General features: G+C 45.3%; 200 protein-coding genes, 3 tRNA genes, 6 pseudogenes and 1 riboswitch. Of the genes and pseudogenes, 92 read left to right on the top strand and 117 right to left on the bottom strand.

Going from position 1 to position 195,060, the window contains the following annotated elements; translation table 11 throughout:
• The first annotated feature begins 778 nt into the window (after positions 1-778).
• Positions 779-1,378: a hypothetical protein gene (locus tag DK423_RS03570; RefSeq protein ID WP_005559105.1), complete on the top strand. Its 600-nt coding sequence runs from the start codon at positions 779-781 to the stop codon at positions 1,376-1,378.
• A gap of 594 nt (positions 1,379-1,972) precedes the next feature.
• Here the strand turns inward: DK423_RS03570 and proA are convergent.
• Both proA and DK423_RS03560 read right to left on the bottom strand, forming a co-directional pair.
• Entirely contained in the window at positions 1,973-3,235 is a 1,263-nt protein-coding gene (gene proA, locus DK423_RS03565; RefSeq protein WP_005559103.1) for a glutamate-5-semialdehyde dehydrogenase, read from the bottom strand.
• A 20-nt stretch (positions 3,236-3,255) separates the two neighbouring features.
• The gene (locus DK423_RS03560) at positions 3,256-3,915 is read right to left on the bottom strand and encodes a trimeric intracellular cation channel family protein (protein ID WP_005559101.1); all 660 of its coding nucleotides are present in this window, start codon (positions 3,913-3,915) and stop codon (positions 3,256-3,258) included.
• A 210-nt stretch (positions 3,916-4,125) separates the two neighbouring features.
• On the opposite strand from DK423_RS03560, the gene DK423_RS03555 reads away from it, so the two are divergent.
• Complete coding sequence (locus tag DK423_RS03555; RefSeq protein WP_005559099.1) at positions 4,126-4,932, top strand: hypothetical protein; 807 nt, start codon at positions 4,126-4,128, stop codon at positions 4,930-4,932.
• 456 nt (positions 4,933-5,388) lie between these two features.
• On the opposite strand, the gene fbp is transcribed toward DK423_RS03555, so the two are convergent.
• Positions 5,389-6,396: a class 1 fructose-bisphosphatase gene (fbp, locus tag DK423_RS03545; RefSeq protein ID WP_005559097.1), complete on the bottom strand. Its 1,008-nt coding sequence runs from the start codon at positions 6,394-6,396 to the stop codon at positions 5,389-5,391.
• Between the two features lie 156 nt (positions 6,397-6,552).
• On the opposite strand from fbp, the gene mpl reads away from it, so the two are divergent.
• Positions 6,553-7,926: a UDP-N-acetylmuramate:L-alanyl-gamma-D-glutamyl-meso-diaminopimelate ligase gene (gene mpl / locus DK423_RS03540; RefSeq protein ID WP_005559095.1), complete on the top strand. Its 1,374-nt coding sequence runs from the start codon at positions 6,553-6,555 to the stop codon at positions 7,924-7,926.
• A gap of 56 nt (positions 7,927-7,982) precedes the next feature.
• On the opposite strand, the gene DK423_RS03535 is transcribed toward mpl, so the two are convergent.
• A tRNA-Met gene (locus tag DK423_RS03535) sits at positions 7,983-8,059 on the bottom strand.
• 240 nt (positions 8,060-8,299) lie between these two features.
• On the opposite strand from DK423_RS03535, the gene mltA reads away from it, so the two are divergent.
• The 4 genes from mltA (at position 8,300) to DK423_RS03515 (ending at position 12,247) form a co-directional block, all read left to right on the top strand.
• Positions 8,300-9,418: a murein transglycosylase A gene (gene mltA / locus DK423_RS03530; RefSeq protein ID WP_005559091.1), complete on the top strand. Its 1,119-nt coding sequence runs from the start codon at positions 8,300-8,302 to the stop codon at positions 9,416-9,418.
• Positions 9,418-10,188 carry a tRNA cyclic N6-threonylcarbamoyladenosine(37) synthase TcdA gene (gene tcdA / locus DK423_RS03525; RefSeq protein WP_005559089.1) on the top strand — a complete coding sequence of 257 codons (771 nt, stop codon included), beginning with the start codon at positions 9,418-9,420 and terminating at the stop codon, positions 10,186-10,188. Before mltA ends, tcdA begins: the two co-directional genes overlap by 1 nt.
• 99 nt (positions 10,189-10,287) lie before the next feature.
• On the top strand, positions 10,288-11,307 hold the full coding sequence (gene znuA / locus DK423_RS03520; protein ID WP_005559086.1) for a zinc ABC transporter substrate-binding protein ZnuA: 1,020 nt from the start codon (positions 10,288-10,290) through the stop codon (positions 11,305-11,307).
• 127 nt (positions 11,308-11,434) lie between these two features.
• Positions 11,435-12,247: a 5'-nucleotidase, lipoprotein e(P4) family gene (locus DK423_RS03515; protein WP_005559084.1), complete on the top strand. Its 813-nt coding sequence runs from the start codon at positions 11,435-11,437 to the stop codon at positions 12,245-12,247.
• Between the two features lie 76 nt (positions 12,248-12,323).
• On the opposite strand, the gene DK423_RS03510 is transcribed toward DK423_RS03515, so the two are convergent.
• Positions 12,324-12,815 (bottom strand): YajQ family cyclic di-GMP-binding protein, encoded by a 492-nt coding sequence (locus DK423_RS03510; protein WP_005559083.1) that lies wholly within the window; start codon positions 12,813-12,815, stop codon positions 12,324-12,326.
• Between the two features lie 10 nt (positions 12,816-12,825).
• Positions 12,826-13,770 carry a phosphoserine phosphatase gene (gene serB, locus DK423_RS03505; protein WP_032996854.1) on the bottom strand — a complete coding sequence of 315 codons (945 nt, stop codon included), beginning with the start codon at positions 13,768-13,770 and terminating at the stop codon, positions 12,826-12,828.
• Positions 13,771-13,845: 75 nt separating this feature from the next.
• Here serB and DK423_RS03500 point away from each other — a divergent pair, with 75 nt between their 5' ends.
• A complete protein-coding gene (locus DK423_RS03500; RefSeq protein ID WP_005559079.1) occupies positions 13,846-14,523 on the top strand; it encodes a YtjB family periplasmic protein in 678 nt (225 codons plus the stop codon).
• A 109-nt stretch (positions 14,524-14,632) separates the two neighbouring features.
• Here DK423_RS03500 and rpsT read toward each other — a convergent pair whose 3' ends face one another.
• Entirely contained in the window at positions 14,633-14,896 is a 264-nt protein-coding gene (rpsT, locus tag DK423_RS03495; RefSeq protein WP_005548279.1) for a 30S ribosomal protein S20, read from the bottom strand.
• 268 nt (positions 14,897-15,164) lie between these two features.
• Here rpsT and murJ point away from each other — a divergent pair, with 268 nt between their 5' ends.
• From murJ to ispH, 6 genes are all read left to right on the top strand, one after another.
• Positions 15,165-16,742: a murein biosynthesis integral membrane protein MurJ gene (gene murJ / locus DK423_RS03490; protein WP_032996852.1), complete on the top strand. Its 1,578-nt coding sequence runs from the start codon at positions 15,165-15,167 to the stop codon at positions 16,740-16,742.
• Positions 16,743-16,819: 77 nt separating this feature from the next.
• Entirely contained in the window at positions 16,820-17,746 is a 927-nt protein-coding gene (gene ribF, locus DK423_RS03485) for a bifunctional riboflavin kinase/FAD synthetase (protein WP_005559075.1), read from the top strand.
• A gap of 131 nt (positions 17,747-17,877) precedes the next feature.
• Positions 17,878-18,126, top strand: a complete 249-nt coding sequence (locus DK423_RS03480; protein ID WP_005557345.1) for a DUF2442 domain-containing protein — start codon at positions 17,878-17,880, stop codon at positions 18,124-18,126.
• A 37-nt stretch (positions 18,127-18,163) separates the two neighbouring features.
• A complete protein-coding gene (gene ileS, locus DK423_RS03475; RefSeq protein WP_005557343.1) occupies positions 18,164-20,986 on the top strand; it encodes an isoleucine--tRNA ligase in 2,823 nt (940 codons plus the stop codon).
• An 81-nt stretch (positions 20,987-21,067) separates the two neighbouring features.
• Positions 21,068-21,562 (top strand): signal peptidase II, encoded by a 495-nt coding sequence (gene lspA / locus DK423_RS03470; protein WP_005557341.1) that lies wholly within the window; start codon positions 21,068-21,070, stop codon positions 21,560-21,562.
• Entirely contained in the window at positions 21,562-22,506 is a 945-nt protein-coding gene (gene ispH, locus DK423_RS03465; RefSeq protein ID WP_005557339.1) for a 4-hydroxy-3-methylbut-2-enyl diphosphate reductase, read from the top strand. The genes lspA and ispH overlap by 1 nt, the downstream gene beginning before the upstream one ends.
• A 434-nt stretch (positions 22,507-22,940) precedes the next feature.
• Here ispH and tig read toward each other — a convergent pair whose 3' ends face one another.
• The 4 genes from tig to proC all read right to left on the bottom strand — a co-directional run bounded on the left by tig (position 22,941) and on the right by proC (position 27,274).
• Positions 22,941-24,239, bottom strand: coding sequence for a trigger factor (gene tig / locus DK423_RS03460; protein ID WP_005558828.1), 1,299 nt, complete (start codon positions 24,237-24,239; stop codon positions 22,941-22,943).
• 163 nt (positions 24,240-24,402) lie between these two features.
• A complete protein-coding gene (gene xerD, locus DK423_RS03455) occupies positions 24,403-25,296 on the bottom strand; it encodes a site-specific tyrosine recombinase XerD (RefSeq protein ID WP_005558826.1) in 894 nt (297 codons plus the stop codon).
• Positions 25,293-26,459: a 3-phenylpropionate MFS transporter gene (locus tag DK423_RS03450; RefSeq protein WP_109043872.1), complete on the bottom strand. Its 1,167-nt coding sequence runs from the start codon at positions 26,457-26,459 to the stop codon at positions 25,293-25,295. Before DK423_RS03450 ends, xerD begins: the two co-directional genes overlap by 4 nt.
• Complete coding sequence (gene proC, locus DK423_RS03445) at positions 26,459-27,274, bottom strand: pyrroline-5-carboxylate reductase (RefSeq protein WP_005558822.1); 816 nt, start codon at positions 27,272-27,274, stop codon at positions 26,459-26,461. Before proC ends, DK423_RS03450 begins: the two co-directional genes overlap by 1 nt.
• A gap of 62 nt (positions 27,275-27,336) precedes the next feature.
• Between proC and rdgC the strand changes: the two genes are divergently transcribed.
• Positions 27,337-28,242 (top strand): recombination-associated protein RdgC, encoded by a 906-nt coding sequence (rdgC, locus tag DK423_RS03440; RefSeq protein WP_061886760.1) that lies wholly within the window; start codon positions 27,337-27,339, stop codon positions 28,240-28,242.
• Positions 28,243-28,333: 91 nt separating this feature from the next.
• Here the strand turns inward: rdgC and DK423_RS03435 are convergent, their stop codons facing one another.
• The 3 genes from DK423_RS03435 to epmB form a co-directional block, all read right to left on the bottom strand.
• Positions 28,334-28,708, bottom strand: coding sequence for an MliC family protein (locus DK423_RS03435; protein ID WP_032996822.1), 375 nt, complete (start codon positions 28,706-28,708; stop codon positions 28,334-28,336).
• Between the two features lie 61 nt (positions 28,709-28,769).
• A complete protein-coding gene (oapA, locus tag DK423_RS03430) occupies positions 28,770-30,089 on the bottom strand; it encodes an opacity-associated protein OapA (RefSeq protein ID WP_005558815.1) in 1,320 nt (439 codons plus the stop codon).
• A gap of 170 nt (positions 30,090-30,259) precedes the next feature.
• Positions 30,260-31,279 carry an EF-P beta-lysylation protein EpmB gene (gene epmB / locus DK423_RS03425; RefSeq protein WP_061886326.1) on the bottom strand — a complete coding sequence of 340 codons (1,020 nt, stop codon included), beginning with the start codon at positions 31,277-31,279 and terminating at the stop codon, positions 30,260-30,262.
• 32 nt (positions 31,280-31,311) lie between these two features.
• On the opposite strand from epmB, the gene efp reads away from it, so the two are divergent.
• From efp to DK423_RS03410, 3 genes are all read left to right on the top strand, one after another.
• Positions 31,312-31,878, top strand: a complete 567-nt coding sequence (gene efp / locus DK423_RS03420) for an elongation factor P (protein ID WP_005544066.1) — start codon at positions 31,312-31,314, stop codon at positions 31,876-31,878.
• A gap of 328 nt (positions 31,879-32,206) precedes the next feature.
• The gene (locus DK423_RS03415; RefSeq protein WP_005558812.1) at positions 32,207-33,583 is read left to right on the top strand and encodes a tyrosine phenol-lyase; all 1,377 of its coding nucleotides are present in this window, start codon (positions 32,207-32,209) and stop codon (positions 33,581-33,583) included.
• A gap of 161 nt (positions 33,584-33,744) precedes the next feature.
• The gene (locus tag DK423_RS03410; RefSeq protein WP_109043871.1) at positions 33,745-34,959 is read left to right on the top strand and encodes an aromatic amino acid transporter; all 1,215 of its coding nucleotides are present in this window, start codon (positions 33,745-33,747) and stop codon (positions 34,957-34,959) included.
• 64 nt (positions 34,960-35,023) lie between these two features.
• Here DK423_RS03410 and DK423_RS03405 read toward each other — a convergent pair whose 3' ends face one another.
• From DK423_RS03405 to lpxH, 3 genes are all read right to left on the bottom strand, one after another.
• Positions 35,024-35,701 carry a helix-turn-helix transcriptional regulator gene (locus DK423_RS03405; RefSeq protein ID WP_005558807.1) on the bottom strand — a complete coding sequence of 226 codons (678 nt, stop codon included), beginning with the start codon at positions 35,699-35,701 and terminating at the stop codon, positions 35,024-35,026.
• 62 nt (positions 35,702-35,763) lie between these two features.
• The gene (locus DK423_RS03400) at positions 35,764-36,270 is read right to left on the bottom strand and encodes a DUF2301 domain-containing membrane protein (protein ID WP_005558805.1); all 507 of its coding nucleotides are present in this window, start codon (positions 36,268-36,270) and stop codon (positions 35,764-35,766) included.
• On the bottom strand, positions 36,263-36,994 hold the full coding sequence (gene lpxH, locus DK423_RS03395) for a UDP-2,3-diacylglucosamine diphosphatase (RefSeq protein ID WP_005558803.1): 732 nt from the start codon (positions 36,992-36,994) through the stop codon (positions 36,263-36,265). Before lpxH ends, DK423_RS03400 begins: the two co-directional genes overlap by 8 nt.
• 110 nt (positions 36,995-37,104) lie before the next feature.
• Here lpxH and DK423_RS03390 point away from each other — a divergent pair, with 110 nt between their 5' ends.
• The gene (locus tag DK423_RS03390) at positions 37,105-37,848 is read left to right on the top strand and encodes a 1-acylglycerol-3-phosphate O-acyltransferase (protein ID WP_109043870.1); all 744 of its coding nucleotides are present in this window, start codon (positions 37,105-37,107) and stop codon (positions 37,846-37,848) included.
• 7 nt (positions 37,849-37,855) lie between these two features.
• Positions 37,856-39,268: a multicopper oxidase domain-containing protein gene (locus DK423_RS03385; RefSeq protein ID WP_005558799.1), complete on the top strand. Its 1,413-nt coding sequence runs from the start codon at positions 37,856-37,858 to the stop codon at positions 39,266-39,268.
• 72 nt (positions 39,269-39,340) lie between these two features.
• Here the strand turns inward: DK423_RS03385 and DK423_RS03380 are convergent, their stop codons facing one another.
• From DK423_RS03380 to focA, 5 genes are all read right to left on the bottom strand, one after another.
• Positions 39,341-40,204 (bottom strand): DMT family transporter, encoded by an 864-nt coding sequence (locus tag DK423_RS03380; RefSeq protein WP_005558797.1) that lies wholly within the window; start codon positions 40,202-40,204, stop codon positions 39,341-39,343.
• Positions 40,205-40,345: 141 nt separating this feature from the next.
• Entirely contained in the window at positions 40,346-41,086 is a 741-nt protein-coding gene (pflA, locus tag DK423_RS03375) for a pyruvate formate lyase 1-activating protein (RefSeq protein WP_005558796.1), read from the bottom strand.
• 61 nt (positions 41,087-41,147) lie between these two features.
• Positions 41,148-41,435 (bottom strand): putative quinol monooxygenase, encoded by a 288-nt coding sequence (locus DK423_RS03370; protein WP_005558794.1) that lies wholly within the window; start codon positions 41,433-41,435, stop codon positions 41,148-41,150.
• Positions 41,436-41,528: 93 nt separating this feature from the next.
• Positions 41,529-43,841 (bottom strand): formate C-acetyltransferase, encoded by a 2,313-nt coding sequence (pflB, locus tag DK423_RS03365; RefSeq protein WP_061885842.1) that lies wholly within the window; start codon positions 43,839-43,841, stop codon positions 41,529-41,531.
• A gap of 101 nt (positions 43,842-43,942) precedes the next feature.
• The gene (gene focA / locus DK423_RS03360; RefSeq protein ID WP_109043869.1) at positions 43,943-44,794 is read right to left on the bottom strand and encodes a formate transporter FocA; all 852 of its coding nucleotides are present in this window, start codon (positions 44,792-44,794) and stop codon (positions 43,943-43,945) included.
• 313 nt (positions 44,795-45,107) lie between these two features.
• Between focA and hinT the strand changes: the two genes are divergently transcribed.
• From hinT to rlmC, 4 genes are read left to right on the top strand one after another with little or no spacing between them, the layout of a single operon-like run.
• Positions 45,108-45,458, top strand: coding sequence for a purine nucleoside phosphoramidase (gene hinT, locus DK423_RS03355; protein ID WP_005558788.1), 351 nt, complete (start codon positions 45,108-45,110; stop codon positions 45,456-45,458).
• Positions 45,459-45,812, top strand: coding sequence for a YcfL family protein (locus tag DK423_RS03350; RefSeq protein ID WP_005558786.1), 354 nt, complete (start codon positions 45,459-45,461; stop codon positions 45,810-45,812).
• 1 nt (position 45,813) lies between these two features.
• Positions 45,814-46,941, top strand: coding sequence for a beta-N-acetylhexosaminidase (gene nagZ, locus DK423_RS03345; protein ID WP_005558785.1), 1,128 nt, complete (start codon positions 45,814-45,816; stop codon positions 46,939-46,941).
• A gap of 1 nt (position 46,942) precedes the next feature.
• Positions 46,943-48,118: a 23S rRNA (uracil(747)-C(5))-methyltransferase RlmC gene (gene rlmC, locus DK423_RS03340; RefSeq protein ID WP_005558783.1), complete on the top strand. Its 1,176-nt coding sequence runs from the start codon at positions 46,943-46,945 to the stop codon at positions 48,116-48,118.
• Between the two features lie 103 nt (positions 48,119-48,221).
• Here the strand turns inward: rlmC and pfkA are convergent, their stop codons facing one another.
• The 5 genes from pfkA to ung all read right to left on the bottom strand — a co-directional run bounded on the left by pfkA (position 48,222) and on the right by ung (position 52,206).
• Positions 48,222-49,187 (bottom strand): 6-phosphofructokinase, encoded by a 966-nt coding sequence (gene pfkA / locus DK423_RS03335; RefSeq protein ID WP_005558781.1) that lies wholly within the window; start codon positions 49,185-49,187, stop codon positions 48,222-48,224.
• Positions 49,188-49,248: 61 nt separating this feature from the next.
• Positions 49,249-50,169 (bottom strand): cation diffusion facilitator family transporter, encoded by a 921-nt coding sequence (locus DK423_RS03330; protein WP_005558780.1) that lies wholly within the window; start codon positions 50,167-50,169, stop codon positions 49,249-49,251.
• Positions 50,169-50,735: a hypothetical protein gene (locus DK423_RS03325; protein WP_005558778.1), complete on the bottom strand. Its 567-nt coding sequence runs from the start codon at positions 50,733-50,735 to the stop codon at positions 50,169-50,171. The genes DK423_RS03330 and DK423_RS03325 overlap by 1 nt, the downstream gene beginning before the upstream one ends.
• 1 nt (position 50,736) lies before the next feature.
• Entirely contained in the window at positions 50,737-51,516 is a 780-nt protein-coding gene (yaaA, locus tag DK423_RS03320) for a peroxide stress protein YaaA (RefSeq protein ID WP_005558776.1), read from the bottom strand.
• A 21-nt stretch (positions 51,517-51,537) separates the two neighbouring features.
• Positions 51,538-52,206 carry a uracil-DNA glycosylase gene (ung, locus tag DK423_RS03315; RefSeq protein WP_005558775.1) on the bottom strand — a complete coding sequence of 223 codons (669 nt, stop codon included), beginning with the start codon at positions 52,204-52,206 and terminating at the stop codon, positions 51,538-51,540.
• 286 nt (positions 52,207-52,492) lie between these two features.
• On the opposite strand from ung, the gene grcA reads away from it, so the two are divergent.
• The 5 genes from grcA (at position 52,493) to era (ending at position 57,466) form a co-directional block, all read left to right on the top strand.
• Entirely contained in the window at positions 52,493-52,876 is a 384-nt protein-coding gene (grcA, locus tag DK423_RS03310; RefSeq protein ID WP_061886723.1) for an autonomous glycyl radical cofactor GrcA, read from the top strand.
• A gap of 168 nt (positions 52,877-53,044) precedes the next feature.
• On the top strand, positions 53,045-54,841 hold the full coding sequence (gene lepA, locus DK423_RS03305) for a translation elongation factor 4 (RefSeq protein ID WP_032996819.1): 1,797 nt from the start codon (positions 53,045-53,047) through the stop codon (positions 54,839-54,841).
• A 10-nt stretch (positions 54,842-54,851) separates the two neighbouring features.
• Positions 54,852-55,874 carry a signal peptidase I gene (gene lepB / locus DK423_RS03300; protein ID WP_005558770.1) on the top strand — a complete coding sequence of 341 codons (1,023 nt, stop codon included), beginning with the start codon at positions 54,852-54,854 and terminating at the stop codon, positions 55,872-55,874.
• 6 nt (positions 55,875-55,880) lie between these two features.
• Complete coding sequence (gene rnc, locus DK423_RS03295) at positions 55,881-56,561, top strand: ribonuclease III (protein ID WP_005558768.1); 681 nt, start codon at positions 55,881-55,883, stop codon at positions 56,559-56,561.
• The gene (era, locus tag DK423_RS03290; protein WP_005558766.1) at positions 56,558-57,466 is read left to right on the top strand and encodes a GTPase Era; all 909 of its coding nucleotides are present in this window, start codon (positions 56,558-56,560) and stop codon (positions 57,464-57,466) included. The genes rnc and era overlap by 4 nt, the downstream gene beginning before the upstream one ends.
• A gap of 113 nt (positions 57,467-57,579) precedes the next feature.
• Here era and mnmE read toward each other — a convergent pair whose 3' ends face one another.
• The 5 genes from mnmE to rpmH all read right to left on the bottom strand — a co-directional run bounded on the left by mnmE (position 57,580) and on the right by rpmH (position 61,502).
• Positions 57,580-58,935 carry a tRNA uridine-5-carboxymethylaminomethyl(34) synthesis GTPase MnmE gene (gene mnmE / locus DK423_RS03285; protein WP_005558764.1) on the bottom strand — a complete coding sequence of 452 codons (1,356 nt, stop codon included), beginning with the start codon at positions 58,933-58,935 and terminating at the stop codon, positions 57,580-57,582.
• A gap of 202 nt (positions 58,936-59,137) precedes the next feature.
• Positions 59,138-60,769 carry a membrane protein insertase YidC gene (gene yidC / locus DK423_RS03280; RefSeq protein WP_061886009.1) on the bottom strand — a complete coding sequence of 544 codons (1,632 nt, stop codon included), beginning with the start codon at positions 60,767-60,769 and terminating at the stop codon, positions 59,138-59,140.
• Entirely contained in the window at positions 60,769-61,032 is a 264-nt protein-coding gene (gene yidD, locus DK423_RS03275; RefSeq protein ID WP_005558759.1) for a membrane protein insertion efficiency factor YidD, read from the bottom strand. Before yidD ends, yidC begins: the two co-directional genes overlap by 1 nt.
• Entirely contained in the window at positions 60,987-61,355 is a 369-nt protein-coding gene (rnpA, locus tag DK423_RS03270; RefSeq protein WP_032996818.1) for a ribonuclease P protein component, read from the bottom strand. The genes yidD and rnpA overlap by 46 nt, the downstream gene beginning before the upstream one ends.
• 12 nt (positions 61,356-61,367) lie before the next feature.
• On the bottom strand, positions 61,368-61,502 hold the full coding sequence (gene rpmH / locus DK423_RS03265; protein WP_005539760.1) for a 50S ribosomal protein L34: 135 nt from the start codon (positions 61,500-61,502) through the stop codon (positions 61,368-61,370).
• Between the two features lie 416 nt (positions 61,503-61,918).
• Here rpmH and dnaA point away from each other — a divergent pair, with 416 nt between their 5' ends.
• The 3 genes from dnaA to recF are packed head-to-tail and all read left to right on the top strand — an operon-like array spanning position 61,919 to position 65,471.
• Entirely contained in the window at positions 61,919-63,280 is a 1,362-nt protein-coding gene (gene dnaA, locus DK423_RS03260; protein ID WP_109043868.1) for a chromosomal replication initiator protein DnaA, read from the top strand.
• Between the two features lie 10 nt (positions 63,281-63,290).
• Entirely contained in the window at positions 63,291-64,391 is a 1,101-nt protein-coding gene (dnaN, locus tag DK423_RS03255) for a DNA polymerase III subunit beta (protein ID WP_005558752.1), read from the top strand.
• A 3-nt stretch (positions 64,392-64,394) separates the two neighbouring features.
• Positions 64,395-65,471 carry a DNA replication/repair protein RecF gene (recF, locus tag DK423_RS03250; RefSeq protein WP_005558750.1) on the top strand — a complete coding sequence of 359 codons (1,077 nt, stop codon included), beginning with the start codon at positions 64,395-64,397 and terminating at the stop codon, positions 65,469-65,471.
• A 10-nt stretch (positions 65,472-65,481) separates the two neighbouring features.
• Here recF and DK423_RS03245 read toward each other — a convergent pair whose 3' ends face one another.
• Positions 65,482-66,237, bottom strand: coding sequence for a class I SAM-dependent methyltransferase (locus tag DK423_RS03245; RefSeq protein WP_109043867.1), 756 nt, complete (start codon positions 66,235-66,237; stop codon positions 65,482-65,484).
• Positions 66,238-66,424: 187 nt separating this feature from the next.
• Here DK423_RS03245 and sodC point away from each other — a divergent pair, with 187 nt between their 5' ends.
• Positions 66,425-67,000, top strand: a complete 576-nt coding sequence (gene sodC, locus DK423_RS03240; protein WP_005547254.1) for a superoxide dismutase family protein — start codon at positions 66,425-66,427, stop codon at positions 66,998-67,000.
• A gap of 158 nt (positions 67,001-67,158) precedes the next feature.
• Here the strand turns inward: sodC and DK423_RS03235 are convergent, their stop codons facing one another.
• From DK423_RS03235 to rsuA, 21 genes are all read right to left on the bottom strand, one after another.
• Complete coding sequence (locus DK423_RS03235; protein WP_005558746.1) at positions 67,159-68,358, bottom strand: BaiN/RdsA family NAD(P)/FAD-dependent oxidoreductase; 1,200 nt, start codon at positions 68,356-68,358, stop codon at positions 67,159-67,161.
• Positions 68,355-69,440: a heme lyase NrfEFG subunit NrfF gene (nrfF, locus tag DK423_RS03230; RefSeq protein WP_005558744.1), complete on the bottom strand. Its 1,086-nt coding sequence runs from the start codon at positions 69,438-69,440 to the stop codon at positions 68,355-68,357. Before nrfF ends, DK423_RS03235 begins: the two co-directional genes overlap by 4 nt.
• Positions 69,437-69,967: a DsbE family thiol:disulfide interchange protein gene (locus DK423_RS03225; RefSeq protein ID WP_005558742.1), complete on the bottom strand. Its 531-nt coding sequence runs from the start codon at positions 69,965-69,967 to the stop codon at positions 69,437-69,439. The genes nrfF and DK423_RS03225 overlap by 4 nt, the downstream gene beginning before the upstream one ends.
• Entirely contained in the window at positions 69,960-71,870 is a 1,911-nt protein-coding gene (nrfE, locus tag DK423_RS03220; RefSeq protein ID WP_005558739.1) for a heme lyase NrfEFG subunit NrfE, read from the bottom strand. Before nrfE ends, DK423_RS03225 begins: the two co-directional genes overlap by 8 nt.
• 589 nt (positions 71,871-72,459) lie before the next feature.
• Positions 72,460-73,425, bottom strand: coding sequence for a cytochrome c nitrite reductase subunit NrfD (gene nrfD, locus DK423_RS03210; RefSeq protein WP_005558731.1), 966 nt, complete (start codon positions 73,423-73,425; stop codon positions 72,460-72,462).
• Positions 73,422-74,099: a cytochrome c nitrite reductase Fe-S protein gene (nrfC, locus tag DK423_RS03205; RefSeq protein ID WP_005558729.1), complete on the bottom strand. Its 678-nt coding sequence runs from the start codon at positions 74,097-74,099 to the stop codon at positions 73,422-73,424. Before nrfC ends, nrfD begins: the two co-directional genes overlap by 4 nt.
• Positions 74,096-74,749, bottom strand: coding sequence for a cytochrome c nitrite reductase pentaheme subunit (gene nrfB, locus DK423_RS03200; RefSeq protein WP_005558728.1), 654 nt, complete (start codon positions 74,747-74,749; stop codon positions 74,096-74,098). Before nrfB ends, nrfC begins: the two co-directional genes overlap by 4 nt.
• 73 nt (positions 74,750-74,822) lie before the next feature.
• Positions 74,823-76,346, bottom strand: coding sequence for an ammonia-forming nitrite reductase cytochrome c552 subunit (gene nrfA / locus DK423_RS03195; RefSeq protein WP_176607400.1), 1,524 nt, complete (start codon positions 76,344-76,346; stop codon positions 74,823-74,825).
• 573 nt (positions 76,347-76,919) lie between these two features.
• Positions 76,920-77,210, bottom strand: a complete 291-nt coding sequence (locus DK423_RS03190) for a hypothetical protein (protein WP_005577359.1) — start codon at positions 77,208-77,210, stop codon at positions 76,920-76,922.
• A 17-nt stretch (positions 77,211-77,227) separates the two neighbouring features.
• A complete protein-coding gene (locus DK423_RS03185; protein WP_032996816.1) occupies positions 77,228-77,854 on the bottom strand; it encodes a hypothetical protein in 627 nt (208 codons plus the stop codon).
• 132 nt (positions 77,855-77,986) lie between these two features.
• Positions 77,987-78,910 carry a c-type cytochrome biogenesis protein CcmI gene (gene ccmI / locus DK423_RS03180; protein ID WP_005558724.1) on the bottom strand — a complete coding sequence of 308 codons (924 nt, stop codon included), beginning with the start codon at positions 78,908-78,910 and terminating at the stop codon, positions 77,987-77,989.
• A complete protein-coding gene (locus DK423_RS03175) occupies positions 78,910-79,458 on the bottom strand; it encodes a cytochrome c-type biogenesis protein (RefSeq protein WP_032996815.1) in 549 nt (182 codons plus the stop codon). Before DK423_RS03175 ends, ccmI begins: the two co-directional genes overlap by 1 nt.
• A complete protein-coding gene (locus DK423_RS03170; protein ID WP_005558722.1) occupies positions 79,458-80,003 on the bottom strand; it encodes a DsbE family thiol:disulfide interchange protein in 546 nt (181 codons plus the stop codon). Before DK423_RS03170 ends, DK423_RS03175 begins: the two co-directional genes overlap by 1 nt.
• 28 nt (positions 80,004-80,031) lie before the next feature.
• Entirely contained in the window at positions 80,032-81,990 is a 1,959-nt protein-coding gene (locus tag DK423_RS03165; RefSeq protein WP_005558721.1) for a heme lyase CcmF/NrfE family subunit, read from the bottom strand.
• Positions 81,990-82,508 (bottom strand): cytochrome c maturation protein CcmE, encoded by a 519-nt coding sequence (gene ccmE, locus DK423_RS03160; RefSeq protein WP_005558720.1) that lies wholly within the window; start codon positions 82,506-82,508, stop codon positions 81,990-81,992. Before ccmE ends, DK423_RS03165 begins: the two co-directional genes overlap by 1 nt.
• Positions 82,505-82,711: a heme exporter protein CcmD gene (ccmD, locus tag DK423_RS03155; protein WP_005558719.1), complete on the bottom strand. Its 207-nt coding sequence runs from the start codon at positions 82,709-82,711 to the stop codon at positions 82,505-82,507. Before ccmD ends, ccmE begins: the two co-directional genes overlap by 4 nt.
• A gap of 17 nt (positions 82,712-82,728) precedes the next feature.
• Complete coding sequence (locus tag DK423_RS03150; RefSeq protein ID WP_005558717.1) at positions 82,729-83,466, bottom strand: heme ABC transporter permease; 738 nt, start codon at positions 83,464-83,466, stop codon at positions 82,729-82,731.
• Between the two features lie 10 nt (positions 83,467-83,476).
• Positions 83,477-84,142, bottom strand: coding sequence for a heme exporter protein CcmB (ccmB, locus tag DK423_RS03145; protein ID WP_005558715.1), 666 nt, complete (start codon positions 84,140-84,142; stop codon positions 83,477-83,479).
• Positions 84,143-84,146: 4 nt separating this feature from the next.
• On the bottom strand, positions 84,147-84,782 hold the full coding sequence (ccmA, locus tag DK423_RS03140; RefSeq protein WP_005558713.1) for a cytochrome c biogenesis heme-transporting ATPase CcmA: 636 nt from the start codon (positions 84,780-84,782) through the stop codon (positions 84,147-84,149).
• 171 nt (positions 84,783-84,953) lie between these two features.
• Complete coding sequence (locus DK423_RS03135) at positions 84,954-86,147, bottom strand: Bcr/CflA family multidrug efflux MFS transporter (protein WP_061886144.1); 1,194 nt, start codon at positions 86,145-86,147, stop codon at positions 84,954-84,956.
• Positions 86,148-86,151: 4 nt separating this feature from the next.
• On the bottom strand, positions 86,152-86,853 hold the full coding sequence (gene rsuA / locus DK423_RS03130) for a 16S rRNA pseudouridine(516) synthase RsuA (RefSeq protein WP_032996833.1): 702 nt from the start codon (positions 86,851-86,853) through the stop codon (positions 86,152-86,154).
• A gap of 217 nt (positions 86,854-87,070) precedes the next feature.
• Between rsuA and DK423_RS03125 the strand changes: the two genes are divergently transcribed.
• From DK423_RS03125 to DK423_RS03115, 3 genes are all read left to right on the top strand, one after another.
• Positions 87,071-89,335 (top strand): NADP-dependent malic enzyme, encoded by a 2,265-nt coding sequence (locus DK423_RS03125; protein ID WP_061886724.1) that lies wholly within the window; start codon positions 87,071-87,073, stop codon positions 89,333-89,335.
• Between the two features lie 143 nt (positions 89,336-89,478).
• A complete protein-coding gene (locus DK423_RS03120) occupies positions 89,479-90,123 on the top strand; it encodes a Fe-Mn family superoxide dismutase (RefSeq protein ID WP_005558703.1) in 645 nt (214 codons plus the stop codon).
• Between the two features lie 406 nt (positions 90,124-90,529).
• Positions 90,530-91,321, top strand: a complete 792-nt coding sequence (locus DK423_RS03115) for a factor H-binding protein (RefSeq protein WP_005558701.1) — start codon at positions 90,530-90,532, stop codon at positions 91,319-91,321.
• Between the two features lie 202 nt (positions 91,322-91,523).
• Here DK423_RS03115 and ypfJ read toward each other — a convergent pair whose 3' ends face one another.
• Positions 91,524-92,351: a KPN_02809 family neutral zinc metallopeptidase gene (ypfJ, locus tag DK423_RS03110; RefSeq protein ID WP_005558700.1), complete on the bottom strand. Its 828-nt coding sequence runs from the start codon at positions 92,349-92,351 to the stop codon at positions 91,524-91,526.
• Between the two features lie 139 nt (positions 92,352-92,490).
• Between ypfJ and lysM the strand changes: the two genes are divergently transcribed.
• A complete protein-coding gene (gene lysM, locus DK423_RS03105; RefSeq protein ID WP_005558699.1) occupies positions 92,491-92,934 on the top strand; it encodes a peptidoglycan-binding protein LysM in 444 nt (147 codons plus the stop codon).
• Positions 92,935-93,023: 89 nt separating this feature from the next.
• On the opposite strand, the gene plsY is transcribed toward lysM, so the two are convergent.
• Positions 93,024-93,620 carry a glycerol-3-phosphate 1-O-acyltransferase PlsY gene (gene plsY / locus DK423_RS03100; protein WP_061886043.1) on the bottom strand — a complete coding sequence of 199 codons (597 nt, stop codon included), beginning with the start codon at positions 93,618-93,620 and terminating at the stop codon, positions 93,024-93,026.
• 96 nt (positions 93,621-93,716) lie between these two features.
• On the opposite strand from plsY, the gene folB reads away from it, so the two are divergent.
• Genes folB through DK423_RS11100 form a run of 3 tightly spaced genes read left to right on the top strand, consistent with a single transcriptional unit; the run spans position 93,717 to position 95,679 of the window.
• The gene (folB, locus tag DK423_RS03095) at positions 93,717-94,070 is read left to right on the top strand and encodes a dihydroneopterin aldolase (protein ID WP_005558697.1); all 354 of its coding nucleotides are present in this window, start codon (positions 93,717-93,719) and stop codon (positions 94,068-94,070) included.
• A 20-nt stretch (positions 94,071-94,090) separates the two neighbouring features.
• A complete protein-coding gene (mltF, locus tag DK423_RS03090) occupies positions 94,091-95,521 on the top strand; it encodes a membrane-bound lytic murein transglycosylase MltF (RefSeq protein ID WP_005558696.1) in 1,431 nt (476 codons plus the stop codon).
• Positions 95,522-95,532: 11 nt separating this feature from the next.
• Positions 95,533-95,679 (top strand): hypothetical protein, encoded by a 147-nt coding sequence (locus DK423_RS11100; protein WP_005558695.1) that lies wholly within the window; start codon positions 95,533-95,535, stop codon positions 95,677-95,679.
• A gap of 45 nt (positions 95,680-95,724) precedes the next feature.
• On the opposite strand, the gene dsbB is transcribed toward DK423_RS11100, so the two are convergent.
• Both dsbB and nhaB read right to left on the bottom strand, forming a co-directional pair.
• Complete coding sequence (gene dsbB, locus DK423_RS03085) at positions 95,725-96,264, bottom strand: disulfide bond formation protein DsbB (RefSeq protein ID WP_005558693.1); 540 nt, start codon at positions 96,262-96,264, stop codon at positions 95,725-95,727.
• Between the two features lie 23 nt (positions 96,265-96,287).
• Complete coding sequence (gene nhaB, locus DK423_RS03080; protein WP_005558691.1) at positions 96,288-97,832, bottom strand: sodium/proton antiporter NhaB; 1,545 nt, start codon at positions 97,830-97,832, stop codon at positions 96,288-96,290.
• Positions 97,833-98,027: 195 nt separating this feature from the next.
• Between nhaB and fadR the strand changes: the two genes are divergently transcribed.
• The gene (gene fadR / locus DK423_RS03075; protein WP_005558689.1) at positions 98,028-98,759 is read left to right on the top strand and encodes a fatty acid metabolism transcriptional regulator FadR; all 732 of its coding nucleotides are present in this window, start codon (positions 98,028-98,030) and stop codon (positions 98,757-98,759) included.
• A gap of 125 nt (positions 98,760-98,884) precedes the next feature.
• Here fadR and DK423_RS03070 read toward each other — a convergent pair whose 3' ends face one another.
• Positions 98,885-100,099 carry a pyridoxal phosphate-dependent aminotransferase gene (locus DK423_RS03070; protein WP_005558686.1) on the bottom strand — a complete coding sequence of 405 codons (1,215 nt, stop codon included), beginning with the start codon at positions 100,097-100,099 and terminating at the stop codon, positions 98,885-98,887.
• Positions 100,100-100,215: 116 nt separating this feature from the next.
• Between DK423_RS03070 and DK423_RS03065 the strand changes: the two genes are divergently transcribed.
• From DK423_RS03065 to DK423_RS03030, 8 genes are all read left to right on the top strand, one after another.
• Positions 100,216-101,520, top strand: a complete 1,305-nt coding sequence (locus tag DK423_RS03065; RefSeq protein ID WP_005558684.1) for an isochorismate synthase — start codon at positions 100,216-100,218, stop codon at positions 101,518-101,520.
• Positions 101,511-103,217 (top strand): 2-succinyl-5-enolpyruvyl-6-hydroxy-3-cyclohexene-1-carboxylic-acid synthase, encoded by a 1,707-nt coding sequence (gene menD, locus DK423_RS03060; protein WP_005558682.1) that lies wholly within the window; start codon positions 101,511-101,513, stop codon positions 103,215-103,217. Before DK423_RS03065 ends, menD begins: the two co-directional genes overlap by 10 nt.
• A gap of 52 nt (positions 103,218-103,269) precedes the next feature.
• Positions 103,270-104,019, top strand: coding sequence for a 2-succinyl-6-hydroxy-2,4-cyclohexadiene-1-carboxylate synthase (gene menH / locus DK423_RS03055; protein WP_005558680.1), 750 nt, complete (start codon positions 103,270-103,272; stop codon positions 104,017-104,019).
• A gap of 95 nt (positions 104,020-104,114) precedes the next feature.
• On the top strand, positions 104,115-104,384 hold the full coding sequence (rpsO, locus tag DK423_RS03050) for a 30S ribosomal protein S15 (RefSeq protein ID WP_005540508.1): 270 nt from the start codon (positions 104,115-104,117) through the stop codon (positions 104,382-104,384).
• 207 nt (positions 104,385-104,591) lie between these two features.
• Positions 104,592-105,746: a methionine adenosyltransferase gene (metK, locus tag DK423_RS03045; protein ID WP_005558677.1), complete on the top strand. Its 1,155-nt coding sequence runs from the start codon at positions 104,592-104,594 to the stop codon at positions 105,744-105,746.
• 70 nt (positions 105,747-105,816) lie between these two features.
• A complete protein-coding gene (locus DK423_RS03040) occupies positions 105,817-106,317 on the top strand; it encodes a SprT family zinc-dependent metalloprotease (RefSeq protein ID WP_005558675.1) in 501 nt (166 codons plus the stop codon).
• Between the two features lie 156 nt (positions 106,318-106,473).
• Complete coding sequence (locus DK423_RS03035) at positions 106,474-107,715, top strand: HAAAP family serine/threonine permease (RefSeq protein ID WP_005558673.1); 1,242 nt, start codon at positions 106,474-106,476, stop codon at positions 107,713-107,715.
• A gap of 92 nt (positions 107,716-107,807) precedes the next feature.
• Positions 107,808-109,172, top strand: coding sequence for an L-serine ammonia-lyase (locus DK423_RS03030; RefSeq protein WP_005558671.1), 1,365 nt, complete (start codon positions 107,808-107,810; stop codon positions 109,170-109,172).
• A gap of 100 nt (positions 109,173-109,272) precedes the next feature.
• Here the strand turns inward: DK423_RS03030 and ansB are convergent, their stop codons facing one another.
• Positions 109,273-110,322: an L-asparaginase 2 gene (ansB, locus tag DK423_RS03025; protein WP_005558669.1), complete on the bottom strand. Its 1,050-nt coding sequence runs from the start codon at positions 110,320-110,322 to the stop codon at positions 109,273-109,275.
• A 272-nt stretch (positions 110,323-110,594) separates the two neighbouring features.
• Here ansB and DK423_RS03020 point away from each other — a divergent pair, with 272 nt between their 5' ends.
• From DK423_RS03020 to DK423_RS02990, 7 genes are all read left to right on the top strand, one after another.
• Positions 110,595-111,755 carry a bifunctional tRNA (adenosine(37)-C2)-methyltransferase TrmG/ribosomal RNA large subunit methyltransferase RlmN gene (locus DK423_RS03020; RefSeq protein WP_109043866.1) on the top strand — a complete coding sequence of 387 codons (1,161 nt, stop codon included), beginning with the start codon at positions 110,595-110,597 and terminating at the stop codon, positions 111,753-111,755.
• A gap of 22 nt (positions 111,756-111,777) precedes the next feature.
• Entirely contained in the window at positions 111,778-112,329 is a 552-nt protein-coding gene (gene pilW, locus DK423_RS03015; protein ID WP_005558662.1) for a type IV pilus biogenesis/stability protein PilW, read from the top strand.
• A gap of 142 nt (positions 112,330-112,471) precedes the next feature.
• The gene (locus tag DK423_RS03010; protein WP_005558660.1) at positions 112,472-113,521 is read left to right on the top strand and encodes a RodZ domain-containing protein; all 1,050 of its coding nucleotides are present in this window, start codon (positions 112,472-112,474) and stop codon (positions 113,519-113,521) included.
• Between the two features lie 11 nt (positions 113,522-113,532).
• The gene (ispG, locus tag DK423_RS03005; RefSeq protein ID WP_005558658.1) at positions 113,533-114,636 is read left to right on the top strand and encodes a flavodoxin-dependent (E)-4-hydroxy-3-methylbut-2-enyl-diphosphate synthase; all 1,104 of its coding nucleotides are present in this window, start codon (positions 113,533-113,535) and stop codon (positions 114,634-114,636) included.
• Positions 114,637-114,657: 21 nt separating this feature from the next.
• Complete coding sequence (gene hisS, locus DK423_RS03000) at positions 114,658-115,935, top strand: histidine--tRNA ligase (protein WP_061886725.1); 1,278 nt, start codon at positions 114,658-114,660, stop codon at positions 115,933-115,935.
• Between the two features lie 10 nt (positions 115,936-115,945).
• On the top strand, positions 115,946-116,560 hold the full coding sequence (locus tag DK423_RS02995; protein ID WP_005558656.1) for a YfgM family protein: 615 nt from the start codon (positions 115,946-115,948) through the stop codon (positions 116,558-116,560).
• Positions 116,561-116,613: 53 nt separating this feature from the next.
• Entirely contained in the window at positions 116,614-117,066 is a 453-nt protein-coding gene (locus DK423_RS02990; RefSeq protein WP_005558655.1) for a methyltransferase family protein, read from the top strand.
• Positions 117,067-117,071: 5 nt separating this feature from the next.
• Here the strand turns inward: DK423_RS02990 and hda are convergent, their stop codons facing one another.
• The 5 genes from hda to gshAB all read right to left on the bottom strand — a co-directional run bounded on the left by hda (position 117,072) and on the right by gshAB (position 124,290).
• Positions 117,072-117,776 carry a DnaA inactivator Hda gene (hda, locus tag DK423_RS02985; protein ID WP_005558654.1) on the bottom strand — a complete coding sequence of 235 codons (705 nt, stop codon included), beginning with the start codon at positions 117,774-117,776 and terminating at the stop codon, positions 117,072-117,074.
• Between the two features lie 119 nt (positions 117,777-117,895).
• The gene (locus DK423_RS02980) at positions 117,896-119,149 is read right to left on the bottom strand and encodes a nucleobase:cation symporter-2 family protein (RefSeq protein WP_005558652.1); all 1,254 of its coding nucleotides are present in this window, start codon (positions 119,147-119,149) and stop codon (positions 117,896-117,898) included.
• A gap of 123 nt (positions 119,150-119,272) precedes the next feature.
• Positions 119,273-119,899 (bottom strand): uracil phosphoribosyltransferase, encoded by a 627-nt coding sequence (gene upp, locus DK423_RS02975; protein WP_005558651.1) that lies wholly within the window; start codon positions 119,897-119,899, stop codon positions 119,273-119,275.
• A gap of 136 nt (positions 119,900-120,035) precedes the next feature.
• Positions 120,036-121,883, bottom strand: coding sequence for a peptidylprolyl isomerase (gene ppiD, locus DK423_RS02970; protein ID WP_005558650.1), 1,848 nt, complete (start codon positions 121,881-121,883; stop codon positions 120,036-120,038).
• Positions 121,884-122,016: 133 nt separating this feature from the next.
• Entirely contained in the window at positions 122,017-124,290 is a 2,274-nt protein-coding gene (gene gshAB, locus DK423_RS02965; RefSeq protein ID WP_005558648.1) for a bifunctional glutamate--cysteine ligase GshA/glutathione synthetase GshB, read from the bottom strand.
• A gap of 232 nt (positions 124,291-124,522) precedes the next feature.
• On the opposite strand from gshAB, the gene DK423_RS02960 reads away from it, so the two are divergent.
• The 3 genes from DK423_RS02960 (at position 124,523) to clpX (ending at position 128,203) form a co-directional block, all read left to right on the top strand.
• The gene (locus tag DK423_RS02960; RefSeq protein WP_032996832.1) at positions 124,523-126,124 is read left to right on the top strand and encodes a phosphoethanolamine transferase; all 1,602 of its coding nucleotides are present in this window, start codon (positions 124,523-124,525) and stop codon (positions 126,122-126,124) included.
• A gap of 243 nt (positions 126,125-126,367) precedes the next feature.
• Positions 126,368-126,949, top strand: coding sequence for an ATP-dependent Clp endopeptidase proteolytic subunit ClpP (gene clpP / locus DK423_RS02955; RefSeq protein ID WP_032996814.1), 582 nt, complete (start codon positions 126,368-126,370; stop codon positions 126,947-126,949).
• A 9-nt stretch (positions 126,950-126,958) separates the two neighbouring features.
• Entirely contained in the window at positions 126,959-128,203 is a 1,245-nt protein-coding gene (gene clpX, locus DK423_RS02950) for an ATP-dependent protease ATP-binding subunit ClpX (RefSeq protein ID WP_005558640.1), read from the top strand.
• A gap of 59 nt (positions 128,204-128,262) precedes the next feature.
• Here the strand turns inward: clpX and DK423_RS02945 are convergent, their stop codons facing one another.
• The 5 genes from DK423_RS02945 to DK423_RS02925 form a co-directional block, all read right to left on the bottom strand.
• Positions 128,263-128,586: a helix-turn-helix domain-containing protein gene (locus DK423_RS02945; RefSeq protein ID WP_005558638.1), complete on the bottom strand. Its 324-nt coding sequence runs from the start codon at positions 128,584-128,586 to the stop codon at positions 128,263-128,265.
• Positions 128,579-128,929 carry a type II toxin-antitoxin system RelE/ParE family toxin gene (locus tag DK423_RS02940; protein ID WP_005558636.1) on the bottom strand — a complete coding sequence of 117 codons (351 nt, stop codon included), beginning with the start codon at positions 128,927-128,929 and terminating at the stop codon, positions 128,579-128,581. Before DK423_RS02940 ends, DK423_RS02945 begins: the two co-directional genes overlap by 8 nt.
• A gap of 116 nt (positions 128,930-129,045) precedes the next feature.
• Positions 129,046-129,891 (bottom strand): DUF817 domain-containing protein, encoded by an 846-nt coding sequence (locus DK423_RS02935; protein ID WP_005558634.1) that lies wholly within the window; start codon positions 129,889-129,891, stop codon positions 129,046-129,048.
• Between the two features lie 72 nt (positions 129,892-129,963).
• Positions 129,964-132,123, bottom strand: a complete 2,160-nt coding sequence (locus DK423_RS02930; RefSeq protein ID WP_061886727.1) for a heavy metal translocating P-type ATPase — start codon at positions 132,121-132,123, stop codon at positions 129,964-129,966.
• 88 nt (positions 132,124-132,211) lie between these two features.
• Entirely contained in the window at positions 132,212-132,424 is a 213-nt protein-coding gene (locus DK423_RS02925; RefSeq protein ID WP_005558631.1) for a heavy-metal-associated domain-containing protein, read from the bottom strand.
• A gap of 94 nt (positions 132,425-132,518) precedes the next feature.
• Here DK423_RS02925 and DK423_RS02920 point away from each other — a divergent pair, with 94 nt between their 5' ends.
• The 3 genes and pseudogenes from DK423_RS02920 to DK423_RS11635 all read left to right on the top strand — a co-directional run.
• A complete protein-coding gene (locus DK423_RS02920) occupies positions 132,519-132,905 on the top strand; it encodes a MerR family DNA-binding protein (protein ID WP_005558628.1) in 387 nt (128 codons plus the stop codon).
• Between the two features lie 177 nt (positions 132,906-133,082).
• Positions 133,083-134,227: pseudogene (locus tag DK423_RS11640) on the top strand (N-6 DNA methylase); the annotation flags it as partial.
• Positions 134,222-136,273 (top strand): annotated as a pseudogene (locus tag DK423_RS11635) (type I restriction endonuclease subunit R); the annotation flags it as partial. The pseudogenes DK423_RS11640 and DK423_RS11635, both read left to right, overlap by 6 nt.
• On the opposite strand, the gene DK423_RS11270 reads toward DK423_RS11635, so the two are convergent.
• The 3 genes from DK423_RS11270 to tsaA all read right to left on the bottom strand — a co-directional run bounded on the left by DK423_RS11270 (position 136,247) and on the right by tsaA (position 137,431).
• Positions 136,247-136,411, bottom strand: coding sequence for a type II toxin-antitoxin system RelE family toxin (locus DK423_RS11270; RefSeq protein WP_081111348.1), 165 nt, complete (start codon positions 136,409-136,411; stop codon positions 136,247-136,249). The pseudogene DK423_RS11635 and the gene DK423_RS11270 sit on opposite strands and share 27 nt — an antisense overlap.
• Positions 136,401-136,643 carry a type II toxin-antitoxin system RelB/DinJ family antitoxin gene (locus DK423_RS02905; protein WP_061886852.1) on the bottom strand — a complete coding sequence of 81 codons (243 nt, stop codon included), beginning with the start codon at positions 136,641-136,643 and terminating at the stop codon, positions 136,401-136,403. Before DK423_RS02905 ends, DK423_RS11270 begins: the two co-directional genes overlap by 11 nt.
• Positions 136,644-136,714: 71 nt before the next feature.
• Positions 136,715-137,431 (bottom strand): tRNA (N6-threonylcarbamoyladenosine(37)-N6)-methyltransferase TrmO, encoded by a 717-nt coding sequence (gene tsaA, locus DK423_RS02900; RefSeq protein ID WP_005558618.1) that lies wholly within the window; start codon positions 137,429-137,431, stop codon positions 136,715-136,717.
• Positions 137,432-137,600: 169 nt separating this feature from the next.
• Between tsaA and DK423_RS02895 the strand changes: the two genes are divergently transcribed.
• Positions 137,601-138,506 carry a 1,4-dihydroxy-2-naphthoate polyprenyltransferase gene (locus DK423_RS02895; RefSeq protein WP_061886070.1) on the top strand — a complete coding sequence of 302 codons (906 nt, stop codon included), beginning with the start codon at positions 137,601-137,603 and terminating at the stop codon, positions 138,504-138,506.
• Positions 138,507-138,556: 50 nt separating this feature from the next.
• Positions 138,557-139,057 (top strand): ribonuclease E activity regulator RraA, encoded by a 501-nt coding sequence (rraA, locus tag DK423_RS02890; protein WP_005558612.1) that lies wholly within the window; start codon positions 138,557-138,559, stop codon positions 139,055-139,057.
• A 187-nt stretch (positions 139,058-139,244) separates the two neighbouring features.
• Here rraA and yjgA read toward each other — a convergent pair whose 3' ends face one another.
• On the bottom strand, positions 139,245-139,778 hold the full coding sequence (gene yjgA / locus DK423_RS02885) for a ribosome biogenesis factor YjgA (protein WP_005558610.1): 534 nt from the start codon (positions 139,776-139,778) through the stop codon (positions 139,245-139,247).
• Between the two features lie 116 nt (positions 139,779-139,894).
• Between yjgA and pmbA the strand changes: the two genes are divergently transcribed.
• On the top strand, positions 139,895-141,256 hold the full coding sequence (gene pmbA, locus DK423_RS02880) for a metalloprotease PmbA (protein WP_005558609.1): 1,362 nt from the start codon (positions 139,895-139,897) through the stop codon (positions 141,254-141,256).
• Between the two features lie 238 nt (positions 141,257-141,494).
• Positions 141,495-142,034, top strand: a complete 540-nt coding sequence (hpt, locus tag DK423_RS02875) for a hypoxanthine phosphoribosyltransferase (protein WP_005558607.1) — start codon at positions 141,495-141,497, stop codon at positions 142,032-142,034.
• Positions 142,035-142,112: 78 nt separating this feature from the next.
• Here hpt and DK423_RS02870 read toward each other — a convergent pair whose 3' ends face one another.
• The 3 genes from DK423_RS02870 to pnp form a co-directional block, all read right to left on the bottom strand.
• Positions 142,113-143,915: a DEAD/DEAH box helicase gene (locus DK423_RS02870; protein WP_061886851.1), complete on the bottom strand. Its 1,803-nt coding sequence runs from the start codon at positions 143,913-143,915 to the stop codon at positions 142,113-142,115.
• A 111-nt stretch (positions 143,916-144,026) separates the two neighbouring features.
• Positions 144,027-144,929: a lipoprotein NlpI gene (nlpI, locus tag DK423_RS02865; protein ID WP_005558603.1), complete on the bottom strand. Its 903-nt coding sequence runs from the start codon at positions 144,927-144,929 to the stop codon at positions 144,027-144,029.
• Positions 144,930-145,007: 78 nt separating this feature from the next.
• Entirely contained in the window at positions 145,008-147,143 is a 2,136-nt protein-coding gene (pnp, locus tag DK423_RS02860) for a polyribonucleotide nucleotidyltransferase (protein WP_032996830.1), read from the bottom strand.
• A 293-nt stretch (positions 147,144-147,436) separates the two neighbouring features.
• Here pnp and nanQ point away from each other — a divergent pair, with 293 nt between their 5' ends.
• Positions 147,437-147,907 (top strand): N-acetylneuraminate anomerase, encoded by a 471-nt coding sequence (gene nanQ, locus DK423_RS02855; protein WP_005558599.1) that lies wholly within the window; start codon positions 147,437-147,439, stop codon positions 147,905-147,907.
• 474 nt (positions 147,908-148,381) lie between these two features.
• On the opposite strand, the gene ampD is transcribed toward nanQ, so the two are convergent.
• Positions 148,382-148,936 carry a 1,6-anhydro-N-acetylmuramyl-L-alanine amidase AmpD gene (ampD, locus tag DK423_RS02850; protein ID WP_005558597.1) on the bottom strand — a complete coding sequence of 185 codons (555 nt, stop codon included), beginning with the start codon at positions 148,934-148,936 and terminating at the stop codon, positions 148,382-148,384.
• A gap of 121 nt (positions 148,937-149,057) precedes the next feature.
• On the opposite strand from ampD, the gene DK423_RS02845 reads away from it, so the two are divergent.
• The 10 genes from DK423_RS02845 (at position 149,058) to DK423_RS02800 (ending at position 157,019) form a co-directional block, all read left to right on the top strand.
• Positions 149,058-149,510: a pilin gene (locus DK423_RS02845; protein ID WP_005558595.1), complete on the top strand. Its 453-nt coding sequence runs from the start codon at positions 149,058-149,060 to the stop codon at positions 149,508-149,510.
• Positions 149,511-149,536: 26 nt separating this feature from the next.
• On the top strand, positions 149,537-150,946 hold the full coding sequence (locus DK423_RS02840) for a GspE/PulE family protein (RefSeq protein ID WP_005558593.1): 1,410 nt from the start codon (positions 149,537-149,539) through the stop codon (positions 150,944-150,946).
• Entirely contained in the window at positions 150,939-152,162 is a 1,224-nt protein-coding gene (locus tag DK423_RS02835; RefSeq protein ID WP_109043864.1) for a type II secretion system F family protein, read from the top strand. Before DK423_RS02840 ends, DK423_RS02835 begins: the two co-directional genes overlap by 8 nt.
• Positions 152,159-152,848 (top strand): prepilin peptidase, encoded by a 690-nt coding sequence (locus tag DK423_RS02830; RefSeq protein ID WP_005558590.1) that lies wholly within the window; start codon positions 152,159-152,161, stop codon positions 152,846-152,848. Before DK423_RS02835 ends, DK423_RS02830 begins: the two co-directional genes overlap by 4 nt.
• Positions 152,849-152,897: 49 nt before the next feature.
• Positions 152,898-153,521 (top strand): dephospho-CoA kinase, encoded by a 624-nt coding sequence (coaE, locus tag DK423_RS02825; protein WP_005558588.1) that lies wholly within the window; start codon positions 152,898-152,900, stop codon positions 153,519-153,521.
• The gene (yacG, locus tag DK423_RS02820; protein ID WP_005558586.1) at positions 153,511-153,723 is read left to right on the top strand and encodes a DNA gyrase inhibitor YacG; all 213 of its coding nucleotides are present in this window, start codon (positions 153,511-153,513) and stop codon (positions 153,721-153,723) included. The genes coaE and yacG overlap by 11 nt, the downstream gene beginning before the upstream one ends.
• Positions 153,723-153,995 carry a GNAT family N-acetyltransferase gene (locus DK423_RS02815; protein ID WP_005558584.1) on the top strand — a complete coding sequence of 91 codons (273 nt, stop codon included), beginning with the start codon at positions 153,723-153,725 and terminating at the stop codon, positions 153,993-153,995. The genes yacG and DK423_RS02815 overlap by 1 nt, the downstream gene beginning before the upstream one ends.
• 141 nt (positions 153,996-154,136) lie before the next feature.
• Positions 154,137-154,285: riboswitch (glycine riboswitch) on the top strand.
• A 105-nt stretch (positions 154,286-154,390) separates the two neighbouring features.
• Positions 154,391-155,764 carry an alanine/glycine:cation symporter family protein gene (locus tag DK423_RS02810; RefSeq protein ID WP_005558582.1) on the top strand — a complete coding sequence of 458 codons (1,374 nt, stop codon included), beginning with the start codon at positions 154,391-154,393 and terminating at the stop codon, positions 155,762-155,764.
• Positions 155,765-155,992: 228 nt separating this feature from the next.
• On the top strand, positions 155,993-156,316 hold the full coding sequence (gene raiA / locus DK423_RS02805; protein WP_005540708.1) for a ribosome-associated translation inhibitor RaiA: 324 nt from the start codon (positions 155,993-155,995) through the stop codon (positions 156,314-156,316).
• A 148-nt stretch (positions 156,317-156,464) separates the two neighbouring features.
• Positions 156,465-157,019, top strand: a complete 555-nt coding sequence (locus DK423_RS02800; RefSeq protein ID WP_005558581.1) for a DUF5358 domain-containing protein — start codon at positions 156,465-156,467, stop codon at positions 157,017-157,019.
• Positions 157,020-157,150: 131 nt separating this feature from the next.
• Here the strand turns inward: DK423_RS02800 and fis are convergent, their stop codons facing one another.
• From fis to tpiA, 16 genes are all read right to left on the bottom strand, one after another.
• On the bottom strand, positions 157,151-157,450 hold the full coding sequence (gene fis / locus DK423_RS02795) for a DNA-binding transcriptional regulator Fis (protein WP_005540710.1): 300 nt from the start codon (positions 157,448-157,450) through the stop codon (positions 157,151-157,153).
• Between the two features lie 4 nt (positions 157,451-157,454).
• Positions 157,455-158,429, bottom strand: a complete 975-nt coding sequence (dusB, locus tag DK423_RS02790) for a tRNA dihydrouridine synthase DusB (RefSeq protein ID WP_100199371.1) — start codon at positions 158,427-158,429, stop codon at positions 157,455-157,457.
• A 310-nt stretch (positions 158,430-158,739) separates the two neighbouring features.
• Entirely contained in the window at positions 158,740-159,624 is an 885-nt protein-coding gene (prmA, locus tag DK423_RS02785; protein ID WP_005558577.1) for a 50S ribosomal protein L11 methyltransferase, read from the bottom strand.
• A gap of 12 nt (positions 159,625-159,636) precedes the next feature.
• Complete coding sequence (gene fic, locus DK423_RS02780) at positions 159,637-160,179, bottom strand: protein adenylyltransferase Fic (RefSeq protein ID WP_005558575.1); 543 nt, start codon at positions 160,177-160,179, stop codon at positions 159,637-159,639.
• Between the two features lie 18 nt (positions 160,180-160,197).
• Positions 160,198-161,634 carry a sodium/pantothenate symporter gene (panF, locus tag DK423_RS02775; RefSeq protein ID WP_005558573.1) on the bottom strand — a complete coding sequence of 479 codons (1,437 nt, stop codon included), beginning with the start codon at positions 161,632-161,634 and terminating at the stop codon, positions 160,198-160,200.
• Positions 161,631-161,903: a YhdT family protein gene (locus tag DK423_RS02770; RefSeq protein ID WP_005547570.1), complete on the bottom strand. Its 273-nt coding sequence runs from the start codon at positions 161,901-161,903 to the stop codon at positions 161,631-161,633. Before DK423_RS02770 ends, panF begins: the two co-directional genes overlap by 4 nt.
• Positions 161,904-161,926: 23 nt before the next feature.
• Positions 161,927-163,369, bottom strand: a complete 1,443-nt coding sequence (locus DK423_RS02765; protein WP_422108833.1) for a surface lipoprotein assembly modifier — start codon at positions 163,367-163,369, stop codon at positions 161,927-161,929.
• 64 nt (positions 163,370-163,433) lie between these two features.
• Positions 163,434-164,198, bottom strand: a complete 765-nt coding sequence (locus DK423_RS02760) for a transferrin-binding protein-like solute binding protein (RefSeq protein ID WP_005558569.1) — start codon at positions 164,196-164,198, stop codon at positions 163,434-163,436.
• Positions 164,199-164,493: 295 nt separating this feature from the next.
• On the bottom strand, positions 164,494-165,840 hold the full coding sequence (accC, locus tag DK423_RS02755; RefSeq protein ID WP_005558567.1) for an acetyl-CoA carboxylase biotin carboxylase subunit: 1,347 nt from the start codon (positions 165,838-165,840) through the stop codon (positions 164,494-164,496).
• Between the two features lie 42 nt (positions 165,841-165,882).
• Positions 165,883-166,350: an acetyl-CoA carboxylase biotin carboxyl carrier protein gene (accB, locus tag DK423_RS02750; RefSeq protein ID WP_005558565.1), complete on the bottom strand. Its 468-nt coding sequence runs from the start codon at positions 166,348-166,350 to the stop codon at positions 165,883-165,885.
• 123 nt (positions 166,351-166,473) lie between these two features.
• Complete coding sequence (gene aroQ / locus DK423_RS02745) at positions 166,474-166,950, bottom strand: type II 3-dehydroquinate dehydratase (RefSeq protein ID WP_005558564.1); 477 nt, start codon at positions 166,948-166,950, stop codon at positions 166,474-166,476.
• A 91-nt stretch (positions 166,951-167,041) separates the two neighbouring features.
• Positions 167,042-168,043 (bottom strand): o-succinylbenzoate synthase, encoded by a 1,002-nt coding sequence (menC, locus tag DK423_RS02740; RefSeq protein WP_005558562.1) that lies wholly within the window; start codon positions 168,041-168,043, stop codon positions 167,042-167,044.
• Complete coding sequence (locus DK423_RS02735) at positions 168,024-168,353, bottom strand: nucleotidyltransferase domain-containing protein (RefSeq protein WP_061886850.1); 330 nt, start codon at positions 168,351-168,353, stop codon at positions 168,024-168,026. The genes menC and DK423_RS02735 overlap by 20 nt, the downstream gene beginning before the upstream one ends.
• Positions 168,335-168,754 (bottom strand): nucleotidyltransferase substrate binding protein, encoded by a 420-nt coding sequence (locus DK423_RS02730; protein WP_005558558.1) that lies wholly within the window; start codon positions 168,752-168,754, stop codon positions 168,335-168,337. The genes DK423_RS02735 and DK423_RS02730 overlap by 19 nt, the downstream gene beginning before the upstream one ends.
• A gap of 39 nt (positions 168,755-168,793) precedes the next feature.
• Positions 168,794-169,651, bottom strand: coding sequence for a 1,4-dihydroxy-2-naphthoyl-CoA synthase (menB, locus tag DK423_RS02725; RefSeq protein WP_005558555.1), 858 nt, complete (start codon positions 169,649-169,651; stop codon positions 168,794-168,796).
• Positions 169,652-169,763: 112 nt separating this feature from the next.
• Positions 169,764-170,555, bottom strand: a complete 792-nt coding sequence (gene tpiA, locus DK423_RS02720) for a triose-phosphate isomerase (RefSeq protein WP_005704363.1) — start codon at positions 170,553-170,555, stop codon at positions 169,764-169,766.
• A 173-nt stretch (positions 170,556-170,728) separates the two neighbouring features.
• Here tpiA and DK423_RS02715 point away from each other — a divergent pair, with 173 nt between their 5' ends.
• Positions 170,729-171,172, top strand: coding sequence for a hypothetical protein (locus DK423_RS02715; RefSeq protein ID WP_005558551.1), 444 nt, complete (start codon positions 170,729-170,731; stop codon positions 171,170-171,172).
• A 75-nt stretch (positions 171,173-171,247) separates the two neighbouring features.
• Here DK423_RS02715 and hemN read toward each other — a convergent pair whose 3' ends face one another.
• The 8 genes from hemN to rppH all read right to left on the bottom strand — a co-directional run bounded on the left by hemN (position 171,248) and on the right by rppH (position 177,649).
• On the bottom strand, positions 171,248-172,615 hold the full coding sequence (hemN, locus tag DK423_RS02710; protein ID WP_005558550.1) for an oxygen-independent coproporphyrinogen III oxidase: 1,368 nt from the start codon (positions 172,613-172,615) through the stop codon (positions 171,248-171,250).
• A gap of 19 nt (positions 172,616-172,634) precedes the next feature.
• Positions 172,635-173,069 (bottom strand): DUF2489 domain-containing protein, encoded by a 435-nt coding sequence (locus DK423_RS02705; RefSeq protein ID WP_005558548.1) that lies wholly within the window; start codon positions 173,067-173,069, stop codon positions 172,635-172,637.
• Positions 173,070-173,081: 12 nt separating this feature from the next.
• Complete coding sequence (yihI, locus tag DK423_RS02700; protein ID WP_005558546.1) at positions 173,082-173,642, bottom strand: Der GTPase-activating protein YihI; 561 nt, start codon at positions 173,640-173,642, stop codon at positions 173,082-173,084.
• A gap of 100 nt (positions 173,643-173,742) precedes the next feature.
• The gene (tadA, locus tag DK423_RS02695) at positions 173,743-174,270 is read right to left on the bottom strand and encodes a tRNA adenosine(34) deaminase TadA (RefSeq protein ID WP_005558544.1); all 528 of its coding nucleotides are present in this window, start codon (positions 174,268-174,270) and stop codon (positions 173,743-173,745) included.
• A gap of 325 nt (positions 174,271-174,595) precedes the next feature.
• Positions 174,596-175,447, bottom strand: a complete 852-nt coding sequence (locus tag DK423_RS02685) for a thymidylate synthase (RefSeq protein ID WP_005558542.1) — start codon at positions 175,445-175,447, stop codon at positions 174,596-174,598.
• Positions 175,444-176,241 (bottom strand): prolipoprotein diacylglyceryl transferase, encoded by a 798-nt coding sequence (lgt, locus tag DK423_RS02680; RefSeq protein ID WP_005558540.1) that lies wholly within the window; start codon positions 176,239-176,241, stop codon positions 175,444-175,446. Before lgt ends, DK423_RS02685 begins: the two co-directional genes overlap by 4 nt.
• Before the next feature lie 8 nt (positions 176,242-176,249).
• Entirely contained in the window at positions 176,250-177,047 is a 798-nt protein-coding gene (locus DK423_RS02675; RefSeq protein ID WP_061885999.1) for a sulfite exporter TauE/SafE family protein, read from the bottom strand.
• A 2-nt stretch (positions 177,048-177,049) separates the two neighbouring features.
• Positions 177,050-177,649 (bottom strand): RNA pyrophosphohydrolase, encoded by a 600-nt coding sequence (rppH, locus tag DK423_RS02670; protein ID WP_005558535.1) that lies wholly within the window; start codon positions 177,647-177,649, stop codon positions 177,050-177,052.
• A 223-nt stretch (positions 177,650-177,872) separates the two neighbouring features.
• Between rppH and rbsD the strand changes: the two are divergent.
• Together rbsD and rbsK are read left to right on the top strand one after the other, a co-directional pair.
• Positions 177,873-178,292: pseudogene (gene rbsD / locus DK423_RS02665) on the top strand (D-ribose pyranase).
• A 192-nt stretch (positions 178,293-178,484) separates the two neighbouring features.
• The gene (gene rbsK, locus DK423_RS02660) at positions 178,485-179,417 is read left to right on the top strand and encodes a ribokinase (RefSeq protein ID WP_005558525.1); all 933 of its coding nucleotides are present in this window, start codon (positions 178,485-178,487) and stop codon (positions 179,415-179,417) included.
• Positions 179,418-179,518: 101 nt separating this feature from the next.
• Here the strand turns inward: rbsK and cspE are convergent, their stop codons facing one another.
• From cspE to DK423_RS02640, 4 genes and pseudogenes are all read right to left on the bottom strand, one after another.
• On the bottom strand, positions 179,519-179,728 hold the full coding sequence (gene cspE / locus DK423_RS02655; protein WP_005558523.1) for a transcription antiterminator/RNA stability regulator CspE: 210 nt from the start codon (positions 179,726-179,728) through the stop codon (positions 179,519-179,521).
• A 498-nt stretch (positions 179,729-180,226) separates the two neighbouring features.
• Positions 180,227-180,853: pseudogene (locus tag DK423_RS02650) on the bottom strand (inorganic pyrophosphatase); the annotation flags it as partial.
• Positions 180,771-181,019: a BRO-N domain-containing protein gene (locus DK423_RS02645; RefSeq protein WP_081111347.1), complete on the bottom strand. Its 249-nt coding sequence runs from the start codon at positions 181,017-181,019 to the stop codon at positions 180,771-180,773. The gene DK423_RS02645 and the pseudogene DK423_RS02650, both read right to left, overlap by 83 nt.
• 301 nt (positions 181,020-181,320) lie before the next feature.
• Entirely contained in the window at positions 181,321-182,469 is a 1,149-nt protein-coding gene (locus DK423_RS02640) for a type I restriction endonuclease (RefSeq protein ID WP_061886849.1), read from the bottom strand.
• Positions 182,470-182,722: 253 nt separating this feature from the next.
• Here DK423_RS02640 and DK423_RS02635 point away from each other — a divergent pair, with 253 nt between their 5' ends.
• Together DK423_RS02635 and DK423_RS02630 are read left to right on the top strand one after the other, a co-directional pair.
• A complete protein-coding gene (locus DK423_RS02635; protein ID WP_005578509.1) occupies positions 182,723-182,905 on the top strand; it encodes a type II toxin-antitoxin system HicA family toxin in 183 nt (60 codons plus the stop codon).
• Positions 182,906-182,956: 51 nt separating this feature from the next.
• Positions 182,957-183,376 (top strand): type II toxin-antitoxin system HicB family antitoxin, encoded by a 420-nt coding sequence (locus DK423_RS02630; RefSeq protein WP_005545975.1) that lies wholly within the window; start codon positions 182,957-182,959, stop codon positions 183,374-183,376.
• A gap of 25 nt (positions 183,377-183,401) precedes the next feature.
• Here the strand turns inward: DK423_RS02630 and DK423_RS02625 are convergent, their stop codons facing one another.
• Together DK423_RS02625 and DK423_RS02620 are read right to left on the bottom strand one after the other, a co-directional pair.
• A complete protein-coding gene (locus DK423_RS02625; RefSeq protein WP_005545972.1) occupies positions 183,402-183,761 on the bottom strand; it encodes a hypothetical protein in 360 nt (119 codons plus the stop codon).
• Complete coding sequence (locus DK423_RS02620; RefSeq protein ID WP_061886848.1) at positions 183,758-184,402, bottom strand: Gp138 family membrane-puncturing spike protein; 645 nt, start codon at positions 184,400-184,402, stop codon at positions 183,758-183,760. The genes DK423_RS02625 and DK423_RS02620 overlap by 4 nt, the downstream gene beginning before the upstream one ends.
• A 109-nt stretch (positions 184,403-184,511) precedes the next feature.
• Here DK423_RS02620 and DK423_RS02615 point away from each other — a divergent pair, with 109 nt between their 5' ends.
• Positions 184,512-184,739 carry a type II toxin-antitoxin system RelE/ParE family toxin gene (locus tag DK423_RS02615; protein WP_231102139.1) on the top strand — a complete coding sequence of 76 codons (228 nt, stop codon included), beginning with the start codon at positions 184,512-184,514 and terminating at the stop codon, positions 184,737-184,739.
• Positions 184,729-185,013: a helix-turn-helix domain-containing protein gene (locus tag DK423_RS02610; protein WP_061886846.1), complete on the top strand. Its 285-nt coding sequence runs from the start codon at positions 184,729-184,731 to the stop codon at positions 185,011-185,013. Before DK423_RS02615 ends, DK423_RS02610 begins: the two co-directional genes overlap by 11 nt.
• 74 nt (positions 185,014-185,087) lie before the next feature.
• On the opposite strand, the pseudogene DK423_RS02605 reads toward DK423_RS02610, so the two are convergent.
• The 7 genes and pseudogenes from DK423_RS02605 to DK423_RS02570 form a co-directional block, all read right to left on the bottom strand.
• Positions 185,088-185,648 (bottom strand): annotated as a pseudogene (locus DK423_RS02605) (phage protein); the annotation flags it as partial.
• A gap of 132 nt (positions 185,649-185,780) precedes the next feature.
• Positions 185,781-185,891: pseudogene (locus tag DK423_RS11265) on the bottom strand (replication protein P); the annotation flags it as partial.
• A gap of 218 nt (positions 185,892-186,109) precedes the next feature.
• A complete protein-coding gene (locus tag DK423_RS02590; protein WP_109043863.1) occupies positions 186,110-186,451 on the bottom strand; it encodes a hypothetical protein in 342 nt (113 codons plus the stop codon).
• Between the two features lies 1 nt (position 186,452).
• Complete coding sequence (locus DK423_RS02585; protein ID WP_061886845.1) at positions 186,453-186,809, bottom strand: HNH endonuclease; 357 nt, start codon at positions 186,807-186,809, stop codon at positions 186,453-186,455.
• Entirely contained in the window at positions 186,809-187,537 is a 729-nt protein-coding gene (locus DK423_RS11260; protein ID WP_081111345.1) for a phage antirepressor KilAC domain-containing protein, read from the bottom strand. Before DK423_RS11260 ends, DK423_RS02585 begins: the two co-directional genes overlap by 1 nt.
• Positions 187,538-187,586: 49 nt before the next feature.
• Positions 187,587-188,030 carry a YmfL family putative regulatory protein gene (locus DK423_RS02575; RefSeq protein WP_061886844.1) on the bottom strand — a complete coding sequence of 148 codons (444 nt, stop codon included), beginning with the start codon at positions 188,028-188,030 and terminating at the stop codon, positions 187,587-187,589.
• A 48-nt stretch (positions 188,031-188,078) separates the two neighbouring features.
• A complete protein-coding gene (locus tag DK423_RS02570) occupies positions 188,079-188,267 on the bottom strand; it encodes a transcriptional regulator (RefSeq protein ID WP_005679233.1) in 189 nt (62 codons plus the stop codon).
• 111 nt (positions 188,268-188,378) lie between these two features.
• Between DK423_RS02570 and DK423_RS02565 the strand changes: the two genes are divergently transcribed.
• The 7 genes from DK423_RS02565 to DK423_RS02535 all read left to right on the top strand — a co-directional run bounded on the left by DK423_RS02565 (position 188,379) and on the right by DK423_RS02535 (position 193,075).
• The gene (locus DK423_RS02565; RefSeq protein WP_061886843.1) at positions 188,379-189,077 is read left to right on the top strand and encodes a LexA family transcriptional regulator; all 699 of its coding nucleotides are present in this window, start codon (positions 188,379-188,381) and stop codon (positions 189,075-189,077) included.
• A 51-nt stretch (positions 189,078-189,128) separates the two neighbouring features.
• Positions 189,129-190,163: a hypothetical protein gene (locus tag DK423_RS02560; RefSeq protein WP_061886842.1), complete on the top strand. Its 1,035-nt coding sequence runs from the start codon at positions 189,129-189,131 to the stop codon at positions 190,161-190,163.
• Positions 190,160-190,627, top strand: a complete 468-nt coding sequence (locus DK423_RS02555) for a hypothetical protein (RefSeq protein ID WP_061886841.1) — start codon at positions 190,160-190,162, stop codon at positions 190,625-190,627. Before DK423_RS02560 ends, DK423_RS02555 begins: the two co-directional genes overlap by 4 nt.
• 382 nt (positions 190,628-191,009) lie before the next feature.
• A complete protein-coding gene (locus tag DK423_RS02550; RefSeq protein ID WP_081111344.1) occupies positions 191,010-191,408 on the top strand; it encodes a phage antirepressor KilAC domain-containing protein in 399 nt (132 codons plus the stop codon).
• 69 nt (positions 191,409-191,477) lie between these two features.
• Complete coding sequence (locus DK423_RS02545) at positions 191,478-191,792, top strand: hypothetical protein (protein ID WP_061886839.1); 315 nt, start codon at positions 191,478-191,480, stop codon at positions 191,790-191,792.
• A 39-nt stretch (positions 191,793-191,831) separates the two neighbouring features.
• Positions 191,832-192,155: a helix-turn-helix domain-containing protein gene (locus DK423_RS02540; RefSeq protein WP_081111343.1), complete on the top strand. Its 324-nt coding sequence runs from the start codon at positions 191,832-191,834 to the stop codon at positions 192,153-192,155.
• Positions 192,041-193,075: a tyrosine-type recombinase/integrase gene (locus tag DK423_RS02535; RefSeq protein ID WP_231102140.1), complete on the top strand. Its 1,035-nt coding sequence runs from the start codon at positions 192,041-192,043 to the stop codon at positions 193,073-193,075. The genes DK423_RS02540 and DK423_RS02535 overlap by 115 nt, the downstream gene beginning before the upstream one ends.
• A 23-nt stretch (positions 193,076-193,098) precedes the next feature.
• On the opposite strand, the gene DK423_RS02530 is transcribed toward DK423_RS02535, so the two are convergent.
• A tRNA-Ala gene (locus tag DK423_RS02530) sits at positions 193,099-193,174 on the bottom strand.
• Between the two features lie 78 nt (positions 193,175-193,252).
• Positions 193,253-194,698, bottom strand: coding sequence for a glutamate--tRNA ligase (gene gltX / locus DK423_RS02525; RefSeq protein ID WP_005558509.1), 1,446 nt, complete (start codon positions 194,696-194,698; stop codon positions 193,253-193,255).
• 285 nt (positions 194,699-194,983) lie between these two features.
• Here gltX and DK423_RS02520 point away from each other — a divergent pair.
• Positions 194,984-195,059, top strand: a tRNA-Val gene (locus tag DK423_RS02520).
• Position 195,060 lies beyond the last annotated feature (1 nt).

Raw genomic sequence — 195,060 nt, 5'->3', positions numbered from 1 at the left:
TTTTGTTTCCTATTTTAACCCCGTTTTCTAATAGGTTTCTTTCAATATACTTTCTCCATATCTTTATTTTTTGTTTCTTAATCTTGGATAATTATATAAAATGGTAGCCCCCTTTTTCGTCAAATTTATAAAGTATTCTTCTAGAATCAAAGAGTTGATTCTTAATTCCGAATTTTCCTAAAAATTCAATATTCCAAATTTTTATCGTGAACCTACTACAAGTGCCGAGGGAAAAGTATTTTACATTAGATAATTTAACAAACACTTGTGAACCTATCTAAAAATCACGATAATCAAACAATTAAGTCAATACGCTAGCTAATATACCAGAAAAAATGGCAAAACAGAAAAACTTATTTCTTTAACAGAGAAATTAGAGAAAGTTAAAACTTCTAGAGGGGACTTATAATGCTATAAAGAAGTTTAATGAAGAAATTGAAGCAATCAGAAATGAAAAGAGAAATAATGTTGCTAAAGATATTTTAGGCGACAAAGAAAACCTAGATAGTATTCTAGATCTCGACATTATCACGCAAAAGTAATATAGCTAACTTGTAAAATAAACTATGTAGCAATTATCACTTGCAAACGAAGATTATAAGCAGCTTAAAGAAAATTCTTTGATTCTATCAAATATTTCTCATAAGGCAGATAATTATACTAAGGTTAATTTTTATCTCGTCAAAAAACAAAAATAGATTGTTATTAGATTGTTCAAAAGATGAACAATCTAGATTATAGAAAAATTTTTTTGCTTTAGCAAAAAGGAGTTAAAAGAATGAATTTACCAAACAGTAAAAGCTATGCTAATAATAAAATCACTAATGTTTTTGAAGAAATAGCTGTAATTTCAGAGGATGAAAAGGAAAATCAAAAAGCCGCTTTTGAGAAAAAATATTCTAATGGATTTAAAACCGAAAACGAAGAGATTCAAGCTGTATTAGATGAAACTAGAGAATATTATAAAAAGTTTAAAGAAAATCTAGCAGATTATTTAAGAACAGAACAAGGAAATGAAATTGAACAAATAAAAAGAACTCAATATATGCTTTCTATATTGAGTGATAATGCTGAAAGGTTTTATGAGTTTTCGGAAAGATTTTTTAGTGATGGCGATTTCAGAAATGAATTAAAAGAACCTAAAATTTCAAAAAAACTTAATTTAGTTGGTACCGAAGGACGCTTTCAAAGTGAATTAGTAAAGAAGATCATTAGAGATAATAATGCGATTATTAAGTACTATAAAGACGTTGGTGAGATAGTAACAAAATCTCAAAAATTCCTAAAAGAATTTAGGGCAAAGCAGTTTAAAAAAGGGAATATTGAAGCACAAAAAAAATCACAATCCACAAAAAAATTAAACAGTCAAAAGATGTAAAACCTCAAACAAAATTAAGCTGTAACAAAGAAGATTAAAAGATTAAGTATTTCTGATAACTTTTAACAAATAGTACAAGACTTTCTTAACGCAAAATCATTAACAAAACATATTAAAGAGGTTCAAAACTAGCAGAAGATATGCTTAGTATATTGAGGATTTTTACAATCTGAAACGACTTAATTCAGTTTTAGAGAATGTAAAGCTGATGATGCTTGAAGCGAGACAAATATACTTAACATAAATTTGTTGTCTTTTTGATATTGCAGGGATTTAAATCATTAAGCAATTAGCGATTAAAGCGTTATAGCTGATTTTGTTTTTTCCACCATTTGGTGTAGCTTTACCGGATAGCTGTTAGTGGCAATAGCCGTACTCATATCCAACCAAGTGGCTTGAACTTATAATTCACGCAAGGCTTCAATAAAAATAAAGGTAGACACCATTTCATGGTGACTAATTAAATTAGTCTGTTAACGCTAAAGATGAGACATAAAAAAAACTCCGATTAATAAGTATGAATATTGCGTTTTTACTATACAAATACCCACTTATCGGAGATTTTTTACATAATTCACAAAAATTTCTAAAATTTCAAGATCGGATCGAATAATCGCCAACACAAACCCATTTATAGGTTGTTAAGGCCTCTAATCCCATCGGTCCCCGTGCGTGTAATTTTTGCGTACTTACCGCCACTTCCGCGCCTAATCCGAATTGCCCACCATCAGTGAAACGGGTGCTCGCATTCACATACACCGCCGCCGAATCCACTTGAGCAATGAATTGCTGTGCTAATTTTTGTGAAGCGGTCAAAATACTATCGGAATGCTGACTGCCATATTGACGAATATGAGCTACCGCGTGCGCCAAATCCTCTACCACCACCACATTAAGATCCAAAGACAGCCATTCCTGTTTCAACTCTTCCTCTTTTAGCGGATAAACCTCCGCACCGGCTTTTTGCAAGTGCGAAAGTGCGGTCGGATCGGCGTGTAATTTTACGTTTTTCACCTGTAAATAATCAGCCAGTCGCGGCAAAAATTCATCGACAATACTACGTTGCACTAAAAGGGTTTCCAACGTATTGCACGTACTCGGTCGCTGGGTTTTCGCGTTTAAAATCACCGGCAAGGCTTTTTCCAAATTGGCGCTTTCTTCCACGAAGATATGACAAACACCAATACCGCCGACAATCACCGGAATAGTGGAATGTTCCTTCGCCAGTTGATGCAACGCCGCGCCGCCACGCGGAATAATCATATCCACATACTGATCCAACTTTAATAATTCCATGACCAACGCACGATCAGGATCGGTAATCGCTTGTACCGCCGTTTTCGGCAACCCTGCGCGCTCCAAAGCATTTTGCACCACCTCCACCAACACTTTATTAGAGTGCTGCGTTTCTTTACCGCCACGCAAAATCACCGCATTGCCGGTTTTCAAGCATAAACTCGCCACATCAATAGTCACGTTCGGACGGGCTTCATAAATGGTACCGATAACACCCAAAGGCACGCGTACCCGTTCAATTTTCACACCACTGTCCAACAAACCGCCATCAATAATTTGTCCGACCGGATCCGCAAGGGAAATCACATGGCGCACATCGTTAGCAATGCCTTGTAAACGTTCGGGCGTTAATAATAGGCGGTCGATGATCGCGCCCAACAAACCGTTTTGTTTTGCGTCATCAATATCCTGCGCGTTGGCGGCTAAAATACGTTTCTGTTCCAATTCTAATTGCTCGGCAATGATTGCCAAGGCTTGATTTTTTTCCTGTTGAGAAAGTTGGGAAAGCGTAAAAGCGGCTTGTTTTGCCTGTTTTCCCATTTCAATTAAATTCACGGACATTTTCTCTCCTATTTGTTTTTTTACGGTAACTTATCGTCTTTATGGCGTTTTGAAATATCCTGTTCCTGATAATCAAAAATCGGCAGCCCCCATTCAAAATGAATCGCCAATAAGCGGGTAATAAATCCCATGATTAAGGTCACAATAATGACAAGATTCTGATCGATATTTAAGTGTTGCAAGCCGATATAAATCGCCGTCGCCAATAAAGCGACGCTGGCATACAATTCTTTCTGGAACACCAGTGGAATGCGATTACACAGTAAGTCCCGCAATACGCCGCCGAACGCGCCAGTAATGATCGCGGCAATAATAGCAATGGTCGTGCCATGTCCCATATCCAAGGCGATTTGGGCACCGATAATGGAAAAGACGATTAAACCGACGGCATCCAACACCAGGAAAATGGTTTGAAAATAACGCATAAAATGTCGAATAAAAGGCGCGATAACCACGGTCAACACCGCAGCAGACGCCACAATAATAAAATATTCGGGGTGTTTCACCCAACCCAGCGGATAATGCCCAAGTAACACATCACGCACCGAGCCGCCGCCAATTGCCGTCATGCTGGCGATAATAATCACGCCGAAAATATCCATTTTCTCCCGCCCGGCGGCAAGAGCGCCGGTAATGGCTTCGGCGGTAATGCCGATAATATAAAGAATGCTGAGCAGCATAAGGTTCCTTAAAAGTGCGGTTAGTTTTCACGTTATTTTAGAGAGAGAAACGGCAAAATGCTATGTTTAGATCATAACTTTATGTGCCTTGGCACAGATAAAAAACGCCCGGATTTTTAACCGTACTTTTTACGTCTGACTTTTGACCGTCTGTTGGAATTCTTGCATAATGCACGACAATTTTATTTTTGTTCATGCTTAGGAAATATGATGTCCGAACAACAGCCCAAATTTTTGACCGCACTTTCTTCTTTGGCGCCGATTTTCTTTTTACTGGTTATTGATATATTCGCCCTGTGGCTACAACCGCAATCCAGGGCGGTTTCCCATTTAGCGCTCGGTGTGCTGACAGCGCAACTGGTTTGTCTGTTGGTATTTATTAAAGGGGAAATCTGCAACGGGCAACGTTCCCGTTTAAGCCACGCCAACCTTTATTTTGCGCTTTTTTGGCTGGTTTGGTTTCTACTCAGTTTTTGGTCGAATTATCACTATATTTTAACGGATTTTGTCAGCGTTTGCGGTTTGACAATGGCACTGACCACCTGGAAACAACCGCAGGAAGCCCAATTGCACAACGGTTTATTAAAAATGGCGGGGTTAATCGGCTTGTTAGGCATGCTCTGTTACGCCATTACGCTATTTGACGAGGTAAATCTGATTCAATTTAACCCGTTGGCACAAATGCTGTTAGGCATCATTTTAGCCAATCTGATGCTGGTTATTGCACGTAACCGCTTACAACAATTTATTGCGTTATTGATTTTATATATGGTGGCATTTCTTGCGCTAAACGCCATTTTCGTCGCGACAGGTTTATTCCATTTATACCAACAAAGTGCGGTCGTTTTTGCCAATGAATTTGCGCTGTTGCTCTACTTTGCCTTGCATGTTGTTATAGCGTTAATTCTTGTGCTGCACGTTTTCAAAAAATGGGCGCTATCCTATAACACGCTGTTTATTTTATTTCTGATTGCCGCCAGTTTGCCGCTCTGGGCAAATTTTGCTTATGTGGCATAACCACATATAAATAAAGGCGCTTTGAGTTGAAGCGCCTTTTTGTTCAGCGTTGATAAGATTATCTTACCACTGATAACCCGCACCGACGGAACCACCAAAATCACCGCGTGTATTCACGTTACCGGTTAATTTCAGGACAACTGCCGTTACGGTGATATAGGATGTACGCCTATAGTAAACCGGCGATACTAAAACCGACTAAAAAAACCAGGGTTATTTTTATTTATCAGTAAATTAAATAAAATGGAGTGAGTGAAATAATATGAATGAAAAATAATTTCGGATAAAAATATTTCATAAAAAAATCCCTTTTCAAATTAAAAATCTGAAAAGGGAAATGTTATTTGATAATTATTATCTATAAAAAGATAATTTAATATTATCTATTTCTATAAAGAATATTCTAGATAATATTCAAAAAAAAACAATATTTTTTCTGACCGCACTTTAATCTTGCTATTGGTCTTTAAAATCGCGCATTAACTGTTCGGCTTTCTTAACCATTTCTTTGGAGCCAATGAAAAGCGGCACCCGTTGATGCAATGCGCTCGGTTGAATATCCAAAATACGGTTATAGCCATCACTCGCGACACCACCCGCCTGTTCTGCCAGAAATGCCATTGGATTGCCTTCGTACAACAAGCGTAATTTACCGTTCGGGTAGTTGGTAGCGCTTGGGTAAATGTAGATTCCGCCTTTTAACATATTGCGGTGGAAATCGGAAACCAAGGAACCGATATAACGGGAAGTATAAGGACGTTGGGTTTCTTTATCTTCTTCTTGGCAGTATTTCAGGTATTTTTTTACACCCATCGGGAATTTGAGGTATTGCCCTTCATTAATGGAATAAATTTTGCCGGTTTGCGGAATTTGGATATTTTCGTGGGAAAGACAAAATACGCCGAGGGACGGATCGTAGGTAAAACCGTTTACGCCGTGCCCGGTGGTATAAACCAACATAGTGGAGGAACCGTACACAATGTAACCCGCCGCCACTTGACGATTGCCCGGCTGCATGAAATCTTCGAGGGTAACCGGTGTACCGACGGGCGATATACGGCGATAAATAGAAAAAATCGTGCCGACCGCTACATTGACGTCAATATTAGAAGAACCGTCCAATGGATCGGTTAAGATGACATATTTGGCGTTACGACCGCGCTCCGTATCAAAAGCAATGAAATTTTCCTCTTCTTCAGACGCAAAGCCTGCTACTTCCTCACGGCTCATTAAGGCCTGTTTCATCGTATTATGCGCAAATAAATCCAATTTCATTTGCGCCTCACCCTGCACGTTCTGCACGCCGGAATTACCGATAATGTCATTGGTTAACCCCGCCTTATTAATGTCACGATGAACCACTTTTGCCACGAGGCGAATAGAAGATAAAATCCCGCTCAATTCCCCTTTAGCATGTGGGTATTCCGCTTGTTTTTCTACGATAAATTGACCTAATGTTTTCATCTTTTATTCCTTAACTTCATTAATGAATTTACTCAATTCCCAACTTATTTTATTATAACAGCTTCAATTTTGAATGATTAAAGAGATTCCTATTTCTGTGATTCACAACACATTTTTTATTGGGAACAGAAATAATACGGCATAAAAGGATTCAACATGACAACCAAACATCTTCATATTCTCGGCATTTGCGGCACATTTATGGGCGGCATTGCAATGATCGCCAAGCAAATGGGCTACCATGTAACAGGTTCCGACACCAATGTTTACCCTCCGATGAGCACTTTTCTTGCCGAAAATTACATTGAAATCATACCGCACTTTGAGCCGAGCCAGTTGCAACCGGCACCGGATATGGTCATCGTGGGAAATGCCATGAAACGCGGCAATCCCTGCATCGAGTATATGTTGGCAAATAACATTCCTTACATGTCCGGTCCGCAATGGCTGCACGATCATTTATTGCGGGATCGCTGGGTTTTGGCGGTTTCCGGCACACACGGCAAAACCACGACAACCGGTATGCTAACTTGGATTTTGGAACAAAACGGTTTACAACCGGGCTTTTTAATCGGCGGTATTGCAGGTAATTTCGGTATTTCCGCACGCTTAGGACAAAGCCCGTATTTTGTTATTGAAGCGGATGAATACGATACGGCGTTTTTTGATAAGCGCTCCAAATTCGTACATTACAATCCGCGTACGCTGATTATTAATAATATCGGCTTCGATCATGCGGATATTTTCGACGATCTGAACGCGATTCAGCGCCAATTCCATCACATGATCCGCACCATTCCGAACAATGGACGCATTCTCTCTTTTGCGGGCGAAGAAAGCGTACAACAAACCCTGGCGATGGGATGTTGGCCGGAATGTCAGTATATGGGTAAGGAGCAGGAATGGTATGCCGAACGCATTAAACATGATTGCACGGCGTTTGCCGTTTACCATAAAGGTGAAAAAATCGCAGAAGTGCACTGGAATATCGTAGGCGAGCACAATATGCGTAACGCTTTGATGGCAATTGCGGCGGCACATCACGCGGGCGTGAGCATTGAAAATGCCTGTGCGGCGTTAAGCACCTTTATCAATGCCAAACGCCGTTTGGAAGTGAAAGGCAATGTTCATGGCGTAACCGTTTATGACGATTTCGCCCATCACCCCACCGAAATACAGGCAACATTGACCGCACTTCGCGATAAAGTCGGGCAAAGTGCGCGTATTCTGGCGGTGTTAGAGCCACGCTCCAACACCATGAAAATGGGCGTACATAAAGATGAAATCGCACCGGCGTTAAAGCTGGCCGATACGGTATTTTTATTCCAGCCGGAAACTATTCCATGGAAAGTGGCGGATATTACCGCCCAATTAACACAACCGGCGTATGACAGTGATAATTTGGATACCTTCGTCGATCTGATTGTTGCCGAAGCCAGACCGACGGATCACATTTTAGTCATGTCAAACGGCAGTTTCGGTGGCATTCACCAAAAACTTTTAGAGGCACTACAGAAGAAAGGCGCGTAGTTTATAAAGAGAAGAAAAAAGGCATTCGTAAAAACGAATGCCTTTCTTTTAGAATCTGGTTGCGGGGGCCGGATTTGAACCGACGACCTTCGGGTTATGAGCCCGACGAGCTACCAAGCTGCTCCACCCCGCGTTATAGGGCGCTAACTATACCCGTTTGAAAATGAATTGCAAGTTTAAATGTAAAAATAATGTTTATTTGTTACAAAAATAAACGATATGCCGTTTTTTTACACAAAATACGTTTTCCCAAAAACATTCTTTTTTCTGACCGCACTTTTACGGCGTTCAACGTGAATTTCATATTCATCCGCTACAAATTGGTGTAAAATTCGCCCTTTGTTTTTTACCCATTTTGCTTTTAGGACGTTATATGCTATTCAACCGCACTTCTTTTTATAAATTTCTCACGCTCTCCGCTATCGCAGTATTAGCCGCCTGTTCCTCCGGTTCCAATAAACAGACCGGTGGACAAACCACAACGCAAAACACACTGGACATCGATCCGCAAAAATTCGGTGCAATCTATAACGGACGGACTTATCAACAATCCATTTTCATGCCGGTGAGCCAAGTTGAGAACAAAAGTGCGGTGGTAAATCAAGGAGATTTTTTGACCCAACTGTCAAATGTCAATAATTATTCCGGTAAGCTGAGCAGCAGTTTTGCACCACTTTATGACAAAGTCACGGCTTGGGTTCTCGCCGGTGCCAATACCAATGAACTAACTAATTTCGGCATCCAAAGCCAAGTGATGAAAGGCTTCGACGGCTATCAAAATGTACTTATGACAGGCTATTATTCCCCGGTGATTCACGCCCGTCGTACCCAACAAGGCAAATTTAACCAACCGATTTATGCACTTCCTTCGCAAAAACGTTTCTCCCGTGCCGAAATTTATGCCGGCGCATTGAAAGGTAAAGGTCTGGAATTGGCGTACAGCGATTCCATGATCGATAATTTCCTTTTAGGTGTGCAAGGCAGCGGTTATGTGGATTTTGGGGAAGGCAATTTGAATTATTTCGCCTATGCAGGACAAAACGGCTACCAATATGCGGCGGTCGGTCGTCTGCTGGTGGAAGACGGTGAAATTCCGAAAGAAAAAATGTCTATTCAGGCAATTCGCGATTGGGCGAATGCTAACCCATCACGAGTGCAAAGCCTGTTAGAGCGTAACCCTTCTTATGTTTTCTTTAAAAATGATCCGTACGGAAAAGTAAAAGGCGCGGCAGGCGTGCCTTTGGTGCCGATGGCGTCTGTGGCATCCGACCGTGGTGTGATTCCATTGGGTAGCGTGTTGTTGGTGGAAGTGCCGCAAATGGACAATGACGGCAACTGGACCGGACAACATCAGTTACATCTCATGGTGGCGCTGGATGTAGGCGGTGCCGTGAACGGACACCATTTCGATTTATATCGCGGTATCGGCGATCAAGCCGGGCACATTGCCGGCTTGTCGAAACATTACGGTCGCGTTTGGGTACTACGTTAATGGCGCGCATTGACAACTATGAACAACGCTTTGGCGGCATCGGTCGCCTATATGGCGCCGATGCTTTAGCGCGCTTGCGTCAAGCGCACATTTGCGTAATCGGTATCGGCGGCGTCGGTTCCTGGGCGGTGGAAGCCCTCGCCCGTTCCGGCATTGGCAAGATTACGATGATTGATATGGATGATATTTGCGTCACCAATATTAATCGCCAGATTCATACCTTGAGCGGTAATGTCGGGCAACTCAAAACCAACGTTATGCAGCAACGGGTAAAATTGATTAATCCCGAATGTGAAGTTAATGTCATTGATGACTTTATTTCTAGCGAAAATTTAGCCCGATACCTTCACAATGATTACGATTATGTCATTGATGCTATTGATCATGTGAAAACCAAAGCGGCGTTAATCGCTTATTGTAAACGGCATAAAATCAACATTATTACCGTTGGAGGTGCAGGCGGACAAACGGATCCGAGCCAAATTCAGATTGCCGATTTAAGTCGCACCATTCAAGATCCGTTGTTGGCAAAAGTGCGGTCGGTTTTACGCAAGGATTATCATTTCACGCAAAATCCGAAACGCAAATTTGCCATTGACGCGGTATTCTCGACTCAGCCGCTGATTTTCCCTCAGGTCGGTGATAGCTGCGCCACTTCCGCAACTATGAATTGTGCCAATGGTTTTGGCGCGGCGACCATGATTACCGCCACATTCGGCTTTTTTGCCGTTTCCCGTGTTATTGATAAGTTATTACAAAAAAATAATTAACTTATTTTTTAAGATAAAAAAAGATGGTAATTCCGCTTAAAAAAGAGTAACCTAGCCTGGTTTTATTCAATTTATATTTCAATAATAGAAGGAAATACAATGACCATGTTAGTGCAAAGCTTAAAGAAAACGGCAATTGCCGCCGCCATTCTTTCTTTTTCCGCTGCGACTTCCGCAACGATTGTCACCTCCATTAAACCCTTAGGCTTTATTGCGACAGCCGTTGCAAATGACGTTACCGATGTGGATGTATTAGTGCCGACAGGGGCTTCCCCTCATGATTACAATCTAAAACCCTCCGATGCACAAAAACTAAAATCTGCCGAAATGGTGGTTTGGATTGGGGAAGATGTGGATGCTTTCTTAGATAAATCCATTGATGATCTTGATTATAAAAAAGTATTGACGATCAAAGATATTGCCGCCATTGAACCGTTCTTAATGAAAGGCGCGCATCACCATCATCACCATGGCGAAGGCGACGCTCATGGAGACCATGACCATTCGCATGAGGGGCATAATCACACGCATGAAGGCCATGATCACAAGCATGAACATGAACACGATCATGAGGGACATGCACATCATCACGACGACGATTCAAGCATTAACTGGCATGTGTGGTATTCACCGGATATTAGTAAAGCGGTCGCGCAACGCATTGCCGTAAAACTTATCAAACAATATCCGGAGAAAAAAGTGTTGATTGAAAAAAACGTCGCCGAATTTAACCGCACTTTAGATGAAACAAGTGCAAAAATTAAAGTGCAATTGGAAAGTGTAAAAGATAAAGGGTTCTATGTTTTCCACGACGCCTACGGCTATTTCAACCATGCTTATGCCTTAAAACAAATCGGCTATTTCACCATCAATCCGCTTGTGGGGCCGGGCGCAAAAACCTTAGCCAAAATCAAAGAAGAAATCACCGAACACAAAGTCAGCTGTTTATTTGCCGAACCGCAGTTTACGCCTAAAGTGATTGAAAGCTTAAGCAAAGGTGCACAAGTGAATGTCGGTCGCCTCGATCCGATGGGTGATAGCGTGAAAATGGAAGGAAACCCTTACGCGGCGTTCTTGCAATTTACGGCGGATAGCTATATGCAATGTTTAGCAAAATAAATTAATCCGTTAAATAAGGCATGATTTTCAGTCATGCCTTATTTATATCTGATAAAAATACGGTGCGATTAAAAATAAGGCTTGCTATAATTTTTAGCGATCTATCACAAAGCAAAAGGAAGACACAATGAAAAAAACATTAAAAATGACCGCACTTGCTGTTATCTCGGCTTTTGTATTAGTGGGTTGTGCAAAAGATACGGCAAAAGGAGACGCCCAATTACAACAACAGGCGGTGATGGGGATTAACTGGATGCAGGAATCCGGTGAATATGATGCGCTGGCTTATCAGGCATTTAACACGGCGAAAGTCGCATTTGATCATGCTAAAGTACAGAAAGGCAAGAAAAAAGCCGTTGTTGTGGATTTAGACGAAACCATGATCGACAACAGCGCATACGCCGGCTGGCAGATCAAAAATAACAAACCTTTTGACGGTAAAGACTGGACCCGTTGGGTTGATGCGAGAGAATCCGGAGCCATTGCCGGTGCGGTAGAATTTAACAATTATGTCAATTCTCATAAAGGTAAAATGTTCTATGTGTCCAATCGCAAAGACAGCAATGAAAAAGCCGGCACCATTGATGACATGAAACGTTTAGGCTTTACCGGTGTTGATGAATCATCCCTTTATCTGAAAAAAGATAAATCCGCCAAATCTGCCCGTTTTGCGGAAATTGAAAGTCAAGGCTATGACATCGTGCTTTATGTGGGCGACAACCTAGATGATTTCGGTGATGCCACACATGGTAAATTAAATGCGGATCGTCGAGACTTTGTTGCTAAAAACAAGGCGAAATTCGGTAAAACTTATATCGTTTTACCTAATCCGAATTACGGTGGTTGGGAAGGCGGTTTAGCCAAAGACTACTTTAAAGGTGATTCCCAAAGCAAAGTTGATGCCCGCTTAAATGCGATTAAGGCATGGAGTGGAAAATAATCCAAGTAAAAACATTCATAAAATAAACCGCACCTTGATCTGTCCCCCAAAAGTGCGGTTGTTTTCAGCGGCGTTTTTAATCGCGGAAATTGTTAAATTGGAACGGTTGTCCCAGTTCGGCGGTTTTTACCAATTGAATCACCGCTTGTAAATCGTCGCGGGATTTGCCGGTGACGCGTACCTGTTCGCCTTGAATTTGGCTTTGGACTTTGATTTTGGACTCTTTGATTAACTTGGTGATTTTCTTCGCCATATCGCTTTCAATCCCCTGTTTCAGCTTGATTTCTTTGCTGTAGGTTTTGCCGCTGTGTTCGTACTCGGCGGGAATATCCAGAGAGTTGGATTCGATGTTACGCTTAATGCAGGCGTTTCGCAGAATATCGATAAGTTGCTCCACCTGGAAATCCGATTCGCTGCTGACTTTGATGGTTTCGTTTTTTTCATTAAATTCAATGGTGGCTTGCACGTTGCGGAAATCCCAGCGGTTGGTGAGCTCACGATTGGCGTTTTCCACGGCATTGCGAATTTCGTGTCCGCTGATTTCGGAAACAATGTCGAATGATGGCATGGTTTACTCCTTACTTGATTTTGTCATTAGCACTTAAAATACATAAAAGTGCGGTTAAATCGGCGAAATTGATGATAACTTGCGCTAATTGTTGCACTTTCGGTTTGGCATGATAGGCAACGCCCAAATCGGCGACCTGCATCATGGCAAGATCGTTGGCGCCGTCGCCGATGACAACGGTATTTTCGGCGGCAATGTGAAATTGTTGCGCAAGTTGTTGTAAGGTTTGCGCTTTATATTGTGCGTCCACAATGGCGCCTTGTACGTTGCCGGTGAGTTTGCCGTCGATAATTTCAAATTGGTTGGCGGCGATGAAATCCAAGCCGAGTTGTTGCTGCAACACTTCGGCAAAATAAGTAAAGCCGCCTGAGGCAATCGCCACTTTCCAACCGTGATCTTTTAACGTTTTGACCGTTTCCGTCAAGCCGGGCATGAGCGGCAAATGTTGTTTCACTTCCTGCAAAATGCCTTCCGGCGCGTCTTTTAAAGTGGCGACCCGTTGACGCAGGCTTTGACTGAAATCCAATTCACCGCGCATGGCACGTTCCGTGATGGCGGAAACCATCTCACCGGTGCCGGCAAGTTTGGCGATTTCATCGATACATTCAATTTGAATGGCGGTAGAATCCATGTCCATCACCAATAATCCCGCTTGGCTCAAGCTCGCGTGAAAGTTTAGGGGAGCAATATCCAGTTTCAATTCATGGGCGATATTCACCCATTCCGCCTGCCATTTGCCTTTGAGCAGCACCACGGTGTTATGCAACACATTCCACGCCGCAAAACACAGAAAATTTTCACCGCACTTTTGTTGAAAAGCCTGTAACTTTGTGAGGTTTACGTTGTCGGAATAGAGAATAAACGCCTGTGTGGTTTCATAGGGCTGATCGGCAATGAACGGCGCGGGCAGTGATGAAAAGTGTTCGATGATAGCGTTAAGATTTTGTGTTTGCATAAAAATCCTGTAAATTGTAGCGGTTTTTAAAAGCACTGTATTCTAGCCTACTTATTAAACTTTGGGGAAAATAACTTGCATTTCACAAAAGAAAAAATGATTAAATTTATGATGTTCTTCGGCATTATTCTGTTATGCGCGGGGATCATGATGATCATTTTGTTCGGCGTAAAACAATTTAAAATCGGTTCGCAACTAGCCAGCGTCAATCAGGTGGCAAATTTGTCCCATTTGCTGGTGCGCCAGCAAGCCAATCTATTTTCTATGCTATTGATGAATAACGCGAAAACCGAACGTTTGGTGGAAAATCTGGATAATTTCGCCAAAGAAGAATTTGTGTTGGATGCCGCCGTGTATGCGCGCAACGGCGAATTATTGGCGCAAAGCACCAATTCGTCCGATATGCGCAGTTTATTGGGGCTGGATAAAAAAGAAGAAAAGGAAACGGATTCCCAGCAAATTGTGGAACCCATTTATTCGCCGAACGGCGTGGAAGGCTTTCTACGCGTGACCTTTGATGCCAAATACGGACAAACCACGCAAAGCAAAATCAATCAGATTTTTCATCGTTTATACGGTGAAATTATTATCGTCTTCCTTGCCGGGATCCTGCTTGCCAGCAGCCTGCATTATTTCCTCAGCCATTATCGACGTAGCCGTATTCATGTCGTAGAAAAAGTGCCGGCATTGCGCAACAAAACCACACAATCGATGAGCAGGCTGTTTCATCAGCGGCGCAGAAGGGCGAAGTAGGGAAAAGTGCGGTGGTTTTTTTCGGCGTTTTTCCCTCGGAAATAAACACAATCGATAAAAACAAAAAACCGCTCAATTGAGCGGTTTCTCTTTATCTGCTAAGCAAAAATTATGCTAATTTTTTGATTTGCGCAGCTAATTTAGATTTGTGGTTGGCTGCTTTATTTGCGTGGATTAAACCTTTAGATGCCATTCTGTCCACAACTTTTTGCATTTCAACGAATGCGGCTTCAGCAGCGGCTTTCTCGCCTGCGGCAACTTGTGCATAAACTTTTTTGATGTAAGTACGCATCATAGAGCGTTGGCTTGCGTTGTGTTGACGGCGTTTTTCAGATTGAACCGCACGTTTTTTTGCTGACTTGATATTAGCCAAGGTCAAACTCCTAAAAATTTCTGTTAGTTAATAGTGACAAAAATAGGGGCGTAAATATGCCGATTTCTTATACTTTTGTCAATGGGAATTTTGTGTTGATTTCGGTGAGACACAACCGAAAGTAAGCATCGTTATATTTAACAAGCACTTTCAAACCGGCTCACGAAACGATGTGCGCGAGATTTTAACAGTTTTTTCCCTTAGAATATAGCGTAAAAACGAAATTTCTATACAATTAGGCAAATTTTATCGTTCAGAGTGATCCGTTTTGAGTAAAAGATTGTTAAAATCCGGCATCATCGTCAGCGCCATGACGTTAATTTCCCGCGTGTTGGGCTTGGTGCGGGATGTGGTGATTGCCAATTTAATCGGCGCCGGCGCTGCTGCCGACGTATTTCTATTCGCCAATCGCATTCCCAATTTTCTCCGTCGTTTGTTTGCCGAAGGGGCGTTTTCGCAAGCCTTCGTGCCTGTATTGGCGGAATATCAGAAATCCGGCGATTTATCCAAAACCCGCGAATTTATCAGCAAGGTTTCCGGCACCCTGGGCGGGTTGGTAAGTATCGTGACCTTGCTGGCGATGATCGGGTCTCCCGTTGTGGCGGCGATTTTCGGGACGGGCTGGTTTGTGGATTGGCTCAATGACGGTCCTAATGCGGAAAAATTCACCCAAGCCTCATTGCTGCTCAAAATCACTTTCCCTTATTTATGGTTCGTGACCTTTGTGGCGCTGTCCGGCGCGATTTTAAACACTCTCGGCAAGTTCGGCGTCATGTCGTTTTCGCCGGTGCTACTCAATGTGGCGATGATTGCCACCGCACTTTGGCTGGCGCCGCAACTGGAAAATCCCGATTTAGGCTTGGCAATCGGGATCTTTCTCGGCGGCTTGCTGCAATTTCTGTTTCAACTGCCGTTCTTATACAAAGCCAAATTATTGGTGAAGCCGAAATGGGCGTGGCATGACGAAGGCGTGAAGAAAATCCGCACATTGATGATTCCCGCGTTGTTCGGCGTGTCTGTCAGTCAAATCAATTTATTGCTGGATACCTTTATCGCCAGTTTCCTAATGACCGGCTCCATCAGCTGGCTTTATTATTCCGATCGTTTGCTGGAGTTCCCGCTCGGCTTGTTCGGTATCGCCATTTCCACGGTAATTTTGCCGACCCTTGCCCGCCACCATGTGAACCGCGACGATAACGCCAAAAGTGCGGTGGATTTTCGCAACACAATGGATTGGGGCGTGCGCATGATTTTATTGCTTGGCGTGCCGGCAATGATTGGTATCGCCATATTAGCGCAGCCTATGTTGCTCGTGCTGTTTATGCGCGGCAGCTTTAGTTTCAGCGATGTGCAGGCGGCGTCGTATTCTTTATGGGGCTTTAATGCGGGGCTGCTGAGCTTTATGTTAATCAAGATTCTGGCGAACGGTTATTACGCCCGCCAGGACACCAAAACGCCAGTAAAAATCGGTATTATCGCCATGGTGAGCAATATGGCGTTTAACCTGCTTGCGATACCTTTCAGTTATGTGGGCTTGGCGATCGCCTCCGCCATGTCGGCGACGCTCAACGCGTTCCTGCTTTATCGCGGCTTGGCGAAAGCCGACGTGTATCATTTCAGCCGTCAAAGTGCGGTCTTTTTTCTGAAAGTTTTTGTCGCTGCGGCGATCATGGGCGCGTTGGTTTGGTATCACAGCCCGAACCTGACGGAATGGAACGCCATGCGCTTTCTCACCCGTGTACATTGGCTGGCGTGGCTCATCGTGTTGGCGGCGATGGTTTACGGCGGAATGTTGGTGCTGTTGGGGATTCGCAAACGTGATTTGACGGGCGCGCGCCAGGCATGAAATTAGTTTTTGTGGCGCATGGATTTATGCGTATAATACCGAAATATTTTTTCACCAAAATTTATGGAACACATTGAATGCAGTTGATTCGAGGCCTGGGAAATTTACCGCAAAATTTGCACGCTTGCGCGTTAACCATCGGTAATTTTGATGGTGTGCATTTGGGACATCAAGCCATTTTGCATCATTTGCGGGCAAAAGCCGACGAATTGCATTTACCCATGGTGGTGATGCTGTTTGAACCGCAACCGCGCGAATATTTTTGCGGCAAAGACGCCCCCGCGCGCTTAATGCGCTTACGCGATAAATTGCATTACCTTGAACAGGCGGGCGTGGACATCGTTATCGTAGCGAAATTCGACCGCACTTTTGCCGCATTGCCGGCGCAGCAATTTATCGAAGATTGGCTGGTGCGCAAATTAAAGGTGAAATTTTTAAGTATCGGCGATGATTTTAAATTCGGCGCCAAACGCCAAGGGAATTTTGCGATGTTGCAACAAGCCGGTGAACGATTCGGTTTTACGGTGGAAGATAACCGCAGTTTTTGCCTGGATGAACTGCGTATCAGCAGCACCGCCATTCGCCTTGCCTTGGCGAACGACGATTTGCCGCTGGCGGAAAAATTGCTCGGGCACCCATACCGCATTTTAGGTCGCGTGATTCACGGTAACGAATTGGGTCGCACCATCGGCTTTCCGACGGCGAATATCCGCCTGCATCGTCAGGTGAACCCGGTGAAAGGCGTGTATGCGGTTAAAGTGCGGTTAAAATCCGGCGCGTTTTTTAACGGTGTGGCAAACATCGGCACCCGCCCGACCATCAACGGCGTGAATCAATTATTAGAAGCCCATTTATTTGATTTTCAAGGCGATCTTTACGGACAATGGCTGGAAGTGGAACTGTGCCGTAAAATCCGTAACGAAATGAAATTTCCGTCTTTTGACGCACTAAAAGCGCAAATCGCGCAGGATGTGGAGACGGCGAAAAAGGTTTTTGAAGCGTAGAAAAATTTTTGCCTTCCCCTGCTTGCGGGGGAAGGTGTCCGAAGGACGGAAGGGGGCAAAATCCCCCCCCCTCAGCCTTCGGCAGCTCCCCCCGTAAACGGAGGGAGCAAAAAATAGGAAGGAGGCTTGGTATGACTACTTCGGCTAAACATGTACGTTTTGATGAAAACACAATGTGGGTTGAGCTTGATGATGCGCGTATTTTAGGCATTCCTTTGGTTTGGTTTCCAAAATTGCTGCGGGCGACAAAAATGGAATTGGAAAATTATGAATTAAGTCGTCGTGGTATTCACTGGGATGCGTTGGATGAAGATATTTCAATTGGTGGATTACTTGCCGGTCGGGGTGATGTAACACATAGCCCACAACAAGTGGCTTAAAATAAATTTAAATTTTTACACAAAACTGGAATAGAAAATGACTGATTATAAAAATACCCTTAACCTTCCCGAAACGGGCTTTCCGATGCGTGGTGATTTAGCCAAGCGTGAGCCTGTGATGTTGAAAAATTGGTATGAGAAAGATCTTTACCAAAAAATCCGTCAGGCGACCAAAGGCAAGAAATCCTTTATTTTGCACGACGGCCCTCCTTATGCCAACGGCACCATTCATATTGGTCATGCGGTGAATAAAATTCTTAAAGATATTATCGTGAAATCCAAAACCGCCCTTGGGTTTGATTCCCCTTATATTCCGGGTTGGGACTGCCACGGCTTGCCGATTGAGCTGAAAGTGGAAGGCTTGGTGGGCAAACCGAACGAGAAAATTTCAGCGGCGGAATTTCGTCAAAAATGCCGTGAATATGCGGCAGAACAGGTGGAAGGTCAGAAAAAAGACTTCGTGCGCCTCGGCGTGTTGGGCGATTGGGATAATCCGTATCTGACCATGAATTTCAACACCGAAGCCAACATTATCCGCACTCTGGGCAAAGTAATTGCCAACGGGCATTTATATAAAGGCTCCAAGCCGGTGCATTGGTGTTTGGATTGCGGTTCGTCTTTGGCGGAGGCGGAAGTGGAATATGAAGACCGCGTGTCGCCGTCCATTTATGTGCGTTTCCTGGCGGAAAGTGCGGTGGAAATTGAAGGTAAATTTAACGCCGTCGGCAAAGGCAGCGGCAAGTTGTCCGCCGTGATTTGGACCACAACCCCTTGGACCATGCCGTCCAACCGTGCCATTTCCGTGAATGCGGAGCTGGAATATCAGCTTGTGCAATTAGGCGACGAGCGCGTGATTTTAGCTACCGATTTGGTGGCGGATATGGCAAAAGCGGTTGGCGTGGAGAAGGTGGAAATCTTAGGTTCCGCGAAAGGCAAAGATCTTGAGTTATTACGCTTCCATCACCCGTTCTACAATTTCACCGTGCCGATTATTTTAGGCGATCATGTGACTACCGACGGCGGTACCGGTTTGGTACATACCGCGCCGGATCACGGTTTGGACGACTTTATCGTAGGTAAACAATATGACTTACCGATGGCGGGCTTAGTGGCGAATGACGGTAAATTTATTTCAACTGCCGAATTCTTCGCCGGTAACGGCGTGTTTGAAGCTAACCCGTTAGTGATCGAAAAATTGCAAGAAACGGGTAACTTATTGAAATTGGATAAAATTAAACACAGTTATCCGCACTGTTGGCGCCATAAAACCCCGATTATTTTCCGTGCTACACCGCAATGGTTTATCGGCATGGAAGTGCAAGGTTTACGCCCGCAAGCGCTAGGCGAAATCAAACAAGTGCGTTGGACTCCGGATTGGGGTCAGGCGCGTATTGAAAAAATGGTGGAAAATCGCCCTGACTGGTGTATTTCCCGTCAGCGTACCTGGGGCGTGCCGATGACCTTATTCGTGCACAAAGAAACCGAAGAATTGCACCCGCGCACCTTGGAATTGCTTGAGGAAGTGGCAAAACGCGTAGAAAAAGCCGGAATTCAGGCGTGGTGGGATTTGGACGAAAAAGAACTGCTTGGCGCCGACGCGGAAACCTATCGCAAAGTGCCGGACACCCTTGATGTGTGGTTCGATTCCGGATCCACTTATTCTTCCGTGGTGGCAAATCGCCCAGAATTTGAAGGCAAAGCGGCGGATATGTATTTGGAAGGTTCCGACCAACATCGCGGCTGGTTTATGTCCTCCTTAATGCTTTCCACCGCTACGGACAACAAAGCGCCTTATAAACAAGTGCTTACCCATGGTTTTACTGTGGACGGTCAAGGGCGCAAAATGTCGAAATCCATCGGCAATGTAGTGACCCCACAAGAGGTGATGGATAAATTTGGCGGTGATATTTTACGTTTATGGGTGGCGTCCACCGATTACACCGGCGAAATGACGGTTTCCGATGAAATCTTAAAACGCGCGGCGGACAGCTATCGTCGTATTCGCAACACGGCGCGTTTCCTGTTGGCGAACTTAAACGGCTTTGACCCGCAACGTGATGCGGTGAAACCGGAGGAAATGATTAGCCTGGATCGTTGGGCGGTGGCTTGTGCGTTAGAGGCGCAAAACGAAATCAAAGATGCCTACGATAATTATCAATTCCACGCCGTCGTACAACGCTTAATGCGTTTCTGTTCCGTGGAAATGGGATCTTTCTACCTCGATATTATCAAAGACCGCCAATACACCACCAAAGCGGACAGTCTCGCCCGTCGCAGCTGCCAAACCGCCTTGTGGCACATCGCGGAAGCCTTGGTCCGTTGGATGGCGCCGATTTTATCCTTCACAGCGGATGAAATCTGGGGCTACTTGCCGAAAACTGCCACACCGCGCGCCGAATTCGTGTTTACCGAAGAATTTTACGAAGGCTTATTCGGCTTAGGCGAAAACGAAAAATTAGACGACGCTTATTGGCAAGCCTTGATTAGAGTGCGTTCCGAAGTAAACCGCGTGTTGGAAATCGCCCGTAACGATAAAGTGATCGGCGCCGGTTTGGAAGCGGAAGTGACTGTTTATGCCAACGACGAATATCGCGCATTATTGGAAAAACTCGGCGACGAACTCCGTTTCGTGTTGATTACTTCCAAAGCAGCAGTGAAATCGTTGGCGGACAAACCTGCCGACGTGGCGGAGGGCGAATTGGAAGGCATTGCGGTGAGCGTTGCCCGTTCCAACGGTGAAAAATGCCCGCGTTGCTGGCATTATTCCGACAAAATCGGCGTTAACCCGCAACACCCGACACTTTGTCCGCGTTGCGTGGAAAACGTGGCAGGTAACGGCGAAATTCGACATTTCGCTTAATTTGCTGTTGATGCAAAAAAGTGCGGTTAAAATCGACCGCACTTTTTATTATTTTTATAATCAAGATGATTTAACGAACTTATGACGAACAAACCAAAATCCGGTCTCTCATTTTTGTGGTTAAGTGCGGTGGCGTTTATCGCCGATATTTTTACCAAATATTTAATCGTAAGCCATTTTGAATACGGTGAAAGCATTAATCTCCTGCCGATTTTCAACCTGACCTATGTAGGCAATTTCGGTGCTGCCTTTAGTTTCCTGGCGGATCACGGCGGTTGGCAAAAATTCTTTTTCCTCGCGTTAGCAGTGGGGATTTCCGCCATGTTGGTTTATTTTCTAATGAAGAATCATCACCAACAGAAACTGCTGAATGCTGCGTATGCCTTGATTATCGGCGGCGCTTTGGGCAATGCGGCGGATCGTCTGTATCACGGCTATGTGGTGGATTTTTTAGATTTTTATTGGCGGGATTGGCATTATCCCGTGTTTAACGTGGCGGATATTGCCATTTGTGTGGGTGCCGGTTTGATTGCCTTGGACGCGTTCAAAAACGGTAATAAACAGGAACGTAAATAATGAAAATTATTTTAGCCAATCCGCGCGGATTCTGTGCCGGCGTGGATCGTGCCATCAGCATTGTGGAACTGGCGCTGGAAATTCACGGCGCACCCATTTATGTGCGGCATGAAGTGGTGCATAACCGTTTTGTAGTGAACGGCTTGCGTGAGCGCGGTGCCATTTTTGTAGAAGAATTAAGCGAAGTGCCGGACGGCGCCATTGTGATTTTCTCCGCCCATGGCGTGTCCCAAGCGGTGCGCCAGGAAGCGAAAGAACGCAATTTAAAAGTTTTCGACGCCACTTGCCCGTTGGTGACCAAAGTGCATATGCAGGTGGCGCGCGCCAGTCGTAAAGGTACCAAAGCCATTTTAATCGGGCACAAAGGGCATCCCGAAGTGGAAGGCACCATGGGGCAATACGGCAATCAAGAGGGCGGCATTTATTTAATCGAAAGTGTGGAAGACATCGCCAACTTGCCGGTGGAACAAAATGATGACCTCACATTCATGACGCAAACCACGTTGTCTTTGGACGACACGGCGGAAACCATCAGCGCCCTGAAAGAAAAATATCCCGCCATTCAAGGTCCGCATAAAAACGACATTTGTTATGCCACTACCAACCGACAAGAAGCCGTGCGCGAACTGGCGAAACAGTCGGATTTAGTGGTTGTGGTCGGCTCCAAAAATTCCTCCAACTCCAATCGCCTGGCGGAGCTTGCCTCCCGCATGGGCGTCGCCTCCAAATTAATCGACGACCCGAATGACATTCACGCAAACTGGTTCGACGGCGTACAAACCATCGGCGTCACCGCCGGCGCCTCCGCCCCGGAAGAATTGGTGCAATCGGTCATCTCCCGCCTGAAAGAATTCGGCGTCACCACCGTAGAAGAACTACAAGGTCTGGAAGAAAATATGTTCTTTGAAGTCCCGAAAGAGTTACGGGTGAAAGAGGTGAATTGATTTTTCACCGAATGTGTTGATGATCATCTGATGGCGCGCGTTTCCCAACCACAGCTGTTCAAAACATTGTAACTATTTATATAAAAAGAAAAAACTTGGCTCCCCTCGTTCACGGGGGGAGCCGGGCGAAGCCCTGAGGGGGGCAAAATCTCAATTTTTAGGCATGATCTTGTGAAAACATCAAGATAAATCCCCCCTTCCGCCCTTCGGGCACCTTCCCCCGTAAACGGAGGAAGGCAAGATACTTTATAAAATATCAATGCATTACAATTTTTCGAACACTTGTGGTTTCAACACGTGCTTTTTGTTCCTATTAGTACTGCGACGCGTACGCTATCTATTAAATGGCATAACAAACAAAGTACCCCGACTTACGCCGGGGTATTCTTTAAAAAAACACTTAAATTTCTGACCGCACTTTTTACGAAAAATGATTAAGCTTGCGGGTTCATGATCTCGTCGAAGGTTGCCGCTTTTTCGGTAACTTGCGCTTTAGCCAGTACCGCGTCAACGGCTTGTTCTTCCAATACGACGTTACGAATATTGTTCATTAATTCGTTATTTTTACTGTAGTATTCAACCACATCCGCCGGTTGTTCGTAAGCGGAAGCGATGTCTTCAATCATGGCTTTAGCACGCGCTTCGTCTGCTTTTAGTTCGTTTGACGCGATAATCTGTGCTAACAATAAGCCGACTAATACGCGACGTTTTGCTTGTTCTTCAAATAACTCACGTGGTAATTGTGCCACTTGTTGCGCATTGCCGCCGAAACGTTGTGCCGCTTGTTGGCGTAACACGTCAATTTCTTGCTCAACCGCAGCGCTTGGCACATCGATTTGGTTTTGTTCAACTAAACCGTCGATCACTTGGTTTTTCACGCGGGTAGTCAACGCATTTTTCAATTCACGTTGCATATTTTTACGGATTTCGCTGCGTAAATCCGCTACGGATTTGGTGTTCGGACCGAATTTCGCCACGAATTCATCGGTTAATTCAGGCAATACGATAACCTCGACTTTCTTCAAAGTAATGTCGAATTTCGCCGCTTTGCCTTTTAATTTTTCGGAGTGGTATTCTTCCGGGAAGGTTACATCAATCGTGAATTTATCGCCGGCTTTGTGACCAACGATACCGTCTTCAAAGCCCAGAATCATGCGGCCTTGTCCCATGAATAACACGAAATCTTCCGCTTTGCCGCCTTCAAATTCTTCGCCGTCAACAGAACCGACGAAATCGATAGTAACGCGATCTTCCGCTTTTGCCGCATCTTGCGTTTCGGACCAAGTCGCTTGTTGTTTGCGTAACACGTCAACCATTTTGTCAACGTCCGCTTCGGAAATTTCAACAACCGGTTTTTCAACTTTGATATTTTCTAAACCTTTCAATTCAACTTCAGGATACACTTCAAAAGTTGCGCTGAATTTTAATTCTTTGCCATCTTCAAATTGTTCAACGGTGAAACTTGGACGACCGGCTAAATTTACTTTATTTTCGATAACCGCTTGGAAGAAATGTTTTTGTAATAAATCGCCTAAAATATCTTGACGAACGGAAGCGCCGAAGCGTTTTTCAATAATTTGCGGAGGGACTTTACCTTTACGGAAACCGTCAACACGTGCGTTTTTGGCAACGCGTTTTAATTCTTCGCGTACTGCCTGATCAACGGTTTCAGCCGGAACGGTGATGGTTACACGACGCTCTAAACCTTGAGTCGTTTCAATATTTAATGACATTATGATGTTACCTCAAATTGATGCACTCGGCGAATGCTCACACCGAACACGTTATTAATAGAAAATAAGACGATGAATTATAACGGGACAAAGGCTTTCCGTCGAGGAAATGCACGATAAAAGCGCATAATTGATTAAAAAACACTCGATTTATTCCGGAAAATTAACCGCGCGGATGATAGCGTTCATGTAAGCGTTTTAACCGTTCTTTTGCCACATGAGTATAAATTTGCGTCGTGGATAAATCACTGTGTCCCAGCAACATTTGCACCACGCGCAAATCCGCGCCGTGATTCACCAAATGGGTGGCGAACGCATGGCGTAAAACGTGCGGCGACAACATCTCGCTATCAATTTCCGCCAACACCGCATAATGTTTAATCCGATGCCAAAAGGTCTGCCGCGTCATTTGCGTCCCCCGTCGGCTGGGGAATAACACATCGGAGCTTTGCCCGTCCAGCAACATCGGGCGGGCAAATAACATAAATTGCTTCACCCAATGGGTCGCTTCCTCGCCCATAGGCACAATGCGCTCCTTATTGCCTTTACCGATAACCCGCACCACGCCTTGATTCAGATTAATGCTGTCGGTGTTCAGGGAAACCAATTCCGTCACCCGCAATCCCGTGGCATACAACAGTTCCAGCATTGCTTTATCGCGTAACTCAATGGGTTGCTCCAGGCTTTGCACATTCAGCAAATCCGTCACTTGCTGCTCCGTTAAATATTTCGGCAAACGGCTCGGTAATTTAGGCGAACTGAGCACCGCACTGGGATCGTCGGTGCGGTATTTTTCCTGATACAAATATTGAAAAAGTTTTCGTATGGCGCTGAGCAATCTCGCCGTGCTGGTGGCTTTGTAGCCCTGCTCGACCCGTTCGCCCAAAAAAGTTTGCAAATCCACGGCATCCAAACCGAGCAACGATAAATGCCGCGCCTCCAACCAATCGCAAAGTGCGGTTAAATCCAAGCGATAAGATGCCACCGTATTGGGTGACAAGCCTTTGCCAATCCATAACTCGTTTAAGAATAAATCTAACAATGCAAGGTTATTCATAGCTGTCCTTGTTTCACCAAAAAGGCTTCCACTTTACGCGGTGTCACGACGAAAGCCGCGGCGGCAACCAATGCCATGAGAATAAACGTCATTGATGCCGAATGCGGATAAATGACACCGGAAAGTGCGGTCAGAATCGCCACCATTGCGCTGTTGGAAACGCCATTGTATAAGGCTTGCAACTTGGAAATATGGGGTTGCGGTTGCGTCGTAATGTAACGCACCATGGCATAATGGTCGGTGGCGTAAGTCAGGCTATGTAACAATTGCAAAATGGCAATCAGCCAGATTTCATCGGTGGCGGCAATCCCCAGCCAGCGAGCAATACAGGCAGCGGTCGCCAAATGAAAAATAGTGCTGACTTTCCAGTTTTGCAGTAAGCGACGGGAGAAGAAAAATAACAGAATTTCAGCGACCACCGCCAAGCCCCAAAGCAGACTGGTTTGCGAAACAGAAATGCCAAGCCCCGTCCAATATAATACGCTGTAAACATAATAAGCGGCGTGCGATCCTTGAATCAGCGACGATGCCAGCAAGACGCGCAACGTGGTTTTGTTTTTCAACAAATCCCAATAACGCACCTCAACGGCGGCATGTGCCGACTGTTCATCCTGCGGCGAAATGGTCGGGCTCACACACTGCATGAGCGTATAAGCCAGTAAAAGTGCGGTCAGAATCCAAACGATATTTTGCTCGCCGAAAAAGCCGATAACATTGCCGAATAAGGTTACGCCCACCACAAACGCCAATGAACCGATTAACCGCGCTTTGCCGTAATCCAGTTGAATCTGACGCTGCCAGGTGCTCGCCAGGGAATCCGTAATCGGCATACCGGCGGCGTTTACCATGGCAAACAAACCGATAGCGGAGAATAACAACCAGAAATTCTCGGCGACAAAACTAAGCCCCGCCATAATCAGGGCGCTTGCCAACGCCAGTAAACGTAAGGAGTTGATGAGTTGCGATGCCCGTTTAATTAAACCGGAGAAAAACAAGCCGCCCACAAAACGGAATACATAGGCGCTCGCCAACACCATGCCGATCATTTCCCCGCCGTATTGTTGGGATTTCATCCAAACGGGGAAAAACGGCATAAACACACCATACGCGCAGTAGTAGCCGAAAAAGCTCAGGGCGAGCCAGGTAAAAGGACGAACGGGCATTAGAATAAGGTTTCCATTTCTTTTGAACGCGCCACGCAAGCCTGTATTGCCTGCCGTACGATGTTGTTAAATTGATGTTGATTGAACACATTTAGCGCCGCCGCCGTGGTGCCGCCTTTGGAAGTGACATTTTGGCGCAAGGTCGCCAGTTCCAGCTGTGGATTTTCCACCACCATTTTTGCCGCACCCAACATCGCCTGTTGCACCAACTCGCGCGCCTGTTGTTCATTTAATCCCATTTCCAACAACCCTTGCTGCATGGCTTCCAACAGCTGAAAGAAATACGCCGGGCTGCTGCCTGAGGCGGCGGTGACGGCGTGCATTTGTTCTTCCGAATCAAGCCACAGGGTTTTACCCACGGCGGACAACAAATCCTGCGCAAAAGTGCGGTCGTTTTCCGACGTGTTTTTTGCGGCGAACAACCCCGCCATGCCTTCGCCCACCAATGCCGGCGTATTCGGCATCACGCGCACGACGGATTGCGCGCTCGGCAACAGTGCGGCTAATCTTGCCAGTGAAATACCGGCGGCAATGGAAATCACCAATTTAGCCTGAAAATTAACCGCACTTAAGGGCGCACAAACGTCCGCCAACATCTGCGGTTTTACCGCCAATAACACCACATCCGCTTGGGCTGCCGCCGTGACATTATCCGTTGCCGTGCGTACGCCTTTTTGGGCGAATAAATCCCGTTTTTCTTCGTTAGGATCACAGACAATAATTTTATCGGCAGAATAACCGCGTTTTAACAAACCGAACACGATGGCTTGCGCCATATTGCCGCCACCGATAAAGGTCACCAATTTATGTTGCATATTTCACCTTGAAGTACGTTACAATAGCGCACATTTTACCTGAATAAGAATAAGGATCTACTATGTTTTGGTTCAAAAACGCCATGATTTACCGCCTGACCAAATCCCTCGATTGGCTGGAACAAACCCTTTCAGCCGCCCTCGAAAACCATCAATATCACCCTTGCCATCAATCGGAACAGAGCAAGTTCGGCTGGTCGCAACCGCTGAAAGGCAGTGAATTATTGTATTTCACCGTCGGCAAGCAGATTTTACTGCTCGCGCAAAAAGAAGAAAAAATCCTGCCTTCCCATGTAGTAAAACGTGAGCTGGATGCCCGCGTAGAAAAACTGGAGCAGGCGGAAAACCGCAAATTGAAAAAAGTGGAAAAACAAACCTTAAAAGACGATGTGGTCGCCACACTGTTGCCACGGGCGTTTAGCAAATACCAACAAACGGCGATTTGGATCGACGCGGAAAACAACCTGATTTATGTGGATGCCGCCTCCGCCAAACGCGCGGAAGAGGTGCTGGCGTTATTGCGTAAATCTTTAGGGTCGTTGCCTGTAGTGCCGCTGGCTTTTGCCAACGAACCGGCATTAGTAATGCAAAACTGGATCGCACAGGAAAATACGCCGGAATGGCTGGTACCGCTGGAAGAAGCGGAACTGCGCGATGTACAAACCGACGGCGTCATTCGTTGCAAACAACAAGCCTTGGATAGCGAAGAAATTTTATCCTTGGTGCATTCTAAATTTGTCACTAAGCTGGCACTGGAATGGGAAGAACGCTTGTCCTTCGTGTTGAACGAAGATTGCAGTTTGAAACGCTTAAAATTCGCCGATCAAATTCGTGAACAGAATGACGATATTTTAAAAGAAAATTTCGCCCAACGCTTTGACGCGGATTTTGTGTTAATGACGGGGATTTTGAGCAAACTGACGGAAAATCTGTTGCACGATTTCGGCGGAGAGAAAGAACGGTTGTAAGCCGTTTGATAATTAAAAACACCTTAAACACAGACCGCACTTTTCTGGGAAAAAGTGCGGTCATTTTTTTTCGTGTTTTTAAAGATGAAAATTACTGTGCGACACATTGCTCCGCCAGAATTTCACCCACGCTGCTTTTCAGAAGGGAGAACTCTTTGCGCTCCAACCAAAGCCAATGAATGTTGGAATAATTGCGACCGCTTTCGGCGATCGTCGGAGTCAGTCGGTGTGTCACATTGTTAAATGTCACGCTGATAGAATTCAATTTTTTCTTGTTTTTGGTGGTGTGGCGAACAACCCGAACCGTTTTATTATCTTTGCAAAGATAGGCTTGCGCCGAACCCTTTTGAGTGGCTTTTTGCAGAACCTGCGTGCGTGGTTTGGCGGGGGCTTTTTGCTCTACCGATTTTACCATGCAAGCGGTTAATCCCATTAACGTCAATAAGACGAAGCTCGCTCTTAACATAATCATGTCTCTTTTAAATGGAATAAGCGTAGCTAACGACTACGCTTATTGAATTTCAGGATTACTTCTTAAATTGATAACTGCCGTCGGATTGGCGGGTAAAGCGTGCGCCGTTGGCTAAACGCAATTCGCTCACGCGACCTTGTGCATTCAGGGAAACCTGTACTTTGTCGCCTGGCTTGAAGCTGCTTAACGCATTGCCTACGCCTTTGGCTTTGGTCATGGCATTCACATCACCGACCGGTAACCGATTGTCACGAAAAACCTGCATTAAGGTCACGCCTTGCGGAATGGTTAAGGTTTTGCTACCGGCGGCCGCTTTGCTGGTGGTCGTTGTCTTACCTTCTAAAATATCCCGCACTTCTTTTTCGGTTTTTGCCGATTTAGTCGGTTGATTTTTGGCGGTCGCTTTTTCAGCCTGTTTCACTTTGTCGCTTTTTGCCGGTTCGGCTTTTTTCGCGGTTTCCTGATGCTGACGCGGTTTAACGGCTTCCGGCGCTTTTACCGGCTCGGTCGTTTTAACGGTTTCTGTCGGCACTTCCGTCGGTTTATTTTCTACCGCGGCGGTTGTCGCCTGTTCCGCAACGGAGGTTGTCACGCCTTGTTCCGTCGGTTGCGGTTCTGTACCGGCAACATGGGTATTTTGTGTTTCTGTCGTTGCCGCCGTTGCGGTTTGTTGTTGTGCGACAGTGTTATCCGTTTGCGGTGCAGGATTATCCAGCACGGTCGGTTCAACGGTTTGCGATTGGTCTAACTGTTGGAATTGAATCGGCACGCCGTTATTGCTTTGTTGTTCATAAGATTGCACCGTATCGGAACTCGGTTTCATCCATAAGATAAAAATCAGCACCAATACCACGCCGAACAGCGCGACGAAAATGCGGCGATGTTTTTGCGGAAGGATACTTAAAATTGCCCAATTTTCAGGATTTTTAAAACCGGCTTTCGGTTTTTCTTTTAATTCGCTGACTTCCGGTTGTGCCGTTTCAACGTTTTCTTCCGTTTCGATGACGGTTGGCTCCACCGGAGATTCTGATGAGGAGGTTTCCGCTACCGTATCGGCGGCGGTCTGCGGTTCATTGCTTTCTGTGTTTTCGGTTGAAAATTTTTCGGTCGGGTTTTCGCTTGTCATGCTTTTCTCTCCAGTCGCACCGGCACCACCGAATACGGGTTCTTTGCGAACGGCAAATTGACTTTCCATATTCTTTTGTTCTTTCTTCGCAAGGAAATCTTTGCCTTTTCCAAGCAACTTCTCAAACAAAGACGGTTCCGGTTTAATTGCTTTTTTCGGGGTGATCGGTTCCATTTGACTGAAGCCCAAATCCAATTCATTTTGTGCCGGATTATTTTCATTTTCCGGGGTTCTTTTCTCAGAATCCACAATATACCTCTGGTGAAATTATGCCGATATGCCGTAAAAGTGCGGTCGTTTTTTTCTGCGTTTTTCATGAGAGAAATCAGCACAAAAACCGAATCGATCACGGCATAAATTAATAAGTAAAAAAATCGCGCCTATTCTAAAACATCTTTTGCTTTTTTGATACCGGAATATCATGTTGCGAACAAGGTTTTATTCGGTTCGCCGCCGATTTCACGGGCGAGTTTCGGCACTAAATAACCGGAGGTAATGCGTTGTAATTGTTTGTAAATTCTTAACGCCTGCGCATCATCAAGATAAAAATGCGCGGCGCCTTCCACTTTATCCAGCAAATGCAAATAATAAGGCAGAATCCCCACTGAAAATAAACGGTCGCTCAATGCTTTCAGAATATGGGCATCGTCATTCACGTTTTTCAGTAAAACCGATTGGTTTAATAATACGACACCGCAATTCTTTAATTTATCCATGGCATGGGAAAAATCTTCATCAATTTCATTGGCATGATTAACGTGCGTGACCAGAATTTTTTGCAAGCGGGTTTGTGCCAGAATGTAGCAAAATTCGTCGGTGATGCGTTGCGGGATCACCACTGGCAGACGTGAATGAATACGCATACGCGTTAAGTGTGGTAGATTTTCCAGGTGTTTTATTAACCAGGCGATTTCATGATCCTTCGCCATAAGCGGATCGCCGCCGGATAAAATCACTTCTTCGATTTCAGGGTGGGTGGCAATATAGTCCAGCGCCTTCTGCCAATTTTGTTTATTGCCCTTATTTTGTTCATAAGGGAAATGACGGCGAAAACAATAGCGACAATTGACTGCACAACCGCCTTTGACCATAAATAACAAGCGATTATGGTATTTGTGCAGAATATTCGGCACGACATTTTTATCCTCTTGTTCTTCCAGCGGATCTTTGCTGAATCCCTCCGCCTGCAGAAACTCATCGGCAAAGGACATCACTTGCAAAAACAAAGGATCGCGCGCATTGCCCTTTTCCATTTTTGCCACGAAAGGCAAAGGCACCCGCATGGCAAACAGTTTGCGGGCTTCAATATCTTGTTTAAACGGTTCGGGGGGAAGTTCCAGGTGTTGTAATAAGATTTTCGGGTCCGAAATCCCGTTTGCCAGATGTTCCAACCAACTTTGTTCTTCTCTAATCGGGATGTTTTGATGTAGAATAGCCACTTTTAAAAAACAATCTTTTTCTTGAGGATAATATGGCTACATATACTACCAGTGATTTCAAACCAGGTCTAAAATTTATGCAAGACGGCGAGCCTTGCGTGATCGTTGAAAATGAATTCGTCAAACCCGGCAAAGGTCAGGCGTTCACCCGCACCCGTATTCGTAAATTAATTTCCGGCAAAGTATTGGATGTGAACTTCAAATCCGGTACCTCCGTTGAAGCCGCTGATGTTATGGATTTAAACTTAACTTATTCTTACAAAGACGATGCGTTCTGGTATTTCATGCACCCGGAAACCTTCGAGCAATATTCCGCCGATGCCAAAGCCGTGGGCGATGCCGAAAAATGGTTATTAGACCAAGCGGATTGTATCGTGACATTATGGAACGGCGCACCGATTACCGTGACCCCACCGAACTTCGTTGAGTTGGAAATCGTCGATACCGATCCGGGCTTGAAAGGCGATACCGCAGGTACCGGCGGTAAACCGGCAACCTTAAGCACCGGCGCCGTGGTGAAAGTGCCGTTATTCGTACAAATCGGTGAAGTGATTCGTGTAGATACCCGTTCCGGCGAATATGTGTCCCGCGTGAAATAATCAAATTTAAAGAATCTTATGAAATAGACCCGTTTTCGGGTCTATTTTTTTATCTGCCATTTTTCCGCCGTTCTGTTAGATGAGAATTAATATTCTTTCCAACGACACCTCTCAAAATTCAATAATTCGTCTAAAAATCACACTATTTTGTGTGAAAAATTATTATTTTGTAAAAATAAACTAAATTTTAATAATTTTTTATTATTTGTGACATTCCTCACAGTAATGCTAAAAAGTTTTTATTAGTATAGCCGCAACTCGATGATAGATGTTTGAGAAGCGAGTTACCAGCATGGACTTTAAACTCATCATAAACAGGAGACAAATTATGACATACTATCCAGCAGAGCCGTTCCGAATCAAAAGTGTTGAACCGGTTTCCATTTTACCGAAAGCAGAACGCGAAAAAGCAATGAAAGAAGCGGGATATAATACCTTCTTACTTGATTCAAAAGACGTATATATCGATCTCTTAACCGATAGCGGTACCAATGCCATGAGTGATCGTCAATGGGCGGGTATTATGCTGGGAGATGAAGCTTACGCCGGTAGTAAAAACTTCTATCATCTGCAAGAAACCGTACAAGAACTCTTCGGTTTCAAGCATATCGTTCCGACCCACCAAGGACGTGGTGCGGAAAATATCCTTTCCCGTATTGCCATCAAACCGGGACAATATGTGCCGGGCAATATGTATTTCACCACAACCCGTTATCACCAAGAAGCCAATGGCGGTATTTTCTACGACATTATTCGTGATGAAGCCCATGATGCGACATTAGACGTGCCGTTCAAAGGCGATATTGACCTGAAAAAACTGGAAAACCTGATCAATGAAAAAGGCGCGGAAAATATTGCTTATGTGTGCCTGGCGGTCACCGTGAACCTCGCTGGCGGTCAACCGGTTTCCATCGCCAACATGAAAGCCGTGCGCGAACTCACTGCTAAACACGGCATCAAAGTGTTCTACGACGCCACCCGTTGTGTTGAAAATGCCTACTTCATTAAAGAACAGGAAAAAGGCTACCAAGACCGCTCCATTAAATCCATTATTCACGAAATGTTCAGCTATGCCGACGGCTGCACCATGAGTGGTAAAAAAGACTGCTTAACCAATATCGGCGGTTTCTTATGTATGAACGATGAAGAATTGTTCATGAAAGCCAAAGAATTGGTGGTGGTGTTTGAAGGTATGCCGTCTTACGGCGGTATGGCAGGTCGTGATATGGAAGCCATGGCAATCGGTTTGAAAGAAGCCACCCAAGAAGAATACATTGAACACCGTGTGAAACAAGTGCGTTACCTCGGCGAAAAATTAAAAGCCGCCGGCGTACCGATTGTTGAACCGATTGGTGGTCATGCCGTATTCTTGGATGCCCGTCGTTTCTGCCCGCACCTGAAACAAGAGGAAGATTTCCCGGCACAAGCCTTGGCGGCGGCAATCTATATCGAATGTGGCGTGCGTACCATGGAACGGGGTATTGTATCCGCCGGTCGTGATGTAAAAACCGGTGAAAACCACCGTCCGAAACTTGAAACCGTGCGTATCACCATTCCTCGCCGTGTTTATACCTATGCCCATATGGATTTAGTAGCTGACGGTATTATCCGTCTGTTTAAACATAAAGGAGATATTAAAGGTCTTCGTTTCGTGTATGAACCGAAACAACTCCGTTTCTTCACTGCACGTTTTGAACAAAAGTAGTCATACCTGCCCTTACTTCGGAAACGGAGTAAGGGCTTCTTATATCCCGTCAGAATTTTAATGAGGAAAATGCGAAAACATTCTAGTGACATTGTAGTTTGATGTATTGTCAAATAAGGAAGTGACTAGCCTTTCTACGGAAACAGGAAAGGAGAAAACTCATGAACAAAACATTAGGCAGTACGCTGATTACATCGGGAACGATGATCGGTGCGGGTATGCTTGCCATGCCGCTCACTTCGGCAGGTATCAGTTTCACATTTACGGTGGGATTACTTTGTATTTTATGGGTATTGCTCACCTACAGCGCGCTTCTTTTTGTAGAAGTCTATCAAACCGCAGAATATGATGCCGGCATAGGAACGCTCGCGGCACAATACTTCGGCAGACCCGGACGGGTTGTGGCAACCACCGTTCTTATGATTTTCCTGTATGCGCTGCTCTCCGCTTATGTGACCGGCGGCGGTTCAATTCTTGCATCAACCTTGCCGGACTTTGCCACACCAGAGCTTAAAATGAAAGGTTCCATTCTGCTCTTTACCGTCTTTTTTGGCGTTTTTATCGTAATCGGAACAAAAATTGTTGATGGCTTAAACCGAATCTTATTTTTCACCATGCTCATTGCCTTTTTCGTGGTACTTAGCTTAATGATTCCGGAAATTCATGTTGATAATTTAATGGCTATGCCAATAGATAATGCCTTATTGATTTCTGCCAGCCCGGTATTTTTTACCGCCTTCGGTTTTCACGGCTCCATTCCTTGCCTCAATAAATATCTTGAAGGTGATGTAAAAGCCCTGAGAATTTCCATTACTATCGGCTCGGCGATTACACTTATCGGCTATATTCTTTGGCAATTTTCCACCCACGGCGTGTTAAGCCAAACCCGCTTCTTAGAGATTTTAAGTAGGGATCCGACATTAAACGGATTGGTGAACGCAGTGAAAATCATTACAGGCAGCGATATGGTTGCAGGTGTCGTCAAACTATTCTCCGCCCTGGCATTGATTACCTCATTCCTCGGTGTTGCGTTAGGATTGTTTGAATGTATTGAAGATCTGCTCAAACGCGCCTTCAATATTGATGCCAACAGACCTTGCCTTGGTATATTAACCTTTTTCCCGCCATTGCTGTTTGCCTTCTTCTATCCGGAAGGCTTCATTTTGGCGCTAGGCTACGCCGGACAAATGTTCGCCTTCTACGCGGTGGTTTTGCCGGCAGCATTGGTGTGGAAAGCCCGCCGACAACACCCGAATTTAGCCTATCGTGTGCCCGGCGGCACCGGCGTGCTACTACTCGTTTCCATTTTGGGTATCATTATCGTCAGCATTCCATTCCTGATCAAACTCGGCTACTTGCCGATGGTGGTAGGGTAATCACGTAAAGCCTGCACATAAAAAACAATTGACATTCTAACCGCACTTTAGAATGTCAATATTTTTATGCTTTTCCTCTGATTAATTTTAAATACCGATAAACACTTGGCACCGATATTTTTAAATATTTTGCCACCATGGGAATCGCGCCTTTTATATTAAAAACGCCTTTATCGAACAAAATCCGAATGGAATTTTCTTTCTGTCTTAAGGTGAGATTTTTCTCCGAATTTAATAAATTAATGTCTATATATTCCGAAAGAATTTCCTCAATAGAATGTTCCAACCTTTCTTTATTAGGAATACCGGCATCATCACTGCGGTCTAATGCCGGATCGAACCCCAAAACATTGATAAAATTGCCTAAATTTTCTAAAGAAATTAATTTCGTCATGGCATCCATCAGTTCGGAAGTATCGTGATTAATACACAAAATCCCTTCCAAACGCTTACCGTTTTTAATGAAAAACGTCGAACCGCGAATTGTCTTATCGGAATCGGCAACCGCTTTGTAATTAAAGATAAAATCCTTATCCAAATAAACCTTTTCCTGCAACATATTCGATGCAAAAGAACTCAGTGGCGAAGAGAGATTTCTGCCGCTCACATGGCTGTTGACAATAGCCTCCATTGAGGCTTTATTTTTTTCAAAAGAATGAAACACCACCTCATATTTCGGCCCTAATACATTGCCTAAAAAATGAGTTAAACCAATAAAATATTTCTTTTGTAACCTGTTCATTTATGACTCCAATAATCAATTATTATGATTTTATTCTATGCTTATTGTAAGTAACATAAATATTAAACCTGATATTTTCTTTTATCTCCAATATCGAAATGTAACGGCATACGCCATTTTTGAATGCTTAATAATAAAATTAAAATGCCTGTTACAATCGATAATAAGGTGCTAAGCCACGTCAGATGAAATAATAAGGCAAACCATAATATTGCAAAAAATATTGGTTGCAGGTTTAACGCAAAAACACGAAAACAAAAATATTCTTTATAACTTAACCCGCCCAGCACTAAAAACACCGCGCCCAAAGCAAGTTGAGGAAAACCCAAAATTTGGCACAACAATCCCAACCACATAGCGAACTGAAAAAGATAACGGAAATTTTTCATATATAAATGCACACAGGCGGCACAAGAAGCGGCGGCAATTAATAAGCCGATTTGCGCCGTTGCGGGATACCATGGCAACATCAATAACATGGGCACCGCAAGGGTGAAACCCGAACGATAGATGATAACGGTAACATAGTCCCAAACATCCATAGGGGATTTAATATGTGGATCAGCCATTTTTACTCCTTAGATTATCATTAATAAACTGCATGGAATCGGACGTAACTTCCAAAATAGAGGAAGTTTCACCCCAATCACCGAGCACGATACGGTGAAAGTGCGGTGGAATTTCGTGGTGTTTTTGACGGTGCGTATGTCCATGAATGATTTGTGTCACCTGAAATTTAGCGAACGTTTGCAACACAAAATCCGCATTCACATCCATAATCTCTGTCGGTTTAAATTGTTTATCCCGCCGGCTCTTCGCCCGAATTTTCTCTGCGATTTTTAACCGCACTTTTAACGGCAAGTGCAAAAACAGCCACTGGCGCCATTTTTGATGGACTTTCTTACGATACTGCTGATATTTCACGTCATCAATACACAGGGTGTCGCCGTGGCATAACAGTGTCGGTACACCGTATAAATCAATCAATTTATAAGTGGGTAGGAGGGTTAGACCACAAGCATCGGCAAAGGTTTCGCCTACTAAAAAATCACGATTGCCATGTTGAAAGTAACACTGTACACCTTGATGGGTTAAATTTTTAATTAACTGTTGTACGTCGAAAATTAAACCGGATTGTTCATCATCGCCAATCCAAAAATCAAATAAATCGCCTAAAATATACAATTTTTCCGCCCGTGGTGCCAGTTCCTGCATAAATTGACGAAAAAGTGCTAATAAGTGCGGTCGATTTTCTGCCAGATGTAAATCTGCAATAAAATAGGTTTTTTGCATAGGAATTTAATTCAGGAAATTTTTCCGTTAGATTAGCACATTTAGTACTTATTAATACACTTAATTGGTTAATTTCGTTATACTGGGGCAAAATTTTAAGAGGTTTTACCATGTTAAAAATCGCCAGAATTTTCATTATTCTTCTTTGCTGTATCCTCATTTGTGTCTTCGGCACGCTCTATTCTTTCATTCGTTTTCGTAACCCAAGTAACGTGGGCATTTTCGCCCGTTGGTTTGGTCAGCTATATCCGCTTTTCGGGTTGAACGTCGAACATCGCTACCCGCCGAATGCCGATAAAATCGGGCGTTGCATTTATATCGGCAACCATCAAAATAACTACGACATGGTGACTATTTCCTACATGGTGATGCCGCGCACCGTCAGCGTCGGTAAAAAAAGCCTGATTTGGGTGCCGTTTTTCGGCATTTTATATTGGGCGACGGGTAATATTTTTCTGGATCGCGACAATCGCTCCAAAGCCCACAACACCATGACCGAACTGGCACGTCGTATAAACCAGGATAACCTGTCCATCTGGATGTTCCCGGAAGGCACACGCAGTCGCGGACGCGGATTATTGCCGTTCAAAACCGGTGCATTTCATGCCGCCGTTGCTGCCGGCGTGCCTGTCGTGCCGGTGGTCTGCTCCACTACACATAACAAAATCGATTTAAATCGCCGGAACAACGGCAAGGTGATTTGCGAAATGCTGGAACCCATTGACGTTTCCGGCTATACCCGCGAAAACGTGCGCGAACTGGCGGAATATTGCCACAATGTGATGCAAAAACACATCGCCGAATTAGATCAGGAAATTGCCCAATCCGCGCAAACAACTTCATCAGCAGGCTAAAACGCAAATGAAATCGTGTTCCCGTCGTCAATTATTAAAAACAACGTTATTTTCCACCGCACTTTTTGCGGTGCCTAAGCCTTTGTTGGCGGCAACCAATCCGCCGTTGTACGTTCCGCCGCTGTTTGAAACCCGTCGCGGCAAACCGATTTTCCTGAGTATGCAAAACACCCAGACGGCCTTACTGGCGGGAAAACGTACCGAAGTCTGGGGTTTCAACGGCGCTTATCTCGGACCGACAATCAAAATCAAAAAAGGCGATTTTGCCAAATTGAATTGGAAAAATAATCTGCCGCAATTTGTCGCCATGAATATTCAGGGTTTACAGGCTTCTGGTGAATTAATGGGCGGTATCGCCAAAAATCTGCACAAAGGCGAAACCTGGGCGCCGATTGTGCCGATTACGCAAGCACCCGCTACCTGCTGGTATCACGCCTGCACCCTTGCCAATGCGGCGTATCAAACTTATCGCGGGCTTGTGGGGCTGTGGCTGATTGAAGATAAAGACAGCGCCAAACTGGGCTTGCCGCAAAAATACGGCGTGGATGACATTCCGTTAATTTTGCAGGATATGCAACTCAACGGCGAAGGCGCGCAATTATTTCAGCAAAATCAAACCTCGCTCATCGGCGATCGTTTATTTGTCAACGGGCAGGAAGCTCCTTATTTAACCACACCGCGCGGTTTGGTGCGCTTACGTTTACTGAACGCTTCCCTTTCCCGCGCCTACGACATTCGTTTTGACGACGAACGCGAATTTACCCTTATCGCTCAAGATCTCGGTTTCCTGCCGCAAGGCAAAAAAGTCAATGTTATCCATCTTGCGCCAAGTGAACGCGCCGAAATCCTGGTGGATTTAAACAACGGCGAAGCAGTCAGTTTAATTGCCGGCCATAAGCGCGGCTTTTTCGATAAAATCGGCAACTTCTTCAGTTCGGATGGCGAACTGATTGACAACACCATTTTAGAACTACGCCCAGACGGTTTAGCCGGCGCCTTTGAACAAAAAGAAAAAAACTGGCACTTTGAAACGGATGCGCCTGCAACGCTCTCCGCGCAAGTGCAGCAAGAACGTCGCTTCCATATTGACACTACCAATGCCAACATCAATCAAAACCGATTCGACCCGCGCCGTTTGGACATTTCCGCCAAATTAGACAGCGTTGAACGTTGGACGCTCACCGCCTCTTCCGCCGTGGGATTTTCCGTGCGCGGGGCAAAATTTATCGTCGAATCCATTAACGATAAACCGTTGGAAGCGGCTGAAATCGGCTGGAAAGATACGGTCTGGATCGATGGTAAAGTGACTATTTTGGTGAAATTTGAAAACACCTCTTCCAACAATTACCCCTTCACCTTCGGCGCATCCGATCTCATGCTGGCGGATAAAGGCTGCATGGGCTTGATGATCGTGCAATAAAAACGCGAAAAAAACGCACCGCACTTTATGCTTCACGATAAAGTGCGGTGCGTTTTTACGGCGTTTTTTAAATTAGTTCGCGCGCCGTACCAAGCGCGGATAGACGCTGGAAATCAATGTGGTGCTGACCACCGCCAAAATCCCCAGCCAAGAAAGCGGGCTGATGTTTTCGCCCAGTAACAACACCGCCAAGATGATGGCAAACACCGGTTCCAATGAAACCAAAATGCCGGCAAGATTAGAATCCACGCTGTTAATGCCTTTATTCCAGAGATAATACGCCAGCCAGCTGCAACCGATGCCGATATACAATAACCCCGCGATGCCTTGCCGGTTCCAGTGAATTTGCCAGCTTTGGGTGAGCCATAACGTAAAAGGAAGACAAGTGACGGTGCCGAGGACGATACTGCTGGTGGTATAAACCTGTGCGGTGAGCTGCACGATGATTTTTTGCGTCCAACGCAGGCAAGAGGCGAAAACCACGCCGGCAAGCAACACCAGGCTACAGCCAAAGATACTAATATTGCCGGTTTCTTCACCGCCGGAAATCAATAATGCCACACCTAAAAAAGCAATTAAGCCGAAAATCCAATGATGGGTTTTGGCTTTATCGCCAAAGAAAAAATGCCCGATCAGCACCACCAAAAACGGCTCCAGCCCTAACATAGTGGAAGCGCTGGACGCGGAAGTATGACTTAAGCCGATAAACTGCAATAAAAAAATCGCGGGATAATTTAAAAAACCCAACCACCACACCTGCGGGCGAATCTCCTTCAGCACGCGTTTCCAAACCCGTACAAACATCGGCAGCACAATCGCCGCCGCAATAAACAAGCGTATTTGCACCATCAGCACGGGATCGAGCATGGTGTAAGTATATTTACCGGCGACAAAAGAACTACTCCATAAACACAATGCGATGAGAATGTACTGCATGAGATTCCTTAAAAAGAAGGGAGATGAGCGACTATTGTAGTGCGCTTTGGTAACAGCGTAAACGAGGAAATGGGTTTATTTGTGCTAAAAGTGCGGTCGTTTTACAAAACATTTTTCCGATCAGGCAATGTCCGATCCGGATTAATATTTGACGATGTGACCGTAGCCTTCCAAGATGGTTTTAATGTGTTCTAAGGATTCTTTTGTCGGTGGTTTTACGTTTTCCAGTTCGTATTTCTCACCCATCGCCGCCCATTTGTGCGCACCTAAACGGTGATATGGCAACAGCTCGACTTTTTCGATATTGGTCATGCCTTCGATAAATTGCCCCAGCAAATGCACGTCGTGGTCGGAATCCGTATACCCCGGCACCACCACATAACGAATCCATACGGGCTGATTTCGTTTTTGCAGGTATTTGGCAAATTCAAGAGTGCGTTTGTTCGGTACCCCGATGAGGTTTTGGTGCACTTTGTCGTTAAGTTCTTTCAGATCCAACAGCACCAAATCGGTGACATCAATCAGTTCATCAATAACATGATCATAGTGACGTACGAATCCGTTGGTATCCAGGCAGGTATGAATGCCTTCCGCTTTGCAGGCGCGGAACCAATCGCGAACGAATTCCGCCTGTAAAATAGCCTCGCCGCCCGATGCCGTCACCCCACCGCCGCTGGCGTTCATGAAGTGGCGATAAGTGACCACTTCTTTCATCAACTCTTCCACGGTGATTTCTTTACCGCCGTGCAAATCCCAAGTATCGCGGTTATGGCAATACTTACAGCGCATTAAACAGCCTTGTAAAAACAGAATAAAACGAATCCCCGGCCCGTCAACGGTACCGCAGGATTCATAAGAATGGATTCTTGCAACGACTGACATGTATTCCCCAATAAAGTGTCATAAATAGCGAAAAAGTGCGGTTGTTTTTATCAACGTTTTTTTATTCCGCTTTTTGGAAAGCTTGCACCACCGGCGCTTGTTCGCAATATTCCACCAATACCGGAATGATGGAGGTGAAATGCGGTGTAGCAAAATGGTTTTCTAAATCGGCTTTGCTTTTCCACTGCTCTAAAAAGACATAGTGATTAGGCTGTTCGGTATTTTTTTGTAATTCATAAGAAACACAACCGGCTTCTTGGCGGGTATGTTTAATCAATTCCTGACATTTTGCTAAAAAGTCATTGATTTTATTTTCTTTTACTGAAAATTGTACAATGACGGTAATCATTTTGCTTTCTCCAGCATACTTAAATAACAAAAAAAATCAGACCGCTTACCACGGGGTAAGCGGCTGAAATATTAAAGTATTTTTATCACCAAATTACATTGTTTGGGTAAATGTACGGGTGATAACGTCTTGTTGTTGCTCTTTAGTCAACGAGTTGAAACGTACGGCATAACCGGAAACGCGGATGGTTAATTGCGGATATTTTTCCGGATTTTCCATTGCGTCTAACAACATTTCACGGTTCATAACGTTAACGTTCAAGTGCTGACCGCCTTCAACAGTGGCTTCGTGGTGGAAGTAACCGTCCATTAAGCCTGCCAAGTTACGTTTTTGCGCTTCGTAATCTTTACCTAACGCATTCGGTACGATGGAGAAGGTATAGGAAATACCGTCTTTCGCATAAGCAAATGGCAATTTAGCCACGGAAGTTAAAGATGCCACCGCACCTTTTTGATCACGTCCGTGCATTGGGTTAGCACCCGGTCCGAATGGTGCGCCTGCACGACGACCGTCCGGCGTATTACCGGTTTTCTTACCATATACCACGTTAGAAGTGATAGTAAGCACGGATTGCGTTGGAGTCGCATTGCGGTAAGTGTGGTGAGTTTGAATTTTCTTCATGAAACGTTCAACCAAGTCGCACGCAATGTCATCCACGCGCGGATCGTTGTTACCGAATTGCGGATATTCGCCTTCGATTTCGAAGTCGGTTGCTACATTAGACGCTACAACATTGCCGTCTTTATCTTTAATGTCGCCGCGAATCGGTTTAACTTTCGCGTATTTAATTGCGGATAAAGAGTCGGCAGCCACGGAAAGCCCTGCGATACCGCAAGCCATGGTGCGGAATACGTCACGATCATGGAATGCCATTAACGCCGCTTCATAAGCATATTTATCGTGCATGAAGTGGATGATGTTCAAGGCGGTCACATATTGTGTTGCCAACCAATCCATGAAGCTGTCCATGCGGGTCATTACGATGTCGAAATCAAGCACTGCGTCTTGAATCGGTGCAGTTTTCGGACCGACTTGCATACCGTTTTTCTCATCGATACCGCCGTTGATTGCGTATAACAAGGTTTTCGCCAAGTTCGCACGGGCACCAAAGAACTGCATTTGTTTACCAACTACCATTGGGGATACGCAGCAGGCGATAGCATAGTCATCGCTGTTGAAGTCCGGACGCATTAAGTCATCGTTTTCATATTGTACGGAAGAAGTATCGATAGACACTTTGGCACAGAAACGTTTGAACGCGTCAGGCAATTTTTCGGACCAAAGAATGGTTAAGTTCGGTTCCGGAGACGGTCCCATGGTGTATAGGGTGTGTAGAATACGGAAGCTGTTTTTGGTCACGAGAGTACGACCGTCTAAGCCCATACCGGCTAAAGTTTCGGTTGCCCACATTGGGTCGCCGGAGAACAATTGATCGTATTCAGGGGTACGCAAGAAACGAACCATACGAAGTTTCATCACTAAGTGGTCGATTAATTCTTGTGCATCTTGTTCGGTGATTTTACCGTTTTTCAAATCACGTTCGATATAAATATCTAAGAAAGTCGATACACGACCGAATGACATTGCCGCACCGTTTTGAGATTTTACTGCCGCCAAGTAAGCGAAGTAAGTCCATTGAACGGCTTCTTGTGCGTTTGTTGCAGGGTTAGAAATGTCGTAGCCATAAGACGCTGCCATTTCTTTTAATTTGCCTAATGCACGATGTTGTTCGGCGATTTCTTCGCGTAATTGAATGGTGGCTTGAATGTCTTCGCCACGTTCTAATTTTGGTTGTAAGGAAGCGAATTGTTTTTTCTTGTCCGCCATTAAGAAATCGACACCATAAACCGCTAAACGACGATAGTCACCGATAATACGACCACGACCGTAAGCATCCGGCAAACCGGTTAACACACCGGATTTACGGCAACGAAGAATGTCCGGCGTATAAACGTCGAAAACACCTTGGTTGTGGGTTTTACGATATTCGGTAAAGATATGTTCTACTTCAGGATCTAATTGACGACCATAAACTTCGCAAGATCCTTTAACCATTTTGATACCGCCGAACGGCATAATTGCACGTTTTAACGGTGCATCGGTTTGTAAACCGACGATTTTTTCCAACTCTTTATTGATATAACCCGGCTTGTGAGAAGTGATGGTAGATGGATTATCCGTATCAAAATCTAACGGCTCATGCGTTTTGTTTTCGATTTTAATCCCTTCCATCACTTTGTCCCACAACTCCGTTGTTGCAGATGTTGCATCGGCTAAAAAAGATTCGTCGCCTTCATATGGAGTATAGTTTTTTTGGATAAAGTCACGCACGTTGACTTCTTTTTGCCAATCTCCACCGACAAAACCTTCCCAGGCTTTTTGTTGAGCTTCTGTTAATTGAGTCATAACATTCCTCTTTTAGATTATTATTGATAACAAATTATCTACGACCGGGAAAGAAAGAAAAACATACCCTCTTCTTTTCTTTCCATCCCACCATAAACCGATTAGTGCAGTCTGTTAATTGACCATAAAGTCAATGCAATACAACAACCACCGCCAACAATATTACCCAGCGTTACCGGAATTAAATTCTTCACCACAAAATGATAAACATCCAAATCCGCAAACTGCTGAGGGTCCATATTAATCGCCTGCCAAAATTCAGGTGAACTGAAGTGCGCGGTAATCATTCCCATCGGAATCATAAACATATTCGCCACACTGTGTTCAAACCCTGAGGCAACAAACAAAGCAATCGGTAAAATCATAATGAATGCTTTGTCTGTCAACGTTTTTCCGGCGTATGTCATCCAAATGGCGACACACACCATGATATTACATAAAATACCTAAGCAGAACGCCTCAAACCACGTATGGTGAATCTTATGTTGCGCCGTACTTAAAATGGTGAGCCCCCACTGCCCATGAGCAGCCATTGTCTGACCGGAAAACCAAATAACCAAAACAATAAAAATAGCGCCGACGAAATTACCGCAATAAACCACAACCCAATTTCGCAGCATTTGAAACGTACTGATACGACCACTGGCACGGGCAATTGTCGTCATTGTAGAAGAAGTAAATAACTCGGAGCCGCACACCACTACCATAATGACCCCTAACGAGAACACGATCCCGCCGACTAATTTCGTCAGCCCCCAAGAAGCGCCTACATTTCCCGTTTGCGTAGTGGTATAAAAAACAAACGCCAATGCAATAAACGCACCGGCAGGAATAGCTGAAAAAAACGATAAAATCTGTCTTTTTGAAGCTTTGTACACACCGACATCCTCGCCGATTTGGCTCATTTCTGCCGGAGACACCATACAAGTCGTTTTGGAAGTTTCGGTATCCATTTCAACATCCCCCCTTTATAATTTCTTTGACTCGAAAATACACTAACTTACAACCGTACTACACTGCTTAAGCAGCAAAGCTTAAAAAAAATTTTATTTTTTATAATTTTTGTTAATTATATTTTCTTTCCGACGCAAAGTAAAAATATTTCTCGGTTTTCACACGGGAACTTTGTTCTTTGTCAATAATTAGATAAGCGTAACCCGAACGGGGGGATTCGCATCGGCGAAAAATCAAGGAAAAATTGCTATTTAGCCCGTTTTCTGCTAAAAAGTGCGGTCATAAAACGCAACGTTTTTTAAGGAGAAAATCATGGCAGCCGAAACCATTTTCAGCAAAATTATCCGCAAAGAAATCCCCGCCGATATCGTATATCAAGATGAGCTTGTCACCGCATTTCGCGATATTGCGCCACAAGCAAAAACGCACATTTTAATCATTCCGAATAAATTGATCCCGACCGTCAATGATGTCACCGAACAAGACGAAGTCACGCTCGGTCGCCTGTTCACCGTTTCCGCCAAACTTGCCGCCCAAGAAGGCATCGCACAAGACGGCTACCGTTTAATCGTCAACTGCAACAAACACGGCGGACAGGAAGTGTTCCACTTACATATGCACCTCGTCGGCGGCGAACCCCTTGGCAAAATGTTGGATAAATAAATGAAAAAACCGATTTCACTGTTTTTTATGACCGCACTTTTAGCGGCATGTAGCGCAAAAGCGCCGAATTTATTGAATACGCAAAGCCCGATTCTGAATATTGAAGCCCCGGCGGCGGCAAGAGTGGACGCCGGTGTAAATAGCGATAACGCCTGGGTGAAAAACAAAACCGGACGCATCGTAGATTTGGCGTACAGTCTGTATTGGTACGACAAAAACGGCGTCACCACGCTGGCGGAAGAACAGCCTACATGGCACGCGCTGACCTTACAACCGATGCAAAAACAAACGCTGACTTTCGCCCGCCCAAGCGCCGACAGCGTTAATTACCGCTTATACCTTCGCCTGAAATAAGATGTCCACATTACTCATTGACTTAGCCGGTTACGAGCTTCAACAGGAAGAAATCGAACTGCTGGAACACCCGCTGGTGGCGGGTTTAATTCTCTTCACCCGTAACTTTCACGATCGCGCGCAACTTCAGGCGCTTATCCGATCCGTACGGCAAAAAGTGAAAAAACCGTTGTTGATTACCGTGGATCAGGAAGGCGGACGGGTGCAACGTTTCTGCGAAGGATTCACCCAACTGCCCGCCATGCAGGCGTTTTCCGCACTGATTAAAGATCCCGCACAACAGCAGGAAATGGCGCTGGAAGCCGGCTGGCAAATGGCGTCAGAAATGACCGCACTTGATATTGATCTGAGCTTCGCACCGGTGTTGGATCTCGGTCACCAATGCAAAGCCATCGGCGACCGCAGTTTCGGCTGCGACGTTAAAAGTGCGGTGGATTTGGCGGCTAATTTTATTCGCGGCATGCACCAGGCAGGCATGGCGGCAACGGGTAAACACTTCCCCGGACATGGGCACGTCATCGCCGATTCCCATTTGGAAACCCCTTATGACGAACGAAGCAAAGACGAGATTTTTCGGCAGGACATTCAACCGTTCCAACAACTCATTGAACAAAACCTTCTGCAAGCCATTATGCCCGCCCATGTAATTTATCCGCAATGCGACAGCCAACCGGCGAGCGGTTCCACCTATTGGTTGCAAGATGTTTTACGCCATCAACTGCATTTTAACGGTGCCATTTTCTCCGACGATCTCGGCATGAAGGGCGCCGGGTTTATGGGCGATTTTGTGGCGCGCAGCGAACAGGCGCTGAACGCAGGCTGTGATTTATTGTTGCTTTGTAACGAACGGGACGGCGTGATTCAAGTGTTGGACAGATTAAAACTCACGGAAAAACAACCGCACAAAAAGCAACGCTTTTTGAACGTCGGCTATGCCGACGGCCCCGTAGGGGTGAACAATCAAGCTAGCCTTGATTGTGAATCCTTTATTCTACGTCAACAGCGCTTACAACGCCTATTCAAACGCAAAAGCCTCACTTGGTCGGAACTGGAATCCGCGCCACGCCAGCTGGAAAATTGCAAAAAACTGACCGCACTTCAACAGCAATGGCTGGCGACCAAAGGTTAATATGATTCCTTGCGAACATTACCGACGGGGCGATTGTCGTTCCTGCCAATGGTTGGAAATGCCTTATGCCGCACAACTGGAACGGAAAACCGCGCACCTGCAACAGCAACTGCACGGCTTGAACACGTCCCGTTTAACTTGGCTCAACCCATTTCAATCGGCGCCTACCGCCTTTCGCAACAAAGCCAAAATGGTAGTCAGCGGCGCGGTGGAACGCCCAGTTCTCGGCATTTTGCCGAATCCGCGGGCACCGCGAAGTGCGGTGGATTTGTGCGATTGCCCGCTTTATCCGCAACGCTTTCAGGCGATTTTCCCCATTCTCAAAGACTTCATCGCCCGCGCGGGGCTGGTGCCTTACAACGTAGCGAAACAAAAAGGCGAACTGAAACATATTTTGCTGACGGAAAGCCAACACAGCCATCAGCTGATGTTACGTTTTGTGCTGCGTTCGGAAAGCAAACTGCCGTTGATTCGGCGCGAATTACCGGCGTTGCGTCAAAAGCTGCCGCAACTTGCCGTCATCAGCGTCAACATTCAGCCGCAAAATGCCGCTATTTTAGAAGGGGAAAAAGAGATTTTCCTCACAGAACAACACACCTTGCCCGAATCGTTTAACGGCATTCCGCTGTTCATTCGCCCACAAGGTTTCTTCCAAACCAATCCGCAAGTTGCCGAGAGGCTATACGGCACGGCGCAGCAATGGATTCAAGAGCTGCCGATTAACACCCTGTGGGATTTATTCTGCGGTGTCGGCGGCTTCGGATTACATTGTTTACACACCCTGCAACAGCGACATCCGCAGAAAACCATCCGCCTCACCGGCATTGAAATCTCCGCTTCCGCCATTGCCGCCGCCAGCTTATCGGCGCAACAGCTCGGGCTTGCCGAACAAGTGTGTTTTCAATCTCTGGACGCCGCAAATTTCGCCTTAACCCAAGCGGAAAAACCCGATTTGGTTATCGTCAACCCACCCCGCCGCGGTATCGGCAAGACACTCGCTGAATTCCTCAATGCAATGCAACCGCACTTTATCCTCTATTCCAGCTGCAACGCCGAAACCATGGGCAAGGACTTGCAATCCCTCACCCATTACCAACCGGAAAAAATCCAACTGTTCGATATGTTCCCGCATACTGCTCATTATGAGGTGTTGGTGTTGTTAAAATTGAATAAATAAGGGCTTAATTCATATTAAAGAGGATGGAGAATCAGAAAAAAAGTGCGGTCAAAAAACAAATGAATTTTTGACCGCACTTTTTTCCTGTGAGAAGGGAGAGGGATTAATCCAAACGTTTGGACATATTCAACCAATCGGCTTTGAATTCACGGCGCATATTGTTGATCGCGTCGATGATGTCGTGGTGAACCAATTGTTCGTTTTGGATACCCACGCAGTAGCCGCCTTTGCCTTGTAATAGCAAATCAACGGCATAAACCCCCATACGCGAACCTAAAATACGGTCGAAGGCGCAAGGTGTGCCGCCACGTTGAATGTGCCCCAAAATAGTGGCGCGGGTTTCATGTTTCACGCGGGCTTCAATTTCGCGTGCCAATTCGTTGACATCACAGATTAACTCGGTAATGGCGATAATCGCGTGGCGTTTGCCTTTGATAATGCTTCTTTCGATTTGGCGAATTAATTCTTCACGATTAAATTCGATTTCTGATGCCACGATGTATTCGCAACCGCCGGCAATCCCTGCGGAGATGGTGAGGTCGCTACAATGGCGCCCCATGATTTCGACGATAGAAATACGTTGGTGGGAACTTGAGGTATCGCGTAGGCGGTCGATGGCTTCAACGGCGGTTTCAAGGGCGGTTTGGTAGCCGATGGTGTAATCGGTGCCGGCAACGTCGTTATCGATAGTGCCCGGAATCCCCACGCATGGGAAGCCGTGTTCTTCCGTTAATAATTTCGCGCCCATGTAGGAACCGTCACCACCGATAACCACTAACGCATCAATGCCGTGGGAGCGTAAAATCTCCGCGCATTTTGCCCGCACGTTAGGATCTTTAAATTCAGGGAAACGGGCGGAACCTAAGAATGTGCCGCCGCGATTAATCATATCGGACACACTATAACGGGTTAACTGCTTGATTTTATTGTTATATAAACCATGATACCCGTCGTAAATACCATACACTTCCAATCCTTCGGCTAATGCTGAACGGACCACACCGCGAATTGCGGCGTTCATGCCCGGGGCATCGCCACCACTTGTTAATACTGCAATTTTTTTAATCATAAGTCATACCCTACATAAGTTTTAATTTTTAAGAAAATCGGCTTTTATCAAAATGCGCAAATTATATCACTTTTTTATCTGCTTGCATTTCCCGTTGCACCACAATTGTGGGTTCGGGGTGAATCACAATGTCGCTGCGCGGAAATAATCTCTGTAATTGGCGTTCCAAGTGTTCGGTGATGTCATGAGCATCAATAAACGACAGTTCATCCGCCAACTCCAAATGAAACTGAATAAAACGAATGGCGCCGGAACGTCGGGTGCGTAATGCGTGAAAGCCGAGAATGCGCCGATCCACCGCGATTTCGGCGCTAAGCAATGCGTTGATTTGCTCAATTTCCTGTAGCGGCAACATTTGATCCAACAACAACTGCACCGAATAAAACAGCATTTTGGCAGCATTCAACAAAATATACAGGGCGATTAAAATCGCAAAAACTGCGTCCGCCAATAACACGCCGTAAGCGCTTAAGCCAAGGGAAATCAAAATTGCTACATTCATTAGCAGGTCGGTTTGGTAATGCAACTGATCCGCTTTAATCGCCAGGCTGTCCGTTTGTTTAATCACGCGGGTTTGGTATAACACTAAAAGTGCCGTTGCAAAAATAGAAAACAGCGTCACCACAATGCCGAGCGACGTATTAGTCAGCGTCTGCGGTGAATTAAAACGATGAATGCCTTGTAATAACAGGAAAATCGCCGAGCCCGAAATAAATGCACTTTGCACCAACGACGCCAGCGATTCCGCCTTGCCGTGACCAAAGGAATGATTGTGATCCGCCGGCATTAACGCAAAGCGCAAAATTAACATGCTCATAAAGGACGCCAGCAAATCCAACATGGAATCCGTGATGGAGGCAAGCATACTGACCGAGCCCGTTTGCCACCAGGCAATACCTTTTACCACAATTAAAATCAGCGCGGTAAGAATGGCAAAATGCGCGGCTTTTTTTACTTGCGCGGAATAAGCGATAGCGGGCATTATCTTCTACATCCCAACGCCCAATCCACCTGCATTAGCTTTTTCATTTCTTTATCTACGAAGAATTTCTTCAAGTGACTGATAATTTTTTTATTGCTCATATTGCGTAATTTATGGGTGCGCGGAATTTTCATGGAATATTGATATTGCACAAACCCGCAATGCGCCACATTCTTGCCTTTCGCCACATTCACCTGCCAATCTTTACTTTGCGCGGACGGCTCATAAATCACATAGGAATACAGGACATCATCTTTCACGTCTAATTTGAAATATTTTACCCCGGTGTTGCTATACACCTTTTTACGCCACTCTGCACGCTCTTCCAGCGTACGATGTTGCTCGCCACGATCGAGCAAAATTTCCACTGCACTTTGCCATTTCGATGCTTGTTCGCCCGGCAGCACATAAAAATAGCGGGCAACGGAATCCAAATCCTGCCGGCTCGCCAAATCATAGGTTTTCTGATTGTGTTGCAGGGTTTGTGGCACCTGTAGCTGCGGTTTTGAGACACAGGCCGCCAAAAAAAGTGCGGTCAAAAATCCAAGTGTTTTTTTTATCTTCATATTATTCCGCCAAATCCCGTTTAAAGACAAATTCCGTTTTGCTTGAAGACGCGCTGTCAAACCAATAACCGCCGAAGTCGAAATCTTTCAACTGTTCTACTTCCGTTACGCGATGTTGGATAAGATAACGACACATTAAACCACGGGCTTTTTTGGCATAGAAACTGATGATTTTGTATTTACCGTTTTTATTATCTAAAAACACCGGCTTGATGATTTGCGCCGTTAAATTCGACGGTTGCACGGATTTGTAATATTCATCGGACGCCAGGTTCACCAAAAGGTCATCCTGTTGCTCATCAATCGCCTGCTGTAACGCCTGTGTCACCAAACCATGCCAAAAGGCATATAAATCGGCGCCTTTGCCGTTGGCTAATTTGGTGCCCATTTCCAATCGATAGGGCTGAATCAAATCCAACGGCGTCAACAGCCCGTATAAACCGGACAAAATGCGCAAATGTTGTTGTACGAACAACATATCGTCATGGCTTAGGGAATCCACGTCCAAGCCGGTGTAAACATCGCCTCTGAAAGCATACACCGCCGCTTTGGCATTACGTTCGTTATGTTCTAATTGCCATTCGGCAAAACGGGCGGAATTCAACCCCGCCAGTTTGTCGCTGATGGACATGAGCGACGCAATATCCGCCGGTGTCAGACGACGGCAAATGTCGATTAATTGTTGGCTTTGCGGCAAAAAGTGCGGTTGAAATTTCGAGAGTTTTTCCGGCACGGAAGACTGAAAATCTAACGTCTTTGCCGGAGAAATAATCGCGAGCATAAAAATTCCTATTAATAAAAGCTAAATTGAAGTTAATTGCCAGTTAATCGGCGCAATATGGTGTTGTTGTAAATAAGTATTGGCTTGGGAGAAATGACGACAGCCAAAAAAACCGCGATGGGCGGATAACGGCGACGGATGCACGGATGTCAGCACGCAGTGTTTTTGTCTGTCAATAAACCGCCCTTTTTTCTGCGCCGGACTGCCCCACAATAAAAAGACCAGATTTTCCCGTTGCGAATTCAAGGTTTCAATCACTTTATCGGTGAAAATTTCCCAGCCCCAATTGGCATGAGAGTGTGCCAGACCTTGTTCCACGGTCAACACCGAATTCAGCAGTAACACGCCTTGCTGCGCCCATTCCAACAAACAACCGTGATTAGGGATTTGAAAACCGTCAATGTCTTTCGATAATTCCTGATAAATATTCACCAACGACGGCGGCGGACGCACACCATGTTTTACGGAAAAAGACAAACCGTGCGCTTGATTCGGACCATGATACGGATCCTGCCCTAAAATCACCACTTTCACTTGTTCAAACTCGGTTAATTTAAAGGCATTAAACACATCCGGCGCCGGCGGGTAAATAATCTTGCCCTGCTCGCGCTCCGCGTGCACCCGTCCCAGCACCTGCTGAAAATAAGGCTGTTGCTTTTCTTGTCCGATCACATCTTTCCAGGTTCTCATACCAAAATTCCAACACATTTCTTAATGAGCAGGAATTATAAAGAACCTCGGGCGAAATTCATAGTAAGCGGCGCAGTTTATTTGTTATAAAATTGTAATAAAAATCGCCTTATTTTGTTAAATAATACCTCAAAAATGCCAAATATTTTTGACGTGCGTCAAATATTAAAAATTAATTGAAAAAAGAGTTTGGTTCCAGGTCAAATTAATTTGAAAACTTCAAAATTTTTGATAGAATCCGCACCGTTCAATTAATATACAAACGCGCCAAATTTAGGAGGCATTTATGATTAAAGGTATTCAAATTACCCAAGCGGCTAACGACAATTTGTTAAACTCTTTCTGGTTGTTAGATAGCGAAAAAGGTGAAGCTCGTTGTTTATGTGCAAAAGGCGATTACGCTGAAGATCAAGTGGTTGCAGTAAGTGAACTTGGTAAAATCGAATATCGCGAATTGCCGGTAGATGTTACGCCAACCGTTAAAGTTGAAGGCGGTCAACATTTAAACGTTAACGTATTACGTCGTGAAACATTAGAAGATGCGGTAAAACACCCTGAAAAATATCCGCAATTAACTATCCGCGTTTCCGGTTATGCCGTACGTTTCAACTCTTTGACTCCGGAACAACAACGCGACGTTATCACCCGTACTTTCACTGAAAGCCTGTAATTTCAGGTTGAATTAAAAAGAAACCCCGAAACGATTCGGGGTTTTGTTTTTTCAAGACGCCGTAAAAAACGACCGCACTTTTCCTTTCTTTTCTAGCGCTCCCCATGCTTTTCAGGTACAATCCGCCAGTTAAATTTAATGACTTTTTATGAGAAAACTTACCTATTTATGAAGAATATTCGCAACTTTTCCATTATTGCCCATATTGACCACGGTAAATCCACCTTATCGGATCGTTTAATCCAGACCTGCGGCGGGTTGTCCGATCGCGAAATGGCGGAGCAGGTGTTGGATTCCATGGATCTTGAACGTGAGCGCGGAATCACCATTAAAGCGCAAAGCGTGACCTTAAATTACAACGCCAAAGACGGCGAAACCTATCAACTTAACTTTATCGACACCCCGGGACACGTTGACTTTTCTTATGAAGTGTCCCGTTCCCTTGCCGCTTGTGAAGGCGCGTTATTAGTCGTAGATGCAGGACAAGGTGTGGAAGCGCAAACTTTGGCGAACTGTTACACCGCCATTGAAATGAATTTGGAAGTGGTGCCGATTTTAAACAAAATCGACCTGCCTGCTGCCGAACCTGAACGCGTGGCGGAAGAAATTGAAGAAATTGTGGGCATTGACGCCATTGATGCGGTACGCTGTTCCGCCAAAACCGGCGTGGGCATTGAAGACGTATTGGAAGAAATCGTGGCGAAAATCCCCGCACCGGAAGGCGATCCGAACGCGCCGTTACAAGCCTTGATTATCGACTCCTGGTTCGACAATTATTTAGGCGTGGTGTCCTTGGTGCGGATTAAAAACGGTACATTACGCAAAGGCGATAAAATCAAAGTGATGTCCACGGGACAATCGTATAACGTGGATCGCTTGGGGATTTTTACCCCGAAACAAGTGGATACCACCGTATTAAATTGCGGCGAAGTGGGCTGGGTAGTATGTGCCATTAAAGACATCTTAGGTGCGCCGGTGGGCGATACGTTGACCCTACATAATCATCCCGCAAGTTCCGTCTTACCGGGCTTTAAAAAAGTGAAACCGCAGGTTTATGCCGGGCTGTTCCCAATCAGTTCTGACGATTACGAAGCCTTCCGCGACGCACTGGGTAAGTTAAGCCTAAACGATGCTTCTCTATTCTATGAACCGGAAAATTCCACCGCACTTGGTTTCGGTTTCCGTTGTGGTTTCCTTGGTTTGTTGCACATGGAAATCATCCAGGAGCGCCTGGAGCGGGAATATGATTTGGATTTAATCACTACCGCGCCGACCGTAGTCTATGAAGTCGAACTTACCAATGGCGAGGTAGTCTATGTAGATAGCCCGTCAAAACTGCCGCCGTTAAACAATATCGCGGAAATTCGTGAGCCGATTGCGGAATGTAATATGCTGTTGCCGCAAACCTATTTGGGCAATGTAATTACCCTGTGCGTGGAAAAACGCGGGGTGCAAACCCACATGGTGTATCACGGCAATCAAGTGGCGCTCACTTATGAAATCCCGATGGGCGAAGTGGTGCTGGATTTCTTTGATCGATTAAAATCCACTTCGCGCGGTTATGCGTCTTTGGACTACGGTTTCAAACGCTTCCAAGCGGCGGACATGGTTCGCGTGGATATTATGATCAACGGCGAACGCGTGGATGCCTTGGCGTTAATCGTACACAAAGACAATGCGCCGTATCGCGGTCGTGAATTGGTCGAAAAAATGCGTGAGCTGATTCCGCGCCAGCAATTTGATATTGCCATTCAGGCGGCTATCGGCAACCACATTATCGCCCGCTCTACGGTGAAACAATTGCGTAAAAACGTTTTGGCGAAGTGTTATGGCGGTGATGTAAGCCGTAAGAAGAAATTGTTGCAAAAACAAAAAGAAGGTAAGAAACGCATGAAACAACTGGGTAACGTGGAAGTGCCGCAAGAAGCCTTCTTAGCCATCTTGCACGTTGGAAAAGACAAATAAGGAAGTGTCAATGTCGAATTTATTTACAATTATTTTAATCGCTGTCGGATATGGTTTATGGAAGCTATTGGATCATTTCCAACTGCCTAACACCTTTTCAATTTTACTGATTATTTTCACCGCACTTTCCGGTGTGGTTTGGTGTTATCTGCGTTTTGGCGTATTGCCGAAACGTGCCAGACAAATCAGTCGGTTAGAACAACGCAGCGGAAAAACCTTAACGGACGAAGAAAAAGCGCAAATCGAACCGATTTCCGAAAGCGCTGAGTTTACGGCGTCGCTCTTTCCGGTATTGGCGTTTGTGTTAATTATTCGCTCTTTTGTGTTCGAACCGTTCCAAATTCCTTCTTCGTCAATGGAACCGACCTTGCGCATCGGCGATTTTATTTTGGTAAATAAGTTTGACTACGGCATTAAAGATCCCGTCTTCCAAAACACCATAATCAAAATGGGCAAACCGCAACGCGGTGACGTGATCGTGTTCAAAGCACCGGAATCACCAAGCGTAGACTACATTAAACGTGTTGTCGGCACGCCGGGCGATCGGGTTATTTACAATGATGTCAACCGTCACCTCACCATCGTTTACGGTAAAGACGGCAAAGAATGCCTCACCGATTGCACCACCAAAGAATTTAGTTACACCCAGCCGCAACCGAATGAAAATTTCCGTTTCATTTTAGGACGTGATTACGCAGGCAAGATTGTTTATGGTCCTTCCCCGTTGGAAACTATCGAAAGCGGTGATGTTTCCCATGCGATTCATTGGGCACCAGAGGTGAGAAATGAAGGTTTCCGCTATAAAGCCTTTGATAAACAGGACAATTACGTAACCGAATGGGTCGTGCCGGAAAATCACTATTTCGTGATGGGCGACAACCGCAACAACAGCGAAGACAGCCGTTTTTGGGGCTTTGTACCGGAACAAAATATCGTCGGCAAAGCCACCTATATTTGGCTGAGTTTGAAGAAAGAACAGGATGAATGGCCGACCGGCGTGCGTACCGAACGGTTGTTCCAAAAAATCCAATAATTCAATATGAAAGAAAATCAATTAGAACGTTTACAACGTCAAATTAACTACGGGTTCCAAAATATCGAGTTGCTTAAACAGGCTTTAACCCATCGTAGCGCCGGCCATCAACACAATGAGCGGCTGGAATTTTTAGGCGATGCCATTTTGAATTTAACCATCGGCGAAGCCTTGTTCCATCAATTCCCGAAATGTAACGAAGGGGAATTGAGTCGTATGCGCGCCACCTTGGTGCGCGAGCCGACCCTTGCCCTGCTGGCGCGGGATTTTAAGCTGGGTGATTATATTTTGCTCGGTCAAGGGGAATTTAAAAGCGGCGGTTTCCGCCGTGAATCTATTCTGGCGGATTGCGTGGAAGCCATTATCGGCGCGATTTCACTGGACAGCAATCTGACAAATGCAACACAAATTGTGCGTCAGTGGTATCAGAATTTATTGAAAGAAATTAAACCGGGCGACAATCAAAAAGATGCGAAAACCCGCTTGCAGGAATATTTACAAGGCAATCGCCTGCCTTTGCCGACGTATAATATCGTGAATATTCAAGGGGAAGCCCATAATCAATTGTTCATCGTGGAATGTTCCATTCAAAATAATGACCGCACTTTTATCGGCAAAGGTTCCAGTCGTCGTAAAGCGGAACAAGCGGCGGCAGAACAAATTTTACAAGAGTTGAATATCAAATGAGCGAACAACAAAACGAAACTTACTGCGGCTTTATTGCTATCGTCGGTCGTCCGAATGTGGGCAAATCCACCCTACTCAATAAAATCCTCGGGCAAAAAATCTCCATTACTTCACGCAAAGCACAAACCACCCGCCACCGCATTGTGGGCATTAAAACCGAAGGTGCGTATCAGGAAATTTATGTGGACACCCCGGGATTGCACATTGAAGAAAAACGCGCCATCAATCGCCTGATGAACCGCGCCGCCAGTAGCGCCATCAGCGATGTGGATTTGGTGATTTTCGTGGTGGACGGCACGCACTGGAACGACGATGATGAAATGGTGCTAAACAAACTGCGCAAAACCAAAGCACCGGTGGTGCTTGCCATTAATAAAATCGACAACATCAAAAACAAAGACGATTTGCTGCCGTTTATCACCGAAATCAGCAGCAAATTCAACTTTGCCGACATCGTGCCGATTTCCGCCGAGAAAGGCAATAACGTTAACGTGCTTGAACAAATCGTGCGCAAATCACTCCGCCCCGGCATACACCATTTCCCGGAAGATTACGTCACTGATCGTTCCCAACGTTTCATGGCATCGGAAATTATCCGCGAAAAACTCATGCGTTTTATGGGCGAGGAATTACCTTATTCCGTCACTGTGGAAATCGAACAATTTAAAGTCAACGAACGCGGCACTTACGAAATTAACGCTTTAATTTTGGTGGAACGGGACGGACAGAAAAAAATCGTCATCGGACATAAAGGCGAAAAACTGAAAAAAATCGGTACTGAAGCCCGTCTGGATATGGAACGCTTATTTGACAACAAAGTCCATTTGGAGCTTTGGGTGAAAGTAAAATCCGGCTGGGCGGATGATGAGCGCGCCCTGCGCAGTTTGGGCTATATGGAAGATTAAACAAAAAGGTGAGCACCTCGCTCACCTTTTTATATGTTATATGCCGAATGGATACATCGATACGCCAAAAGTGCGGTAGAAAAAACACCTGAAATTTCCACCGCACTTTTGTCTTATTTGCCGATACAAAACGAACTGAAAATATTCGTCAGCAAATCGTCGGAGGTAAATTGGCCGGTAATTTCACTTAACGCGCTTTGCACCATGCGTAATTCTTCTGCCAGCAATTCACCGGCCTGGAATTGGGTTAATTGAACCTGTCCCAGTTGCAAATGCTGCGCCGCCAGCTCCAACGCTTCCAAATGACGACGGCGCGCCAGGAAGCCGCCTTCCATGCCCGTTTGATAACCCATCGCCTGTTTTAAATGATCCCGCAATAAATCTAGGCCCTGCTGCGTTTTCGCCGACAAATTCACCACGGTATAGCCGTCTTCTTCATATAAACGTTCCGCTTCGCCGCTTAAATCCGCTTTATTACGGATAATGGTCAACGGAATGTTGTTCGGTAATTTTGCCAAAAATTCCGACCGCACTTTTGTCAAATCCTGCTCCGTATCGCTGCTGTCCAGCATCAACAAAATGCGATCCGCCTGCTCGATTTCATGCCATGCACGGGAGATGCCGATACGCTCCACTTCGTCGGTGGCGTCGCGTAGTCCTGCGGTATCAATAATATGCAGCGGCATACCGTCCAAATGAATGTGCTCACGTAATACGTCGCGTGTCGTTCCCGCAATGTCGGTCACAATCGCCGCTTCCCGTCCGGCAAGGGCGTTCAACAAGCTCGATTTACCCGCATTCGGACGACCGGCAATCACCACTTTCATGCCTTCCCGCAAAATCGAACCTTGTTTTGCTTCGGCGCGAACCTTATCCAGCTGCGCGATAATATCGTTCAAATGCCCTTCGATTTTACCGTCGGCGAGAAAATCAATTTCTTCATCGGGGAAATCAATCGCGGCTTCCACATACGTACGCAGATAAATCACGGAATCCACCAACTGATTTACCTTATTGGAAAATTTGCCCTGCAAGGATTTTAACGCTGAGCGCGCCGCCTGTTCCGAGCTGGCATCAATTAAATCGGCGATGGCCTCGGCTTGCGCCAAATCCAGTTTATCGTTCAGAAATGCCTGCTCGGAAAACTCGCCCGGACGAGCCAAACGAATGCCTTCAATGCGCAAAATGCGTTTTAACAGCAAATCCAGTACAACCTGCCCGCCGTGCCCTTGAAGTTCCAGCACATCTTCGCCGGTAAAAGAATTCGGTCCTTTAAAATACAGCGCAATGCCCTGATCCAAAACCGTGCCGTCCGCCTCTTTAAATGGCAAATAGTCCGCCATACGCGGTTTCGGGCATTTCCCCAACACCGCTTGCGCCACCTCAACCGCTTTAGGACCGGACACACGCAAAATGCCGATTCCGCCGCGTCCAGGGGCTGTGGCTTGTGCTACGATTGTTTCTTTCATAAGTCTATTCTCAAAACATTGGATTTTGTCATTCACAAGCTCGCTTGTTTACCCATTGCGAGGTTGTTGGCAGCGCCAACATTCAAAAAGCGTTGCATTTTGTGACCGCACTTTTTTCCTGTAAAGTGCGGTCGTTTTTCGATGCGTTTTTTAACTAAAATAAAAGGCACCAATGCGTGCCTTTAGATATGAGTTGATTCAACTATTTTTTATGACGGGTATGTAACCCTTTTTTCTCTAAACCACGGTAAATCAGTTGTTGTTGGATAATCGTGATTAAGTTGGACACCAACCAGTAAAGCACCAGACCCGCCGGGAACCAAAGGAAGAACACCATGAAGATTAACGGCATGAAGGTCATCACTTTTTGTTGCATCGGGTCGGCAACCGGTGTCGGTGACATTTTTTGTAACAAGAACATGGAAGCGCCCATTAAGATCGGCAGGATATAATACGGATCTTGTGCAGATAAGTCTTGAATCCAACCGAAGAACGGTGCATGACGTAATTCAACGGCTTCCAAAAAAGTCCAATATAAAGCGATGAAAATCGGCATTTGTAATAACAACGGTAAACAACCGCCTAATGGGTTGACTTTCTCGTCTTTATACAGCTTCATCATTTCCTGGCTCATACGTTGACGATCTTCACCGAAACGTTCGCGCATTTCCTGCAATTTCGGTTGTAACATGCGCATTTTTGCCATAGAAGTATATTGTGCTTTGGTGAGCGGATACAAAATTGCCTTCACCACTAAGGTGACACAGATAATCGCCACACCCCAGTTATGCACCAGTTTTTGAATAAAGGTCAACAACCAGAATAACGGTTTTGCAATAAACCATGCCCAACCGTAGTCAACGGTTAAATCCAAATGGTTCGCCACTTGCGCCATTTCATTTTGTAGCTTCGGACCGGTCCATAATTTGCTGGTTAAGGTTTCTGTCGTATTCGGTTGGATACTGATTATCGGGCCGCGATAACCGATTGAGCCAATGTTATTGGCTTTGTCTATTAATGTGTAAAGCTGATTTTCGGCACCCTGGTTCGGAATCCAGGCAGAAACGAAATAGTGTTGCAACACAGCCACCCAACCGGCTTTAGTATTGATGGACAAGTTGGCATTTTCCATGTCGCTGAAACTGTATTTTTTGTAATTGGTTTCGGAAGAAGAATAGGCGCCGCCGGTATAAGTCGGCATTGCCACATTACCGGAGCTTTCAACCAAAGTGTGTCTTAATTGACCATAAGGTTCCACTTCGATAGTTTTGTCGCTTTGGTTATTGATTTCGTAATTGGCGGCAATGTTATATTCACCACGTTTTAATGTGAAGACTTTACGATAGGTTACGCCGTCTTTCACATAAACAAGAGGTACGCTCAATTCACTCTGACCATCGGCCAATTTAAAATTATCACCGTCCACTTGATAGTCCGCACGACCTGATTTGGTGTCAATCCCGTCTTTACCGATTAAACCGCTTTGTGCGATATACACATGTTGCGGTGTATTTTGTAGCAACATGAACGGGGTATTTGAATCTAACTCGGCGTCATATTTCAATAACTCGGAACTGACGACATCACCGCCCAACGTATTGATTTTCAAGCGAAATACATCATTTTCCAAGGTAATGATTTTGCCTTTTGCTTGGGTGTCCGTTGCGATAACCGCATTGCCCGCATTAGAAGAAGCAGGCACATCGGATGCCGATGCGGCGGTTTGTTCGGTTGTTACAGGTTTTGGCGTGTGATAATCCAGTTGCCATTGCTGATAAACAATAAAAGACATAAAGAGTAGTGCAATGACCAGCAGGCCTCGTCTTGAATCCATTATTTATTCTCTGTTTTGTTATTATTGATCTTCGGTGGAACGGGATCGTACCCACCCGCATTTAAAGGATGACATTTTAATATACGTTTAAGCGTAAGCCAACCACCTTTTAGCATGCCGTGCGTTTTTACCGCCTCAATGCCATAACAGGAACACGTGGGCGTAAAACGGCAGCGCGGACCGATTAACGGGCTGATGACGATTTGGTAAAAACGAATTAATCCGATGAGGATTTTTGCGCCAAACGAATGTGTCGTTGCCATAATTTATCCAGCGTTTGCCATAAAGTGCGGTTGTTTAAAGCACCGATTCCCTGTTTTGCCACAATCACAAAATCATAGTTCGGCAAATCATGTTGCGCTAAACGAAAAGATTCCCGGCACAATCGTTTAATACGATTACGATCGTGGGCGCGTTTCAGGTGTTTTTTTGCCACGGTTAAGCCTAAGCGGGGATGCTCAAGGTTATTCTGGCGGGCAAGAATGGTGATTTCAGGTGAACTGGCGCGGGACGGCTGTTGGAAGACGTATTTAAAATGTTCGGGAGTTAACAAGCGTAACTCCCTGGAAAAGTTTAGCTTAATCACATTGATATGCGATTATGCAGATAAACTTTTACGACCTTTAGCACGACGACGGGCTAAAACTTGACGGCCATTTTTAGTCGCCATACGGGCACGGAAACCGTGAGTACGGCTGCGTTTTAATACAGAAGGTTGAAATGTGCGTTTCATTATAATGTACCTAAGTCAAAATAGTTTAACTGTTTCTATTTTAAACGTTTCAAAAACATTTAAATAAACAAAGATTGTCGAAAAATAAGGAGCGGAATTGTAATCATAAATTCGGCGTTCGTCAAATGAGATTCAGGAAAAACTCGGCAATCGGCTCAATTTTCCACCACTCACGGCATTTAAAGGCGAGTGAATTATACGGTTTTGGTTAAAAATGGCAAGTAACCTTTTTTGCTTTTTTTAGAGGCGGGTGGAAGATCTTTTTTTTCCTTTATTGTAAAATGATCGTCCTTCCAACCGCACTTTATAGCGAAAAAAGCCAATAAAAATCATATAAGTTCAATGAAAAACAATGAGATAAAGGTTGGCAAAGTAATCTAGGGAAAACGTAAACCAAAAACAAGGGATATATTAACGTGGAAAACCAGCCGAATTCTCTGTGGCAAAATTGCCTGCTGCAACTACAAGATAAAATTCCTGCGGACGATTTCAAAATCTGGCTTTATCCGTTGCAGGCCGATATAAATGCAAACGGTGTCCTACTTTACGCCTCAAACGCGTTTGTGCAAAAATGGGTGGTCGATAACTATCTTCCCTTAATCACCGACATTGCCCGTCAAACCAGCACCAATCCGAACCTTAACGTATCCGTCATCGAAGGCATTAAGCCTGCCACACCGAAACCCGAAAAACCAGCAAAGAAACAAAGTGCGGTCGGTTTTTCCGAAGAAAAAAGCGCCGGCAAAACATCTTATCATTCCAATTTAAATAGCAAATTGGTGTTTGAAAATTTCGTTGAGGGCAAATCCAACCAACTGGCACGCGCTGTGGCGCAAAAAGTTGCGGACAATCCCGGCGAACAAACCGCCAACCCGCTTTTCTTATACGGCGGCACCGGTTTGGGTAAAACCCACTTATTGCACGCTATCGGCAACGGCATTATTGCCAATAATCCGAACGCCCGCGTGGTGTATATTCACTCCGAACGCTTCGTCCAACAAGTCGTGGCTTACATTCGCGATAACAAAATGGAAGAATTCAAAAAATTCTACCGCTCGTTGGATGCGTTATTAGTGGATGATATTCAATTTTTCAGCGACAAAGAAAAAACCCAGGAAGAATTTTTCCATATTTTCAATACCTTATTTGAACGCGGACGCCAAATCATTCTCACTTCCGACCGTTATCCGCGTGAAATCGAAAAAATTGAAGAACGGTTAAAATCCCGTTTCGGTTGGGGATTAACCACCGCCATTGAACCGCCCGATTTGGAAACCCGCGTGGCGATTTTAATGAAAAAAGCGGAAGAAAATAATGTCGATTTACCGCACGATGTGGCGTTTTTTATCGGGCAAAAACTGCGTACCAATGTGCGTGAATTGGAAGGTGCGTTAAATCGCGTGAAAGCCATGCAAGAATTCAAAGGCGAACCGATCACCATTGATTTCGTGCGGGAAACCTTAAAAGATATGCTGGCGTTACAGGACAAACTGGTCACTGTGGATAACATTCAAAAAGTCGTTGCCGAATACTATCGCATTAAAGTTTCCGATCTGAAATCCAAAAACCGCTCCCGCTCGGTGGCGCGTCCGCGTCAGGTTGCCATGGCGTTGGCAAAAGAATTAACCAACCGCAGCTTGCCGGAAATCGGTAAATCCTTCGGCGATCGTGATCACACCACGGTTTTACACGCCTGCCGCACCATTGCAGGATTCCGCGACACCGATCCGAATATTCAAGAAGATTGGGCTAACTTAATCCGAATTCTATCCGTATAGGAGTCATATAATGCAATTTATTATTTCCAGAGAAAATTTATTAAAACCTTTACAGCAAGTGTGCGGCGTATTGAATAGCCGCCCGAATATCCCCGTGTTAAATAATGTATTGCTGCAAATTGAAAACAATCAATTAAGTATTACCGGCACGGATTTGGAAGTGGAGCTTTCCACCCAAACCCCATTACTTCATGCGGAGCAGGACGGCAAATTCACTATCCCGGCGAAAAAATTTCTGGATATTTGCCGCAGCCTGCCGGATAACGCAGAAATTACCGTCACATTTGAAGAAGATCGCACCATTGTGCATTCCGATCGCAGCAAATTCAATTTATCCACCTTGCCGGCGGAAGATTATCCGAATTTAACGGACTGGCAATCGGAAGTCGATTTCACGCTTGAACAAGCCACATTGCGCCGCTTAATTGAAGCCACCCAGTTTTCTATGGCGAACCAAGATGCCCGTTATTTCTTAAACGGGATGAAGTTTGAAACGGAAGGGAATTTATTGCGTACCGTGGCGACCGACGGTCACCGTTTGGCGGTATGCACCATTCCGCTGGAGCAGGATTTACAAACCCATTCGGTGATTTTACCGCGTAAGGGCGTGCTGGAACTTGCCCGCTTGCTGGAACCCGGCGACCAACCGGCGCGTTTACAAATCGGCACCAATAATTTACGCATTCAGTTAAACAATATCACTTTCACTTCAAAACTCATTGACGGTCGCTTTCCTGATTATCGCCGCGTGTTACCGCGCAATGCCACCCGCATTGTGGAAGCCGGCTGGGAAACCTTAAAACAGGCCTTCGTGCGCGCTGCTATTTTATCTAATGAACGTTTCCGTAGCGTGCGCTTACAACTCAGTGAAAATCAACTCAAAATCACCGCCACCAACCCGGAGCAGGAAGTGGCGGAAGAAATTATCGACGTGTCTTACAGCGGCGAAGAAATGGAAGTGGGCTTCAACGTGAGTTACATTTTAGACGTGCTCAACGCCCTCAAATGTAATCAGGTGCGTATGCGCTTAACGGACGCCTCCTCCAGCTGCTTAATTGAAGACTGTGAAGATGCCAGCGCGGAATATGTGATTATGCCGATGCGTTTATAATTTATGGCGATTTCACGTTTAACCGTCGAAAATTTTCGCAATTTACAAGCCGTGGATCTGGAATTGGATCACGGCTTTAACTTTTTAGTCGGCAGCAACGGCAGCGGCAAAACCAGTTTACTGGAAGCGATTTTTTATCTGGGACACGGACGTTCCTTTAAAAGTGCGGTCAGTAATCGAATCATTTCTTACGATCAACCGCACTTTAACCTGTTCGGGCAAATTCAGGAGCAACAACATCAATGGTCGGTGGGTCTGCAAAAACTGCGTCAGGGCAACACCCTCGTTAAAATTAACGGTGAAGACGGCAATAAAATTTCCGATTTGGCACATTTGCTGCCTATGCAAATCATTACGCCGGAAGGCTTAAACCTGCTCAACGGCGGACCAAGCTATCGCCGCGCCTTTCTGGATTGGGGCTTATTTCATCATCATGTAGCTTTCTATAATTTGTGGGCGAGTTTAAGCCGTTTGCTCAAGCAACGAAACGCCGCCTTACAACAAACCTCCGCTTATTCGCAAATGAAAATCTGGGATGTGGAATTGGTCAAACTTGCCGAACAAGTCAGCCAACTGCGTGCCGACTATGCCCGAGCCCTACAACCGGAAATTGAACAAACCTGCCGTTTATTCTTACCCGAATTAGAAGTTAGTGTAAGTTTTCATCAAGGCTGGGAAAAAGAACAGCATTACGCGGAATTACTGGAACGCAATTTTGAACGGGATCGCGCCTTAGGCTATACGGTTTCCGGCCCGCAAAAAGCGGATTTTCGTTTTAAAGCAAACGGGTTACCGGTGGAAGATGTGTTATCGCGCGGGCAGCTGAAATTACTCATGTGCGCTCTCCGCCTCGCCCAAGGGGAACACTTAATGCAGCAAAAGCAACGTCATTGTATTTTCTTAATTGACGACTTCGCTTCCGAATTGGATCAAACCAAACGACGTCTGTTGGCGGAACGTCTGCAAAACAGCGGCTCCCAAGTTTTTGTCACCGCCATCACACAAAATCAACTCAATGAAATGCAACCGGAAAAGCACCGTACTTTTAAAATAGACGCGGGGAAAATAATATTGTTATAAGACCATCGGTTTATTTCTGACTACAAACCGCAATAAAATGCAATTTATGTTCAGGATCATTAAAGGTCTTAAACATTTTCTTAAACTGCTCGCGATTTTCCGCTTTCATGGCATTTTTAACGATTTTCAACGCACCGAACACGCCTTCGTCATAAATCATGCCTTTCGGTGACAACAACGTCATCTCACCGGAAAAAGTTTCGATATTACGGAATCCGCTATCGGTAAAGACCTTTTTCCAGTCTTCTTTGGTGAGCGGTGTCACCGTGACATTAATGGCATCGCGCATATTGGTTAAAATCGTCTGGTGATCATCCCCTACCAACATCACATCATGGGTAAGCAAAAAACCACCCGGTTTTAACACACGGAAATATTCGGCAACCGCTTTCATTTTGGCTTCCACCGGTAACATGGTGAGCATTGCCTCGTTAATCACAATATCAAACGTACCATCGTCAAAAGGTAATTTCATGGCATTGGCACGCTGCACATGAATTTTATCCTGCAAGTTATTCGCTTCAATATTAGCTTTAGCTTTTTCTAACGCGTTTTCATCCAAATCCACGCCTTCAATGTGGCAACCGTATTGCTTCGCCAGCCCAATTGCCGTGGTACACATATTGCACGCCACTTCAAGCACCTTTTTATCTTGACTAAAATCACCGCTGGCAATCAGCCAATCCGTCGCTTTACGACCGCCCAGACGTAAACGGGTTTTGCCTAAGCGCGCTAAAAAATTATGACCGACTTCTTCTTTACCCATTTTGCTTTCTCCTTAATAACGTCAAACGGCTTACATTATAAATAAATATGATTTTTATTAAACATAAAAAGCCAACACATTAAAATAGTAAATGATTTAATAGTTAATATTTTATTAAAACTTATCGGTTTTATTACTAAGTTTGGTTATAATGATAAAGGTTTTCTTACATAAATAGGAGCTAAAAATGAAAATCAAAACTATTTTAGCCATAGTAATCGGCACAATCTGTTCTGCAGGCATTGCTAATGCCCATGAACATAAGCATGACAACATGATGATGCCTCTTAAAGGACCATCTATTGAAGTTAAAATACAGCAATTAGATCCGGTCAACGGCAACAAAGATGTGGGTACGGTCACTATCACCGAATCCAGCTACGGCTTGGTATTCACCCCGAATTTAAAAGGCTTGGCGGAAGGTTTGCACGGTTTCCACATTCACCAAAACCCAAGCTGTGAACCAAAAGAAAAAGACGGCAAACTTACCGCAGGTCTTGGCGCAGGTGGTCACTGGGATCCGAAAGACACCAAACAACACGGCTACCCATGGCAAGATGACGCCCATTTAGGTGATTTGCCGGCATTAACCGTATTACACGACGGCACAGCCGCTAACCCGGTTTTAGCCCCTCGCATTAAACACTTAGACGACGTACGCGGTCACTCCCTCATGATCCACGCCGGTGGCGACAACCACTCCGATCACCCTGCCCCACTTGGCGGTGGCGGTCCGCGTATGGCGTGTGGCGTAATTAAATAATCCTGTTTCTAAAAATAACAATCGGCACGTAAAATGTGCAGTTATTAGATAGCGGGGATTTTTCATTTTGACCGCTTTAAGTGCTTCGATTTCATATGTGTAACGTATGGTTTCATATGCTGGTATAGTAAAAATGCCGTCATCACGACGGCATTTTTTTATGCTTTCTCAGCAATCGCCTGCGCACAGGCATAGGCGGAACTCCACGCCCATTGGAAGTTATAACCGCCGAGCCAGCCCGCCACGTCCAGCACTTCACCGATAAAATACAAGCCGCTCACCTTATTACTTTCCATGGTTTTCGAGGAAATCTCATGAGTATCCACACCGCCCATGGTGACTTCCGCCGTGCGATAACCTTCCGTGCCGTTAGGGACGAACTGCCAGTTGTGAATTAAATTTACCAAATTTTCTAACCGCACTTTGCTGAGTTGGGCAAGCACTTCGTCCTGTAAAAGCCCTTGTTCAAGCCAAAGCTCCACCAATTTTTTCGGTAGCAAGCGGATTAATGCGGTTTTTAACCGCAATTTCGGCGATGATTGACGCAGTTCATCTAAATAATGGCGAATATCCTGATAAGGCAATAAATCAAGATGGATGCTTTCCCCCGGTTGCCAGTAATTGGAAATTTGCAGAATCGCCGGCCCCGATAAACCGCGATGGGTAAACAGCATTTGATGCGTAAAGGTTTGGTGTTGATTGGTCGCCGCCACATCTAAGGAAATGCCCGATAACGCGGCATAAAACTTATCGCATTCGCGCCGGGTAAAAGGCACCAAGCTTGCGCGGGGCGCAATGACATTGATGCCGAATTGTTGTGCAAGCTGATAACCGAAAGGCGTTGCGCCCAACCCCGGCATGGATAAACCGCCCGTCGCGACAACCAAATTTCGGCAAGGCAAGGTTTCGCCGTTGGTGGTGACGCAAAAACCGTCCTCCGTTTTTTCTACGGCAGAAATGTTTTGGCGTAGCGCAATCTCCACGCCGTACTTTTTACATTCCGCCAGCAACATATTGACAATGTCTTCCGCGCCGTTATCGCAAAACAACTGCCCCGGTTCTTTTTCATGGTAAGCAATGCCGTAGTCCGCCACCAATCCGATGAAATCCCATTGGGTAAAACGTTTCAACGCCGATTTCACAAAATGCCGATTTTGGCTGAGATAGCGTCCCGAAGACATTTCCATATTGGTGAAATTACAAAACCCGCCGCCGGACATTAAAATTTTCCGCCCGACTTTTTTCCCGTTATCTAAAATCCGGACGTTTCCGCCGCGCTTTGCCAACTGCGCCGCACAGAATAAGCCTGCCGCCCCGGCGCCGATAATGAGGGTTTGATGGTTGACGGATCGGCTCATTGCATATTCCCTTTCTGCATAAAATCTACCATTTTCATTTTCTGAATGATCGCACGACGATCCACCGCGGCATTGCCCGAATCTAAAATTTGCTGCCAATAGTCAAGTGCGGTGGAATAATCGCGCGTTTTTAAGGCTTCCGCTGCCAAAAGGGACAGACTCGACACCTCTTTGCAATCCTGCGTCAAAACCTCCTCTACCAACTGTTGCACCTGCGATGTAACCTGCTGATTTGCCTGAAGATATAACGCCATCGCCATTAACCCTGAAATGGTCGGTTTGCGCCCTTCGATTTTTTCCGCGTTGGCATAGCAAATTAAGGCGCTGTCAAAATCATTATTCTGCATATAGGCATCGCCCAGCTTAATCCAGTTTTCCCCATGATTCGGATTTTGTCGCAATTTATCCTGAAGTTTGCCGATAATGGCTTCCGTTTTATTTTCTTCCGGCGTTTCAATTTGATGATTTAACTGCGCGATTTGTGCCTGTTCCCCTTGTTGCGCACGAGTGAAGCGATCCAGGGAGAAGTAATAAGCTAGGGGGACGATAAATACTAATCCAAAAATAAAAAGCGTTAACCTTATGGATAAAATTCTTGGCTCCCCCTGTTTACGGGGGGAGCTGCCGAAGGCTGAGGGGGGGAGAACATCGCCCCCTTCCGCCCGTTGGGCATCTTCCCCCGCAAGCGAAGGAAGGAAAGTATTGGCTTTTGCAGAATTCCAAATCAAACCAAACGCCGTTAACAACAACCCCGCCGGCAATAACCAAAGCAATGCCGTGTTCCATTGAAAAGGCGGTTTGTAATTCACAAAATTTCCGAAACGCGCCGTCATGGCATCAATAATTTGCTGATTGGTTTTGCCTTCATTGACCATGTTATACACTTCAAGGCGCAGGTCGTAGGCGATGGGCGAATTGGATTCCACCAGATTTTGATTCTGACATTGCGGGCAACGCAGGGATTTCGCCAATGCCACCGCGCGCGCGCGATCTGCCGGATCGTGGAATTCAAAGGTATCCACCATTTCGGCAAAAGCACCGACGCTGATCAATAAAAAAAATAACACGAAAAATCGTTTCATGGTTGCATTAACCGATTAAGTTGCGGCACAAACGTATTTTGCCAGGTTTCACGATCCAATAACCCCGAATGCCGGTAACGAATAATGCCGTCGGCGTCCACTAAATAGGTTTCCGGCGCGCCGTCCACACCCAGCTTCAACGCCAGTTCGCCACGACTGTCATCAATCACTAAGGTATAAGGATTTCCCATGCGTTGCAACATAGCAATGCCGTTTTGCGGCTTGTCGCGATAATCCACGCCAACAATAGGAATTTCCTGTGCCAATTCCATCAACAACGGGTGTTCCTGTTGGCAATAACCGCACCAGCTGCCCCAAATATTTATCAAAAAGGGACGTTTCGGGAAATCCTTCGGGCTGAGCGTTTGGCGGTTATCCAGCAGATTCGCCTGATAAAATTCCGGCACGGGCTTATCAATTAAGGCGGAGGCAATTTTTTTCGGATCCTGATGCAAGCCCGCCAGCAATAACACGCACACGCCGAGCAATAAGATTAACGGCAGGAAAAAAATCACTTTTCTATTCATCACGCTTTCCTTTTCGCTTCATCGTCAACATGGAACACAACGCCCCGAACGCCATTAACACACCGCCAAACCATAACCAGCGAATCAGCGGTTTGTAATGCAGGCGGAAAGTAAACTCACCTTTGCCGAGAGGATCACCCATCACAATATACAAATCGCCCCCAAACCCGCCGGCAAGCCCGACTTCGCTCATAGTCATGGTACGCACATCATAATAACGACGCTCCGGCTGCAAATCCGCATAAGATTTACCGTTCGCCGTGACATGAAAATTTGCCACTTCAGCGGTAAAGTTCGGTCCGATTTCATTGGAAAAACGCGTATATCGAAAATCAAATTGCCCCAAGGTTTGGCTTTGTTGCGGCGACAAACGCACGCCGATTTCACTGCCGAAGTAACTGCTCATCACTGCGCCCATGGTCGCAATGGCAACGCCGCTGTGGGCAAAAATCATGGCGTAACGGGAAACATTTAACCGACGCCAATTTTGCCATAAGGTCGCTAATAACAACCAAATCGCCAACGTAAGCAGAAAATATGCCGTCAGGTTAAACTGTAAAGCGCTGTCGTTTTGCATTACCTGATCGATGGCGAAATAGGCAATCAATAAAGACGGCAGCAATAATGCCGTGCGTTTAAGCAAAACGCCCTTGTCCGCTTTCGCCCAATGCAAGCCGAGGGAAAGCACCATGGCGATCAAAAGTAAGGTAAGGAGCGGCAAGAAAATACTGTTGAAATAAGGCGCACCGACGGAAATGGAACCCCAATTCATGGCTTGAAACAACATCGGATAGAAAGTGCCGAGGAAGGTGCTGACGGTGGCGATACTCAGTAAAACATTCAAAAAAAGCACCGCACTTTCTTTGGAAAGCAGCGTTAATTTGGCGTGGCGTTGCTGCAAATTGGCTTTGAACGCGAATAAACCGAGGGAACCCACGGTGAGCAGGAAAAAAATCAGCAATAACGCCGAACCGCGTTGGCTATCCACGGCGAAAGCATGTACGGAAGTAAGCGCGCCAGAGCGCACGATAAACGTGCCTAATACGCTGAAAGCAAATGCCAACAAGGAAAATAAGGTCGTCCAGTAATTAAATATCCCGCGTTTTTCACTGACGATTAAACTGTGTAGCAACGCCAAGCCGAGCAACCACGGCATGAGCGACGCATTTTCCACCGGATCCCAGAACCACCAACCACCCCAGCCCAGTTCGTAATACGCCCACCAAGCGCCGAGCACAATGCCCAAGGTTAAAAATAACCATGACACCAACACCCAAACCCGCATAATTTGGGCAATCTGACGTTCCAAATGCTGATGAAGCAAGGCGGTAATACTGATGGCGAAATTCACCGCAAAGCCCACATAACCGAGATAAAGCAACGGCGGATGAAAAATCAAACCGACATCCTGCAACATCGGATTCAAATCCCGCCCTTCCAACGGCGCCGGAAAGATTCTCCCGAACGGGTTAGAGAAAAAGACGATAAACACGGCGAAACTGAAGCAAATCAACCCCAAAATCACCAAACTCTGTGCCACAAAAGTGCGGTCGTTTTTTCGGTTAAATAACGCAAACAACACCACCCAAACCGAGAGCGAAAACAACCAAAACAACATGGAACCTTCATGCCCGCCCCAGGTTGCGGCGATTTTAAAAAAGGTCGGCAGTTGGGAATTGGAATGGGCGGCGACGTATTCCAACGTGAAATCATCCGCCGCAAAGGAATAGGCAAGCACAGAAATGGAAACCAGCGTAAACAAACCAAAGCAATAACTCAGCCACCAAGCCAGTTGGGTAAGCGCCGGCTTACGCAACCAAAGCCCAAGCTGCGGTACCACCGCGAGGAGCAACGCGCTCATGGTGGCGAGAAGAAGGGAAATAAAACCAAGTTCAGTAAGCATAATGTTGGGTTCTACGTTTGTTTGCCATTTTATAATTGATTTAATTTTATTGGGTATAACAAGTTCGGTTTTCGCCGAAGGCGAGTTACTTTTCTTTGCTTCGCCAAAGAAAAGTAACCAAAAGAAAGGCGACCCTGCTTTGCCTTGTTTCCCTTGTTCCATTGAATTTGCTTCACGGAAATTTTGTAAACTCGCTTCGCTCAAACAGTACAAAATTTCCTACAAATTCAATTCCACAAGGGCGGCAAAGAAGGGAATCCAATTTCTTTCTCCGAATAAAGTGCGGTCATTTTTTCAAGCATTTTTATCATTAAAAAACTATTTTAAAAACCACCGCACTTTTAATAATGCACCACGGGGCCCCATCTGAACCGCCTGAGTGACTTGCAATTTTTAGGAAATTTTCGCTTTGTTTGAGCCACATAGTGGCGAGTTCGAAAATTTCCGTTAAAAAAATTGCAACCAAGCGAAGATCAGCGGTGAAGCTGGGATGTGTTCTTTGCTACTTTCTTGCACAAGCAAGAAAGTAGGAACAACTAAACAAAAAAGCGTGCATTATACGCCTTTATCAATAATAAAAAACTAATCCCTACGCAACCGTCAACTGTCCGCCGTACAAAATAAAATACCGCAAACACAATACGCCGATTAAATCAAACACGGATACCAGAATGATGAAATGACGATTATATTTTAGCTTGTCGCTGACCAGCAGGTTACCGGCGAGCGGGATGAGGATGCCGATGAACATGACGCCGATCCAGAAAATACTTGCCCAGAAACCGCTTAGGGCGTTGTGCATGGCGACTACTTTTTGTCCGCCGCCGAAATACAATCCGGCGAAGAAGCAGACGATGCAAAAGAGTTCGGCGAGCATAATCGGCACTTCAAATTTGTGCATAAAATGCACTTCGTCGGAATGCCCTTTTAATTTGCCTACAATCAAAATGGCTAGAAATACCGCCGCGATACCGGAAGACGTGCCCGATGCCAGGAATAATGCCGGCAACACCGGGTTGTTTAACATCGGGTAGCTGATTAATGCCGACAATAAGAAACCGGTGTAGGCCCCTAATAATACGGCGAGGAGCAACAGGAACAATTCCAACGGATTCGTGGAGCGTTCACAGGCGGAAATCCATTTAATGATAAATTTTAATTTCGGTAAAAATCTATCGAGCAAAGCGGCGATTTCGTTTTTAAAAATAATGGCAATCCAGAGGAAGACCGCCGCCATATAGACTTGGAATAACAGTACCCCCATGGACATCACGGAATTGAACTGGTAGTTAAACATCAGATACCAGAACGTCCAGGGGCGCGCCAAGTGGAAAATCAACAGCAATAAACCGATGATCACCGTGCCCGGCGCCAAAATCGCGGCGCTGCGAATGATCCAGTTTTCACTTGGTTTTTCCAACTGACGATTGCGTTTGTAAAGCACCGCAAGCAATAAGGAACCGGAAGAAATACCCAGTAAGAACAAATAGATGGCAATACTGGAATCCCATACGAGGTTCGGCGTATGAAACGGAACAGGATAATCTAATGTCATCTTCTCGGTTCTCCGTGTTGGAATGGAATGTGGTAAAGATTCGGCTGGGTCCCCAATTCCACTTTTGTGCGGTAAACAGGTTTTTCTTTTACCTTGCGTGCCACTGCGCTGGTCGGATCGTTCATATCGCCAAAGGTTAAGGCTTTGGTCGGGCAGGCTTCAACGCAAGCCGGTTGTTTGCCTTGTGCCAGATTGGTATCGCGGCAGAAGTTACATTTATCGGCGGTACGATGCACCGGATGAATGAAACGCACGCGATACGGGCAAACGGCGATACAGTATTGACAACCGACGCACAGATCTTTGTGCACGTCCACAATACCAGTGTCTTTATCGATAAATGACGCGCCGATCGGGCAAACCGCCACGCAAGGCGCGTTGCTGCAGTGTTGGCAAGATTGGCGGAAAAACTCATATTCCTGATTCGGAAATTCGCCGTACGGCTCGCTGCGCAAAATCTCCAAGCGGGAAACACCTTGCGGCACTTGGTTGGTTTCACGACAGGCATCCATACAAGTGGTGCAACCGATGCACGCGTTTTCATCGTGCACCATGGCGTAGCGTTTCGGTTTATCCGCCTTTTCCTCTTTTGCCAAAGAGGTGACTGATGTCCCCGTCATAAGGATTAACGCCCCCATGCCGGAAACAAAGTTTCGGCGTGAACAGGCTGTCATTGTTTATCCTTTTGTTCGGTTGATGGAGTTTGTTCTTGCTGCGCTTTGCGTTTTTGTTGTTCTCCGTGACAATCCACGCAAAGTTTCACGCGATTTTTCGGCTCAATGCCTTTCATCGCATCGTCTTTCGGGTGCAATGTGTGGCAGCTTGCACAAGGCAATTTCATGGCGTGCACATCGTGCGCCCAGAATTTTTCGCGAAGTTTGTCCGGTTGGTGACAAGAAAAACACACTTGATTTTGTTCTTGCGCGCTATACATCGGTTTTTTCTCGCCGAAAATATCGCCCTCAAAACGCATCACGTCTTTCGCGCCACGACGGTGATCTTCGGAAATATTACCGTGGCAGTTGACACAATTAATCGGTTTACCGTTATTCGGATTTTTCTGGCTTAAATGGGTGCCGTGGAATTTACCGAAATGCAATTCGCCGCCAGATTGATCCAAGATTTGGTTTTTATCCACTTTGTCAAACTTATGGCATTTGGCGCAATATTGATTCGGATCCCGTTGATTATCCAACCGCGGTTCATAACTCAACGGATTATCAGCCGATGGCATTTCCGCCTGCGCCACCATCGGCAGCGCCGCAAGCATGGTGAGCAGTGCGAGCGCTTTTGCCGGTTTACGGATTAAGGAAGTTAAATTCATTCTGATTACCTCAAATTTGTGTTTGAAAATGACCGCACTTTTTTCTCTCACAGCAAAAGTGCGGTGCTTTTTTCTATTGTTTTGTTGCGGAATCTTCAGCTAATTTGCCGGCGGCTTTCGCTTCTTTTTCCCATTGAGGTACAACAGTTTTTAAGAATTCTTCTTTGGCTTTGCGTTCTTTTTCGATGTCAATGCCCACCACTTTCCAGGCTTTTTCCGCCGTAGAAATGTCCGGCAGTTCAATCGGTGTTTTCACGCCATGTTTAGTTAAGATGGCGGCAAGTTTGGCGCGGGCATCTGCGGCGCGGTCAAGACCGGAGCCTAACACGCGCAACATCACATCAGGTGCATGCATATGACCGCCATGGCTGGCTGCGGCGTAGTCCCAACGCCATTGGGCGTGACGGATATCCATTAACGCCGGTTCCATTTCCTCTTTGGTCGCGCCGGTATCCCATGCGGCTTTCGCCTCAAAGTGCAAACGAACTACTTGATTTTCTAAGCGCCCCATGATGTCTTTCACTTCTTTTTTGCGGGAAGCTACGATGTCTTTCAACTTCTCTTTGCTCTGATCGTGACAGTTGGCACAGGTGCTATCAAAGGCATCAAATGGATTTTGAATTTGGTGGTCGGTATAAACTTTACCATCCGCCCCTTGCACTTTCGGCATGTGGCAATCGATACAGGTCACGCCGTTTTTACCGTGCATGCCTAAAGACCAAATTTCAAAGTCAGGGTGCTGCGCTTTTAAGATCGGCGCTTTGGATAAGATATGAGTGAAGTCGGTAAACCCGATGTCATCGTAGTATTTTTCCATGTCATCGACGGTTTGACCGTTATTCCACGGGAAAGTCACTTGTTTCAAGTCACCCGCGAAATAATATTCAACGTGGCAGTTCGCACAAATTTCCGCCCGTTTTTCGGTGCGGGCGGCGGTGCCGAAACTTAAATCAGGCTGCGTTTTGCCTTCTGCTTTCGCTCGGGCTTGCAACGCATTGTTTAAATGATCCAAGGCACGAAGAACGTGTGGGCGGGCAATACGCAGCGCCGGTTTACCTTCGGCAAACTCCTTTGAGGTGGTATCGTGGCAGTCGGCACAACCGATGGAATTCACCACTTCCGCGCCACCTTTCGCCCATTTACCACTGAAATAACCTTCTTCCCCCCATTCTGCGATTAAACGCGGCACATCCGGACCTTTACAAGTCCAACACGCCATCGGCTGCGGACCGTCGTTAGCAGTTTTCGGCGCACCGGTACGCAAAATATCGCGTAAATCTTTGATGGCATAAATGTGTCCGCGCGGCGCGTTATATTCTTTCGCAAACGCATAACCGCCCCATAATATGATTAAACGTGGATTTTCTTCATCGGCATAAATGATCTTGTCGCCTTTTTCGGTGGCTTTCCAAGACTCAAATTGTTTCGGGTATTTCGCCGCAAACTGTTCGTTTACCGCTTTAATTTTTAGATTCGGGTTTGGTGCTTCCACAGGTTGCTCAAGCGGTTTATACACCAATTCGGCCATTGCCAAATTAAACACACCTAAAGCTGCGAAAGAAGCTGCCACTACCAGGCTTTTGCTCAATGCGTTCACGATAATCACTCCAATCAGGTTAACTGTAGTTTTGTTAAGAAGATGTCTATACCGCCCGCATCATAAAAATGATAACTTTTATCATCAAAAACAATGCGATATAAGGTATAAAAGGGGGTTAAACGAGTTTAACATAACCAAATATCCGTGCTCATTCCATGGTTATTTTACATTTTCTTGTTTTTGATCAATTTTTCCAATCTAATTTTCTATTTTGGTGACATTTTGTAGCATGTAAATTTCTCCTAAAATGCGTCAACTACCTATTTATTAGTAGAAAAAGATCATTAAAGGGAAAAGTTAAATGGAGCAGAAACATATAACTATAAAGAGGTATATTTGCATTTTATGCTACAAAAAAAGAATTATTTTTATTTGAATATTTACCGAAGAAGAAATACCTTATTTACAGGCAATAAAAAACCGAACTCATCGAGATGAATTCGGCTTTATGATTTGATGTTCTATTACAAAAGTGCGGTTGATTTCTTACTCATAAATCTTGAAGATTTAATTGTATCCCCGACTCTGCCGGCAAAGCCAACGTTCAAAAAGCATTATTTTTGTCAGGGTCTACCAGTGCCAACCGCGATAATAGCCAATGCTCGGTGTTACAACCAGTCTTGGCTGACGTTCGCGATAAATCACGGTTTTCGGTTCCGAATCACTAGCGTTTAACACATTGTCTTCCGGTTTAACGTCCCTTACTTGATATTTCTTCGACACCGTATTACCGCTATACACTTTCGCTTGATAAGCTTCAACTGTCTGCCTATCTAAAGGAGCTTGGTTGACTTGTGGAGCCTTAGAAGAACAAGCAACTAAAACACCGCTGATCACTGTGACGAGTAACAATTTTTGCATAATTTACCACCTTATTTTTACTTACAAACTACGTTAGAAAGAATTTCTCTGCTCTTTTGCAAATTTTTATTAATCAAGATTTTACCATTTCGTTGTTCTTCCGATTTTACTTCTTTATCTAATTCGGGATCCTGAATATTAAACACCGGCGCATATTGCACGTTTTTCGGTTCCACGTCAGAAGATACGGTGGCACCGATGATACTGGCGTAATATTGCTGCTTGGATTTATCGACATAATAGGTTGTAGAATCGGTGAACGCGACGCCATCGGTATATTTGAAACCGTAGCAAATGCCTGCGCCGGATTCAAATACCGAGTGAGAATCTTTATTTTCTTTAATTTCAAATACTTCAAAAGCGATGCTTTTACCCAATTCACTCACATCGGCGGCATTTTTAGGATCGAATTTTTTGCCGTTATTTTGATTAATGTAAGTGGTTTTACCTTGTCCGCCGTTGTCAGAAAAAGAAAATTGTTGTTTGTGGACAGCTCCAGCATATTTTGCCGAATTAGGCTGTTGAGCGTTTTTATCGGTGGTCACGCCATCTTCGGAAATATGCATAGACCAAGATTCTGCAAAAGCCAATGATGAGAGGAAAGTAAAACTCAGACCGAGTGTTAATTTTTTGAAAAGCATCATTGGAACCTCATTAGGAAAAAATGAAATAGAGGATAAATTATAAAATTGTATAAATCTCAAGCGGTACGTTATCAGGATCACGGGAAAAAGTAAATTGTTTTCCCGTCAATGCAAAACCCGAAAAAGGCGTCATTATTTTTCCTGTTGTGGCGTAAGTTGTTGGTGTTTTTCCTGTTCCTGTGCTTCCAGTGCATCGCGCGCGGAGCGAATACTTCGCTCAATAATCGGAACGCGCCGGTCATCTTTCGGTAACAGTTTCAACATCATCGCCCAGCTGACCGCTGCCATTTTGTAATCTTCCGTTTCAAAATAACGGAATGCCAACAAACTCAAAGCTTCAACGTTGGTATGATCTTCACGAATGACTTCGCGCAATAAAATATCCCCTTTCAATTTATCCATTTCATCCTCGGAGAACATCAAAATGCGGGCGTACGCCAATTTATACAGATTATTTTTCGGCTCTAATTTATTGGCGCGGGCAAAGCTGTCTAATGCCATTCTCGGCTGTTCCAAATTCATGCCGATTTGCCCTAACAGCCACCAGTTTTTGGCGTTATCGGGATCTTTTTGCAAATCCACCCGCAGCGCCGTGGCAAATTGCTGCATTTCAGCATCGTTTAACGGATTTGTGCTTTCGCTTTTTAAGCGCTCATAGAAGTGCGGTAGTTTTTCCGCGCTTTTTTCCAGCATAATTTCCGCCTGCCAGGATCCCACAACAAAATACGCCGACACAGACAAAATGCCGAGTGCCAGAAAACCGGAAACAAACCACAGTTTGCCGTAGTTTTTTTCACTACGCGCCGCGCTTTCCGGCTGTGGTGGAATGTCTTCCAATAAGGATTTTTGCAATTCGGTTTTGAGCTGTTCGACGTTTTCCAACAAGCCTTGTTTTTCATCCCGTTCCAGCTCTTTTAAACGTTCAAAATAAAACGCCTTATTGAGATCGTCGCGACGGGTTGATTGGGTTTGCACAAAACGTGCAGACAGCAACGGGAAAAAACAAATTAACGCGGCAATCAGCGTTAACACAAAAATGCTTGTCCACAAATTCATTATTTATTTTCCCTATTTAACAGAGTATTAAGGCGTTGCTGCTGCGTTTCACTTAACGCCTGTGGCATGGCATCCGCCCCACTCGACATCGTTCTTTTACGCCCGAAAAGCCATACCAGCCCGAATAAAATCAAAGCAAAAGGCGCAACCCATAAAACAAGGGTGGCAACGGTCAACGGCGGATCATAAGTCACAAAATTACCATAGCGATCCACCATGTATTGCACCACATCCTGTTTGGATTTGCCTTCCTGTAGCAATTCAAACACTTTGGCGCGCATATCCACAGCAATCGCGGCGTTGGAATCGGCGATATTGTTATTCTGACATTGCGGACAGCGCAGTTCCTGCGTTAAGGCATGATAGTCGGCTTCCTGCTGTGGCGAACTGAAATTCAGCGCGTCAATGGCGGCAAATGCATTGATGCTGAAAAAAAGTGCGGTTAACAAAAAACAACGTTTTTTGAACGTTGGCTTTGCCAACGGCCCCGAAGGGGTGAATAAGCGAACAAGTGAGCTTATGAATATAAATAAAAGTGTTTTTTTCATTACTGCGCACCGCCTAATTTTTGGTAAATGGGCTGCAAGGTTTCCTGCCATACTTTCGCGTTCACATCACCCGCATGGCGATAATGAATCACACCGTTGCCGTCCACCAGGAAAGTTTCCGGCGCGCCATATACGCCTAAATCCAAGGCAAATGAACCTTTTTCATCTTTTAACACAGCCTGATAAGGATTGCCTAAATTTTTCAGCCATTTCGTCGCTTTGACACTGTTATCTTTATAATCCAAGCCGATAATCGGCACGCCCTGCTTCGCCAGTTTATTCAAATATTGGTGTTCCGCATAACAAGTCGGGCACCATGTCGCCCATACATTGAGTAAAAGCGGTTTGCCCTGTTTAAACAGCGTTTCATCATAGGTTTTATCCGACAATAAATCCTGCAACATCTTCGCTGGAACCGCCTTACCCACCAACGCCGATTCCAATGCTTTCGGATCACCACCCAGCGCATTGCGTTGTAATTGCACCAGAAAGGCGGTAACCAAAACGAAGAAAATAATTAAGGGTAAATATAATTTCTTTTTCATTATCAATACTCGATGATTCTATGAGGGCTTACTGTACGGTTTCTTTGTCTAAAATTTTACTAAACCGATAACGGCGGTCGGACATACATAATATCCCACCGAGCGCCATAAACAACCCGCCAAGCCATATCCAGCGGATAAACGGTTTGTAATACAAGCGCAACGCCCAGGAATTGTCGTCTAATTTTTCACCTAACGCCACGTATAAATCACGGCTGAAACCCCAATCGATCGCGGCTTCGGTCATCGGCATTTTGCTCACGGTGTATAAGCGTTTTTCCGCATAAAGCGTGGTTTCTTTTTTGCCGTCACGATGAATATCAATTTGCGCTTTGCCGCCGATGTAGTTCGGTCCGTTGGCATCGCTGATGCCTTTGAAGGTGAAATCATAACCGGCAATTTGCACCGTATCGCCAACCTGCATCCGCACATCCCGTTCTACGCTGTAATTTTGGCTGAAGGCAATGCCCCAAACGGTCATGGCGACACCTAAATGCGCCAAAATCATGCCCCAATGGGAGCGGGATAATTTGGTTATGCCGCGCCAAAAAGATTCACGATGCGTTGCCCGTTGTTGCATTTCATACAGACTCAACAGCACGATGATCACCGCCATCATGGTGCCTAGCACGGCGCTGACGGTTAATTTGTTTTGGAGCAAATACGGCAAGGCAAAACCGGCAAGAAGCATAATCATCAAGCTGACGATCACCGGCGTGCGAATAGCGGAGAATTGATCACGGCGCCATTTAACCAGCGGTCCGATACCCAATAACAAGGCGAACGGAGTCATAATAATCAGGAACATTTGATCAAAAAACGGCGCGCCGATGGAAATGGAACCCAAGCCTAATTGCTTGTGCACAAGCGGCAGCAACGTCCCCAGCAACACCACACAAAGTGCGGTCATTAATAAAATATTATTTAACAGCAGCAAACTTTCACGGGAATAGCGTTCCGCATTGTCGCGGGAACGAATTTGGCTACCTTTGTAGGCGTATAAGGTCAGTGAACCGCCGATCACCACGATTAAATATGCCAACACATATAAACCGCGGGTCGGGTCGGAGGCAAAGGCGTGTACCGAGACCAAAATACCGGAACGCACCAAGAAAGTACCGAGCAAACACAGCGAAAAGGCTAAAATCGCCAGCAACACCGTCCAGGCTTTAAAGGAGCCGCGTTTTTCCGTCACCGCTAAAGAATGTAACAATGCCGTGCCCGCCAACCAAGGCATGAAAGAGGCGTTTTCTACCGGATCCCAGAACCACCAACCGCCCCAGCCCAGTTCGTAATACGCCCACCAGGAACCAAGTACGATACCCAGGGTTAAAAAGATCCAAGCCGCCATAGTCCAAGGGCGTGACCAACGCGCCCAGGCGGTATCCAGTTTACCGGTCATTAAAGAGGCGATGGAAAAAGCAAAGGCGACGGAAAATCCCACATAGCCCATATATAACAACGGCGGGTGGAAAATTAAACCGACATCTTGCAATAATGGATTCAGCTCTTTGCCGTCCACCGGAAAATCAGGGAAAGTGCGGTTAAACGGGTTGGAGGTAAATAACACGAAAAGCAGGAAACCGATGCTGATAATGCCCATAATGCCGAGCACACGGGCGGTGGCTTCCTGCGGTAAGTGTTTGCTAAACAAGGCGACTGCCGCGCTCCACAACGACAACAACCAGATCCACAATAACAATGAACCTTCGTGGGAACCCCAAACGGCAGATAAACGATAGCAAATAGGCAAGGTGGTATTGGAATTGTTCACCACATATTGCACACTGAAATCATTCATGGCGAACAAATAAAACAAGGCGCCGAATGAGAAGGTTAATACAGCAAACAAACCATAGGTCATCGGGCGTGCTAAGGACATCAGTTGGGCACTGCCTTTTTCCGCGCCCCATAAAGGGAAAATCGCCAGTAAAACGGCGATCGCCAGACTCAGGGCTAAGGCATAATTTCCTAATTCTGCAATCATTACCGACCTTCTTTCATTTTTTCCTTACGATCGCGTTCGCTTTCGCCTTTCAGATCAGAGATGCCCATCGGTTTATGGACTTTTTGCATTTGTTTTTCCAGATCCGGCGGTACATAGTTTTCATCGTGTTTTGCCAACACTTCGGTGGCTTCCAACAAGGTCGGTTCTTTTAGCACACCCTGTGCCACAATGCCCTGCCCTTCACGGAACAAATCCGGCAAGATACCTTCATATTCCACGCTGATGGAAGGACCAATGTCATTTAAATCGAATCGCACTTTCAGGCTTTTTGGATCCCGTTGCACCGTGCCGGCAACCACCATGCCGCCGACACGAATGCGCTGCCCCACTTCCGGTTTTTGGTCGGCATTGTCATTTTTGCCGTACACCACTTCCGACGGGGTATAGAATAAATCGATATTTTGACGTAACGCGTACAACACCAGCGCCGAAGCCACTGCCACACCTAACAGAACAAATAAAACAACAGACAAACGGGATTTACGTCTTGGGTTCATAGCGTTTCTCCTTTTTGTTTCAATTGTTGTAAACGGGTTTCACGTTGTTGTTCACGTTTGATGGATTTTAACACCGCACTTTTGCCGGCAAGGCTTTGCACAATTAACACCCCAATTACCAATAAACTTAAACCATAAGAAAGCCACACATAAAAACCGTAGCCGCCCATGTTGATAAACTCACCCCAAGATTGAAAAAACATATTTCCCCCCGTAAACACTAAAGTTTTTCAGCCAACGCTTTTACCCACGGGCGTTTGGCGTCTTCTTTTAATAATTCAGTGCGGTAACGCACTAAGGTCAACCAAATAGATAAAACCATAAAACCGAAGATACACAAAATCAGCGGAATCAACATCGGTGTGGCGATAGACGGGCGTTCCAGCTTGGTGATACTCGCCCCTTGGTGCAACGTGTTCCACCATTCCACCGAGAAATGGATAATCGGCAGATTCACCACGCCTACAAGGCATAATACGCAGGCGGCTTTTGCACCCACATTGCGATCCTGAAAGGCGGAATATAAGGCAAGTACGCCTAAATATAAGAAAAACAAAATTAATTCGGCGGTTAAACGGGCATCCCACACCCACCAGGTACCCCACATGGGTTTGCCCCAAATGGCGCCGGTAACCAAGGCTAAAAAGGTAAATAACGCCCCAATCGGCGCCATGGCAATCATCGCCAACTGTGCCTGTTTAATTTGCCACACTAATGCCACCAACGCGGCAATTGCCATAGAGCCGTAAACGCCCATAGACCAAATCGCCGTCGGCACGTGCACATACATAATGCGGAAGCTATTGCCCTGTTGATAATCTGCCGGTGCGAACGCCAGCCCCCAAACGATACCGACCGCTAATAAAAGTGCGGTCAAAATCGCAAAGAAAGGGCTAAACTTACCGCATAATTGATATTGTGTTTCCGACTTTGCATAAGGATGCAACCACTTCCACATAAATTATCCTCTATTGATCCAAACTAATCCGCAACGCCGTCGCAATCGCAAAAGGCGATAAGGTAACAACGGCGGCTAAAATCGCACCGAGAATGGCTAATTGCCCGCCGTAAGGTAAATTCAATGCGGCGGCATCCAGTACCGACGCAGAAAAAATCAGCACCGGAATAAATAACGGCACCACCAATAAACTCAATAACACACCGCCTTTGCGCAACCCCACCGTAAGCGCCACGCCAATGGCGCCAAGGCAGCTCAACACCGGCGTACCTAATAACAAAGTCAACACTAACGCCCACCAAATTGCGCTTTCCAATGACAGCAATAATGCGGCGACAGGCGATAACAAAATCAACGGCAAGCCCGTGAGTAACCAATGAGCAAACACTTTCGCCAATGCCGTCAACATCAACGGTTGCGGCGTGAGCATGAGTTGTTCCAGAGAACCGTCAATAAAATCGTCGCGAAATAAGCGCTCAAAAGACAGCAATGCAGACAACAACGCCGCCACCCAAGCCACACCGGGCGCAATGCGGGAAAGCAATTTCGGATCGGGTCCGATAACCAGCGGAAACAACGTAATCACGATGAGGAAAAACCACAACGGATTTAAAATTTCCGCCTGTTTGCGCATGGCGATTTGTAATTCGCGTTTAATAATCTGCCAAAAAATCATGCCATTACTCTGCACATTTAAACTGTTCTAAATGGATTTTTTTCAACCGCGAACTTGGCACTTCCTGATGGCTGGTTAAAATCACGATGCCATCATGTTGCGCGTGTCGCTCAAAAAGTGCGGTCAATACCGCCACACCTTTTTTGTCGATGGCATTGAAAGGCTCGTCTAAAATCCACAACGGTGTTTCCGACAACCACAAACGCGCCAGAGCGATGCGTTTTTGCTGCCCGGCAGATAGCTGCGCCGCCGGAATATCTTCACGACCAAGCAAGCCCACGGTTTGCAACACCTCCCACAAGATGTCGTCGCCCTGCCGGCAGCGTCCGATTTGCTGATAAAAACGCAGATTTTCCCACGCCGTCAATTCGGGTTTAATGCCGCTTTGATGCCCCAAATACAGCAAATCATCATGAAAGGCTTCACGCTGTTTTAAAATCTCCTCGGAATTCCACCGCACTTTTCCTTCCAGCGGCGTTGCAAGCCCCGCAATAATGCGTAGCAAACTGGTTTTACCGATACCGTTATGCCCTTCAATCTGCACAAAATCGCCCGCCCGAATATGTAAATTCAGGTGGTGAAATAACACTTTGTCACCACGCTGACAGGCAAGTTGTTCAAGATTGAGTTGATGGTGCATGATAATTTGTGATTCAAACCGATTTTAGCGGGGCATTCTATCATAAGGTGAAGGAACGGCGTAGGCAGGAAAGTGCAAAATCATATAACTCTTTCGCGGTACTTTGAGATATTTTTGATTTAGAACAAATTTATCTGTCCGTTGCGGATTACAATAATGCGCTTTTTAAAATTATAAATTGCGCGCGGTTAAAAAATAGTAGCAAACTACCGCCATCACCGAACAAGCCGTCATGGTCAGCAACATTGGCGTTGCGCTGCGCATATTCATAAGGGCAACCAGCGATCCCACGCAGGCACCGGTGCCGAAACGCACGCTGCCCACCATCGAATTTGCCGAACCGGCGGCGTTCGGGAATTTTTCTAAAATAGACGCCATGGCGTTGGAAGAAATCAGTGAGTTTTGCCCCACAAAAATCGCTATGCCGATTGCCATTGCCCAAAAGCCCAAATCCAGCAACACTACTAGAACCAGCCAACTCGCTGCCAAAAACTGAACCGTCAAACCAACGCGCAACATGGTTTCCGCGCCGACTTTATGCACCAATCGCCCATTCAGGAAGGAACCAAAGATCATCACCGCGATGTTCAACATGAAGAAATAACCAAAATTTTCTGGCTTAATGCCATAAATACCGATATACACAATAGACCCCGCCGTGACGAAAGAAAATAAGTCCCCGAATGCAAAAGAGGCGGCGAACATATACCCCAGCACCGGTTTTTGCTTCCATAACGCCATGAAATTACGGGCAATAATATTCAACCGTAGGGGAATACGTTTTTCTTTATGATGAGTTTCCGGCACCACAAAAAAGACCAGCAGGATACTTAACAAGCCCATCATGGCGATCACATAAAAAATCGCGTGCCAATGGAAGAAATACACGATATAACCGCCCAGAATCGGCGCCACCAAAGGTGCCACCATAAACACCAGCATGATGGTTGACATCATTTTGGACAGCTCGTTTTTATCGAACAAATCCCGTAACAGCGCGCCCACCAACACCACCGGTGCCGCGCCAAAAAAGCCTTGAATGAAACGAAGTGCGGTGAAATTACCGATTGCATGGATTTGCGTCAGGATCAATGCCACCAATGCCGCCACGGTCACGCCCAATAAAATAATCGGTTTACGCCCGAAACTGTCACCGAACGGCCCCCAGAATAACTGTCCGAGCGCCAAGCCATAAGCAAAGGACGTTAACGTATGTTGCACCTGATCATTGCTCACCTGAAAATCCTGCGCGATATTTAAAAATGCAGGCAGATACATATCCACGCTTAACGGCGGCAGCATGGACAAAATGCCTAAGACAGCAACAAAAATAACATTCGTTTTAACGGTTTTGCTTGAAGTCAACGGCTTACTCTCCGGAAAAATACGCAATTTCCTCCGCGCTTAACGCACGAAAATCGCCTTCTGCTAAATTGTCATCCAAGGTCAGATTGCCGATTTTCCAACGATGCAACCCGACCACTTTATTGCCCAATGCAGCAAACATCCGTTTCACCTGATGATAACGCCCTTCGCTGATAGTTAAATTCACGTTGTAATCATCTAAAATTTCAAGCGCTGCCGGCTTGGTGAGATCTTTCTCGCCGCGCAGCAAAATGCCTTCGGCGCAGGCTTGCGCATAATTAGCTTCCACCGGATCTGCCAGCGTCACCAAATAGGTTTTCGGCTGATGATGTTTTGGTGAAGTAATGCGATGCGACCACTGCCCGTCATCGGTTAACAACACCAAGCCCGTGGTATCCACATCCAGCCGCCCTGCGCTGTGCACGCGGGCGGATAAGGGATAATCGAAAAACTGATAAATGGAAGGATGCTCGCCCTCCTCATGGGAACACACATACCCCTGTGGCTTGTTAAACATCAAATATTGCCCGGCTTCCATCCACGTCAGCAATTCACCGTCAAAATAAATCGCATCTTGCGGCGATACTTTGGTCGCCCCACTTTTCTCAATTTTACCGTTAATCGTAACCGCACTTTGACGCAACACCTTCGTCGCCTGTGAACGGGTCAGCCCTGTATGCTCCGCTAAAAATTTATCTAATCGCATAATGATCCTTTTATTTTCCTTGCCCGCATTATAAACCCAAATGGATTTTTCTGCCTGATGAAAAACGTTTGGAAAAACCACCGCACTTTTCCCCCATGCACAACCATCCACCAAGAAAATCGTCAGGAATGTGTGAAATATCACAGAATTCTTTTGGAATTTAATTATAATACTTGGTGTTTTTTCACCCTGTTATTCAAAAAAGAGGATTTATTTTATGGATGAACAACTTAAAAAAGCCGCTCTCGATTTTCATGAATTTCCGATTCCGGGGAAAATTGAAGTTACTCCGACAAAATCTCTTGCGACCCAACGCGATTTAGCGTTGGCATATTCACCGGGCGTGGCGGCACCTTGTTTGGCAATTCAGGCGGATCCTGCTGATTCCTATAAATATACCTCGCGCGGCAATTTGGTTGCAGTGATTTCCAACGGAACCGCGGTGCTCGGGTTGGGCAATATCGGCGCGTTAGCTGGTAAGCCGGTGATGGAAGGAAAAGGCGTGTTGTTTAAAAAATTCGCCGGGGTGAACGTGTTCGACATTGAAATCAACGAACAGGATCCGGATAAATTGGTGGATATTATCGCTTCCCTTGAGCCGACCTTCGGTGGGATTAACCTGGAAGACATTAAAGCGCCGGAATGTTTCTATATTGAACGCAAACTCCGCGAAAGAATGAATATTCCGGTCTTCCATGATGACCAACACGGCACGGCGATTATTTCTGCGGCGGCGGTGTTGAACGGTTTACGCATCGTCGGTAAAAAAATTGAAGACGTGAAATTGGTGGCTTCCGGTGCGGGCGCGGCGTCTATCGCCTGTTTGAACCTGTTGGTTTCTCTCGGTATGAGACGGGAAAATATCACGGTGTGCGATTCCAAAGGGGTCATTTATAAAAACCGTGACGACCGTATGGACGAAACCAAAAAACTTTACGCCATTGATGACAACGGCAAACGCACGTTAGCCGACGCTATTCCGAATGCGGATATTTTCTTGGGCTGCTCTGCAGCAGGTACGTTGACGCAAGATATGGTGAAAACCATGGCGGCACACCCGCTGATTTTAGCATTGGCAAACCCTGAGCCGGAAATATTACCGCCGCTCGCCAAAGCCGTGCGCCCGGACGCCATAGTGTGTACCGGACGTTCCGACTATCCGAACCAAGTCAACAACGTCCTGTGCTTCCCGTTCATTTTCCGTGGGGCGTTAGATGTGAGCGCCACCACCATTAACGAAGAAATGAAATTGGCGGCGGTGCGCGCCATTGCCGATTTGGCGTTGGCGGAACAAAGCGAAGTGGTCACTTCAGCTTACGGCGACAGCGAATTGTCTTTCGGCCCGGAATACATCATTCCGAAACCGTTCGATCCGCGTTTGATCGTGCGTATCGCGCCTGCGGTAGCAAAAGCCGCCATGGATTCCAGCGTGGCAACCCGTCCGATTGATGATTTCGATGCTTATATCGAAAAACTAACGCAATTCGTTTATAAAACCAACCTGTTCATGAAACCGGTATTCGCGCAAGCCAAACAGGACAAAAAACGCGTCTTGCTCACCGACGGCGAAGAAACCCGCGTATTACACGCCGTCCAGGAAATCGCCACATTGGGCATTGCTTACCCGATTTTACTGGGTCGTCCGAGCGTCATTGAACAACGCATTAAAAAACTGGGCTTGCACATTCAGGCAGGACGTGATTTTGATCTGATCAACATCGAAAACGACGAACGCTACAACCAATGCTGCACCACCTACTACAATATGCTTAAACGCGCCGGTATCACACCGGGTATTGCCAAACGCGAAATGTTCAATAACCCGACTGCCATCGGTTCCGTGTTGTTACATTTAGGTCATGCCGACGCCATGTTGTGCGGCTTGGTCGGACATTACGCGTCCCACTTAAAAACCATCAAAAACGTCATCGGTTTACGTTCAGACGTACGCACGCCGGCAACGGTGAACGGTTTGGTATTACCGACCGGCAACCTGTTCCTGACCGATACCTTCGTGAACAACGATCCGAGCGCGGAAGAACTTGCCGAAATTACCATGATGGCGGCAAAAGAAGTGCGTTTATTCGGTATCGAACCGCAAATCGCCTTGATCTCACATTCCAATTACGGCAGCAACAACAGCCCAAGTGCGGTCAAAATGCGCGACGTTTTAGCCTTAGTGCGGGAAAAAGCGCCGGAACTCAACATTGATGGCGAAATGCACTGTGACGTGGCATTGTCTCAACATTTACGTGACGAAGTGATGCCGGACAGCCCGTTAAAAGGCGCGGCAAATCTGCTCGTGATGCCAAACATGGAAGCGGCGCGTATCAGCCTGAACCTGTTACAAGGCACGGCAACACCGACCACCGTAGGGCCGATTCTCATGGGCTTGAACAAACCGGCGCACATTTTGACCTCCGTATCTTCCGTTCGCCGTATTATCAACATGGTGGCGATTGCTGCAGCCAAGGCCCAATAACGACTTAACAAAAAATAAAGAAGATGGCTAATCACCATCTTCTTTGTTTGTTAATAAATTGTAACGTTTAATGATTCCAATCAATCTTTGTGCTATCATTTTGGCATTTTATACTCAATCAACCCTAAGAAAAGGAAAACGTTATGGCTTATACTTTACCTGAATTAGGCTATGCCTATGATGCATTAGAACCCCACTTCGATGCACAAACCATGGAAATCCACCACAGCAAACATCACCAAGCATATGTTAACAACGCGAATGCGGCGCTAGAAAATCCCCCTGAATTACAAGCACTTTCCGAAGGCTGCCCGGGCAAATTATTGGCGCACTTAAGCGAAATCACCCCGGAAAAACGCCCGGCATTACGCAACAACGTGGGCGGTCACTTAAACCATAGCTTATTCTGGAAAAGCCTGAAAAAAGGCACAACCTTAAAAGGCCCATTGAAAGATGCCATCGAACGCGATTTCGGTTCCGTTGAAAACTTCAAAGCAGAATTTGAAAAAGCGGCAGCAACCCGTTTTGGTTCCGGCTGGGCATGGTTAGTTTTAGAAAACGGTAAACTTGCCGTAGTTTCCACCGCCAACCAAGACAATCCAATTATGGGCAAAGAATACGCCGGCTGCTCCGGTGTGCCGATTTTCGGTTTAGACGTTTGGGAACACGCTTACTACTTGAAATTCCAAAACCGCCGCCCGGATTACATCAAAGAATTCTGGAACGTACTGAACTGGGATTTCGCCAATGAACGTTTTGAAAAAATCTTAGCCGATACACCACACTAATTCGCTAAACGGATAAATTCCAAAGCCGCCTGAAAATTTGCTCCTTCAGGCAGCTTTTCTTTACTGATAAAAACCTAAAAGTGCGGTGGGTTTAAAAAACGTTTTTCAAACCCACCGCACTTTGGGGATAATGTCTGCTTTTAACGGCTATGGATAATCCCTTTCTTTTCAATTTGTTCCGATTATATTGATAAAGAATACAGGGTTGCTTACATTGTCAAGCCACGTGGAAGAACAAATTTATGAATTTTTGATTTAAGTCACAAATATCGTTATAAAATTATTATAGGATAAATCGTCAGCCGTATCAGAAACCACTGAGATGTTCGGTTTATGAATTGTTAACTTTGTTTATTTAACAGGAGATACGGCGGTTTACCCTGTTATAACGAAAGGAAGGAAACAAATGAAAACGAAATATTTATTGGCGGCGCTGACTGTCGCCTGCACATTATCCGCATGCAGCCAAGCTGCCGGGGGTTTGGCGGATGGTCTACTGAAACCGTTCGATCCGAAAGCAAAAGACTGGAAGCAGTTAACCATCTCCGAATCTGTTCCCGATAACGGCACTTTGGAACTAACCGACCGCGGCGGCAAAACTCGGATCTTGCATAAAGGTGGCGTTCTGGATACAGGCTATTTGAGAACCGATAAGGTCTCTGACTACGATTACGTCAAAAAAATCAACGTGAACGGTCAAATAATCGAATTGGAACGAGGCGATTTTCTGATATATAAACAGAATAATTCCATCGTCGCCGCTACGTTAGCGAAACAGAAAACCAACGCAGATGGTACACGCTCCTCTACCTTTGATTTCCATGTCAACGAAATTCAAGGGCGAGACATCGCCTTTAATAATCTGCCGGCTTCGGGACAGGTAAACTATCGCGGCATCGCATTTACCGGCGATGACCGTGGAGGTCGTTTATCCTACACTATCGACTTCGCCAAAAAACAAGGCAGCGGTAGCATCAGTGGTCTACGTGGCGACTATAACGTAGATTTGGCGCAAACAGACATCCGCGCAATGGGAAACGGTTCCGGGTTGAGTGGTAAAGCTGTGAAAAATGGCGTGGAAAAAGGAAATTACACGCTAAAAATCTTCGGCAGCAAGGCAGAAGAAATCGCCGGTAAAGCCGAGATCAAAACCGGTAAGGGAACTCAAGAAATCGGTCTGGCAGGTAAAAAAGAATAAACTCGGTTTTCCTCTGTTCGGTGTAAAGGTGGTCTGAAGCTTTCAATACGGGTTTCTACCACCTTTTCTATCCATTAATCGGTTCGTAGAAAAATCCATGCTACACGCCGCAAGTTAGAATTATTACCTGACTTACGGTGGGTGCCCTATTGCAGGTTTAGGAAATGATGGTAAAAACAACCGCACTTTTTTATCACATCGTTTAAAACGTATTACATTGCGCCGGATCCGCCGTATTTACACCACGTTTAAACCATTGCAAACGTTGTGCCGATGTGCCGTGGGTAAAGCTGTCCGGTACTACATAACCTTGACTGCGTTTTTGCAAACGATCGTCGCCGGCGGATTCCGCCGCATTGAACGCCTTTTCAATATCGCCGCTTTCAAACAACCCTTTTCGGATTGCCTGACCAGCCCACACGCCCGCGTAACAATCCGCCTGTAATTCCAGCTTTACGGAAAGCTGATTAGCTTCCGTACGGGAGGTTTGTCGTTGCAGACGATGAACCTGCGCTAAGGTGCCGAACAGATTTTGCACATGATGCCCCACTTCATGGGCAATCACACAGGCAAACGCCGCTTCGCCCGCCGCGCCGAGCTCATTTTTCATGTCGTTATAAAAGGATAAATCTAAATACACCCGTTGATCATTGGGGCAATAAAAAGGCCCCATTGCCGATTGACCGGTGCCGCACGCAGTCGGTGTCGCGCCGTTATACAACACCATCGTCGGTTCGATATATCGTTTATTATGTTTGGCAAAATATGCATTCCAAACATCTTCCGTATCACCCAGCACCACTTTGGAAAGCCCAGCCAGCTCTTGTTCCTGCTGCGATTGCAAAGGTGTGGTTTGTGTTGCCTCCATATCAATATCGCCGACCAAGCCCGATAAATCCACGCCATAATAAGCGCCCACTAAAATAATGATTAACCCGAGAATGCCGGTAGGTCTGCCTCCACCGAAACCACCACCTGATGAACGTCTGTCTTCCACGTTTGAGCTTTCTCTACGCCCTTGCCAACGCATAACCCTTCCTATTGATTAAGTGAAATTTGCGCCATTCTAATCCATAACCTTTTTCTCGCCTACTGTTTTATTTCTAGACTTATCTGATTGAATTGGTTATGTTGTGATTCCCGTTCATTCATCAATAAGGAGAGAAAAAATGGGTTTATTTGATTTTGTCGGCGACATAGGTAAAAAAATCTTCAGCAAAGCAGAAGAGGCTTCCGCAGCCGTTACCAAACACATTAACGAAGACAATCCCGGCGTTGCCGATGTGGAAGTAAAAGTGGAAAACGGCGTGGCGAAAATCACCGGTGTCGCCAATTCCGCCACCGCGCTGGAAAAAGCCGTGTTAATGGCGGGCAATATTGTCGGTATCAGCGAGGTCAATATTGATGAAGTGACCGTGCAAAATGGTGAAAAGGTTGCCGGCGACGATGAATTTTACGTGATTCAAAAAGGCGACACCCTTTGGAAAATCGCCGAAAAACATTACGGCAACGGCAGCAAATACACCGCCATCGTGGCAGCCAATAAAGAAGTGATTAAAGACGCGGATAAAATCTTCCCGGGGCAAAAAATTCGTTTGCCGAAAAGCTTGTAGATTTGGCTTAAAAAATGTTTTGGGAAATGACCGCACTTTAAATTTAAAATTGAAGTGCGGTTATTTTTTTCGGTGTTTTTCATATGGTGCTACTTTTTAAACTTGCGCCATATTTTATCTTCCTGTCCGCGCCAGAGACGTTGGATATTTTCGTGATGGCGATAGATCAGCAGACAGCAAACCAAAGCGACGGGAAAGGTGAATTCGGGCTTGAACCACCACACATAAAGCGGCACCAGTAATGCGGTGACGACGGCACTGAGGGAGGAATAGCCGCTGATGAGAAACACAACAAGCCAGGTGCCAAGTGTCGAAAATAAGACGCCCCAAGCGATAGGCGCGATAGCACCGAAAGCGGTGGCGACACCTTTGCCACCTTTAAATTTAAAGAAAATCGGGAAAATATGCCCTAAACACGCCCCTAACGCCACCATGCCCAATTCAAATTGCGTTAACCCCAAATAATAGCCCAACCACACCGGTAACATGCCTTTTAAGATGTCGAAAATAAGCACCGCCAAGGCAATCCAACGCCCACCGATACGCAACACGTTGGTTGCGCCGGGGTTATGGGAACCGGAGGTTCTGGGGTCCGGCAAGCCAGTGATTCGGCATAATACAATCGCACCGGAAACGGAACCGAGCAAGTAGCTCAATAGCATATAAAAAAGGGCGAAAAGGCTCATTGGACTTCCTATGACTGGAGAAAAAGAGTTCGTCTATTGTACCCAAAGTTGGTAGTATAAGCCCACAAAAATTTTAGGAATAACAATAGGAACACCATGCAAGATCTGATTTTTATCGAAGGTTTAACGGCATTTGCGCAAATCGGCATTTATAACTGGGAACAACAAATTAAACAAAAACTCATTTTTGATGTCGAAATGGCGTGGGATAGTCGTCAGGCGGCAGCTGCCGATGACGTTCAATTTGCATTAAATTATGCGGAAGTCAGCCAATTCATTATTGATTATGTGCAATCCAAACCGTTTTTGTTAATTGAGCGGGTTGCCAATGAAGTGGCGGAACAATTACAACAACAATTTAAAATTTCGTGGCTTCGCCTCAAATTAAGTAAACCGAAAGCCGTCGCGCAAGCGGAAAACGTCGGTATTATTATTGAGCGTGGTCGCTAAAAATCAGAGAAAAAAACAATTTGAAAGGTTTATTTTTACGCATTATTGCGGGCTTGTGCCTGTTGTTATGGGCAATTGATATGGTGTTTCCGTGGCAGCAAATTATGCATTCGGAAGAAAATGCTTATCATGCCATTCAAGATCGCAGCAAACTGGTGGTGGGGACGATTAATAATCCTATTTCTTATTTCATCAATGCCGAAGGCGAATCCGGCTTGGAGTACGAATTAAGCAAAGCCTTCGCCGATTATTTGGACGTGGAACTTGAAATGCAGCCGATGAATAACACGGATGATCTTTTTTCCGCGTTAAACGATCATCAAATTGATATTGCCGCCGCCAATTTATTTTATCATCCGACCAAAGCCGAGCATTTTCAGCTTGGTCCGTCCTATTATTCTGCTTCTTGGCAAATTGCTTATCGTAAAGGGAAAAATCGCCCGCGTTCGTTAGCGCAAATTAACGGCAGCCTTGTGGTTCCCGACAGCTCCGAATTGCAGCAAATTTTAAAAGAAGCGCAGCTGAAAAACCCGAAATTAAGCTGGACGGTAGACAGTAAATTAACGCAGGAAGAATTATTGTTACAGGTAGCGGAAGGGAAAATTGATTATACCATCGCCAATTCTTTAGATATTTCTGCCACCCAGCAAATTAAACCGCAAATTGCCGTGGCTTTCGATTTAACCGATGAAATGAGCGTACATTGGTATTTGCCGAACAATTCTTCAAGTGAATTACAATCGGCATTGCTGGGCTTCATGAACAGCTCAATTGATTCGGGCTTAATCGCCAACATCGAAGAGAAATATTTTAATCATTTTCGTCAGTTTGACTATGTGGACATCAAATCCTATTTGAATTCCATTGAAACGATTCTCCCGAAATTTGAACCGCTCTTTACCAAACACAAAGGCAATTTGGATTGGCGTTTATTGGCGGCAATCGCGTATCAGGAATCCCACTGGAACCCGGATGCCACATCGCCCACCGGCGTGCGTGGCATGATGATGTTGACCAAAGACACCGCAGAACGCATGAAAATCAGCGACAGAACCGACCCGGAACAAAGCATTAAAGCCGGTTCCGAATACTTACATTGGCTAATCGAACAGATTCCCGACAGCATTAACAGTGAAGATCGTATTTGGTTCGCCCTTGCCGCTTACAATATGGGATTAGGGCATTTATTGGATGTGCGCCGTTTAACCAAAAATTTAGGCGGCAATCCGGATAATTGGCTGGATGTGAAAAATAACTTGCCTTTGTTGGCAGAAAAGCGATATTACCGTAATCTGAAATACGGTTATGCCCGTGGTTATGAAGCTTTTCAGTATGTGGAAAATATTCGGCGCTATATGAACAGTATCATGAATTATTACCGCATTCAGGAAAAACAAAACGATAAAACCACGGAAACTGCCACAGGGCAGACGAAAACACAAAGTAAATAAGGGGGGTAATCATGCTTAGAAGACGTTTTCTAAAACCGGCTAAAAAGAAATTTTTTCACCAACAACAAGCCCGTGCTTTGCGCCTGAAACATTTAAAACAACGCAAAGCCAAGCTATTCGCCCGCCATGCCTTACAATTTGTCGTGCAGGATATATAAAACAAAAAATGGTGCAGTTTTTAAGCTGCACCATTTATGGTTAAGTTAATTAAATAAACGTCTTCTTCCTCTATTATCAAGACGTTTAAATTGGCCAATTAACACTAACACCAAAACAATCAAATACACGGCAAATATCACTACAATCCACTGCGCCATGGAAAGCCCTAACCACGACCAAACCACATCGCTGCAAGAACCGGTGGGTTGGAATAATGCCGGAAACCATTTATCCAGCGGCAAGGTCTGCGGAAATTCCGGCAAATAGGAACATTGATTCCAAGGTGCCTGATGCAGTTGATAATCGACGTGCTTAAGGGAAATTAATAACCCTTTCACGGTACTGAAAAACGCGATAAGTAATGCCAATAAACGGAAAACCAAAAAGCGCGGTGCAATTAATCCGACAATGCCGGCAAAAGCAATACCGAATAAGGCAACCCGTTCATAAATACACATGACGCAGGGTTGTAGTTCCATGCCGTATTGGAAGTAAAGTGCCGTGCCTTCTAACGCCAATGCTGAAATAACCAACAACAACCAACCGGTACGTTGCACGGAAAGTGTTTTGAAAAATTTTAGCATTGCGTCTTTCCTCCTAAAAAATGCTAAATCGGCATGATCAAGCCTAAGTTTGCCAGCCAAATAGTCATCGGCGGCAAAATATATTCCACGGCGAACAAACCCACTAACGACAACACAATGGTATAAGGCAACGCCATGTAAACCATTCTACCATAAGAGAGGTTGATTAGGGGCGCCAAAGAGGAAGTCAATAAAAACAAGAACGCAGCCTGTCCGTTTGGTGTCGCTACAGAAGGCAGGTTGGTACCGGTATTAATCGCTACCGCCAATAATTCAAATTGATGTGGCGGAATCACATTAGCAGTTAAGGCATTTTTTGCTTCATTGATATAAACCGTTGCAACGAACACGTTATCGGAAATAGCGGATAACAAACCATTAAAGGCATAGAATAAAGTTAATTGAACAGTTTCCTCTGAAGATAAAACGTAATGAATAATCGGCGCAAACAGTTTTTGGTCAATAATCACGGCAACTACGGTAAAGAACACCACCAATAATGCAGTAAACGGCAAAGATTCCTGGAATGCTTTACCCAATGCATGTTCGCTGGTAACACCACAAAGTGCGGTGCAAAAAATAATGACACTTAAACCGATTAAACCGACAGACGCCAAGTGAAATGCTAAACCGATAATCAACCAAATCCCGACAATTGCCTGCGCGATAAGCTTTAAACGCTCCTGCTTGGTCATTTTTTTCATACTGGCTTTATCAAATTCAGATAAAACCATCCATACTTGATTTGGTAATTTCGCGCCATAACCAAAGAGATGAAACTTTTCTATTACTACGCAGGTTAGTAGCCCGAATAAAAAGACCGGAATCGTCACTGGCACCATACGAAAAAAGAATTCAACAAAATTCCAACCCGACTGTTCCGCAATGATTAAATTCTGTGGTTCGCCCACCATGGTCATTACGCCACCGAGCGCAGTACCCACACAGGCATGCATCATCAAATTACGTAAAAATGCGCGAAACTCCTCTAAAGTTTCACGATCTTTACCTATTTTCTCATCATTAGTAATATCGGTAGGATCGTAGAATGTACCACCCGATGCCACTTTGTGATATACCCCATAAAACCCCATAGCCACGCTGATAATGACAGCCACTACGGTTAACGCATCTAAGAAAGCAGATAAAAACGCGGCACTAAAACAGAAAGATAAGGAAAGCACCAATTTGGAATGAATATTAAGAAGAAGCTTAGTAAACACGAAAAGCAACAATTGTTTCATGAAGTAAATCCCTGCCACCATAAACATCAAGAGCAAAATCACTTCAAAATTTGCCAGCACTTCTGCTTTAATGTGAGCAGGATTTGTCATTCCTATAAATACCGCTTCAATGGCAAGTAACCCACCGGGCTGTAACGGATAACATTTTAGCGCCATGGCTAAGGTGAAAATGAATTCAATGACCAATAACCAACCCGCCCAAAAAGGTGAAATCGCAAATAAGACGGGATTAATGACAAGAAATGCGACGATCGCTATTTTATACCAGCCCGGGCTGGAACCGAGAAAGTTTTTAAGAAGTGCCTGTGTATAATTACTATCCATAAAGTTGACCTTAATTTCTTAATTAATAATATATTAACCTAATACCGTTCAAGGTAGTTCAGCGCTAAACTGTGTCAAAAATAGCAGATGATGTCAACGAATTTAAAAAATAATTATCTAATTGTAATGTATAGTCGTTTCAACGATAATAAAGCCGTTTTTTTATTTGATAACTACTGATAATACCGAATTACTATGAATAACAATTCCCCCCTTCTGAAAGCACAAAGCCCGGCGGCGTTAGCAGAAGAATACATTGTAAAAAGCATTTGGAATAATCATTTCCCACCCGGTTCGGATTTGCCGGCTGAACGTGAATTGGCCGACAAAATCGGTGTTACCCGCACCACCCTGCGTGAAGTTTTGCAACGATTGGCACGTGACGGCTGGTTAAATATCCAACATGGCAAACCCACCAAAGTTAATGATATTTGGGAAACTTCAGGTTTAAACATTCTGGAAACCATGATCCAACTTGACGGTTCACGCCTGCCTTCGCTGATTGCCAATATGCGTTCCGCGCGCACCGACATTTCCATGATCTACATTCCGAAAGCCTTTAAACGCGCACCCGAGCGTTCTCTGCATATCCTTCACCCGATGGACAACTTGGAAGATACCGCGGAAACCTATACAAAATTCGACTATGACGTATTCCGCAATCTGGCTTTTGCTTCCGATAATCCCGTTTACGGACTAATTTTGAACAGCTTTAAAAGCTTATATACCAGAATCGGTTTATTCTATTTTCAAAGCGCCGAAGCACGCGAATTAGCAAGACGGTTTTACTTCAACCTAAGGGATATTTGCCAACGCCAAACCATCGAAGAAGTCGCTCCTTGCATTTTAAAATATGGCAAAGAAAGCAGCGCACAATGGACGAAAATGCAGGAATTTTTACCGAAAGATTTCGGCGAGTATACATAAAAGTGCGGTAGTTTTTTTCGGTATTTTTTCTTTATCATGCTGAAAAACACTGATAAAAACCACCGCACTTTTCAAGTTCAAAAGAAAAGAAACCCCGAATTATCGGGGTTTCTGTTTGACGGTTCTTATTGATGATAATGAGACAAGAATCCGGCGAATTTGCCCAACGCTTCTTCAATTTGATGCACATACGGCAAGGTGACGATACGGAAGTGATCCGGTGAGTGCCAGTTAAAACCGCGACCGTGTACCAACAACACTTTTTCCTGCGCCAACAAATCAAACACCATTTTTTCATCGTCATACATATTGAATTTTTTGATGTCGATTTTCGGGAACATATACAACGCACCCATCGGCTTGGTGCAGCTGATGCCAGGAATCTGATTAATTAATTCGTAGGCTTTATTCCGTTGCTCCAACAAACGCCCGCCCGGCAGGATAAATTCGTTAATGCTTTGATAGCCGCCCAAGGCGGTTTGAATGGCGTGTTGCATCGGCACATTGGCGCACAAACGCATAGACGCCAACATATCCAAGCCTTCAATATAACCTTTGGCGTGTTTTTTCGGTCCGTTCAGAATCATCCAGCCTTGACGGAAACCGGCAACACGATAGGCTTTGGATAACCCGTTCAACGTCACCGTTAATAAATCCGGCGCCAAGGCGGCGATATGATGGTGTACCGCGCCGTCGTATAGAATTTTGTCGTAAATTTCATCGGCAAAAATAATCAGATTATGTTGGCGCGCCACTTCCACAATGTCCAACAATAAGTCTTTGCTGTACACCGCGCCCGTCGGGTTATTCGGGTTAATAATCACAATGGCTTTGGTGCGCGTGGTGATTTTGCTTTTAATGTCTTCCACATCGGGGAACCAATCCGCCTGTTCATCGCATAAATAATGTACCGCTTTGCCGCCCGCCAAAGTTGCCGCCGCCGTCCATAACGGGTAATCCGGCATCGGGATCAACACTTCATCGCCGTCATTCAGTAGCGCCTGCATTGCCATGGTAATCAACTCGGACACGCCGTTGCCGATATACACATCGTTTACCGTTACGTTACGAATATCTTTCGATTGATAATATTGCACAATGGCTTTGCGCGCCGAATAAAGTCCTTTGGAATCGCAATACCCTTGCGCCGACGGCAAATTACGCAACACATCCACCAAAATCTCATCAGGCGCTTCAAAACCGAACGGCGCGGGGTTGCCGATATTCAGTTTTAAAATTTTATGCCCTTCTTCTTCGAGACGCAGTGCCTCTTTGTGCACGGGTCCGCGAATATCATAACAAACGTGCTCTAATTTATCGGATTTCGGAAAGCGTTCCATAGTTTCGACCTTAGTGATTAAGAAATGAAATATTTTGTAAAAAATTCCCGCAAAGTGCGGTAGAATTGCGACCTATTTTTAACTTATTTTCCCATTAAAGACAATGCTTTTTCAAAATGGATAGTTTGCAATCAATAAAAGCGCAATTAATTAGCCAAATTCACCAATTAGAATCAGAACAACATGCCATTTCGGTTTGCTCGGCGCAGGTCGAAGGCAACGTTAATTTGCTTGCCTGGTTAAAAGCGCAACCGCACTATCCGCAATGCTATTTCAAATTACAACAAGGCGAATCGGCTTTTGCCACCATCGGTGAAGTGCGCTCCTTTGATCAATTAGCTGCCGCCCAACATTTTATCGAACACGCCGACGTCTCTTTATTCGGCGGCATGACCTTTAACGGCGACACCTATTTTTTTCTGCCGCAACTGCTGTTGGAACAAACGCAACATCGGCTTACGGTGAAGGTCTTTATCGATCACGCCGATTTCCAAAAAAGCAAGCAGCAGGCATTGGCAGCCTTAAAAACACTGGAAAAAACCACCGCACTTTTAGACGTGCAAAGTGAGGCGACCCAAATCCACCGGCAAGCCGACCAATCCCGTTGGCAACATTGGGTTGAACAGGCGTTAGCGCAAATTAGAAATGGCTATGTGGGCAAACTGGTGCTGGCGAACGAAACCACATTTCAGCTTAACGCGCCATTAAATGCGCAGGATTTTCTCGCCAAAAGCGAAGCCCATAACCACGGTTGTTATCATTTTTTATTGGCGAAAAGCCCTTCTTCCATCTTTCTTGGTTCCACGCCGGAACGCCTATACGCACGCCATCAGTGCAAGCTCACCACCGAAGCCCTTGCCGGCACGGCGTTGATGACCGACGATCCCGCAGAAAACCGTCAACAGGCGCAATGGCTCTTGCAGGATGGGAAAAATATTCACGAAAATCAGCTGGTTGCCGAGGGCATTTGCGCTAATTTAAGTGCTTTTGCGAAACAAATTCAGCTCGGTGAAATCGGTTTGAAGCCACTGCGTCGGGTACAACATTTACGCCGTGAAATCACCGCACTTTTAACGGAAAACTGCACCGATTTGGATTGTTTGAAAGCAATCCACCCTACCGCCGCCGTTGCCGGTTTGCCGCAACAAACCGCCAAAACCCTACTGGCACAAATTGAAAACTACGATCGGAGCTGGTATGCAGGCACACTGGGCTTTTTTAATCGGGAGCGAGCCGAATTTTGCGTAACCATTCGTTCCGCCTTTATTGAAGCGGACAAAATTCGCGTTTTTGCCGGCGCCGGTATTGTTGAAGGGTCTGTTCCCTTGCTAGAATGGCAGGAAATTGAGCGTAAAGCCGCCGGTTTAATCTCATTGTTACAAATAACGGAATCTAAAAACGGAGAGAAAAAATGTCAGTAAGCGTATTTAATCGTTGTTGGTCGAAAGTGATCTTGGAAACCCTTGTGCGTCAAGGCGTGTCCCACTTTTGTATCGCGCCCGGTTCGCGTTCGACCCCGCTGACATTGGAAGCCGTTCGTTTGCAAAACGCCAACCGCGCCCTTTGCCACACGCACTTCGACGAACGCGGCTTAGGCTTTTTTGCCCTTGGTGTGGCGAAAGCCACCAAAAAACCCGTTGCCGTTATCGTCACCTCCGGCACGGCTGCCGCAAATTTATACCCGGCGATCATCGAAGCGCGCCAAAGCCATATCAACCTCATCATACTCACCGCCGATCGCCCGCCGGAATTATGGGAATGCGGCGCCAATCAGGCGATTTTACAAGAAAATATGTTCGGCAATTATCCGTTGGCGAGCCTGAACTTACCGCGCCCAAGTCAGGATTATGCGGCAGGCTGGCTCATTTCCAAAATCGAACAGGCTTGTCATCAGCAAACGGAGGAAGGCGGCGTTATACACATTAACGTGCCATTCGCCGAGCCGTTATATGACGCCAATGTGGAAGAAATTGACGTGCACCCGTGGCTGGCGCAGGTTCAGCGTTGGTTAAGCCAAAATAAAAGCTGGACGACTTATCCTGCCTTGCACCAAGAAGTGATCATTCACGAGCATTGGGATCACTGGCGTACCAAGCGCGGTATTATCGTGGCGGGCAGAATGCCGGCGGAACAAGCCATGGGTATCGCCGCCTGGGCAAATACTATGGGTTGGGTGCTGTTGACGGACATTCAATCGGGTGTGGAAGCATCATTGCCTTACGCCGATATTTGGCTTGCCAATCAAACGGTTAAACAAAAAATGTTACAGGCGGATATTGTCATTCAGCTTGGTAGCCGTTTTATCAGCAAACGCATTAATCAATTTTTATCAGAATTTAAAAACGAATATTGGATTGTGGACGAAAACCCGCAAGCCGTGGATCCGTATCATCACTCGCATACCCGTTTTGTTGCCAAAATTCACCATTGGTTACGCGCCCACCCGCCGTTAAGACAAAAACCTTGGCTGTTGGAAGCGTTGGCGCTGTCCAAATTCTGCGCCACATTCATTGAGCAACAAGTGGGCGGCAATTTGAACGAAGCCTCTTTGGCTCATCATATTGAACGCCTGCTGCCGAACAATGGCGCACTTTTCCTGGGTAACAGTTTATTTGTGCGTTTGGTGGATGCGCTGACCAAATTGCCGGAAGGCTATCCAATTTACACCAATCGCGGCGCCAGCGGTATCGACGGTTTACTTGCCACCGTTGCCGGCATCGGTATCGGCTCCAATCAGCCGGTGGTCGCGTTAGTAGGCGACACCTCCGCGTTGTATGATTTAAACTCGCTGGCATTGTTCAAAAAAATCACCCAACCAACGATTCTCTTCATCATCAACAATAACGGCGGGGCGATTTTTGATATGTTGCCGGTGGAGGCAGAGGTGAAAGACAAATTCTACCGAATGCCGCATCACACGGAATTTTCCCAAGTAGCGTCCATGTTCGATTTGAAATATGCCCGCCCTTACACCTGGGCGGATTTGAGTTCCGTGCTGAAGCAAGCCTATTCACGCCGTGAAGCCACCATCATCGAAATCAAAGTAGCGCCGAACGACGGCAGCACCGTTTATAAACGTCTGATTGAACAAATCAGTTATGCCGTCGTCGGCGAATAAACACCCCCATCAAAAGCAAATTATTTCACGATAATTTGCTTTTTTAACCATTATGAAACCGTATCTCGTCTTTTTACACGGCTTGCTCGGCACGCAAGCCGACTGGCAAAAACTCACGGAAAATCTACCGCACTTTCACTGCGTCGCCTTGGATTTGCCGTGGCACGGCAGCGCCAAAAATCACCCGGTGAAAAATTTTGACGAAACCTGCGCTTATGTGGCGCAACAAATCCGATTGACGGTGGGAAATCAGCCTTATTTTTTAATCGGTTACTCGCTCGGTGGACGGATTGCGCTGTATTATGCGCTCCACAGCAAATTAGAGAAATACAACCTGCGGGGCTTGATTATTGAAGGTGGCAACCTAGGACTAACCGACGAACAAGCGAAAAAAGTGCGGTGGAAAAATGATGTGTTTTGGGCGCAACGTTTTCGTCATGAAACGGCGGAATCCGTGTTGAACGATTGGTACCAACAGGCGGTGTTTGCCCATTTGAGCGAACATCAACGCAACGCCCTCATCGAAAAACGCCGCGCCAACTGCGGCGAGAATATCGCACAAATGCTGCTGGCAACCTCCCTTGCCAAACAGCCGGATTTACGAGCTGCCGTCAAAAACAGCCCTTATCCCATTTATTATTTCTGTGGTGAGCGGGATCATAAATTCAAACAGATGGCGCAGGAAAATCGGCTCAACCTGACGATTATTCCCGACGCCGGGCACAACGCCCATCAGGAAAATCCAACGGCATTTGCCGCACAATTAAATGCCTTGTTACGGGATAAATTCATTGCTTTTTGAGCGCGTAATGGCTAGAATCTGCATTCCTTATTGTCGTAGCTGAATTAGAGATCGGCTAACGATGTATCATTAACCACCTCATATCAGGAGTTATTATGTCTCTAAGTACCGAACAAAAAGCAAAAATCGTTGCTGAATATGGTCGCGATGGTAAAGACACCGGTTCTTCCGAAGTTCAAATCGCTTTATTAACCGCGCAAATCAACCATTTGCAAGCACACTTTGCGGAACACAAAAAAGACCACCACGGTCGCCGCGGTTTATTACGCATGGTTTCCCGTCGTCGTAAACTTTTAGATTACTTAAAACGTACAAATCTTGAACTTTACAGCAGCTTAATCGCTCGTTTAGGTTTACGTCGCTAATCTTTTAGGTTGTTATTTTAATAGAAACCCTCAACGTTTGTTGGGGGTTTTCTTTTTTTATACACGTTATTATTTACACCAAACTGACAAAATTTCCTCCTTTCCAAGTTGCATTTTTAAGCTAAACGCGTATTATAGCCGTCTAGATGGAAATACTTCCAAACACCCTAACATTTACACCGAATTAACATCATTCCGGAGAACGCAATGAGCCAATATTTATTCACATCCGAATCCGTTTCCGAAGGACATCCGGATAAAATCGCCGATCAAATTTCTGATGCGGTATTAGACGAAATCATCAAACAAGACCCGAAAGCCCGCGTTGCCTGCGAAACCTATGTCAAAACCGGCATGGCGTTAGTGGGCGGTGAAATCACCACATCCGCCTGGGTGGATATTGAAAATTTAGCCCGCGAAGTGATTTGCGACATCGGTTACACCAGCTCCGAAATGGGCTTTGACGGTCGTTCCTGTGCAGTATTAAACGCCATCGGCAAGCAATCTTCCGACATCAACCAAGGCGTAGATCGCGAAAATCCATTGGATCAAGGGGCGGGCGACCAAGGCATCATGTTCGGTTACGCCACCAATGAAACCGATGTCTTCATGCCAGCCGCCATCACCTATGCCCATCGTTTAATGGAGCGTCAGGCACAAGTGCGCAAAAGCGGGAAATTAGACTGGTTGCGCCCTGATGCGAAAAGCCAATTGACCTTTAAATACGAAGACAACAAGATCGTCGGAATTGATGCCGTGGTGCTTTCCACCCAGCATTCCGAAGCCATCAGCCAAAAGGATTTACATGAAGGCGTCATGGAAGAAATCATCAAACCGATTCTGCCAAGCCAATGGTTATCCAAAGACACCAAATATTTCATCAACCCGACTGGTCGTTTTGTGATTGGCGGACCGATGGGCGATTGCGGTTTAACCGGTCGTAAAATCATCGTGGATACTTACGGCGGCGCGGCACGTCACGGTGGCGGTGCATTTTCCGGTAAGGATCCGTCGAAAGTTGACCGTTCCGCCGCCTATGCCGCCCGTTATGTGGCAAAAAATATCGTTGCCGCCGGTCTTGCGGATCGCTGCGAAATCCAACTTTCTTACGCGATCGGCGTTGCCGAACCGACTTCCATCATGATCGAAACCTTCGGCACCGGTAAAGTGGCGGATGAACTATTGGTGAAATTGGTACGTGAATTCTTTGATCTGCGTCCGTACGGTTTAATCAAAATGCTAGATTTAATCCAACCGATTTATCGCCAAACGGCGGCTTACGGTCACTTCGGGCGTGAGCAATTCCCATGGGAGAAAATCGATCGTGCGGCAGATTTACGTGCGGCGGCAGGATTAAAATAATACATTAAATCATTAATTTGTGATAAAGTGCGGTTAAAAAATAACGCGTTTTTTAACCGCACTTTTTTATATGCAAACTGAAGAAAATTTTCGCATCCTGAAAATGCAGATTCTGCGCCGTTTACAACATGGTTTACAGCTGGCGGAAGCGCATTTCAACCAACCCTTTTCCATGCCGCAAATTAATTATGAATTAAAAGGCAGCAAAGCGGGGCTGGCATACCTGCAAGAAAACACCATCAAATTTAACCGCACTTTATTACTGGAAAACACCGAAGAATTTATTCATCAAGTGGTGCTGCACGAATTGGCGCATTTGGTGGTATATCAACACTACGGCAGAGTACAACCGCACGGCAAAGAATGGCAATTTGTAATGACCGAGATTTTTCATCTGCCGGCAGAGGTGTGTCATCAATTTGATTTAACCTCCGTGCAAGGCAAAACCTTCACTTACCGTTGCGCCTGTCAAACCTATCAATTAAATATTCGTCGTCATAATAAAATTCAACGTGATGGTGCAGTATATTTTTGCCGTAAATGCAAAACCCGGCTAAATTGGGTTGTTTAAATATTAACAGGGCAAATTAAAACGTGTTACAAAACTATCAAAATTTTCGATAAAAGTTATACTTCGATCACAAATCTTCGAAATTCCTTTTGCACTCCCTCCGTAACAGTACTACTATCTGCGCCAAAATAAATATAACTTATAAAAGGAGACAATATGTCAAATCAAAATGAAAAAAAATGGCGTAAATTCGATATTATTTGGATGCTTAATCTGTTTGGCACGGCGGTAGGAGCAGGTGTACTGTTTTTGCCGATTAATGCGGGCATGGGGGGATTTTGGCCATTAATTGTGATGGCGATTTTAGTAGGACCAATGACTTACTTGGCACATCGCGGTTTGTCCCGATTCGTGCTGTCATCTGCCAAACCGGGCAGTGATATTACCGAAGTGGTAGAGGAACATTTCGGTAAAACTGCAGGGAAATTAATCACCTTGCTGTATTTTTTTGCGATTTTTCCGATTTTGTTAATTTATGGCAATGGCATCACCAACACCGTGGACTCCTTTATCGTTCACCAGCTAGGCATGCCATCGCCGAATCGGGTACTGCTCTCTTTTGTTCTCATCGCCACATTAATTTCCATTATGCTGATGAATGAAAAAGTGATGCTGAAAATCACCGAATTCTTGGTTTATCCGCTGGTTATCATTCTTGTCGCTTTATCGGTTTACCTGATTCCGAACTGGAACACCTCTATGCTACAGGAAATGCCAACGACTCAAGGCTTTATCATGACTTTGTGGCTTACCATTCCGGTATTAGTGTTTTCTTTTAACCACTCTCCTGCCATTTCCGCCTTTTCGCAATCGCAACAACGGGAATACCAAGATCCCGTTTTGGCGGAAAAGCACGCGAGCAAAACATTGAAAGGCACGGCAACCATTTTGTTATTCTTTGTCATGTTCTTTGTGTTCAGCTGCGTATTGACTTTAACCCCGGCGGAGCTTACCGAAGCGAAAGCACAAAACATCAGTATTTTGTCTTATTTAGCCAATAAATTCGACAACCCGTATATTTCCTACCTCGGCCCGTTAGTGGCGTTTTTAGCCATTACCAGCTCCTTCTTCGGACATTATTTGGGCGCCCGTGAGGGATTGGAAGGCCTTTACTTAAAAATGACCGGTAACAAAACCATCAATCGAAAAACACTGAATTATGGCACCGCACTTTTCTTCCTCATCACCCTTTGGCTGGTGGCGATTCGCAATCCGAGCATCCTCGGTTTAATTGAATCGTTGGGTGGCCCGATTATTGCCATGATTTTGTTCATTATGCCAATGTATGCCATTCGTAATGTACCCGCCATGCGACGTTACAGAGGCAGACTCAGCAACATATTTGTGGTGGTCATGGGATCCATTGCGATTTCAGCGGTAGTCTATGGATTATTTTAAAATTTCACGTAGAATGCGCTTCCTTTAAAATTTAACCCGATGCCTCACCTCATGCGTGAGGCATTCCGATAATGAAAAATGATGAGTGAAATATGATTAGTGTTTTTGATATGTTTAAAATCGGCATCGGTCCGTCCAGCTCGCACACGGTGGGTCCGATGAAGGCGGGGAAACAGTTTATTGACGATTTAATTACGCAACATCTCTTGGAAAAAACACAAAAAATTCAAGTGGATGTTTACGGTTCACTCTCAATGACCGGCCTTGGACACGGCACCGACATCGCTATCATCATGGGGCTGGCAGGCTATTTACCGCATAATGTGGAAATTGAACGCATTCCCGCTTTTATTGCAGAAGTGAAAAAAACCGCCAAACTGCCTCTTGCCGAAGGCAAACAACTTGCACAATTTAACCCGGCAACGGACATGATTTTTCACCAAACCTTCCTGCCGCTGCACGAAAACGGCATGACCATTACCGCATTTCACCGGGATCAAGAATTATATAAACAAACCTATTATTCTATCGGCGGCGGCTTTATTGTAGACGACGCCCATTTCAACCAAACCGAAAAAAATGAAATGAACGTGCCTTATCCCTACCACATTGCGGCGGATATTTTGCGTAGCTGTCAGGAAAGCGGGTTATCCATTTCCAGTTTAATGATGCAAAATGAACTGGCACTACATAGCGAAGACGAATTAAAAACCCATTTGCATCAAGTGTGGCAGACCATGAAAGATTGTATCGAACACGGTTTACACACTGAAGGGGTTTTGCCCGGTCCGTTAAAAGTAGCTCGTCGTGCGGCAACACTTTATCGCATGCTGAAAGCGAACAGTGAGCTTTCAACGGATCCAATGAGTGTCATCGACTGGGTAAATATGTTCGCTTTGGCAGTGAACGAAGAAAATGCTGCCGGCGGACGGGTCGTCACAGCGCCCACCAACGGGGCTTGCGGTATCGTGCCTGCGGTGCTGGCGTATTATGAGAAATTTGTCGGCGCACTCACCGATGAAATCGTCGAACGTTACCTGCTCGCCTGCAGCATGATCGGCTCGTTGTATAAAATGAACGCTTCCATTTCCGGTGCCGAAGTGGGCTGTCAAGGAGAAGTGGGCGTTGCCTGCTCCATGGCGGCGGCGGGGCTCTCGGAAATTCTCGGCGGCAGCCCTGAACAGGTGTGTATTGCGGCGGAAATCGCCATGGAACACAACCTTGGCTTAACCTGCGACCCGGTGGGCGGGCAAGTGCAAGTGCCTTGCATCGAACGCAATGCCATCGCCTCCGTCAAAGCCATTAACGCCAGCCGCATGGCATTGCGCCGCACCACCAGCCCGCGCGTCAGTCTGGATAAGGTGATCGAAACCATGTACGAAACCGGTAAAGACATGAACGCCAAATACCGCGAAACTTCGCAAGGCGGCTTGGCGATTAAAGTGGTTTGCTCATAAAAGTGCGGTAATTTTTCACGGTGTTTTTTTAAATGTAACCCCATACTTACCGTATGGGGTTATTGTTTAAACGGAGGTTATACCCTCAAACGGGACATCGTTAAAAATCATCGAAATACTGCTGAATTTCCTTCACATCTTTGGTTTTGGTTAACGCCAGTTGCAACAACACGCGCGCTTTTTGCGGGTTTAATGAACCTGAGGTTACGAAGCCGTATTTGCTGTCATCCACTTCCGCATCTCGGGTGGTATAACCCGTCGGCACGCGGGAAGAACGCACCACCGCCACGCCGTCTTTCGCCGCTTTTTCCAATAAATCCAAATTCGCCTGATTCACATTGCCGTTACCCACGCCGGCACTGATGACACCCTGATAACCGGCGTTCAATAAGGCTTGCAACGGTTCCGTTGGCATATTGGAATACGCATACACGATTCCCACTTTCGGCAAAGCATCCAGTTTCGACACATCAAACGGCGTATTGGTGGTGTGTTTGCTTTCCGGCGAACGTTCGTAATCCACTTTACTGTTATGAATATAGCCTAACGGACCGAAGTTCGGCGCCACAAAGGTTTGCACTGCCGTAGTGCTCATTTTGGTTACATCGCGGGCCCCCAGCACTTTGTCGTTCATCGCCACTAGCACACCGCGACCGGCAGATTTTTTATCTGTCGCCACCACCACGGCATTATATAAATTTAACGGACCATCAGCGCTTTTTTCCGTCGCCGGACGCATGGCGCCCACTAACACCACCGGCTTTTCACATTTCACCGTTAAATCCAGAAAATAGGCGGTTTCTTCCATGGTGTCCGTGCCGTGCGTAATCACAAAGCCGTCCGTATCGGCGCATTGTTGATTAATGGTTTTGGCTAATTTCAGCCACACTTCATCGTTCATATCCTGTGAACCGATATTCACCACCTGTTCGCCTTTAATTTCCGCAAGATTTTTCATTTCCGGCACCGCTTCAATTAAGCGTTCCACCGTCAACTGCCCCGCTTTATAGGCAGAACTGACCGCTGTTTCACCATCTCCGGCAATGGTTCCACCGGTTGCCAAAATGGTAATGTTCGGCAAATTTGCCGCATAGGCGGCGGAACAGGCTAAACTTAATACGGTGAATGCGGTTAATTTTCTTAACTTCATAATGATTCCTCTTTATTAACATTTAACGCTACCCGGATTTTACTCACAAAGTGCTCAAGCAAAAGAACCAACCAGTGTTATTTCCTGATTTTTCAGCGGGATTTTTCCAATTCTTCGATCCTGATCACAAAAAAGTGCGGTCATTTTTTACAGCGTTTTATTTCCGCGCGTAAAATCACTGGCTTAATGGAACCGAAATCAGTACAATCGCACCTCATTTTTATCCTGTCGTCACTTCAAATGGAAGGACGTCGATTTCGGTTTCCGCCGTAATGTGTAATAACGAGGCTCCCATGTTAGAACAAGCTGTTGCCGAACCGGCAAAAAAAGTCAATTTAATGAATTTAACCCGCGCGCAAATGCGTGAGTTTTTCGCCGAATTAGGCGAAAAGCCATTCCGCACCGATCAGTTGGTGAAATGGATTTATCATTTCGGCGAAGACAATTTCGACAACATGACCAACCTGAACAAAGCGTTACGGGAAAAACTGAAAACCGTAGCGGAAATCAAAGCGCCGGAAGTGGCGGTTGAGCAACGTTCCGCCGACGGCACCATTAAATGGGCGATGCAGGTGGGTGATCAGCAAGTGGAAACCGTGTATATCCCCGAAGCGGATCGCGCCACCTTATGCGTTTCTTCGCAAGTGGGTTGCGCCTTGGCTTGTACCTTCTGTTCTACCGCCCAACAGGGCTTCAACCGCAATTTAACGGTGGCGGAAATTATCGGTCAGGTGTGGCGCGCCTCGAAAATTATCGGCAATTTCGGCGTCACCGGCGTGCGTCCGATTACCAATGTCGTCATGATGGGCATGGGCGAACCCTTGTTAAATGTGGCTAATGTGGTGCCGGCAATGGAAATCATGCTGGATGATTTTGCTTACGGCTTGTCCAAACGCCGCGTCACCTTATCCACCTCCGGTGTCGTGCCTGCGTTGGATAATTTAAGCAAAATGATCGATGTGGCGTTGGCGATTTCCCTGCACGCGCCGAACGATGAATTGCGCGATGAAATCGTGCCGTTAAACAAGAAATACAACATTAAAACCCTGATTGATTCGGTGAACCGTTATTTGAGCGTCTCCAACGCCAATCACGGCAAAGTGACCATTGAATATGTGATGTTGGATCACATTAACGATCATGTGGAGCACGCCCACCAGCTCGCCGCCGTACTGAAAAATACGCCGTGCAAAATTAACCTGATTCCGTGGAACCCGTTCCCCCAAGCGCCTTATGCGAAAAGCTCCAATACCCGAATCGACCGTTTCCAGAAAACCTTAATGGAATACGGTTTAACCGTGATTGTGCGCAAAACCCGCGGCGATGACATTGACGCCGCCTGCGGGCAATTAGCCGGCGATGTGATCGACCGCACCAAACGCACCGCACAGAAAAAACGTTTCGGGCAAGACATCGCCGTTCAAGTTCAATAACCCTACTGAGGAGAAAAAATAAATGGTCAAATTTCAACGGTATAATCGTGCAATACCGTTTATTTTTCTATTTTTGCTTTCCGCCTGCGTCACCCAACAAAGTGCGGTAGATTTTGACAAGCAAAAAGCCGCCAAAGCTCGCGTGGAACTGGCATTAGGTTATTTGCAACAGCAAGATTCCGCACAAGCCAAGCTGAACCTGGATAAAGCCCGTTCTTACGCCCCCGATTATTATTTGGTGTCGGCGGCATTTGCCTATTTCTATCAACAACAGGGCGATCTTGAACAAGCCCGTGCCGCCTATTTGAACGCCATAAAATTAGATGATAAACAAGGGGATGTGTTCAACAATTACGGTGCATTTCTTTGTGCGCAAGGGGAATTTGACTCTGCCTATGTGCAATTTGAACGCGCCCTCAAGACCCCGAATTATTATCATCAGGCAGATACTTATGAAAATCTGGCATTATGTGCTTTATCTGCGAAAAACCACGCCGTTTATCAGCAAAATCTCGCATTATTGATGAAAATTGCTCCGGCGCGGGCGGCGAAATTGCTCCAAGAGATAAAATAAGAGTTTTCCACAGACAACAGTGCGGTCGTTTTTACCCGTAAATTTCCTTTCAATCGCAGAATAACGCCATATAACAGTTGCAAAACAGGCGTTACAACCTTAAACTTTAGCACTCAATTTTAGTCAGAACTATCGTCCGTTTATGAATATGCAAAATACATCAGAAGCACAATCCCGTAACGAACAGCAAATCACTTTAGGCGATAAATTCCGCCTTGCCCGCGAGGCCCTCAATCTTACGCCGGAGCAAGTGTCAAAAGAGATTTCTTTACGTCCCGCCCTTGTTCATCTCATCGAAAATAACCAGTTTACCAACGAAACCATTCCCGCCACATTTATGCGCGGTTATGTGCGTAGTTATGCGAAATTTTTGCGTATTCCGGACAGCGATTGGGTCAATGCCATTCATTTCGGCAACGAACAGAAAAACGATTTGGGCAAAAACGCCCGCGCGACCCGCTCCGTTAACCAATATTCGTCACACAATAACTGGATTGGTTACCTCAGCGCTTTGGTTATTTTGATCGTGGTCGGCATGACTGGAATCTGGTGGTGGGAAAGTCACCAGCAATCTAACGCAGAACGGGATGTGTTAGTCAATTCCTACACGCCGTCCGCAGCGGTGACAACGGAAGTGAACACCGCGCCAGCCAAGCCCGCAGGTAATGAAATTCCGGTGCTGCAGCCTACCGCCAAAATCGAAAATACCTTAACGGATAATGCGCCGAAAGGCACCCGTATCGAAATTCAGACCAAGCCGCTCACAGAGCCACCGGCGGCAACTAATACGGCACCCGTCGTTCAAGCATCAAGCACAGCGGCAACCGCCAATGTGCTGCAATCGGAAATGGAAAAAATCGGGGTCAACGAGCAGTTAGCTAACGTTCAGCCTGACGCACAAGCCGCTACCGAGCCGCAAAGTGCGGTGGAAAATCCTAGCGTTTCTGCGGCAGCCACAAACGATAACTTACACATTGAAGTCATCGGTAACTGCTGGATCAGCGTAAAAGACAAAAATCGCAAAGTATTGGCGCAAAAAGAATATAAACAAGGCGACGTGTTAAGCTTCAACGAAGAAGAGCCTTATTCCTTAATTATCGGCGCACCGGGCAATGTAAGAATTACCTATAAAGGTCAAGCCTTCCCGTTAACCGTTGACGGACGCGTGGCAAAATTTAAATTACCTCAATAATGAATTAACTCATGTTAGAAAAACCAAAGATTCAACGTAGAGAATCAACGAAGATTTATGTGGGAAAGGTGCCTGTCGGCGGTGATTCGCCGATTGCCGTGCAATCAATGACGAATACGCGTACCACCGATGTGGAAGCCACTGTGGCGCAGATTAAATCCTTGGAACGGGTGGGCGCGGATATTGTGCGTGTTTCTGTGCCAACCATGGACGCAGCAGAAGCCTTCAAATTGATCAAACAACAAGTCAACGTGCCGCTGGTGGCGGATATTCACTTTGACTATCGCATTGCGTTGAAAGTAGCGGAATACGGCGTGGACTGTTTGCGTATCAACCCGGGTAATATCGGGCGGGAAGATCGTATTCGTGCCGTAGTGGATTGCGCTAAAGATAAAAATATTCCGATTCGGATCGGCGTCAATGCCGGTTCTCTGGAAAAAGATATTCAGGAAAAATATGGCGAACCTACGCCGCAAGCCTTATTGGAATCCGCATTACGTCATGTGGAAATTCTGGATCGTTTGAACTTCGATCAATTTAAAGTGAGCGTCAAAGCCTCCGATGTCTATTTGGCAGTGGAAGCCTATCGCTTGCTCGCCAAAGCCATTAAACAGCCCTTGCATTTAGGTATTACCGAAGCCGGTGGCGCTCGTGCGGGGGCGGTGAAATCGGCAATCGGTTTGGGAATGCTGCTGTCCGAAGGGATCGGTGATACGTTACGGATATCCTTAGCGGCGGATCCGGTGGAAGAAATCAAAGTCGGTTTCGACATTTTGAAATCCTTACGCATTCGTTCGCGCGGGATTAATTTCATCGCCTGCCCGACCTGTTCCCGTCAGGAATTCGACGTCATCGGCACGGTCAACGCCCTTGAACAGCGCTTGGAAGACATTATCACGCCGATGGACGTTTCCATTATCGGCTGTGTGGTAAACGGCCCGGGTGAAGCGCTGGTTTCCGATTTGGGTGTAACCGGCGGTAACAAGAAAAGCGGTTATTATCTTTCCGGCGAACGTCAAAAAGAGCGTTTTGACAATGAGGATTTAATCAATCAGCTGGAAGCCAAAATTCGCGCCCGCGTTGCGCAGCAAGACCCGAAAAATCGCATTATTTAATCTTTATTACAGGAATTTATTGTGGCAAAAACTATTCAGGCAATTCGTGGTATGAACGATTGCTTACCAACGGAAACCCCTTTGTGGCAGTGGGTTGAAAATAAAGTGCGGTCGGTTTTACAGGCGTATGGTTACGCCGAAATTCGGATGCCGATTGTAGAAAGCACGCCCTTATTCGCACGCGCCATCGGCGAAGTGACCGATGTGGTAGAAAAAGAAATGTTTACCTTTAACGACCGTGACGACGAAAGTTTAACGCTCCGCCCGGAAGGCACGGCAGGTTGCGTGCGCGCCGGAATTGAGCGCGGTTTGTTATACAATCAGGAACAGCGTTTGTGGTACATGGGACCGATGTTCCGTTACGAACGCCCGCAAAAAGGCCGTTATCGTCAATTCCATCAGGTCGGCGTGGAAATTTTCGGCATTCAAAACCCGGAAATTGACGCGGAACTCATCGCCTTAACCGCCCGTTTATGGAAAGATTTGGGTATTTTTGACCATGTGACGCTTCAACTTAATTCCATCGGTTCCTTGGAAGCTCGTAAAAATTATCGCCAGGCGTTGGTGGATTTCCTGCAAAATCATCTCGATATTTTAGATGAAGACAGCAAACGCCGTTTAACCACCAATCCGTTGCGGATTTTGGACAGCAAAGATCAGCGCGTTCAACAGGTGTTAAACGATGCACCGAAATTACACGATTATCTTGATGAAGAATCCCGCGAACATTTTGCGCAATTATGCGCCTTGCTGGATAATTTGGGCATCAAATACGAAATCAATCAAAAACTGGTACGCGGTTTGGATTACTACAATAAAACCGTGTTTGAATGGGTCACTTCCGCGTTGGGCGCGCAAGGCACGGTATGCGGTGGCGGTCGTTATGACGGCTTGGTGGAACAGCTTGGCGGGCACGCCACCTCCGGTGTCGGCTTCGCCATGGGTTTGGAGCGCTTAGTGTTGCTCGTGCAGGAAGTCAATAAGCAGATTACGCTACCAAGTGCGGTGGATATTTACATCGTTTATCAAGGTGAAGACACCACAGTGGCGGCATTTAGCCTGGCGGAAAAGCTCCGTTCGGAATTACCGCACTTACGCACGCTATTGCATTGCAGCGGCGGAAACTTCAAAAAACAATTCAAACGTGCCGATAAAAGTGGCGCGAAATTGGCTTTAGTGATCGGTGAAGACGAAGTGAAAAATCAACAAGTGGTCGTGAAAGACTTGCTACAACACAGCGAACAAGCGATGGTGGCATTAAGCGACATTACCACTCATATTCAAAATACATTTAAATAAGGAAAGAAAAATGGCTTATACCATTGAAGAAGAACAAGAACTGAGCGCCATCAAAGCCTGGTGGAATGAAAACTACAAATTTATTATCGTTTGTTTTGTCATTGCGTTTGGCGGCGTGTTCGGCTGGAATTACTGGCAGTCTCATCAAATACAAAAAATACATAATGTCTCCACCGAATATGAACAGGCATTGTTTAATTATCAAAAAGATCCAAAAGCACAAGCGGAACAATTTGATCAATTCATTAAAAATAATGAAAAAACCAGTTATGCCGTTTTAGCCTTGCTCGACAAAGCGAAAATCGCAGTGGAAAACAAAGATTTCCCATTGGCGGAAGAGGCACTGAAACAGGCAATGGCGCAATCTAACGATGACATTTTATCTTCCGTCAGTGCCTTGCGTTTAGCTTCCGTGCAGTTCCAACTGGGGCAATTGGATCCCGCGTTGGAGAGCCTTAAATTAGTCAAAGAGCAAGCATGGAACAGTGCGAAAAACCTGTTGGCAGGCGATATTCAATTAGCTAAAGGTGATAAAGAAGCAGCGAAGAGAAGCTACCAACAAGCGCAGGAAAATGCCGGCGCATTGGAGCAACAGCTCATTCAAGTGCGGTTAAATAATTTATAGTTTTTAGGCTTGGTTTCCCCAAGCCTTTCTGTTATCCCAATCCAAGGCTTACTATGTCAAGAAATAAACCGAAATTTCCCATTCCGCCGCCACTCATTTTTGTCTTTTGTGCATTACTGATGAAATTGTTGCCACCCCTTTGGCAATTTCCGACATCCTGGGGATTGGTCATCATTTTCGGCGCCTTAGGCTGCCTCATCGGCGCGGGCAGTGTGTTGCAATTTTTACTGGCAAAAACCACCGTGAATCCGCTGCAATTAGAAACCGCTTCACAATTGGTTACTACCGGAATCTATAAATTCACCCGTAATCCCATGTACCTAGGCTTAGTTTTTATCTTGTTAGGTTGGATGTGTTACTTAGGTTCGTTATCTGCTTTTTTCGGCATTGTATTATTCATTTGGTACATCACCGAGTTTCAGATTAAACGGGAAGAAGACAGCCTGCGGAACATTTTTGGAGAGCAATTTACCCAATATTGTCGCCGTACCCGCAGATGGTTGTAAACGAATTATAAAGACAGGATTTCTTTGACGAAGGGAATAGTCAGTTTGCGTTGCGCCTGCAAAGAAGCTTGATCCAATTTTTCTAAGGCTTCAAATAAGGTTTTCATATCCCGTTCCAAACGTTTAAACAGGAAATTCGCCGTTTCACCAGGCAATTCGATACCGCGCTGGTGGGCGTTCTCTTGCAATACGGCAATTTTTTGTGCGTCATCCAACGGCATTAATTGATACACCTCACCCCAAGTCAAACGGGAATGGAGATCGGGCAGGCGTACCGCTAAATTCGCCGGCGATTGATCGGCGCTCATTAACAAAAGGGTTTTTCCGGTTTCACGAATGCGATTAATTAAATCGAAAATCGCCAGTTCCCATTCCGCATTGCCTATCACTTCCTGCACATCATCCAAACACACGACGTCCTGCTGTTCAAGATTTTCCAACACCGCCGGGGAAAAATATTGCGCCTTATTCAACGGAACATAAAGTGCGGGGCGTTGTTGGGTTAAATAATGGTGGCAAATGGCTTTCAATAAATGGCTTTTACCGCTGCCGCGATTGCCCCAAATATAGAAAAATTGCTGTTGAAGATGGGAGAAATTTTTTTGCAGGGAATTGAGCAGCAGCTGATTATTTTCCGCGTGGAAATTTTCCAACGTATCATCATCAAGCTGATAAATGGGCAAAGAAAGTTGAAAATGTAGCTCGCTCAAATCAAATACCGAAAAATGCTGAAGTAAAGTGCGGTAAGAATAAACGAAATTTTTTCATTTAGAAAGCCATTGGCGGATATTTTTATCTTCGTTTTTATATCCGCCAATGGCATTTTCTCTTAATCCTGAAGAGTGTCGTTTTTCGCTTTTGGCAATACCAGATTCAAGATAATCGCCACCACGGCGCACAGGCTGATTCCTTTCAAAGAAACACCGCCCACATCAACGAACATATTGCCGATACCGAAGGTCATCACCACCGCAATAATACACAGATTACGTGCTTCGGTAACATCCACTTTGGCGCGAATTAAGGTGTTCATGCCGACCACCGCAATGGAGCCGAACACCAACATCATGATACCGCCCATCACGATGGTTGGGATGCTGGATAAAAAGGCGCCAACTTTGCCGCAGAAAGAAATGCCAATCGCCCAAACCGCCGCCCAAGTCATGATATTCGGGTTAAAGTTACGGGTCAGCATCACCGCGCCGGTCACTTCCGCATAAGTGGTATTCGGCGGTCCGCCTAATAATGACGCGGCACCTGTGGCGATACCGTCTCCTAGCAATGTGCGATGTAATCCCGGTTTTTTGATGAAGTCTTTGCCCGTTACCGAACTGATTGCCATAATCCCGCCCACGTGTTCAACCGCAGGTGCGATGGCAATCGGCAGTAAATATAAAATCGCTTCCGGTTTAAACTCCGGTACCGTGAGATTCGGTATACTGAACCAAGGTGCATCCAATACTGGTTGGAAATTAATCAATCCTATGAACAGGCATAAAATATAGCCCACGGCGATACCGAACATAATCGGGATTAATTTCATCAACCCCTTGGAGAACACCGCGACGCACAAGGTGGTAATTAAAGTCACCATGGAAACCAGCACCGCATCGTTATATTGATAGTCGCTGTTTTTACCGAGTGCCATATCCACGGCGACAGGCGCCAGGCCCATACCGATGATAATAATCACCGGACCAACCACCACCGGCGGGAAAATACGTTCCAACGCCGCCGCGCCGCGCAGTTTCACCAGTACACTTAACGCCACATAAACCAAGCCGGCGCACGCCAAGCCGCCCATGGTGACAGGAATCCCCCAAGTGGCGACGCCGTATTGAATCGGTGCAATAAAAGCAAAGGAGGACGCCAGGAAAATCGGCACCTGTTTTCCGGTGCAAAGTTGGAAGAGTAAGGTTCCGATACCGGCGGTAAGCAATGCCGTATTGGCGTCAAGACCGGTAATTAAAGGCACTAAAACCAACGCGCCAAACGCGACGAATAACATTTGTAAACCGACAAACGCTTGCTTGCCGACGCTTTGACGCGCTTGTGAGGCGTCTAATTGTGTTTCTGTTGTCATGTAAGTTTCAACTCTCTGTCTGAATTAACTTAAGTGCGGTCGTTTTTTCAAGTGTTTTTGACTCTCTTTCGACCGTGAAAGAGGCGGATAAAAATCCGCCTTTGATTCGGTATAAAATCAGGTTTATTTCGTACCGAAAATCTTGTCGCCCGCGTCACCTAAACCCGGAATGATGTAGCCGTTTCCATTTAAGTGATCGTCAATAGAAGCCGTATATAACTCAATATCCGGATGGGCTTTTTCCAATGCGGCAAGCCCTTCCGGTGCCGCCACCAGAACCAATACTTTAATATGTTGGCAACCTTTTTGTTTAAGTAAATCGATAGTAGCAATCATGGAACCGCCCGTTGCCAACATCGGATCCACCACGATTGCCAAGCGTTCATGTAAATCACTGGCAAGTTTTTGGAAGTACGGCACCGGTTCCAACGTTTCTTCATTACGATATATCCCCACTACGCTGATACGCGCACTTGGAACGTGCTCCAACACGCCGTCTATCATGCCAAGACCGGCACGCAAAATCGGCACCACGGTCACTTTTTTGCCTTTAATACGATCGATTTCCACCGGACCGCACCAACCATCAATAATCACTTTTTCCGTTTCTAAATCCGAGGTCGCTTCATAGGTCAACAAGCTGCCTACTTCCATCGCCAATTCACGAAATTTCTTAGTGTCAATATCGGCGGCCCGCATTAAACCTAGTTTATGCTTTACTAACGGATGTTTAACTTCTACTAATTTCATCGTATGTCTCCTTCTTTTTTTGCTGGATGGTTAGACGCGAAAAATTAAATCGCGGAATTGTAAATGAAAATACCTTTAATGAATAGCGTATTGCGGACAAAAATAATGCCTATGATGTCATAGGCATTATGTGCAATTATTGCTCCTGATCCACCACCGAATCGTTTATTTCAATTTTGGCTTTGGCGCGTAACGCATTCAACAGGTTATTCTGTAACGCAATCTGATCGGCACGCACCAGTTGCACGGTAAATTGTTGTTGCTCCTGTTCGCTTAATGCGCCGTCAACAACCTTATCCAAGGCAATCACCACAATATCGCCTTTCGTTTCTTTGGTTGCTTGGTAAACCGCTTTTCCTTCCGCCGGTTTAGGCATTGCAAACACGGCATTGTGCAACATCGGATCGTTATTTTCTGCGAATACTAAGCTTTGTGTCGCACCGAATTTCAGACTATCCACGGTTTGACCCACCGTTAATTCCTGCACTAACTTGTTGGCTTCGGCTAACACCACCGCTTCCGCCTTTTGACGTTTCAGACGGGCGGTAATGTCATTTTTTGCTTCGTCTAAACTTTTCACACTTTCTGCTTTATGCTCTAACACGCGAATAACAATCGAATGCTGATCGCCGATGCTCATTGGCTCGGAATTGCTACCGCCCTGAGAAATATCGGAATCAAAAATCGCCGAAACCACATTTGGGTAATTTAACGCTGCCGGAATATCTTTGCGTGAGAAATACCCCGTTTCCTGCACTTTCACGCCACCGGCTTCCGCCGCCGTGTTCAAAGAGGAAGAATCTTCAAAGGCTTTTTCCGCGACGCGTTTTTCAACGGAAAAGAACTGGTTATTCACTAAATTTTGACGAATTTGCGCAACGATTTGAGGTTTCACGCGTTCCAACGGCAACACCGCCGAATCTTTACGCTCTTCCACTAAAATAATATGGTAGCTATTATCTAATTTAACCGGCTGACTAAACTTACCCACCTCTAACGCATTTGCAGCATCCTCAAAAACTTTCGGAAATTCACCCGCACTTACCCAACTTAAATCGCCGCCTTTTTCCGCGCTAATCGGGTCAATGGAATGGTTTTTCGCTAACGTGGCGAAGTCCGCGCCGTTTTGGAGTTGCTGATATAAATCCTGTGCCTGTTGTTCGGTTTTCACTTCAATATGCGCCAGGCGCTGTTGCCCCTGGGTCGTAAATTGGGATTTATTGTCCTGATAATATTGCGCAATTTCCACATCGCTAATATTGATGTTTTTCTCCATGTTGGCACCGGACAAATCAAGATATTGCACTTTCACCGATTCCGGCAGGGTAAAGTCCGCTTTATGGGCATCATAGTAAGCCTGAATTTCTTCGGCACTGACCGTTTGTTTGGCAATTTCATCCGCTAAAGACAGGGTCGCTAAACGCACATCACGACGTTGAAAGAAAAGTTTTGCCAAGGTTTCCTGCTGCACCGGCACGGTGAACGCCGTGATGCCTAAACCGCTTTGCAATTGCTCCAAACGCAGGGCTTCGCGGACATAACCGGCATAGGTTTCGGCGCTGATACCATTACTTTGCAATAACTGCTGATATAACACATTGTCAAATTTACCGTTATTTTGGAAACTTGGTGTGGTGACGATTTCTTGCTTAATACGCTCATCGCTTACGCCCAATTTGAGGTCTTTAACATATTGGCGCAGCAATTCCTGATCAATCAGGGAAGATAGAACCTGTCTTTTTAAATTGGCGACGACAGTCGGAGAATCCGCTTCTTGCGGGCTAAGATTTTGAGAGGCGATATTATATTGATTTTGAAAAGCTTGCTGTGAAATTTCTTCGCCGTTCACTTTCGCCGCCGAACTATCAATTCTGGAGTAAAGATAGCCTGCCATAGAACTAATAACGAAGGTGACCGTAATAAAACCAAAAAGAAACTTGGAAGCCCAGTTATTTGAAGCTCCGTGCAGTTTTTCCATTACCATTGAAATGTATCCTATAAAAATGACGCAAAAATTTGCACGATTATAATCTAAAGCGCCTTTTTGCGCACTAGCAAAATAAAAAATCAAAGACGAATCTCTGAATTCGCTCTTTATTTTTTATGTTAATAGAAAATTATTTCAACTCAGGAAATAACATCTTCAACACGTTTTGTGTCACTCTGCGGGATTGCCCGGCGTAAGGGAAAATGTGCATCATCATCATCGGGTTAAAATTGGCTTCAATTACACCCCAGGATTGCAGGTTCGGCTCGGCGGGCTTGGTTAAATCGGGAATGATTAAATCCACGCCGCACACCGCCGCGCCCATGGCTTTGGTAATGCCCACCGCGAGTGCTTTGTAGCTTGTATGCATTTGATCTGTCATATCAATGGAATCGCCACCGGTGCTGATATTGGAATTGGCGCGCAACTGCACCAACTGATCTTTTGCCAGTACGCTGTCCACGGTCAAACCCTGTTCTTTCAACTGTAATCGCTCAATATCACCCAAAGCGATTTTCTTCAATGGCGTACGGCTACCGTCGCCACGCAACGGGTGATCGTTTTTCTGCGCCACCAATTCCGCCACCGTATGCACACCATCGCCGATGACATTTGCCGGCACGCGCAATAACACCGCCAGGGTTTCATCGCCCAGCACAAAGAAACGGTATTCGGTGCCGGTTAAATAATCTTCCACCATCACTTCTTTATCCTCGCGGAAAGCGATTTCAATGGCTTTGGCGAAATCCTCGCGATCATGCACACCTTGTTGGAAAATGCTGATACCTAAGCCGTAATTGGTGGATTTCGGTTTAATCACCACGGCACGACCGGCAAATAACGCGTAATTGGCAACCGCCTGTTCCACGTTCGTAAATTCCACACTTTGCGGCACGTTAAAACCGGCTTTCGCCAATACTTTTTTGGTCACGACTTTATTTTCCATGATCAGCGGCGAAATATAGCTGTCGTGGGAGGTCATGTTGCCGTTTTTCACATATTCCAAATGATCGCCGAACTGCAGGCTGAGGAATTGATCCCGCTCATCCAGAATTTCGATTTTCAGCCCTTTTTGGATGGCATCGAACATCAGGGCTTGGGTGGAAAGTTCCATGTTATCAAAGGCGGACAGGGCATAAAAACGCTCAAACGCCTGTTGTTTGTAGCGTATCGCCAGTTCCGCACCCAATTTTTGATAACCGCAGTGTTCCTCAATGGCATTGACCAAACGCGCGCCGAGGGTAAGTTTCGGGTCTGCAAATTGCGCCAACTTCTCTTTTACGATTGTTGCGATTTCCGCATCGGCGCGAATTTCCGCCAACATGACTAACAATTGCTGTAAAACACGCTCCCCTTCAGCTTGGAAAACGGTTGGTGACAACGGATTTTCCCACGCCACCTGCGCTAATTTTTCTTTGCCCAAATCCACCGCACTTTCCGTGGATTCTTCGTCCAGCCACGCCATAAGCAAAATAAAATAGTGCACGAATTTTGCATCATTTAGCGCAATGCCATAAGGTTCGAACGGGTTTAAATCGAACAGACGGAATTCCAAATATTGAATGCCGTTTTGCAACAGCTCGCGGGCGTGCTTGGCGCCACGTAAACGGACGTTGGAATAAAATTCTTTTTCCGCGATTAATTGCCCGCTGTTTACCGCGTGTTCCAAGGTATTGACGTAATCCTTCAGGCTGTCGTAAGAAATTTTGACGCTCGGATCATTCACATAGCCATATTGGCTGGAACGCAGACTACGCACATATTGCCCCGCTTTTAATGGCGAGCCGCCGCGGAAATAATTAGCGTCAACGGTAGGTGTCGCCGCCAGTAAATAAACGAGAATCCATTGATAACGCAGGAAATTGCGGGCGACCTTCAAATATAAATCATTCTGAAAATCCACCGCACTTTGATATTCATTTTGCCCGTTAAAAAGCTGTTGGATTAGAGCGGGATCCAGTTGGAAATTATAGTGAATGCCACTCACCATTTGTTTACTTTTGCCATAGGATTGCACCAAATGCTCACGATATGCCACATCTGCCGGATTTTCCAATTGCGCTACTTTAATTTGCTCTTCCGGCGGCAAGCCTGCCGGCATACTTAACGGAAAGACGTATTCATCTTGCGACATGGTGCGCAACACCACTTCATGAATGGCGGACAACCAACGTAAAGTATCTTCAATTTTTTTATTCGGCGGGGTAATTAATTCAAGCTGGCTTTCGGCGAAATCCGTCTGGATATAAGGATGGTAAGCTCGGCTACCAAAACATTTCGGGTGTGCGCTCACCACAACGGAACCATCCGCATGCACGCGTTGGCTTTCTTTTTCAATACCGAAAAAACCTTGCCGGAACAACAGTTCCAAGCGATTTTCTTTTATAACCTGCTGAATATTCATAAAATTTCCTTTAATCCGAGTTGAAAAACAAATTTACTTCTTGCTACAGTCGGAATACATTTTTCAAAAAACAACCACATTATTAAAATTAATGCCTCTAAATGCAAATAAAAAAATCGTATTTCTCATAAGGAACGGTGATAACTTCATGTATTACCATGAAAATACTTCAATTTAAGTAACAAAGAGACTAAAATTTTGCTTTAATAAAAAATCAATAATGGTAATGGCAATGTTTCAATCCAAAAAATTTCATTTTCTTTACAATGATATATCTTTCTTCCTATTATTGCTGTTATTCGCCTTTCTGTCACACATTACCCTTGGCATTTTAGATCATTATGCCAATCACATTCTGAGTATCTTCGCCTTGGGCGTGTTGCTGTTTACCTTCAAAAAGCATGACAACCGCTTATTTCTTGTTGCTTTTGTTTTCATTTTTGCCATTTCCTTCGGCTATGTGCCGTCAGGCATATTATACGGTCCGGTATCTATCGGCGTGATTGCCTCCGTTTATGAAACGAATTTCAGCGAAACCTTGGGCTTTTTTCGCGCTATGCCCATTTCAATTTATTTTTTCACCGTACTTTATGTCGTTTTATTCATCGCATTATTGGTGATTAATCGCCATATCCATAGCAATAAAAAATATCGACCGGCTTACTATTCCCTTTACTTAGCCGCCGTTGTTCTTAGTTTATACACTCCCGTCAACAAACTCATCAACCACACGGATAAAGCCCAACCCTTTACTGCCGCCGAATTTTTTAAAGCCTCGGATTTTTACCCGATGAGTTTTATTTCCAATGCGGTGAAAGTGAATAACACCTATTTAACCCAACGTGCTTTATTAAACGACGCCCTAACCAAAACCCCGGAATGGGATATTGTTTCCGTCGAACCGAAATACCAAAATTATGTGTTAATTATCGGCGAAAGTATGCGACGAGATTACACCTCGTTATACGGCTATCCGCAAAAAACCACGCCGTTTTTAGAACAGGTGAACGGCTTGATTTTTAATCTGTATGTGGCGGCGGGTCCGAACACCCAGCCTTCCTTACAACGCACCCTTTATCGTTCCACTAGCAACAATGAAGAAACGGTTTACACCGACAACATTATTTCCCTTGCCAAGTTAGCGCACTACAAAACCTACTGGCTGTCCAACCAAGGCAAAGTGGGCGAATGGGACACCATGGCATCGCGCATCGGCATTCAGGCGGACGAATCCTTTTTTACCAAAAAAGGCGGCTATGATTCGGGCAACACGCCGGACACGGCATTATTGGAACCGTTGAAACAACTTTTAAACAAAGACAAAGATCAAACCAAATTAATCGTGTTACATTTAATCGGCTCCCACCCGACATTTTGCGCCCATTTAAACGGTGAAGAACCGAAATTCCATTTGGTCAGCCGTGAAATGTCCTGTTATTTGGATACCTTAAAACAAACGGACACCCTATTAGCGGAAATTAATCAAATTCTGAAAGCGCAAAATCAAAGCTATTCGGTGATTTATTTTTCCGATCACGGCTTAGCACATTTGGGCGAAGGCAAAAATCTGTCCATGTTAAATAATAAAGAATACAAACAAAGTTATGCGGTGCCTTTTATCCGTTTTTCCAGCGACGACACCAAAAGAACCGTCATTAAAAATCCGCAAAGTGCCTTTAATTTTATTAACGGCTTTGCCCAATGGCTCGGCATCAAAGAAACCCATTTGAGTCAGGAGGATTTTTTCAATCCGAAACCGCAACCGATTAAAGTGTTTAACTGGCGGGCGCTGGTGGATTACAACTCGCTGAAGGAAGATCCGGCGAAGAAATAGCCTTTGGCAACGGAAGAAATTCTCTTGTCGCATGCCAAAAGTGCGGTCATTTTTCCGAACGAATATCGGCATTTTTGATTTTTCGCGGAATAGCAATTCAGCAAAGGCAAATTTTCAGGTAAAATAGCCGCCGTTTTTTGCGAAGTTAATTCGCCTCTGCGGCATCGTCGGTTCGCCCGACATCAAAAACACCGTTTTTTCCGACCGCACTTTTCACCCCATTATGACGAAATTGAGGAGCATATGAGTCTAATTCCTATGGTCGTTGACCAAACCTCCCGCGGTGAACGCGCCTATGACATTTATTCCCGCCTGCTGAAAGACCGCGTGATTTTTCTCAGCGGCGAAGTAGAAGACAACATGGCAAACCTGATTGTGGCGCAACTGCTTTTCTTAGAATCGGAAGATCCCGATAAAGACATTAACTTATATATCAACTCCCCAGGCGGCTCCGTCACTGCCGGTATGGCGATTTACGACACCATGCAATTTATTAAACCGGATGTTCGCACCCTGTGTATCGGTCAAGCCTGTTCCATGGGCGCATTTTTATTAGCCGGCGGCGCAACGGGCAAACGTGGCGCATTACCGCACGCCCGCGTGATGATTCACCAACCGCTCGGCGGTTTCCGTGGTCAGGCATCGGATATTCAGATTCACGCGCAAGAGATTCTGAAAATCAAAAGCACCCTAAACGAACGCCTGGCTTTCCACACCGGACAACCCATTGAAACCATCGAAAAAGACACCGACCGCGACAATTTCATGTCGGCGCAGGAAGCCAAAAATTACGGCTTAATTGACAAAGTGTTCAGAAAACGCTAAGAGACGAAAATGGCAAAAGATAAAGAATTACACTGTTCTTTCTGTGGCAAAGAACAAGACGAAGTGAATAAACTCATCGCCGGCACCTCCGGTTACATTTGTAACGAATGTATCGAACTGTGCCACGATATGTTGCTCAACGAAGAACATGGCGAAGAGGCGGAAAGTGAAACCGCAAAAGCGCAACAGGAATTACCGACACCGCACCAAATCCGCGCCCACTTGGACGATTATGTCATCGGTCAGGATTACGCCAAAAAAGTGCTGGCGGTGGCGGTGTATAACCACTATAAACGCCTGCGCACCAAACATCAGACGAACGATGTGGAACTGGGCAAAAGTAACATTTTGCTTATCGGCCCGACCGGTAGCGGCAAAACCTTATTGGCGGAAACCATGGCGCGTATGTTAAACGTGCCTTTCGCCATGGCGGATGCCACCACCTTAACGGAAGCAGGTTATGTAGGCGAAGACGTGGAAAACGTGTTGCAGAAATTGCTACAAAACTGCGATTACGACATTGAACGCGCGGAACAAGGCATTATCTACATCGACGAAATCGACAAAATCACCCGCAAATCGGAAAATCCGTCCATTACCCGCGACGTCTCCGGCGAAGGCGTACAACAAGCCTTATTAAAACTCATCGAAGGCACCATAGCTTCCATTCCGCCACAAGGCGGACGCAAACACCCGCAACAGGAAATGTTACGCATCGACACCTCAAAAATCCTGTTCATTTGCGGCGGGGCGTTTGCCGGCTTGGATAAAGTCATCGAAAAACGCACCAGCGTCGCCACCGCTATCGGTTTCGGCGCCGAAATCAAGAGCGAAAAAGACAAAGCGACACTGACCGATTTATTCAAACAGGTGGAACCTGACGATTTAATGAAATACGGCTTAATCCCGGAATTCATCGGACGTTTGCCGGTGGTAGCGCCTTTAAGCGAATTGGACGAAGAAGCCTTGGTACGCATTCTCACCGAACCGAAAAACGCCCTCTGCAAGCAATATCAGGCATTGTTCGGCTTAGAAGAAGTGGCGCTGGAATTCACCAATGAAGCCTTAACCGCGATGGCGAAAAAAGCCCTTGCCCGCAAAACCGGCGCCCGTGGCTTACGCTCCATCATTGAAGGCGTCTTGCTTGACACCATGTATGACTTGCCATCCCTGGAAGGTTTGAAAAAAGTCGTGGTCAACGAAAACGTCATCAACGACAACCAATCCCCGGAATTAATTTATTCCAACGAATAAAAAAGTGCGGTCAAAATCCATTGTGTTTTTTGACCGCACTTTTTCTTAAGTAAAACGCTTTATACCAACTGTAGCTGCACCATTCGACCTGTTTTGGCAACAAAAGACACCAAGGTATCCAACGTAAATTTCTCTAATTTTTTGTTCACCATATCGGAAACTCGCGGACGACTCACGCCCAAAATGGCAGCCGCTTCCGCTTGTTTAAGATTATTATCGGCAATCCAGTCACTCATCACATTAAGTAAAAGAAGTTTATTCTCAATTAATTGCTGACTTGCCGATTTTAATCTCTCCGCTTCCTGTTGAGAAAAACCTAAATCAGCAAACACATTGCCATCGGCTTTTGTCGTATGGCGAATTTTTGTATCAATATTATTCATCATCTAACTCCTTTAACGCAGCATAACGCGCTTTAATTACGGCAAGATCCTGTGAAGATGTTTTTTGTGTTTTCTTTTGAAAGGCATGCAAGCAATAAATCGCTTTCTTTAATTTGGCAATGTAAACCAAACGATATGCCCCTGAAATATCCCTCACCCGAATTTCCATTACACCGGAACCCAGGTTCTGCATTGCCTTAAAATCCCGAGGCGATAACCCCTGTTGAACAAGGTCAAGATCGAAACCCAATTCCCGTTTTATATTATCCGGAAACGCCTTAACATCCTCTAAACTGGAACCAATCCAATGAATCGGTTTCCGTTCTATTTGTTGCCCACTCATAATGTATAAAATTTTATACCAAAATAAACTATAATGCCAATGTTCATTCTGCGCGTCATTTAATATGTCAAAGTGCGGTCAAAATCCATGGTGTTTTTTGACCGCACTTTTTCCACCTAATCCCTCGACACCCGAATTGTCTGTTTAATGTGTTTGAGGTTCACCACGATGGTAAATGTCATCACCACCAGCAACGCCCAAGCGCTCCATTTGCTGACATGCACTAACGACCACGCGCCGATTTGATTGGGGTAACGCCAAATGCCAATAAGCGTGCCGAGATTTTCCGCCAGCCAAATGAAGAAACCGATCAGTATGAAAGACAACAGCAACTGCATTCGGCGCGGTTTGTCGTAGGGCGTGAAGTACACCATGGTACGGGCATAAAGCCTAAGCGCGAAAGCCGCCAGATACCAACGGTAATCGCCGATATAATGATGGGTGAAAAAATTCAGATAAATGAGAATGGCGGTGAGCATAGATAAAAAATACGGTGGGTGGCTTCGAATTTTCAACCCGAATAAACGCCACGCCTGAATAATATAACTGCCCACCGCGGCATACATAAACCCGGTGAATAAAGGCACGCCGAAGATTTTGGTGTACGCGAAATCGGGATACGCCCAGGATTGAATGGAAGAGGAGGTTTTAAACAATTCCAACGCAAAACCCACCACATGAAACAGGGTGATGGATTTGATTTCATCAAGTGTTTCCAGCTTGAATCGGAACATCAAATATTGCACTGCTAAGGCAAAAATCAGCAATAAATCATAGCGCGGAATGCCGGCGATACCGTTTTTCGGCATAAGGAACACGGCGATAAAAAACACACCGGCGAACAGGCAGGCTCTGGCTTCTTTTAAGCCGAAAAACCAGAATTCCACAAAAAAACGTTTGATTCCTTTCAACTGAGGATCAGGCTGATGATTCATTAGCCATAAATCGATTTTATTTAACATTTTATTCTTCTTATTAAGATACAAAATGTCGCTTATTATGCCCGAAGATCCTCAGGTTGAATATTGTCTAAGCTATTCAATTTTCACTTTTTTCAAACGTAACGCATTGCTTAACACGGAGATGGAACTTAGCGCCATCGCCGCCCCCGCAATCACCGGGCTGAGCAATCCGAACGCCGCCAGAGGAATGCCTAACACATTATAAATAAAGGCGAAAAAGAGATTTTGCTTAATGTTTTTCAGTGTCGCACGGGAAATCAGCAAAGCATCCACCAATTGATTTACCGAATGTTGCATTAAGGTTGCCGAAGCGCTGTGTTGCGCCACATCGGCGCCGTCGTGCATGGCGAAACTGACATTCGCCGCCGTCAATGCCGGTGCGTCGTTCACGCCATCGCCCGCCATAGCAACCACCTTACCATTTTCTTGTAGCGCTTTGACGGCGCCCGCTTTGTCTCTCGGCGACATATTACCCTGCGCATTTTGAATGCCCAGCTGATCGGCGATGTATTGCACCACATTGGGATTATCCCCGCTCATGATATACACCTCGATATTGTGCGCCTGCAAACGGGAAATCGCCTTTTGGCTGTCCGGTTTTAACGCATCTGCCAAGGCAAAGGCGGCAATAGGTTCGTCATTGACGGCAACCGCCACAATACTGGCGATATTCCATGCAGGATCAAGCCCCGTCGGCAAGGTTAAACCGCAATATGTCGGCTTGCCTACTTTCACCGTGCCGACATTTTCAATTTCGCCCCGAATACCCTGCCCGACATCCGCCTGAATATGCTGCACGGCAGGCAAAACGACATTTTTCGCAATCACCGCCTGCACAATCGCTTTCGCCAACGGGTGGGCGGCATTTTGTTCAATGGCTGCCACCAACGCATAAATTTCATCGTCGGAATTGACCGCACTTTTTGCGCGCCAAAACGCCACCACTTGTGGTTTGCCTTCCGTCAACGTGCCGGTTTTGTCCAACACCACGGTATTCACATGGGCGGATTCCTCCATCGCGGCGGCATCTTTAAACCAAATGCCCTGTTTCACCGCTTTGCCCATACCGACCATAATCGCCGCCGGCGTCGCCAAGCCCAAGGCGCAAGGACAGGCGATAACCAACACGGCGACACCGTGAATTAATGCCGTGACCACATCTTGTCGAATCCACCACGTGAGCACAAAAGTCACTAACGCAATACCAATCACCGTCGGCACGAATACCGCCGCCACTTTGTCGGCAAAACGGGCGATAGGCGCTTTACTGCCCTGCGCTTCCGACAAGGCGTTCATCATATCGCCCAGCAGGGTTTGGCTGCCCAGCTGTTGTGTGCGATAAACCAGACTGCCGTCCGTCACCATCGCGCCCGCCAACACTTTACTGCCGGGCTTTTTCATTTCAGGAACGGATTCGCCGGTTAAATGGCTTTCATCGCACCAGCCCGAACCGTCTTCCACCACGCCGTCCGCCGCAATGCGTTCACCTTGATTGGCGCGTAACACCTCGCCCACCCAAACCTGATTTAACGGCACGGTTTGCCATTGCCCGTCACGCTGCACGCGCACCTGTTTCGGTGTCAGTTGCAGCAATAAACCGAGACTATTCAGGCTGTGCTTTTTGGTGCGGTCTTCCAGGAATTTTCCCAGACTCACAAAGCCCAGCACCATCACGGCAGCTTCAAAATAAATATTTGCCGAGCCATGTTCATGCCCCATATGCGGCGTATAAAACAGCATAAATACCGAATAAAAATAAATGGTGAGCGTGCCAAGGCTGACCAATACATCCATATTCGCCAAACCGCCTTTAATGCTGCCCCAAGCACTGCGATAAAACGTTATCGCCAAACCGAATTGCACAATCGTGGCGAGCACCATTTGCCACATGGGCGGCAACATCCAATCATGTCGCCCGATCATCATGCCAAGCATACCGATTAAAAACGGCACATTGATCAACCACAGTAAAATCAAGCGCCAAGAGATTTTCCGCTCTTGCGGCAAATCCGCCTGCGCCGGTTTTAACTGCGCGCTGAAACCGGTTTTTTGAATAATTTGGATGAGCTGATCGACGGAAGTTTGCTTTTCATCGAAAGTCACCTGCGCTTCTTCGCTGGCAAAATTCACCCCTGCCTGCTGCACAAAATCCTTTTTATTCAATACTTTTTCAATACGGCTGGCGCAAGACTGGCACGTCATTCCGCTAATTTGAAGAGATACTTTTTGCATAACATCCTCGTTGCACGCAAAGTGCGGTCGTTTTTAGCTCTGTTTTTACAGCATATTGATAAGCGCGTCTTGCACCTACAATGAAAACTTACACCACCTGCGCATCAAATCCGGCATCTTCCACTGCTTCAACCAATGCCGCAGGCTGCACTTTATTTTCATCGAAACTGACCACCGCCTGCGCTTTTTCCAAACTCACTTCCGCTTGCGACACGCCATCCAATTCGCTCAACACGCGGGTTACGCTTTTCACACAACCGCCACAAGTCATTCCGTCGATTTTTAACGTTACGTTTTGCATAATTTGCTCCTTCAAGAATAAGTTAAACCTTGCCGAGGTTCGTCGGTAGGAATACTATAAACCTTAACGTCAGGTTAAGGTCAAACAATTTTTTATGAATATCAGCCAAGCAGCCAAACTTAGCGGTTTATCCGCCAAACAAATCCGCGATTACGGAAAACGCGGTCTATTAAAACCCAGCGCAAGAACCCTCGCCGGTTATCGGCATTATGAAGAATGCGACTTAAAACGCCTGCATTTTATCCGCCACTCACGGGACGTGGGTTTTTCCCTGCAACAAATCGCCCAGCTGTTGCAATTACAAGACAACCCGCAACGCAACAGCCGCGAAGTGAAAAAACTCACCGCCCGGCACATCGAAACCTTAAACGACCAAATTCAGGCGCTACAAAAAATGGTCGCCGAACTGCAACGCTGGCACGATAACTGCCAAGGCAACGACTGCCCGGAATGTTCGATTTTGGAGGGCTTGAGTGAGTGAAAAGTGCGGTAATTTTTCATTACAATTTCAAGTAAAAATATAATTAAAAAATCTCTTACGCTTATCTTTTAAACATACACAATTCCTATAAAATAGACACATTTTTTATTTACTCACTTTACAAAGGACAAATTTTATGCAGAAGCCAGAAGCCAGAAGCCAGAAGCCACCAAGATTATGTTGAAAATTCAGCCACACAACAAGCCTTCCTAAACGACCTCGACGAAAAACTTTGGTCTTCCGCCGACCGTCTCCGCCAGCAACTTGACGCCGCCAACTACAAACACATCGTGCTTGGCTTAATCTTCTTAAAATACATCTCCGACAGTTTCACCGCACAGCAAGACAAAATCCGTGCCGAGCTTTCCGATCCTGAAAATCCCCTTTATCTTGACCGCACTTTTTACAGTTCCAACGAAGCCTATCAAAAAGCCATTGCTGTTGAGCTGGGAAACCGCGACTACTACACCGCCGGTAACGTGTTTTGGGTTCCCGCTCAAGCCCGTTGGCAAGCCTTGCAGGAAGTCTCTATCTTAAACACAGGGGCGGAATTGCCTTGGGGTGGAAAATTTGCAGGCGTGGCGCGTTTGATTGATGATGCCTTCGAGACAATAGAAAAAGACAACGAAAAACTCAAAGGCGTATTGCAACGTATCAGCGGCTATGCGGTGAATGAGGACACCATACGCGGGCTGATTATGCTGTTTTCCGACACCAACTTCACCGCGCCAAGCTACAACGGGCAGCCCGTGCATTTAGGCGCAAAAGACATCCTCGGACACGTTTACGAATACTTCCTCGGGCGGTTTGCCCAAGCCGAAGGCAAACGCGGCGGGCAGTATTTCACGCCAAAATCCATCGTCTCCCTGATTGTGGAAATGCTCGAACCCTACAAAGGGCGCGTGTATGACCCCGCAATGGGCAGCGGCGGCTTCTTCGTGCAAACCGAACGCTTCATCACCGCCCATCAAGGCAACATCAACCAAGTCTCCATTTACGGACAAGAATTTAACCCGACAACGTGGAAGCTCGCCGCGATGAATATGGCAATTCGCGGCATTGATTACGACTTCGGCAAACACAACGCCGACAGCTTCGCCCAGCCGCAACATCTGGATAAAAAGATGGATTTCATTATGGCGAACCCACCGTTCAACATCAGCGACTGGTGGAGCGAAAGCCTTGCCGACGACCCGCGCTGGGCATACGGCACACCACCCAAAGGCAACGCCAACTTCGCGTGGCTGCAACATATGATTTACCACCTTTCGCCCAACGGCAAAATGGCACTCTTGCTCGCCAACGGCTCAATGAGTAATCAGCTGCAAACCTATAAAGATGAAATCGCCGATTTGTTTGTGTATAACCAAACGCTGGTGATTAGCGATGGCTTAAATGCGCGCTTGGGTTCGCTTTCGGCGGATTTTCAACGTTTTACACCGTGGAAAGTGGTGGACGAAAAAGCGAAAAGCAAGCGGTTGGATTTTGGCGATGAATTACAAAATCTGCTAAACGGCTTGATGACACCGCAAAAGCTGTTGGATTATGTGCGTTATTTTGTGTTGTTTGAGCGGGCTTCTAATGGGGCATTGATTAAGAAAATCGCCGCCTATCATCAGTATTACGGCGTGAATGAAGCGGTAGAATCCACCGTGTTTGCGACAAGCGAGCAAGGCGACAAACGCATTGGCGTGATGTGGCATACGCAAGGTTCGGGCAAGTCGATTTCGATGCTGTTTTATGCGGGCAAATTGCTTTCGCAACCTGAATTGCGAAACCCGACGATTTTAGTCGTAACCGACCGCAACGATTTGGACGGGCAGCTGTTCCAAACTTTCAGCAGCGGTAAAGATTTAATCAAACAAACGCCGCAGCAGGTGGAAGACCGCGAAGCCCTTCGCCAATTATTGAGCGAACGGGAATCAGGCGGTGTGTTTTTCACCACCATTCAAAAATTCGGTTTGGACGATGAGGAAGATCAATTCCCCGTGCTAAATAGCCGCTCCAACATTATTGTGATTAGCGATGAGGCGCACCGCAGCCAATATGGTTTTACGCAAAAACTGAACAAGGGAAAATTCCAAGCAGGTTATGCGCGCTATTTGCGCAATGCCTTGCCGAATGCGTCTTTTATCGGCTTTACAGGTACGCCGATTAGTTTGGAAGATAAAGACACGCAGGAAGTGTTTGGGCGGTATGTGTCGATTTACGATTTGCAAGATGCGGTGGAAGATGGCGCAACTGTGCCGATTATTTATGAAGCGCGCCAAATTCAGCTGACCGAAAAAGCCGACCACGAAGCCTTGTTTGCCGAAATTGACGAGCTTTTAGAGGGCGAAGACAACCCGAAATTGCGCTTGCGGGAAAAATTGCTCGGCTCGGAAGCGCGATTGCGCGATTTGGCGGCGGATTTTGTCGCCCATTTTACCAAGCGCAATGAGCAGCAAGACGGCAAGGCGATGATTGTGGTTTCCAGCCGTCAGATTTGTATGGATTTATACAATCAAATCATTACACTGCGCCCTGATTGGCATTCAGACGGCATCAATGAAGGCGTGATTAAAATTGTGATGACAGGCAGTGCAAGCGATGCGCCCGAAATGCAGAAACACGTTTACAGCAAGCCCGAAAAACAAACGCTGGAACGCCGTTTTAAAGACCCAAACGACACGCTTAAAGTGGTGATTGTGCGCGATATGTGGCTGACGGGCTTTGATGCACCTTGTTGCAATACGATGTATTTAGACAAACCGATGAAAGGGCATAATCTGATGCAGGCGATTGCGCGCGTCAACCGTGTGTTCGCCAATAAAAGCCGTGAAAACGGCGGGCTGATTGTGGATTATGTGGGCTTGGCGGAAGAGTTGAAAGATGCCACTTTGCAATACACCAACTCCACAGGCAAAGGCAAGCTGGCGGAGAATGTGCAAGATGTGTTCTTCAAAATGAAAGAACAGCTGGAATTTGTCCGCACTTTGTTTGCCACCAAAATTGACGGCAAGGCGTTTGATGTGAACGCAGCGATTGGGCAAAGCGAAGCGGCAGCGCTGCTAAAAGCCATTGCTTTGGCGGCAAACCATATCGCCACGCTCGATCAACTGCCCGATGACGGCAAAGCGCATAATCAGCATTGGCAAAATTCCACCGACCCAGAGCCGCGCAAAAAAGCCTTTTTGAAGTCGGTTTCCAGCCTGAAAAAAGGCTATGCTTTATGTGGTGCGCTAAAAGAAGCGGAGGCCTTCAGCCAAGAAATCGCCTTTTACGATGCCGTGCGCGCTGTGCTTGCCAAACGTGAACAAAACGGCACGGGCGGCAAAGAACGCCTGATTCAGCTGAAAGCCTTAATCAATCAAAGCATTGTTTCTGAACTCACTTAAACTATTTCCGGTAATTTCCGGATGAATAAGAACTTCTGCCAATTTCTTCTTAAATTGATGACGAACTGTTTCATCTAATTTACACCACTCTTTCAAAGCTCGAGGATCAAACTCTAATTCATAGCTCATCTAAGCTAACCTTAATTCCTTTCTGTGGATTAGCTAAGCGATAACGTACCGTGTCTAACAATTCTTGTTCTTTGTCCGTGATAATAACAGATTTTATCGGCAAACTATGATTTTCTGTAATATATTGAAAATAAAGACGAATTGCCTCGCTTGGGGAAATATTTAATTGCTCCAATACAGCATAAGCCTGCTGTTTTAATTCATTGTCTAAACGAACATTTAATGTTGCCATTAACAACCTCCTTTAATGTAATGCAGAATGTATTACACAGAATAAAGGCATTTTCAAAAAATGTAAATTAATTAAACAGACAAGCTCATCACCTCCGCCATATCCACAGTTCCTGCCTTGATCCGCCAGCGTACATTAAATTCATACAACGAAATGCCGTAAATTCGCTCGGTAGTTTTGCCTTGTTGGTAGGCGGGGCGGGGGTCTTGTTGGATGACTTCGGTGATGAAACGTTGTAAGTGCGGTCGATTTTTACTGTGTTTTTTGACCGCACTTTGCGCTTCCGGCGTAAATTCTACTTTTAGCGGCGGGCTCGGTTGGCTTTGGGCGAAGCCGGAGATAGCATCGGGTTCGCTATCGGCGTAAGCCAGGTACGGTTTGATGTCGAGAATCGGCGTGCCGTCCACCAAATCCACAGAACCAAGATGTAGCAAGACTTTGCCGTTTTTGCATTCCACTTGTCGCAATGCCACTTTGGATAAACCGATAGGATTCGGGCGGTGGGTGGCGCGCGAAGCAAATACGCCGACACGTTGGTTACCGCCTAAACGCGGCGGACGGACCGTAGGATGCCATTTGCCTTGCGGGATCTGATCGAACTGAAAAATCAGCCAAAGATGGCTGAATTGCTCCAAACCGCGCACGGATTCCGCTTGATTGAAAGGGGGCAATAATTCAATGACTCCCGTGCCATCCTGTACCAAATTCGGTTGGCGCGGCACAGAAAATTTTTCTTTGTAAGGAGTATGAATGACGGCAATGGGCTGCAATGTGAGAGAATCGGACATATTTTCCTTAAAACAGTTAAAATCTGCGAAATAACCTTGTAGAATAGCGCACTATTTTAGCTAAAAGTGCGGTGAAAAAAAGCAATGTTTTTCAACATGGGTTTTGCCGGGAAGATCAAACGGCAGCCAATAAATAACATTGCGCTGCTTCGTTGTAAATGTGGAAATTATGACAAAAAATACAATAAAAATGTGGATTGAAACGGCACGTCCGAAAACCTTGCCGTTAGCCTTAGCGACCATTTTAACGGGCTCGGCGCTGGCTTATTGGGCAGGCAGTTTCCATTGGGGCGTCACCGTGTTATGTTTGCTGACCACCTTATTTCTGCAAATTCTCTCCAACTTCGCCAATGATTACGGCGATCACCAAAAAGGTTCCGACACCGCCGAGCGTATCGGTCCGTTACGCGGAATTCAACAAGGCGCGATCTCCGCTGCACAGTTGAAAAAAGGGTTATATTTGATGATTGCCTTGAGTTTTGTTTGCGGCGCCATATTAATCGGCACGGCATACCAAAATTTGAGCGACTTAATCGCTTTTTCCGTCCTCGGCGTACTCGCCATTATCGCCGCCATCACTTACACCGTAGGCAGTAAGCCTTACGGCTATTTGGGTTTAGGCGATATTTCCGTGCTGATTTTCTTCGGTTTATTGGGCGTGGGCGGCACTTATTATTTACAGGTTCACACGTTTTCTGCGGAAATTCTGTTGCCTGCCGTCGCCAGCGGTTTATTAGCCTCCGCCGTATTGAATATCAATAATTTGCGCGACATTGAACAGGATCGCAAAGCGGGCAAAAATACCCTGGCGGTACGTTTGGGCGCGCATAACGGGCGCATTTATCATTGCATTCTGCTTGCCGTCGCCGCACTGTTTTACCTCTTATTTGCCGCCATGAATTTACGCCATCCGTTGAGTTTTGTGTTTTTGCTGACCTACCCGTTATTACTGAAACACGCCTTCTTCGTTTTCACTCACAAGGAACCGACGGCGCTGCGTCCGATGTTGGCGCAAATGTCGTTATTGGCGTTGCTAATCAACGGGCTATTTAGTTTTGGCTTGCTTCTGGGCTGATAATCGGACTATACTAGCCCGCAGTATTCATCTTAAAAATAGGGTCTTTTATGTACATTGATACTTCTGAACTTTGCGATATTTATCTCGACCAGGTCGATGTTGTCGAGCCCATTTTCTCCAGTTTCGGCGGACTCAGTTCCTTCCACGGCAAAGTCACCACCGTGAAATGTTTTGAAAATAACGGTCTGATTGCTGAAATTTTAGAAGAAAACGGCGAAGGCCGGGTGTTATTGGTGGATGGCGGCGGTGCGGTGCGCCGTGCGTTAATTGACGCAGAACTCGCCCAATTAGCGGCAGACAACCAGTGGGAAGGCATTATCGTTTACGGTGCGGTGCGTCAAATTCAGCAGTTGGAAAATATCGACATCGGTATTCATGCGTTGGCTCCGATTCCGGTTGGTGCGGACGGTTCTAATCATGGCGAAACCGATATTCCGGTGAATTTCGGCGGCGTCACTTTCTTCCCGGAAGATTTTGTTTATGCCGATTTAACCGGCATTATCCTGTCGCAAGAAGCCTTGGATTTGGAAGATTTCGAGCAGGATTAAATGTAAAATTCGGCTTCTAATTTAAGGTCTGAAAAAGTGAAATGGTGAAAGCCGGTTCCGTGCTGAATATCGCGTGTATCTTTGTTATCGCCACCGTTGGCTACTTCTTCTGGTTAAACTAAATTAACCATAAAAAAACAGCCCCTTAATTAGCGCATTATTAAGGGGCTGTTTTATTTTGGACTAATTAATCCTCCGGCACAATATCCTTTAAACACTGAAAAATTTCACGATAGGCTTTTGCCGGTTTATTTTGTTCTTTTTCCTTATTGGCGGCGCGAATCAAATTGCGTAAATGTTGCCGATCGGCATGGGGATAATCCGCTAAAAAATCCATTAATGCGCTATCGCCTTTTGCCATAAGCTCATCACGCAGTAATTCCAGTTTGTGTAACATGGCTTGCTGTTGCAAATGTTTGTTTTCCAGTTTATCCAAGGCGTCCTGAATCGGCTCAACGTCCATACTACGCAATAATTTGCCGATATATTGCAACTGGCGGCGACGCGCTTCTTTTTGCAGGTGCTGCGCCAAATTTACCGCTTCCAGCAAAGATTCTTCCAATGGAATTTTATCTAATTTGGCTTTGGTCAGCTTAACCAGTTTTTCACCCAGTTTTTTTAATTCTTCCGCGTCCCGTTTAATTTCGCTTTTACTGACCCAAATGATTTCTTCCTGTTCGTCGTCCTGCCAGTCAAAATCGTCTTTTTTACGTTTTGCCATGTTTTTTCCAACCGTTCTGCTTAAAAGTGCGGTGCATTTTAGCACAGAATCTATGGTTCGCCTTAAAAAGAAAAATAGGCTAAAATTGCCGAAATTTCACAATCGGGAAAACCACAATGCAACAAAAAACACTTAAAAAATCTACCGCACTTTTACGCCAACAGGAACAACAATTACGTGACGCCGTTAGCCTTGCCATTGAAATCGCGCAAAAAGCGGGCGCCACCGCCGAAGTGGGCGTCACCAAATCCGGCGGGTTGTCCGTCTCTACCCGCCTCCGGGAAATTGAAAACGTTGAATTTAACAATGACGGCGCGTTAGGCATTTCCGTTTATCTGGGACAACAAAAAGGCAACGCCTCCACTTCCGATTTAACGCCGGACGCCATCAAAAGCACTGTCCAAGCCGCCCTTGCCATCGCCAAATATACTTCTCCGGACGATTGCACCGGCTTGGCAGATAAAGAGCTGATAGCATTTGACGCACCGGATTTAGCATTGTATCACGCCGCTGAAATAGAGGTAGATCACGCCGTGCAACTCGCGCTGGAAACCGAAAAAGCGGCGTTGGAACATGATGTGCGTATCGTCAACAGCGAAGGCGCTTCTTTCAATGCCCATACCGGCGTGCGGGTTTATGGCAACAGCCACGGTATGTTGCAAAGTTATTTATCCAGTCGCTATTCCCTTTCCTGCTCGGTGATTGCCGAACACAACGAGCAACTGGAACGGGATTACGAATACACCGTCGCGCGGGATATTACGCAATTAGCGCAGCCAAAATGGGTCGGTGAACATGCCGCGCAAAAAGCCATTGCCCGTTTGCAACCGCAAAAACTCGCGACCCAACAAGCGCCGGTCATTTTCTTAAATGATGTGGCAACAGGTTTAATCAGCCATTTGGCGGCAGCCATCAGCGGCAGCAGTTTATATCGCAAAGCCAGTTTCTTATTGGATCATTTAGGCAAGCAGGTGTTGCCGGATTGGTTTGACATCGTGGAAAGACCACACTTACTTGGTCAGTTGGCGTCAACGCCTTTTGATAGCGAAGGCGTAAGAACGCAGGATATGGACATCATCCGCAATGGCATCTTACAGACTTATTTGCTTACCAGTTACAGCGGTCGCAAACTCGGCATGCAAAGCAACGGGCACGCGGGCGGCATTCATAACTGGTTGGTGAAAGCAAATTCATCGGGAAAACTCACCGCACTTTTACGTCAAATGGATCGCGGTTTGCTGGTTACGGAAGTGATGGGGCAAGGCGTTAATCCGGTTAGTGGCGATTATTCACGCGGGGCGGCGGGCTTCTGGGTGGAAAACGGCGCGATTCAATACCCGGTGGCAGAAATCACCATTGCCGGTCAATTACCTGAAATGTTGCGCAACATTGTTGCCGTGGGGGATGATATTGAACACCGCTCAAATATTCAAACCGGTTCTATTCTCTTGGAAAATATGAAAATTTCCGGTAATTAAAATATTTTTGCTAAATGATAATAATTCTTATTGACAACAATTAAAACTCTGCTAACATAAGCCACATCTGTTAAGTATTGCAATGAAGATGAACGGTAGTCATTGGAAGTCTGCATAGTACTCCAAACAGGTAGAGTAGAAAGTAAATTCGTTAGGGTATTTGAAAAGACTGAAGTTTAAGCTTCAGTCTTTTTTTTGTTAGAATAGCGAAATTCTCCTCTGCCAAAGGTAACCCTAAATGAAAAAACACCACGTTGATATTCTGATTTCCGAACAGGAAGCCCGCTCCCGCATCCGGGAACTCGGTAAAGAAATCACCGCCTTCTATCAATACAAAAATATCAGCCGCTTGGTTGTGGTAGGCTTATTGCGCGGCTCCTTTATGTTCATGGCGGATCTGGTGCGCGAACTGCATTTACCGGTAGAAGTTGAATTTATGACGACCTCCAGCTACGGTAGCGGCATGACCACCAATCACGATGTACGAATCAGCAAAGACTTGGACGGCGACATCAAAGGCAAAGACGTGCTGATTGTGGAAGATATTATCGACACGGGTTACACCCTGGAAAAAGTACGCGAAATTTTGAATTTGCGTGAACCGGCGTCCCTGGCGATTTGTACTTTACTCGACAAACCGTCACGCCGTGAAGTGCAGGTACCGGTGGATTGGGTGGGCTTTACCATTCCCGATGAATTCGTAGTGGGCTACGGCATTGATTATGCCCAACAGCACCGTAATCTGGGCTATATCGGCAAAGTGATTTTGGAAGAATAACGGAAAAACGGCTTATCCATGGATAAGCCGTAAATTCATTCGAAAAACCCACCGCACTTTTTGTGTGGTGGCTCTTTCTTATTTTCTGAACTCGCGTTTTTCTTTAAAAGTGCGGTGCGATTTTTCTTTAAATTTGCGTTCGCTTTTAAAGTTGTTATCTCCAGAACGTCCGCCGCGACGCTTGCCGCCGAAGTTATCGCCGCCCCGTTCGCTTTTGGCTTCACCGATGAAAGACATACGCATTTGTTTGTTCAGCACGCGGGTTTTGCCGTACTGTTGTAACAATTCTTTCGGCATGCCTTGCGGCAATTCAATGGTGGAATAATCGTCATAAAGTTTGATGTGACCGATATAACGGCTGTTAATATCCCCTTCGTTGGCAATCGCGCCCACAATATGACGCACTTCCACGCCATCGCCACGTCCGACTTCAATACGGTATAAATCCATCGGTTGCGGCGTACCGTAACCTTTGCGTTCCCCGCGACGCTCCGCCGAACGCGGATTTTCACGACGATCGCCACGCTCACCACGTTCGCGACGGGCTTTTTTATCTACGACCGGATCCGGTGGGATAATCAGTTTCTGTTTGCCTTGCAACAACATCATCATTGCCGCCGCAATGTCTTCCTGCGATTGATCCGCCGTGAACATGTCTTCCAGTAACTCACGATAAAGTTCCAGATCATGATGTTCCAATTGAGTGGTAATTTTATCTTTGAATTTTTTACGACGGCAGGCTTGCAATACTTCATGATTCGGCAATTCCACCTCTTCAATATTTTTCTTGATGAGATGTTCTACATTACGTAATAAACGATGTTCACGCGGTTCAACAAATAATAATGCCCGACCGGAACGCCCCGCACGACCGGTACGTCCGATACGGTGAACATAGGATTCGGCATCCAGTGGAATATCGTAGTTAACCACCAGGCTGATACGTTCAATATCAATGCCGCGCGCCGCCACATCGGTGGCAACGACAATATCTAAGCTACCACTACGCAAACGGTCAAGGGTTTGTTCACGTAACTGCTGGGTCATGTCGCCATTTAACGCAGCGGCACGAAAGCCGTGTTTTTCCAATAATTCGGTTACGTCCAGCGTACCGGTTTTAGTGCGAGTGAAAATAATCGCTGCATCAAAATCTTCCACTTCCAGGAAACGCAATAAGGCATCGTTTTTACGGAAACCGTGTACATACCAACAACTTTGCGCAATATCCGGCGCGCTTTGTTGGGTCGCTTTGATTTTGATTTCTTGCGGATCTTTCATGAAACGTTTGGTAATACGACGAATCGGCTCCGGCATGGTGGCGGAGAATAAGGCGGTTTGGTGATGTTCAGGCAGTTCCGCCATCACGGTTTCCACATCTTCAATAAAGCCCATGCGCAACATTTCGTCCGCTTCATCCAATACGATAGCTTTGAGTTCCGCCAGATTTAATGTGCCGCGACGAATATGATCCAGAATACGTCCCGGTGTTCCCACCACCACTTGCGCGCCTTGTTTGAGGGCGCGTAATTGAATGTCATAACGTTGACCGCCATATAAGGTCACGATATTGATGCCTTTGGCATATTTCATAAATTGTTCGCAAGCGTCGGCAACCTGAATCGCCAGCTCACGGGTCGGCGCCATTACCAATAATTGCGGATGTTTTTCATGAGGATCAATTTTTGCCAGAATCGGTAAGGCAAATGCCGCTGTTTTGCCGCTGCCGGTTTGCGCCATACCCAATACGTCACGCCCTTCCAGTAAGTGCGGTATACAAATTTGTTGAATCGGGGAAGGGGTCTCAAAACCCAGATCGGAAACAGCATTAAGAATGAATTCAGGCAAGCCTAAATCCATGAAAGTTATTTTAGTTTCAGTCATTAAAAATACTCGAATTATATAAAGGAAAGCTCAATAAAGTGCTTTCAGGTTAATCACAATGTGCGCCGTTTTACGTCTTACCACATGTTATCGGTTAAGCCATGCTCACCATTATTCCGTTTGAACCTGTTGTCCTAATTTCAGTAGCTCAAACACCGCAAAACGATACTCCACAAAGTTATACACCTGATTTGCAATAGCCAGTTTTAATAAGGCCTCCGCCTCATCAACCTGTCCCATATTGAGTTTTTGTTTTGCCAGATAAAAGTAGGTTTCAGTAAGAATTTCCGCATATTGCGTAGAAGTTTGCTTGGAAAACTGCTCCGCTTTAGCCTGTAATTCCCGTACTGAAAGTTTGCCCAAATAGTATTGAACAATGTAGGTACCCCAATAATCATGAGAAAGCCCAATTGCACGTTGAGCCAGATTTTTTCGTGCTTCGGCAGGCTTGAATTTTAATTCATTCAAATACAGCCATAAAACACGGTAGGGATCGGATTTATTGCGTTGATAGAAACTCAGAAAATCCTGTTGGGCAAGGTTATAACGCCCCACATAATAGAAATCCAAAGCACGATTTAACATCGTATATTCATAGTCGGGATCCAAGCTAAGCACCGCATTAAATGCTTCCAAAGCCCCGTCGTAATCTTCATCAAGTAATAAATAAAGTCCCAAATAGTTATACACCGCAGCCATTTTCGGTTGCAGTGCAAGAGCCTGAGTAAAATCATAACGTGCTAAAGCCCAAAGCCCCAAACTATCGTAAAGCACACCCCGTTCAAAATGCAGGGAGGCACGTTCTTCATTACTCATTTTCCCAACCAGCAAAACTTGGCTAATCCGAACAATCATCACTTCCCGTTCAAAATGTTGAGCAGGGTTTTGATCGGCTAATACCACAGAATTTTTAGACACAAAGCTTTGATTGGTTCCGACACAACCGGACAGCAGCAAAGTGAAAAATAAACCAGGTAGAAACACCGTGAAATTAAACAACCGACGTTGTGTCATTTCTTGCCAGCCTTAAAGCATGGGTCTGCTTGTTGAAAAATAATGTTACGACACATGCGCCGTAACATTAATCCTAAACTAAATCACTCCTGTTTCAAACATGTCGTCGGCAGGTTGGTGAACAGTATTTTGTTTAGGCACAAGGTCTTTCATAGTTAAACGGATACGACCCTGACGATCGATTTCGACCACTTTCACCATCACTTCTTGTCCTACTTGTAGATAATCGCTCACTTTTTCCACACGTTCTTCAGCGATTTGTGAAATATGAACCAAACCCTCTTTGTTACCGACGATTGCCACAAATGCGCCAAAATCGGCCAAACGGATAACTTTACCTTTGTAAATTGCACCGACTTCTACTTCGGCAGTGATGTCTTCAATGCGCGCCATTACATCCTGTACTGCATTTTTATCTACTGCAGCAATTTTCACCGTACCATCGTCATCAATATCGATGGAAGTGCCGGTTTCTTCGGTCAACGCACGAATTACCGCACCGCCTTTACCGATAACATCTTTAATTTTCTTCGGATCGATCTTCATGGTGTAAATACGCGGTGCAAAATCGGAAATATCCGCACGCGGCGCCGGAATCGCCTGTTCCATCACACCAAGAATGTGCATACGCGCACTTTTCGCTTGATTCAAGGCAATTTGCATGATTTCTGCAGTAATACCTTCAATCTTAATATCCATTTGCAATGCGGTCACACCTTCACGGGTACCGGCAACTTTAAAGTCCATATCGCCTAAGTGATCTTCATCACCAAGAATATCGGAAAGCACCACAAATTTATCCTCTTCTTTCACCAACCCCATGGCGATACCTGCTACTGCCGCTTTAATCGGCACACCGGCATCCATTAAGGCAAGAGAGGCACCACATACGGACGCCATAGAAGAAGAACCGTTTGATTCGGTGATTTCGGATACCACACGAACTACATAAGGGAATTCGACAAGCGTTGGCATAACTGCCGCTACACCGCGTTTTGCCAAACGACCGTGACCGATTTCACGACGTTTCGGTGAACCGATCATACCGGTTTCACCCACGGAGTACGGAGGGAAGTTATAGTGGAATAAGAAGTGATCGGAACGTTCACCGGTCAATTCATCAATAATTTGCGCATCACGTTCTGTACCTAAGGTCGCGACTGCCAAGGCTTGGGTTTCACCACGGGTGAAAATCGCGGAGCCGTGGGTACGCGGTAATACGCCGGTGCAAATATCCAATGCACGCACGGTATCCACCGTACGGCCATCGATACGTGGTTCACCCGCAATAATACGACCACGCACGATTTGGCTTTCAAGTGCGGTAAAAATATCAATAATTTTGCCTTCGCTGATTTCTTCATCTTCAGCGGTGATTTGTGCAATCACATCCGCTTTAATAGCATCTATTTGCGCATAGCGGGATTGTTTTTCTGTGATACGATAAGCATCGCCTAAACGGGCCTCCGCCAAGGCTTTCACTTTGTTAATTAACGCCGTATTCGGTTCGGGCGCAACCCAATCCCAACGCGGTTTGCCCGCTTCGGCAACAAGTTCTTTAATGGCTTCAATCACCACTTGTTGTTGCTGATGACCGTAAACCACTGCCGCCAACATTTGTTCTTCGGTTAAAATATCCGCTTCGGATTCCACCATTAACACGGCTTTATCAGTACCCGCCACCACTAAATCCAAACGGCTTTGTTTTTGCTCGTTCATGGTTGGGTTTAATACGAATTGACCGTTAATAAAGCCGACGCGCGCTGCACCGATAGGACCGTTAAACGGCACACCGGATAAAGATAAGGCGGCGGACGCACCGATCATCGCCACTAAATCCGGACTGATTTGCGGATTTACCGAGACCACAGTGGCAACCACTTGAATTTCATTGAAAAAACCTTCCGGGAATAACGGACGAATCGGACGGTCGATTAAACGGGCGATTAAGGTTTCACCTTCGGACGGGCGACCTTCACGTTTGAAGAAACCGCCGGGAATACGACCGGCGGCATAAGTACGTTCTTGATAATTCACGGTCAACGGAAAGAAATCCTGACCTTCTTTCACATCTTTTTTAGCAACCACGGTCACGAATACGGTCGTATCGTCCATGCTTGCCATAACCGCTGCGGTTGCCTGACGGGCGATCGCACCGGTTTCTAAAGTTACGGTATGCTGACCGTATTTAAACTGTTTAACAATTGGATTCACAATGTTTTCCTTTTTGAAAATAAATAATAACGATGTTTTATTTTCCAATTTGCGACTAGCAAAAATAATCTTAAAACCGACCGCACTTTCATTGGCTACCACGCGGAAAATTACTTTTGTTAGCCGCACGCTAATTCAGAAAATAAAACCGGCACATTATACTAGGCTTTTGCCCCCTTGGGTAATTTTTTTAATCAAATCATATTTATTACTACCCGCCTTGACACGCCGGTGATAAAATTTTCCTCGCATTAAATAAACACATCAAAAATAACAAAGGAAAGGAGAAAATCATGATTATAGGAGATCTTACCCGCGCAGATGTAAAATTGGGCTTACCGCCCGTTATTGCACAAATCTGTGACTATTTAAACGAATTAGACTTAACCGCGTTAACCAATGGACACCATGACATTACCGACCAAATTTACATGAACGTTATGGAATTTGACACCGTCCCGGCAAACAATAAACAAGCAGAATTACATCAAAAATATTTAGACATACAAGTGTTAATCAGCGGCGCCGAAAGTATTGATTATGGCGTGACCTCCCCTGATTTAAGCCAATACACCGATTACAACGATGCCGACGACTATCAACTTTGCCCGGTTATCGAACAGCAAAATACCCTGACCTTAAGACCGAAAATGTTCGTGGTATTTTACCCGTACGAACCGCACCGCCCGGGCTGCAACGTCAACGGACAAGCGGTTAAATTAAAAAAACTGGTGGTGAAAATCCCCGTGGCGTTAATCAAATAAATCATTAAATACCTCAAACCTATTCTTGAGGTATTTTTTGTTACTCATCGACTGTGCATAAGTTTGGGGACAAATTTCGGAAAACCGCGAAATAATCCGTGAGTCGTTTTTCATGCCCCATTATGCGAAAGCCATCTGTCTATCAATGTTCAAATCTTCAGCAAAAATAATCGGTCAGCCACTCCATTCATTTTCCTTAATATTTTTTGCACAAATCCTGTTTAGCAAATAACCAACCAATTTTTCACTCAATTTGCCTTGCCATATTTCTTAACCCCCTTGTGAGTTATTCAGTATTTCTGTGGATAAAATTGTGTTTTAGCGAAGGTATAACTTGAAATAAATCCCATAAACTCCCTTTGGAGTGAAATCAGAAGTAAAATTTCCTTTATTCATCAATCAGCTGCTAAAAAAACAACGGCATTTTTCTGTTAATGAAAAATGCCGTTTCATACTGTACATTTATTGTTCAAATTACAAATCTTGCAAATAACGCTGCCAATCGAAGTATTGCCCCGGATCGATTTTTCGCCCCGGCGACACATCACAATGCCCAACAATGCGTTCTTTGGTAATCCGCGGATACGCCTGCATAATTTGCCGCGTTAAGCGCTGTAACGCGTCATATTGCTGCGCGGTAAACGGCTGTTCATTGCTACCTTCCAATTCAATGCCGATGGCAAAATCATTGCATTTTTCCCGCCCTTCAAAACAGGATAATCCCGCGTGCCACGCGCGGTCGTTAAAATTCACATATTGCGTAATGCACCCCGTGCGTTCAATCAAACAATGTGCCGACACCCGCAGCGGGCTGATTTCCTGAAAATACGGATGCGCCTGCACATCCAGTTTGCCTTGAAAAAAATCATCAATATAACCGCCACCGAACTGTTCCGGCGGCAGACTGATGTAATGAATAATCAACAGGGAAATGTCCTGTGGGTCGGGGCGTTGGTCAAAGTGCGGAGAAAGCACCTGTCTTTCATCAAGCAACCAACCGTCTTTAATTTGTCGTTGTTTTTCCATCATAAGATTTTCTTTTTGCGATCCAGATCCCATAAAAGTGCGGTGGAATTTCACGGTGTTTTTTACCTCAGGCAAAATGCGGCACCTAATTTGGTACACATTATTTTTTACTAAAGGTATTTTTATGAAAATTCAATCCACGTTTATTTCGCTAAAATCCGTTAAAAAAGGGTTTACATTAATCGAATTAATGATCGTCATTGCTATCGTTGCCATTCTTGCCACCGTAGCCGTGCCATCTTATCAAAATTACACCAAAAAAGCGGCGGTTTCCGAATTATTACAAGCCTCCGCGCCATTACGTTCCGAAGTGGAACTCTGTATTTATAATACCGGTAAGGCTGAAAATTGTAGCGGCGGACAAAACGGCATTCAAGCAGATGTTGCGGATGCTTCGAAACAAAAATATGTGAAATCCACCGCGGTCAAAGCCGGGGTCATCACCGTTACCGGCAAAGGCAGTTTGGATAAAATCAGCTACACCCTTACCGCTTCGGGCACCGCTGCCAGCGGAGTCAGCTGGAGCGCCGCTTGCGGCAATAATGCCGACATTTTCCCGGCAGGTTTCTGTTCTTAATCGCTAACGCAGCGGGGCAATGATCTATGCAAAATCCGATGGCGCAAGGTTATTCAATTCACAGCCAAAATCACGGGGAATTTACCATTGCGCCCGAGCTATGGCTTAAAAATCAGCAACAACAAACCGTCTTGTTGCGTTATCTCGCGCTACCCCTAGCAGAAAACGGGCAAACCTTGTGGCTCGGGTTGGACTCGTTAACCAACCTGAGCGCCTGCGAAGCCTTTTCTTTTCTCACCGGCAAAACTATTGAGCCGGTTTTAATTGAAAGCCAAACCCTAAAAACCGCATTACAGGATTTATCCCCACGCGTCGAAAAAGTCGAAGAAAATCAACCGCTCTTTTATTCCACCCTGCCACAGGAACAGCCTACACAACCGTCCGACGATCCGATTATTCGGCTGTTAAACGATATTTTTGAAAGCGCGACGGCACAAAAAGCCTCCGATATTCATCTGGAACCGCAAGCAGACTGCCTGCAAACCCGTTTTCGTATTGACGGCGTACTACAGGTGCAAAACACCGTTCCGTTATCCATGGCGAGCCGACTGATTTCACGCCTGAAATTATTGGCGAAACTGGATATTAGCGAAACCCGCCTGCCGCAAGACGGACGCTTTCAGTTTAAAACCACCTTTTCCGATACGCTGGATTTTCGCCTTTCCACCCTTGCCACCCAGTTCGGAGAAAAAGCGGTCTTGCGTTTGCAACAAAATCGTCCCGTGCAACTGGCATTCGGTGAACTGGGTATGACGGAATCACAGCAACAGCGTTTTCGTCGTGCGTTAAGCCAACCGCAAGGATTAATTTTAGTCACCGGTCCGACAGGCAGCGGCAAAAGTATTTCTTTATATACGGCGTTGCAGCACTTAAACACGCCCGAAAAACACATTATGACGGCGGAAGATCCCATTGAAATTCAGCTCCCCGGCATTATTCAAAGCCAGGTGAATCCGCCTATCGGGTTGGATTTCAGCCGATTGCTTCGCACGTTTTTACGCCAGGACCCGGACATTATCATGTTGGGAGAAATTCGTGATGAAGAAAGCGCCGCTATGGCATTACGCGCCGCGCAAACGGGGCATTTGGTGCTTTCGACGCTGCATACCAACGACGCCCCTTCCGCCATTTCCCGCCTGCAACAACTCGGCATTCAACGCCATGAAATCGACAGCAGTTTGTTGCTGGTGATTGCCCAACGTTTGGGGCGCAAACGCTGCCAAAAGTGCGGTGGAAATGCCACGCGTTTTTGCGATTGCCATCAAGGCTACAAAGGGCGTGTCGGGGTCTATCAATTCTTACAACCGAATTCACAACATCCGCAGAGCTATGAAACGGATTTCGCCGATTTACGCCAAAGTGCCTTGGAAAAACTCAAAGACGGCACCACGGATCTAGCCGAAATCCAACGGGTGTTAGGACAAACCCATGCTTAAATTGAAACTGTTTCAATGGCGCGCCGTTAACCGTTTGCAGCAAAAGCAAAAAGGCTTAATCGTGGCGGAAAGCGAGGCGACGGCGCAACAGCAATTGCTCTCCCGCGGGTTGCAAAACATCAAATTGCAACAAAACTGGCAATTTAGCCACAAACCGAAAAATGCCGACATCTGCACGCTGCTTTCCCAGCTGGCGACGCTGTTACAAGCCGCCGTACCGTTAAAAAACAGCCTGCAAATTCTGTTGCAAAACTGCACCAATATTGCCCTGAATCACTGGCTTCGCCGCTTATTACAGGACATTGAAAGCGGCTTGGCGTTTTCCCATGCGTTGGAACAACAAGGGTTATACTTAACCTATCAGGAGCGTCAACTGATTCAGGTGGGCGAAATGACAGGCAAACTTGCTGCCGTTTGCCAAGAAATCGCGCAACATAAACAACAAACATTGGCGTTGCAACGCAAGATTCAGAAAATCCTGCTTTATCCTTTGCTGGTGCTCGGCATCTCATTCATTTTAACCGCACTTTTATTGTTGTTTATCGTGCCGCAATTTGCCGCCATGTATGACAACAGCAACGCGCAACTGCCCGCGTTCACGCAGGTTTTACTAGCCCTTTCCCAAGGCTTGCAGGATTATTGGTTCGCCTTGCTCATTTTTATTACGCTGACCGTGACGTTAGTCCGTTTTCGACTCAAACATTCGCCTTGGCTTAACCGACAAAAAACCAAGTTAATTAACAGTATTCCGTTGCTCAATCGCATTGTGCAACTCTCCCGCCTGGTGGGTTTCAGTCGCAGTTTATTTCTAATGTTACAGACAGGCATTCCGCTGCATCAGGCGCTGCAATCTTTTCTGCCGAGGCAACAAAGCTGGCAAACCAAACCGCAACAGCAAGGCGATTGGCTATTAATTGCGGAAGTACAATCGGCGCTGCATTGGATCCAACAGGGTTATCCGTTCTCCGCCAGCGTAAGCGGACAAATCTTCCCACCGGCGGCACAACAAATGCTGCAAGTCGGCGAGCAAAGCGGTCAGTTGCCGAAAATGCTGCAATTTATCGCTAACGATCATCAGCAACAGTTGGATCACCAAATCGATCTGCTATCACAAATGCTGGAACCGTTGTTAATGGTGATTATCGGCGGGCTGATCGGTTTGATTATGCTCGGTATGTATTTACCGATTTTCAACATGGGCTCGCTGGTACAATGATGTGGCTGCTTTTTTTGCTTGGCGGCGTACTATGTGGCTGGCGCGTTCATCATTATGTGGAACATTTCGCCGACAACCTAAACCGCGAAGTTTATACCGCTTACACGGAAATTTACCCGCAAAATCCACCGCACTTTATGGTGGAAAAGTCTATTCTGAAACCACTCAAACGGCATTTCTCCGCACGCCTTTATCGCCTTTTATTTGCCTTATTGTTCATTATTTGTTACGCCATCAATGAACCATTACAAGCCCTTTGCTTTGCACTGTATGGCACCTTATTAATTGCCATTTCCCTGGTGGATTGGCACTATCGCCTAATTTCACCCGCCTTATGCCAAGCCCTGTTCGCCCTCGGCTTAGGCGCAGCATACTGGCAAATCGGCACATTAACGTTGGCGCAAAGCCTGCAAAGTGCGGTCATTTTTTTCGGTGTTTTTTATGCCATCTACCACGCCGCAAAATGGTACTACCGACAGGAAGCCCTCGGACGCGGCGATTATTGGCTGGCACTGGGCTTAGGCGTTTTTCTCCCGGTACACCGACTTCCCGTTTTTTTATTCCTCGCCTGCTTTTTCGGCTTACTATATGCCGCCTACGCCAAATACCGACACCGTGCACTCAACGCCGTGCCTTTCGGCCCCTTTATGTCCCTCGCCGGCGTGGTCTGTTTATTGCTTAATTGATGTCATGAACGTATGATCGCACTATCATTGATTAAACAAAGGAAACAACATGACTTATGTGGTCGGGTTAACCGGCGGGATCGGTAGTGGCAAAAGCACGGTTGCCGATTTGTTTGCCGAACTTGGCGTGCCGGTGATTGATGCGGATGTGGTAGCGCGTCAGGTGGTAGAAAAAGGATCGCCGTTATTAGCGGAAATCACAAAACATTTCGGCGCGGAAATTTTGCTTGCCGACGGTTCGCTCAATCGCGCTGCCTTGCGGGAGAAGGTATTTGCCGATGAATCGCAAAAACAGTGGTTAAATCAACTATTGCACCCCGCCATTCGTTGCGAAATGTTAAAGCAGTTGGCGGCGCAACGTGCGCCTTATTGTCTTTTTGTGGTACCGTTGTTAATTGAAAATAACCTGACCACCTTCTGCCAACGGGTGTTGGTGGTGGATGTGAGTGAGCAAACCCAATTGGAACGGGCAAGTCGGCGGGATAACAATCGGTTGGCACTCATTAAAAATATTATGCAATCGCAAGTCAGCCGCACGGAACGCTTAACACACGCCGATGACGTAATTAATAATGACGAGGATTTAGCCCGAAGCCTGCCTCAACTGAAGCAAAAAGTGCTAGACTTGCACCACCTCTATTTACAACTTGCGGAGACATTCAATGAGCGATGAAACCTTTACTGTGCCCTGCCCGATTTGCCACAAAGCGGTAGTCTGGTCGGAGCAAAGCCCTTATCGTCCGTTTTGTAGCAAACGCTGTCAGTTAATTGATTTAGGCGAATGGGCGGCGGAAGAAAAAGCCATTCCATGCGAAACCGCTGATTTCGCGGCAAACGGTTTGTTAAACGAAGACAATGATTGGGTAAAACACTAATGCACATTCAACACGAGCAAAATGCGGAACAGGGCGCATTCTTTATTTTAGACGAGCAGCAGCGACGCATTGCCGAACTCACCTATTTTTTCATTGACGACAACACCATTAACGCCAACCACACCTACGTGTCGGAAGCCCTGCGCGGGCAAGGCGGGGCGGATAAGCTATATCAGGCGTTGGTGGCGTTCGTTCGAGGAAAACGGCTCAATCTCAAACCGACCTGTAGCTACATTGCAAAAAAATGGCAGCGCGACCAGGCGCAGGATTGAGATCTTGACATTATCTTGCTAAAATCCACCGCACTTTATGTGCAAACATAAATTGTTCGGACGAAGGTAGCTGGAGAGCGGGGAATCGACCCCACGCCGACGAGGTAAAATCTTTCAGGCGCGATGGCAGGGACTGTTACTGGACGAACCCTTGGAGAGATCCAAGGTACTTTTAAAGCGCCTACTTTCAAGGTAGCGACTTTTTAAGTGCTAATGGACGCCGAAGGCGCAAAGAAGCGTAATCAAACAACGCTTTTCAAACGCTCAGGCAAAAGGACAGGGGCAGGAGATATTCGGTTAGCGTTAACTCAAGGCAATTGAGTTAATTTTTATTTTATTGATCCGCAACATTCTTTTCGCCTCCTTGTAATTTGGTTATTTACGAGGAACCTCAAATGTCACTAGAAGACGTTTTATCTGCAATAAATACTTTCGTATGGGGACCGCCCCTACTCATTTTGTTATCCGGCACGGGATTATATTTAACTCTGCGTCTTGGCTTCATTCAAATCACCCAACTGCCGCGCGCATTGCGCTATTTATTCAAACGGGATGCCGGGCTTCAACAAAAAGGTGACGTGTCCTCTTTCGCCGCGCTATGCACCGCCCTTGCCGCCACCATCGGCACGGGAAATATCGTGGGCGTTGCCACTGCCATACAGGCGGGCGGACCGGGAGCGATCTTCTGGATGTGGCTGGTGGCGTTGCTCGGCATGGCGACCAAATACGCCGAATGTTTGCTGGCGGTAAAATATCGCGTGCGGGATAAAAATGGTTTTATGGCGGGCGGTCCGATGTATTACATTGAACGCGGACTCGGTTTAGGCTGGTTGGCGAAGCTGTTTGCCATGTTCGGCGTGTTGGTGGCATTTTTCGGTATCGGCACCTTCCCGCAAGTAAACGCCATCACCCACGCCATGAACGACACCTTCAGCATTCCGATTCCTGCGACGGCGGCGGTTATCACCATTTTAGTGGGCTTGATTATTCTCGGCGGGGTAAAACGTATCGCTTTGGTGTCCTCTTACATCGTGCCGTTTATGGCATTATCTTATGTCGCTACTTCCATCGTCATTGTGCTGTTAAATTTAGAAAAAATTCCGACCGCACTTCAGTTAATCGTTCACAGTGCTTTCAATCCTGAAGCGGCATTGGGCGGCGCGCTGGGCTTTAGCGTCATGAAAGCTATTCAATCGGGCGTGGCGCGGGGGATTTTCTCTAATGAATCAGGCTTAGGAAGTGCGCCTATTGCCGCTGCTGCCGCGCAAACCAAAGAGCCGGTGCGCCAAGGGTTAATTTCCATGACCGGCACATTCCTTGATACGATCATTGTCTGCACCATGACAGGCATTGTGTTGGTGCTTACCGGCGCCTGGCAATCGCCCGGCATGGAAGGCGCCGCCGTCACCAATTTCGCCTTTTCCAGCGGTTTAAACTCCTCCATCGGTGCGACTATTGTGACCATTGGCTTGCTGTTCTTCGCCTTTACGACAATTCTCGGCTGGTGTTATTACGGCGAACGCTGTTTTGTGTATTTGGTCGGGATCAAAGGCATTAAGCTTTACCGCGCCGTGTTCATTGCCTTGGTGGGCTACGGGGCGTTTATTCAGTTAAATCTCATTTGGATTCTGGCAGATATCGTCAATGGTCTAATGGTTTTCCCGAATTTGGTGGCGTTAATCGGCTTACGTAAAGTGGTGATTGAGGAAACCAAAGATTATTTTGCCCGTTTGAAAACCAATAAACGCGACCTGGATGAAATGGCGTAATGTAGTGGTGTAAAAGTGGATATTCAAAAACAATATCCACTTTATCATAACAAGTTTAGTTCACAAAAAAGGTTTCTTTTTTCAAGTATCAGACCCAGATCATATTTTTCGGATTTTCTCCTCCAACCATCAAAAAAAACCTTGAAAAGTCCGATCAACATAACTATGTTGTAACTAAGGATTTTAACCGGGTCTTCGACCCATTCACAACAATAAGAGGTAAATGCTATGACATTAAATATCACAAGCAAACAAATGGATATCACCCCTGCAATCCGTGCCCACGTTGAAGAACGGCTCAGCAAACTGAAAAAATGGCATACCCAACTGATAAATCCTCACTTTATTTTAAATAAAACCCCTAAGGGCTTCTCTGTTGATGCTTCCATCGGCACCCCGTTCGGCAATCTGATTGCCAGTGCCGAAGAGGAAGATATGTACAAAGCCATCAACGACGTAGAAGAAAAATTGGAGAGACAGCTCAATAAGCTACAGCACAAGAGTGAATCCCGCCGCGCAGAAGAACGCTTAAAAGATTCGTTTAATGAATAAAAAACACCTGTGAAAATGACCGCACTTTTCACAGTGCGGTTTCTAATTTTTCCCCCCTTGTTCTTTCCTACAAACAAGCCATTTATCAATGGATAACTTATTGCTAGAATACAGCTTCGCTTTCTTTAAATTTATATAAGGCTAAGGAATGTTAAAAAAAATTATTTTTTCTGTAGTTACGCTACTATTAGTCGGATGTGCAGATGATCCTATAACACCAATCCCAGGGGAATTTGCCGGCGCCGATTATCTACTATCCGACATTGATGCAAAACGTTGGGCCTTTGATAGTAAACAAGCAGAACAGTGTATTTACCCTAATTTAACCCGAATACAAAAAGAACATTTTTCTCGAGAAGATACTTATATTTATTCTCAATACATACTTTTATATCCATTAGAAAACATCATCGGAGAAAAATACTTAAAAATAATTCAAAATGATGAAAAATCTATGTTATACGCTACTTATCAATATAAGAAATTTAAGTTTGAAGAAGTTGAGTATTTAGATAATCTTAAATGCCAAACCTTACGTACTAATGCCCGCGATGATTTAGATGTAGTTAAAGGTAAATATAAAAATGGTATGATTGAAGAAAAGAAAACCGAAAGTGGAGAGAATTCGGATCAAGGAGTTGCTACCAGTGAAAATAGATTCTTCTTTGATATCATAAAATGGGGTACTACATTGCTACTCTAATATTCCGGAAAAACCAAACGTACTTCAGAAAGCAAGTGTACGTTTTATTGTGATGCCCATAAAAAACGTATTTATTCAATGAAAAACCCTTGCCAACAGGACAAGGGCGATGGTAAAAAATGAGTTAAAAACTAACCCATACCGTATTTTTTTAATTTTTTACGCAATGTACCGCGGTTAATGCCAAGCATTGTTGCCGCACGGGTTTGGTTACCACGGGTATATTGCATCACCATATCTAACATCGGATGTTCAACTTCTGCCAAGACCAATTCGTAAAGCTCATTTACATCTTGACCATCCAATTGAGACAAGTAGTTTCTTAAAGCCTGTTTTACCGAATCACGCAGAGGTTTATTGGTTACTTGTGACTGAGAATTTAATACTGAAACCGTTAACGCTTCAGCCGGATTGCGTTGTTGTTCTAACATTGTTCTATCCATGTAAATCAATTAACTTAAAAAATTGCTCTAACGCGTGTAATTGCTCTTTCGCAGAGGTTAGCGCATTAAAACGTTGCTTAAAAACAGAATCGGGGTGAATATCCTGTAAGTACCAAGCGATATGCTTGCGTGCGATGCGATACCCTTTTTCTTCGCCGTAAAACCGATGAAGATCGCGGATATGCTGCAAAATCACACTACATTTTTCTTCTAAACTTGGTTCCGCAACGATCGAATGTTGCTCAATTAAGCCGACCACCGTTTGAAACAACCAAGGTCGCCCCAATGCACCACGTCCGATCATTATGCCGTCCGCCCCCGTGTAATCGAGAACGAATTTGGCTTGTTCGGCAGAAGTTATATCGCCGTTGGCAATCACCGGAAGGGAAACATTTTGCTTCACCGCTTTAATGGAATCGTATTCCGCCACACCTTCAAATTTACAGGCGCGCGTACGACCATGCACGGTGAGCGCTTGAATTCCGCTTTGTTCTGCGATTTTGGCGATTTCTACACAATTTCGATTTTCCATATCCCAACCTGTGCGAATCTTCAAGGTTACCGGAACCTTAACTGCTTTCACCACAGCCTCAAGAATCCGTCGAACCAAGTCAGGATATTGCAAAAGGGCGGAACCCGCCATTTTACGATTCACCTTTTTTGCCGGACAGCCCATATTAATATCGATAATCTGAGCGCCGTATTCCACATTCACTTGAGCGGCTTGCGCCATTTCATCAGGATCGGAACCCGCGATTTGTACGGCATTAATCCCTGCTTCTTGGTGATGCGCCAAGCGCAGTTTCGATTTCTCGGTATGCCATACCTGTGGATTGGTTGACATCATTTCGGAGAAGGTCAAACCTGCACCATAATTGGCGCAAATTCGCCGAAAAGGCAGATCGGTAACACCTGCCATAGGAGCCAATAAAATGCGATTTTTTAATTGATAATAACCAATGCGCACCGCGACCCCACTACTTTCCGGCAACTTGACCAAATACCCTTGCCAACCGACAAGGTGGGCTATCATACGCACTTTTAAGGCGTTTGAAAAGTGTATTTTTTAGACAATCTGTAAATTTTTTTCATTCTTTTAACTTCGTCAAATTTCTGAAAAAAAATCATAAGAAAGGCTTGACATTATCCATAAATTTTATATGGATTTTGAAGTAATTGAAGGGGGAAAACAAAAAGTGCGGTGATTTTTTTCACTGTTTTTCAGCGCTTGAAAACACCGCTAAAAACCACCACACTTTTATGTCATAGGGCATGATTCAACATCTCAGCTTGCCCGTAATCCGACACCATTCTTCACGTTCTGCCACCGGCGCCAACACAAAACCCTCGGCATAAGCATCGCACACGGACTGCGCCTGGGTTGCCAGAATGCCCGACAACCCCAAATCGCCGTTTGGTTGCACCAGTTGGCTAATCACGGGATAAAGCTCTTTTAACGGCCCAGCGAGAATGTTCGCCACCACTACATCGGCGTTTAAATCCGACGGTCTTTCATCAGACAAACATAGCTGTAAACGATCGGCGACGCCGTTTTGCTCCGCATTATTGCGACTTGCCAGAATCGCCTGCGGATCGATGTCAATACCTACCGCACTTTTTGCCCCCAGTTTCAACGCCGCAATAGCAAGAATGCCGGAACCGCAACCGAAATCAATCACAGTTTTGCCTTGCAAACCTAAGCCGTCCAGCCACTCCAGGCATAACGCCGTAGTCGGGTGGGTTCCCGTACCGAACGCCAGCCCCGGATCAAGCATCACGTTCACCGCATTCGGATCAGGCACTTCACGCCAACTCGGACAAATCCACAAGCGCTTGCCGAATTGCATCGGGTGGAAATTATCCATCCATTCACGTTCCCAATCTTTATCTTCGATTTGCTCGATTTTATAAGCGGCATGATTGTCCAAATACTTTGCCTGTTTAAGCTGCGTCACCACCGCGTTCATGTCGGTTTCCGCATCAAACAAAGCAATCACATCCGTATTACCCCACAAACGGGTTTCCCCCGGCAGCGGCTCAAAAATCGGCGTGTCCTGACTGTCCATAAAAGTCACTGATACCGATCCGATTTCTTCTAAGAAATCACTGAGTTGCTCTGCCTTTTCGTTAGTACTGTTCAGGCGAATTTGAATCCAAGCCATACTTATTCCTTATTATTTCCCGTAACCTTCGTAATAATAAGATTGCTCAATACCTTTAAAAATCATCTCACGGTTATTCACATCATCAGTCAAATTACTTTGTAATAAAAAGCGAATTTCCAAATCATTAATCGGACTGCGCTCCATAGCTTGTAAATACAACGTTTTATCTACATTTTGCCAATTAACCACTTTGCCTAAGTTTTTCTTTAAAATTAAATCTAACCAAATACGGGTTGAACGTCCATTTCCTTCCAAAAACGGATGCGCAATATTCATTTCCACATATTTGTTAATAATGTCTTCAAAACTGCTTTCGGGCATTTGCTCTATTTTCCCTAACGCCTCCTTTAAATAAAGCGAGTTGGCAAAACGAAAATTTCCCTTGGAAATATTTTGTTCCCGAATCACGCCGGCAAACTCATACAAATCTTGAAATAAATAGCGATGAATCTGCTGCAATCCCCGCGTAGTTCCCACTTCCATTTGATGAATATCACCCGTTTCAAACAAGCGGTAAGCATTTTCTAAACTGTGCTGATCTGTTTTTTTCATTGAATTCACCCGTTATTTTCACCGCACTTTATCAGCAATTCCTCCTATTTTATTTCCCACCCAAAACGCCGCCAAGCCGAAAACCAGCGCCGGGACAATAGGGTTGAAGCCGAATAATTTAATGCCGAATTGGGTGAGCAAAATAAATGAGATTAAACCTGCTAACATGGAGCTGATCGCTCCGTAAGCATTGGCTTTATCCCAATATAAGCCGAGTACGATGACCCACAAAAATGCCGCTTCCAACCCACCGAAGGCAAACAGATTCAGCCAAATGATCATATCCGGCGGATTGAGGGAGGCGAAGATTAAAAGTGCGGTCAAAATTAACGTAATTATTGAGGAGATTCGCCCGATACGTTTTTGATTTTGCGCCGCCTGTGGTTTTGTCGCTAAATATAAATCCTTCACGAAAATGGAAGAAGATTGAATCAGCTGCGCATCCACCGTAGACATGATTGCCGACATCGGCGCAGCAAGGAAAATGCCCGCGACGATAGGCGGTAACACTTGTAACATTAGGCTTGGAATGACTTTGTCCGACACTGTTAAAGCCGGCACTACAACACGACCTAATGCACCCGCCAAGTGCATACCTAACATAACCACCGTCAACACAATAGTGCCAATAAGCATACCACTGTGCAAGGCTTTGCTGTCTTTAAATGCCATGCAACGTACCGCCGTGTGCGGCAAGCCGACTACACCAAAGCACACCAAAATCCAGAAGGACGCCATGAATTGAAAATCCAGCATGTCGTTCGGTCCGTACGGGCTAACCAGGCCTGGGTCGATTTCAGTTAATTTTTTGACCGCACTTTCTACGCCGCCCACCTGATAAATCACACCGACCAATAACACAATGGTACCTAAAATCATCACTGTGCCTTGGATGGTATCCGTCAGTACCACCGCGCGGAAGCCGCCGACAAAGGTATAAATCCCCACTGTCAGGGCAAAAATCAACAAGGCTTGGGTATAAGGAATGCCGATGGTAGTCTCCAATAAACGGGCGCCGCCGATAAACTGCACGGTCATGGCGGCAAAAAAGGCGATAAGCAACGCCACACAGGCAATCCACACTAAATATTTGTTTTTGTAGCGATACAGAAGCAGATCGTTGATTGTTAAAGCGTTGGTTTTGCGGGAAAGTAATGCGAATTTTTTCCCCAAAGCACCGAGCGCCAACCACACTGCCGGCACTTGAATCATGGCAAGCAACACCCAACCCAAGCCGTATTTATACGCGGCACCCGGTCCGCCGATGAAAGAACTGGCGCTGGCATAAGTGGAGGCGGTGGTCATGGCGAGTACAAAGCCTGTCATGGAGCGGTTGCCCACGTAATATTCGGAAAGAAAATCGCCGCTTTTTTGGCGTTTAACATAAGCGTAAATCGCCGCGCCGAATACAAACGCCAAATAAATCACTAACGGAAAAATAATGCCTAAATTCACTGTTTATTCTCCGTCATGTTTTGCGTTTGGGATTCCACATCCAACGGAATATCCTGAAATACAATTTTAATCAGCCAATATGCCACCACAATAAACAGAATCGGCAGATAAATACAGGCAAGTTCAAACCACAACGGAAAACCCATAGGACCGTGCGTACCTTTTGGCAAATACGCGCATAAGCACCAACCGACCACATAAAGCAGCGTTAAACCCAGCGACCACCGCGCTTCTTTCGTGGCTTGTTTATAGCGTTGTTGTAAATCCATTACATCATCCTTCATTGAAAACCTTAAAAAGTTTTGCTCATTTCTAAATAAATCCGGTTTTTATCATAACGATAAAACGGATGATTGCTGTCGTTTTTTTGATACGACCAGGTTAGTTTAGGAGTGATGCCTAAAAAGTACAGGTTACGATGCCATACAGTAAGTGCGGCTTGATATTCGTTGTTTTTTTGGCGAATGCTAAAGAAATCAATGTTGTTATAAGTTCGTCTGGCATAGGCAAGGGAAATGCGGGTAGAAATGCCCAACGGCCATTCCTGCACCCAGCCCAAACGAAGATTTTTACGCTGATAGGCATTATCGCTATCGCGGGTATTTTCACGGTTGTAATCCACCCCGGCAAACCAATATTGACCGCTGTAAGGCAAGAATAACAAGGTGTTCGACCACAAATAATTATTGCCGCTTAAATGTTTGCGCTTCACATAACGCTGTTCGCCATACTCAAGTGCGGTGGAAATTTGCCACATTTTATGGAACCAATGGCTTAATTCAAAACGTACACCGGAGTTTTTAGAAAATTGCTTCATAGCATCACTGCCGGAAGATCCGCCGGAATACCAACGACGTTCGGTGAAAGGCAACAACACCACTTCGGTATTTGCCGTTTGATAGCCCAAGCCTGCCCCGATACGGGCGTTGAATTCGTTATATTTCTTGTTATCCCAATAATATTTGCCTTGTCCGTCCCAAATAAATTTGGCGAAGACATTTTTTGGCAGCGACCATTTCTTTTCACTACTGAGATAATAAGAAAGCCCGTGTGCCGATTCGCGCTGCCACGCCTGCCAGCCACCGATACGTGTGCCCGCTTTTGGTGCATTACTGACGTTCGATTCATTTAAAAAACTAATACCGCTGCTGATTCTCCATTGATCACGTTGGTTGATCGCCGTTAAATACTGATCGATCACGTGCTGTGATTGTTCGTCATTCACTTCCGCACGGAGTTTTTGAAACTGATCTTTTGCCGCTTCGTTATCATTATTCAAAAATAACGCGTGCGCCAATTGATAACGCAACTGCAAAATATCGGGGCGTTGTGCAAACAAAGTGCGATATTCCTGCACCGCACGGGAATAATTCCCTTGTTTGGTCGCTATAATGGCCTCCGCCCAAGCTAACAAAAATGGATCCTGCTGTGGCAGATTCTGGTATAACGGCAACAGCAGTTCCACCGCCTCCGTATTATTCTGCAGCACTGCCGGAATCAATCCGCGAATAATTAAATCAGGATGCTTCGCCAGCTCTTCTTTGGTGATGGAAAGCGTGTGCTTATTATCGCTACTCTCTGTTTGCACCGGCTGCGGTTGCGCAAGCTGAGGTTTCGCCACCTGAATGCGCTCTTCCGGCAAATTATTTCTCGGTTCCGGTCTCTCTTCGGCGTAGACCATACTTGTTGCTGCAAGTGACAAAGCAAAAAATAAAAAAGAATGGTTAAGTTTCATTGCGTATAAATTTGTAGAAATGAATAAAGCAAGCCGTGGCTTGCTTTATTCTATTCATTAAGAACTATGGATTAGGTTTAGCACTGTCATCTTTTTTTGCACCAAACGCACCATACCAAGGTTTCTCTCCTGATCTATGAAATGCGCCAGCCAATGCCTCTGCATTATTACCATAGAACTTACCTTCCACGGCAGCTTCACCGGATAAATGCTCAGATTTAGCTTTTCCCTCAAAACTGTTGTTAGAAATAGTCGCATTCATATTAATTACTTGAGAATCAGCGGACATCCCTGTACGTTCTAAAGTTCCTGGTCCAAAAATAAATTTACCATCTAATTTTTTAGACCCAAAATCAGCTCTAATTTCTGCTTTACCTTTTGTAATTTGATCACCGACCCCGATAGGAGCACCATCTCTCTTCTGACCAGCTATAACCACACTGCCTAAGTATTTAACTTCGCCTACACTAGGTATATCTTTGGCAGTTTTACCATTATAAAATACTTGATCATTAGGCAAATCTTCTGTCTTAGAAAATAAATAACCATACTGATAAAGGCTATTGTTCTCGCCTATAAAACTATAACTATCAGAATCTTCAAGTAGATTAATTTTATGTCCACCAATATCTAACGCTTTTAGATTTGAATTACTATTTATTGAAGTTTTTGATACATTACCTTTTTCTGAAACTGAAAATACAGCGCCAGTATTAACTACAGGTGCCGGAGAACCGGAACCACCGCCACCACTGCCGCAAGCTGCAACGGTTAATGACGTTAATACAATAAGACTCAATTTTGAAATTGAGTGTTTAAAATTACTCATAAAAAAACTCCTTAGAAATTAACGTAATAGTCTGATATTTAATTAATAATCCACTAAATTTTATAACTGCTTGAAATTTTTAAGTGGACGTAATCGCATGAACTGCCTGGGCAGTTTAACACAATAAACAAAATACGTTTATTGAAAATTAATAAAAGTGCGAAAAAACCGGAATATTTTATTCATAAGCTCATTTCTTTGCTTACCCATCCCTAAAAAGTTCTTTAACACATTGAAAAAACGTTATTTTTTCTGACCGCACTTTATTAAATTAAGTTAAGGCTAAATATACGGCTTATTCGTGCATGCCTAATTTTTTCTCCAAGTAGTGAATATTGGTGCCACCTTTTTGGAAGTTTTCATCGTCTAAAATCAAATCATGTAACGGGATATTAGTTTTAATACCGTCTATGATGGTTTCTGATAGTGCATTTTGCATACGACGAATCGCCACTTCACGGGCGTCACCGTAAGTGATGAGCTTAGCGATCATAGAATCATAATGCGGCGGAACCGTATAACCGGCGTAAATATGGGAATCCCAACGCACACCCAATCCGCCCGGCGAGTGTAAATGCACCACTTTGCCCGGCGAAGGCAGGAAGGTTTTCGGATCTTCCGCGTTAATACGGCACTCAATAGCGTGCCCTTTCACTTTAATATCTTCCTGTTTAAAAGAAATCGGCAAGCCAGAGGCGATACGCAATTGCTCTTTTACCAAATCCACACCGGTGATCATTTCAGTCACCGGGTGCTCTACCTGAATACGGGTGTTCATTTCAATGAAATAGAATTCACCGTTTTCATACAAGAACTCAAAAGTGCCCGCACCACGATAACCGATTTCGACGCAGGCTTTCGCACAACGGGAACCGATGTCGCGACGTACTTCTTCGGTAATGCCCGGTGCCGGTGCTTCTTCCACCACTTTTTGGTGGCGACGCTGCATGGAGCAATCACGTTCCGCAAGATATACCGCGTTGCCATGGGTGTCGGCTAACACTTGGATTTCCACATGGCGCGGATTTTCCAGGTATTTTTCCATATAAACCATGTCGTTGTTAAAAGCGGCTTTGGCTTCCGCTTTGGTCATGGCAATGGATTCTTCCAAGGCATCTTCGCTACGCACCACGCGCATACCACGACCGCCACCGCCACCGGAGGCTTTAATAATAATCGGGTAGCCGATACGTTTGGCGATTTCTTTATTTTTCACGATGTCGGAACTTAACGGACCGTCAGAACCTGGCACGCAAGGCACGCCGGCTTTTTTCATGGCGTTAATGGCAGATACTTTATCACCCATTAAACGAATCACATCGGCGGTAGGACCGATAAAAATGAAGCCTGAACTTTCCACCTGTTCGGCGAAATCGGCATTTTCAGAAAGGAAACCATAACCCGGGTGAATGGCATCGGCACCGGTCACTTCGGCGGCGGCAATAATCGCCGGGATATTTAAATAACTTTTTGCCGATTGGGCAGGACCGATACATACGGTTTCATCGGCAAGCAAAACGTGTTTCAACTCACGGTCTGCGGTGGAATGTACGGCGACGGTTTTAATGCCTAATTCTTTGCAGGCGCGCAAAATTCGCAGTGCGATTTCACCGCGATTGGCAATGACAACTTTTTCTAACATAATCAATCCATTCTTTGTTTAAATTATGGTCTGTTGTGCTAATTATTCGATAATAATCAACGGCTCATCAAATTCAACAGGGTCACCATCATTTACCAGAATAGCTTTAACTACGCCTGCTTTATCCGCTTCAATGCGGTTCATCATTTTCATCGCTTCAACGATACAAAGAGCGTCGCCCGCTTTCACGCTTTGCCCCACTTCAACGAACGCTTTCGCTTCAGGACTTGGGCTACGATAGAACGTTCCCACCATCGGAGAACGGATTTTGTGTCCGGCAACTTCTTCGGAAGCCGCAGGCGCTGCAGCCGGAGCAGCACTTGCTGCCGGTGCGGATGGCGCCGGTGCGACAACAGGCGCAGCCGATGCCGCCATTGGCACGGTATATTGAACGGAAGCCGGAGAACCGCGATTAATACGAACCGATTCCTCACCTTCGGAAATCTCAAGCTCCATAATGCCCGATTCTTCAACGAGTTCGATTAATTTTTTAATTTTACGAATGTCCATAATTGTTTCCTAAAAGATGCAAATTTCAACCGCACTTTTCGTGAAAAAAGTGCGGTCCGGATTAAGTTTAAATTTTCGCCCGAGAGATTACCTGAAAATAATCATTTTGGCGACAAAATTCTGTTATTTTTCGTCAATTTTCGCTGAATTTCGCTTTTCCGCCAAATAACTTAACGCGAACTGCAAAGCAAACTCATAGCCCTGTGCGCCACAGCCGCAAATCACGCTTTCCGCCACATCGCTGAAATAAGAATGATGACGGAACGGCTCGCGTTTATAAATGTTGGACAAATGCACTTCCACGAACGGAATCGCCACCGCCAATAACGCGTCTCGCAAGGCAACACTGGTATGCGTGTAAGCAGAAGGATTAATGATAATAAAATCCACTTTTTGAAAACTTTGATGGATTTGTTCGATTAACTTTTCTTCGCTATTGGCTTGAAAGCAGGTTAATGTGACGCCTTGCAGCCCCGCCAGCTGGTGCATTTTGGCTTCGATCATGCCTAAAGATACATGCCCGTAATGGCTCGGTTCACGCACACCTAACATATTCAAATTCGGACCATTTAACAGCAAAATATTGAATTTTGATGACATATTCTACTCCTCTCATTCATTTTGCGTACTAAGGATTTTCCACTTTTCGACTGCATGAATCTGTAAAACGTCGCGAAAACCCACCGCACTTTTAATCTACTTTAACTACGCTAACAAATTCGGAATCCAATCCCACCAAAGGCAAATCGGAACCCGGCCAGCGTCTCACCAATTGATAATCCATTAAACTTAACGTATCCAACCCCGGCGTAACATTCGGCGTATATTGTTGCGCCATGCGCGCCAGTTGAGTCAGCCCGAAACTGCTTTCGATACCGGAACTGATCACCGCTTTAATTCCCAGTGCGTGCGCCTGTTCAATCAATGCGGCACAGCGTTCGATAGAGCCCACCAAGGTCGGTTTAATCACAATCGCCGCCAAGTGCGGTTCTTTTTCCACACAAAAATCAGGCTCGCGCACGCTTTCATCCCAGGCGATATTAATGCCCGTTTCGGCGGCAAATTGACGGCTTTCTTCACGAGTTTTGCACGGTTCTTCCAAAAATTGGATACGCGCACGATGCTCGGGCTTCACATATTTGGCGAAAAGCTGCGCTTTGGCCGGCGTCCAGCTACGGTTGGCATCCAAGCGAAGTTGCAAATCGGGAATGGCTTCCAACAACATATCCGCAATCATACCATCGCGGTTGGCTTCATACATGCCCACTTTAATTTTGGCGACCTTTTCGCCCTGCATTTGATCCAACGGCTCATACAATTCGTCGGGATCGCCATAACACAACGGCGCCACCTGATAATTCCCCTCATCGCCCAATCTGCCTTTCATTTCCACCAACGCACAACTTAAACCGAACGCCACGGAAGGGTATAAATCCGGTGTGAGTTCCAATTTCACATTGCAGCTGCGGGATTGATCCCATTTCTCCAGCCATTCGATCGCCTGCGCTTGCGCTTCGTCCAAGGTTTCACGGCTAAATTCCGGCAACGGCGCAATTTCGCCCCAACCTTCATTTTGCCCACAGCAAACTTTCACCAATAAGCCCTCGCGTTTTTTCAAAAAACGATTACGTAAAATCAGTTGGGAATCGACGGGAATGGAATAGCGGTAAAGATTATAACTTCGATTCGTCATAGTTTTCTCTTTGATAAAAGACTTGACCTACACGATCAATATGTTCAATGAAATCAGGATTTGACAGTTGATGATAAATAGATAAATCAAATAAATACGGCGAATAGGAATCATCTAATTCACCCGCAATCTTCAACAACACAGAATAAGTAAGATTTTCACCTTTTAAGGTTAAATCAACATCGGAACCTTCCCGATAGTTTCCCTTCGCTCTGGAACCATAAATAACTGCCGTTTCAATCTCAGGATATTTTCTCAAAATCGAATGGATCTGCTCAATGGATTTATCGCTTAATCCAAATTTTGACATAATTTTTCAACCCGTTGTTTAAATTGAAGAAAAAGGGGTAAATAAAGTGTCATAATTTTACTAAACTCTTGAGCCAGGATTTTTTCATCATAGGTATGTACGGTGATATTTCGACTTTTCACCATTTCAAGCCATATATCACCTTGTTGAATCAATCCGCGATTAAACGCCATGCGAGTGGTGGTACGGGAACCCAAAATATCCGCAACACCTTCCGCCTGTAAAATATCTTGCATTAATTTCCATGCCAGTTCATGGGTAAACTCAAAACGCTGAATAATGCCTTCCTTAATAATATCAAGGTTGGTATCTGCATACTCATGAAGTGCGGTTTCAAGTTGATTTAACGCTCGCTTATAATTTTCAAAGCGTTGTTTCCAACGAACATCATCTTGCTGCATATTCTATTCCTAATGAGTTAACCGTACGAAGCAGGGAAATTATGGATTACGTTTGAACTTGCCGAAATCCGGAGCGCGTTTTTCGTTGAAGGCGTTGCGCCCTTCCTGCCCTTCTTCGGTCATGTAGAACAACATGGTGGCGTTGCCGGCGAGTTCCTGCAAGCCGGATTGACCGTCGCAATCCGCATTTAACGCCGCTTTCAGGCAACGTAAGGCAATCGGGCTGTTGCGTAACATTTCACGACACCAGCGCACGGTTTCTTTTTCCAGCTCGGCATAAGGCACAACGGTGTTCACCAAGCCCATATCCAAGGCTTCCTGCGCATTGTATTGACGGCACAGGAACCAGATTTCGCGCGCTTTTTTCTGACCGACGATACGCGCCATGTAGCTTGCGCCCCAGCCGCCGTCGAAAGACCCTACTTTCGGTCCGGTTTGCCCGTAAATGGCGTTATCGGCGGAAATGGTGAGATCGCACATCATGTGTAACACATGACCGCCACCGATGGCATAACCCGACACCATCGCCACTACCGGTTTCGGGCAGGTGCGGATGTCGCGTTGAAAATCCAAGACGTTCAAATGATGTACGCCGCTGTCGTCTTTGTAGCCGCCGTAGTCGCCGCGCACTTTTTGGTCGCCGCCGGAACAGAACGCTTTTTCTCCTTCGCCGGTCAACACGATGATGCCGATTTTTTCGTCGAAACGCGCGTCGGCAAAGGCGTTAATCATTTCTTTCACGGTTTGCGGACGGAACGCGTTGCGCACTTCCGGGCGGTTGATGGTGATTTTGGCAATGCCGTCGGTGGATTTGTGGTAACGAATATCGGTGTAGCCCGCACTGTGATCGTTCCATTCTACCGGCGCGTAAAGCACATCATCTTTTGGATTTTGCATGAGAAATTCCTGTAAATTAAGGTTAAAAAAGTGCGGTCATTATAGCGGAAGTTTGTGAAATCTGAAAATGAAAAGGGTCGGCATTGACCGACCCTGAGCAGAAGAAAGGAAATTAATTTTTCGCTTTTGCCGCCGCTTTTACGATGACCGCAAATGCCGGAGCTTTTAAGGACGCGCCGCCCACCAATGCACCGTCAATATCCGGTTGGGTGAACAATTCCGCCGCGTTGGCATCGTTTACGGAACCACCGTATTGAATAATCACTTGGTCGGCAACCGCTTGGGATTTTTTCGCGATATGACCGCGAATGAACGCGTGTACCGCTTGCGCCTGTGCCGGAGTGGCGGATTTGCCGGTGCCGATTGCCCAAATCGGTTCGTAAGCAATTACCGCGCCGTTAAAGGCTTCCACGCCTAACAGGTTAATCACCGCGTCAATTTGACGGGCGCACACTTCTTCGGTTTTGCCCGCTTCGTTTTCCGCTTCGGATTCACCGATACACAACACCGGCACCAAGCCCGCTTCTTTTAACGCGCCGAATTTTTTCGCCACGAATTCATCACTTTCTTTGTGATAAGTACGACGTTCGGAGTGACCGATAATGATATATTTCGCGCCGAAATCTTTTAACATTTCGGTAGAAATGTCACCGGTGAATGCGCCTTTCACGTTCACATCAACGTTTTGTGCGCCTAATTGAATGATATTTTCGCCACCGCAGCTGCAACCGCAGTTAGATAATAATTTTTCCGCTTCCGCCAAATACATCACCGGCGGGGCAATTGCCACATCACAACCGGTTACACCGTGCAATTCTTCCTTCAAACCGGTAATTAATTCTCTGGTGAACGCTTTGCTACCGTTTAATTTCCAGTTACCCATAACTAAAGGACGACGAGCCATTTTTTTCTCCTTAATTTAATTGAATAAAAAACTGCGCCTACTATAACAAAAATTGCCCGCTTTTTCGGTAAAAAAATCACCGTTCTAAAAAATTTTCTTTGCAACAGATGATTCTTTTGGGGTAAAAAGATACAATCTACTGTATAAATTTAACAAAAAATGACCAATTGCCCATGATTAAAATTTTCAAAGCTGAACAATGGAACGTAGAAACACTCCTGCCGCTATTTGAGGCATACCGTCTTTCCCACGGCATGGCGGAAAACCCCGAACGGACGCTTACCTTTCTTTCCAATCGTATTCGCTTCGGCGAAAGTATTTTTTTCCTCGCGCTCGATCAATCCCAACAGGCAGTCGGTTTTATTCAGCTTTACCCCCGCCTTTCCTCGCTTCAATTACAACGTTACTGGCAATTAACGGATATTTTCGTGCGCGACGGCAATCAAACGAACGACATTTACACCGCACTTATCGCCAAAGCCAAAGAATTCGTCAGCTACACCCAATCCACCCGCTTGGTGGTAGAACAGGACAGGCAACAACATCATTTGCTGGAACAGGAAGGCTTCCGCCTAAACCCGAAAAAATCGGTGTTTGAATTGAATTTGGCAGGCTGATGAGAGAAAAAGTGCGGTGGAAATTTACAATGAATTTCCACCGCACTTTTGTTGACGTAAGGGCGAACCTACACCCTAAATAATCCGCGAAAACTGCTGTTGTTTGGCTTGTGCGCGGGAATAGGTGTCGAAGCACAAACAAATATTGCGAATCAACAAACGCCCTTTGGCGGAAACGGTGATTTGGGCTTCGCCGATGTCCAGTAAACCGTCGGCGGCTAAAGGCGCCAGCAGTGCTAAATCTTCGGCGAAATGTTGTTTGAAATGAATATTATATTGTTGTTCGATCGGCACGTAAGCGAGTTTAAAGTTACAAATCAATTGCTTAATCACATCACGACGCAGGCAATCTTCTTGCGTCATGGCGAAGCCTTTGTGTAATGCAATGCCGTGCGTATCTACCGCCGTATAATAGGCTTTTAAGTCTTTTTGATTTTGTGCGTAAGTGTCGCCGAGCAGACTGATTGCCGACACGCCCAAACCCAGCAAATCACATTCTTCCTGCGTAGTGTAGCCTTGGAAATTGCGGTGCAGCACGCCTTTTTGTTGCGCAATGGCAAGTTCGTCATCGGGTTTGGCGAAATGATCCATGCCGATAAATTTGTAGCCGGCGTTCCCCAAGGTTTCGATGGTTTTTTGCAGAATTTCCAGTTTTGCTGACGGTTTCGGCAACTGCCAATCCTTGATTTTCGCCTGTCCGGCAAAACGGCTCGGCAAATGAGCGTAGTTGAATACGCTTAGGCGATCGGGGTTGAGTTCAATCACTTTTTGCAACGTGAACATAAAACCGTCAACAGTTTGGAACGGCAAACCGTAAATCAAATCCAGATTGGTGGATTGAAAACCCAGCTCGCGGGCGCGCACCAACAGCGCGTTGACAAAATCCTCATCCTGCTCGCGATTGACCGCTTTCTGTACCTCTTTGTTGAAATCCTGCACACCCATGCTGATACGGTTGAAACCGATGTGACGCAAATGTTTAAGCATGGAAAGTTCGATTTCACGGGGATCCATTTCAATGCTGATTTCCGCGTTGTCGGCGATATTGAAATGATCGCGTAACATTTGCATTAAGCGGGAAGATTGCGCTTCAGTTAAATACGTCGGCGTGCCACCGCCCCAGTGCATTTGGGTTGCCATACGATCTGCAAATAATTTCGACCGCACTTTTATTTCCCTTTCCAGAAAATCCAAATAAATATCCGCTTTGTGCTGATGGCGTGTGATGAGTTTATTACAAGCACAGAAATAGCAAAGTTTGTGGCAAAACGGAATATGGACATATAAGGACAGCGGGCGCTCGAGGTAACGTTGCGCCGCTGCAATGAAGTCTTCATTGGTGTAATTTTCGCTAAATTCCAGCGCCGTCGGATAAGAGGTATAACGCGGACCGGATTGGTTATATTTCTGAATTAATGCTAAATCCCAAATAATCTCGGACATTACATTTTTCCCCCACTTTTTATAACGTTTGAATATCGGTCAACAGCCGATTTAATTCTAATTTAATTTTACTTTCAAGTTCCGCTTCAGCGCTTTCGCGGTGCAAATCCAGGCGCATTCTTTCGTTCTTTTTCAATTCTTTACGCTCATCGTGGGTGGGCATATCTTCCACCGTTTCATACAATTGCCACATGGCAGGATAATGTTTAAGCGCCATGCCCACAGGCTCCAGCAACATTTTCAAACGCAGCACGCCTTCCGACAAATTACAATCACTGCTCAACATAGCTTTGACAATAATTTCAAGGCTTTCTTTAATGCGATTGATACGGTTTCGGCGCGCCTGCTGCAAGGCTTTTTTCTGCTTTTGCAAGGCGAGTAATAAATACACGGCATAGCCGATCATGCCGGCAACAATACACACGGCCGCAATGAGTAAAAGGATTTTCCACATAATCTAAAACGTTTATTTGAATTGATTGATGTCGATTCGCTCGAAAGTGCGGTATAAATCTTCGTCATTTTCCTCATCTTCCGCAATACCCAATTCGGTCATTAATTGCTCGACGCGTGCCAAACATTCATCCACAAATCGTTGATCCTCGGCAGACAATTTTTTGCCTTCATCTAATTGATCCAACAACTGATTTAAGCATTCGTTATTTTCCAACTGTTCCAATTCCAGCATCGGATCCAATTTTGCTTTCGGTTCGGGTTTCGCGGCGGAAGTGGTTGGTGCTTTTTGCGGTTTATTCACAAATTCCACTATTAACGGCACTTTTTTACAGCTGCCGAGACGCGGATCCTGCGCTTCTTTTACCTGTTCGGCATTTTTATTTTCCGCCGCACTGTGACGAGAGCCCGAACTCAAGCCTTTGTGTTTACGCTTTTTCTTTTCTTCACGCGCTTTCGCGTCGAGTTCATAACGTGTGGCTTTGCGACCTGAATGAGGTTGCTCCGGTTTCTTATCGGATTTGCGGGCCGGCATAATATCCGTAAGGCGACGGGTCTTTTTCTGACGGGACATAAATGATCTCTTTTGGCTAATAAAATTGACCGGCGATTGTATCACTCTACGGGCAATTTAACGAGGGGTATTAAAAACGCGCCTGAAAAGCACCGCACTTTTAAGCGTCCGAAGCGGTTTCGGCAGTTGCTTGTAGCGCCAATTTCGCCACTTTTTGCTGTGCACGGCGTTTTTGAAAGAAAGCGCTGAGTTTTTCGCTGCATTCTTGCTGCAACACACCGGCGGTGATTTCGATAGCGTGATTCATTTTGTAATCATCGAAAAAATGAAAACGGGAACCCACCGCGCCGGTTTTGTAATCGGCAGCGCCGAACACCAAGCGTTTAATACGGCTGTGTAAAATCGCTCCGGCGCACATAGTGCAAGGCTCAAGGGTGACGTATAAGGTGGTGTTCAGCAGGCGATAATTTTGCAGCTTTTGTCCGCCTTGACGCAACGCGACGATTTCCGCGTGTGCGGTGGGGTCGGAATGGATAATGGATAAATTCCAACCTTCGCCGATAATCTCGCCCCCCTCGCTCACCAACACCGCCCCCACGGGAATTTCGCCCAAGGCTTCGGCTTTCTCCGCCAACATCAGGGCATGGCGCATAAATTTCTCGTCAAGGTAGATTTGGGATTCAGTCATGGTTGAGTTCATTTGGGGTTAAAGTGCGGTCGGTTTTTAAGGTGTTTTTTTATTTTCCTCGCGATTGACGCTCATTTTCTCCTCGCCCGCTTGCGGGACAAATGCTTGCATTTGAGCGTTGGCTCTGCCAACGACCCCGAAGGGGCGAGCGAAGCGAGTATTGGGTGGAGAAAATCCGTGGGATTTTCGGAGGGAGAGGGAAAATAACTTTCGCCTCCCCTCTCTCTGACAAAAATTGCTGAATACAATTTTCGTCGGTCTCTCTCCCGCAAGCGGGCGAGAGGAAAATAAAAAAACATCTTAAAAAACCAACCGCACTTTCTCGTTATACGGAAAACGGATATTTAATCGGTTCGTGGCATTGGTAGCCCGTGACTTTAAAGTCATCCATAGTAACCCAGGTTTCCAGGTCTTCCAGGGATTTGATGTCCGGATTAATTTCCAGCGTCGGCGACGGGAACGGCTCGCGTTTTAATTGCACGTCGCGCATAAGTTCCAGCTGGTCCTCGTAAATGTGCGCGTTGACGATTTGGTGGAACGCCTGTCCTGCTTTTTTGCCGGTAATTTGCGCCATCAAAGCAAGAAACGTGAACACTTGGATTTGGTTGAAATTCAAGCCGAGCGGCACATCGCAGGAGCGTTGGTAGCTGGTGAGGTAAAGGGTGTCGCCGAGCAGAGAAAAAGTGTGGGTGTGCATACAAGGACGCAAGCAGCCCAGATCAAATTCGCCCGGGTTGTAGAACGTCAAAATCTCGCCGCGATCGTCGATGCCTTTGCTCAGGTTGTTGACGATTTTGCGTAGCTGATCCAAATGCTCGCCGTTCGGTTTGCGCCAGCTTCTGCCCTGCACGCCATACACGCGCCCCATGTCGTCGGTGCCTTTGCGGTGCGGGTTGTTTAACCAGGCTTGGTTTTCGTTGGCGTTGGCGTCCCAGGTCTTGGTACCGAGTTTACGGAAATCGGCGGCATTGTCATAGCCGCGAATATAGCCTAAAAATTCGGCGATGGCGGCTTTCCAGTAGCTTTTGCGGGTGGTAATCAGCGGGAATTGGTTGTTCGCCACGTCGTACGTCAAGTTGGCGTTAATCACCGTTAGGCAGCGTTTGCCGGTACGTTCGTTTTCCACCCAGACGCTTTCGTCAATAATGCGTCGGCACAAATCTAAATATTGTTTCATTTTTTCACCGCACTTTTGTTGTATGCCCAAAGCATGATTAACATGCCGCCGAGAATCATCGGCAGGCAAAGGAGTTGACCGCGCGTGATCACATCAAGGAACAGCTCCACATCCGGCTCGCGCACGTATTCGATAATAAAGCGGAAGCAGCCGTAACCGATAAGGAACAAGCCCGCGACGGAACCCATCGGGCGCGGTTTACGAATAAACCAATTGAGAATCAGGAATAACACCAGCCCTTCCAGAAAGGCTTCATATAGCTGTGACGGATGACGCGGCAGCAGCAACGGATCCGTCGGGAAAATCATCGCCCAAGGCACGTCCGTTTGGCGCCCCCACAATTCCAGGTTAATGAAGTTACCTATACGCCCCATGCCCAAGCCGAAAGGAATTAACGGCGCCACAAAATCCGCCGTCGCCCAGAAATTGCGTTTTTGCGCTTTGGACGTGAGAATCATAGCAATAATCACACCGATTAGCCCGCCATGGAAGGACATGCCGCCTTCCCAAACGCGGAATAAATACAGCGGATCTTGCAGGAAATGGTCGAGATTATAGAAGAACACATCGCCGATACGTCCGCCCAGAAATACGCCCATGAAACCGTTAAATAACAGGGAATCCACTTGCTCCACGGTCCAGCCGCTGTTCGGTTGTTTTGCGCGACGCACGCCTAACCAGCGGGCGAAAATAAACCCGAGCAGGTACATCAAGCCATACCAGCGCAAACCGATAGGACCGAATTCAAAAATGGCGGGGTCGAAATGGGGCAATATAAGATAATCTGAATTCATAACTTTCCTTATTTCAACAACATATTTATCGCCACCACAATTAAAAAGGCGGCAAAGGCTTTCTTCAAGGTCGGCACCGGCAGTTTATTGGTGGCATTGGCGCCGAGTTTGGAAGTAAAAAATGAGGTCACGGTAATGCCCAACACCGCAGGCAAATACACAAAACCGATGGAATACGGCGGCATACCCGGCGCGTGCCAGCCGCTCACCATAAAACTTAACATGCCGGCAATGCCCATTAGCATTCCGCAGAAAGCGGAAGTGCCGATGGCTTTTTTAATATCCACGTTGCGCGAGTTTAAAAACGGCACGATAAACCCGCCGCCGCCGATGCCCGCCACGCTGGCTGCCATACCGATGAGGCCGCCACCGATAATGGAGGCTAACGGGGTGATTTTCTTATTGGGATCAATGTGTTTTTGTTTAATGGAAAGCACCATTTTTGCCGCCAAATACATCACTAAACAGGCGAATAATTTACTGGAAATTGCATGTGGTAATTTGCTGATATATTGACCGGAGACAAAAGCGCTGATCATTAAGGCGGGCGCAAAATATTTTAAAGTTGACCACACAATGTTGCCCAGTTTGTGGTGCCGTTGCGCGGAGGAAAAGGCGGTAATCACAATGGTGGCAAAAGAAGTACCAAGTGCGGTTGGCATGAGCAGCGAATCGGGCACACCGACGATAGGCAATAAATACACCAACATCGGCACAATCACCAACCCGCCGCCGATGCCGAATAAACCGGCTAAAAAGCCGGCGATACAACCGGCAAGTAAGCAGAAGAGAAGAAAGGTTAACATAATTATCCTTTGTACTTATATGATGGGCGTTTTGACTGTTTGGCATTGTTGTGTTTTTTCGACGGGGAAACGCGCCTATTTTCTTCCGACACACTTGGCTCCGTCGGTTGCAATAAACTGTTGTTATTTTCATCAAATAACACCGAGGCGAATTCCTTCATGGCTTTGCGATATACTTCTTTTTTGAAAGACACCACCTGACGCACCGGATACCAAAAACTGACCCAACGCCAACCGTCGAATTCCGGGATTTTGCTGCATTGCATATTAATATTTTTGCTGTCGCCGATGAGTTCCAGTAAAAACCAACGTTGTTTTTGTCCGATACACATTGGTTTAGAATCAGAACGCAACAAACGTTTCGGCAACTTATAACGTAACCAATGTTTGGAAGCATGCAGCACCCGCACATCTTTGCGTGTTAAACCCACCTCCTCAAACAATTCGCGATACATCGCCTGCTCGGGCGTTTCACTACAATTAATCCCGCCCTGCGGAAATTGCCAGGAGTTTTGTCCGTATCTCTTCGCCCACAGCACTTGCCCCTTATTGTTGCAAATAACAATGCCTACATTCGGACGGTAGCCATCGGAGTCGATCACTATCGTATCCTTACTTTTAATCTTCTAAATTCAAACAACGGTGAATTGTTTCACAAACTGCCCGTTAGCACAACTTATTCTTATAAAACGGCAAAAACGAAGCGGCAAATCCCCACGCCATTTTTTGATCCACTTCACAAAACCCGGTTTATCCATTTTCGCTTTTTGGCGATTTCTTCTACATTTACATTCATTGCATGTTAATTTATCAAAAGGAGTGGTGATGAAAAAAACCATAATCCTCAACGCCCAACGCTCTCATTGCATTGCCACGCCGGGGCACACCGACGGTTTAACCCTCTGCGACGCGGGTCTGCCGATCCCCACCTAAGTTGAAAATATCGATCTCGCCTTAACCAAAAACATCCTAAGTTTCCTCGCCTACTTAGATGCCATCGTCAGTGAGATGTTTGTCGAACGGGTATTACCGGCGCAGGAAATCCAAGAAAAAAATCCCGAAATGCTGACCGCACTTTTAGCCCGCTTGAATAAACCGGAACAGCAACAAGGTAACCGAATCGCCGTGGAATACGTTAGCCACGAGGAGTTCAAACACGCCACTGCACAAAGCAAAACCATCGTGCGCAGCGGCGAATGCTCGCCATACGCTAACATTATTTTGTACTCCGGCGTACCGTTTTAACGGAGGCGTAATACAGCAACTTCTGTTAAAAATCAGCGGAATTGTGTATATTTTTTACCGCACTAACGAAATTTTTCAGCGTTGCGATGATGTCGCTGTGTTGTGCAACAGTCAGTTTATCGGCAAAAGTGCGGTCGTTTTTACAAACGTTTTTGAGGAGCGCGCTGTGCGTTCCTTTTCAGAGGAGGAATTATGTGCGCCAAACTTGTTGTGCTCGGCAGTGTTAATGCCGATCATGTGATTCGTGTCCCGCGTTTTGCCCGTGCCGGTGAAACCTTACGCGGCGCCGGTTACCGCATTGCTTACGGCGGTAAAGGTGCCAATCAGGCGGTAGCCGCCGCGCGATTAAAGGATCAAAATACGCAGGTGGATTTTATCGCCTGCATCGGCAACGATGATATTGGTCACGCTATGAAAGCCGCTTTTGCAAGCGACGGCATTAACACGGCGACCATGACTCAAATTGAACAGGAAATGACCGGTGTCGCCATGATTCAAGTGGCGGACAGCGGCGAGAACAGCATTGTGATTAGCGCCGGTGCCAATGCTTATTTGGACGAACATATCGTTTCCCGTTATGCCGCACATATTCAACAAGCGGATGCGTTGTTAATGCAGCTTGAAACGCCCCTTTCGGCAATTTGCCTGGCGGCGCAAATCGAACAACAACAGGGCACGAAAGTGATTCTTAACCCTGCGCCGGCGCAAGCATTACCGGAAGAATTGTTCCATCGGTTATACATGATTACGCCGAATGAAACGGAAGCGGAAATCCTGACGGGCATTAAAGTGGAAGATGAGATCTCGGCGGCGCAGGCGGCAGAAAAACTCCATCAGTTTGGTGTGCAAATCGTGCTGATTACCTTGGGTGCCAAAGGGGTTTATGTCAGTGAAAATGGTCAGGGGAAAATTATCGGCGGTTTTCGCGTGAAAGCAAAAGACACCACGGCGGCAGGCGATACCTTCAACGGCGCCTTGGTAGTTGCCTTGCTAGAAGGAAAAACATTAACGGACGCTATTCGTTTTGCCCACGCAGCGGCGGCAATCGGCGTTACCCGTGAAGGCGCTCAGCCTTCGATTCCGCATCGTGCGGAAACCTTGGATTTCCTGGCACAGCAGACTTAAAAGTGCGGTGTTTTTTCTCGGCGTTTTTAATGCATAGCCATTCGATAGATAAAAAATTAGCCCTTTAAATAAAGGGCTAATTTCGTTGGGAAATGTGTCAATTAAACCACTTCAACTTCAACCGCTGTCGGACCGCGTTGGGAATCCTGTACGTTATACGCCACACGGTCGCCTTCGTTTAAGGTACGGAAATTGTTACCGACGATGCCGGAGAAATGTACGAATACATCTTTTGAACCATCCGTAGGAGCAATAAAACCAAAGCCTTTTGTGGAGTTAAACCATTTTACGGTGCCATTTAATTTAGACATGTTGTCTTCCTTCTTAAAGTAATGAAATTATATGCTTGCAAAAGCATGAACCGCTAGCGATTTGACTTAAACAGAGATGGATAAATAGAATCTTCAAAGCGCAAATTTAAAACTTGAATGAGGAAGAACCGAAATAACTAACTTACTGAAGTGATTATCTAGCGTGGAGCGCATTAGAACACAACCGGGAAATAAAAACAATCTATTTTGTTGAATTTACATGCTTGTCTAATCAGCTTTCGGCGATAATCACAACCAAACTAAACAAACAACCATTTGATAAACAAATAAAAATAAAATAGATATTATTGAATTGGGTACCTAAATGGGTACTATTTTACAAAGTCATTAAACTGATTGCCTACAATATAACCTTTCGTCCGCTAAATTCAACATAATTCAACCTGATTCCGGGGTATTTTTAGAAAATCTAACCTCTTGGCGCGGGCTTGGGGAAAAAATGAAAATAGCCTCTAAATGAGGCTATTTTGAACGATTTTAACCGGCAAGGCAATCCTTGATTAGATAGCCTGCTGATTTACCCAATAAGTGCGGTTTATAAATATCAGTACAACGCACAACCTGAACCTTCCCACCGTGCTCAAAATAGGTATCAACAAACAACCCTTTACTGCGTCTTACTGTATAACCGTAAGACGGGTCAAAAATGTTGCCTTTATTATTTTTTGCTTTCTCGGATACATAGGCAAGGATAATACAATTAGACCAGATTTTTTCTAACTTTCCGCCGACCTGTTGTACTGCTTCGCCAATTTTTACATTCTTAACGCCTATTAGCTCGGCAAATATTTCCGGGGTTAAAATACCGGTGCGGGTATATTTAATGCGCTCTAAGATAATTTCATTTTCTTTTAAAACTTTCCAAACGTCCCCGGCGATTACACAAACATTAGGCTTCATGCCAATAGTTGAAGATATTGCATAAATACCATTTTCAATAATTTCTAATGGATTAGATTTTTTATTGCTGATTTTGTTATTCGTATTTAAAGAAATAACATTATCAGTGCTGTAATTATCGCTATTTTGAGCAAGCTTTGCCGTTTCTACCTCTCGCCCTAATGCGATAATGTCCTGGGTAACCGATAGTGCATAAACCGATAGTCGCTTTTTCGTCATCATCTAACTTTAATAATGCATCGCTTACGTTAGAGATTTTTAACGTATTGCAAAGATCCTTAGCAATAAACCAAGGCTCATTATTAATGGCTAGAGTTCGGATAGAATTTGATTCAAAGCTGAATGTGGATAATTGAGATTGATTAGACATAGAATGCCTCCTGTGATTGTTTTCTGAAGTTTAATTGGCCCATATAGGGCGCCGAGAGGTTCAGAAACCGTCACAAGTTCGGCCGGGATTATTCCCCTTTAGGGTATTGTATTCTCCGCCCTCTCGACATTGAGTTTTCTAAAATCACTTTTTAATGGCGAGAAAGTGATCTCAAATTTTGGACATAAAAAAACCGCTTGTCTGACGGGTGCGGATTTCCGCTTGTGATTTAGGTTTCTGACGCCTTAAGGGGGATATTAATAAAAAAAGCCTGTTTTGTAAACAGGCTTTTATGATTTTATTAGGATTTTTTCCTAAAGTTATCATCATTTATACAATATTCAAAACAATCTCGAATAATGCCGCTTAATCTCAAAATATTTTCAGGGCAATCAATAATAATTTGACTACCTGAAATTTCTAACCCAGATCTAGCAATCTCTTTTTGATTTTCTGAGGTTAATTCAATAGGAATAATAATAGATGGTCGTTGTTTATTGTCGAAATAACGCAAAATCCATCTGTTTGATTTACCCTGATATAGGACGCTGAAATAGCTTTCAGTATCTTTTGCTACTAAATCGGCTTCGCTTCCAAGAATCATGGAAACATATTCCAAAACTTGTCTCTCAGTATATGTGGTAACTATTTTGCTGTTTTCAGGATCTATAATCGGAGCAGTCTCATCAATGATTTCAGATTCGGGCTCATTAACAGATTCGGTATCAACAGCTTTTTTCGACAATCCTGAAACTACCATGTCACTTACTGCTTTTTCTACCGCTTGCTTGACTATTGGCGTGATAGATTCAATAAAGCGTTGATTTAGCTGTCTTCCAATATTAGCGCGCCCTGCCACATAGCGAACAAATTCACTATCCACTTCTTTTAATGAAGATGAAATGGTTTTAGTAAAGGCTGATAAATAAATACTTTCTTCCGCTAATGTCCGCAATGCTTCCGGCTGAAACTTATCATGACAAAATTGAGATAATTGCGGTATTTTTGTTTCATCAAGCGATTCAAAATTAACGCGTAAAAATGGCGCATTATCCATGATGTTTTTATCTTTTAAATCGGTAAAAAAACGCCATTCACGCCCGTTTGTAATTGCAGCCACAGCTACTTCCGGCGTAGCATTAAAATATCTGGCAAGCTGTGGAGAATGATTGGTTAAATCTTCGTTATAAGACTTAGCCTCAATAAACATAACCGGTACATTATGACAGAATAAAGCATAATCAACTCGTTCACCATTTTTAGCACCAGTAAAATCAGCGGCATATTCTGCCTTTACTTTGGTTGGGTCATAGGCTGAAAATCCTAAAATATCAAGAAAAGGAAGAATCAAAGCCTGCTTCGTTGTTTCTTCGGTTGTACAATGTTGCCCAACTCTCATAATATGTTGAGAATGCGCTAATATTTTTTCTTTGAAAATTTGATCGCTCATTTTTGGATTCCTCTTGGTTTAATAGAGACGCCCATTCTACAAAACCCAAGACATTTCCGTAAGTTCTACCTCAAATTTATTTCAATTTTGCGATCTGCGTCGCAGATTCCATTATAAAAAAACCTACGTTTTAAACAGGCTTTTGAAAAAAGCTTATCAAATAAATCATCACTTAAAAAACACAACAAAAATGTTGCACATACAACAAATTTGTTGTATTCTATCTTCACTGTATAGCAAAGGAGGTACCCCGATGAAATACAGTGAATTCTTGCGATACTTGCTTGAGCAAGGCTGCAAAGTCGAAGCAACCAAGCGCGGAAGTCATCGCAAGGTAACGTTGAATGAGTGCCAAACTGTCTTTCCCTACCATGGTAGTAAAGAAATCGGTACCGGCTTAGTTCACAAAATCAAAAAAGACTTAAACTTAAAATAAGTCTTTCGCCTCTGAAAAGGGGCGTTTTCTCAAACGATTTAAGGAGAAACCATGTTACGCTACCCTGTTGAAATCACCCCGGATGATAACGGTACATTCCTTGTCACTTGCCCCGACATTCCCGAAATGGCAAGTGTAGGTGAAGATATTGAAAGCGCACTACTTGAAGCGGAAGAAGGTTTAGAAACCGCCCTTGAATTTTATTTTGATGATAAACGCCCAATTCCAATGCCAAGCCAGCCAAAAGATGGGCAATATACGGTTCCGCTTTCCTTATTGCGTTCACTAAAAGTCTTCTTACTCAATGAAATGCTCGCACAAGGTGTGCGAAAAGCTGAAATGGCGCGCCGTCTTGATGTTCACATGCCGCAAGTCGATCGCTTATTAGATTTTCGCCACCCATCCAAAATTGATTTTGTTGAAAAAGCCTTTAAAAAATTAGGGCGCGAAATTAATTTATCGGTTCATTAAAAAATACGGTCGATTTGACCGCACTTTAAGCTGTATAGCGTGCGGTCTGTTGTTGCCCGTAAATGTCCTGATAATCAATGGATATTGTCAGTTTGCGCGAATCGGGTTCAAAATCAGCCTGATAGTCGGTGATTTTTGACACTCCTTCAGTCTCCAACACATGACGCTTAATTTTGATTTCCCAATCTGCCAGATTGACACCGCGCCCCATTTGCTCAAGCCATGGCAAGCCATGTTCTAAATCTAGAAACCAGTCATTGGCAAACGACCAAAGGCGGGTTTGCACATTCTGCGCGATAGCTTCAGATTCAGTGGCGTAGTTCGAAAAACCTTGCCCAAACGTCCAATCGTGATTTTTATCCAGCCGTCTTACTCTTGTTGTCATTGTGGTGCCCCTGTCGCTCCGCCGCTGTCGCCTCGGTGAGTGTGTGATTTGCCTGAAATACCCGCCGCTTTTACGTCCGTATCGCTACTAATCGCCCCCGTCGAATGTAACTCACCTTTTTGTTTTGTATTGCCGTCATGCTCAATATCCCCTTTAATCTTGATTGAACCGTTCACAATGCGAATATACGTGCCACCATCAAGGGTTTGCATGGATAAACCACCGGCAAAAAAGCCATTAATCGCTTTGGGCACCGAGCAAACGCCGGGAATAAACATAGCGTCAGATAAATCATGCAAGCGGAAATCCAACGGCAACGACACTCCGCCACTATGCCACCAGCCATCAATGCAACGTTCTGAAAAGATGGCAATGCCCTCATCTCCCGCCTGTAGCGGGAATGTCACCGCGAATCCCCCGCCGCGGGGGAAACTCACCGGTACATCAACCAACGGCGGGATGTCGGCGCTGCTTCCGTCCGTAAGCTGCATTTTGATTTGTACTGCAAGCGTAACAGTCTGTTTTACTGGGTTGAAGTTAACAACTTTAGCCGGCAGAGCGGTATGTAGATTTAGTCTATCCTGTTGGATTTGTTGATCCGTTGCCGTCTCTGGGGTAGCAAGCGATTGTTCATAATTCATTAAATATAACCTTTGATTTATGTTTTAGCTGTGTTATTATTTACATAACTTAAAAGTTATGAGGGTTGTATGTTTAAATTATTATTTCACCCAGAGGCATTTGCTGAAATTGGAAGCATTAGGCAGTGAACTTCGTTTTCCACATGCACGTGCAATGGGGAATGGTCTATTTGAGCTGCGCGCCGGCAATAAAGATATTTCCCGTACATTTTTTGCTTTTGCAGTAGGTAAGAAAATTTATATTCTACGTACATTTATTAAAAACACACAAAAGACCCCACCATCAGAAATTCAATTAGCCTTAAAACGTTTAGGAGAAATGACCGATGAAAATTAAACCTATAAGCTACAAACAAGTAAAAGATACCTTACTTCAAGATGAAGAAACTAAAGCACTTTATTTGCAAGAAAAACGTATTGAGGAACTGCAATCACTACTCCAAGAAATGCGTATTCGCGCAGGTCTAACTATTTCTCAAGTTGCAGAAAAAATGGGTGTAACTCAACCGGCAATCAGCAAATTAGAAAAAAATGCCAGCCGCGCTTCATTTCTGACTTTGCAGCGTTATGCCAATGCTTGCGGCGCTGAGTTACGCGTCGGTGTAATCTAATTTAACATCCTACCCTAAAGAACAGAGTTTTACGGCACGGAGCTGATAAATAACCGTATCTTCCCAAAGTGCGGTTATTTTTTCTTGTTCTTTTTAGATTCCACTTTTTTAAACTTTCCGCCAATCGCGGTGAGCTTGCTTTGCCAGTCTCCGCCGATACCATCTCCACTATGCGCCAGCTTCACGATTTTGTATTCGCCGTTAAAATACTCTAAGATTGATTCCACCTGTACTAACCCGCCTATTTGCAATGCGGGATTAAGCAAACAAGTTAGTTCAAGCCCATCATCAGTTTGCTGCGGTGCGTTAATCATGCCTGTTTCCTGCGACAACAAAACGGCGTCATCACTCAACACCTTGTCTTTCGGCAAAAAAACCAAAGAACCGTCCTGAATAGACCAATTCGCCCCATTATTACGCGCGATCTTGGTGAGAATATCCCGGCTGTTGCCGTTTAATACACGCCCGCGAGGAAGTTTACGCTGATTCGGAATGTCTATTGCGCCCGTCTGCACTTTTGGCATGGTTTTCTGTAATTCTTGAACAATTTGCTCATCTGTTGCACCGGCTTTAAGCGTCGTTGTTGCCCGAGATTTCGTATAGGCTTGATGCCCGTCCGCACATTCGAGCGTTAACCATCGCGCGAGTTTTCCCGTCTGTCACGCGATTACCGTAATTGGATGGTAGCGCTTTAATCGCAACTTCACGACCGGCTGCCGCAGAAAGATGTTTAGTTAAAAACTCTAACGCGGTAGTGTCGGTGTTTGACCGCTAAATGATTTCAGACGGGCGACTAGTTCAGCTTCCGTCGGCAATCCCAATGCGTGATAGTCAACGTCATTGCACCACGCCACAAACTCGCCGACGCTTGGTAAATACCCAACTCGCAAAATTAGGTGTTTTAACGTTAGGGCTTAAATTTTTAATCAAGCCAAAAATCCAATTAGCCGCCAACAAATCATCGTTGGTGTAAACAAATTTCTTTCCCGTTTTCGCCGGAGGGAAATTTTTTCCCGACGTAGAAGTATTATGATTATTAGTATTTTTATAATTAGTATTATTATCTGTCGGATCTATTTCCGAGTTTTTTCGGATTTCAATCCGAGTTTTTTCGGATTTCAACCTGATTAAATTCATTCCAAGATTTCCCTTTTTGGGTTAATCTGATCAGGTCTTTTTTCTCGATGTTTTTATAAATGATTAAGCCTTTTTGAGCTAAATCTTTAAAGTGTCTATAAACCGTGTCACTTTTTGAGTAAAAAAGCGGCAACTCGTCAATAACACTATTACGTGACACCCAGTAAAATACTTCACCGTCACATACAACTTCTTTCGCCCATGAGGAGGATTGGTTAAGTAAATCAAATAGTGCGCCTTGGTTAGCGTTTAAGCCCCATTCGAGGCATTTTGCGCTGTTGATGTATGTACTAAAACGCATCTCAACCCTCCAAGTTCTCAAAAAAGAACGTATGATCATTAATAATATTAAGTGTTTTAAACACCCCTGATTTTTCCAAAAATTCAATCTGATATTGGTTAAAATCCGGTTGCTTGATTGCCTTCTTGAAAGACAAATACATCCTGAATTGCTCAAGAGTCTTCACTCCTTTTGAGCTATTACATTTGCGGCAAGAAGGGAATAGATTGTCAATATGATTTGAACCGCCATTTGACTTAGCAACAATGTGATCAATTACCATAGTTTCTTTGGATAATTTTTCGCCACAGTATGCGCAATGCCAGTTACATTTATCCGCAACTAACAATCTTTTTGATTTGCTAAATGCTTTACTCATCACGCCACCGCCTTATTAAGCATTGTTGATAGTTTGGCTAAACCCTTTGCAGTTACTAATACTTGAGGGTAGATTTTTTCCGTCCCGTCAGGTTGTGTGACAGGGTGCGCTTTATGCTCTAAATAACCGCGTTGCAATTTGTCTTGATAAGCAATCCAAGCAGATCCAACAGTGCGCTTATAAATCCATCCGTGAGCAAATAAAAATTGGGTAAATGCTCTTGGTTGCATTTGGAGGTGTTTTGCGGCATTGGTTAGATTCATTGCGCCTTCGGTTGCGGTTGCTAAACGATCAAATGCTTCAATTTTTGGTGCGTTTTTTTCTTTTTCCGCTTGTAATTGAGCGGCAAGCATTAACGCCTCGGAAAATGATTGCGGGATAAGTGCGGTCTGATTTGGTTGTAATTTGCCTTTTACTACCTTGTCAAAAGTATCATAGACTTTTACTTCAAATTCCGGATTAATCCACGCGGCGTATTTGTAAACTAGCTTTTCCACGGCGTAGCAACCTTGATTTGTTCCGCCGTTGATGATTTCTAGGGCAGAATGCAGATTTGCATTGTGGTTATCCAGCACCGACACAAAGTCTTTTGTGCCTTTTAGGCGCAAGAATTGACTTGGTGCATGGATAGGATTTCCGCCGCTCGCACGGTGTAAATCGTTAAGGCAATAGCGCCCTTGACTATCTTGTTTAATTTTTGTATTATCAATAACGATTAATTGATTCATTAATTAACTCCTCGTGAGTGTAAACAGCCACCGTTCCAGCGGTGGTTTTTTATTGCCGTTTATTCAGCGTGATTACGCACTCAATTGAATGCTGTGTCGCCGCTAAATGCTTGTTTAATAATTTGCGGATCACGTCTTCTTCATCGGTGGTAATTTCGCCGTCGGCTAATGCACTTTCCAATGCTTCAAACAACAATCCGCGCGCTGATAACTCATGCAGTTGCAGAGTTGAGATTTCCACTGCATCTAATTCACTTACTATTGCGTCCGGCACAAAACGACCGCCGGCATTTCGGCAAAGCTCCTCGATAAAATCAGTGCATCCATACTCAAGTTGTAGCGCGATCAACTCCTCATTTTTGAAGCGTTGCCCCTTCGTCTGATAAAGCCGATTGTTTAACTCCGCTTCCGAAAATCCGAGAAATCCCGCAACCGCACTTTTACCACCAGGTATCTTCTCTATCATTTCGATAATGACTTTCTTCATTGCCATAATTTTTGCCTTGTTTTTATGGTTTTCTTTTGGGTAAAGGTTGGTAAATTAATCCCACAAATCAGGACGTAATTCGGATTTCTTAACTTTTCCGGCTGTAAGTTCTTCAATCTTTGCGCAACGTTCCGCAGGCACTTTTTCACGCCACTTGGAAACAGCCCAAGGGGTAAGATTGAAATGTCGAGCCATAGCCGAAATACCGCCCACGATTTCATAAGCTTTTTCGATTGGTAGCATTTTAACCTCTTTATTCTATTTAAAGTAGAGATATTCTACTACTAAAAATAGAATTGAATCAACTATTTTAATTTTGTATCTTCTACCTTTAGTAGAAGTGAAGGAGTGTCTATGACAGATTTAGCAAGCCGACTTAATGAATTAATGGCTAAACAAGGCAAAAATATTGTGGATTTACAAAAAGCTATTGGCGTAACCTATGAAATGGCTAGACGCTACACTTTAGGCACTGCAACCCCGAGAGATAATAAAATTGAAGCTATGGCGAAGTACTTTGGAGTTACCCCTGCTCATTTGAAATACGGAACAGCCGATTCTTTAGAAAATCAAGTAACTTCTAATGTGAAAGACGTTGGCTCATTCGACTTATGGGATCGCAATACTCCACTAAATAGCGATGAATACGCCGTGCCGTTTTATCAAGACATTCGCCTTGCTGCTGGAAACGGCTTTGCTGATGACATAGCGGACTATAACAACTTCAAATTGCGTTTTTCCAAGGCAACACTACGTAAACAAGGCGTACAGTACGAAAATGCGGTATGTGTGATTGCTGACGGAAATTCAATGGAACCGGTTATTCCGGATGGAACAACAGTTGGTATTGATCTTGGTAATAAAACAATCCGAGATGGGAAAATATACGCAATAAATCACGGTGGGCTATTACGCATAAAGCTACTTTACAATATGCCAAACGAACAAGTGAAAATCCGCAGTTATAACAGCGAAGAACACCCAGATGAGATAGCAGACCTGCAAGATATATCAGTTATTGGGAAAGTCTTTTGGTATTCAGTTTTACTATAGAAACTAACACTAGATATTGTTGATCTATAACTACTAACCTAAGGAAAAAATATGGCTAAAAAACCTAAAAAAGAAGCTTTAACAGAAGAGAAAATTAAAGTGGTTCAAGTAGTATTACGAGCCTTTAAAATCAATAATCCAAACGCAACTACAGCAACGAGCCAAGTAAGAGAAAAACTCGAGGATTTTTTAGAAAGCGAACATTCAGCCGAGCAGCGTTGTTTGATATTAAATCCTGACGATGCCAATAAAGAACAAGACCTTATTTCGGACTATAGTAGCAAAGGAAAGCAACAATCCCTCTTTTGTACATTGTTGCGAATGAAGCTAGGTAACGGCGTGCAACATATTACCAGTGAGCTGTTAAATGAGCACAAATTCAGCATTAACGACTTGAAGCAACGTACAATCGCAACAGCCGGTATTTACCAACGCCATTACTATTTTTCCATCCTTGGCGATTATCTTGTTACTGCCTGCATGCCTTTAAATCAAACTATTAAGCAGCTACAAACCTACTTAGCATGGTTGCTTAATAATGAAATTTTGGAAATTACACCAATGATTTCACCTCCAAAAGAGTGTAAGCTCAGTGATTTGGTTTCGGCAACTTTTGCCGACCCTGAATTCAACGATATTCCGCGACCTCAATCAGAGCAAAATACGCATAGCCATAAAACCCCAAATAACGTTCCCGCTCAACATGCGGAAAATACTGGAACAAAACGCAGTTGGCTTAATGTTGCAGTTATTAAGGAATTACTTCCTAAACTGTTGAGAGAGAGGTCAGACTTTAAAGAAATTGAAGACCTTGCTAAAATAATTTCTGCTGAATTGGTGGTGAAATTTAAAAAACCGCGTAAAATGGTTCAGGAAGACTATGAAAAAATCCTTGGTGCAACCCTTAAGCCGGTAGGCGATATTGAGAATGTGAAATTTAAAACCAAAGATAAAAAGAGCATAGTTAAAGGAAGGGATTTGCTCAAAACAAAAACTGTTGAAATTGAAAAAACAGAAAGTGGGTATCTCGTTGAAGAGCAACTAATACAAGCTATGGCGCACTATCTACAAGAGATCAGTCAGTGAAAATTATCGCTCAATTAATCTTGGCATTTTTACTTTCGTTGTTAATTTGTAACATTGGCACTTATCGTCCAAGCGCAGCTACACTAAACGTACTTTACACCGTAGCAGGTATTTTGTTTAGTGTGGGACTTGGATTGATCATTACGATCGTACCTAATGGGGTGAGAAATGAAACCTATATTGCTAAAATCCGCAGTACTATTAATGATGTAAGAAACCGGTTTTTTGTTGAATTTTTTTTAATTACCTTGGCTTACGTTTGCTTTTCCGCACCTGAAAACTGGACAGTAATCAAACTTATACACAACCAAGAACTAACATTAAAATTTGATGTTGTTTTATATACAGGGGCTATGCTTATTCTTTCTCTACCTTACTTTATGTGTAATTTTTTAGCAATTCAAAAGCTAAACAATGACATTTTCGACAGAGTGAATCAAGAAACTGGGCACATCACCCTTTAATAATACATTCAACCACATCAACAAACCGCCCTCGTGGCGGTCTTCTTTTGCACACAATTCCTACCGCACTTTATTTTGTTCACTGAACAAGTTCATTTGTTCAATTTTGCCCTTTCTTCTCAATTTTGTGCTAAACGCCGACCGCACTTTTTAAAATCCCACTCTCATCTACTCTCTTTTTTGTGATCTGTGTCACAAATTCAGTAAATGGTCAAAAATAAATTCAATTAAAAATCAAATATTTACTACTTTTAATAGAAAACATTTCTACTTTTATGCAATTTTTGGTTGCAATTAAATCTACTTTAAGTAGAATAACCCACATCAAAGCAAACCACTTTGAGTTGCTCTTTAAAAATTTGAAACAGGTTATTGATGGGTATTGGCTAGCTTATCCAGTTCAGAAATTAAACTTGGACGAATAACCAATTATTGCGAAAAAGTCATTGAGCTTACTCCAAAGGCAAATGCTTTTGATCGCATTGCCACAAAAAGTGAAGGATCTATGAACCTAACTGAAACGGCAAAACATTTACAGATACCTCCGAAGAAGTTTAATCAATTTTTATTTGCTCATGGTTGGATCTACAGACGCGCCGGCGGAAAATCATGGGTAGCGTATCAGGACAAATTAAAATGCGGCTATTTAGAGCATAAAATTTATCGGGCTACACAAGAGGATGGAACAGAAAAAGTTTATCCTCAAGTTTTAGTCACAACAAAAGGATTAAGCAAACTATCTCAAATGCTTGAACAGCCCAAGCAAACCCTACTTGCATAAAAAAATCTTCTTAAACTTTACCGCACTTTTGTGCGGTTTTTTATTTTTATCAAAACAGGAGAAATTCAAATGTTAAAATATTTTATATCTTGGTTATGTTCTTTTATCTATCCACTTAACGGTGTATATCTTGAGCTATGCGCTAGCCTTTCTAAGCATAGTGAAGAATGGGATTTTGATGGTTATTACCTTCAGCATAAATCAAAAGAATTAACAATTCGTGGGTTCCAATATTTCTACGAAATGGAAATATCAATTAAAAACGGTCCAAGCACAAATATACCTCTTAAATACAAATGGCGATTGTATAAAGTGATAAATGATTTCATTCAGCAGAAATCAGGTGACAAGATAAGCGAAATATTAAACCGTGATATTGATTAGATAATAAGCGCACAAATGGGCTTTATTTTTGGAGAAAGTATGGAATTAATAGGCACAAATAAAGCGGCGAAAATACTTGATATGCACCCCGTCACACTACGGGAGATGGCAAACAAAGAAGAAATACCCGCTTACAAGATCGGAAGAAAATGGAAATTTGATGTTGAAGAGCTTGAAAAATTCTTGAAAAAGGATAAAGATCACCCCGAGCAAGAGGCGGGGCATAAGGAGAATATATGTCACGTCAAATCATCTCCCTCAAGAAAAGAGGGGAAATCTGGCATTACTCGTTCACGTCGCCAAATGGTGAGCGCGTACGCCGAAGCGCTAGGACTTCAGACAAAAATCAAGCGCAGCAATTAGCCTCAAAGGAATATAACGAATGCTGGCGAGTATTTAAACTTGGTGAGCGCCCAAATTATTCCTGGCAAGAAGCCGTAGTACAATGGCTTGATGAAAAGCCAAAGCGCAAACAAGATAGAAACATGCTTTACGGGTTAGTATGGCTTGATAAATATCTTGGTGATAAAAAACTCAACGAAATTGACCGCACTTTAATAAAATTCATCCAATATGAAAAAGCGAAGGAAGGCGTTAAGGCAAGAACAATTAATGCCGTTTTGCAGCAGATAAGAGTGATATTAAGAGCGGCGGTTGAGTGGGATTGGTTGGATAAATGCCCTGCAATAAAATTATTACCTGAGCCCAAACGACGTGTACGATGGTTGACCGAACACGAAGAAATAAGGCTCATAGAAGAATTGCCGGAACACTTAAAGCCAATTGTTCAATTTGCTATTTTGACTGGGTTGAGAATGTCGAACATCACGCAGCTAAAATGGTCGCAAATTGACTTATCCAAAAGACAGGCTTGGATAAATTCGGAACAATCAAAAACAGGTAATAGCATTGGCGTACCGTTAAACGGCAAAGCTATTGAAGTGATTGTATCACAATTTGGCAAGCACAAAGAAAACGTGTTCACATATAAAGGCAAGCCGGTTCGCATTGCAAACACTAAAGCGTTCCGCGCGGCATTACAACGAGCTGGAATCAAAGACTTCCGTTTTCACGACTTGCGCCATACTTGGGCGACAAGACACATTATGTCCGGAACGCCGTTATATGTGCTGCAAGAGTTGGGCGGGTGGAGTAAATCAGACACCGTGAGAAAATATGCGCATTTATCTGTTGAGCATTTACAAAACCACGCCAACAATGTTCAACTTTTTGCCACAAAATTGGCACAAACACAAAAAGGAAAAAACCTTATCAATCACTAACTAATTGATAAAGCTATAAAATTTGGTGGAGATAATCGGGATCGAACCGACGACCTCTTGAATGCCATTCAAGCGCTCTCCCAACTGAGCTATATCCCCGTAAGTGGCGGCTATAATAGATTCCGCCCCTTTGTCTGTCAATATTAAATTTTCAATTCAATGTCATCAGATTAAATATTAAGCGTTTTGTGCCTGAATAAAATCAATGGCACGTTGAATTCGCTTTAATGCACGTTCGCGTCCGATACCCACCAGGGTGACATCCATTGACGGCGATTGCCCCGCACCGGTAACGGCAACACGCAAAGGCATCCCCACTTTGCCCATGCCGACCTCTAATTCGGCGGCGGTTTGTTCAATGGCTTCATGAATGGAATGTAAATCCCAGCCGGAAAGTGCGGTCAGTTTTTCTTTTACTTTCTCGAGGGCCTCTACGGAACCGGCTTTGAAATGTTTTTTCGCCGCGGCTTCATCAAATTCGTCGAATTCTTCAAAGAAATAACGGCTTGCCAATGCCATTTCCCGTAAAGTTTTGCAGCGATCCGCCAACATGGCGACAATTTCCGTTAATGCTGGACCGTTGGCGGTGTCAATGCCAAGATCCCGATATTGCCATGCCAGATGTTTCGCTACATAGTCTGCCGGTAATTCACGAATATAATGATGGTTCAACCACAATAATTTTTCCGTATTAAACGCACTGGCGGATTTGCTGACGGAATGCAAATCGAACAATTCAATCATTTCTTCACGGGTAAAGATTTCCTGATCGCCATGTCCCCAACCTAAGCGCACCAAATAGTTAATGAGCGCTTCCGGCAAATAACCTTCGTCGCGATATTGCATGACACTCACCGCACCGTGGCGTTTGGAGAGTTTTTGCCCGTCATCGCCGTTAATCATGGAAACGTGGGCATACACCGGAATCGGTGCATCGAGCGCTTTTAAGATGTTAATTTGACGTGGGGTGTTGTTAATGTGGTCTTCGCCCCGCACAACATGGGTAATGCCCATGTCCCAGTCATCCACCACCACGCAGAAATTGTAGGTCGGTGATCCGTCAGTGCGACGGATAATCAAATCGTCCAATTCGCTGTTGCTGATTTCAATGCGTCCGCGCACGGCATCATCAAAAACAACGGAACCTTCCGTCGGGTTTTTAAAACGCACAACGTGTGGTTCGTCAGCAGAGTGATAGGCGTGATCGTGCAAGCAATGACGGTCATAACGCGGTTTTTCTTTATTTTTCTCTTGTGTATGACGCAACGCATCCAAGCGTTCTTTAGTGCAGTAGCAACGGTATGCCAAGCCTTGTTCAATCATTTGATCAATCACCTGATTGTAACGATCAAAACGTTTGGTTTGATAATACGGACCATGTTCCCATGCCAAATCCAGCCATTCCATCGCTTCTAAAATAGCTTGCGTCGCTTCCGGGGTGGAGCGTTCCAAATCAGTATCTTCGATACGCAACACAAATTCACCATGGTTATGTTTTGCATATAACCAAGAATAAAGTGCGGTTCTGGCACCGCCGACATGTAAATAACCGGTCGGGCTTGGCGCAAAACGGGTACGCACTTTCACATTTGGATCCAAATCAAATAATGCCTCTAATTTCATTTTATAACCCTTTTTCTAATGCAAATAATTGTGCGGTATTGTACTACGGGTTCATTGAATTCATAAGGAAAAATAGTGTTTTATGCCTATTTTTGAAACAACCGACGGATTTTTGGCAAAAATTTGTTGACTGAAATCATTGAGCAATTATAATGCTCGCTCACAACGCTGAGGGCGGTTACGGTTAGCTTAGGTAGGAGAATTCTTGATAAGAAAAGCGCCAAGAGTTCGAAACCGATGTTCTCACCACTTCAAAGTTTCTCAATGTTGTCAATGTAACGACGTGGGCGATTAGCTCAGTTGGGAGAGCACCTCCCTTACAAGGAGGGGGTCACTGGTTCGAGACCGGTATCGCCCACCAC

The organism is Aggregatibacter actinomycetemcomitans (genome assembly GCF_003130205.1).
Lineage (GTDB): Bacteria > Pseudomonadota > Gammaproteobacteria > Enterobacterales > Pasteurellaceae > Aggregatibacter > Aggregatibacter actinomycetemcomitans_A.
The sequence above is the reverse complement of the archived record's forward strand: the minus strand, read 5'-3'. Positions and strand labels throughout refer to the sequence as shown.

What these genes read in the sequence shown, in the direction of transcription:
- DK423_RS03570 (WP_005559105.1), top strand. Translation starts at nt 779, where the DNA reads ATGAATTTACCAAACAGTAAAAGCTATGCTAATAATAAAATCACTAAT.
- proA (WP_005559103.1), bottom strand. Translation starts at nt 3,235, where the DNA reads ATGTCCGTGAATTTAATTGAAATGGGAAAACAGGCAAAACAAGCCGCT.
- DK423_RS03560 (WP_005559101.1), bottom strand. Translation starts at nt 3,915, where the DNA reads ATGCTGCTCAGCATTCTTTATATTATCGGCATTACCGCCGAAGCCATT.
- DK423_RS03555 (WP_005559099.1), top strand. Translation starts at nt 4,126, where the DNA reads ATGTCCGAACAACAGCCCAAATTTTTGACCGCACTTTCTTCTTTGGCG.
- fbp (WP_005559097.1), bottom strand. Translation starts at nt 6,396, where the DNA reads ATGAAAACATTAGGTCAATTTATCGTAGAAAAACAAGCGGAATACCCA.
- mpl (WP_005559095.1), top strand. Translation starts at nt 6,553, where the DNA reads ATGACAACCAAACATCTTCATATTCTCGGCATTTGCGGCACATTTATG.
- mltA (WP_005559091.1), top strand. Translation starts at nt 8,300, where the DNA reads ATGCTATTCAACCGCACTTCTTTTTATAAATTTCTCACGCTCTCCGCT.
- tcdA (WP_005559089.1), top strand. Translation starts at nt 9,418, where the DNA reads ATGGCGCGCATTGACAACTATGAACAACGCTTTGGCGGCATCGGTCGC.
- znuA (WP_005559086.1), top strand. Translation starts at nt 10,288, where the DNA reads ATGACCATGTTAGTGCAAAGCTTAAAGAAAACGGCAATTGCCGCCGCC.
- DK423_RS03515 (WP_005559084.1), top strand. Translation starts at nt 11,435, where the DNA reads ATGAAAAAAACATTAAAAATGACCGCACTTGCTGTTATCTCGGCTTTT.
- DK423_RS03510 (WP_005559083.1), bottom strand. Translation starts at nt 12,815, where the DNA reads ATGCCATCATTCGACATTGTTTCCGAAATCAGCGGACACGAAATTCGC.
- serB (WP_032996854.1), bottom strand. Translation starts at nt 13,770, where the DNA reads ATGCAAACACAAAATCTTAACGCTATCATCGAACACTTTTCATCACTG.
- ribF (WP_005559075.1), top strand. Translation starts at nt 16,820, where the DNA reads ATGCAGTTGATTCGAGGCCTGGGAAATTTACCGCAAAATTTGCACGCT.
- DK423_RS03480 (WP_005557345.1), top strand. Translation starts at nt 17,878, where the DNA reads ATGACTACTTCGGCTAAACATGTACGTTTTGATGAAAACACAATGTGG.
- ileS (WP_005557343.1), top strand. Translation starts at nt 18,164, where the DNA reads ATGACTGATTATAAAAATACCCTTAACCTTCCCGAAACGGGCTTTCCG.
- lspA (WP_005557341.1), top strand. Translation starts at nt 21,068, where the DNA reads ATGACGAACAAACCAAAATCCGGTCTCTCATTTTTGTGGTTAAGTGCG.
- ispH (WP_005557339.1), top strand. Translation starts at nt 21,562, where the DNA reads ATGAAAATTATTTTAGCCAATCCGCGCGGATTCTGTGCCGGCGTGGAT.
- tig (WP_005558828.1), bottom strand. Translation starts at nt 24,239, where the DNA reads ATGTCATTAAATATTGAAACGACTCAAGGTTTAGAGCGTCGTGTAACC.
- xerD (WP_005558826.1), bottom strand. Translation starts at nt 25,296, where the DNA reads ATGAATAACCTTGCATTGTTAGATTTATTCTTAAACGAGTTATGGATT.
- DK423_RS03450 (WP_109043872.1), bottom strand. Translation starts at nt 26,459, where the DNA reads ATGCCCGTTCGTCCTTTTACCTGGCTCGCCCTGAGCTTTTTCGGCTAC.
- proC (WP_005558822.1), bottom strand. Translation starts at nt 27,274, where the DNA reads ATGCAACATAAATTGGTGACCTTTATCGGTGGCGGCAATATGGCGCAA.
- rdgC (WP_061886760.1), top strand. Translation starts at nt 27,337, where the DNA reads ATGTTTTGGTTCAAAAACGCCATGATTTACCGCCTGACCAAATCCCTC.
- DK423_RS03435 (WP_032996822.1), bottom strand. Translation starts at nt 28,708, where the DNA reads ATGTTAAGAGCGAGCTTCGTCTTATTGACGTTAATGGGATTAACCGCT.
- efp (WP_005544066.1), top strand. Translation starts at nt 31,312, where the DNA reads ATGGCTACATATACTACCAGTGATTTCAAACCAGGTCTAAAATTTATG.
- DK423_RS03415 (WP_005558812.1), top strand. Translation starts at nt 32,207, where the DNA reads ATGACATACTATCCAGCAGAGCCGTTCCGAATCAAAAGTGTTGAACCG.
- DK423_RS03410 (WP_109043871.1), top strand. Translation starts at nt 33,745, where the DNA reads ATGAACAAAACATTAGGCAGTACGCTGATTACATCGGGAACGATGATC.
- DK423_RS03405 (WP_005558807.1), bottom strand. Translation starts at nt 35,701, where the DNA reads ATGAACAGGTTACAAAAGAAATATTTTATTGGTTTAACTCATTTTTTA.
- DK423_RS03400 (WP_005558805.1), bottom strand. Translation starts at nt 36,270, where the DNA reads ATGGCTGATCCACATATTAAATCCCCTATGGATGTTTGGGACTATGTT.
- lpxH (WP_005558803.1), bottom strand. Translation starts at nt 36,994, where the DNA reads ATGCAAAAAACCTATTTTATTGCAGATTTACATCTGGCAGAAAATCGA.
- DK423_RS03390 (WP_109043870.1), top strand. Translation starts at nt 37,105, where the DNA reads ATGTTAAAAATCGCCAGAATTTTCATTATTCTTCTTTGCTGTATCCTC.
- DK423_RS03385 (WP_005558799.1), top strand. Translation starts at nt 37,856, where the DNA reads ATGAAATCGTGTTCCCGTCGTCAATTATTAAAAACAACGTTATTTTCC.
- DK423_RS03380 (WP_005558797.1), bottom strand. Translation starts at nt 40,204, where the DNA reads ATGCAGTACATTCTCATCGCATTGTGTTTATGGAGTAGTTCTTTTGTC.
- pflA (WP_005558796.1), bottom strand. Translation starts at nt 41,086, where the DNA reads ATGTCAGTCGTTGCAAGAATCCATTCTTATGAATCCTGCGGTACCGTT.
- DK423_RS03370 (WP_005558794.1), bottom strand. Translation starts at nt 41,435, where the DNA reads ATGATTACCGTCATTGTACAATTTTCAGTAAAAGAAAATAAAATCAAT.
- pflB (WP_061885842.1), bottom strand. Translation starts at nt 43,841, where the DNA reads ATGACTCAATTAACAGAAGCTCAACAAAAAGCCTGGGAAGGTTTTGTC.
- focA (WP_109043869.1), bottom strand. Translation starts at nt 44,794, where the DNA reads ATGGATACCGAAACTTCCAAAACGACTTGTATGGTGTCTCCGGCAGAA.
- hinT (WP_005558788.1), top strand. Translation starts at nt 45,108, where the DNA reads ATGGCAGCCGAAACCATTTTCAGCAAAATTATCCGCAAAGAAATCCCC.
- DK423_RS03350 (WP_005558786.1), top strand. Translation starts at nt 45,459, where the DNA reads ATGAAAAAACCGATTTCACTGTTTTTTATGACCGCACTTTTAGCGGCA.
- nagZ (WP_005558785.1), top strand. Translation starts at nt 45,814, where the DNA reads ATGTCCACATTACTCATTGACTTAGCCGGTTACGAGCTTCAACAGGAA.
- rlmC (WP_005558783.1), top strand. Translation starts at nt 46,943, where the DNA reads ATGATTCCTTGCGAACATTACCGACGGGGCGATTGTCGTTCCTGCCAA.
- pfkA (WP_005558781.1), bottom strand. Translation starts at nt 49,187, where the DNA reads ATGATTAAAAAAATTGCAGTATTAACAAGTGGTGGCGATGCCCCGGGC.
- DK423_RS03330 (WP_005558780.1), bottom strand. Translation starts at nt 50,169, where the DNA reads ATGCCCGCTATCGCTTATTCCGCGCAAGTAAAAAAAGCCGCGCATTTT.
- DK423_RS03325 (WP_005558778.1), bottom strand. Translation starts at nt 50,735, where the DNA reads ATGAAGATAAAAAAAACACTTGGATTTTTGACCGCACTTTTTTTGGCG.
- yaaA (WP_005558776.1), bottom strand. Translation starts at nt 51,516, where the DNA reads ATGCTCGCGATTATTTCTCCGGCAAAGACGTTAGATTTTCAGTCTTCC.
- ung (WP_005558775.1), bottom strand. Translation starts at nt 52,206, where the DNA reads ATGAGAACCTGGAAAGATGTGATCGGACAAGAAAAGCAACAGCCTTAT.
- grcA (WP_061886723.1), top strand. Translation starts at nt 52,493, where the DNA reads ATGATTAAAGGTATTCAAATTACCCAAGCGGCTAACGACAATTTGTTA.
- lepA (WP_032996819.1), top strand. Translation starts at nt 53,045, where the DNA reads ATGAAGAATATTCGCAACTTTTCCATTATTGCCCATATTGACCACGGT.
- lepB (WP_005558770.1), top strand. Translation starts at nt 54,852, where the DNA reads ATGTCGAATTTATTTACAATTATTTTAATCGCTGTCGGATATGGTTTA.
- rnc (WP_005558768.1), top strand. Translation starts at nt 55,881, where the DNA reads ATGAAAGAAAATCAATTAGAACGTTTACAACGTCAAATTAACTACGGG.
- era (WP_005558766.1), top strand. Translation starts at nt 56,558, where the DNA reads ATGAGCGAACAACAAAACGAAACTTACTGCGGCTTTATTGCTATCGTC.
- mnmE (WP_005558764.1), bottom strand. Translation starts at nt 58,935, where the DNA reads ATGAAAGAAACAATCGTAGCACAAGCCACAGCCCCTGGACGCGGCGGA.
- yidC (WP_061886009.1), bottom strand. Translation starts at nt 60,769, where the DNA reads ATGGATTCAAGACGAGGCCTGCTGGTCATTGCACTACTCTTTATGTCT.
- yidD (WP_005558759.1), bottom strand. Translation starts at nt 61,032, where the DNA reads ATGGCAACGACACATTCGTTTGGCGCAAAAATCCTCATCGGATTAATT.
- rpmH (WP_005539760.1), bottom strand. Translation starts at nt 61,502, where the DNA reads ATGAAACGCACATTTCAACCTTCTGTATTAAAACGCAGCCGTACTCAC.
- dnaN (WP_005558752.1), top strand. Translation starts at nt 63,291, where the DNA reads ATGCAATTTATTATTTCCAGAGAAAATTTATTAAAACCTTTACAGCAA.
- recF (WP_005558750.1), top strand. Translation starts at nt 64,395, where the DNA reads ATGGCGATTTCACGTTTAACCGTCGAAAATTTTCGCAATTTACAAGCC.
- DK423_RS03245 (WP_109043867.1), bottom strand. Translation starts at nt 66,237, where the DNA reads ATGGGTAAAGAAGAAGTCGGTCATAATTTTTTAGCGCGCTTAGGCAAA.
- sodC (WP_005547254.1), top strand. Translation starts at nt 66,425, where the DNA reads ATGAAAATCAAAACTATTTTAGCCATAGTAATCGGCACAATCTGTTCT.
- DK423_RS03235 (WP_005558746.1), bottom strand. Translation starts at nt 68,358, where the DNA reads ATGAGCCGATCCGTCAACCATCAAACCCTCATTATCGGCGCCGGGGCG.
- nrfF (WP_005558744.1), bottom strand. Translation starts at nt 69,440, where the DNA reads ATGAAACGATTTTTCGTGTTATTTTTTTTATTGATCAGCGTCGGTGCT.
- DK423_RS03225 (WP_005558742.1), bottom strand. Translation starts at nt 69,967, where the DNA reads ATGAATAGAAAAGTGATTTTTTTCCTGCCGTTAATCTTATTGCTCGGC.
- nrfE (WP_005558739.1), bottom strand. Translation starts at nt 71,870, where the DNA reads ATGCTTACTGAACTTGGTTTTATTTCCCTTCTTCTCGCCACCATGAGC.
- nrfD (WP_005558731.1), bottom strand. Translation starts at nt 73,425, where the DNA reads ATGACATTAGATTATCCTGTTCCGTTTCATACGCCGAACCTCGTATGG.
- nrfC (WP_005558729.1), bottom strand. Translation starts at nt 74,099, where the DNA reads ATGACAGCCTGTTCACGCCGAAACTTTGTTTCCGGCATGGGGGCGTTA.
- nrfB (WP_005558728.1), bottom strand. Translation starts at nt 74,749, where the DNA reads ATGAATTTAACTTCCTTAATCCGTAAACCGGCAAAAGCGCTCGCACTG.
- DK423_RS03190 (WP_005577359.1), bottom strand. Translation starts at nt 77,210, where the DNA reads ATGCAAAAATTGTTACTCGTCACAGTGATCAGCGGTGTTTTAGTTGCT.
- DK423_RS03185 (WP_032996816.1), bottom strand. Translation starts at nt 77,854, where the DNA reads ATGATGCTTTTCAAAAAATTAACACTCGGTCTGAGTTTTACTTTCCTC.
- ccmI (WP_005558724.1), bottom strand. Translation starts at nt 78,910, where the DNA reads ATGAATTTGTGGACAAGCATTTTTGTGTTAACGCTGATTGCCGCGTTA.
- DK423_RS03175 (WP_032996815.1), bottom strand. Translation starts at nt 79,458, where the DNA reads ATGAAAAAAACACTTTTATTTATATTCATAAGCTCACTTGTTCGCTTA.
- DK423_RS03170 (WP_005558722.1), bottom strand. Translation starts at nt 80,003, where the DNA reads ATGAAAAAGAAATTATATTTACCCTTAATTATTTTCTTCGTTTTGGTT.
- DK423_RS03165 (WP_005558721.1), bottom strand. Translation starts at nt 81,990, where the DNA reads ATGATTGCAGAATTAGGAAATTATGCCTTAGCCCTGAGTCTGGCGATC.
- ccmE (WP_005558720.1), bottom strand. Translation starts at nt 82,508, where the DNA reads ATGAACCCAAGACGTAAATCCCGTTTGTCTGTTGTTTTATTTGTTCTG.
- ccmD (WP_005558719.1), bottom strand. Translation starts at nt 82,711, where the DNA reads ATGTTTTTTCAATCTTGGGGTGAGTTTATCAACATGGGCGGCTACGGT.
- DK423_RS03150 (WP_005558717.1), bottom strand. Translation starts at nt 83,466, where the DNA reads ATGTGGAAGTGGTTGCATCCTTATGCAAAGTCGGAAACACAATATCAA.
- ccmB (WP_005558715.1), bottom strand. Translation starts at nt 84,142, where the DNA reads ATGATTTTTTGGCAGATTATTAAACGCGAATTACAAATCGCCATGCGC.
- ccmA (WP_005558713.1), bottom strand. Translation starts at nt 84,782, where the DNA reads ATGCACCATCAACTCAATCTTGAACAACTTGCCTGTCAGCGTGGTGAC.
- rsuA (WP_032996833.1), bottom strand. Translation starts at nt 86,853, where the DNA reads ATGCGATTAGATAAATTTTTAGCGGAGCATACAGGGCTGACCCGTTCA.
- DK423_RS03125 (WP_061886724.1), top strand. Translation starts at nt 87,071, where the DNA reads ATGGATGAACAACTTAAAAAAGCCGCTCTCGATTTTCATGAATTTCCG.
- DK423_RS03120 (WP_005558703.1), top strand. Translation starts at nt 89,479, where the DNA reads ATGGCTTATACTTTACCTGAATTAGGCTATGCCTATGATGCATTAGAA.
- DK423_RS03115 (WP_005558701.1), top strand. Translation starts at nt 90,530, where the DNA reads ATGAAAACGAAATATTTATTGGCGGCGCTGACTGTCGCCTGCACATTA.
- ypfJ (WP_005558700.1), bottom strand. Translation starts at nt 92,351, where the DNA reads ATGCGTTGGCAAGGGCGTAGAGAAAGCTCAAACGTGGAAGACAGACGT.
- lysM (WP_005558699.1), top strand. Translation starts at nt 92,491, where the DNA reads ATGGGTTTATTTGATTTTGTCGGCGACATAGGTAAAAAAATCTTCAGC.
- plsY (WP_061886043.1), bottom strand. Translation starts at nt 93,620, where the DNA reads ATGAGCCTTTTCGCCCTTTTTTATATGCTATTGAGCTACTTGCTCGGT.
- folB (WP_005558697.1), top strand. Translation starts at nt 93,717, where the DNA reads ATGCAAGATCTGATTTTTATCGAAGGTTTAACGGCATTTGCGCAAATC.
- DK423_RS11100 (WP_005558695.1), top strand. Translation starts at nt 95,533, where the DNA reads ATGCTTAGAAGACGTTTTCTAAAACCGGCTAAAAAGAAATTTTTTCAC.
- dsbB (WP_005558693.1), bottom strand. Translation starts at nt 96,264, where the DNA reads ATGCTAAAATTTTTCAAAACACTTTCCGTGCAACGTACCGGTTGGTTG.
- nhaB (WP_005558691.1), bottom strand. Translation starts at nt 97,832, where the DNA reads ATGGATAGTAATTATACACAGGCACTTCTTAAAAACTTTCTCGGTTCC.
- fadR (WP_005558689.1), top strand. Translation starts at nt 98,028, where the DNA reads ATGAATAACAATTCCCCCCTTCTGAAAGCACAAAGCCCGGCGGCGTTA.
- DK423_RS03070 (WP_005558686.1), bottom strand. Translation starts at nt 100,099, where the DNA reads ATGGAACGCTTTCCGAAATCCGATAAATTAGAGCACGTTTGTTATGAT.
- DK423_RS03065 (WP_005558684.1), top strand. Translation starts at nt 100,216, where the DNA reads ATGGATAGTTTGCAATCAATAAAAGCGCAATTAATTAGCCAAATTCAC.
- menD (WP_005558682.1), top strand. Translation starts at nt 101,511, where the DNA reads ATGTCAGTAAGCGTATTTAATCGTTGTTGGTCGAAAGTGATCTTGGAA.
- menH (WP_005558680.1), top strand. Translation starts at nt 103,270, where the DNA reads ATGAAACCGTATCTCGTCTTTTTACACGGCTTGCTCGGCACGCAAGCC.
- rpsO (WP_005540508.1), top strand. Translation starts at nt 104,115, where the DNA reads ATGTCTCTAAGTACCGAACAAAAAGCAAAAATCGTTGCTGAATATGGT.
- metK (WP_005558677.1), top strand. Translation starts at nt 104,592, where the DNA reads ATGAGCCAATATTTATTCACATCCGAATCCGTTTCCGAAGGACATCCG.
- DK423_RS03040 (WP_005558675.1), top strand. Translation starts at nt 105,817, where the DNA reads ATGCAAACTGAAGAAAATTTTCGCATCCTGAAAATGCAGATTCTGCGC.
- DK423_RS03035 (WP_005558673.1), top strand. Translation starts at nt 106,474, where the DNA reads ATGTCAAATCAAAATGAAAAAAAATGGCGTAAATTCGATATTATTTGG.
- DK423_RS03030 (WP_005558671.1), top strand. Translation starts at nt 107,808, where the DNA reads ATGATTAGTGTTTTTGATATGTTTAAAATCGGCATCGGTCCGTCCAGC.
- ansB (WP_005558669.1), bottom strand. Translation starts at nt 110,322, where the DNA reads ATGAAGTTAAGAAAATTAACCGCATTCACCGTATTAAGTTTAGCCTGT.
- DK423_RS03020 (WP_109043866.1), top strand. Translation starts at nt 110,595, where the DNA reads ATGTGTAATAACGAGGCTCCCATGTTAGAACAAGCTGTTGCCGAACCG.
- pilW (WP_005558662.1), top strand. Translation starts at nt 111,778, where the DNA reads ATGGTCAAATTTCAACGGTATAATCGTGCAATACCGTTTATTTTTCTA.
- DK423_RS03010 (WP_005558660.1), top strand. Translation starts at nt 112,472, where the DNA reads ATGAATATGCAAAATACATCAGAAGCACAATCCCGTAACGAACAGCAA.
- ispG (WP_005558658.1), top strand. Translation starts at nt 113,533, where the DNA reads ATGTTAGAAAAACCAAAGATTCAACGTAGAGAATCAACGAAGATTTAT.
- DK423_RS02995 (WP_005558656.1), top strand. Translation starts at nt 115,946, where the DNA reads ATGGCTTATACCATTGAAGAAGAACAAGAACTGAGCGCCATCAAAGCC.
- DK423_RS02990 (WP_005558655.1), top strand. Translation starts at nt 116,614, where the DNA reads ATGTCAAGAAATAAACCGAAATTTCCCATTCCGCCGCCACTCATTTTT.
- DK423_RS02980 (WP_005558652.1), bottom strand. Translation starts at nt 119,149, where the DNA reads ATGACAACAGAAACACAATTAGACGCCTCACAAGCGCGTCAAAGCGTC.
- upp (WP_005558651.1), bottom strand. Translation starts at nt 119,899, where the DNA reads ATGAAATTAGTAGAAGTTAAACATCCGTTAGTAAAGCATAAACTAGGT.
- ppiD (WP_005558650.1), bottom strand. Translation starts at nt 121,883, where the DNA reads ATGGTAATGGAAAAACTGCACGGAGCTTCAAATAACTGGGCTTCCAAG.
- gshAB (WP_005558648.1), bottom strand. Translation starts at nt 124,290, where the DNA reads ATGAATATTCAGCAGGTTATAAAAGAAAATCGCTTGGAACTGTTGTTC.
- DK423_RS02960 (WP_032996832.1), top strand. Translation starts at nt 124,523, where the DNA reads ATGTTTCAATCCAAAAAATTTCATTTTCTTTACAATGATATATCTTTC.
- clpP (WP_032996814.1), top strand. Translation starts at nt 126,368, where the DNA reads ATGAGTCTAATTCCTATGGTCGTTGACCAAACCTCCCGCGGTGAACGC.
- clpX (WP_005558640.1), top strand. Translation starts at nt 126,959, where the DNA reads ATGGCAAAAGATAAAGAATTACACTGTTCTTTCTGTGGCAAAGAACAA.
- DK423_RS02945 (WP_005558638.1), bottom strand. Translation starts at nt 128,586, where the DNA reads ATGAATAATATTGATACAAAAATTCGCCATACGACAAAAGCCGATGGC.
- DK423_RS02940 (WP_005558636.1), bottom strand. Translation starts at nt 128,929, where the DNA reads ATGAGTGGGCAACAAATAGAACGGAAACCGATTCATTGGATTGGTTCC.
- DK423_RS02935 (WP_005558634.1), bottom strand. Translation starts at nt 129,891, where the DNA reads ATGTTAAATAAAATCGATTTATGGCTAATGAATCATCAGCCTGATCCT.
- DK423_RS02930 (WP_061886727.1), bottom strand. Translation starts at nt 132,123, where the DNA reads ATGCAAAAAGTATCTCTTCAAATTAGCGGAATGACGTGCCAGTCTTGC.
- DK423_RS02925 (WP_005558631.1), bottom strand. Translation starts at nt 132,424, where the DNA reads ATGCAAAACGTAACGTTAAAAATCGACGGAATGACTTGTGGCGGTTGT.
- DK423_RS02920 (WP_005558628.1), top strand. Translation starts at nt 132,519, where the DNA reads ATGAATATCAGCCAAGCAGCCAAACTTAGCGGTTTATCCGCCAAACAA.
- DK423_RS11270 (WP_081111348.1), bottom strand. Translation starts at nt 136,411, where the DNA reads ATGAGCTATGAATTAGAGTTTGATCCTCGAGCTTTGAAAGAGTGGTGT.
- DK423_RS02905 (WP_061886852.1), bottom strand. Translation starts at nt 136,643, where the DNA reads ATGGCAACATTAAATGTTCGTTTAGACAATGAATTAAAACAGCAGGCT.
- tsaA (WP_005558618.1), bottom strand. Translation starts at nt 137,431, where the DNA reads ATGTCCGATTCTCTCACATTGCAGCCCATTGCCGTCATTCATACTCCT.
- DK423_RS02895 (WP_061886070.1), top strand. Translation starts at nt 137,601, where the DNA reads ATGACAAAAAATACAATAAAAATGTGGATTGAAACGGCACGTCCGAAA.
- rraA (WP_005558612.1), top strand. Translation starts at nt 138,557, where the DNA reads ATGTACATTGATACTTCTGAACTTTGCGATATTTATCTCGACCAGGTC.
- yjgA (WP_005558610.1), bottom strand. Translation starts at nt 139,778, where the DNA reads ATGGCAAAACGTAAAAAAGACGATTTTGACTGGCAGGACGACGAACAG.
- pmbA (WP_005558609.1), top strand. Translation starts at nt 139,895, where the DNA reads ATGCAACAAAAAACACTTAAAAAATCTACCGCACTTTTACGCCAACAG.
- hpt (WP_005558607.1), top strand. Translation starts at nt 141,495, where the DNA reads ATGAAAAAACACCACGTTGATATTCTGATTTCCGAACAGGAAGCCCGC.
- DK423_RS02870 (WP_061886851.1), bottom strand. Translation starts at nt 143,915, where the DNA reads ATGACTGAAACTAAAATAACTTTCATGGATTTAGGCTTGCCTGAATTC.
- nlpI (WP_005558603.1), bottom strand. Translation starts at nt 144,929, where the DNA reads ATGACACAACGTCGGTTGTTTAATTTCACGGTGTTTCTACCTGGTTTA.
- nanQ (WP_005558599.1), top strand. Translation starts at nt 147,437, where the DNA reads ATGATTATAGGAGATCTTACCCGCGCAGATGTAAAATTGGGCTTACCG.
- ampD (WP_005558597.1), bottom strand. Translation starts at nt 148,936, where the DNA reads ATGATGGAAAAACAACGACAAATTAAAGACGGTTGGTTGCTTGATGAA.
- DK423_RS02845 (WP_005558595.1), top strand. Translation starts at nt 149,058, where the DNA reads ATGAAAATTCAATCCACGTTTATTTCGCTAAAATCCGTTAAAAAAGGG.
- DK423_RS02840 (WP_005558593.1), top strand. Translation starts at nt 149,537, where the DNA reads ATGCAAAATCCGATGGCGCAAGGTTATTCAATTCACAGCCAAAATCAC.
- DK423_RS02835 (WP_109043864.1), top strand. Translation starts at nt 150,939, where the DNA reads ATGCTTAAATTGAAACTGTTTCAATGGCGCGCCGTTAACCGTTTGCAG.
- DK423_RS02830 (WP_005558590.1), top strand. Translation starts at nt 152,159, where the DNA reads ATGATGTGGCTGCTTTTTTTGCTTGGCGGCGTACTATGTGGCTGGCGC.
- coaE (WP_005558588.1), top strand. Translation starts at nt 152,898, where the DNA reads ATGACTTATGTGGTCGGGTTAACCGGCGGGATCGGTAGTGGCAAAAGC.
- yacG (WP_005558586.1), top strand. Translation starts at nt 153,511, where the DNA reads ATGAGCGATGAAACCTTTACTGTGCCCTGCCCGATTTGCCACAAAGCG.
- DK423_RS02815 (WP_005558584.1), top strand. Translation starts at nt 153,723, where the DNA reads ATGCACATTCAACACGAGCAAAATGCGGAACAGGGCGCATTCTTTATT.
- DK423_RS02810 (WP_005558582.1), top strand. Translation starts at nt 154,391, where the DNA reads ATGTCACTAGAAGACGTTTTATCTGCAATAAATACTTTCGTATGGGGA.
- raiA (WP_005540708.1), top strand. Translation starts at nt 155,993, where the DNA reads ATGACATTAAATATCACAAGCAAACAAATGGATATCACCCCTGCAATC.
- DK423_RS02800 (WP_005558581.1), top strand. Translation starts at nt 156,465, where the DNA reads ATGTTAAAAAAAATTATTTTTTCTGTAGTTACGCTACTATTAGTCGGA.
- fis (WP_005540710.1), bottom strand. Translation starts at nt 157,450, where the DNA reads ATGTTAGAACAACAACGCAATCCGGCTGAAGCGTTAACGGTTTCAGTA.
- prmA (WP_005558577.1), bottom strand. Translation starts at nt 159,624, where the DNA reads ATGGCTTGGATTCAAATTCGCCTGAACAGTACTAACGAAAAGGCAGAG.
- fic (WP_005558575.1), bottom strand. Translation starts at nt 160,179, where the DNA reads ATGAAAAAAACAGATCAGCACAGTTTAGAAAATGCTTACCGCTTGTTT.
- DK423_RS02770 (WP_005547570.1), bottom strand. Translation starts at nt 161,903, where the DNA reads ATGGATTTACAACAACGCTATAAACAAGCCACGAAAGAAGCGCGGTGG.
- DK423_RS02765 (WP_422108833.1), bottom strand. Translation starts at nt 163,369, where the DNA reads ATGAAACTTAACCATTCTTTTTTATTTTTTGCTTTGTCACTTGCAGCA.
- DK423_RS02760 (WP_005558569.1), bottom strand. Translation starts at nt 164,198, where the DNA reads ATGAGTAATTTTAAACACTCAATTTCAAAATTGAGTCTTATTGTATTA.
- accC (WP_005558567.1), bottom strand. Translation starts at nt 165,840, where the DNA reads ATGTTAGAAAAAGTTGTCATTGCCAATCGCGGTGAAATCGCACTGCGA.
- accB (WP_005558565.1), bottom strand. Translation starts at nt 166,350, where the DNA reads ATGGACATTCGTAAAATTAAAAAATTAATCGAACTCGTTGAAGAATCG.
- aroQ (WP_005558564.1), bottom strand. Translation starts at nt 166,950, where the DNA reads ATGTCATCAAAATTCAATATTTTGCTGTTAAATGGTCCGAATTTGAAT.
- menC (WP_005558562.1), bottom strand. Translation starts at nt 168,043, where the DNA reads ATGACGAATCGAAGTTATAATCTTTACCGCTATTCCATTCCCGTCGAT.
- DK423_RS02735 (WP_061886850.1), bottom strand. Translation starts at nt 168,353, where the DNA reads ATGTCAAAATTTGGATTAAGCGATAAATCCATTGAGCAGATCCATTCG.
- DK423_RS02730 (WP_005558558.1), bottom strand. Translation starts at nt 168,754, where the DNA reads ATGCAGCAAGATGATGTTCGTTGGAAACAACGCTTTGAAAATTATAAG.
- menB (WP_005558555.1), bottom strand. Translation starts at nt 169,651, where the DNA reads ATGCAAAATCCAAAAGATGATGTGCTTTACGCGCCGGTAGAATGGAAC.
- tpiA (WP_005704363.1), bottom strand. Translation starts at nt 170,555, where the DNA reads ATGGCTCGTCGTCCTTTAGTTATGGGTAACTGGAAATTAAACGGTAGC.
- DK423_RS02715 (WP_005558551.1), top strand. Translation starts at nt 170,729, where the DNA reads ATGATTAAAATTTTCAAAGCTGAACAATGGAACGTAGAAACACTCCTG.
- hemN (WP_005558550.1), bottom strand. Translation starts at nt 172,615, where the DNA reads ATGTCCGAGATTATTTGGGATTTAGCATTAATTCAGAAATATAACCAA.
- DK423_RS02705 (WP_005558548.1), bottom strand. Translation starts at nt 173,069, where the DNA reads ATGTGGAAAATCCTTTTACTCATTGCGGCCGTGTGTATTGTTGCCGGC.
- yihI (WP_005558546.1), bottom strand. Translation starts at nt 173,642, where the DNA reads ATGTCCCGTCAGAAAAAGACCCGTCGCCTTACGGATATTATGCCGGCC.
- tadA (WP_005558544.1), bottom strand. Translation starts at nt 174,270, where the DNA reads ATGACTGAATCCCAAATCTACCTTGACGAGAAATTTATGCGCCATGCC.
- DK423_RS02685 (WP_005558542.1), bottom strand. Translation starts at nt 175,447, where the DNA reads ATGAAACAATATTTAGATTTGTGCCGACGCATTATTGACGAAAGCGTC.
- lgt (WP_005558540.1), bottom strand. Translation starts at nt 176,241, where the DNA reads ATGAATTCAGATTATCTTATATTGCCCCATTTCGACCCCGCCATTTTT.
- DK423_RS02675 (WP_061885999.1), bottom strand. Translation starts at nt 177,047, where the DNA reads ATGTTAACCTTTCTTCTCTTCTGCTTACTTGCCGGTTGTATCGCCGGC.
- rbsK (WP_005558525.1), top strand. Translation starts at nt 178,485, where the DNA reads ATGTGCGCCAAACTTGTTGTGCTCGGCAGTGTTAATGCCGATCATGTG.
- cspE (WP_005558523.1), bottom strand. Translation starts at nt 179,728, where the DNA reads ATGTCTAAATTAAATGGCACCGTAAAATGGTTTAACTCCACAAAAGGC.
- DK423_RS02645 (WP_081111347.1), bottom strand. Translation starts at nt 181,019, where the DNA reads ATGTCTAATCAATCTCAATTATCCACATTCAGCTTTGAATCAAATTCT.
- DK423_RS02640 (WP_061886849.1), bottom strand. Translation starts at nt 182,469, where the DNA reads ATGAGCGATCAAATTTTCAAAGAAAAAATATTAGCGCATTCTCAACAT.
- DK423_RS02635 (WP_005578509.1), top strand. Translation starts at nt 182,723, where the DNA reads ATGAAATACAGTGAATTCTTGCGATACTTGCTTGAGCAAGGCTGCAAA.
- DK423_RS02630 (WP_005545975.1), top strand. Translation starts at nt 182,957, where the DNA reads ATGTTACGCTACCCTGTTGAAATCACCCCGGATGATAACGGTACATTC.
- DK423_RS02625 (WP_005545972.1), bottom strand. Translation starts at nt 183,761, where the DNA reads ATGACAACAAGAGTAAGACGGCTGGATAAAAATCACGATTGGACGTTT.
- DK423_RS02620 (WP_061886848.1), bottom strand. Translation starts at nt 184,402, where the DNA reads ATGAATTATGAACAATCGCTTGCTACCCCAGAGACGGCAACGGATCAA.
- DK423_RS02610 (WP_061886846.1), top strand. Translation starts at nt 184,729, where the DNA reads ATGAAAATTAAACCTATAAGCTACAAACAAGTAAAAGATACCTTACTT.
- DK423_RS02590 (WP_109043863.1), bottom strand. Translation starts at nt 186,451, where the DNA reads ATGCGTTTTAGTACATACATCAACAGCGCAAAATGCCTCGAATGGGGC.
- DK423_RS02585 (WP_061886845.1), bottom strand. Translation starts at nt 186,809, where the DNA reads ATGAGTAAAGCATTTAGCAAATCAAAAAGATTGTTAGTTGCGGATAAA.
- DK423_RS11260 (WP_081111345.1), bottom strand. Translation starts at nt 187,537, where the DNA reads ATGAATCAATTAATCGTTATTGATAATACAAAAATTAAACAAGATAGT.
- DK423_RS02575 (WP_061886844.1), bottom strand. Translation starts at nt 188,030, where the DNA reads ATGGCAATGAAGAAAGTCATTATCGAAATGATAGAGAAGATACCTGGT.
- DK423_RS02570 (WP_005679233.1), bottom strand. Translation starts at nt 188,267, where the DNA reads ATGCTACCAATCGAAAAAGCTTATGAAATCGTGGGCGGTATTTCGGCT.
- DK423_RS02565 (WP_061886843.1), top strand. Translation starts at nt 188,379, where the DNA reads ATGACAGATTTAGCAAGCCGACTTAATGAATTAATGGCTAAACAAGGC.
- DK423_RS02560 (WP_061886842.1), top strand. Translation starts at nt 189,129, where the DNA reads ATGGCTAAAAAACCTAAAAAAGAAGCTTTAACAGAAGAGAAAATTAAA.
- DK423_RS02545 (WP_061886839.1), top strand. Translation starts at nt 191,478, where the DNA reads ATGTTAAAATATTTTATATCTTGGTTATGTTCTTTTATCTATCCACTT.
- DK423_RS02540 (WP_081111343.1), top strand. Translation starts at nt 191,832, where the DNA reads ATGGAATTAATAGGCACAAATAAAGCGGCGAAAATACTTGATATGCAC.
- gltX (WP_005558509.1), bottom strand. Translation starts at nt 194,698, where the DNA reads ATGAAATTAGAGGCATTATTTGATTTGGATCCAAATGTGAAAGTGCGT.